This window comes from Synechococcus sp. MIT S9509, from assembly GCF_047303035.1.
Taxonomy (GTDB): domain Bacteria; phylum Cyanobacteriota; class Cyanobacteriia; order PCC-6307; family Cyanobiaceae; genus Synechococcus_C.
Genome location: NZ_CP138940.1, coordinates 2,376,772 through 2,607,457, shown reverse-complemented (window position 1 = coordinate 2,607,457; position 230,686 = coordinate 2,376,772). Strand labels below are relative to the sequence as shown.

General features: G+C 54.1%; 222 protein-coding genes, 3 tRNA genes, 1 other RNA gene and 3 pseudogenes (2 of these 229 running past the window's edge). 109 read left to right on the top strand and 120 right to left on the bottom strand.

The features are described from left to right. The 4 genes in view from SIB73_RS14470 to SIB73_RS14455 are tightly spaced (each overlapping or abutting the next) and all read left to right on the top strand, a layout consistent with a single transcriptional unit that may run on beyond the window. A protein-coding gene (locus tag SIB73_RS14470; protein WP_413404035.1) for an FIST N-terminal domain-containing protein crosses the window boundary here: on the top strand, positions 1-272 show its end. Its footprint begins 1,033 nt before the window's first position; 272 of the gene's 1,305 nt are visible here — the last part of the coding sequence; its start codon lies beyond the left edge, outside the window; the stop codon is at positions 270-272. Then, a complete protein-coding gene (trmB, locus tag SIB73_RS14465) occupies positions 272-979 on the top strand; it encodes a tRNA (guanosine(46)-N7)-methyltransferase TrmB (protein WP_413404037.1) in 708 nt (235 codons plus the stop codon). Before SIB73_RS14470 ends, trmB begins: the two co-directional genes overlap by 1 nt. Next, positions 979-2,271, top strand: coding sequence for an IctB family putative bicarbonate transporter (locus tag SIB73_RS14460; RefSeq protein WP_413404038.1), 1,293 nt, complete (start codon positions 979-981; stop codon positions 2,269-2,271). Before trmB ends, SIB73_RS14460 begins: the two co-directional genes overlap by 1 nt. Continuing rightward, positions 2,226-3,251, top strand: a complete 1,026-nt coding sequence (locus tag SIB73_RS14455; RefSeq protein WP_413404040.1) for a BadF/BadG/BcrA/BcrD ATPase family protein — start codon at positions 2,226-2,228, stop codon at positions 3,249-3,251. The genes SIB73_RS14460 and SIB73_RS14455 overlap by 46 nt, the downstream gene beginning before the upstream one ends. On the opposite strand, the gene glmM is transcribed toward SIB73_RS14455, so the two are convergent. Both glmM and SIB73_RS14445 read right to left on the bottom strand, forming a co-directional pair. Then, the gene (gene glmM, locus SIB73_RS14450) at positions 3,238-4,626 is read right to left on the bottom strand and encodes a phosphoglucosamine mutase (protein ID WP_413404042.1); all 1,389 of its coding nucleotides are present in this window, start codon (positions 4,624-4,626) and stop codon (positions 3,238-3,240) included. The two genes, SIB73_RS14455 and glmM, sit on opposite strands and share 14 nt — an antisense overlap. 86 nt (positions 4,627-4,712) lie before the next feature. Next, on the bottom strand, positions 4,713-4,916 hold the full coding sequence (locus SIB73_RS14445; protein ID WP_413404044.1) for a hypothetical protein: 204 nt from the start codon (positions 4,914-4,916) through the stop codon (positions 4,713-4,715). Between the two features lie 25 nt (positions 4,917-4,941). Between SIB73_RS14445 and SIB73_RS14440 the strand changes: the two genes are divergently transcribed. After that, a complete protein-coding gene (locus SIB73_RS14440; RefSeq protein WP_413404045.1) occupies positions 4,942-7,011 on the top strand; it encodes a transglycosylase SLT domain-containing protein in 2,070 nt (689 codons plus the stop codon). Here the strand turns inward: SIB73_RS14440 and SIB73_RS14435 are convergent. Beyond that, a complete protein-coding gene (locus tag SIB73_RS14435; RefSeq protein WP_413404046.1) occupies positions 6,985-7,482 on the bottom strand; it encodes a hypothetical protein in 498 nt (165 codons plus the stop codon). The genes SIB73_RS14440 and SIB73_RS14435 overlap by 27 nt on opposite strands. A 121-nt stretch (positions 7,483-7,603) precedes the next feature. On the opposite strand from SIB73_RS14435, the gene SIB73_RS14430 reads away from it, so the two are divergent. Both SIB73_RS14430 and thyX read left to right on the top strand, forming a co-directional pair. Then, positions 7,604-8,149, top strand: coding sequence for a thioredoxin domain-containing protein (locus tag SIB73_RS14430; protein WP_413404047.1), 546 nt, complete (start codon positions 7,604-7,606; stop codon positions 8,147-8,149). A 67-nt stretch (positions 8,150-8,216) separates the two neighbouring features. Beyond that, entirely contained in the window at positions 8,217-8,942 is a 726-nt protein-coding gene (gene thyX / locus SIB73_RS14425) for an FAD-dependent thymidylate synthase (protein ID WP_413404048.1), read from the top strand. A 29-nt stretch (positions 8,943-8,971) separates the two neighbouring features. Here thyX and dcd read toward each other — a convergent pair whose 3' ends face one another. Beyond that, complete coding sequence (gene dcd, locus SIB73_RS14420; RefSeq protein WP_413404050.1) at positions 8,972-9,565, bottom strand: dCTP deaminase; 594 nt, start codon at positions 9,563-9,565, stop codon at positions 8,972-8,974. Continuing rightward, positions 9,565-10,173, bottom strand: a complete 609-nt coding sequence (locus SIB73_RS14415) for a cob(I)yrinic acid a,c-diamide adenosyltransferase (RefSeq protein WP_413404052.1) — start codon at positions 10,171-10,173, stop codon at positions 9,565-9,567. Before SIB73_RS14415 ends, dcd begins: the two co-directional genes overlap by 1 nt. 144 nt (positions 10,174-10,317) lie before the next feature. Between SIB73_RS14415 and rph the strand changes: the two genes are divergently transcribed. From rph to SIB73_RS14395, 4 genes are all read left to right on the top strand, one after another. Continuing rightward, entirely contained in the window at positions 10,318-11,043 is a 726-nt protein-coding gene (gene rph / locus SIB73_RS14410) for a ribonuclease PH (protein ID WP_413404054.1), read from the top strand. A gap of 75 nt (positions 11,044-11,118) precedes the next feature. Next, positions 11,119-11,853: a global nitrogen regulator NtcA gene (ntcA, locus tag SIB73_RS14405; protein ID WP_413406118.1), complete on the top strand. Its 735-nt coding sequence runs from the start codon at positions 11,119-11,121 to the stop codon at positions 11,851-11,853. A gap of 58 nt (positions 11,854-11,911) precedes the next feature. Then, on the top strand, positions 11,912-13,123 hold the full coding sequence (locus SIB73_RS14400) for a DUF3084 domain-containing protein (RefSeq protein ID WP_413404056.1): 1,212 nt from the start codon (positions 11,912-11,914) through the stop codon (positions 13,121-13,123). After that, entirely contained in the window at positions 13,120-13,557 is a 438-nt protein-coding gene (locus SIB73_RS14395) for a resolvase (protein ID WP_413404057.1), read from the top strand. Before SIB73_RS14400 ends, SIB73_RS14395 begins: the two co-directional genes overlap by 4 nt. Here SIB73_RS14395 and SIB73_RS14390 read toward each other — a convergent pair. From SIB73_RS14390 to psbH, 4 genes are read right to left on the bottom strand one after another with little or no spacing between them, the layout of a single operon-like run. After that, a complete protein-coding gene (locus SIB73_RS14390) occupies positions 13,535-13,792 on the bottom strand; it encodes a DUF3146 family protein (RefSeq protein ID WP_413404059.1) in 258 nt (85 codons plus the stop codon). The two genes, SIB73_RS14395 and SIB73_RS14390, sit on opposite strands and share 23 nt — an antisense overlap. Further along, positions 13,792-14,421, bottom strand: coding sequence for an aminoacyl-tRNA hydrolase (pth, locus tag SIB73_RS14385; RefSeq protein WP_413406120.1), 630 nt, complete (start codon positions 14,419-14,421; stop codon positions 13,792-13,794). Before pth ends, SIB73_RS14390 begins: the two co-directional genes overlap by 1 nt. Before the next feature lie 6 nt (positions 14,422-14,427). Beyond that, positions 14,428-14,667: a TatA/E family twin arginine-targeting protein translocase gene (locus SIB73_RS14380; protein WP_413404060.1), complete on the bottom strand. Its 240-nt coding sequence runs from the start codon at positions 14,665-14,667 to the stop codon at positions 14,428-14,430. Between the two features lie 21 nt (positions 14,668-14,688). Further along, positions 14,689-14,889 (bottom strand): photosystem II reaction center phosphoprotein PsbH, encoded by a 201-nt coding sequence (gene psbH, locus SIB73_RS14375; RefSeq protein WP_066904734.1) that lies wholly within the window; start codon positions 14,887-14,889, stop codon positions 14,689-14,691. Between the two features lie 86 nt (positions 14,890-14,975). Here psbH and psbN point away from each other — a divergent pair, with 86 nt between their 5' ends. After that, on the top strand, positions 14,976-15,116 hold the full coding sequence (gene psbN / locus SIB73_RS14370) for a photosystem II reaction center protein PsbN (protein ID WP_413404062.1): 141 nt from the start codon (positions 14,976-14,978) through the stop codon (positions 15,114-15,116). Here the strand turns inward: psbN and SIB73_RS14365 are convergent. Beyond that, positions 15,104-18,082 carry an alpha-mannosidase gene (locus SIB73_RS14365; protein ID WP_413404064.1) on the bottom strand — a complete coding sequence of 993 codons (2,979 nt, stop codon included), beginning with the start codon at positions 18,080-18,082 and terminating at the stop codon, positions 15,104-15,106. The two genes, psbN and SIB73_RS14365, sit on opposite strands and share 13 nt — an antisense overlap. Positions 18,083-18,143: 61 nt before the next feature. Between SIB73_RS14365 and SIB73_RS14360 the strand changes: the two genes are divergently transcribed. Then, positions 18,144-18,263 carry a photosystem II reaction center protein I gene (locus SIB73_RS14360; protein ID WP_006172424.1) on the top strand — a complete coding sequence of 40 codons (120 nt, stop codon included), beginning with the start codon at positions 18,144-18,146 and terminating at the stop codon, positions 18,261-18,263. Positions 18,264-18,375: 112 nt separating this feature from the next. After that, the gene (locus SIB73_RS14355; protein ID WP_413404066.1) at positions 18,376-21,657 is read left to right on the top strand and encodes a DUF3769 domain-containing protein; all 3,282 of its coding nucleotides are present in this window, start codon (positions 18,376-18,378) and stop codon (positions 21,655-21,657) included. A 12-nt stretch (positions 21,658-21,669) separates the two neighbouring features. Here the strand turns inward: SIB73_RS14355 and SIB73_RS14350 are convergent, their stop codons facing one another. The 7 genes from SIB73_RS14350 to SIB73_RS14320 form a co-directional block, all read right to left on the bottom strand. Continuing rightward, positions 21,670-22,140 carry a pentapeptide repeat-containing protein gene (locus SIB73_RS14350; RefSeq protein WP_413404068.1) on the bottom strand — a complete coding sequence of 157 codons (471 nt, stop codon included), beginning with the start codon at positions 22,138-22,140 and terminating at the stop codon, positions 21,670-21,672. 80 nt (positions 22,141-22,220) lie between these two features. After that, the gene (locus tag SIB73_RS14345; protein WP_413404069.1) at positions 22,221-22,838 is read right to left on the bottom strand and encodes a 3-isopropylmalate dehydratase small subunit; all 618 of its coding nucleotides are present in this window, start codon (positions 22,836-22,838) and stop codon (positions 22,221-22,223) included. Positions 22,839-22,895: 57 nt separating this feature from the next. Further along, the gene (leuC, locus tag SIB73_RS14340; RefSeq protein WP_413404071.1) at positions 22,896-24,299 is read right to left on the bottom strand and encodes a 3-isopropylmalate dehydratase large subunit; all 1,404 of its coding nucleotides are present in this window, start codon (positions 24,297-24,299) and stop codon (positions 22,896-22,898) included. Between the two features lie 43 nt (positions 24,300-24,342). Further along, complete coding sequence (locus SIB73_RS14335) at positions 24,343-25,614, bottom strand: competence/damage-inducible protein A (RefSeq protein WP_413404073.1); 1,272 nt, start codon at positions 25,612-25,614, stop codon at positions 24,343-24,345. Beyond that, positions 25,607-26,767 (bottom strand): glycosyltransferase family 4 protein, encoded by a 1,161-nt coding sequence (locus tag SIB73_RS14330; protein ID WP_413404075.1) that lies wholly within the window; start codon positions 26,765-26,767, stop codon positions 25,607-25,609. The genes SIB73_RS14335 and SIB73_RS14330 overlap by 8 nt, the downstream gene beginning before the upstream one ends. Before the next feature lie 90 nt (positions 26,768-26,857). Further along, positions 26,858-28,147: a serine hydroxymethyltransferase gene (glyA, locus tag SIB73_RS14325; RefSeq protein WP_413404076.1), complete on the bottom strand. Its 1,290-nt coding sequence runs from the start codon at positions 28,145-28,147 to the stop codon at positions 26,858-26,860. A gap of 89 nt (positions 28,148-28,236) precedes the next feature. Then, positions 28,237-28,310: transfer RNA gene (locus tag SIB73_RS14320), tRNA-Arg, on the bottom strand. A gap of 92 nt (positions 28,311-28,402) precedes the next feature. Here SIB73_RS14320 and SIB73_RS14315 point away from each other — a divergent pair. The 3 genes from SIB73_RS14315 to SIB73_RS14305 are packed head-to-tail and all read left to right on the top strand — an operon-like array spanning position 28,403 to position 29,267. Further along, positions 28,403-28,657: a hypothetical protein gene (locus SIB73_RS14315; protein ID WP_413404078.1), complete on the top strand. Its 255-nt coding sequence runs from the start codon at positions 28,403-28,405 to the stop codon at positions 28,655-28,657. Positions 28,658-28,687: 30 nt separating this feature from the next. After that, entirely contained in the window at positions 28,688-28,978 is a 291-nt protein-coding gene (locus SIB73_RS14310) for a DUF3181 family protein (protein WP_413404079.1), read from the top strand. A gap of 25 nt (positions 28,979-29,003) precedes the next feature. Further along, positions 29,004-29,267 carry a cytochrome-c oxidase gene (locus SIB73_RS14305; RefSeq protein WP_413406122.1) on the top strand — a complete coding sequence of 88 codons (264 nt, stop codon included), beginning with the start codon at positions 29,004-29,006 and terminating at the stop codon, positions 29,265-29,267. Here the strand turns inward: SIB73_RS14305 and murJ are convergent. Continuing rightward, positions 29,254-30,861 (bottom strand): murein biosynthesis integral membrane protein MurJ, encoded by a 1,608-nt coding sequence (gene murJ / locus SIB73_RS14300; RefSeq protein WP_413406124.1) that lies wholly within the window; start codon positions 30,859-30,861, stop codon positions 29,254-29,256. The genes SIB73_RS14305 and murJ overlap by 14 nt on opposite strands. A gap of 81 nt (positions 30,862-30,942) precedes the next feature. Between murJ and sfsA the strand changes: the two genes are divergently transcribed. The 9 genes from sfsA (at position 30,943) to fldA (ending at position 37,802) form a co-directional block, all read left to right on the top strand. Continuing rightward, positions 30,943-31,707 (top strand): DNA/RNA nuclease SfsA, encoded by a 765-nt coding sequence (gene sfsA, locus SIB73_RS14295; RefSeq protein WP_413404081.1) that lies wholly within the window; start codon positions 30,943-30,945, stop codon positions 31,705-31,707. Positions 31,708-31,802: 95 nt separating this feature from the next. After that, a complete protein-coding gene (locus SIB73_RS14290) occupies positions 31,803-33,275 on the top strand; it encodes an ammonium transporter (protein ID WP_413404083.1) in 1,473 nt (490 codons plus the stop codon). Between the two features lie 129 nt (positions 33,276-33,404). After that, positions 33,405-34,604 (top strand): 4-hydroxy-3-methylbut-2-enyl diphosphate reductase, encoded by a 1,200-nt coding sequence (locus SIB73_RS14285; protein ID WP_413404084.1) that lies wholly within the window; start codon positions 33,405-33,407, stop codon positions 34,602-34,604. 18 nt (positions 34,605-34,622) lie between these two features. Continuing rightward, positions 34,623-35,294 (top strand): DUF1997 domain-containing protein, encoded by a 672-nt coding sequence (locus SIB73_RS14280; protein ID WP_413404086.1) that lies wholly within the window; start codon positions 34,623-34,625, stop codon positions 35,292-35,294. A gap of 73 nt (positions 35,295-35,367) precedes the next feature. Then, positions 35,368-35,691: a hypothetical protein gene (locus tag SIB73_RS14275; protein WP_413439646.1), complete on the top strand. Its 324-nt coding sequence runs from the start codon at positions 35,368-35,370 to the stop codon at positions 35,689-35,691. Next, the gene (locus tag SIB73_RS14270) at positions 35,625-36,041 is read left to right on the top strand and encodes a hypothetical protein (protein WP_413404088.1); all 417 of its coding nucleotides are present in this window, start codon (positions 35,625-35,627) and stop codon (positions 36,039-36,041) included. The genes SIB73_RS14275 and SIB73_RS14270 overlap by 67 nt, the downstream gene beginning before the upstream one ends. Before the next feature lie 261 nt (positions 36,042-36,302). Continuing rightward, a complete protein-coding gene (locus tag SIB73_RS14265) occupies positions 36,303-36,626 on the top strand; it encodes a hypothetical protein (RefSeq protein ID WP_413404090.1) in 324 nt (107 codons plus the stop codon). Between the two features lie 135 nt (positions 36,627-36,761). Next, complete coding sequence (locus SIB73_RS14260; RefSeq protein WP_413404092.1) at positions 36,762-37,178, top strand: hypothetical protein; 417 nt, start codon at positions 36,762-36,764, stop codon at positions 37,176-37,178. A 60-nt stretch (positions 37,179-37,238) separates the two neighbouring features. Next, positions 37,239-37,802, top strand: a complete 564-nt coding sequence (gene fldA, locus SIB73_RS14255; protein WP_413404094.1) for a flavodoxin FldA — start codon at positions 37,239-37,241, stop codon at positions 37,800-37,802. A 96-nt stretch (positions 37,803-37,898) separates the two neighbouring features. Here the strand turns inward: fldA and SIB73_RS14250 are convergent, their stop codons facing one another. Further along, positions 37,899-38,108: a hypothetical protein gene (locus SIB73_RS14250; protein ID WP_413439645.1), complete on the bottom strand. Its 210-nt coding sequence runs from the start codon at positions 38,106-38,108 to the stop codon at positions 37,899-37,901. A 236-nt stretch (positions 38,109-38,344) separates the two neighbouring features. Between SIB73_RS14250 and SIB73_RS14245 the strand changes: the two genes are divergently transcribed. Further along, on the top strand, positions 38,345-38,617 hold the full coding sequence (locus SIB73_RS14245) for a hypothetical protein (RefSeq protein WP_413439644.1): 273 nt from the start codon (positions 38,345-38,347) through the stop codon (positions 38,615-38,617). Positions 38,618-38,936: 319 nt separating this feature from the next. Here SIB73_RS14245 and SIB73_RS14240 read toward each other — a convergent pair whose 3' ends face one another. Together SIB73_RS14240 and purH are read right to left on the bottom strand one after the other, a co-directional pair. Beyond that, entirely contained in the window at positions 38,937-39,395 is a 459-nt protein-coding gene (locus SIB73_RS14240) for a DUF4079 domain-containing protein (RefSeq protein ID WP_413404096.1), read from the bottom strand. An 81-nt stretch (positions 39,396-39,476) separates the two neighbouring features. Further along, on the bottom strand, positions 39,477-41,063 hold the full coding sequence (purH, locus tag SIB73_RS14235) for a bifunctional phosphoribosylaminoimidazolecarboxamide formyltransferase/IMP cyclohydrolase (RefSeq protein WP_413404098.1): 1,587 nt from the start codon (positions 41,061-41,063) through the stop codon (positions 39,477-39,479). Positions 41,064-41,122: 59 nt separating this feature from the next. On the opposite strand from purH, the gene SIB73_RS14230 reads away from it, so the two are divergent. After that, positions 41,123-41,728 carry an alpha/beta hydrolase gene (locus SIB73_RS14230; protein ID WP_413404099.1) on the top strand — a complete coding sequence of 202 codons (606 nt, stop codon included), beginning with the start codon at positions 41,123-41,125 and terminating at the stop codon, positions 41,726-41,728. 27 nt (positions 41,729-41,755) lie between these two features. On the opposite strand, the gene SIB73_RS14225 is transcribed toward SIB73_RS14230, so the two are convergent. Continuing rightward, the gene (locus SIB73_RS14225) at positions 41,756-42,124 is read right to left on the bottom strand and encodes a DUF3155 domain-containing protein (protein WP_413404101.1); all 369 of its coding nucleotides are present in this window, start codon (positions 42,122-42,124) and stop codon (positions 41,756-41,758) included. 390 nt (positions 42,125-42,514) lie between these two features. Between SIB73_RS14225 and SIB73_RS14220 the strand changes: the two genes are divergently transcribed. Beyond that, a complete protein-coding gene (locus SIB73_RS14220; protein ID WP_413404103.1) occupies positions 42,515-43,660 on the top strand; it encodes a sensor histidine kinase in 1,146 nt (381 codons plus the stop codon). Here SIB73_RS14220 and SIB73_RS14215 read toward each other — a convergent pair. After that, positions 43,608-44,375: an adenosylcobinamide-GDP ribazoletransferase gene (locus SIB73_RS14215; protein WP_413439643.1), complete on the bottom strand. Its 768-nt coding sequence runs from the start codon at positions 44,373-44,375 to the stop codon at positions 43,608-43,610. The two genes, SIB73_RS14220 and SIB73_RS14215, sit on opposite strands and share 53 nt — an antisense overlap. A 13-nt stretch (positions 44,376-44,388) precedes the next feature. After that, on the bottom strand, positions 44,389-44,529 hold the full coding sequence (locus SIB73_RS14210) for a hypothetical protein (protein WP_413439802.1): 141 nt from the start codon (positions 44,527-44,529) through the stop codon (positions 44,389-44,391). Here SIB73_RS14210 and tgt point away from each other — a divergent pair. Both tgt and SIB73_RS14200 read left to right on the top strand, forming a co-directional pair. Continuing rightward, positions 44,473-45,576, top strand: coding sequence for a tRNA guanosine(34) transglycosylase Tgt (tgt, locus tag SIB73_RS14205; RefSeq protein WP_413439798.1), 1,104 nt, complete (start codon positions 44,473-44,475; stop codon positions 45,574-45,576). The genes SIB73_RS14210 and tgt overlap by 57 nt on opposite strands. A gap of 29 nt (positions 45,577-45,605) precedes the next feature. Continuing rightward, a complete protein-coding gene (locus tag SIB73_RS14200; protein ID WP_066904771.1) occupies positions 45,606-45,749 on the top strand; it encodes a photosystem II reaction center protein K in 144 nt (47 codons plus the stop codon). Positions 45,750-45,754: 5 nt separating this feature from the next. Here SIB73_RS14200 and SIB73_RS14195 read toward each other — a convergent pair whose 3' ends face one another. Next, the gene (locus tag SIB73_RS14195; protein ID WP_413406126.1) at positions 45,755-46,501 is read right to left on the bottom strand and encodes a WecB/TagA/CpsF family glycosyltransferase; all 747 of its coding nucleotides are present in this window, start codon (positions 46,499-46,501) and stop codon (positions 45,755-45,757) included. A 49-nt stretch (positions 46,502-46,550) separates the two neighbouring features. Here SIB73_RS14195 and SIB73_RS14190 point away from each other — a divergent pair, with 49 nt between their 5' ends. Next, the gene (locus SIB73_RS14190) at positions 46,551-49,739 is read left to right on the top strand and encodes a glycoside hydrolase family 15 protein (RefSeq protein ID WP_413404109.1); all 3,189 of its coding nucleotides are present in this window, start codon (positions 46,551-46,553) and stop codon (positions 49,737-49,739) included. Between the two features lie 6 nt (positions 49,740-49,745). Here the strand turns inward: SIB73_RS14190 and SIB73_RS14185 are convergent, their stop codons facing one another. From SIB73_RS14185 to SIB73_RS14170, 4 genes are all read right to left on the bottom strand, one after another. Continuing rightward, positions 49,746-50,750 carry a Gfo/Idh/MocA family oxidoreductase gene (locus SIB73_RS14185; protein WP_413404111.1) on the bottom strand — a complete coding sequence of 335 codons (1,005 nt, stop codon included), beginning with the start codon at positions 50,748-50,750 and terminating at the stop codon, positions 49,746-49,748. Between the two features lie 55 nt (positions 50,751-50,805). Then, positions 50,806-52,119, bottom strand: a complete 1,314-nt coding sequence (locus SIB73_RS14180) for a hemolysin family protein (RefSeq protein ID WP_413404113.1) — start codon at positions 52,117-52,119, stop codon at positions 50,806-50,808. A 13-nt stretch (positions 52,120-52,132) separates the two neighbouring features. Next, a tRNA-Ile gene (locus tag SIB73_RS14175) sits at positions 52,133-52,205 on the bottom strand. 13 nt (positions 52,206-52,218) lie between these two features. Next, positions 52,219-52,743 carry an occludin/ELL family protein gene (locus SIB73_RS14170; RefSeq protein WP_413439642.1) on the bottom strand — a complete coding sequence of 175 codons (525 nt, stop codon included), beginning with the start codon at positions 52,741-52,743 and terminating at the stop codon, positions 52,219-52,221. 57 nt (positions 52,744-52,800) lie between these two features. On the opposite strand from SIB73_RS14170, the gene pyrE reads away from it, so the two are divergent. After that, positions 52,801-53,382 (top strand): orotate phosphoribosyltransferase, encoded by a 582-nt coding sequence (gene pyrE / locus SIB73_RS14165; protein ID WP_413404117.1) that lies wholly within the window; start codon positions 52,801-52,803, stop codon positions 53,380-53,382. Beyond that, positions 53,382-54,236, top strand: a complete 855-nt coding sequence (locus SIB73_RS14160) for a YgfZ/GcvT domain-containing protein (RefSeq protein ID WP_413404119.1) — start codon at positions 53,382-53,384, stop codon at positions 54,234-54,236. Before pyrE ends, SIB73_RS14160 begins: the two co-directional genes overlap by 1 nt. Here SIB73_RS14160 and SIB73_RS14155 read toward each other — a convergent pair. Continuing rightward, on the bottom strand, positions 54,137-55,702 hold the full coding sequence (locus SIB73_RS14155; protein ID WP_413404120.1) for a TM0106 family RecB-like putative nuclease: 1,566 nt from the start codon (positions 55,700-55,702) through the stop codon (positions 54,137-54,139). The two genes, SIB73_RS14160 and SIB73_RS14155, sit on opposite strands and share 100 nt — an antisense overlap. A gap of 53 nt (positions 55,703-55,755) precedes the next feature. Between SIB73_RS14155 and SIB73_RS14150 the strand changes: the two genes are divergently transcribed. The 6 genes from SIB73_RS14150 (at position 55,756) to SIB73_RS14125 (ending at position 62,767) form a co-directional block, all read left to right on the top strand. Next, positions 55,756-57,219 carry a phosphoglucomutase/phosphomannomutase family protein gene (locus SIB73_RS14150; RefSeq protein ID WP_413404122.1) on the top strand — a complete coding sequence of 488 codons (1,464 nt, stop codon included), beginning with the start codon at positions 55,756-55,758 and terminating at the stop codon, positions 57,217-57,219. Positions 57,220-57,221: 2 nt separating this feature from the next. Beyond that, a complete protein-coding gene (gene rdgB / locus SIB73_RS14145) occupies positions 57,222-57,809 on the top strand; it encodes an RdgB/HAM1 family non-canonical purine NTP pyrophosphatase (protein WP_413404124.1) in 588 nt (195 codons plus the stop codon). A 77-nt stretch (positions 57,810-57,886) separates the two neighbouring features. Beyond that, entirely contained in the window at positions 57,887-58,924 is a 1,038-nt protein-coding gene (locus SIB73_RS14140) for an SAM-dependent methyltransferase (RefSeq protein ID WP_413404126.1), read from the top strand. Continuing rightward, the gene (locus SIB73_RS14135; RefSeq protein WP_413404128.1) at positions 58,924-59,979 is read left to right on the top strand and encodes a Glu/Leu/Phe/Val dehydrogenase dimerization domain-containing protein; all 1,056 of its coding nucleotides are present in this window, start codon (positions 58,924-58,926) and stop codon (positions 59,977-59,979) included. Before SIB73_RS14140 ends, SIB73_RS14135 begins: the two co-directional genes overlap by 1 nt. Beyond that, positions 59,976-61,163, top strand: a complete 1,188-nt coding sequence (locus SIB73_RS14130; protein WP_413404130.1) for an FAD-dependent oxidoreductase — start codon at positions 59,976-59,978, stop codon at positions 61,161-61,163. The genes SIB73_RS14135 and SIB73_RS14130 overlap by 4 nt, the downstream gene beginning before the upstream one ends. A gap of 95 nt (positions 61,164-61,258) precedes the next feature. Further along, positions 61,259-62,767, top strand: a complete 1,509-nt coding sequence (locus tag SIB73_RS14125; protein WP_413406128.1) for a BCCT family transporter — start codon at positions 61,259-61,261, stop codon at positions 62,765-62,767. On the opposite strand, the gene SIB73_RS14120 is transcribed toward SIB73_RS14125, so the two are convergent. The 5 genes from SIB73_RS14120 to fabI all read right to left on the bottom strand — a co-directional run bounded on the left by SIB73_RS14120 (position 62,676) and on the right by fabI (position 67,817). Continuing rightward, positions 62,676-63,929: an MFS transporter gene (locus SIB73_RS14120; protein WP_413404131.1), complete on the bottom strand. Its 1,254-nt coding sequence runs from the start codon at positions 63,927-63,929 to the stop codon at positions 62,676-62,678. The genes SIB73_RS14125 and SIB73_RS14120 overlap by 92 nt on opposite strands. A gap of 40 nt (positions 63,930-63,969) precedes the next feature. Beyond that, a complete protein-coding gene (locus tag SIB73_RS14115; RefSeq protein ID WP_413404133.1) occupies positions 63,970-64,653 on the bottom strand; it encodes an SIMPL domain-containing protein in 684 nt (227 codons plus the stop codon). Positions 64,654-64,791: 138 nt separating this feature from the next. After that, positions 64,792-66,279, bottom strand: coding sequence for a carotenoid oxygenase family protein (locus tag SIB73_RS14110; RefSeq protein ID WP_413404135.1), 1,488 nt, complete (start codon positions 66,277-66,279; stop codon positions 64,792-64,794). A 68-nt stretch (positions 66,280-66,347) separates the two neighbouring features. Then, complete coding sequence (gene hisB, locus SIB73_RS14105) at positions 66,348-66,953, bottom strand: imidazoleglycerol-phosphate dehydratase HisB (RefSeq protein ID WP_413404137.1); 606 nt, start codon at positions 66,951-66,953, stop codon at positions 66,348-66,350. Between the two features lie 81 nt (positions 66,954-67,034). Beyond that, on the bottom strand, positions 67,035-67,817 hold the full coding sequence (gene fabI / locus SIB73_RS14100; RefSeq protein WP_413404140.1) for an enoyl-ACP reductase FabI: 783 nt from the start codon (positions 67,815-67,817) through the stop codon (positions 67,035-67,037). Positions 67,818-67,935: 118 nt separating this feature from the next. Between fabI and SIB73_RS14095 the strand changes: the two genes are divergently transcribed. Further along, the gene (locus SIB73_RS14095; protein ID WP_413404142.1) at positions 67,936-68,877 is read left to right on the top strand and encodes an FAD-binding domain-containing protein; all 942 of its coding nucleotides are present in this window, start codon (positions 67,936-67,938) and stop codon (positions 68,875-68,877) included. Positions 68,878-68,880: 3 nt separating this feature from the next. Further along, positions 68,881-69,309: a hypothetical protein gene (locus SIB73_RS14090; protein WP_413404144.1), complete on the top strand. Its 429-nt coding sequence runs from the start codon at positions 68,881-68,883 to the stop codon at positions 69,307-69,309. Here the strand turns inward: SIB73_RS14090 and SIB73_RS14085 are convergent. Further along, positions 69,267-69,899, bottom strand: coding sequence for a hypothetical protein (locus tag SIB73_RS14085; RefSeq protein ID WP_413404146.1), 633 nt, complete (start codon positions 69,897-69,899; stop codon positions 69,267-69,269). The two genes, SIB73_RS14090 and SIB73_RS14085, sit on opposite strands and share 43 nt — an antisense overlap. Between SIB73_RS14085 and SIB73_RS14080 the strand changes: the two genes are divergently transcribed. Together SIB73_RS14080 and SIB73_RS14075 are read left to right on the top strand one after the other, a co-directional pair. Beyond that, positions 69,898-70,515: a thioredoxin family protein gene (locus SIB73_RS14080; RefSeq protein WP_413404148.1), complete on the top strand. Its 618-nt coding sequence runs from the start codon at positions 69,898-69,900 to the stop codon at positions 70,513-70,515. The genes SIB73_RS14085 and SIB73_RS14080 overlap by 2 nt on opposite strands. Positions 70,516-70,525: 10 nt before the next feature. Next, a complete protein-coding gene (locus SIB73_RS14075; RefSeq protein ID WP_413404150.1) occupies positions 70,526-71,737 on the top strand; it encodes a DegT/DnrJ/EryC1/StrS family aminotransferase in 1,212 nt (403 codons plus the stop codon). Between the two features lie 2 nt (positions 71,738-71,739). Here SIB73_RS14075 and SIB73_RS14070 read toward each other — a convergent pair whose 3' ends face one another. Both SIB73_RS14070 and SIB73_RS14065 read right to left on the bottom strand, forming a co-directional pair. Beyond that, positions 71,740-73,218 carry an FAD-binding domain-containing protein gene (locus SIB73_RS14070; protein ID WP_413404152.1) on the bottom strand — a complete coding sequence of 493 codons (1,479 nt, stop codon included), beginning with the start codon at positions 73,216-73,218 and terminating at the stop codon, positions 71,740-71,742. 14 nt (positions 73,219-73,232) lie between these two features. Continuing rightward, positions 73,233-73,793 (bottom strand): NUDIX hydrolase, encoded by a 561-nt coding sequence (locus tag SIB73_RS14065; protein ID WP_413404154.1) that lies wholly within the window; start codon positions 73,791-73,793, stop codon positions 73,233-73,235. A gap of 26 nt (positions 73,794-73,819) precedes the next feature. Here SIB73_RS14065 and SIB73_RS14060 point away from each other — a divergent pair, with 26 nt between their 5' ends. Together SIB73_RS14060 and SIB73_RS14055 are read left to right on the top strand one after the other, a co-directional pair. Beyond that, positions 73,820-74,110, top strand: a complete 291-nt coding sequence (locus SIB73_RS14060) for a hypothetical protein (RefSeq protein ID WP_413404156.1) — start codon at positions 73,820-73,822, stop codon at positions 74,108-74,110. Between the two features lie 26 nt (positions 74,111-74,136). Next, entirely contained in the window at positions 74,137-75,249 is a 1,113-nt protein-coding gene (locus SIB73_RS14055; RefSeq protein ID WP_413439641.1) for a DegT/DnrJ/EryC1/StrS family aminotransferase, read from the top strand. Between the two features lie 308 nt (positions 75,250-75,557). On the opposite strand, the gene folK is transcribed toward SIB73_RS14055, so the two are convergent. Further along, positions 75,558-76,067: a 2-amino-4-hydroxy-6-hydroxymethyldihydropteridine diphosphokinase gene (gene folK / locus SIB73_RS14050; protein WP_413404160.1), complete on the bottom strand. Its 510-nt coding sequence runs from the start codon at positions 76,065-76,067 to the stop codon at positions 75,558-75,560. A 21-nt stretch (positions 76,068-76,088) separates the two neighbouring features. On the opposite strand from folK, the gene SIB73_RS14045 reads away from it, so the two are divergent. Continuing rightward, complete coding sequence (locus SIB73_RS14045) at positions 76,089-78,254, top strand: magnesium chelatase subunit D family protein (protein WP_413406130.1); 2,166 nt, start codon at positions 76,089-76,091, stop codon at positions 78,252-78,254. A gap of 10 nt (positions 78,255-78,264) precedes the next feature. Here the strand turns inward: SIB73_RS14045 and SIB73_RS14040 are convergent, their stop codons facing one another. Both SIB73_RS14040 and SIB73_RS14035 read right to left on the bottom strand, forming a co-directional pair. Next, entirely contained in the window at positions 78,265-79,194 is a 930-nt protein-coding gene (locus tag SIB73_RS14040) for an MlaD family protein (RefSeq protein ID WP_413404162.1), read from the bottom strand. A gap of 3 nt (positions 79,195-79,197) precedes the next feature. Continuing rightward, on the bottom strand, positions 79,198-79,941 hold the full coding sequence (locus SIB73_RS14035; RefSeq protein ID WP_413406132.1) for an ABC transporter ATP-binding protein: 744 nt from the start codon (positions 79,939-79,941) through the stop codon (positions 79,198-79,200). 263 nt (positions 79,942-80,204) lie between these two features. On the opposite strand from SIB73_RS14035, the gene SIB73_RS14030 reads away from it, so the two are divergent. Further along, on the top strand, positions 80,205-81,539 hold the full coding sequence (locus tag SIB73_RS14030; RefSeq protein WP_413406134.1) for a gluconeogenesis factor YvcK family protein: 1,335 nt from the start codon (positions 80,205-80,207) through the stop codon (positions 81,537-81,539). A 1-nt stretch (position 81,540) separates the two neighbouring features. On the opposite strand, the gene SIB73_RS14025 is transcribed toward SIB73_RS14030, so the two are convergent. The 3 genes from SIB73_RS14025 to SIB73_RS14015 are packed head-to-tail and all read right to left on the bottom strand — an operon-like array spanning position 81,541 to position 83,226. Then, the gene (locus tag SIB73_RS14025; RefSeq protein WP_413404164.1) at positions 81,541-82,089 is read right to left on the bottom strand and encodes an NAD(P)H-quinone oxidoreductase subunit J; all 549 of its coding nucleotides are present in this window, start codon (positions 82,087-82,089) and stop codon (positions 81,541-81,543) included. Continuing rightward, positions 82,086-82,859 (bottom strand): NADH-quinone oxidoreductase subunit NuoB, encoded by a 774-nt coding sequence (gene nuoB / locus SIB73_RS14020; protein ID WP_413404166.1) that lies wholly within the window; start codon positions 82,857-82,859, stop codon positions 82,086-82,088. The genes SIB73_RS14025 and nuoB overlap by 4 nt, the downstream gene beginning before the upstream one ends. Positions 82,860-82,863: 4 nt before the next feature. Further along, a complete protein-coding gene (locus SIB73_RS14015; RefSeq protein WP_413404168.1) occupies positions 82,864-83,226 on the bottom strand; it encodes an NAD(P)H-quinone oxidoreductase subunit 3 in 363 nt (120 codons plus the stop codon). A 99-nt stretch (positions 83,227-83,325) separates the two neighbouring features. Here SIB73_RS14015 and SIB73_RS14010 point away from each other — a divergent pair, with 99 nt between their 5' ends. The 6 genes from SIB73_RS14010 to SIB73_RS13985 all read left to right on the top strand — a co-directional run bounded on the left by SIB73_RS14010 (position 83,326) and on the right by SIB73_RS13985 (position 85,724). Beyond that, on the top strand, positions 83,326-83,796 hold the full coding sequence (locus tag SIB73_RS14010; RefSeq protein ID WP_413404170.1) for a rubredoxin: 471 nt from the start codon (positions 83,326-83,328) through the stop codon (positions 83,794-83,796). Positions 83,797-83,853: 57 nt separating this feature from the next. Then, positions 83,854-84,864, top strand: a complete 1,011-nt coding sequence (locus tag SIB73_RS14005; RefSeq protein WP_413404172.1) for a photosynthesis system II assembly factor Ycf48 — start codon at positions 83,854-83,856, stop codon at positions 84,862-84,864. A gap of 109 nt (positions 84,865-84,973) precedes the next feature. Further along, positions 84,974-85,222: a cytochrome b559 subunit alpha gene (gene psbE, locus SIB73_RS14000; protein WP_413404174.1), complete on the top strand. Its 249-nt coding sequence runs from the start codon at positions 84,974-84,976 to the stop codon at positions 85,220-85,222. Positions 85,223-85,231: 9 nt separating this feature from the next. Then, entirely contained in the window at positions 85,232-85,369 is a 138-nt protein-coding gene (gene psbF, locus SIB73_RS13995; RefSeq protein WP_074160697.1) for a cytochrome b559 subunit beta, read from the top strand. Between the two features lie 23 nt (positions 85,370-85,392). Beyond that, a complete protein-coding gene (locus SIB73_RS13990; RefSeq protein ID WP_066904825.1) occupies positions 85,393-85,512 on the top strand; it encodes a photosystem II reaction center protein L in 120 nt (39 codons plus the stop codon). Between the two features lie 11 nt (positions 85,513-85,523). Continuing rightward, positions 85,524-85,724, top strand: coding sequence for a photosystem II reaction center protein J (locus tag SIB73_RS13985; RefSeq protein ID WP_413404175.1), 201 nt, complete (start codon positions 85,524-85,526; stop codon positions 85,722-85,724). Positions 85,725-85,953: 229 nt separating this feature from the next. On the opposite strand, the gene SIB73_RS13980 is transcribed toward SIB73_RS13985, so the two are convergent. Further along, positions 85,954-86,199 carry a hypothetical protein gene (locus SIB73_RS13980; RefSeq protein WP_413439640.1) on the bottom strand — a complete coding sequence of 82 codons (246 nt, stop codon included), beginning with the start codon at positions 86,197-86,199 and terminating at the stop codon, positions 85,954-85,956. Positions 86,200-86,217: 18 nt separating this feature from the next. On the opposite strand from SIB73_RS13980, the gene SIB73_RS13975 reads away from it, so the two are divergent. Next, positions 86,218-86,379 carry a hypothetical protein gene (locus tag SIB73_RS13975; protein ID WP_413404179.1) on the top strand — a complete coding sequence of 54 codons (162 nt, stop codon included), beginning with the start codon at positions 86,218-86,220 and terminating at the stop codon, positions 86,377-86,379. 34 nt (positions 86,380-86,413) lie between these two features. On the opposite strand, the gene SIB73_RS13970 is transcribed toward SIB73_RS13975, so the two are convergent. Next, the gene (locus SIB73_RS13970) at positions 86,414-86,869 is read right to left on the bottom strand and encodes a TA system VapC family ribonuclease toxin (protein ID WP_413404181.1); all 456 of its coding nucleotides are present in this window, start codon (positions 86,867-86,869) and stop codon (positions 86,414-86,416) included. A gap of 159 nt (positions 86,870-87,028) precedes the next feature. On the opposite strand from SIB73_RS13970, the gene SIB73_RS13965 reads away from it, so the two are divergent. Then, positions 87,029-87,265, top strand: coding sequence for a type II toxin-antitoxin system PemK/MazF family toxin (locus SIB73_RS13965; protein WP_413404182.1), 237 nt, complete (start codon positions 87,029-87,031; stop codon positions 87,263-87,265). 521 nt (positions 87,266-87,786) lie between these two features. On the opposite strand, the pseudogene SIB73_RS13960 reads toward SIB73_RS13965, so the two are convergent. The 7 genes and pseudogenes from SIB73_RS13960 to SIB73_RS13930 form a co-directional block, all read right to left on the bottom strand. Next, a pseudogene (locus SIB73_RS13960) lies at positions 87,787-88,080 on the bottom strand (YdcF family protein); the annotation flags it as partial. Then, positions 88,001-88,195, bottom strand: coding sequence for a hypothetical protein (locus SIB73_RS13955; protein ID WP_413439801.1), 195 nt, complete (start codon positions 88,193-88,195; stop codon positions 88,001-88,003). The gene SIB73_RS13955 and the pseudogene SIB73_RS13960, both read right to left, overlap by 80 nt. 15 nt (positions 88,196-88,210) lie before the next feature. Beyond that, positions 88,211-88,366, bottom strand: coding sequence for a hypothetical protein (locus tag SIB73_RS13950; protein ID WP_413404184.1), 156 nt, complete (start codon positions 88,364-88,366; stop codon positions 88,211-88,213). 30 nt (positions 88,367-88,396) lie between these two features. Further along, on the bottom strand, positions 88,397-89,419 hold the full coding sequence (locus tag SIB73_RS13945; protein ID WP_413404186.1) for an NAD-dependent epimerase: 1,023 nt from the start codon (positions 89,417-89,419) through the stop codon (positions 88,397-88,399). Continuing rightward, positions 89,416-90,858 carry a nucleotide sugar dehydrogenase gene (locus tag SIB73_RS13940; RefSeq protein WP_413404188.1) on the bottom strand — a complete coding sequence of 481 codons (1,443 nt, stop codon included), beginning with the start codon at positions 90,856-90,858 and terminating at the stop codon, positions 89,416-89,418. Before SIB73_RS13940 ends, SIB73_RS13945 begins: the two co-directional genes overlap by 4 nt. A gap of 110 nt (positions 90,859-90,968) precedes the next feature. Continuing rightward, a complete protein-coding gene (locus tag SIB73_RS13935) occupies positions 90,969-91,325 on the bottom strand; it encodes a His/Gly/Thr/Pro-type tRNA ligase C-terminal domain-containing protein (RefSeq protein WP_413404190.1) in 357 nt (118 codons plus the stop codon). 85 nt (positions 91,326-91,410) lie between these two features. Then, entirely contained in the window at positions 91,411-93,165 is a 1,755-nt protein-coding gene (locus SIB73_RS13930) for an SLC13 family permease (RefSeq protein WP_413439639.1), read from the bottom strand. Between the two features lie 67 nt (positions 93,166-93,232). On the opposite strand from SIB73_RS13930, the gene SIB73_RS13925 reads away from it, so the two are divergent. The 4 genes from SIB73_RS13925 (at position 93,233) to SIB73_RS13910 (ending at position 95,506) form a co-directional block, all read left to right on the top strand. Next, on the top strand, positions 93,233-93,397 hold the full coding sequence (locus SIB73_RS13925) for a hypothetical protein (RefSeq protein ID WP_413439638.1): 165 nt from the start codon (positions 93,233-93,235) through the stop codon (positions 93,395-93,397). Positions 93,398-93,400: 3 nt separating this feature from the next. Then, a complete protein-coding gene (locus tag SIB73_RS13920) occupies positions 93,401-93,820 on the top strand; it encodes a nucleotidyltransferase substrate binding protein (protein ID WP_413439797.1) in 420 nt (139 codons plus the stop codon). A gap of 809 nt (positions 93,821-94,629) precedes the next feature. Then, on the top strand, positions 94,630-94,851 hold the full coding sequence (locus SIB73_RS13915) for a hypothetical protein (RefSeq protein WP_413404195.1): 222 nt from the start codon (positions 94,630-94,632) through the stop codon (positions 94,849-94,851). Between the two features lie 124 nt (positions 94,852-94,975). Then, on the top strand, positions 94,976-95,506 hold the full coding sequence (locus SIB73_RS13910) for an NUDIX domain-containing protein (protein WP_413404196.1): 531 nt from the start codon (positions 94,976-94,978) through the stop codon (positions 95,504-95,506). Here SIB73_RS13910 and SIB73_RS13905 read toward each other — a convergent pair whose 3' ends face one another. The 29 genes and pseudogenes from SIB73_RS13905 to SIB73_RS13765 all read right to left on the bottom strand — a co-directional run bounded on the left by SIB73_RS13905 (position 95,507) and on the right by SIB73_RS13765 (position 131,612). Further along, a complete protein-coding gene (locus SIB73_RS13905) occupies positions 95,507-96,229 on the bottom strand; it encodes a YdcF family protein (protein WP_413404198.1) in 723 nt (240 codons plus the stop codon). Next, positions 96,219-97,550, bottom strand: coding sequence for an undecaprenyl-phosphate glucose phosphotransferase (locus SIB73_RS13900; RefSeq protein ID WP_413404199.1), 1,332 nt, complete (start codon positions 97,548-97,550; stop codon positions 96,219-96,221). The genes SIB73_RS13905 and SIB73_RS13900 overlap by 11 nt, the downstream gene beginning before the upstream one ends. A gap of 111 nt (positions 97,551-97,661) precedes the next feature. Continuing rightward, on the bottom strand, positions 97,662-98,897 hold the full coding sequence (locus SIB73_RS13895; RefSeq protein ID WP_413404201.1) for a WcaI family glycosyltransferase: 1,236 nt from the start codon (positions 98,895-98,897) through the stop codon (positions 97,662-97,664). Positions 98,898-99,601: 704 nt separating this feature from the next. Continuing rightward, the gene (locus SIB73_RS13890) at positions 99,602-99,817 is read right to left on the bottom strand and encodes a YdcF family protein (RefSeq protein WP_413404205.1); all 216 of its coding nucleotides are present in this window, start codon (positions 99,815-99,817) and stop codon (positions 99,602-99,604) included. A gap of 1,515 nt (positions 99,818-101,332) precedes the next feature. After that, entirely contained in the window at positions 101,333-102,169 is an 837-nt protein-coding gene (locus SIB73_RS13885; protein ID WP_413439637.1) for a glycosyltransferase family 2 protein, read from the bottom strand. A 773-nt stretch (positions 102,170-102,942) separates the two neighbouring features. After that, positions 102,943-103,883, bottom strand: a pseudogene (locus tag SIB73_RS13880) (GDP-mannose 4,6-dehydratase). Positions 103,884-104,383: 500 nt separating this feature from the next. After that, the gene (locus SIB73_RS13875; protein ID WP_413439636.1) at positions 104,384-104,680 is read right to left on the bottom strand and encodes a hypothetical protein; all 297 of its coding nucleotides are present in this window, start codon (positions 104,678-104,680) and stop codon (positions 104,384-104,386) included. 266 nt (positions 104,681-104,946) lie between these two features. Further along, positions 104,947-106,119, bottom strand: coding sequence for a glycosyltransferase (locus SIB73_RS13870; RefSeq protein WP_413404208.1), 1,173 nt, complete (start codon positions 106,117-106,119; stop codon positions 104,947-104,949). A gap of 593 nt (positions 106,120-106,712) precedes the next feature. Beyond that, entirely contained in the window at positions 106,713-107,579 is an 867-nt protein-coding gene (locus SIB73_RS13865) for an NAD-dependent epimerase/dehydratase family protein (protein WP_413404209.1), read from the bottom strand. Further along, entirely contained in the window at positions 107,579-108,112 is a 534-nt protein-coding gene (locus SIB73_RS13860; RefSeq protein WP_413404211.1) for a dTDP-4-dehydrorhamnose 3,5-epimerase family protein, read from the bottom strand. Before SIB73_RS13860 ends, SIB73_RS13865 begins: the two co-directional genes overlap by 1 nt. A gap of 1,538 nt (positions 108,113-109,650) precedes the next feature. Continuing rightward, positions 109,651-110,775, bottom strand: coding sequence for a CDP-glucose 4,6-dehydratase (rfbG, locus tag SIB73_RS13855; protein ID WP_413404212.1), 1,125 nt, complete (start codon positions 110,773-110,775; stop codon positions 109,651-109,653). Next, positions 110,757-111,530 carry a glucose-1-phosphate cytidylyltransferase gene (rfbF, locus tag SIB73_RS13850; protein ID WP_413404214.1) on the bottom strand — a complete coding sequence of 258 codons (774 nt, stop codon included), beginning with the start codon at positions 111,528-111,530 and terminating at the stop codon, positions 110,757-110,759. Before rfbF ends, rfbG begins: the two co-directional genes overlap by 19 nt. A gap of 645 nt (positions 111,531-112,175) precedes the next feature. Continuing rightward, positions 112,176-113,156 carry a glycosyltransferase family 2 protein gene (locus tag SIB73_RS13845; protein WP_413404216.1) on the bottom strand — a complete coding sequence of 327 codons (981 nt, stop codon included), beginning with the start codon at positions 113,154-113,156 and terminating at the stop codon, positions 112,176-112,178. Between the two features lie 77 nt (positions 113,157-113,233). Beyond that, positions 113,234-114,229, bottom strand: coding sequence for a glycosyltransferase family 4 protein (locus SIB73_RS13840; RefSeq protein WP_413404218.1), 996 nt, complete (start codon positions 114,227-114,229; stop codon positions 113,234-113,236). Positions 114,230-114,287: 58 nt separating this feature from the next. Further along, positions 114,288-114,806, bottom strand: coding sequence for an asparagine synthase-related protein (locus tag SIB73_RS13835; protein ID WP_413404220.1), 519 nt, complete (start codon positions 114,804-114,806; stop codon positions 114,288-114,290). A 568-nt stretch (positions 114,807-115,374) separates the two neighbouring features. Next, entirely contained in the window at positions 115,375-116,148 is a 774-nt protein-coding gene (locus SIB73_RS13830) for a hypothetical protein (RefSeq protein WP_413404222.1), read from the bottom strand. 234 nt (positions 116,149-116,382) lie between these two features. Next, entirely contained in the window at positions 116,383-118,200 is a 1,818-nt protein-coding gene (asnB, locus tag SIB73_RS13825) for an asparagine synthase (glutamine-hydrolyzing) (RefSeq protein ID WP_413404224.1), read from the bottom strand. Continuing rightward, entirely contained in the window at positions 118,197-119,372 is a 1,176-nt protein-coding gene (locus SIB73_RS13820) for a glycosyltransferase (RefSeq protein WP_413439635.1), read from the bottom strand. The genes asnB and SIB73_RS13820 overlap by 4 nt, the downstream gene beginning before the upstream one ends. Before the next feature lie 2 nt (positions 119,373-119,374). Next, positions 119,375-119,725, bottom strand: a complete 351-nt coding sequence (locus SIB73_RS13815) for a glycosyltransferase (protein WP_413406140.1) — start codon at positions 119,723-119,725, stop codon at positions 119,375-119,377. A 92-nt stretch (positions 119,726-119,817) separates the two neighbouring features. Next, positions 119,818-120,477: a hypothetical protein gene (locus SIB73_RS13810; RefSeq protein ID WP_413404228.1), complete on the bottom strand. Its 660-nt coding sequence runs from the start codon at positions 120,475-120,477 to the stop codon at positions 119,818-119,820. Positions 120,478-120,493: 16 nt separating this feature from the next. Continuing rightward, on the bottom strand, positions 120,494-121,408 hold the full coding sequence (locus tag SIB73_RS13805; RefSeq protein WP_413404230.1) for a glycosyltransferase: 915 nt from the start codon (positions 121,406-121,408) through the stop codon (positions 120,494-120,496). Positions 121,409-121,840: 432 nt separating this feature from the next. Then, positions 121,841-123,343, bottom strand: coding sequence for a hypothetical protein (locus tag SIB73_RS13800; RefSeq protein WP_413404232.1), 1,503 nt, complete (start codon positions 123,341-123,343; stop codon positions 121,841-121,843). A 366-nt stretch (positions 123,344-123,709) separates the two neighbouring features. Next, positions 123,710-125,533: an ABC transporter ATP-binding protein gene (locus SIB73_RS13795; protein WP_413404234.1), complete on the bottom strand. Its 1,824-nt coding sequence runs from the start codon at positions 125,531-125,533 to the stop codon at positions 123,710-123,712. Positions 125,534-125,615: 82 nt separating this feature from the next. After that, on the bottom strand, positions 125,616-126,560 hold the full coding sequence (locus tag SIB73_RS13790) for a UDP-glucuronic acid decarboxylase family protein (protein ID WP_413404236.1): 945 nt from the start codon (positions 126,558-126,560) through the stop codon (positions 125,616-125,618). Between the two features lie 246 nt (positions 126,561-126,806). After that, a complete protein-coding gene (locus SIB73_RS13785; RefSeq protein ID WP_413406586.1) occupies positions 126,807-127,079 on the bottom strand; it encodes a hypothetical protein in 273 nt (90 codons plus the stop codon). Positions 127,080-127,121: 42 nt separating this feature from the next. Beyond that, positions 127,122-127,366, bottom strand: a pseudogene (locus SIB73_RS13780) (sulfotransferase); the annotation flags it as partial. A 717-nt stretch (positions 127,367-128,083) separates the two neighbouring features. After that, entirely contained in the window at positions 128,084-129,109 is a 1,026-nt protein-coding gene (locus tag SIB73_RS13775; protein WP_413404238.1) for a GDP-L-fucose synthase family protein, read from the bottom strand. Next, positions 129,106-130,260, bottom strand: coding sequence for a GDP-mannose 4,6-dehydratase (gmd, locus tag SIB73_RS13770; RefSeq protein ID WP_413404241.1), 1,155 nt, complete (start codon positions 130,258-130,260; stop codon positions 129,106-129,108). Before gmd ends, SIB73_RS13775 begins: the two co-directional genes overlap by 4 nt. 296 nt (positions 130,261-130,556) lie before the next feature. Continuing rightward, positions 130,557-131,612 (bottom strand): SLBB domain-containing protein, encoded by a 1,056-nt coding sequence (locus SIB73_RS13765; RefSeq protein WP_413439796.1) that lies wholly within the window; start codon positions 131,610-131,612, stop codon positions 130,557-130,559. A gap of 162 nt (positions 131,613-131,774) precedes the next feature. Here SIB73_RS13765 and SIB73_RS13760 point away from each other — a divergent pair, with 162 nt between their 5' ends. The 4 genes from SIB73_RS13760 (at position 131,775) to SIB73_RS13745 (ending at position 137,516) form a co-directional block, all read left to right on the top strand. Beyond that, complete coding sequence (locus SIB73_RS13760) at positions 131,775-134,273, top strand: GumC family protein (RefSeq protein WP_413439634.1); 2,499 nt, start codon at positions 131,775-131,777, stop codon at positions 134,271-134,273. Between the two features lie 105 nt (positions 134,274-134,378). Then, positions 134,379-134,774 (top strand): dual specificity protein phosphatase family protein, encoded by a 396-nt coding sequence (locus SIB73_RS13755; RefSeq protein WP_413439633.1) that lies wholly within the window; start codon positions 134,379-134,381, stop codon positions 134,772-134,774. Between the two features lie 17 nt (positions 134,775-134,791). Further along, positions 134,792-136,138 (top strand): hypothetical protein, encoded by a 1,347-nt coding sequence (locus tag SIB73_RS13750; RefSeq protein ID WP_413404249.1) that lies wholly within the window; start codon positions 134,792-134,794, stop codon positions 136,136-136,138. Between the two features lie 28 nt (positions 136,139-136,166). Further along, entirely contained in the window at positions 136,167-137,516 is a 1,350-nt protein-coding gene (locus SIB73_RS13745; protein WP_413404251.1) for a glycosyltransferase, read from the top strand. 162 nt (positions 137,517-137,678) lie between these two features. Here the strand turns inward: SIB73_RS13745 and SIB73_RS13740 are convergent, their stop codons facing one another. Continuing rightward, positions 137,679-138,428: a hypothetical protein gene (locus SIB73_RS13740; protein WP_413404252.1), complete on the bottom strand. Its 750-nt coding sequence runs from the start codon at positions 138,426-138,428 to the stop codon at positions 137,679-137,681. 60 nt (positions 138,429-138,488) lie between these two features. On the opposite strand from SIB73_RS13740, the gene SIB73_RS13735 reads away from it, so the two are divergent. From SIB73_RS13735 to SIB73_RS13720, 4 genes are read left to right on the top strand one after another with little or no spacing between them, the layout of a single operon-like run. After that, positions 138,489-139,496 carry a glycosyltransferase family 2 protein gene (locus SIB73_RS13735; protein WP_413404253.1) on the top strand — a complete coding sequence of 336 codons (1,008 nt, stop codon included), beginning with the start codon at positions 138,489-138,491 and terminating at the stop codon, positions 139,494-139,496. Beyond that, on the top strand, positions 139,493-140,344 hold the full coding sequence (locus SIB73_RS13730) for an HlyD family secretion protein (RefSeq protein WP_413404255.1): 852 nt from the start codon (positions 139,493-139,495) through the stop codon (positions 140,342-140,344). The genes SIB73_RS13735 and SIB73_RS13730 overlap by 4 nt, the downstream gene beginning before the upstream one ends. Continuing rightward, positions 140,322-141,152, top strand: a complete 831-nt coding sequence (locus SIB73_RS13725) for a glycosyltransferase family 2 protein (RefSeq protein ID WP_413404256.1) — start codon at positions 140,322-140,324, stop codon at positions 141,150-141,152. The genes SIB73_RS13730 and SIB73_RS13725 overlap by 23 nt, the downstream gene beginning before the upstream one ends. After that, complete coding sequence (locus SIB73_RS13720; protein WP_413439632.1) at positions 141,131-142,012, top strand: glycosyltransferase family 2 protein; 882 nt, start codon at positions 141,131-141,133, stop codon at positions 142,010-142,012. Before SIB73_RS13725 ends, SIB73_RS13720 begins: the two co-directional genes overlap by 22 nt. 115 nt (positions 142,013-142,127) lie before the next feature. On the opposite strand, the gene hisS is transcribed toward SIB73_RS13720, so the two are convergent. Beyond that, positions 142,128-143,459: a histidine--tRNA ligase gene (gene hisS / locus SIB73_RS13715; protein ID WP_413406142.1), complete on the bottom strand. Its 1,332-nt coding sequence runs from the start codon at positions 143,457-143,459 to the stop codon at positions 142,128-142,130. Between the two features lie 75 nt (positions 143,460-143,534). Between hisS and galE the strand changes: the two genes are divergently transcribed. Then, on the top strand, positions 143,535-144,602 hold the full coding sequence (galE, locus tag SIB73_RS13710; RefSeq protein ID WP_413404260.1) for a UDP-glucose 4-epimerase GalE: 1,068 nt from the start codon (positions 143,535-143,537) through the stop codon (positions 144,600-144,602). After that, the gene (selD, locus tag SIB73_RS13705) at positions 144,602-146,767 is read left to right on the top strand and encodes a selenide, water dikinase SelD (protein ID WP_413404263.1); all 2,166 of its coding nucleotides are present in this window, start codon (positions 144,602-144,604) and stop codon (positions 146,765-146,767) included. Before galE ends, selD begins: the two co-directional genes overlap by 1 nt. A 77-nt stretch (positions 146,768-146,844) precedes the next feature. On the opposite strand, the gene SIB73_RS13700 is transcribed toward selD, so the two are convergent. The 3 genes from SIB73_RS13700 to SIB73_RS13690 form a co-directional block, all read right to left on the bottom strand. After that, positions 146,845-147,684, bottom strand: coding sequence for a sulfotransferase (locus SIB73_RS13700; RefSeq protein WP_413404265.1), 840 nt, complete (start codon positions 147,682-147,684; stop codon positions 146,845-146,847). A gap of 304 nt (positions 147,685-147,988) precedes the next feature. Further along, positions 147,989-150,376, bottom strand: coding sequence for a UvrD-helicase domain-containing protein (locus SIB73_RS13695; protein WP_413404267.1), 2,388 nt, complete (start codon positions 150,374-150,376; stop codon positions 147,989-147,991). Next, positions 150,373-151,587, bottom strand: a complete 1,215-nt coding sequence (locus SIB73_RS13690; RefSeq protein ID WP_413439631.1) for an O-antigen ligase family protein — start codon at positions 151,585-151,587, stop codon at positions 150,373-150,375. Before SIB73_RS13690 ends, SIB73_RS13695 begins: the two co-directional genes overlap by 4 nt. A 66-nt stretch (positions 151,588-151,653) precedes the next feature. Here SIB73_RS13690 and SIB73_RS13685 point away from each other — a divergent pair, with 66 nt between their 5' ends. Together SIB73_RS13685 and SIB73_RS13680 are read left to right on the top strand one after the other, a co-directional pair. Next, positions 151,654-152,676 carry a KpsF/GutQ family sugar-phosphate isomerase gene (locus SIB73_RS13685; protein ID WP_413404270.1) on the top strand — a complete coding sequence of 341 codons (1,023 nt, stop codon included), beginning with the start codon at positions 151,654-151,656 and terminating at the stop codon, positions 152,674-152,676. A gap of 32 nt (positions 152,677-152,708) precedes the next feature. Next, complete coding sequence (locus SIB73_RS13680; protein ID WP_413404273.1) at positions 152,709-153,272, top strand: KdsC family phosphatase; 564 nt, start codon at positions 152,709-152,711, stop codon at positions 153,270-153,272. A gap of 13 nt (positions 153,273-153,285) precedes the next feature. Here SIB73_RS13680 and SIB73_RS13675 read toward each other — a convergent pair whose 3' ends face one another. Next, positions 153,286-154,533: a CCA tRNA nucleotidyltransferase gene (locus SIB73_RS13675; protein WP_413404275.1), complete on the bottom strand. Its 1,248-nt coding sequence runs from the start codon at positions 154,531-154,533 to the stop codon at positions 153,286-153,288. A 191-nt stretch (positions 154,534-154,724) separates the two neighbouring features. Between SIB73_RS13675 and SIB73_RS13670 the strand changes: the two genes are divergently transcribed. Beyond that, entirely contained in the window at positions 154,725-155,606 is an 882-nt protein-coding gene (locus tag SIB73_RS13670) for a glycosyltransferase family 2 protein (RefSeq protein ID WP_413404277.1), read from the top strand. A 24-nt stretch (positions 155,607-155,630) separates the two neighbouring features. Here the strand turns inward: SIB73_RS13670 and SIB73_RS13665 are convergent, their stop codons facing one another. The 3 genes from SIB73_RS13665 to SIB73_RS13655 are packed head-to-tail and all read right to left on the bottom strand — an operon-like array spanning position 155,631 to position 158,649. Further along, complete coding sequence (locus SIB73_RS13665; protein WP_413404279.1) at positions 155,631-157,091, bottom strand: hypothetical protein; 1,461 nt, start codon at positions 157,089-157,091, stop codon at positions 155,631-155,633. A gap of 6 nt (positions 157,092-157,097) precedes the next feature. Beyond that, positions 157,098-157,925, bottom strand: a complete 828-nt coding sequence (kdsB, locus tag SIB73_RS13660) for a 3-deoxy-manno-octulosonate cytidylyltransferase (protein WP_413404281.1) — start codon at positions 157,923-157,925, stop codon at positions 157,098-157,100. Positions 157,926-157,932: 7 nt separating this feature from the next. Next, positions 157,933-158,649 (bottom strand): hypothetical protein, encoded by a 717-nt coding sequence (locus SIB73_RS13655; protein WP_413404283.1) that lies wholly within the window; start codon positions 158,647-158,649, stop codon positions 157,933-157,935. A 76-nt stretch (positions 158,650-158,725) separates the two neighbouring features. Here SIB73_RS13655 and kdsA point away from each other — a divergent pair, with 76 nt between their 5' ends. Both kdsA and SIB73_RS13645 read left to right on the top strand, forming a co-directional pair. Beyond that, positions 158,726-159,577: a 3-deoxy-8-phosphooctulonate synthase gene (gene kdsA / locus SIB73_RS13650; RefSeq protein ID WP_413404285.1), complete on the top strand. Its 852-nt coding sequence runs from the start codon at positions 158,726-158,728 to the stop codon at positions 159,575-159,577. Between the two features lie 4 nt (positions 159,578-159,581). Beyond that, positions 159,582-161,390, top strand: coding sequence for a hypothetical protein (locus tag SIB73_RS13645; protein ID WP_413404287.1), 1,809 nt, complete (start codon positions 159,582-159,584; stop codon positions 161,388-161,390). A 28-nt stretch (positions 161,391-161,418) separates the two neighbouring features. Here the strand turns inward: SIB73_RS13645 and SIB73_RS13640 are convergent, their stop codons facing one another. From SIB73_RS13640 to SIB73_RS13620, 5 genes are read right to left on the bottom strand one after another with little or no spacing between them, the layout of a single operon-like run. Next, positions 161,419-162,300 carry a sulfotransferase gene (locus SIB73_RS13640; RefSeq protein WP_413404289.1) on the bottom strand — a complete coding sequence of 294 codons (882 nt, stop codon included), beginning with the start codon at positions 162,298-162,300 and terminating at the stop codon, positions 161,419-161,421. Next, positions 162,297-163,469, bottom strand: a complete 1,173-nt coding sequence (locus SIB73_RS13635) for a glycosyltransferase (RefSeq protein ID WP_413404291.1) — start codon at positions 163,467-163,469, stop codon at positions 162,297-162,299. Before SIB73_RS13635 ends, SIB73_RS13640 begins: the two co-directional genes overlap by 4 nt. Continuing rightward, on the bottom strand, positions 163,466-164,749 hold the full coding sequence (locus tag SIB73_RS13630) for a glycosyltransferase (protein ID WP_413404293.1): 1,284 nt from the start codon (positions 164,747-164,749) through the stop codon (positions 163,466-163,468). The genes SIB73_RS13635 and SIB73_RS13630 overlap by 4 nt, the downstream gene beginning before the upstream one ends. Next, positions 164,742-165,890, bottom strand: a complete 1,149-nt coding sequence (locus tag SIB73_RS13625) for a glycosyltransferase (RefSeq protein WP_413404295.1) — start codon at positions 165,888-165,890, stop codon at positions 164,742-164,744. The genes SIB73_RS13630 and SIB73_RS13625 overlap by 8 nt, the downstream gene beginning before the upstream one ends. Continuing rightward, on the bottom strand, positions 165,890-167,674 hold the full coding sequence (locus tag SIB73_RS13620; RefSeq protein ID WP_413404296.1) for a glycosyltransferase: 1,785 nt from the start codon (positions 167,672-167,674) through the stop codon (positions 165,890-165,892). The genes SIB73_RS13625 and SIB73_RS13620 overlap by 1 nt, the downstream gene beginning before the upstream one ends. A gap of 206 nt (positions 167,675-167,880) precedes the next feature. Here SIB73_RS13620 and SIB73_RS13615 point away from each other — a divergent pair, with 206 nt between their 5' ends. Continuing rightward, positions 167,881-168,063, top strand: a complete 183-nt coding sequence (locus tag SIB73_RS13615; protein WP_413404298.1) for a hypothetical protein — start codon at positions 167,881-167,883, stop codon at positions 168,061-168,063. 44 nt (positions 168,064-168,107) lie between these two features. Here SIB73_RS13615 and SIB73_RS13610 read toward each other — a convergent pair whose 3' ends face one another. The 4 genes from SIB73_RS13610 to SIB73_RS13595 all read right to left on the bottom strand — a co-directional run bounded on the left by SIB73_RS13610 (position 168,108) and on the right by SIB73_RS13595 (position 172,354). Then, entirely contained in the window at positions 168,108-169,931 is a 1,824-nt protein-coding gene (locus tag SIB73_RS13610) for an ABC transporter ATP-binding protein (RefSeq protein WP_413404300.1), read from the bottom strand. Positions 169,932-170,005: 74 nt separating this feature from the next. After that, positions 170,006-171,112, bottom strand: coding sequence for a glycosyltransferase family 1 protein (locus SIB73_RS13605; RefSeq protein ID WP_413404302.1), 1,107 nt, complete (start codon positions 171,110-171,112; stop codon positions 170,006-170,008). Further along, positions 171,112-171,825 carry a heme oxygenase (biliverdin-producing) gene (locus tag SIB73_RS13600; protein ID WP_413404304.1) on the bottom strand — a complete coding sequence of 238 codons (714 nt, stop codon included), beginning with the start codon at positions 171,823-171,825 and terminating at the stop codon, positions 171,112-171,114. The genes SIB73_RS13605 and SIB73_RS13600 overlap by 1 nt, the downstream gene beginning before the upstream one ends. Positions 171,826-171,898: 73 nt before the next feature. Then, a complete protein-coding gene (locus SIB73_RS13595; RefSeq protein WP_413406144.1) occupies positions 171,899-172,354 on the bottom strand; it encodes a hypothetical protein in 456 nt (151 codons plus the stop codon). A 71-nt stretch (positions 172,355-172,425) separates the two neighbouring features. On the opposite strand from SIB73_RS13595, the gene SIB73_RS13590 reads away from it, so the two are divergent. Beyond that, positions 172,426-173,700, top strand: coding sequence for a ChbG/HpnK family deacetylase (locus tag SIB73_RS13590; RefSeq protein ID WP_413404305.1), 1,275 nt, complete (start codon positions 172,426-172,428; stop codon positions 173,698-173,700). Here SIB73_RS13590 and SIB73_RS13585 read toward each other — a convergent pair. Continuing rightward, positions 173,688-174,626 (bottom strand): glycosyltransferase family 2 protein, encoded by a 939-nt coding sequence (locus SIB73_RS13585; RefSeq protein ID WP_413404307.1) that lies wholly within the window; start codon positions 174,624-174,626, stop codon positions 173,688-173,690. The genes SIB73_RS13590 and SIB73_RS13585 overlap by 13 nt on opposite strands. 88 nt (positions 174,627-174,714) lie before the next feature. Between SIB73_RS13585 and SIB73_RS13580 the strand changes: the two genes are divergently transcribed. Next, positions 174,715-176,139, top strand: coding sequence for an NADP-dependent isocitrate dehydrogenase (locus SIB73_RS13580; RefSeq protein ID WP_413404308.1), 1,425 nt, complete (start codon positions 174,715-174,717; stop codon positions 176,137-176,139). Between the two features lie 342 nt (positions 176,140-176,481). After that, positions 176,482-178,188 carry a D-lactate dehydrogenase gene (dld, locus tag SIB73_RS13575; RefSeq protein ID WP_413404309.1) on the top strand — a complete coding sequence of 569 codons (1,707 nt, stop codon included), beginning with the start codon at positions 176,482-176,484 and terminating at the stop codon, positions 178,186-178,188. A 43-nt stretch (positions 178,189-178,231) separates the two neighbouring features. Here dld and SIB73_RS13570 read toward each other — a convergent pair whose 3' ends face one another. From SIB73_RS13570 to SIB73_RS13560, 3 genes are all read right to left on the bottom strand, one after another. Further along, positions 178,232-179,671, bottom strand: a complete 1,440-nt coding sequence (locus SIB73_RS13570) for a four-carbon acid sugar kinase family protein (protein WP_413406146.1) — start codon at positions 179,669-179,671, stop codon at positions 178,232-178,234. A gap of 104 nt (positions 179,672-179,775) precedes the next feature. Beyond that, a complete protein-coding gene (locus SIB73_RS13565) occupies positions 179,776-180,633 on the bottom strand; it encodes a galactose mutarotase (RefSeq protein ID WP_413404310.1) in 858 nt (285 codons plus the stop codon). 36 nt (positions 180,634-180,669) lie between these two features. Next, positions 180,670-181,593, bottom strand: coding sequence for an alpha/beta fold hydrolase (locus SIB73_RS13560; RefSeq protein ID WP_413404312.1), 924 nt, complete (start codon positions 181,591-181,593; stop codon positions 180,670-180,672). Between the two features lie 73 nt (positions 181,594-181,666). On the opposite strand from SIB73_RS13560, the gene SIB73_RS13555 reads away from it, so the two are divergent. After that, positions 181,667-181,984 carry a hypothetical protein gene (locus SIB73_RS13555; protein ID WP_413404313.1) on the top strand — a complete coding sequence of 106 codons (318 nt, stop codon included), beginning with the start codon at positions 181,667-181,669 and terminating at the stop codon, positions 181,982-181,984. A gap of 18 nt (positions 181,985-182,002) precedes the next feature. On the opposite strand, the gene SIB73_RS13550 is transcribed toward SIB73_RS13555, so the two are convergent. After that, entirely contained in the window at positions 182,003-183,397 is a 1,395-nt protein-coding gene (locus SIB73_RS13550; RefSeq protein ID WP_413406148.1) for a cation:proton antiporter, read from the bottom strand. Positions 183,398-183,583: 186 nt separating this feature from the next. Between SIB73_RS13550 and SIB73_RS13545 the strand changes: the two genes are divergently transcribed. Genes SIB73_RS13545 through SIB73_RS13535 form a run of 3 tightly spaced genes read left to right on the top strand, consistent with a single transcriptional unit; the run spans position 183,584 to position 189,712 of the window. Then, positions 183,584-186,031 (top strand): phosphoketolase, encoded by a 2,448-nt coding sequence (locus tag SIB73_RS13545; RefSeq protein ID WP_413404315.1) that lies wholly within the window; start codon positions 183,584-183,586, stop codon positions 186,029-186,031. A 56-nt stretch (positions 186,032-186,087) separates the two neighbouring features. Then, on the top strand, positions 186,088-188,610 hold the full coding sequence (locus SIB73_RS13540) for a glycogen/starch/alpha-glucan phosphorylase (protein ID WP_413404317.1): 2,523 nt from the start codon (positions 186,088-186,090) through the stop codon (positions 188,608-188,610). A gap of 10 nt (positions 188,611-188,620) precedes the next feature. Continuing rightward, positions 188,621-189,712 carry an acetate/propionate family kinase gene (locus tag SIB73_RS13535; RefSeq protein ID WP_413404319.1) on the top strand — a complete coding sequence of 364 codons (1,092 nt, stop codon included), beginning with the start codon at positions 188,621-188,623 and terminating at the stop codon, positions 189,710-189,712. On the opposite strand, the gene SIB73_RS13530 is transcribed toward SIB73_RS13535, so the two are convergent. Together SIB73_RS13530 and SIB73_RS13525 are read right to left on the bottom strand one after the other, a co-directional pair. Beyond that, a complete protein-coding gene (locus SIB73_RS13530; RefSeq protein ID WP_413404321.1) occupies positions 189,682-190,137 on the bottom strand; it encodes a hypothetical protein in 456 nt (151 codons plus the stop codon). The genes SIB73_RS13535 and SIB73_RS13530 overlap by 31 nt on opposite strands. Before the next feature lie 37 nt (positions 190,138-190,174). Further along, a complete protein-coding gene (locus SIB73_RS13525; protein ID WP_413404323.1) occupies positions 190,175-190,525 on the bottom strand; it encodes a hypothetical protein in 351 nt (116 codons plus the stop codon). Between the two features lie 160 nt (positions 190,526-190,685). Here SIB73_RS13525 and SIB73_RS13520 point away from each other — a divergent pair, with 160 nt between their 5' ends. Next, complete coding sequence (locus SIB73_RS13520; protein ID WP_413404325.1) at positions 190,686-190,922, top strand: hypothetical protein; 237 nt, start codon at positions 190,686-190,688, stop codon at positions 190,920-190,922. Between the two features lie 4 nt (positions 190,923-190,926). Here SIB73_RS13520 and SIB73_RS13515 read toward each other — a convergent pair. Then, positions 190,927-191,000 (bottom strand) — tRNA-Arg (locus SIB73_RS13515). A gap of 22 nt (positions 191,001-191,022) precedes the next feature. Between SIB73_RS13515 and rnpB the strand changes: the two genes are divergently transcribed. The 4 genes from rnpB to SIB73_RS13495 all read left to right on the top strand — a co-directional run bounded on the left by rnpB (position 191,023) and on the right by SIB73_RS13495 (position 193,379). Continuing rightward, an RNA gene (rnpB, locus tag SIB73_RS13510) (RNase P RNA component class A) lies at positions 191,023-191,407 on the top strand. Positions 191,408-191,451: 44 nt separating this feature from the next. After that, positions 191,452-191,883, top strand: coding sequence for a hypothetical protein (locus SIB73_RS13505; protein WP_413404326.1), 432 nt, complete (start codon positions 191,452-191,454; stop codon positions 191,881-191,883). A gap of 832 nt (positions 191,884-192,715) precedes the next feature. Continuing rightward, the gene (locus SIB73_RS13500; protein WP_413404327.1) at positions 192,716-192,979 is read left to right on the top strand and encodes a hypothetical protein; all 264 of its coding nucleotides are present in this window, start codon (positions 192,716-192,718) and stop codon (positions 192,977-192,979) included. 67 nt (positions 192,980-193,046) lie between these two features. Continuing rightward, positions 193,047-193,379 (top strand): hypothetical protein, encoded by a 333-nt coding sequence (locus SIB73_RS13495; RefSeq protein ID WP_413404329.1) that lies wholly within the window; start codon positions 193,047-193,049, stop codon positions 193,377-193,379. A 658-nt stretch (positions 193,380-194,037) separates the two neighbouring features. On the opposite strand, the gene SIB73_RS13490 is transcribed toward SIB73_RS13495, so the two are convergent. The 4 genes from SIB73_RS13490 to SIB73_RS13475 form a co-directional block, all read right to left on the bottom strand. Next, positions 194,038-195,117: a hypothetical protein gene (locus SIB73_RS13490; RefSeq protein ID WP_413439630.1), complete on the bottom strand. Its 1,080-nt coding sequence runs from the start codon at positions 195,115-195,117 to the stop codon at positions 194,038-194,040. A 1,388-nt stretch (positions 195,118-196,505) separates the two neighbouring features. Then, positions 196,506-196,652 carry a hypothetical protein gene (locus SIB73_RS13485; protein ID WP_413404334.1) on the bottom strand — a complete coding sequence of 49 codons (147 nt, stop codon included), beginning with the start codon at positions 196,650-196,652 and terminating at the stop codon, positions 196,506-196,508. A gap of 49 nt (positions 196,653-196,701) precedes the next feature. Then, on the bottom strand, positions 196,702-197,328 hold the full coding sequence (locus tag SIB73_RS13480) for a hypothetical protein (protein ID WP_413439629.1): 627 nt from the start codon (positions 197,326-197,328) through the stop codon (positions 196,702-196,704). Between the two features lie 158 nt (positions 197,329-197,486). Next, a complete protein-coding gene (locus tag SIB73_RS13475; RefSeq protein WP_413439628.1) occupies positions 197,487-197,804 on the bottom strand; it encodes an HU family DNA-binding protein in 318 nt (105 codons plus the stop codon). 815 nt (positions 197,805-198,619) lie between these two features. Here SIB73_RS13475 and SIB73_RS13470 point away from each other — a divergent pair. Further along, positions 198,620-198,883, top strand: a complete 264-nt coding sequence (locus tag SIB73_RS13470; RefSeq protein WP_413439627.1) for a hypothetical protein — start codon at positions 198,620-198,622, stop codon at positions 198,881-198,883. A gap of 230 nt (positions 198,884-199,113) precedes the next feature. Beyond that, positions 199,114-199,815 carry a ribonuclease III gene (gene rnc, locus SIB73_RS13465; RefSeq protein ID WP_413404340.1) on the top strand — a complete coding sequence of 234 codons (702 nt, stop codon included), beginning with the start codon at positions 199,114-199,116 and terminating at the stop codon, positions 199,813-199,815. On the opposite strand, the gene SIB73_RS13460 is transcribed toward rnc, so the two are convergent. Together SIB73_RS13460 and SIB73_RS13455 are read right to left on the bottom strand one after the other, a co-directional pair. Then, entirely contained in the window at positions 199,797-200,624 is an 828-nt protein-coding gene (locus SIB73_RS13460) for an ion transporter (protein WP_413404342.1), read from the bottom strand. The genes rnc and SIB73_RS13460 overlap by 19 nt on opposite strands. Positions 200,625-200,629: 5 nt before the next feature. Then, a complete protein-coding gene (locus tag SIB73_RS13455; RefSeq protein ID WP_413404344.1) occupies positions 200,630-200,812 on the bottom strand; it encodes an NAD(P)H dehydrogenase subunit NdhS in 183 nt (60 codons plus the stop codon). A gap of 137 nt (positions 200,813-200,949) precedes the next feature. Here SIB73_RS13455 and rfbA point away from each other — a divergent pair, with 137 nt between their 5' ends. From rfbA to SIB73_RS13400, 11 genes are all read left to right on the top strand, one after another. After that, entirely contained in the window at positions 200,950-201,888 is a 939-nt protein-coding gene (rfbA, locus tag SIB73_RS13450; protein WP_413404346.1) for a glucose-1-phosphate thymidylyltransferase RfbA, read from the top strand. Next, positions 201,878-202,468 (top strand): dTDP-4-dehydrorhamnose 3,5-epimerase, encoded by a 591-nt coding sequence (gene rfbC, locus SIB73_RS13445; RefSeq protein WP_413404348.1) that lies wholly within the window; start codon positions 201,878-201,880, stop codon positions 202,466-202,468. The genes rfbA and rfbC overlap by 11 nt, the downstream gene beginning before the upstream one ends. Continuing rightward, positions 202,465-203,370, top strand: coding sequence for a dTDP-4-dehydrorhamnose reductase (rfbD, locus tag SIB73_RS13440; protein WP_413404349.1), 906 nt, complete (start codon positions 202,465-202,467; stop codon positions 203,368-203,370). The genes rfbC and rfbD overlap by 4 nt, the downstream gene beginning before the upstream one ends. 47 nt (positions 203,371-203,417) lie before the next feature. Continuing rightward, on the top strand, positions 203,418-204,560 hold the full coding sequence (rfbB, locus tag SIB73_RS13435) for a dTDP-glucose 4,6-dehydratase (RefSeq protein WP_413404351.1): 1,143 nt from the start codon (positions 203,418-203,420) through the stop codon (positions 204,558-204,560). A 564-nt stretch (positions 204,561-205,124) separates the two neighbouring features. Further along, positions 205,125-205,343, top strand: a complete 219-nt coding sequence (locus SIB73_RS13430) for a hypothetical protein (RefSeq protein ID WP_413439795.1) — start codon at positions 205,125-205,127, stop codon at positions 205,341-205,343. Continuing rightward, positions 205,298-205,447 carry a hypothetical protein gene (locus tag SIB73_RS13425; RefSeq protein ID WP_413404353.1) on the top strand — a complete coding sequence of 50 codons (150 nt, stop codon included), beginning with the start codon at positions 205,298-205,300 and terminating at the stop codon, positions 205,445-205,447. Before SIB73_RS13430 ends, SIB73_RS13425 begins: the two co-directional genes overlap by 46 nt. Before the next feature lie 1,181 nt (positions 205,448-206,628). After that, positions 206,629-207,744 carry a polysaccharide pyruvyl transferase family protein gene (locus SIB73_RS13420; RefSeq protein ID WP_413404355.1) on the top strand — a complete coding sequence of 372 codons (1,116 nt, stop codon included), beginning with the start codon at positions 206,629-206,631 and terminating at the stop codon, positions 207,742-207,744. A gap of 29 nt (positions 207,745-207,773) precedes the next feature. Continuing rightward, a complete protein-coding gene (locus SIB73_RS13415) occupies positions 207,774-208,721 on the top strand; it encodes a hypothetical protein (RefSeq protein ID WP_413404357.1) in 948 nt (315 codons plus the stop codon). After that, complete coding sequence (locus tag SIB73_RS13410; protein WP_413404359.1) at positions 208,697-209,695, top strand: hypothetical protein; 999 nt, start codon at positions 208,697-208,699, stop codon at positions 209,693-209,695. The genes SIB73_RS13415 and SIB73_RS13410 overlap by 25 nt, the downstream gene beginning before the upstream one ends. A gap of 237 nt (positions 209,696-209,932) precedes the next feature. Next, positions 209,933-213,652, top strand: a complete 3,720-nt coding sequence (locus SIB73_RS13405; protein ID WP_413404361.1) for a glycosyltransferase — start codon at positions 209,933-209,935, stop codon at positions 213,650-213,652. Next, positions 213,649-214,440, top strand: coding sequence for a sulfotransferase domain-containing protein (locus SIB73_RS13400; protein ID WP_413404362.1), 792 nt, complete (start codon positions 213,649-213,651; stop codon positions 214,438-214,440). The genes SIB73_RS13405 and SIB73_RS13400 overlap by 4 nt, the downstream gene beginning before the upstream one ends. Positions 214,441-214,776: 336 nt before the next feature. Here the strand turns inward: SIB73_RS13400 and SIB73_RS13395 are convergent, their stop codons facing one another. Continuing rightward, complete coding sequence (locus SIB73_RS13395; RefSeq protein WP_413404363.1) at positions 214,777-216,750, bottom strand: glycosyltransferase; 1,974 nt, start codon at positions 216,748-216,750, stop codon at positions 214,777-214,779. Positions 216,751-216,941: 191 nt separating this feature from the next. Between SIB73_RS13395 and SIB73_RS13390 the strand changes: the two genes are divergently transcribed. After that, complete coding sequence (locus SIB73_RS13390; RefSeq protein ID WP_413404364.1) at positions 216,942-218,609, top strand: hypothetical protein; 1,668 nt, start codon at positions 216,942-216,944, stop codon at positions 218,607-218,609. Positions 218,610-218,613: 4 nt separating this feature from the next. On the opposite strand, the gene SIB73_RS13385 is transcribed toward SIB73_RS13390, so the two are convergent. Beyond that, on the bottom strand, positions 218,614-219,495 hold the full coding sequence (locus SIB73_RS13385; RefSeq protein WP_413404366.1) for a hypothetical protein: 882 nt from the start codon (positions 219,493-219,495) through the stop codon (positions 218,614-218,616). Between the two features lie 14 nt (positions 219,496-219,509). After that, positions 219,510-220,472, bottom strand: coding sequence for a hypothetical protein (locus SIB73_RS13380; protein ID WP_413404367.1), 963 nt, complete (start codon positions 220,470-220,472; stop codon positions 219,510-219,512). Positions 220,473-220,630: 158 nt separating this feature from the next. Here SIB73_RS13380 and SIB73_RS13375 point away from each other — a divergent pair, with 158 nt between their 5' ends. The 6 genes from SIB73_RS13375 (at position 220,631) to SIB73_RS13350 (ending at position 227,628) form a co-directional block, all read left to right on the top strand. Then, positions 220,631-221,632 (top strand): glycosyltransferase family 2 protein, encoded by a 1,002-nt coding sequence (locus SIB73_RS13375; RefSeq protein ID WP_413439626.1) that lies wholly within the window; start codon positions 220,631-220,633, stop codon positions 221,630-221,632. Next, positions 221,629-223,104: a glycosyltransferase family 61 protein gene (locus tag SIB73_RS13370; protein ID WP_413404371.1), complete on the top strand. Its 1,476-nt coding sequence runs from the start codon at positions 221,629-221,631 to the stop codon at positions 223,102-223,104. Before SIB73_RS13375 ends, SIB73_RS13370 begins: the two co-directional genes overlap by 4 nt. Further along, positions 223,101-224,228 (top strand): tetratricopeptide repeat protein, encoded by a 1,128-nt coding sequence (locus tag SIB73_RS13365; protein WP_413404372.1) that lies wholly within the window; start codon positions 223,101-223,103, stop codon positions 224,226-224,228. The genes SIB73_RS13370 and SIB73_RS13365 overlap by 4 nt, the downstream gene beginning before the upstream one ends. A 227-nt stretch (positions 224,229-224,455) precedes the next feature. Beyond that, positions 224,456-225,676, top strand: a complete 1,221-nt coding sequence (locus SIB73_RS13360) for a sulfotransferase domain-containing protein (protein WP_413439625.1) — start codon at positions 224,456-224,458, stop codon at positions 225,674-225,676. 30 nt (positions 225,677-225,706) lie between these two features. Continuing rightward, positions 225,707-226,657: a calcium-binding protein gene (locus SIB73_RS13355; protein ID WP_413404376.1), complete on the top strand. Its 951-nt coding sequence runs from the start codon at positions 225,707-225,709 to the stop codon at positions 226,655-226,657. 26 nt (positions 226,658-226,683) lie between these two features. After that, complete coding sequence (locus SIB73_RS13350; RefSeq protein WP_413404378.1) at positions 226,684-227,628, top strand: sulfotransferase; 945 nt, start codon at positions 226,684-226,686, stop codon at positions 227,626-227,628. Here the strand turns inward: SIB73_RS13350 and SIB73_RS13345 are convergent. Next, positions 227,609-228,667 carry a hypothetical protein gene (locus tag SIB73_RS13345; RefSeq protein ID WP_413404379.1) on the bottom strand — a complete coding sequence of 353 codons (1,059 nt, stop codon included), beginning with the start codon at positions 228,665-228,667 and terminating at the stop codon, positions 227,609-227,611. The two genes, SIB73_RS13350 and SIB73_RS13345, sit on opposite strands and share 20 nt — an antisense overlap. Next, on the bottom strand, positions 228,667-229,392 hold the full coding sequence (locus SIB73_RS13340) for a hypothetical protein (RefSeq protein ID WP_413404381.1): 726 nt from the start codon (positions 229,390-229,392) through the stop codon (positions 228,667-228,669). The genes SIB73_RS13345 and SIB73_RS13340 overlap by 1 nt, the downstream gene beginning before the upstream one ends. 38 nt (positions 229,393-229,430) lie before the next feature. Here SIB73_RS13340 and SIB73_RS13335 point away from each other — a divergent pair, with 38 nt between their 5' ends. Beyond that, a complete protein-coding gene (locus SIB73_RS13335) occupies positions 229,431-230,621 on the top strand; it encodes a glycosyltransferase family 4 protein (RefSeq protein ID WP_413439624.1) in 1,191 nt (396 codons plus the stop codon). On the opposite strand, the gene SIB73_RS13330 is transcribed toward SIB73_RS13335, so the two are convergent. After that, positions 230,527-230,686, bottom strand: partial view of a tetratricopeptide repeat protein gene (locus SIB73_RS13330; protein ID WP_413404385.1) — the 3' end only. It continues 572 nt past the right edge of the window; 160 of the gene's 732 nt are visible here — the last part of the coding sequence; the start codon falls outside the window, past its right edge — the gene reads right to left on this strand; its stop codon occupies positions 230,527-230,529. The genes SIB73_RS13335 and SIB73_RS13330 overlap by 95 nt on opposite strands.

The following is a 230,686-nucleotide window of genomic DNA, read 5'->3' as shown; positions in this document are numbered from 1 at the left end:
GTCAGCTGCTGCAGACCACCAGAGATCAGCGCGGAGACCAGGCACCCTTGATTGGATTGCTGTTCGCCTGTCTGGGTCGGGGCAAGGGCCTGTTCGGCAGCCCCGATGGCGATGTGAGCATCGCTCGCGATGTCTTTTCGCAACTTCCGGTTGCCGGCAGCTTCTGCAACGGCGAGATCGGACCACTCGGGGGCGCCACGCATCTCCATGGCTACACCGCCTGCTGGGGTCTTCTGCGCTGCGACCCTCCCGAAGGTGCAACGCGGTCCTGATGCGGCAGCACGTCAATCCCCTCAGCCGCTTTTTTCAGCTGCCTCTGCAACTGCCCGGACCTGAAGAGCTCTTTGACGATGCCGATCGTCCCATCCATTTGGATATCGGCTGCGCCAGGGGCGTCTGTCTGCTGGAGCTGTCAGCACTGAAACCAGACTGGAATCATCTGGGTGTGGAGATCAGGCGTCCGCTCGCACTGGCAGCCCAGCGTGACCGCGACAGACTTGAGCGTCATAATCTTCACTACCTCTTCTGCAATGCGAACATCAGCCTGGAGGGTTGGCTTGCAGAGCTGAAAACGGATCAGCTGCAGCTGGTGAGCATTCAGTTTCCGGATCCCTGGTTCAAGCGGCGGCACCGCAAACGCCGGGTGATGCAGCCCTCGCTTCTACTGGCCATCGCTGGGGCTCTCAGTTCCAGCCGCGAGTTGTTTCTGCAAAGCGATGTGCTGGAGGTCGTGGAACCGATGGTCACACTGGTCGAACTGAGCGGTTGCTTCGACCGACCCGCCGAAGACACCCGTCCCTGGAGAGCCGACAACCCCCTGCCGGTGCCAACGGAACGCGAGCGCTATGTGGAGGAGCAGGGTCTTCCCGCTTACCGGGTGCTGTACCGGCGCAACGAACAGCCACTGCCGGAGCTGGAAGAACTGGAGATCGCCTGGCGACGGGTCGATAATCCGGCTGATGTTCCTCTCGAACACTGATGGCTGAGGCTTCGGCCCCTTGGTTGCTGCGCTGGCAAGGCCTTCTTCCAGGATCAGCAGAACAGCAGAAGCGCCTGAGCGAGCTGGCAGGGATCGTTCTGATCCTGTTGATGGCTGGACTTCCGGTGCTCACGCGCGCCGGCCTGGGCCTGATCGTGCTGGCCTGTGGAGCCCTCTGGGTGCTCTGGTCACTCACCAGAACTCCCGCTCGCATCGGCGCAATCAGTGGCTGGCTGCTGCTGTTCCTGGCTGTGGCCGTACTGGCAACAGGTCTTTCACCGGTACCGAGCGCCGCCGCCAAAGGACTGCTCAAACTGATCAGTTACCTCGGGGTCTATGCCCTGATGCGCCAGCTACTGAGCGTCAGTCCCCATTGTTGGGACCGTCTTGTGGCGGCATTGCTGGGCGGATCTCTGCTGAGCAGCGTGCTGGCCTTGCGCCAGCTCTATGCCCCCACTGAAGAGCTGGCTCGCTGGGCCGATCCCAACTCGGTGGCGGAGGGCACCATCCGCATCTACGGACCATTGGGCAATCCCAATCTTCTGGCGGGTTACCTGGTGCCGATCCTGCCCATCGCCATGGTGGCGATGATTCGATGGCGTGGCCTGGGGTCCAGGCTTTATGCAGCCACAGCACTGGTTCTGGGCTGCGCTTCAACACTGTTCAGCTACAGCCGCGGAGGCTGGCTGGGAATGGTGGCCTCAGTCGGAGTGATGCTGCTGCTGCTGCTGCTTCGGTACATCCGCCACTGGCCGGCGTTCTGGCGTCGGATTCTGCCCCTGGCTCTGCTGGTTGTCACTGGCGTGGTGCTCGCCTTTGCCGCCACACAGGTTGAACCGATCCGCACCAGAGTCGCCAGCCTGCTGGCAGGTCGAGGCGACAGTTCCAACAATTTCCGGATCAACGTCTGGCTGGCAGCGATCGACATGATCCAGGACCGCCCTTGGCTCGGCATCGGCCCTGGGAATGCCGCCTTCAACAGCGTTTACCCGCTTTATCAGCAACCGAAATTCAATGCCCTCAGCGCCTATTCAGTACCGCTTGAACTGTTGGTGGAGACAGGCATCCCTGGCCTGCTCGCCTGCCTCGGCCTCGGGGTCGCCAGTCTTCGCAATGGCTGGCGAGCACTGACTGCAGAATCAGAACTTGCCCTCCCCTGCCTGGGCTGCCTGGCGGCCATCGCCGGACTGCTGACCCAGGGTGCAGCCGACACCATCTTCTTCCGCCCTGAAGTGCAGATCAGCGGATGGTTCTGCCTGGCCACTCTGAGCCAGATGCATCGGAACCCTTGAGCACACCAATCTCCATACTCGCCGGGTTTGATGCAGGACAGACCCTCTGCCGCTGCAGGTTAAGTGCCTGGGAGGACGGCCAGCTGCGTACGGTCGGCAACGGTTCAGGGCCTGGAGTCAGCCATTTGGATGCCGCTGACGGCGAAGAGCGATTTCGTTCCGCCATCCGCATCAGTTTCAACAGAGCACGACTCGACTGGTCACGGCGATTGGGTCGTGATCCAAGCGAGGCGGAACCGATCACTGCCGCTGCCATTGGCGCCAGCGGTATCGAGGCCGGCACGCCGCTTCAGGCCAGGGGCGGAGCGATGCTCGCTTCAGAACTGCAGCTGCCCCAATCGCGCTGTCTGGCAACCGGTGACGAACGCACCGCATTGCGTGGCGCATTCCCCGATCGGGCGGGCATCGTGCTGATCAGCGGCACCGGAATGATCGTGGTTGGCCGGGACGCGCATGGCAGCGAGCACCGTTGCGGGGGCTGGGGCTGGAGACTGGACGGCGCAGGGTCTGCCTTCGATATCGGCCACCAGGCGCTGCAACTGAGCGTGATGATGGCCGATGGCCGTGCTCCTGATGGCGCCCTGCGCCAGCGGCTCTGGGATGCTCTGAACTGCAGCAGCGCCGCCGATCTAAAAGCTCGCGTGGTCAGCCCGGGCCATGGGGTCGCCGATCAGGCGAAGCTGGCGCCCCTGGTTGACGACGCAGCGGCTCAGGGAGATGCAGCCGCTCTGGCAATTCTGCAGAGATCTGCCTCCGCGCTCGCTCAGGCCGCAGCAGCCACCGCCAACGCACTGGACCTGAATCAACCGTCACTTGGAGCGCGAGGGGGAGCACTGGAGCACCTGTCGGAGTTCCGGAAACTCGTCGACAAGACGGTGTTTGAACTGATGCCGGGAAGCAACTGGCAATCAGCATCGGGGGATGCCTGTGATGGTGCACTGGCCTGCGCCCTGGATCGTTCCTCGCTCAGGCCACATTGAGATGGCGATCGGCCGCCTCGGCCAAACGGCCGGTCCAGAGTTCCACCACATCTGATTCGGCCGCTTCCACCATCACCCGCAACAGAGGCTCGGTACCGCTTGCGCGAACCAGCACCCTGCCGTCATTGGCCATCGAACGTTCTGCCTCGTCGACGAGATCCCTCAGAGGAGCACACTCGGCCCAACCCTTGCGACGCGCAAGGTCTGGCACCCGCACGTTCACCAGCTTCTGGGGGTAGGCCTGGAAGCTGCGATCCAGCCAGTCGGCGAGTGTCATCTGCTGGCCATGACAAAGGGTGGCGAGCTGAAGCGCCGTGAGAACTCCATCACCGGCGAGTCCATGGGCGGAGGAAAGGATATGGCCCGACTGTTCACCGCCGAGGGCTGCACCACTGCTCACCATGGCCGCGTGAACATGCTGGTCACCCACAGGAGTCCGCTGCAGCTGTCCCCCTCTGGACTGCCAGGCCCGCTCGAATCCGAGATTTGACATCACCGTGGCCACCAGGCGCTGATCAGGCAGAGCGCCGCTGTCCTGAAGCACCGATCCCCAGAGATACAGAACATGATCACCATCAACAACCCGACCACGTCCATCAACGGCAAGCATCCGATCGGCATCGCCATCGAAGGCGAAGCCCATGGCCGCACCGCGTTCGATCACCGCCTCACGCAGCGGTCCCAGATGGGTGGAACCACAGCCCACATTGATGCGTTCACCGTCGGCGACGCCGTGGAGCACGGTGAGATCGGCCCCCAGTGAGCGGAAAACGTCTGCGCCACAGGCAGTTGCTGAGCCCCAGCAGAGATCGAGCACGATCGGCACGCCGTCCAGATGTTGATGCTGAACGCTGCTCAGCAGGCTCTCGCGATAGTGCTCTAGCAATTCAGAGCGGTGGCTTGCAGCACCACAGGAGCTCATCCCCCCGGCAGCATCAACCTCTCCACGTAAACCGGATTCGATGCGGCGTTGCAATTCGGAACCCAGCTTGCTGCCGTCCGGCCCGAACACCTTGATGCCATTGTCTTCGGGCGGGTTGTGGCTTGCCGAAACCATCAGCCCGCCCGACGCCTGCAAGCGACGGATCAGACCCGGCACCGCCGGAGTTGGGCAGAGGCCAAGAGTCCAGACCTCACGACCTGCAGCCGTGAGTCCTGCAGTCAGAGCTGCCACAACCATCGAACCGCTGCAGCGGGAATCCATCCCGATCAACAACGGACCATCCGGCGGCAGAACGCGTCCACACCAGAAACCAACCTGCAAGGCCAGAGCGGGTGTGATCGCCGTACCGACACGACCACGCAGACCGTCTGTCCCGAAACTGGCCTCCGGGGACTGAAGTGAACCGAGCGGGTGGGCAGCGATCGAGGCCATGAGGTCTCATATGTGGACTGAACCTTAAGAGTCTTGAGACAACCAATCACTGAGCCAGTGACAGGGCCACAGCCGCACGATGCCGGTCAGTTCCATCGCCGGGGGACAAGCAGCAGAGCTGCCAGTTCCAGCAGGGCCCACAAACCCACCAGCAGCACCACCCAGCCAGGCAGCCACTGCAATGGCCAGAGCCAGCGCAGACTCCAGACCACAACAGCGAGCCCTGAGGCCACAGCCAGGCGCAGGCGTTGGCGCTGGCCAGGCCGCGGTTGCCGACGCTGAGCAACCATCCAGTTCGATCCCGCTGGGCACAGAATGCCAGCAGTTTCCAGCCATGGCTTGAACGCTCGAGTGACCCGCGGACCGCTTCTTCTCGGTGGAACCACACTTCTGACTGTTCTGGTGATCCTGAGCGGCCGCGCCATGTTGCGCAGTCAGCACACTCCGATCACGCCACTGCTGAGCGACAGGCAACTTTGGTCTCACTACCGCTGGTCCTCAAACCCTGAGCAGCGACGCGAAGCGGCCCTGATGCTGGCAGTCCGCAGCAGCGAGTCCCCCCAGAGGCGCAGACGTCTGCTGGGCGGCCAGGGCTGGGGGCCAGCTCCACTGGCCGCCGTCGCCCTCAAGCAACAAGCCTTGACCGCAAGGTCACTGGGGCTTGAGCGGGAGGAACAACAGCACTGGCTCGATCTGCTCCGACGTTTTCCCACCGCAGCGGTCAGTGCCGATGCCCGTTATCACCTTGCGGATCGCCAGCCGCAACTGAGGGAGGAACTGCTCAGACTTCAACCTGCCCACCCCGCAGCTCTGGCGGCCGCCGCCGAACTGCCTGACGACGCCTATCAGGCAATGATCCAGTCCAGTGCCCTGCATTTGGCTCGCTGGGGAGCCAACTGGCCTGGAGCGGAGCGGCTGCTTCGCAAGGCCTGTGGGGCCATCAGCGGCGAAGCACTCGAGCAGCAGCAGCGCCTGCAACTGGCAGCGGCCCTGGCTGAGCTCGGTGACGGTCGATCCGCTGAACTCTGTCTTCAGGGCACACCTCTGGCAGCGCCGCAGGCTCTGACAATCGGGCGCGCACTCCTGCGGGGAGACAAGGGTCAGCAGCAGCGTGGTGAAACGATGTTGCTTGAGCTGGCCAAGGATCATCCAGACAGCCAGGAAGCACTGGAGTCCGCAGCGCTGCTGAGCGAACCCCTGCGTCCGAAACAGGCCCTCATCGACGCCTTACCTGACTCGCTTCAGAAACGATCAGCCGATGTGGCCGCCGCCAGGGTCCGCCTGGGAGGAGGAAAGGGAGGCCTCTCCGTGCTGAATCGCTGGCCGGACCATCCGGCCAGCTGGCAACTGCAATGGGATCTGGCTCGTACGGCGCTCCTCTCAGGCCAGTGGGAACTGGCCAGGTCATGGCTGACTGCGATCCCAGCCGAACAGCTGCCCTCACCCCTGCGTGCGCGCCAGCAGTTCTGGCTGGGGATGAGTGAAGACAAACTCGGAGACAACAACAAGGCGAGACAGATCTGGCAGAGACTGACCAAGGAGCAACCACCGGGTTACTACACCTGGAGAGCTCAGGCCAGGCTTGGGGCTGGCGACTTGCCGTTGCTCTCAGGAGACAATCTCAGCGATGCGACCAAGTCTGTTCGTGTGAACGCTGAGCGGAGCTGGAGCCCTCTCGCCAGCGGCAGTTCCCTGGTGGACGATCTCTGGCGACTCGAGATGAATCAGGAAGCCTGGGAGACCTGGCGCAGCACTGGGGACAATGCCGATCCATCACCTCAGGAGCTCCTGCTGGAAGGACGGCTGCGGCTGGGCGTGAATGACCACTGGACCGGTCTCGACCGGCTATGGAAAGCCAATCTGCGCATCGTGTCACCGGACTGCAAAACTCTTCATCTTCTCCAGGACAGCCTTCACCCTCGACCGCTGCAGTCTCAGTTCCTGGAAGCGTCGGAACAGGAAAAGGTGCGACTCGAACTGCTGCTGGCTGTTGCCCGCCAGGAATCTCGGTTCTCTCCAGGCGTGGCTTCTCCCGTTGGTGCCGTGGGGCTGTTGCAACTGATGCCGACCACGGCCGCAGAAGTGGCAGGAGAAGAACTCAGTACCGATGACCTGAAAGATCCAGGACGCAACGCCGTTTTGGGTGCGCGCTATCTGACCGGTCTTCTGGAGCGTTGGCAGGGCAACCCCTGGCTGACAGTGGCCAGCTACAACGCCGGGCCGGGGGCGGCGGGATCGTGGCTGAGTGCTGAACTGAACGACGATCCTGAACTGTGGGTCGAGCGCATTCCGTACCCGGAAACCCGCATCTACACCAAGAAAGTTCTCGGCAATGTCTGGGCCTACCTGAACAACAGCTCAGGCACCGATCGCTGCACCGAGTGAACTGGGGGGATTGGGCAGATCCTGCCCGATCCAGATCCCGGCGATCACAATCACAGCCAGCCAGAAGGCCATCAGCTGCGGAGGGGGAACCACCTTGATACGACTCAGATCGAGGCGTGCCAGCAGTGTGGCGGACCCCAGGATCAGCACATCCGACAGCAGGCTGAGGCTGAGGACGTAGAGACCCACGGTGATGAGCAACGTGAGCGTGACCACCAGACTGAGAACTCGACTGGATGCCATCAGCATTGAAAGCTGACGAAGCAGCAGGTCCGGCATCGTGCAGATCACAACCACCACCACGGCCTGGATGATCTCGAGTGCCCAGAAGGTGCTCACCGAAATCGAATGGGCCTCAGCCAGCCAGGCCTCCTGGATGGCCCAGTGATGGCCGAGGAACAGCGACACCACAAACAGCAGAATCAGCAGCGGAGCCCGAAGCGGCAGCAGGAGAAAACGCAAAACGGGCATCAGCTTGAAAGCAGATTCGCGGCGGACAAACGTCGATCAACGACGCGAGGTTCTGCGGTCAGACGCTAGCAACAGCAAGCGGTTTGTCCTGTCAGAGTGGTGTCACTGATGTCAGTCCGCGATGACCGACAGCGCTTCAAACTCCGGCCTCACCACATGGCAGAAAAGCATGCTGCTAGCTGCAGCCCTGGTCCTGGCCGTGGGCCTTTTTCTGGTCCGCAACGGTGGTTCAATCGAATCGCCGCTCGATCAGCTCGCCAGGCGTTCCCTGCCGCCGGAAGTGGCTCTCAGCAATGGTCGACCCACGATTCTCGAGTTCTATGCCGACTGGTGTGAGGTCTGCCGCGAAATGGCTCCAGCGATGCTTGAGGTTGAACAACGCCACAGTGCCGATCTGGATGTGGTTCTGGTCAACATCGACAACCCGCGCTGGCTGGACCTGACTGATCGTTACGACGTGACAGGCATTCCTCAGCTGAACCTTTTCTCTGCGGACGGCACCATGCGTGGTCGATCACTCGGCGGCCGCAGTGAAACCGAGCTGAATTCCATTGCAACTGCCTTGATGGACGGCAGCCCACTTCCAGCTCTGGCTGGCTTTGGCAGTACCAGTCCTCTCCCTGAGACGGCCACGAAAGATTCCACCGGCCCACGAAGTCACGCGTAATTCCAGTCATGGCCGACCGAAAAGGCGATGATCAACCGATATCCCGTACCCGAAACCTCAAAACCTCATGGATTCCCGCTTCCGGGTCGAACTGATCGCCGCTACACCCAATCCTCAGCAGAGCGTGTACGCCGGCATGCACCAGGACTACAGCGAAGGTTTCGTGGTGATGGAACGCGACCAGTGGCCGAACGAAACAAGGGCCGGGGAGATTTGCATCAAGCGGTTGCTTGGTGGAATGAAAGGCCATTACGGCCCGCTGGAACATGCCCAGATCGTGCTGAACGTGGGCTGGTTCCCTCATTCGGTGATGCAGCAGGCTCGGACGCACAGGGTCGGGGTGAGTTTTGATGTTCAATCGATGCGCTACACCGGTGAACGCATCTGCCGGGCTGCGGACGGAGAACTGGATCTCGAGGAAGTGTTCTATCTGCGTCCGGTGGGGGAGTACCGAGACCGACTGGGCAAGAAATACACCTACGCCGATGAACAACGATGCATCGATCTGAAACTCTGCCAACAGGCGGCGGAACGCTACCGCGATCTGTTAAGGGAAGGCTTCTCAGAAGAACATGCCAGAGGAATTCTGCCCTTTGACTACCGACAGCATTTTGTTGTCAGTTTCAGTCTGCGCGCTTTCCTTCACTTCCTTGACCTGCGCTCCAAACTCGATGCACAACAGGAAATCAGAGAGCTCTGTGATCTGATGTGGCCCCATCTGCAGAGCTGGGCGCCTGAGTTCGCTGACTGGTACGAAAAAAACAGACTGCACAAGGCTCGTCTGGCGCCCTGATCGGGGCGGAACTGACCATTCCTGGCGATTCAAATCTTGGCGAGCGTCACTTTCTCAGGTTGATGTTGATATTTGCCCTGCCGATCGCTGTAGGTGGTGTCACACGGATCACCCTCAAAAAACAGCAGCTGACAGATCCCTTCATTGGCATAAATGCGGCAGTCAGCTCCTGAACTGTTGCTGAATTCGAGTGTGAGATGCCCTTCCCAGCTGGCTTCAGCTGGAGTGGTGTTCACAATGATTCCCAGCCGTGCATAGGTGCTCTTGCCGAGACAGATCACGGTGATATTCGGCGGAACCTTCATCTTTTCCAGAGCCACACCGAGGCCATAGGAATGGGCGGGAAGGATGAAATAGTCACCATCTTCGTCATGGTGAAGCTCAGTGGGCTCAAGGTTGGCAGGATTGAACCGCTTGGGATTCATCACTGTTCCAGGAACATGCTTGAAAATCAGGAATTCCTTAGCTGACAAACGCAGGTCGTACCCGTACGAGGAGCAGCCGAAGCTGAGAACAGGTGAAAGTTTCTGCTCAGAATCCAGATGTCGGATCAAGCCTTTCTGAAAGGGTTCGAGCATGCCCGAGGCAGCCTGTTCAGTGATCCATCGGTCGTTCTTGAGCATCAGAACCCCCTTCGCAGTTCGGTCACTTGATCCGCAAGACCCATGAGAGATTCAGGGATTGACGGTCCTGTGATGATCACATCCATGGAACCAGGGCGTGCTTCCAGGCTGTCGCGCACCTCTTTCTCAACGAGATAACCGAGCGCAATGGCCAATCCGAGTTCATCGAGCACCAACTGATCGAGATCTCCGCAGGCCAGGTGGCGGCTGCAGAGCCGCCAGATCGCCTGAACGGCATCCACTGCCGCAGCGTCAGATGAGCCGACTGGATCCGACAGACATCCCATCACGGCGGGTCTTGTCCACACCATGCGATCACAGAGCGTGATCGCGGCATCAGGGCCCTGGGCGACGCCGCCTTTCAGGAACTGCATCACAGCGACACGACTGCCAAGCCCTGCGGAACGCATGGCCTGACTGAGCACTGTGCCGAAACTGCCTCGATAGGGGGCGGTGTGAACCTGCAACTGCCCTTCCGGGGCCACCAGATGCAGCGGATGCTGAGGCTGGAGTGAGGGCAGTGGGTGCAGGCCGGCACGATTCAGATCCCGATGATCAGCACCGCTCTGCCCACGGGATCGATGGCTGGGGCTCAGGCTTGCGGTCATCTGGGTCGCTTCCGTCGTGGCTGGAATCAAAACAACCCAGCGGAACTTGAATCTAGCGGCGAAAGCGCAAATCACAATCCCTTTGACACCATCCATGGTGTCTCCACTCCAACTGGCAGGCTCAGGATTCCGAGCCGTCTCCCCATGAGCGACACCCAGCGCAACGATGGTCGCCAGCCATCCGATCTCAGAGCTTTCTCGATTGACTGGGATCCCATGGGTTTCGCTCTGAGCTCAGTGATCGTGCGCACTGGACGCACCACCGTGCTCTGCAGCGTCTGCCAGGAAGTCGGCGTCCCACGCTGGAGAAGGGATCAGGGACTGGGGTGGCTGAGCGCCGAATATCGCCTGCTGCCCGGATCCACCCCAGATCGTCAACGCAGAGAACTGATGAAACTGTCAGGACGCACCCAGGAGATCCAGCGTCTGATCGGTCGCAGTCTTCGCGCCGCGATCGACATGAAGGCATTGGGAGAGAACACTCTGCTGATCGACTGCGATGTGATTCAGGCAGATGCAGGGACCAGAACAGCGGCCATCACCGGTGCATGGCTCGCCCTGAAGAAGGCCTGTGAAAGGCTGCTGGCGCAGGGCCACATCAGCACCAATCCGGTCGTCAACCAGGTGGCGGCAGTCTCTGTAGGCCTGGTCGAGGGGAATCCTTTGCTTGATCTGGACTACAGCGAAGACAGTCGGGCCGATGTGGATCTCAATGTGGTGATGAACAACGCCGGTGATCTGCTGGAGCTGCAGGGGACTGCCGAGGGCGCACCATTCAGTCGCAGGCAGCTCAACAGCCTGCTGGACCTAGCCGAACCAGGGCTCCAGCAACTCATGGCTGCACAACTGAATGCACTGCATGGCGACTGAGCCGGGAGAACCGTGTTCGTTGCTACAGGGTGACCGCGCATCGCTCCTTAACTTCCCCGCATTGATGCGTTGGTCATGGCCGAAGTGATGCGCGGCTTCAGTCGGACCGCTCCCCAGCCTGGGCGATCCGCAGAGACAAGCCTGATCAATGCCCCCAACCCCGCCAGCCGCACCCTGCTGGAAGTGATCCGTGATCTGGAGGGTGCCAGCACCGAAATGGTGGAACGGAACAAAACGATCTTTTTCCCCGGTGACCCTGCCGAGCGCGTGTATCTGATCCGACGAGGCGCTGTGCGTCTATCGAGGGTGTACGAGTCGGGTGAGGAGATCACCGTTGCCCTGTTGAGAGAAAACAGCCTGTTCGGTGTTCTCTCACTGCTCACCGGACATCGATCCGATCGCTTTTATCACTCCGTGGCCTTCACCAGGGTGGAAATGGTGACGGCACCAGCCAGCTCCGTGCGCCAAGCGATCGAAGCGGACACCAGCGTGGGATTGCTATTGCTCCAGGGTCTCTCCAGCAGAATTCTTCAGACAGAAACCATGATTGAGACCCTCACACACCGGGACATGTCCTCCCGTCTGGTGAGTTTTCTGCTTGTTCTCTGCAGGGACTTCGGCATGCCTGGATCCCAGGGCATCACCATTGACCTGCGCCTGTCTCATCAGGCCATCGCTGAAGCGATCGGATCCACACGCGTGACCATCACACGCCTGCTCGGGGATCTACGCAATTCAGGCCTAGTCGAAATTGACCGCAAGAAGATCACCGTTCTTGATCCGATTGCACTGGCCAAGCGTTTCAGTTAACCCCTCGACAGGTGAAAATGGGCAGCATTCCGGCGGCCCGCCGCATGTTTGACCGACCGTGACCGGCTGGCTTCTGCTGCTGTCCCTGCTGATCCTCGGCGGGGTGCTCTCCACCCTTGGCGATCGACTCGGCTCAAGGGTCGGCAAAGCGCGGCTGAGCCTGTTCGGTCTTCGCCCACGTCAAACCGCTGTGGTGATCACTGTGCTCACGGGGAGCCTGATCAGTGCCCTTTCGCTCGGGCTGATGCTTCTGGTGAGCCGCCAGCTGCGCGTTGGTCTGTTTGAACTCAATGATCTCGAAGCTCGTCTGCGCAGCAGCCGCTCTGATCTGAAGGGAAGCCGCAAAGCTCAGCGAAAGGCCCGTGAGCAACTCGAAGAAGCTCGTGCCGATGAAATCAAAGCCAGAAAAATTCTGGCTGATGCCCAGGCACGGGCCAGCAAGCTGCGCAGCACACTTCAACCCCTGCAGGAACAGACTCGGCGACTGGAGGCGGAACGGCGGAGACTCAGCCAGGACGTCCGCAACCGCGATGCGGAAATCCAGCGAACCGATGATGAACTGAACGCGGTACGCGAACGGATCAGCTCCGGTGAAGCGGAGCTTCAGTTGCTTGAGGAGAACCTGCTGGCGCTGCGTCGGGGAGATGTGGCCATCAGCAGTGGTCAGCCACTTGCCACTGTCACACTCAAGCTGGATCGTCCAGATCAAGCCCGGCAGGTGATTGACCAGGTGCTGAGGGAAGCCAATCTTCAGGCCTTTCAGAAGGTTCTGCCTGGACAATCGCCGGATCGCCAGATCATCCTCGTGCCGCGCCAGGACATTGAACGGTTGGAAAAAGCCATCCGCAAACCTGGCACCTGGGTGGTGCTGCTGCGCTCAGCGGCGAATGTGCTGCGAGGAGAGAGCGTGGTTTACGCCTTTCCGGATGTGCGGCCCAATGTGGCCATCACCGTCGCGGGGGAAACCCTTGCCAAGACAGCTCTTGCCAGCCAGGAGACCAAACCGGAAGAGGTGCGAAACCGGGTCAACCTGCTGCTGGCTTCCACGCTGGCGGAAGTACGCCGACGGGGATCTCTCAGCCAGGGGCTTCAGTTTGACGCCAACGCCGTCAACAGACTTGCTCAGCAGCTGACCGAGCGGCGCGGAGGCCGTATTGAACTCGAGGCTGTGGCCTTGCGTCGCAGTGAAACAGCCGATCCCATCGCCATCGAGCTGCGTCCGAGCAAACCGCTGCGCCCGGCATCAACGTTCCAGGACGACATCCAGTGAGCAGGATCGTGTCGGTTGACCCCGGGCGCAGCAAATGTGGCCTGGTCCTGGTCGACAGTGACAGCAACTGCGTGATCGAGGGGAAAGTTGTTGCCACTGAGGGAGTACACGACATCCTTGAGATCTGGAGCAAGCTGGCACCCATAGAACTCCTGGTGCTGGGGAACGGCACTGCCAGCGAAAGCCTCAGGAACCAGCTTCCTGCAGATCTAGCCATCAAGCTGGTGGATGAGCGTGGCACCACACTTCAAGCACGCAAGCGCTACTGGCAACTTTGGCCTCCGAAGGGATGGCGACGATTGTTACCGAGAGGGTTGCTGTTACCGCCCGTCCAACTGGATGCCGTTGCGGCCCTGGTGATTCTTGAATCCGATCTCGGCCGGATCATCGATTGGCCTGGACCAGCCCCGTTCAGAAACGGGCACGAACAGTGAAGCTGTAGTCGCCGCCGGCCTCCAGCCTGTAATCGGATTTCACAAGGAAGCGAAGCAGTGCGTCCTGAATCAATGCTCTGCCCAGAGAGGGCTCAACGCTCAGCTCACCCCGTTCAAACAACCAGTGAAATGTCCAGATGAATCCGCCAGCCTGCACCTCTCCCTGAAGACACTTGTCTCGGAAACTGTGATGATGCACCCGCAGATGCGCCGTGGTGACAGGCAGAGGTGCCATCAGGCCTGTTCGCCATCAACAGCAGGAGACAGATTCACCGCATTGATGGCATTTCCAGCCCGATCCAGTCCTTGTCGCTGAATGTGATCGAGACCCGACAACACTTCGCGCAGCACGTTCTGAAGCAGAGGTTCCTCAGAACGGTTGAACTGTCCAAGCACATGAGACACCGTACGGGCACGGCGTTCCTCAGGATTGCGACCTGGCGCACCAATGCCAATTCGAAGTCGGGCGAAATCCTGAGTGCCCAGATGCTGGATGGTGCTCTTCAGACCGTTATGTCCTCCTGCACCACCACTGGCTCGAAGGCGCAGCCGTCCTAGAGGCAGATCCATGTCGTCAACGAGCACGATCAGCTGGTCGATCTCCAGATCAAACCAGTCCAATGCTGCTCGGATTGAACGACCACTGTCATTCATATAGGTCTGTGGCATCAACAGTCTGAGTCGATCGCCGCCGAACCCGACATCAGCCAGATCTCCCTGAAGCTTGGACATCGGCTTGAAACGACCACCTTCTCGAGTTGTAAGCAGCTCCAAAGCCATGAACCCGACGTTGTGCCGGGTCGAAGCATATTTTTCACCAGGATTACCCAGACCGACCACCAGACGGAGGCCTCCTCGATTGATCACCGATCAGTCCTCAGAAGCCTTGGTCGTTGTCGCGGAATCCGGGGGAGAGGGAGGTGGAAGTTCTTCAGGATCCGCCATCGCTTTGCTGATCTCTCGCTCGAATTCCTTGGAAGCAGTCTGAAAACCCTTGAGAGTCTTTCCAAGTGTCCGCCCGAATTCAGGCAGACGTTTGGGACCGAACACCAGGAGCGCAACAGCTCCGATGACGGCCATCTCAGGGAGTCCGATGCCGAAGATGTTCATGGAGGTGACCAGCGGACGGGATCAGGCGCCACCATTCCAGTTCACGTTGATTCCCTCGAGGATCAGCGACTGGTTGTAGAGCTGCAGAATCACCAGCAGAAAAACCAGAAACAGCACCATGAAGATGCCCATGACAGGAGTGGTCCCCCAGCCGGGAACAACCTTGCCGTACTCGGAGTTGAGAGGACGGAGCAGATCGCCCAAACGAGTGCGTTGTGCCATAGCGGCCCTGAGGTCTCGGGTGAAGTTCAGCCCCGATACTGTAGTGGTCCCGACCCTTAAGAGGGTCGATCCTGTCGAGAGATGTGATGGAAAGCTCCTCCCCGGCGCTGTCGGTGTCGATCGCGATGTTGACCGCCCTGCTTGGACTCACCGGTTTTGGTGTGTACATATCGTTTGGACCACCGTCGAAGCGGTTGGATGATCCGTTTGACGATCACGACGACTGAGGAATCAATCGAATCTCCTGCAGCGCTCCTGGAGGAATCACGATGGATTGCCGACCATCCCGGATTCTCCAGCCCTCATCCGCTGGTGTCCATCTGACTCTTGCGCCTCCGGGGTTCAGCAGCTGGATCAGAACCGCACCTGTGACGTCAGGGTCGGCAGTGTCCTGTCGAATCGAAACAGGCACCAGTGATCCTGGAAGAGCAGGAAATCCGCGCCAGCGAGCCTGTAGATCAACGGGTCCAAGCCAACCAGGTTCCCGGAAATGAATTGCCTCCTGAGCAAGACCATCCAGGTACCAACCTTTCAAAACAGGCATCAGAGCGAGGCGGTGACGATGTCGACGCTGATCTGCCGATGGATCAGGCCAGGTAGGCCCGCGAAGCAAGGAGATTCCGAGATGCTTTGCCCCGGCATCAACGCCCTGAGGGCCATCAAGCATTACCCCCAGACCTCCACCTGGAGCTGCATTTTCACTGGCAAGCCAGGAGATCACTGGCACCTCCCAACGGGCCTTTTCACCGGGCGTCGAAGCCACAGCAGGTCGCTCGATCACACCGCCGCTGGTGTCCGCGGCCCAGCGCACCGCTGGCCTTGCGAGAGGGCAGACCATGCGAAGCAGTTCATGGGTCTGACACCAGTCGATGGTCAGTTGCAGTTCAACAGCTGGACTGTCGGCTCGCAGGATCACGTGCATGCGCATCGCGCTGCTCCCGATCAAGCAACGCAGCACGACCCTTGCCACGAGCGGGCCCTGCTCCACAAGCTCCGGTTGCCAGTCGGCATCAATCGGCAGTTGATGCTGCTGGTAATCCCCCGCAACGTCCCACGCATCCCAGAATTCACCTCGATCGCGGTAGCGACAAAGCTGCAGTGGCGACGAGAGCTGATCGACACCCTGCTGATCCTGCAGTCGAGTCAGTCCTCTGTGGTCCAGCTCGACAGCCAGAAGACCGTTGCAGAGACGCCATCGCCGATCGGCGATGACCTTCACCCGCACCGGATTCCGCACTGCCGACGCTGCCGTCGCAGACGCTGCCTCATCGGAACAGCCCTTCAGAGGCAATGCCATGACCCCCTGGGCCTCGGGCAGCTGCACCCAGAGATCGCCCCCCGGTGCCGCCTGCGACGGAAGGGTCTGGCCTTCACAAGACCACCGTCCGCGGGGCAGACGCACCAGGGGAGACCAGCGCTGCAGAGGCTGAAGACCACACCATGCCCAGTGCTGCCTCCCCTCTTCAGGCCGTGGGTCATTGCTTGACCCACGGCTGAGCAACTGCTGGAGACCAGTCGTGCGCACCGCTGCCGCCCGCCTGCGGGCTGCTCGCCACTGTGACTCCGCCTGATCAAACACTTCAGGAATCGATGTTCCAGGGAGAATGTCGTGAAACTGCTGAAACAGAAGCACCCGCCAGCCTCCATGCTGTGAGGGTTCAGCTCCCAGGGCCTCCAGCAGATCCGCTTCCCGCAGCAACCTCTCCAGAACGCGGTTGTGTCGTTTCTGATCCGGGCGTGAAGTCGCACAGCCTCGATGCAGTTCCAGATAAAGCTCATCCCTCCAGACGGGTAAGGAGGATCTGAGCGGCTCCAGCTGCTTCAGATACTCACGAACTGTCCCTGATCTGCGTGGAGCAGTCTGTGGATGGTTTTGCCAGAGCTGCATTTCTTCCAACATTTCCCTGGTCGGACCGCCGCCGTGATCACCAACCCCCGGCAACCACAAGGCTTGATCGACCCCTGTATCGACAAGGAAGCGCTGCTGTTCCAGCTGCATGGCCAGAGGATCGGAGTCCGTACCGATCGCAGGCAACATCAACGCCAGCACCTCCTCACGGCCGCGTCCTCGCCAGCGGAACAGACGGTGAGGGAAGACGTTGATGGCATTCCAGGCCAGTTTGTGCGTGCAGAACCAGCGAACTCCCGTGGCCTGTGCGACGGCTGGAAGCCCGCACGCAAATCCGAAACTATCCGGCAGCCAAGCCAGGTCATGTCGCCACTCTGGAAACTGCCTCTGACTGGTCTCCTGACCCAGTGCAAATTGGCGCCACAGCGAAGCCGTGCTGACAAGTACACAGTCTGTTTCCACCCAGGGGCCATTGATGGGCTCCCAGCGCCCGAGTCGACTGGCCTGCTGAATACGGGCGAACAGCGCGGGGCGGTGGCGCTCAATCCACTCATAGAGGGCAGGGGTGGAGTGGGCGAAATGCAGCTCCGGGAAGAGCTCCATCAGGCGCAAAGCTGAATCGAAGGTGCGTTCCGCCGCCTGCCATGTATCAGCCACAGGCCACAACCAGGCCAGATCCAGATGAGCATGACCCACCCAGTGCAGTCCTCCAGCGGCACAATCCCTCCCCTTGAGGTGCTGGTGAACCAGAGCGGTCGCCTGAGGGGAGAGCGGATCGCAGTCAAGCCATGGCTCCGGCAGAGACTCTGGCTTTAGGCCTGTGAGTTCGAGGGCCTGGGGAAGGAGACACCCCTGGGGATCCACAGCTGGCACCGCAGGCTCCCGGACCAGGTCGCTGGTGATCAGAGCCCCATCGTCGTGACAGGGACTGCGCAGCTCAAGAATCACCTTCAGCTCTTTCCCGTGTCTCCAGTGCACCGGCAACTTCCAGCGGCAACGGGTGTCGAACAGATCCCCCTCATGCACGAGGGTCCCGTCCACCCAGAGACGCACCTGGTCGGCCCACCAGCTGAGAACAAGCCGTTCAAGACTCTCCTCGCAACATTGCCAATGCCTTGGCCAGGTGATGGTCTGCTCGATTCGCAACCAGACGCCCCCTCTGGGCCAGATCAACAGCCCACGCTTCGCCCAGTCAGGTCGGTGGAGCGCTCCCCAGGGCTCTTCAAGGACTGAATGCCTGTGGAAATCACCACATCGATGCCAAAAAGGCAGCAGATCGAGGCGGCTGCGACTTCGAAACGTTTCAATCCAAGCCAATCGCCGGGGCTGGAGCGGGGGCAGCATCGTGAACTCACAACCTTGACCCATAAGATGATGGCGCTATTCCAGACGCCGGTCGGTCTCCATGCTCGCCCTCAAGATTTCCGTTTACTCGGTCGTCTTTTTCTTTATCGGGATCTTCGTCTTTGGCTTCCTGGCGAGTGACCCCAGCCGCACCCCCAGTCGCAAAGACCTGGAGGATTGAGCGCAGGCGTGATCTGAACGCATCTCGTTCAGGGGTCACGACGAGCACTGGTCATTCCCGGACTGATGCGGTGGATGCTCGTGTGAGGATCACCGGCCACTCCTGAGCGGATTTGCCGGCTTCCCGTTCTCCCATCACGATCACGGGACTTCTGGCTTTAGCTGCAGTCCTCGGCTCTCCAGCACGATCGGAAGGCAATGAAACTCTGATCGATTTCGGAGTCATTCCTCCAACACTCGTTGAATCATCCGCTGAAGAGAACCGCGGCCTCGAACCATCAGATTTCAAGGCATCAACTGCAGAAAGAACGACAGCCGAGGCACCCAGTCCGCCCGATGCAGAGCAGGATGAACCTTCAAAGCCTGTTCCAGTCGTTCAGCCTCCACCTGAACTGCGCCTGAGGGCTGACCGCCAGGCCTATGACGCAAAGCGTCGGTTGTACGTCGCAGAAGGCAATGTCCGAGCTGCGATCAACGGAGGAGTGCTGCAGGCGGATCGCCTGGAGCTCGACTCGAACTTCAACAGCCTGTTCGCTCGCGGCAGTGTTCGTTATCGCAAGGGCGCACAGTATTTCCAGGCGGGCAGCCTGAGGTTCAGCTTGATCCAGGGCAGCGGCTCGATGGAGGACGTCTACGGCGTTCTTGATCTCGACAGCGCGGCCATTGATTTCAACCCACTGACCAACAATCAAGCAGCCGGATCTGACAGCGCTCCGCCATCAGACCCGGCCGATTCAGAGGATCCAAGCCCAGAAAGGCTGCTGCCTGTGGTCGAAAGTTCCGGCCTCGGATTCCCCACTGCCATCGACGTTGAGCTGGGAGCATTCACGGCCAATCGCATCAGCTCCCAGGGGGATGACGCGGGCCTCTGGAACAGGGACCAGCCGCTGCCGACCGATGAATGGCTGGCTGCAGATACCAGTCAGGCAGACAGCAAAGCCGAAAAAGATATGGCTTGCCCGCCGGCGATCCCAGCCATTCCCGACTGGCATCCGCATCCCTGGGCTGTCACCGCCTGGGGCGGACAGATGATTGATTCCAACTTCGGCGACACCTTCCTGTTCAATGGACGAATGCGTCCCGAGTACCTGCTCGGCGTCAGCATGCAGAAGCGCATCTGGCGAGCCGGGCCTGTGCAGCTGGAGCTGGAGGCTGACCTGTTTGCTCACCAGGCCTATGAACAGCAGGGGGGCCCCTTCAATCAGAGCGTTCCCAATGCGAATACTCCAGCCCAGACCTTCGGAGAAGGCATCCTCGGCATCGGTGCCCGCCTTTGGGTGCAGCCATGGCTCAGCCTCGGCTTTGTTGAAGGGATCAGCTACAACTCGGCTGTCAGCAACTATGAGCGCACCTATCGCGAGAATTACGCGAATCTGCTCAACTACCTTGCTTTCGAGCTTGAAGCAGCAGTATCCCCGGATCTGTCGATGGTGGGTCGCATCCACCACCGTTCCGGAGCATTTGGCACCTACAGCGGAGTGAAAGAAGGCAGCAACGCCTACCTGGTTGGCCTGCGCTACCGATGGGGGCAGGATCAACCTGAACAAGTCAGTCCTGAAGCACCACCACCGCTGGGTTGCCCAGACGCCGAGCGGGCGGCACGAATCCAATCGCAAAGCCTCAGCGAACAACTCGAAGACATTGCGCTTGGCAACCCACTCAAGGAAACGGTGGCGAACTCCGCTGCTGTTGACGATCCCATGGAGTCGTCGACACGAGCCGATGGCACGAAGGTTTCGCTGTCAGAACAGGAAAGACTTCGCCGCAAGGCCATCGCAGCGATCGATCAACGGATCAGCAGTATCCAGCTCCAGCAGAGGCTGGTGATCGAACAGAGCAGAGGTGTGAGTGACAAGGTGCGCAACAGCGAGGTGCTTTCGGCCAATCGCTACGGCGGAGTAAAGCCTTCGCAGCTCAACACGCTCGGCAAGACACAGTTGATCACCGGTGAGATCAGTCGCTGGCGAATTCAGGCGGCCGAGGTCAGGTTCACCCCCGAAGGCTGGACTGCCAGCCGGATGAGCTTCACCAATGATCCCTACACACCGGCTCAGACTCGCATTGATGCGGATGATGTGGTGGCCACGGAACAGGACAACGGGGACATCCTGATCAAGAGCCAACGCAATCGCCTGATCGTTGAGGAGAGGCTGCCCATCCCCGTCTCCAGGACACAGAGAATTCAGAAACAGGAAGAGGTGGTGAACCGCTGGGTGCTGGGCATCGACAACGACGATCGCAGTGGTTTCTTCGTTGGTCGCGAGCTCAAGTCGATCGAACTGGCAGACAACATCAGCCTCGATCTGCAACCCCAGTTCCTGGTTCAGCGAGCCATTGACGGCAGCAACAAAAGCTATGTGGCGCCAGGGGACTCTGTCGACGACTCCAAGACCACACAGAGCAATGCCATCGGGGACCTGTTCGGATTCGAGGCTGAACTCAGTGGTGATGTGCTGGGCTGGAACGCAACGGTGGAAGCCGACATCAGCACCTTGAATCCCAGCAATTTCAGCAACGGCAGCCGGTTCTGGGGCAATATGAATCGCTTCATCAAGCTGCCTCTGGTCGGGGAGGTGGAGACCCGGTTATTTGCCGCCTATCGCTACCGGACCTGGAATGGCTCACTCGGTGAGACAGATGTTTACAGCGCCTACGGCGCCTTCGCCGAGCAGAAGGGCGACTGGCAATGGGGCAAGCTCTTCAACAATTACATCTGGCGTTTCGGCGTCGGAAATTACCAGGCGGAAAGTTTCACAAGCACCAAGTTGATCGACACCCTTCGCGCCAATTTCTACGGGTCACTGAACAGCAGTTATTCCCTCTGGCGCGGAAAGCCCGCAGCGCTCACTCCGGAAGCGGCTTACCGCTACTCGCCGGTAGCCATCGTGCCGGGCCTGACTCTGCGCACCAACATCAACACATCCCTGGCCGCTTTTGGAAACGGCAAAAGCCAGAGCACTGTCAGCCTCACCGGCGGGCCAACACTCACACTCGGCACGTTCAGCAGGCCTTTCCTTGACTACACCCAGCTGTCGATTTCAGGGGGAGGCACCCTCAAACAGGGTGCAAGCCCCTTTGAATTCGACCAGTCTGTGGACCTCGCGACTCTTGGGATCGGTCTCACCCAGCAGCTCGCAGGACCACTTCTTCTCAATGCTGGCATCGGCTTGAATGTGGATCCTGGCTCCGAGTTCTACGGCAATGTGATCAACTCCAACATCGAACTGCGCTGGCAACGCCGCAGCTACGACCTTGGCTTCTATTTCAACCCCTATGAGGGCATCGGCGGCTTCCGGTTCCGCCTTAATGACTTCAACTTCACCGGGACGGGACAACCATTCATCCCCTACACCCCACGAAATCTGCCCAACGAACTTGAAAGGCGACCGTTCTGATCAGAATCTTCCTCAGTTCGGCCCCCCCCCATAGATGAGATGGCTGCCGGTGAGATCTGCACCTGCAAAACGCATGCCATCCGTTCGGACATCCGGCGCGTAGGCATTGATCACCACCGCCCCTCGGAGATCAGCACGACGCAGATCAGTTCCGGAGAGATCGGCATTACTGAGTTCGGCTCCCTGCAGATCAGCGCCGTCGAGTCGGGCACCACTGAGGTCTGCCCCTTCAAGGTTGGCTTCACGCAAATCGGCGTTTCGCAGATCGGCATCACGCAGATCAGCGCCGATCAGATGAGCACCCTGCAAACGAGCGGATCGCAGATCACAGCCGAAGCAGGCACCGCTGATCAGCAATCGCTCCCTGGCAGAACCGTGAGGCTGCACCAGCAATGACTGAACAGGTTCAGCCTTCGCAGCAACAGAAACGAATGCGCTGACAAGGAGGACAGCGGCAAGCGGAACGGGGCGGAACTGTTTCATGGCAGCAGTGCCTCTGTCTCAGTCTTAGACAATCTGGTCGCTGTCTGCCGCGGGCCATTGATCACTTTGCCCTTAACAGCTCAGAAACCGTGCAGATAGGGGAGTGCCGCCATCGTGCGGGTCAGTTCAGCATCCCTCGCCACGAGCTGACCTGTGGCATCCCACTGGCCGGTGCGCAGCATGTCCAGAGACCCTGATGCCAGGGAAATGGTCTGCGACGTTGATCCATCACTGAAGGTGAGGGCCTGGAGATCGAGCGTCCATTCAGCGGTGGCATCCGCCTCCACAGCGTCCTGAAGCATACGGATCTGCTCTGGCGAGGCCGTGGCGCAGGGAATTCCCAAAGCGAGGCAGTTGCCTTGAAAGATTTCGGCATAACTCACACCCAGAACAGCACGGATTCCCCAGCGCATCAGTGCCTGCGGCGCATGTTCACGGCTTGAACCACAGCCGAAGTTGTCATTGACGACCATGATCGACGCTCCCTGATGCTCCGCCTTGTCAAAGGGATGTTCACCTGCCAGTTCCTTGCGGTCATCGGCAAAGGCCTGTTCCCCCAGGGCTTCAAAGCTCACACATTTGAGAAAACGGGCAGGAATGATCCGGTCGGTATCGATGTCATCACCCCGCAGCACAAGTCCACGCCCGGTCACATGGCTGATCGGCCCCTGAGGGAAAGCAATGGTTTCAGACGTCACGGAACAAAGAGCGCGATGAACATGGGCAGTGTCGGGACGGCATCGATTGAAGTGATCTCAGCTCAGCTGACGCACATCGCTGACTCGTCCGGCGATGGCAGCTGCCGCAACCATCGCCGGACTCATCAACAGGGTCCGACCACTGGCAGAACCCTGACGACCCTTGAAATTGCGGTTGCTTGAACTGGCACTGATCTGACTGCCTTCGAGACGGTCAGGGTTCATGGCCAGACACATCGAACAGCCAGGCTCCCGCCATTCAAAGCCTGCCTCACGAAAGACCTGATCGAGCCCTTCCTTGATCGCGGCACGAGCCACCTGTTCCGAGCCGGGCACCACAAAAGCCTTGATGCCTTCAGCAACGTGCCGACCGCGAGCCACAGCAGCCGCGGCCTGAAGATCACTGAGACGACCATTGGTGCAACTGCCGATGAAACAGACATCAATGGGCACACCTTCAATGGGCTGACCGGGAGCCAGATCCATGTAGCGATAGGCCTCTTCTGCGATCGGGCGGTCCGCGGGATCAAGCTGCTCGGAAATCGGTACGCGTTCATCGACCCCGATGCCCTGTCCAGGTGTGATCCCCCAGGTCACCGTGGGCGCAATGGACGCAGCATCGAAGCGAATCTCGTCATCGAAAATCGCGTCATCATTCGATGCGAGTGAACGCCACCAGGCGACTGCACGATCCCAGGTCTCCGAATCTGGCGCCTCGGCGCGACCCTTCAGATAATCAAAGGTGATCTGGTCAGGATTCACGTATCCGCAGCGTGCACCTCCCTCAATCGCCATGTTGCAGAGGGTCATCCGCTCTTCCATGGAAAGAACCTCAATCGCAGGCCCTGCGAATTCATAGGCATAGCCAACACCGGCCTTCACTCCGAGCGTGCGAATCACATGCAGGATCAGATCCTTGGCGAAGACGCCATCAGTGAGTCGGTTCTCCACCCAGATGCGGCGTACTTTCAGCTTGCTCATGGCCAGGCTCTGGCTGGCAAGCACATCCCGCACCTGGCTCGTGCCGATGCCGAAGGCGATGGCCCCGAATGCTCCATGGGTGGAGGTATGGGAATCCCCGCAGGCAACCGTCATCCCCGGCTGGGTCAATCCCAGTTCGGGTGCGATCACATGCACGATTCCCTGACGGCCACTGCCCAATCCATTGAGGGTGATGCCATGCCGGGCGCAATTGCGCTCGAGGGTGCTGAGCATCTCCTCAGCCAGCGGATCAGAAAACGGACGTGCCTGACTGATGGTGGGAACGATGTGATCAACCGTGGCGACGGTTCGTTCAGGACAGCGAACCGAAAGACCCTTGTCATGCAGAGCAGCAAAGGCCTGAGGACTGGTGACTTCGTGAATCAGATGCAGACCGATGAACAGCTGTGTGGCACCTCCGGGGAGATCCGCGACGCAATGCAGATCCCAGACCTTGTCGTAAAGGGTTCCGCTGCTCATGCGATGTCAGCCGTCAACAGTCAACCCTAATGGCCGATATCCATCAGCCAGCCTCCATCAGACGTAACCGCAATCGATTGAGAGCCTCTCCCGCACTCACCATCCGGATCCAGTCCCGTCCGCGCGTTGCACCCAGGCGAACAGGCTGACTTGAACAACCATCCGGGCCTGCGACGGCGATATGCACCAGCCCAACTGGCTTCTCCTCTGTGCCGCCCCCCGGGCCGGCAATACCGGTGATCGCCATCGACCAATCACTGCCTGTGAGGCGTCGTACACCCTCGGCCATGGCCTGAGCCACAGGATCACTGACGGCTCCGAACTGTTCCAGTGACGCTGGAGCAATGCCGAGGAGCGTTTCCTTGATGGCATTGGAATAGGCGATCACACCCCCCAGCAGAACATCAGAAGATCCCGGTATGGCCGTGAGTTCGGCACCAAGCCCACCGCCGGTGCAGGATTCCGCAACCGAAAGAGTTTGTTGCCGTTGGCGCAGCTGTTCAAGGACCACACAAGCCAAAGACTGATCATCACAACCAAAGCAGAGCTTGCCGGTGCGCTGGCGCAGTACAGCTTCGGTGTCATCCAGCAATCGCAGAGCATCCGCTTCCTCCGTGGCATGCGCCGTCACGCGCAGCTTGACCTCACCATGCCCCGCGTAGGGAGCCACCGTGGGATTGGCCTGATCCAGCAGATCGTGAAGCTGTTCCGCCAGGGTGGATTCACCGATTCCCCAGAAACGCAGCAATCGACTGCTGAACACACCTTTCGAGAGACCGGACTTATGGAACCAGGGGACCGCGGTCTCCTGCCACATGCTTCGCATCTCGCTGGGGACGCCTGGAAATGTAAGCACAGTGAATTGCTCTTTCGGAGACCAGATCATTCCCGGAGCAGTTCCGGTCCTGTTGGGAAGCACCTCTGCACCGAGCGGCAGTAATGCCTGACGTCGTGTCTCGGCGCCGGGCTCACGACCACGACTGCGTGCTTTGGCCGTGATGTCGTCCCAGACCTCAGGGCGCTCCACCAGTGGTGTTGAGAAAGCAGCTGCTATCGCCTCCGTGGTGAGATCATCCGGTGTCGGCCCGAGGCCACCGGTGGTGATCAGCACCCGAGAACGGCGTGAGATCGCATGCACCTCGGCAATCAAACGCTCCCGGTTATCTCCTACCACGGTCTGGCGGAAGTGGGGCAATCCAAGAGCCGCCAGTTGCTCTGACAGCCAGCGGGCATTGCCGTTGACGATATTGCCGAGCAACAGCTCAGTGCCGATACAGAGAACCTCCACCCCTGAGGGTGGGGACAGCTCAGCCACGGGACTCAGGACAGCAAGACTGAGCGCGCTCATCGCGAGTGTCTTGAACGTCCTTGTCTGAATCTGACGTTTCGAAGAAAATTTCACTCTGCCGGTGGCGCTGCATCGCCATAACGGTTCCAACAAGAATCGCCGTGGCCAACGCCAGCCAGAGAAATCTCATTTCAACATTGGCGACAACCATGGCGATGGATGCCAACCACTGGGTGAACACGTAGATCAGAAGAACGGTTCTTCTGTGACTGAACCCTGCACGCAGCAGACGGTGATGAAGATGGCGGCGATCGGGATAAAAAGGAGAGCGCCCTGAGCGCAGGCGGCCCATGATGACCGCCGACATGTCGGCAAGAGGCAGAGAGAGGATCAGCAGTGGCAAGAGCAGGCTCACCGTGGTGATGCCCTTTGCGGGCCCAACAATGCTGATCGCAGCGAGGCTGAAGCCAAGAAAATAGGAGCCGCCGTCGCCCATGAAAATGCGGGCGGGATTGAAGTTGTGTCTCAGAAATCCCAAACAGCAGCCCGCCAGGGAGGCGGCCAGGAAGGCTGCCGCCACCTGATGCAGGGAAAAGCTGACCGACACGAGACCGATCGCCGCGATACCGGCAACACCAGCTGCCAGCCCATCAAGTCCATCCAGCCAGTTGATGGCATTGGTGATGCCGACAAGCCAGACCACTGTGGCCAGCAGGCTGATGACATCAGGAAGGATCAATGCATCAGCGCTGCTGGACAGCCAGGGGAGGTCAATCGCACCGATCTGAACCCCCTGAGACCAGACCACCACCGCCACAGCCACCTGACCAGCCAGTCTCGGCCAGGGGGACAGTGAAAAAAGGTCATCAGCCAGACCGATCACAAAAAAGCAAAGCGATCCAGCAAGGGTTGTCCAGATCAGCTGATCCCGGGCCGGAGTCAACATCCCGAACCCGCCAAGAAGCCAGGTGAGACCAAGCGCAAGACAAAATCCCAGCACCATGGCAATGCCGCCGAGGCGGACCATTGGCACGTTGTGCTGCTTACGGGCGTCGGGAGTGTCGGTGAAACCGTGTCTGAGTCCGAGACGCCTCACCACCGGCGCAATCACTGTGGTGATCAACGTCGAAGTGACGAAGATCCCTACAGCAACAGCGAGGGGAGTGCTCGCGAGAGTCAAGCAAAACTCCGGAGGTGGCGACCCATTGAAAGTCGTAACCCCTTAATCCTAGGCAGACCTCTGTAGGGGATCCAGTGGACCGTGGACCAGTCAGGCAAGCGCCGGCTCAGGAGCGCTTGCGTACAGAGGAAAACGACGGCAAAGGCTGGCAACCCTCTCAAGGCAACGTGCCTGAATGGCGTCATCCTCAGGATTCAGCAAGCGGTCAGCGATCACATCCGCGACTTCGCGGAAGGCCATCGCATCGAAACCACGAGTGGTGAGCGCTGCCGTACCCAGACGCAGGCCACTGGTGACGAAAGGCGATTCCGGATCGAACGGAACGGTGTTCTTGTTGGCGGTGATGTGCACATCGCTCACCAGGAGATCCGCGACTTTTCCGGTCATGCCGATTCCCCTGAGATCAAGAAGAACCACATGATTCTCGGTGCCACCGCTCACCACATCGATGCCCCGCTCCATCAGCCGCTCCGCCAGAGCGGAAGCATTTGCCACCACCTGCTGGCTGTAGGACTTGAAGGAGGGTTGCAGCGCCTCTCCGAAAGCCACTGCCTTGGCAGCGATCACATGCTCAAGTGGACCACCCTGACTTCCGGGGAACACAGCCTTGTCAAATTTTTTGGCGAACTCAGCATCACGGCAGAGAATCAGGCCGCCCCGGGGGCCGCGCAAGGTTTTGTGGGTGGTTGTCGTGACAACATCACAATGTGGGACAGGGCTGGGATGCACACCCGCAGCCACAAGACCGGCAATGTGAGCCATATCCGCGAGCAGATAGGCACCAACCTCATCGGCGATCGCGCGGAACGCTGCGAAATCGATGATGCGGGGATAGGCGGAGTACCCACAGACAATCAGTTTCGGCTTGTGCTCTAGGGCCAGGGTGCGAATCGCCTCCATATCCAGACGTTGCGTGGCCTTGTCAACGCCGTACTGAACGACGTTGAACCACTTGCCGCTGACGTTGACCGGTGAACCATGGGTGAGGTGACCTCCATGGGACAGGTCAAGACCCATGATCGTGTCGCCGGGTTGCAGCAACGCCAGAAACACGGCGAAGTTGGCCTGAGCTCCGCTGTGGGGCTGCACGTTGGCCCAGGCTGCACCGAACAACTGCTTGGCGCGCTCGATCGCCAGCTCTTCGATCGCATCGACGTGCTCGCAACCGCCGTAATAGCGCTTGCTGGGTAGCCCTTCGGCGTACTTGTTGGTCAGCACGGAGCCCTGAGCGTCCATTACCGCCCGTGAAGCAAAGTTCTCTGAGGCAATCAGCTCAAGGTGGGTCTCCTGGCGCTTCTGCTCCTGGTCAATCAGAGCGGCAATGGCCGGATCTGATGATGCCAGAGCGGCATTGATCGGGGCCGAAGCGAAATCCGCCATGCGTCGCAAATGTTCTGTGCATGAATCGTAAGCAAGGAGGCTGGCTGTGAGGAAAGCAAAAAAAAACTGCCCTGAGGCAGTTTCCCAAACGCGCCTGGAGAGATTCGAACTCCCGACCCTCTGATCCGTAGTCAGATGCTCTAATCCGCTGAGCTACAAGCGCTTGCGTCACACCATCTGACCCCACGAAGGTGCCGTTCGTCAACTGGGGCACATCCGCGCGCCAGAATCGTTGCACTGCAACGACACTTCCCAATGCCCATCCGCTGGTACGGCAACGGTGACAACACGGATCCCAGGTACCGGCATTACAGCCGGATTGTGAATTTCACACTGCATGCGGGGGCTTTCGTCGCAGTCAGCAGCGGCCTGTGGTTTGTCCAGTCGATGCGGCATCCCTGGAATCACCTGGGTCTCTTCACCGAAATCTGGATTGCCGCACTCTTGGTTCACTTCACCGTGGTTCTGAAACAACGGCCCATTGAGGACGCAGACAGCCGTGAATCCTGAAGCCACGATGGTTCCAGACTTCCTCTCACCATGACTCTGGATGCGGCAGATCTGAAAGACCTCACGGCAGCACTGAGTGACCGGCTCTATCTCCAGGTGTCCGGATGGCATCTTTACCTCGGCGATGCAGGGCTGGCCGAGACGCTGGCCATTGAATGCAGTGCTCTGCTCGACCAGGGACCAGCCGTCTGCGCACGACGGGCACTGGAAGCAGTTCAGGTCCCGATCGGTGCAGGCAGCAGCCGGCTACCGCTTTCCCGCTTGTTGCCATCCTCTCAACTTTCCGAACTGGAGCAGATTCTCGAGGACCACTGCCGATAAGGTTGCTGACCTTCAGGGAGTGCGCGTGCTGATCATTGAGGTCACCAATGCCCGAGAGGTGGTTCGTCAGCGCCTCGGTCGCCTGGGCGAGCGGCTGATCGGCAAGGTGGTCGATCCCGAAGCACAGGTGGAAAAGGCTCTGATCCAGGAGATCGACTCGGCTTTCCGGGAATTTGGGATCGAGGCGAGGATCCTGTCCGTGCAAGGTCCTCAGCTGGTCGGACGCCAGAATCTCGAGCTGCCGATTCAGGTGCGTGAAGAGCGTGAGGTTCGGCTCAACGACGTCTGAATCGTCGAGTGATGCCGGCGGTGAGCTCGCTGACTTCAGGAACGGACATCGCCTGAGCGCAGAGCGCGAATACCAGAATTCCCAATGCACCGGGGAGGGCCACCTGGAAAGCTCGTCCGGTGAAATCTGCAGGCCAGGCGACACCAACACTGAGTGACCAGGCCACAAGCCCTGCAGCAGCTGCAGCAAGGGTGAGCTTGAGCGAATCGATGCCCCAGTCACGCAGAGGCAATTCACCCAGTCGCTGCTGCAGAGCCAACAGCAGAGCAAAGCAGGTCAGAAGGTTGATCAGAACTGTCGCCAGCACCAGCCCGGGCGCCCCGAGATTGATCGGGAGCTGAGGTCCCCAGGGAGAAGGACCGCCCACCAGTGCCCAGTCAAAGATCACATTGAGGCCGATCCCTGCCATGGAGAGCCTGAAGGGAGTGGTTCCATCGCCAAGGGCATAAAAAACACGCACAAGAACATCCCGGCCGAGGTAGGCGGGCATGCCGACCCCATAGGCCATCAACAGGCCAGTCACAAGCTGCACGGCCTGTTCATCAAAAGCGCCGCGTTCATAGACAAGGGCAACGATGGGGGTCGACAGCGCAAGGAACAAGGCGCCCAACGGCAGCATTGACGCGGTGGACAGCATCAGGCCCTGTCTGATCCTGGCGATCAGCGGCAGCCGATCCTCGGGAGCCGTCAGACGAGAGAACGTCGGCAGCAAAGGCACCAGCAGAGCATTGGAGATCAGACCCAGGGGCGTCTGAACCAACAGATTTGAGTAGCTCAGACCAGCCGCGGCACCGAGGATGCCTGATGCAAAAAACATGTCGGTGAACACATTGATCTGCAGCATTCCCGACGACAGAGTTGCGGGTCCCATCACGCGCCAGACCTCGCGGACGCCGGGATGTCTCCAGTCCCAGGAAAGACGCAGGCGAGCCATTCCCTGACGAGCCAGGGCAGGCAGCTGCAGCAACCACTGCAGTAGAGCTCCCACAAGTGTCGAGAGCGCCAGGACAACTCCCCCCCAGAGAGCGTTGACGGGCAGGGCAATTGCAGCTCCGAGCTGCCACCAGAGCAAACCGACCCCAAGCACGAGAGCCACGCTCGACATCAGAGGCGAAATTGCAGGAATCCAGAACTCATCAGCGGCATTCAGCGATCCGAAGCCAAGCCCGATCAACCCGGCCAGCAGTGCCATGGGAGCCATCACCTGCAGCTGCGCAACCGCAATGCGGTGGAGCTCCGGCGTCAGTCCAGGGCCCACGAGTGTGATCAAGGGGTCGGCGGCCCACACCAAAACCGCTGTGACCACAAGCAGCAAGGCGCTCACGGTGGTGTTGAGGGTGGCCAGGATGTGGGCGCCTTCATCACGAGGCCGGCGGCTGAGCACACTGACCATGGCGCTGTGAAAGGGCCCGTTGATCCCTCCCAGCAGAATCAGCAGAAAACCGGGAAGGATGTAGGCGTAGTTGTAGGCGTCATAGGCCGCACCAACTCCAAACGCCGCAGCGATCACAAGCTGACGGATCAGACCGCCGGCTTTGCTGAGCAAGGTGCCATAGGTGACCACCAGAGCGATGCGCTTGAGAGATCTCCCCATCGATGCCTGCTGAATCATGCCGTCAATGGCCGAGATCCTCGGTCCATCGCCAGGCACCATGGCGCCAGCCAGCCCGCCTCCATGACCGGCACCCCTCTGCTTGAGTTCACTCCCCTGACGGAAGGAGTGCTGATCAAGCGCTACAAGCGCTTTCTTGCCGATGTGGAACTCAAGGACGGCTCAGTGGTGACAGCGCACTGTGCCAACACAGGGCCGATGACAGGAGTGCTCCACCCTGGAGGTCGGGTGAGGATGCGCTACTCGCCCTCCCCGAAACGCAAGCTGGCATGGACCTGGGAACAGGCTGAAGTTCCGAGCTCCCGTGGCGGCTTCTGCTGGGTTGGAATCAACACATCCCTTCCGAACAGGCTGATCCGAGCCGCCATCGAAGCCGGGTGCCTTGTCGACAGCCTTGGACCGGTCGCTGGGATCCGAGGCGAGGTGCCCTACGGCGAAAAACGACGCAGCCGGATCGATCTGCTGCTGACGCCCGAGGAGAAGGCCCCTGACCAGCGCCCGATTTATCTCGAGGTGAAAAACACCACGTGGTGCGACGGACCGCTCGCATTGTTCCCCGACACAGTGACCGAGCGGGGACAGAAACATCTGCAGGAACTGATGCATGTGCTGCCTGATGCCCGTGGAGTCCTGGTGCCATGCCTGAGCCGCCCCGACCTGTCGACCTTCGCCCCAGGAGACAGCGCTGATCCGCGCTACGGGGAGCTGTTTCGCCAGGCCTTGCAGGCTGGCGTCGAAGTCGTCCCCTGTGCCTTCAGCTTCGAGATCGACCGGATCCTGTGGGAAGGCCAGAGGCCTGTCCAGTCCAGCCAATCAGCGATTCGGTAGCAACGGCGACTCAGAAAGTGTTCACCATTGAGCAATTTGTCCAGGTCTGACGGTCCTTATCAAGGCTGTCCGAACTGCAGTTTCGCTTTCTTTCCATGACAACTGCTCTGCATCCGCCATCGCGGCGGCGCAAAGCGCGCCTCCAAGAGGCAAGCCTGATCGAAGGTCCAATGCTTCTCCTTCAGAGCATTCGGGGCTTCAAATCCAACCGCGCGATGCTGTGGTTGGCCTGTGCGCCCTTAGCCCTCTTTGGCTTAGGTGTTTTCAACCTTTCTGCCCATGCCCAGGAACTGCCTGAACTGAATGCAGCGTTCCTGGCCAACAACCTCTGGCTTCTGGTCGCGACCATCCTCGTGATTTTCATGAATGCCGGCTTCGCCATGGTCGAAGCAGGGATGTGTCGGCAAAAGAATGCGGTCAATATCCTGGCCAAAAATCTGTTTGTGTTCGCACTTGCGGTGACGGCCTACTGGTTCATCGGTTATTCGCTCATGTATGGCGATTCGGTGATTGATGGCTGGCTTTACTTCAAAGGTCTGTTTTTTGATCCTGCAGTCACTGCTGAAACCATCAGCGAAGGAGGCCTCGTCCCCACCGTCGACTTCCTCTTCCAGGCAGCCTTTGCAGGAACCGCGGCAACGATCGTTTCCGGACTGGTCGCCGAGCGCGTCAAATTCGGGGAGTTCGTCGTTTTCTCCCTGATTCTGACTGCATTCATCTATCCGATTTCTGGAAGCTGGGAATGGAACGGTGGCTGGCTGAACAACGTTGGAAACAAAGAATTCATTGATTTCGCCGGATCCTCCATTGTTCACTCGGTCGGTGCCTGGGCCGGCCTGGTTGGAGCCATGCTGCTCGGACCCAGAATCGGCAAATACGTGAACGGTCGCACTCAGGCTGTTCCTGGCCACAACATGGCGATCGCCACCCTCGGAGCTCTGATCCTCTGGATCGGCTGGTACGGCTTCAACCCTGGCTCCCAGCTGGCCATGGACCAATGGGTTCCCTATGTGGCCGTAACGACAACGCTCGCAGCAGCTGGTGGAGCCATTGGCGCGACGGTCATCTCCACGATGACGTCTGGCAAACCAGATCTGACGATGATCATCAACGGCATTCTTGCCGGACTGGTCAGCATCACCGCTGGCTGCGGCAATCTCACCCTTGTGGGTTCCTGGGTTGCTGGCCTGATCGGAGGAGTGATTGTCGTCTTCTCCGTTGCAGCACTGGACGCAGCGGGAATCGACGATCCTGTCGGCGCCTTCTCAGTCCACGGAGTTTGCGGGGTCTGGGGAACACTGGTTGTCGGTCTCTGGGGTTTTGACATCCAGGGCGATGGTTCTCCGCTTGGCCTGTTCGTCGGCGGTGGCATTGAGCAGCTGGGCATCCAGGCCCTGGGCTGTGCCGCCTATGCCATCTGGGCTCTGGTGACCTGCTGGATCGCCTGGAGCGTGATCGGTGCCCTGTTCGGCGGCATCCGCGTCACCGAAGAAGAGGAAATCAATGGCCTCGACATCGGTGAACACGGCATGGAGGCTTATCCCGATTTCGCCTCTGCCGGCAACTGAAGTTCCAGCAGGAACGCTGAACCCCGGTCTCTGCCGACCGGGGTTTTTTGTTGGTTTGGCCTGTACGGACATCGGCAAGAGACAGCTTCCTCCCACAGCCCATAGAGTCGTCCCACTGCCGCAGCGGCCATGGATACCCACGCCTTCAAGCGCTCCCTTCACAATTCCGACCGCTACAACCGCCGTGGCTTCGGGCGCGCTGAAGAAGTTGCTGGGAGCCTGGAACAGGCTTACCAGAGCGGTCTGATCGGATCAATCCGTGAAAATGGTTACCAGCTCAGCCACGGACGCCTGAACGTTCGACTGGCTGAGGCCTTCGGTTTCTGCTGGGGAGTGGAACGCGCCGTTGCCATGGCTTACGAGACGCGCAAGCACTATCCAAGCGAGCGGCTGTGGATCACCAATGAGATCATCCACAACCCTTCTGTAAATGATCATCTTCGCAAGATGAATGTCCATTTCATCCCTGTGGATCAGGGGGTGAAGGACTTTTCAGGTGTGGAGTACGGCGATGTGGTGATTCTTCCTGCCTTCGGAGCCACCGTGCAGGAAATGCAATTGCTCAACGAGCGTGGCTGCCACATCGTTGACACCACATGTCCCTGGGTTTCCAAGGTTTGGAACACCGTGGAAAAGCATAAGAAGCATGTTTTCACCTCGATTATTCACGGGAAGGTGAAGCACGAGGAAACTCTCGCCACCAGTTCCTTTGCCGGAACGTATCTTGTGCTGCTTGATCTTGAAGAGGCACAGTTCGTCGCTGATTACATCCTTGGGAAAGGAGATCGGGACAGCTTCATGGCTCGTTTTGCCAATGCCTGTTCACCCGGCTTTGACCCGGATCGTGACCTGGAGAGGGTTGGTGTCGCCAATCAGACCACCATGCTCAAAAGCGAAACGGAGGAAATCGGCCGACTGTTCGAACGCACGATGCTCAGCAAGTTCGGACCATTGCAGCTGAACGAACACTTTCTGGCCTTCAACACCATCTGCGATGCCACCCAGGAGAGACAGGACGCGATGTTCTCCCTGGTCGACGAACCCCTTGATCTCATGGTCGTGATCGGTGGATACAACTCCTCCAACACCACCCACCTTCAGGAAATTGCCATCAGTCGAGGCATCCGCTCATTCCACATCGATACGCCGGAGCGGATCAGTGAGGACAACAGCATCGAGCACAAACCCCTCGGAGAAGGATTAACGCGTGACACAGACTTTTTACCGAGTGGACCGATCACGGTTGGCATCACGTCCGGAGCTTCTACTCCAGATCGGGTGGTGGAACACGTGATCCAGCGCATGATCGCCATCAGCGACGCAGATTGATCGCCACGAAGTTTTAAATTGATAGATAACAGCACCTCCCCTGATCGGGGCTCGTCAGTTCTGCTCTTGTCGAGACCATCCGACGAAGCCCTGCGCCATCAAGAGGACGTTGATCCACATGTGCGTTGCTACCGCAGTCACTTCAGTGACCGCATGGAAATGAGGGCGGATCCTTCCACGATTTCAACCTATTTGGACCAACACCAGGGGTGGTTTTGCAGATGTGCGGCACCCATGGATGTCGAAGCTCTCGATCCCCAGGCCTATGCACTGACACTCGGACGATTTGGAAATTTCGGATTCGAAGTGGAACCAACCATCGGCCTCCGACTGCTGCCACGCCAGGAGAGGAGCTACGCCATCGAGACGGTCGCTCTTCCAGACCATGATCCTGCTCTAGCCAAGTTGTATGACGTTGATTTCCAGGCCAATCTGAATCTTGTTGACCTCCCTGAAAACACCAAGGAGCATGAGCTGACCTGGGTCAGCTGGACTCTTGATCTAACGATCTGGATCGCACTTCCACGGGTGATCACCATGCTTCCCGATGGCTTGGTTCAGTCCAGTGGCGACCACCTTCTCCGCCAGATCGTGCGACAGATTTCACGCAGACTGACGTGGAAAGTTCAGGAAGATTTCCATGCAACCCATGAACTGAGCTGCCCTCCTCGGCGAAGAGCAGCGTTCTGACAGTTGCCCGAAGATCAGAAGCAATGTCAATAATCACAGCTTGCGCTGGAGATTTAACCCCTCCAGATCGGACTTGCCACTTGCCTCAAAACTGAACAAGAAACATTCCGAATCAACACATCAAGTCAATTCCATCGTTCATAAAAAACAACCTACCCGTCCATATCATCAGGCGAGAGATTCATCACAGCAGCAAGTACTTGAGCAAGAAAAGAGCCACACAACAACGCTCAAGATCAATCATGAAATCAACCAACTCATCCCATCAGATTTGTTGCAAATCATGAAAATGGTGGTGTGTTATGTTTGCTTTTTATCGCCTATTCCGCCATGGCATTGTCAGGGTTCGAGATCGCAGTGGGCGGCATCACTTCCATTCCAGTGCTGGGCGGCCTGATCTTTCTCGGATACAAAGCCTTCGGCGAGAAGAATCTTGACACCTCCAAGCTGAAACCCAAAAAACCGGCAGCTGCAGAGAAGAAACCCGCTGCTGCCGCAGGCAAAAAGCCCGCTCCGGCCGCTGACAAAAAGCCGGCTCCCGCTGCTGACAAGAAACCCGCTCCGGCCGCAGGCAAAAAGCCGGCTCCCGCTGCTGATAAGAAAGCCGCTCCGGCCGCTGACAAAAAGCCGGCTCCCGCTGCTGATAAGAAAGCCGCTCCGGCCGCTGACAAAAAGCCAGCTCCCGCTGCTGATAAGAAAGCCGCTCCGGCCGCTGACAAAAAGCCGGCTCCCGCTGCTGACGAATAAATTGATTCCAAGTCATTCTTGGCGAGCCCACCAAGGGACCAATTGTCCAAAAAAATTATTTTTAGAGCCTATTGCTAGAATAAAAAAATTACAAAACAAATCCCGATCGAGCAAAAGTCGAACTTAGACAAAATTGCTTTGCCCTTAAAAACAACACAAACGCTCAAGAATTAGGTGTGATTATTGGACCACGCGACAGACAAATAAGATGCATGAATCAACGCATTGGCGACTAAGATTGGTGAGCAATGGTTAATAATCATGGCTGAATGGGATCAGCAGCTTCTGGAGCTGAATTTTGAAAAAGAAAAAAAAGAAGACGGGTCTATTGCTTATACATTAACGCCTGGAGATCGCCGCGACTCTTACTGGACAAAAATCACTGTCAAGCAGATTGGAGCGCCTACACCTGACGCATGGCAGGTGACCTGTGCAAGGTCAGAAATTCGAATCGGCCTCTGGAGGATTCATAATACAACCCAAGATATCAGCGTTGTTGTCCACACAAGTGCACAAAAAATGCTCGAAGATATTAATTGCCAAGCAAAGCTGAAGCCAAGCTTTTGGCTGAAAATCAGCAGCTAATGCCAATTAAAGTTTCATCAAGCAAAACATCACTTCAACGATCAACTTTGCAGAGACATCAAAAAAAATCTGAGTCGGTTCTTTACGGCCCATAAAGCTCTTGGTCAGACGCAATGCACTCATGCAGATCGATCCATGAACACCGCAAAATCCAACACAAGGCCAACTCTCAAACCCGAGGAGATCGATCAAGCCATCAACCAAGCTGACCTCACCGACATTGAAAGCGAAATCATTGAATACATACGATATATCGGTGTGTTCAATGAACTCAGCCTGAAAAAGGCATTGTCAATGCCATCCAAGCCACCTGCCTTGTATCGGTTATGTAAGGCTTGCGAAAAGATTGGCTCTCACTTACCTGAGCAGTTCAAAGCAATGATGGCCTGGTCAGAAAATGAAAGTGATGACAACATCGCTTGGCAAGGAAATTTAGTTTGTTCCATCGCTTACACATGTGATGGAATAAAGTTGCAACCTGAAAACGCGACATCGCTTTACCATACTTTCGCTGTACACCAGGAATTATTCAACGGGCTTGAGGCTGATTAAATGGCACACCGAACAAGATTTCCACCGTATACTAAGCGACAATAGATTGTTAAATACTATTTGATCGGAGCCTCAGGGCGAGAAAAAATAGAACTGATAGGTTTCTCTATGAAATTTACAATTGTCTTTGCATCAGCGACCGGTCACACTGAAGATATCGCTGAGAGGCTCGACCAGCTTTTGCCAGATTCTGAGCTTAAAGAACTCAGTGATTTTCAGGACATCAAGGATATTGAAACTTGTGAAGCATTGATCTGCTGTACACCCACCTGGAATACCGGATCTGACGTTAAGAGGTCAGGAACGGTCTGGGATGAGCACATTGAACAGATTCCAACACTTAATTGCTCAGGAAAACCAGTAGCCATTGTTGGCCTTGGAGATTCAGCCGCGTTCAGTAAATTTTTCTGTGATGCGATGGAAGAGCTCTATACAGCCTTTCAAAAAGCGGGTGGCAAATCAATTGGACACGTCTCAGGCGAAGATTATATTTTCGATGATTCAAAAAGCATGATCAATGGCATGTTTTGCGGACTTCCGATTGATGAAGATAACGAATCTGAAAAAACACAGGATCGACTGGAAGCATGGTGCAAGACGATATTAGAAGAAACAGCACAGTAACATTTACAGATTCATTAAAAAGTGGCTCACTATCCTAAATTTGGTTGAAACAAATTAAAGACGTTTATAACCAAACTCTCTCAAAACCTGCGAACGTCAATCAATTTGTTTGCTCTGAAAAGACATACAATTCACCGGAAGTCCAGCAATAATGCTGACTAAAACAGGAGTCATCACCATGGCGACGATCAGGAGTCCGATCGGTTGCGGAGTTGACTCGCGCGATGCCTGAAACAAAGCCAAAGCACAACTGATTAAATACAACAGAGATATCAAAAAGGGCTTCAACATCTGGACATCATTCAATGGATCAGAATTCTATGACAGCCTGGATAAAAAACTGGGTGCATCCGATCGCAACCTGCCAAAGAACACCTGCCGGATCCACCCGTAAGGGCACCACTCAATTCGGCCTTATGAGCTGGAGTAAAAGTTACATTTAATAAAGTAATTAGAACTACACGCAGCCAGCAATCAAAAGGGCTTTTGCTACGTCAATTTGCAGAAGTCCAAGCAACAGATTACTCTTCTGCCTATAAATAATGAATGAGCTTACTGAGAAGCACTCGCCAAAATTAATCAGTTTCAAGCAATCAATGGTTGAACCGAATTGGGATTATTTCATTAACGCTCCCTTGGATCAGGGAACCATTCGGTTTGAGACCAAAACCGAAAGAGCTCTACATGCGCGAGTCGTTGCAGCGGAGGCTAACTGGATGCAATACAAAACCTGCGAACAACTCAGTGCTTACTGGTCTGCCAAACATGATCTCGCGATGTACCGAGAAGGTCGAAATCAGGCAAAACAACGCTGAGTCCTCCAAGAAGCCCCAAGTATTGACCAAGAACAAAGTTTCTGTTGACGGCCCAAAAGCCGGAATCAGCCAGCTCGCGCATCATAAGTAACTTGCCTGATTTGCAAACTATGCATTCTTTGGTTAATGTATAATCAATGCAATACTTTATGGCTCTATGTATCAGGACTATACGGCAATTGCAATTTTGCTGCTAACAGCAGTTCCTCTTCTGGCTGTAGCGACGACAGTATTCTTTTACGTTAAAAATAACGACAGAAAAACTCCTCTGACGAAGGAAGATTTTTATCGCTAATGACAACAACGGTTTTCGCTGACCTCAATGATTGAGCCAGATTCGGTTCATGATTTGCATACCGCTGACGGCCTGCCAGAGAAACAGTGTGAGCATTCCCATGTTCAGTCCTACGTGAGCCTTACGCGCCACAAGGTTGCCACGTTGCATCAAGGGTGAAAGAGCTGAAGCTGCTGCAATCATTCCAGTCATGACAAGGCCGACCAATAGATGTGGACCTAAAAACAGCTTGCCGTTGTTCAGATAGGTCACTGCCATTCCACCAAGCGTCCCAAAAACCATCACAGCCATCAAAGCGCTGCCCCAGAGATAGTGCCTCTGAGCGTATTTTCCTTTGATCAGAGCCTTGCGCTGCTGCGATGTCCCCGTGCGCACCTTTTTGGCCTTGATCCCGAGGTACATGGCGTAACCGCCCGCAGCCAGCAACGCCCACATCATCAGCGGATGAACGAAGTTGAGACCAAAAGAGAGTGACTCCGGCATCAAAAATCACATGACTGGCTGAAGATTAAAACTGCAGCCATCAGGGCGTGGACGCTTTTGACCTCCTGTCCGCTGAGATCCTCAGTGCAGAAAGTGACGACGACCGGTCAGAAGCATGGACAAGCCAAGTTCGTTGCAGGCCTGGATTGAATCCCCATCACGCTTGCTGCCGCCGGGGTGAATGACAGCAGTTATTCCGTGTTCTGCAGCCAGGCGGACGGTGTCGTCGAAAGGAAAAAACCCGTCACTGGCGAGCACAGCTCCTCTGCTGTGATCACCAGCCGCCTCGAGAGCAATCTGAGCTGAACCCACCCTGTTCATCTGGCCGGCTCCAACCCCGAGGCTCTGGCCATCCCTGGCAACGACGATCGCATTGGAGCGAACATGACGAACCAACTGCCAGGCAAAACAGAGATCTTCGCGCTCACTGTCTGTGGGAATTCGCTCGGTTGCCACAGTCCAGTCATCCGGACTCACTGGCTGATCATCAAGATCCTGCACGAGAACTCCGCCAAGAATGCTGCGCACGTGGTCGCGGCCAGCGCCGTCAATCGCAGCAGGAGCGAGTTCAAGCAAGCGCAAATTGGCTTTGGCAGCGAGGATCTCCCGTGCTTCTGGTGCAAACGCCGGCGCAACGACACATTCCAGGAAAAGGCTCGTGAGTTCACGGGCAGCCGTTGCATCAACACAGCCGTTCAAAGCCACGATGCCTCCGAAGGCGCTGACACGATCCGCATCCAGAGCCCGGTTCAGTGCGGCTGCAGTGCCATCCCCGATCGCCACCCCGCAGGGGTTGGTGTGTTTCACCACAACAGCCGCAGCACGACTGGCGGGGTGGCTGCCACTGGCGCCGTATCCGAATTCCCGGACCGTTGCCAGAGCGGCCTCCAGATCCAGCAGGTTGTTGGTGCTGAGCTCTTTGCCTTGCAGCTGGATTGCTCCGCCCCAGCCTGCTTTGGCAGCGCTGTACCAGCTGGCGTGTTGATGGGGGTTTTCTCCATATCGCAAGCGCTGACGCAAAGGCAAGGCTTCAAGCCAGGGGAGATCGGCTGCAGTTGGATCATCTGCGCCACTCAGCTCCGGCCTGGCCTGCATCCATCGGGTGATCGCAGCGTCGTAAGCAGCCGTATGAGCGAAAGCTTCCACGGCAAGCTGACGCCGCACGGCATCCGTGAGTGCTCCCCCCGAAGCATCCAGCTCAGCCAAAAAGCGGTTGTACTGATCCGGGGCGGTCAGAACAGCAACGTGCGCGTGGTTCTTGGCAGCGGATCGCACCATGGTCGGACCACCGATATCGATGTTCTCGATTGCGGTCTCCCAGCTCACCTCGGGGTCAGCCACCGTTTCCCGAAATGGATAGAGATTGACGACCACAACATCGATCGGTGCGATGTCATGGGCGACCAGATCGGCTTCATGGCTGGCATCGCCACGCCGCGCCAGGATGCCGCCGTGAATACGAGGATGCAGCGTCTTGACACGCCCGCCAAGAATCTCCGGCGCTCCGGTGTGATCTGCCACTGGGGTGACAGGCAGACCGGCTTCCCTGAGGACCTGGGCTGTCCCACCGCTCGAGAGCAATTGATAGCCGTAGCGGTGATGCAAGGCCTCAGCGAGAGGCACCAGTCCGCGCTTGTCGGACACGCTCAGCAGCGCAATGGGAGCCATGGCAGCAGGACAGGAAGAAGACCTTCGGCCAACCTACGCAGCAGCAGGTCTACAAGCTGATGCCTGATTCAGTGATTCATGCCGGTCTGGAACCGGGACGGATTCGTCTGGTGCTTCTGCATGGCTGGGGGGCCGATGCCGAGGATCTCCTACCCCTCGGCGATGGACTGGCAGCACTCTCCAGCCTCCCCGCGGAATGCATTGGACTGCAGGCCCCCGAACCTCACCCTGGAGGCCAGGGGCGCCAGTGGTATGGCCTGTTCCCAGCGGACTGGCAGGCCGTGCCATCGGCCACGCAACAGCTGCGCGGGCGCATCGAGGCACTTGATCTGGAGACCATTCCTCTCTCAAGAACTGTTCTGATCGGTTTCTCCCAGGGAGGTGCCATGGCCCTGCACGTGGGTTGCGACATGCCACTGGCAGGGGTGATCAGTTGCAGCGGCTACCCCCATCCGGGCTGGCAACCTCCATCAACACGACCCCCGGTGCTGCTGCTGCACGGCCTCGATGACTACGTTGTTCCCGCTGCCGCAGCGGAGAAGCTGCGTGAACTGTTGTCTGGAGATTCAAACCACTGCGATCTCAAAACCTTCGCCGGTGGACACACCATTCCGGCTGAAGCTCAGACAGCAATGGCGGAAGCCATCAGGTCCTGGCTGGGGTAAACCAGCCAGGACTTCACTGCACTGCTATCAGACGAAGGCGTATTCGTACTCTTCCATCTCCTCCCAGTCGTCGGAGGAAAGCTCCAGGCCTTCAAAGATCACCTCTTCGCCGACGCTGTCGACGATGGTGCGCAGCGATGGGAAGAGAAAGTGATTCTCCTCGGCGTACTGAGCACTGAACAGGCCCTTTTCGCCCCAGAAAAAGCGGTCGGTGGTGTGCTCGTTACGCCGCACATTCAGCAGTGCTGGGGGATTGAGACAGCCTTCAGCAATAAAGCGGCGAGCCGCGGTGACCGGTTTGTGTTCTCCGGTTTCCAGATGAAATGTCGGGACATGGGCCAGCACACGCTGACCGGCAAGACGGCGGCGGCTAATCCGCTTGCGCTTCTTAGACATAGGGTTGCCTCCCGCAGACGGGAGCTGAGAGGTGGACTGGAGGGAACTGGTGGACTGAGCCGTTGATTGCGCGATACCCAGATGGATCCGCAAGCGGATCGTTCAGGACATCAACGTTCGGACTGCGGAAATCCGGAAAGGCCGGCTCGCAATAAGACACACTCCATTGCTCACAACGACGAGATGTCGACGTCAACAGGGATGGATCAACCTCTGCTGTAACCTTGGTGGCACGGATTGTGCAACCTCAATCGGAGCAACGAAGGAGCCCGGCCTCCCAAAGGCCGTGCTAGCTGTCGCATCTCCGATCTTAAGACTTTTTCCCAATTTGGCAAGCAGTCCAGATGCTCTATCGCGAGACCGTCTGTATTCCGTGATGCAGTCCGGCTGATGCAACCGTCCGACCGTTTCCTGGAGCTGGCGCAGCAGCAGCTGCAATCTCTGGCGGACGATACGGCCATGGCACGTCTTGCCCTGTACGTCACCGATCGCGACCAGGGATCCACCCCCACCCTGACGCTTGTGGCCCAGTGGCCACTCGACTCAGCGCTGCCACCGGCCATCACTGAAGACCCCAGCTTGCGCAGCGTTGCTCAGGAGCGTCGCTGGTACCCCCTGAGACACGAAAGCCTGCTGCTGGGAGTGCTTCGTGCCGAGCAACGACCCCTTCCAGGCAGACCCGCAGACCATGACCCTCGCCTGCAGATCTGCGCGGAAACGCTGGCCTGCATTCTCGGTCTTGAACAGAATCAGCGAAAGCTTCATCACCAGCTGGATGAGCAACGCCAGCAGCTCAACCTGGTGGTGCATCAGCTGCGCAATCCGCTGACCGCTCTGCGCACCTATGCCCAGCTGCTGCTGCGTCGGATCGGCCCGGACGATCAGCAGCGCTCGTTGGTGGAAAGCCTGATTCAGGAACAGGATCAACTCGATCGCTATCTCCAGTCACTGGACCGGATCGGCAGGGGCGAGCTCAGGTTGGAGGCTGATGCATCCACACCTCTGCTGCTGCCACCCGTTCCCGTGGATGCTCCTGACCTGACCATCGCGGATCTGCTCAATCCTCTGATCCAGAGGGCTTCTGCCACGGCAACCCTGCAAAACAGGCCATGGCATGGCCCAGACCAGTGGGCGGCCTGGACCCAGGCCGCCCGCCCGGCAGCCGATGCCGTGATGGCTGAAATCGTTGCCAACCTGCTGGAAAATGCATTCCGCTACAGCCCGCCTGGATGCGCACTGGGCCTCCAGCTTCTGAACCATGCCATCTGCGTCTGGGATGCAGGCCCGAGCATCCCCGCCGAGGAGCACGGGCGCATTTTCCAGCAGGGAGAACGTGGCAGCAGCAGCATTGACCGACCGGGCTCTGGACTGGGGCTTTCCCTGGCCCGTCGCCTGGCGGAAAGCCGCGGCGGCTCTCTCAACCTCCACACCGAACCCAAAACACTGAACGCGGATCTGCCTGCGCAGGGGAATGCGTTTCTGCTCAGGTTGCCGGCAACAGAGAGGGAACAAGCAACGCCAAACCAAGCAGGGTGAGTGTTTCGCAGATCATCAAGGTTGCGCCGTAGCTGTCGCCCGTATGCCCTCCAAGACGCCGGCCCAGCCACTCGGCCGGCAGCAGTGCCGCCGCACTCCCAACCAAAGCAACAGCGGCCCAGGCCATCAGCAGCTGAGGCTGCAGCCCCCACACCAGCAGCCCTGTCAAAAGCAGTAACAAGAAGCTCGGATGGCCTTCACTCCAACCACACCAGTTGCTGCGGTGGAACGCCGCAGTTCCGGTGTCCTGTTTCCGTAAGTAGCAGAAGCGGCCCATGGCCCAAAGCGGCGAGACTCTCGCGAAGATCGAGGCCATCACCAGGGCTGCTGGAGCGAACCCGTCCAGCTGGACCAGCGCTGAAAACTGGAGCAGCAGCACAATGAACGCCGCTTGAACACCACTGGCCCCGACTCGGCTGTCATCCATCGCCTCCAGACAGCGACTGCTCCCGGCAGCTAGGCCATCAGCCGTATCCATCAGTCCATCCAGATGGAGTCCACCTGTGAGCCAGAGTCCAAGGGCCAGGGCCGCAGCTGCGATCGCCTCGGATGGCCAGTTCAGAGCACTGAGCAGCAGCCACAGGACTGCCATCAGACCTCCGATCACGGCTCCGATCCAGGGAGCGAAACGGGCAATGCGCTCGAAGCGGGGTGCTGGCCATGGCCAGCCAGGCAGAACCGAATAAAACACCCAGGCACCGGCGAGATCACGCAACCAGGGAGGAGAGTCAGACCGCAGAGCAGCGCAGATCAGGGAATGCACTCACCGTAGGGTCATAGGTCGGGGGGAGGTGCGCGTGTTCGACTTCAGGATCAGCGCTCGCTGCTCGCACACGACTGCGCGCTGCGGCAGATTCTCCACCCCGCATGGGGTCGTGGACACCCCGCGATTCATGCCGGTGGGCACTCTGGCCACCGTGAAGGGGATCAGCACAGACCAGTTGGCAACCACCGGCGCCCAGATGGTGCTGTCCAACACCTATCACCTGCATCTGCAACCCGGCGAAACCATCGTTGAGGCTGCAGGCGGACTGCATCGGTTCATGGGCTGGAACGGACCGATGCTCACCGATTCCGGCGGATTTCAGGTCTTCAGCCTGGGAGATCTCAATCGCATCGATGACCAGGGTGTGGATTTCCGCAATCCACGCAATGGAAGCCGCATCCTGCTCACCCCGGAGCGATCCATGCAGATCCAGATGGCACTGGGGGCGGACGTGGCCATGGCCTTCGATCAATGCCCCCCTTATCCCGCAACCGAGAACGATGTGGAGGAAGCCAGTCGTCGGACCCACGCCTGGCTCGAGCGCTGTGTGAGTGCTCATCAGAAGCCCGATCAGGCCCTGTTCGGCATTGTGCAGGGAGGCTGCTTCCCGCATCTGCGTGATGCCAGTGCCAGGGCGGTCGCAGGCTTTGATCTGCCGGGAGTCGCCATCGGAGGAGTGAGCGTTGGCGAGCCCGTTGAAGACATGCACCGGATCGTGCGCCAGGTCACCCCACTGCTGCCGGACGATCGGCCCCGTTATCTGATGGGGATCGGCACTTTGAGGGAAATGAGTATTGCTGTCGCCAACGGCATCGATCTGTTCGACTGCGTGCTGCCGACACGGCTGGGCAGACACGGCACGGCCCTTGTGGGTGGTGAGCGCTGGAATCTGCGCAATGCCCGTTTCCGCCACGACCACTCGCCGCTGGATCCGACCTGTCCATGCCAGGCCTGCCGACGGCACAGCCGCTCCTATCTGCACCATCTGATTCGCAGTGATGAGCTGCTGGGCCTGACCCTGCTCAGCCTGCACAACCTCACCCACCTGATCCGCTTCACCACCGCCATGGGCAAGGCGATCAGAGACAGCTGTTTTTCAGAGGATTTCGCTCCCTGGGAAGAGCACTCCCCAGCTCACCACACGTGGTAGCGTCCGCCCATTGACCGTGTTCTGCCGGGATGGCTGCTTTCTCCCTCGATCTGCTGGCCCAACTTCCAGAGGCTTACCAGGCTTTCGGTCCACTGATCGACATCCTCCCCATCATTCCTCTGTTTTTCCTGTTGCTGGCCTTCGTCTGGCAGGCCTCCGTGGGTTTCCGCTGAAGCGTCTAGCGCTGTCGTTCGCCGTGGCGCAGTACGGACCAGGCGAACTGAGGCAGAGCGAGATAACGCTTCCAGCGTTTTGGATCCTGCAGCAGCCGGTAAAGCCACTCAATCTGCAATCGACTTGCCCAGCCGGGTGCACGTTGTTTCAGACCTGACCAGACATCAAAGCTGCCACCGACTCCCATCCAGAGACCAGGGAGCCGATCACGCATTCTCTGGATCCAGATCTCCTGGAGGGGCACTCCAAGAGCAACAAGCACCAGATCCGGGCTGAGTCGCCGCAACCTCGCTTCAAGCTCCGGCCAGACACCGGCATCCTGATATCCGTGTTCCACGAACACCAGCTGCAGAGCTGGACTCTGCTGAGCAAGGCGATCAGACAATTTTTCCATCACTTCCGGAGACGCCCCGACCAGTGCCACGCGCCAGCCATGGGCTTCCGCGTATTTGAGCAAAGACCAGGCCAGCTCGATTCCTGGACTGCGTTGCACCTTGATGCCCTGGCGAGCGAGGGCCCAGACCACTCCCGCTCCATCCGGGACCACCAGATCGGCGGCTCGGATCACAGCACCCAGATCAGCGTTGCGGCGGGCCAGCATCGTCATTTCTGCATTCAGGGTGACGATCTGACCTCCAGCCTCGGCATGCAGGCCGATCGCCGCGGCCGTCACATCCCTGCAGGCATCAACGGGTACACCGAGAACGTGGCAACGACGTTGATCGCGCGGACCCGTTGTCAGTGCTTCCATCCGCGTGTCCGCTGCACGAGAGAATCTAGATCCGGTCGCGTAAGACACCATGGTTCTGTCGCATCCGACCCGTGAAGAGGATCAACTCCGGGCGCAGCGACTGATTCAGCTTGACCACTCCATCGAGCGGGTGGTGCTGCAACGACAGAACCCAGTCAGTGGTCTGCTGCCTGCCAGCACGGCCCACACCGTGCATGGCAATTACGGTGATGCCTGGGTCCGCGACTGCATCTATTCAATTCAGTGCGTCTGGGGTCTGGCCATCGCACACCGACGCCAGCAAGGAGCCTGTCAACGCTGCTGGGAGCTCGAACAACGCGTCGTCGACCTGATGCGCGGATTGCTGAACGCCATGATGCGTCAGGCGGAAAAAGTGGAGCGGTTCAAAAGCAGCCTCGATCCACTGGATGCCCTGCATGCGAAGTACGACAGTGCCAGCGGAGCACCGGTGGTTCCGGATGATGGATGGGGGCATCTGCAGCTGGATGCCACATCACTGTTTCTGTTGCAGCTCGCCCAACTGAGCTGCAGCGGCCTGGCCGTTGTCCATAACCGCCACGAAGCATCCTTCATCCAGAACCTGGTGTATTACGTGGCCAGGGCCTACCGGGTTGCCGATTACGGCATCTGGGAACGGGGTGACAAGGGCAATCACGGACTGCCGGAACGCAACGCCAGTTCGATCGGAATGGCCAAGGCCGCGCTGGAAGCACTGGACGGGATCGACCTGTTCGCTTCCCACGGAAACGGAAGCATGCAGGTGCTGATCCCACACGGTGCGGTGGTGCGTCTGAGGCGAGCCCTGACAGGGCTGCTGCCGCGTGAGTCAGCGAGCAAGGAGGTTGACAGCGCCTGCCTCTCGGTGATCGGCTATCCAGCCTGGGCGGTGGAGGATCGGGCGCTGGTGGAGCGCACCACGAGGCGGATCCGACGCGAACTGGGAGGTCCATATGGCTACAAGCGCTTTCGCAGGGATGGGCATCAGACGGTGGTGGAAGACATCACCCGGCTGCACTACGAGCGAGAAGAGCTGGCCACCTTTGAAGGCATCGAATCGGAGTGGCCGCTGTTCCTCGCCTACGAACTGGTCACCGCCTGTTTCGAGCAGCGCTGGGACGAGGCCAAACTGTGGCGCGAACGTCTGCAGGCACTGCAGGTGGAATGCGATGGAGAACGACTGTTCCCGGAGCTTTACCTCGTGCCCGCTGAACAGCTGGAACTGGAACGGCGTGCGCCCGGGAGTCAGCGGCGCGTCGCCAACGACAACGTGCCGTTGCTCTGGACCCAGAGCCTGGCCTGGATTGGAGAGATGCTCCTGGATGGACTGATCACAGCCGAGGATCTTGACCCCTGCGGACGGCGACTGCCCGCCAGGCTGGGAAGCGACACGGTGCTGGTGTCGCTGGTCCCGGAGAATGACGCTGTGGCGCAACAGCTGAGGAACCTGGGGTTGCCTGTAAGCGATCCCGCATCCGAGGACCTGCCGGTGCTGGCGTCAGAAGAGCTGCGAGAACGGCTGACGAACGTTGGTGCCGACATCGCCCTCGGTCTCAGCGGCCATCCACCACTACGCCCGGAGACAGCAGTCACCGCTCGCCTCTATAGCCAGGGCGGACAGAACCTGGCATTTCTGCCTGCAGTGCTGGAGGAGGGCACGTTCTTTCTCAGCCATGACCCAAGGCAGCTGGTCGAAAGCATCGTCAACGAGCTGCACCTGCTGCAACGCCATTGGCAGGGCCAGGGAGCACCCCTGCTGCTGATTCCCGTGCAGGCCGCTCTGCTGGAAAGAAATGAAACGCTTCTGCTGGACGTCACCCAACGCCTGCAGAGCGGCAGCATTGAGGGCGTTGGGGTGGATTTTGCTGATCTGGGAGCCCTGGCCAGCAAAGCCCAGTGGTTAATGCTCCCGGACGAAAGCAAAAACACCAAACAGCCAGACGACGGACAACAGGCAGCTGAACTGCTGCAGGCCTCCACCGATCTGAGCGACCTCACCGCAGCCCAAGAGCAGGAACTGGATGACATTCCATTGGAAGAGCTGCGCCAGAGGCTGTGGAGCAGTCATTCACTGCGGGAACAGGCGGAAGTGCTGGAACTGTTGACGCAACGACTGGGTCAGCAGGCCATCCTCAGCGGACCCAAAGGCACTCCTGTTGAGCTGTCCACACTGCTGGAGGAGATCTACCGCCGCGGCCTCAGCCAGGAGGACTGGAACGTGGCCAGGCGCTGTGCCGGTGCGATGGGTCTGATCCATCCTCAGCTTGAGGATGCTCTGACAGACCTGCTGAGCCGCCAGAAGCAGGTGGTGATCGGACGTAATTACAGCAGCGACTCACGACTGACCAGTCCTGTCTCAAGCCAGTCGATCGCCACCCTGATCGACCGCACGTGCGGCAATGACGGACGCGAACGGATGCTCCAGCAGGAGTTGTTGCTGGCTTTGGACGGAATCGCCAGGCGTGAACCGAGCATGATCAGAGGCTCTCTGACCTTCCAGCTCGGCCAGCTGCTGCTGTTGCTGACCTCAGAACTGGCCGCTGAACAACAGTGCAGCCAGGACGAAGCCTTCGAAGCCCTCTGCGACGAGCCTCCTCACCGCATCACCCTGCGCCTGCGCAGGGTGATGGCCGACGTCGACCATGCCAGAGCCGCCCTGCAGCGTCGTGAACTGTTGCACCTGAGCGGCAAGGTGCAGTGGAACATCCCCGAACCCCTGGATCAAAGCCCCAGCGGCAGCGACTGGCTGCAGCACCGGATCCGGCTTGGCTCCCTGCAGCAGGTGCCCAGGGAGTTCTATGCCGGTGTCTGGTCGCTGCTCCACCACTGCCGTGGGCTGGTGATCGGCGACAAGCTGGAGCGCAGAAACCGACTGACCAGCGCTCTGCTTCTGGAGAAAACTCCTGGGGAACGCAATTTTGCCATTCAGGTGGAGCATCTGCTCAGTCGCATTGGGGCTCCGGAATACCGGCAGCTCTGCACTGAAAGCCTGCTGTCACTGATGGCCTTTGCAACGGCCAATCCCCACATACGGTTCGACGATGACATCGCCCTCGATGTGGTGATCGGCCACGCCGTGAGAGTCGGATGGAAAAATCGCCATCCGGAACAGAACACAGCTGACTACTCCCAGCACAAAGCTGCGGCATGGGCTCAGTACTACCGGGCGTCCCCAGCTGAATGCCGAAAATGGCAGATTGAGGCCCTGCGGGAGCTCGCGGAGCAAGAAGGGCTGCACTGATCCGGCTCAGATGGGCGACTCGATCGGGACTCCAACTCCAGGCTGGTCAACGGCCTGCTCGATCAGATCAGCGAGCCGCAGGGCTCTCGACGCCTGCTGACCATCCACGGCAGGTGTCTCGCGACCTCTCACGCACTGCAGGAAATGTTCGAGCTCGGCATAGAGGGGCTCGATCGAGGTGGTGCTCACCTCCTCAATGAAGCCATCGTTGCGGTACAGCAGCTCTCCATGATCCGCGGAGTACCACTCGTGGGCCCGGCGATGAATGTGCAGGTTGTGATTGAGAAAGTCGGTTTCAACAAGGCTGGCCCGGCAATGCGCACTGAGCGTCCGGATTTTGCGGTGACTCATCTTGCTGGCCGTGAGACTGGCCACCACACCGTTTTCAAAACCGAGTGTGGCGTTGACGTAATCGATCGGACCCGCCGCGCTGCGACCGCCCGCCGCCGCAAGTTGCACCACTGAGGAACTGGCCAGCTCGAGCACCAGATCCAGATCATGAATCATCAGATCAAGCACCACTGACACATCGTTGGCCCGATCGGCGTGTGGACTGTGACGACGGGCTTCAAGGACCACCACCTCTTCATTGGCCACCACCTTGGTGAGCTCGCGGAACGCAGGGTTGAAACGCTCGATATGACCAACCTGAAGCAACCGGCCCGCTCGGTTGGCGACATCAATCAGGGCCGCGGCCTCCTCCTGGCTTGCGGCGATCGGCTTCTCGATCAGAACGTGTGAACCAGCCTCAAGACAAGCCAGCCCGACGGAGTGATGAAGCAAAGTCGGCACTGCGATGCAGACCGCCTCGACCTCGTTGAGCATGGCGCGGTAATCGGAAAACCAGCGACAGCCGAACTGCTCCGTGGCCAGTGCCCCGCGCTGAGCATCCGGGTCCGCAACGCCGACCAGATCAGCATCCTTGAGAAGACTGAGCACGCGCGCGTGATGCCAGCCCATGTTGCCGATCCCGATCACGCCGACCTTCACCGGAACCATGGCGTCGGTCATCAGTGGGACTGCGCGAACCGGCTGATTATCGGTGATCAGTGCGATGGTGAGCGAATTACACCGATCCCTGTTCCGGATTTTCGGGATCGATCGGCGAATCAGGCTTTTCGATCTGAACCAGAAGCACCCGCACAATGCGTGGACCGGCCATGGCGACGATCTCGAACTGGATGTTGAGGTGGCGCAATGCCTCCCCGGGCGAAGGGATGTGCTGGAGCCGTTCCAGCAGAAATCCGGCCAGGGTGTGATGGTCGCTGGCTTCCGGCAGATCCAGCTGCAGCTGACGATTCAGCTCGACAATCTCCAGATCACCGGCTACGAGCCATGTTCCCGGCTGATCCTCCATGGGCACCAGATCCGGCTCATCCGTTTCATCGCCAGGCTCGTCGCCAACGATCTCTCCAGTGAGGTCTGCTGCGGTGACGAGACCCTCCGTTCCGCCATGTTCATCGACCACCAACAACAGGGGGTTCCCTGAGCGAATGATGGCCAGCAGGTCGGCGAGATTACTGGTCTCCAGCACTGTCTGCGCCGGCATCAGGTAGGGCTCAAGCCAGGAGTCCTCGCGCAGCTCTCCCCGCGCGATGGGCTCGGCGAGACGGCGCAGATCAAGCACTCCCCGCACATCATCCAGCGACTGACCAATGACGGGAAAACGGGCATGGCGGGTACGATGAACAGCTTCCATCAACTCAGCGAACCGGACTTCCACAGGAAGGGTGACCATTCCGGATCGCGGCACCATCACCTCACGCACCTGGGTGTCGCGCAGAGCGAACACACCCTCGAGAATGTTGCGTTCGTCGGGTCTCAGACCGGTCACAGCGCCACTCTCGATCAAGGTCTCCAGCTCGCCGGCCGTGAGAGCGGGAACCGGCGCATCCCAGCGCTGGGTCACCCCTGCCAACCGCAGCAACAACGAAGCCAGGCTGTCGAGGCCCGAGAGAAGGGGACTCAGCACCCGGATCGCCCCCTCAAGCACAGGACCAAGCTGCAGGGCAGCGAACTCGGGACGGCTGAGCACCCAGGCACGTGGCAGCAGCCCGGCAATCAGGGTGGCCATCACAACCAGCAGCAGGAACCAGGCGAGATCCCACCAGCGACCTGCGGGCATCTCCAGAGGCCACCAACGCTGACCAAAGCCACGACCAATCCAGCCCAGTGCCACGAGCGACAGAGAGGCTCCGAACTGTGTCATCAGCAACGCCATGCGCAGATGCCGCTGCAGTCGCTGCACCGACTGCGCACCCGGACGGCCCTCCTCACTGAGTGCCTGAACCTGACTGGGTCTCAGCCGCAGAAGCGCCACCTCAGCAGCTGAAAACAGAGCCGGAAGAACCAGCAGTGCGATCAGCAGCAGGGTGCGCATTGGAACAGAACAATGGGGGTCGCGGGGATCGAACCCGCCTTAGGCGAATTATGAGTTCGCTGCATTCACCAGATTGCTAGACCCCCTGGCACCGTGGATTTACCACAGAGCACGCACCGGCGAAAAGACTTCTACGTGCTGAGGTTCGACAGGACCAGCAGACGTAACATCCTCGGCAAGGCTGCCACTGAAGCCGTTTGGGATGTCAACCGTGCGCCATGGAATCGGATCACTTTGATCCTCAAGCAGCATTGAGTAGGTGTTCTCAACAGCTGTTCCGTCCCAGATGATCGTCTGATCAGGAAAACCGAATCCCATGAAGCGATTTCCCTGCGGACCAGCAACGGCTATCCCCAGCAGATCCGTGACCTGATGCAGGAGATCCACACCGCTGGCATAGGGAGCAGTCCAGCTGTAAAAACGCTCTTCCATCAAGGCTTCGGTGGTCTGCACCGGACTGCAACGGGTCACCTCAACCGGTTCTGCTGACTTGACAGTGTCGGAGAGCAGTACTGCCGGAGCCTCCAACGTTGTGGAGCAGACCACGGGTCGAGCCACTGCAGCGGCCTGAAACGAACTCAATGAAAGAGCCAGCAGCAGGGTTCTGAATCGAAGCCCGTCCAAGGGAAAAGGCACCACTGCGCGCAAACTAGGCAGAAGATCCGTGAAGCACCAGCCCCCATGCCTGTTCATTCAGACTCCTCCAGGGATCGTCAGGTCCTGCTGGACCGACTGGCCAGGGAGGCCTACAGGACCGGGCAGTTCACCCTGGCGTCGGGTCTCACCAGCGAGCACTACGTGAACTGCAAACCGGTGGCCCTCAGTGGCAGTGGTCTGGCGCTGCTGGGCCCAGCCATGCTGGCCATGGTGGAAAAGGAGGCTTCGGCCGTCGGCGGGCTCACGCTTGGAGCAGATCCGCTGGTCAGTGGGGTGGCCATGGCGGCAGCACAGCAGGGGCGTGATCTGAATGCGCTGATTGTGCGCAAACAGGCCAAAGGCCATGGCACCGGTGCCTGGCTGGAGGGCCCGCTGCCTGAGGCCGGTGCACTGGTGACGGTGCTGGAGGACGTCGTTTCGACCGGTGGATCCTCCATCCAGGCAGTCAACCAGCTCAAAAAAGCCGGTTACACCGTTCAACGCGTGATCACGATTGTGGATCGAGAGCAAGGTGGCCGCGAAGCCATGGATGAAGCAGGCCTGGAATTGGTCAGCCTGTTTCGACTGAACGAGGTGGCGGCCCGGGCCAGGGAGCTGGATCAGTGATGACAGACAGTCACAAATCGACAGAGCTGCTCTGGGATTGGCAGTTTCCTCTCATCCGTCTTGAGGGCAGTGGAGCCAGCAGCTTCCTACATGGACAGACAAGCGCCAGGGTGAATGGGTGCGCCAACGGCGAGCTGATCCAGAGCTGTTGGCTCAATGCCACAGGCCGCGTGCAGGCTCTGCTTGAAATTCGCCTGGATTCAGCCGGCGCAGATGTGCTCGTGCTCAACGGAACGATCGAACAGGTTGCAAGCGGGTTTGATCGGGTGATTTTTCCTGCTGATCAGGTTCGGCTCGCAGAACAACGCCGGCAGCGCCGGATGCAACGTCTTCAGGCTGGCAAGGCACCCGACCCGAACCAGGTGATCTGGCTGAATGAAGACAGCGAGCCCTCCGGATCCTGGGCAGGCCTCTCGCCCTGCAATGCCTCAGAGCTGGACCTTTGGCGCAACAGCCACGGCTGGCCCCTTAGAGAGCAGGAACTCACGGGTGACACCAATCCCTTCGAACTGGGTCTGGCGAATTGGGTCGAACTGAACAAGGGCTGTTACCTCGGCCAGGAAACCGTGGCCAAGCTGGCCTCCCGTGGTGGCTTGAAACAGCAGCTGCGCTGCTGGGAAAACACTTCCAACGAGGGCAACGGCCTGAAAAGTGGTGATCAACTGAGTCTCGACGACTCACGCGCAGGGATCATCACCAGCGTGTCCACAGACAACGCAACGGGGAAGAGTTTCGGACTCGCACTGGTCAGACGTCAGGCACTCGACGCTGAAACATTGCAGGCGGGGAACAGCGGAGTGGAGGTCTCCATCTGGCGCCCCAGTGCCTTCTGCGACCCACCCACGCGCGCCTGAGAGCGGTTGTCTTCCGCCAGCATCCATGCAGCCACGGTCCAGGTAGCCAGGCCGTCATCACGGTTGTAGGCAAAGATCCAGCGCAAAGCCTGATCATGCCCACGGTCCCGCGGGCCGGTGCCACGCCACTGCCTCCACCAGAGCAGAGCCCGCGCACCATCCACACCAGCCTGACTCCAGCCGAATCCAAGCCAATCGGCCACGGTCTTCAACCCGTAACTGTTGAGAGGAAGTCGCCAGTGACTGCGCACCCGGGCATGCACATCCACCAGACGACAGCGCAGAGCATGCCGCTCCACATCACTGACGCCCTGACGTTTTGCCATCTTGCAGAGGGCCAGTGACTCTGTTTCGCCGTAATGCAGAACGGGCCAGCCCTCGTAACGCTTCAGAAATCGCTTGATTCGCTTCCAGCAACGGGCTTCTCCCTGTTCCTGCAACATCAGCAGAGGGTGATAGGTGGCCCGCTGGGGATCCCAGCGGCCGTCGGAGTCCCGAGGCAAACAGACAAACCCGTGCAGAAAGTCATCACGGGCATCTGGATCTGATTCAATGTCGTAAAGCAGAACTCCCGGGGCATTGATCAGTTCCGGCAGTGCAGCGGAGTCGGTCAGAGCCTCCGCCTGCCCATTGCGCTGAGCCCGGGCCTGGGCCACAAGTGGAGCCGCCACGGCACCATGCTGATCTCCAAATTGCTGCAGCTGCTCTGCAAGACGTTCCGGATCAGCATCCGCAAGTGCATTCAGGCCATCGATTCCCAGCTCGAGCAGCATCTCCCGGCGCTTGGCGCCGATACCACTGACCTCACTGAGATGCCCAACGCGACGGGCCTCGGCGTTGCAGACACCACGCCAGCTGCAAAGCGAACATTTACGCCGGTCAGACGCGAGCGGAGGCGGATCAGTTCTTTCAAGATCAATCGCCAGCCTGCGCAATGCCTCATCCAGCTGGCGCTGCAGGTTCTCCCCCAGAGACACCTTGTCCTTCTCGAGGTAGCGGCCAGCTCCGGACAGAGCCAGACCATCGGTCACCGGTGCCTGCTGCACTCCTGCGAGCAGACGAGCTGACAACGCCAGCTGCAGGCGGTGCTCCCTGGTGAGTCGTCGTCCCTGTCTGGCCAGCACAGGGCGGTAGAGGTAATCGCCCCAGCGACTGCGACCGGGCTGACGCTGCAGCAGGGCGGGATGCGCCTCAATGCTTTGACCTTCTTCAGTTCGTCCACGCAGCCTCAGTCCCACTACTCCGGCTTCCCCACGCTCACAGGCGGCGAGCCCGTGTCCAGGTTTGTGCGGCAGCAGCGCAACGAAACTGCGCTGCTGATCGTCCAGCTGCAGAGTGCGATGGGCGGTGTAGATCCTCTTGCCCTGATCACCATGGCGATCAAGCCATGCCCTGCGGCGACAGCGCGTCCAGCTGCGCAGCAGTCGGTCTGTGAGCGGCTTGTCAGCGGAAGGGGTGTCACCCATATCCCGAGGTTAAGGCGGCTGACTGCTAAATCCAGAAGGACTACAGGCATGCCATGGCGTCGGCCCCCCTCCCTCTGAGCACAGCTCCGATCCGTTTTGGCACCGATGGATGGCGGGGGATCCTTGGGGTGGACATCACTGTGGAGCGACTGCTGCCGGTGGCCGCGGCAGCAGCACAGGAACTTGCCCATCAGGCACCTGAACAGCTCAACAGCACAACAGTGGTGATCGGCTACGACCGCCGGTTTCTGGCACCGGAGCTGGCTGAGGCGATCGCCTCCTCAGTCCGCGGAGTCGGTTTGGAACCACTGCTCACAAGCACACCCGTTCCCACGCCGGCATGCAGCTGGACAGTGGTGCAGCGCCAGGCGCTTGGAGCCCTCGTGATCACCGCCAGTCACAACCCTCCGGAGTGGCTGGGTCTGAAGATCAAGGGGCCGTTCGGCGGGTCGGTGGACGGGACTTTCACAGCTGCGGTGGAGCAGCGACTGGCCGCGGGCGGCGTGAGCGTGCCGATGACGGGTGAGCTGCAACGCTTCGATGCACGCAGCGAACATCTTGAAGGTCTGCGAACCAAGCTGAATCTGAGTGCCATCACCTCCGGGCTGAGGGCGATGGGTCTGCGGGTGATCGTGGACCCGATGCATGGCTCAGCGGCAGGCTGTGTCTCTGATCTGCTTGGCTCCGATGCTGCGGACCTCGTGTCCGAGATCCGCAGCCAGCGTGATCCTCTGTTCGGAGGGTGTTCCCCGGAACCGCTCGCCTCACACCTGCACGATCTGATTGCCGCGGTTCAGGCCTCGAGTCGCAATGGGCAGCCGGCCGTTGGCCTTGTCTTCGACGGTGACGGCGACCGGATTGCAGCGGTGGATGAACACGGTTGTTTCTGCAGCACTCAGCAACTGATGCCTCTGCTGATCGATCACCTGGCCGGAGCCAGGCAGCTGCCTGGAAGCGTGGTCAAGACCGTCAGTGGTTCCGACCTGATGCGCCTCGTGGCCGAAGACCTGGGACGTGAGGTGCTGGAACTTCCCGTTGGCTTCAAATACATCGCAGCCGAGATGCTGACGGGTGAAGTGCTGATCGGCGGTGAGGAGTCTGGAGGCGTCGGCTTCGGGATGCACCTGCCTGAACGCGACGCATTGTTCGCAGCCATGCTCGTGCTAGAGGCACTCGTTCAGGGCGGCATGCCGCTGGGTGCACGCATGGATGCTCTGCGTGGGCGATGCGGAGGCACGAGTCATTACGACCGGCTTGATCTGCGCCTTGCCGATATGGAGTCACGCCGGCGCCTGGAGCATCTTCTGGCAACCCAACCTCCGGAGGAAGTGGCAGGACAGACCGTTTATGAGGTGATCACGACAGACGGTGTGAAGCTGAGGCTTGGCCCCAGTCACTGGTTGATGTTGCGCTTTTCCGGAACCGAACCCTTGCTGCGGTTGTACTGCGAAGCACCCGACAAAGATCGTGTAGCGGCCGTGCTCGCCTGGGCCCGCGGCTTTGCCGAGAGCGCCTGAGCATGACCAACCAGACACTGGTGATTGCCAGCGGCAACCCTGGCAAGGTGCGGGAGTTCGAAGGGCTTCTGAATGAACTTGCGCTCACGGTGAAAGCCCAGCCCGATGGACTGGAGGTTGAGGAAACCGGCAGCACGTTCAGCGCCAACGCCCGAATCAAAGCGCTTGCCGTTGCGGCAGATACCGGAGAGTGGGCACTCGCCGACGACTCCGGCCTGAGCGTGGATGCTCTGGACGGAGCTCCAGGTGTTCACTCCGCCCGCTACGCCCCGAGCGATCCGGAACGCATTGCCCGACTGTTGAAGGCACTCGAGTTCGAGGACGATCGCAGGGCCCGTTTCTGCGCTGCGCTTTGTGTGGCGGCACCGGACGGCACCGTGCTGCTCGAGGTGGAGGGCCAGTGCAAGGGATGGATCACCCGATCACCACGGGGAGATCAGGGCTTCGGGTATGACCCGATTTTTGAAGTGGAAGGCACGCAGAAAACCTTTGCCGAAATGTCTCTTCAGGAGAAAAAATCCCACGGTCATCGCGGTCGCGCTTTCACATTGCTGGAGCCACGCCTGCAACAACTGCTGTCTCAGCAGTGAGACCCGCGAATGCACTGATTGTGACGAGGTGCTGACAAACAGGTCCTGTACGGTGTGATCTGTCGCTGACGAGGTCGATGGCCATCGCCATGACCACCGGTTACAGCGCACAGACTGAAGGCGCTCTGCTTTGCATCGAAGCCGCCTCGGACTGGGCCTTGACTTGTGTTGACCAACTGGCTGCCGCTGACAGCCATGTCCTGATCGATTACGGAGCAGCCGATGGCGGCACCGCTGTCGGTCTGTGGCACAAGGTGCTGGATCGCCTGCATGCCAACCAGCCACAGGCCCACCTGACCCTGATCGGCAACGATCTCCCGAGCAACGACAACGTTGCCCTGGCAGAGAATCTGGCACTGCAGATTCCCCGTGCTCCCAGGCCCACAGTGCTTGTGAGCGCGCGCAGCTTCTATGAGCCGTCCGTTGGCCCCGACACGGTGAGCTTCGGCTTTTCAGCCACAGCCATGCACTGGCTCAGCGAGTCGCCCGGTCCCCTGAACACCCACACGCATGTGCTGGCATCCGGCGATGCCGAGGCTCTGCAACGCTTCACGGCTCAGGCTCTCAAGGACTGGACCTACATCCTTGAACTTCGCAGCAAGGAACTGAAAGTGGGTGGCAGGCTGCTGACCGTGAATCTGTCCCGTGACAACGAAGGGCGTTATCTCGGTCACAACGGCGGCGAAACACGCAATGTGCACGATCAGCTGCACCAGATCTGGAAGGGCCTGGCCGACGAAGGTGTGATTTCCGATGAGCAGTACCGCAAGGGAACGGTGCTGAACTTCTACAAATCTCCCGATGAGTTCATGGCGCCGCTGAAGGATCAGAGTTCTGCGCCATACCGCAATGGACTGCGCCTTGTGAATGAGCGCACGGTGTACGTCAAGTGCCCCTACCGACGCCGCTGGGAGGAGAACGGTGACACAGCGGCCTTCGCATCCGGACTCATGGCCACGATCCGCAGCTGGAGCCGTCACAGCTTCGCCAGCGCTGCTGGGGATGCGGCTGCGGATGAGGTGTACAACCGCCTGGAAAAGCGCATCGCCGAAGCCCCCTCCGAGTGGAGCCTGGATTACGTGGAGCACCACCAAATGATGGAGAAAGTGGCCTGATGACTACGACAACACGACCCAGCCCGGATGTCTCGGTGCTCGCTGAACATATCTCCGATCACCTGTCGGTTTTTGTGGTGGCCGAGAACACGGATTCACGCCGACCAGCCAATGGCGGCCTGCGTCTGCTCAACTACCCGAATGATGAGGCCTGCATTGCTGACGGACAGCGACTCGCAGGGCTGATGACGCACAAGCATGACCTTTACGGAACCGGTTTCGCCGGCGGCAAGATCGTGGCGCGCGCCGCTGAACCGGAAGCGGTGAAGGATGAACTGATCAGCATCACTGCCGAGCTTCTTGAGTCGCTTGACGGAGCCATGATCACAGGCTGCGATCTCAATACGAGCCTTGAGGACATGGAGCGCCTCACAAAGCTCACTCCACACGTGCTGGCAGCCGTCGGCAGTCCTGTGGATGCCAGTGCTGCAACAGCTCATGGAACCCTCGGCGCTGTCGAAGCCGTGCTGGAGTCAACCCTTGCTGAGGCGAAACCCGGCCGTGCGCTGGTGCATGGATGTGGCGCCGTCGGCGGCACCGTGGCCCGAGCCCTGGTTCAGCACGGGTGGACGGTGTTCACTGTGGATCTCAGTCCCGAACGTGCAGGTTTCCCTGGTGCCACTCCCTTGCCCCAGGACTGTCCCTGGTGGGAGCTGAAGCTCGATCTGCTGCTGCCCTGCTCGATCTCCGGTCTGATCACCGCTGAAATCGCTTCAGCACTGAGGGTCAAATCAGTGGTCCCAGCAGCCAATGCTCCGTTCCAGAATTCACAGCTGGCCGACGACCTTCGTCGTAGCGGAACCCGTGTGCTGCCGGATCCATTGGTCAATGCCGGGGCCGTCATCGCTGACTCGATCGAGCGTTTTTCACCCGATGCCTGGAAGGGTGCAGGAGCTGAGGATGTCTATGCCTTTGTGCGCAGCGAGGTGCGCCAGCGCGCGACTGACTTCCTCAATCAGCGCGATCAGGGCCTCTCAGTGGGAGCGGCTCTTGTGGAGGTGACCGCCGAACGGGAGACCGATCCGATCGGCCTCAGCTTTGGAGATGTGGCATGAACTCGACCTCTCTTCCCTCCAGAGCCGCGGTGGTGATTGTGGGGGGCGGCATGGCCGGTCTCAGCTGTGCAGCATCCCTGGCCAGACGTGGCATCACCGATGTGATCCTGCTCGAGGCCAAAACCCTGGCGCATGCCAGGGCCAGCAGTTTCGGAGAAACCCGGATGTTCCGGGAGATGTATTCCGATCCCGTGCTCTGTCGGCTGGCTCAGGAGGCCAACAGGCTCTGGCGTGAGGAGGAGATTCACGCAGGAGAGCAGCTGCGCGAAACCCATGGGTTGCTGTTTTACGGCGAAAGCTGGGATGAGGAAACGATCGAGGGGTCGATCCCAGGGGCACGCAAGGTCATGGACGACCAGGGCATCCCCTATGAGGCACTGGATGCCGATCAGATCTCAAGCCGTTTTCCTCTGAAACCGCAGAGTGATTTCACCGGGCTGTTCGAGCCCACCGCCGGTGCGGTGCGCAGTGACAAGGTCGTTGCCCACTGGATCCGTACGGCCCGAAACGCCGGCCATCAACTGGTCGAGCACTGCCAGGTGGCGAACCTGGATGCCGACGGTGGCGGCGTCACGCTTGACAGCGGACATCACATCGACGCTGATCAGCTTGTCGTGGCCTGCGGCATCTGGAGCCAGCTGCTGCTGGCTCCATTGGGCCTTGCCCCGAAACTCGAGGTATGGCCGATGCTCTGGGCTCACTACACCGTGGACCCCGAGTTGGCGGATCGTTATCCGCAATGGTTCTGCTTCCAGCGGGAACGTGGCGATGACGGCGGCCTCTATTACGGCTTCCCGGTGCTGAGCCACACCGACGACGGCCGGCCGCGTATCAAGGCTGGAATCGACTGGGCTCCCAAGGAACTGCGCGTCGCTGAACCCAATGCCATGGTGACGGAACCACCGACACGATTGGTCGAACTGCTCGACACGTTCCTGTTCAACAAAGTCGAAGGGGTTCAGGAACGAGTGGAAACGGTGATCAGCCCCTACTCGATGGCCAGCGACGTCAATTTCGTGCTGGACCGTCTGAGCCCCAAATTGAGCCTGTTTGCCGGCGGCTCAGGCCAGGCCTTCAAATTCGCTCCCCTGATCGGCGACTCACTGGCTCGACTCGCCAGCGGTGAATACCCTGCCGTGGATCTTTCCTGCTGGAGTCACCAACGCGAAGCCGTCAGCGCCTGAAGACCCTCTCCCCGAACATTTCCTTGCCAGAACCATCAACACCCCAGGACGGCGCGCCTGAAACCGGCCAGTGGTGGCAACGAAGACCGTTGTTAATCGGCGCTGGACCGCTGCTGGTTTTTCTTGTGGTCGCTGCCATCGATCTCAATCTGGCGAAACAATTCACCAGCTCCGGCAAAGCAATCGTCAGCAATGCTCTGGGCGGACTCTGGCAGTGGATGGTGCTGCTGCTGTTCGTGATTGCCGTGGTGCTGGCGGTGAGTCCGATCGGGAAACTGCGACTGGGAGGAGCTGATGCCAAGCCGAGCCTGAAATTTTTCGACTGGTGCGCCGTGCTGATCTGCACGCTGCTGGCCGGCGGTGGGGTGTTCTGGTCTGCCGCTGAACCCCTGTTCCACTTCCGCAGTCCAGCGCCCTACTTCGCCGGGGTGGAGGGATCAACCGCCACAGCGGTCGATCCCTCCCTGGCCGTGAGCTTCCTGCACTGGGGATTCCTGGCCTGGGCACTGGTAGCAACAACGGTGACGATCACCCTCTCGATCCAGGAGCAACGAGGTGAACCACTCAGGCCACGCACCTTGCTGGTGGGAATTCTTCCCAGCCGCTGGGTTGAGGGTCCACTGGGAGACCTTGCGGATGGTTTGTCGGTTGTGGCGGCGATCGCAGGAACGGTTGGTCCTCTTGGCTTCCTTTCACTTCAACTGAGCAATGCGGCTGGAATGCTGCCTGGTTTCTCAGACAGCGCCGGGCTTCAGTCCCTGGTGGTGGTGCTGCTCACTGTGGTGTTCGCCACCTCCACCGTGAGTGGAATCCAGCGGGGCATCAAGTGGCTCTCTGAGCTCAACGTCTGGTTGACCCTCGGGCTTGCCGCCGCGTTGCTGCTGCTGGGTCCAGGCCTCTGGCTGATTCAACACTTCATCAGTGCATTCGGGCTCTACATCACCAACCTGCCGCGGATGGCCCTTGCACCCAACAGCAGCCCAGGCAACTGGGTGAACGGCTGGACCGTGTTCTATTGGGGCTGGTTCCTCGGCTATGCACCCCTGATGGGTCTGTTCACGGCAGGGGTGAGCCGCGGCCGCACGCTGCGCGAACTGGTGCTGGCGGTGGCCATCCTCTGCCCGATCGTGACCAACATCTGGTTCACGTTGCTTGGCGGTTCCGGCATGCAGCTGGAACTGGCCAACCCTGGCTCGATTAGCGGTCCGCTGACAGCCAGCGGGGAATCGGCAGCGCTGCTGGCGATTCTTGGCCAACTCCCCCTTTCGTGGCTGTTGATTCCGGTTGGCCTGGTGTTGGTGGTGCTGTTCATGGCCACCAGTGCCGACTCAATGAGTTACGCCGCAGCCATGGTGGTGAGTGCCCAGCGCACACCCCCCACGCTGCTTCGCCTGTTCTGGGCGCTGATGATCGGCAGTCTCACCCTGGTGTTACTGCGCATCGGCACCAGCCTGGGCGACAACACCTCCATCAACGCTCTGCAGGCCTTCATTGTGATCACCGCCGTACCGGTCACTCCTCTGGTGCTGCTGAGTCTCTGGACTGCACCGCGGCTGGCCTGGAAGGAGTGGCGCCTGCGGCAACCGGCTCAGGATTGCAACTGATCCAGCCAGCCATCGCGACGCCAAACAACGCCAGCGCGCCATAGATCAGCAACACCAGTGACAGATCTCCCCGGGGAGAGGCCTGCAGGATCAACCCGGAGACGATTGTCATTAATCCGCCCATCACCGTGCCGGAGGTGTTGACGATCGACACCGTCATCGCCGTCTGCCCAGAAGGGGCCGCCGCCTCGGCGATCGGGAAGGCCAGCACGGACGTGCCGATGCCGGCACCAAAGCTGAATGCCGGAAGCATGAGAACCCCGCGCGGCAGAGATGGCGTGATCAACAACAACAACGACAACAGCGTGATGACGGCTCCCGCCAGCAGCAGACCACCACGCTGCTGAGGGCGGCCGCCGAGTACTCCGCTGCCAATCATCCCCACCACCAGTCCGATCGACATGGTCAGGGTGAGACCTTCCATCAATGGACTGGACCAGCCCCTCAGGCTGGAGAGCAGGCCGTACTGGGCCATCCCGAATACAAATCCAAGCCCCCACGCGTAAAGCAGGCAGCACTGAATCAGGCGGTTCACACCAGCCCTGGTCCAGCGCTGGACACGAACGTCGTGCTCTACAGCTGCGAGCACGGCCTGCTCACGTCGGCCAGCCCCGAGCAGAAGCATGGGCAACGCCACCATCAGAGCCAGTGACAGACCCTGAAGCAACACCAGATCACGCCAGCCGGAGCGCCCCAGAAGCAGCGGCACCGCAGCCGCCAGCGCGGCACCGATTCCCAGCAGACCATCAGTGAATCCCATGGCCAGGGCGAAGCGATCGGCTGGGAGGCTGCGGCGTGCCAGCAACGCGGATGCGGGAAATGCCACTGCACAGGCCATTCCGGTGCCGATGCGAGACAACAGCAGGCCCTGCAGGCTGTCACTGCTGGCGAACACCAAACTGCAGCATGCCGCTGCCAGGGCAGCCAGCAGCAGCCAGATCTCAACCCTGCCCCTGTCAATCATGCGCCCGACAGGGATCTGGACCAGGCCGTATGGCAACAGAAAACTGCCAGCCACCAACGCCACCCCAGCCGAATGCAGACGCAGATCCGATCCCAGATCACGTTCAAAGTACTGAAAACTGGTCTCCACCCACACCAGCCAGATCACGAACAGAAGGCTCGTGACCCAGAGCAGTCGATCGCTGCGTCTCCCCTGCATGACTCTCAGCCAGCCGCTGAAGTCAGTGTGGGGGACTGCCTCAGTTGAGGCAGTAATCCAGCGAAAGACTAAGGCTGGCCGTTGGCAGCGGCGCTTCCTCCGGCCTGAACCGCGCTGCCGTGCTGGCCGCCATCGGAGCCTGCCGTCGATGGGAATGGCTGCGCTGGTCGATGCGCAGCAAGGCTGTGCGGGTCAATCCCAGGGCGGCCGCAGTCCGCTCGGCCTGCCTGCGACCTCGCTCAAGGGCTCGTTCAAGCATTCGGTCCTGCAGACGGTCCTGCCCCTCTGGTGACGGCAGGGAGGTCATCCCCTGCAGACGCACACCAGGAACACGGCCTGCACGCTCGATCAGGGTGTCGTAGTTGCTGCGGCCAACGATGCCGGCAATGGTTGTTGAAGCTCGATAGCCCTTGGGTTGCGAAGACTTGGCCATGGCATGGGTCGTTGGAGCAGGACTCACAAGTCGTCCGATGACCAGGGGTTCCAACGCTTCGCGCAGCCTGCCCTGACGGCTGCTGAGTTGTTCCAAGGCAGCTGAGGTTGTCGCCGCTTCCGCCTCGAGCCTCAGGTTGAAACGGAAACGATCCGTGCGACTTTCAGCGCTCTCGCGCAGATTCAGCTGCAGAAGAGTGCCTCGACACACAGGGCCCTGAATCTCAGCTTTAACTGCGCGAGGGAACAAAGCAGCCGACTGCAACAGCACCAATGCTGCGAGCAACGACATGCCTGGTGGTTTCAGTGCAGCAATGATCACAAACCTGAGAGCAGACAGACCTTGAGTCGCTGTCTAAGTCAGGCGCCGCCTCAGAGCCTTTCAGAACCATGACCAGCACCACTTCAGACACCACCAAATCCGACTGGTTCAGCGGGCATCAACCCAGCAGCCGTGCAGGCCATGGGGAATGGCCAAGGGCAGCTCGAACACCGCCAGCTCGCGAAGATCAGCCGCGTCAAGGATCACAAGATCGGACCCTTCCCGATCACCGTTCCACACCAGTTCCAGCACCCAGCCATCATCTTCCGCGCTTGCGCCGGGCCTGGGAACCATCAGGGGCTCACTCACAAAACCATGAGGCACGGCGCTCCAGATCCGACGTTCACCACTGACCAGGTCGAGCTTCTTGACCACCTGAAGCGGATCATTGCCCTGCTCACGCGCTGCAGCCGCCATCCAGGCGAAACGACAGGGCAGACCTTCCTTGTCGGGGTTCACCATCGCGAATTCACAGCAGCGCTCACTAAGCCGCGTGGTCTGCACGCTGGCGCTCTCCAGGTTGATGCGGCACTGCTCGAGCAATCCCTCTGGAATCAGATCGAAATCGACGGCAGCGAAATCAACATCAGGGCCGATCGAGGGGAAATCGCTGTAGTAGATGCTCTCCACTACCACATCACCCTCCTGCTCCCAGGCGTTGAGGTGGAGAAACACAAAGCCCTCGGGGGCGTCAACAATCCGCGGGGGCTCACCTGCATGGGCACCACTGTCGCGTGGGATCAGCCAGAATTTGGCCTGACCATCCTGCTTGGACTGCAGGCACTGGGCCGCCCCTTTCCTGCCGAGCACAAAAGGCAGAGGGTTGAAGTCGATCGCGTTCTGAAGGAACACCGCCCAGTTGGGTGTGATGGCGAAATCGTGCAGGAAGGCAAAGCCGTTGAAGCTGTCACGCCGATCGCTCAGAAGATCTCCCGCCTTGATCCCAGCGGCAGGATCATCAACAGTGGCGAATTCCATCAAGCGGATCGTGCTGCGCGGGCCGGTGTTGACTCCGAAGGTGACCATGCGCGGCCGATCGTGATGACCGGGATCGAAGCGGGGGTGAGCACTGAAGGCCTCACCTTTCTTCAAAACACCACCCAAAAGACTGATGCCATGGGTCTCAAGGGTTCGAGGATCGAGCGCATGGGGTTCAGCCGCTTCCCAGAGCGCCAGCAGCTGGTCACCAAGCTGCACAACACCGGTGTTGGCAATGTTTTTCAACCTCAGATCAAAGGCATTGGCCAACGGACCTCCTGGTTTCTGGCTTCCGAACACACCGCGATACAGCACCTTGCCCGCTGCCTCCTCCGCTTGCCAGCCAGCGGTACGCACAAAACGGTTGGTGAGCGAAACCCCCTCGGCATTGAACTCGATCGCCGTGATCATGCCGTCACCATCAAAGGGATGATGAACGCGCTGGCCGTCACGCTCCAGCAGCCCGGGTCCGTTGCGATAAAGGGTTCCCAACAGTTCGCGCGGCACAGTTCCCCTCGCCGGCTCAAGCGCAACATCAGTGAGCTCCTGCTCCACATTGCGGAATGCGCTGGCCCATTCCGACCGGTTGAAGCGTTCAGTGGCGGGAGCGACGGTCACGGAGAACAACTGCAGCGATCTCCATCTTCTCGTAACGGACTGTGAAGCGTGTGACGTGCGGCAGGAGCTCAGTTCGCCCCTGCCTGCTCCAGCACACCCTTGCTGCTGGGAACCGCACCGGCCCGCCGCGGGTCAATCTCCGTCGCCATACGCAACGCTCTGGCGAAGGCCTTGAAACAGGCTTCAACGATGTGATGGGAATTGGTGCCGTCCAGCTGACGGATGTGGAGGGTGAGTCCGCTGTTGTTGACCACCGCCACGAAGAACTCCTTGACCAGCTCGGTGTCGTAGCGACCGATCTTCTCGTTCGGAATGCTGAGGCTGTACGAGAGATGAGGCCGGCCGGAACAATCCAGCACAACCTGAACCAGCGCTTCATCCAGCGGTGCGACAAAGTGACCGAAACGCACAATCCCCCTGCGATCACCTAAGGCCTGTGCCAGGGCCTGCCCGACGGCGATACCAACATCCTCATTGGAGTGGTGATCATCGATGTGGGTGTCACCCACCGCATCGATCTCCAGGTCGATCAGGCCATGGCTGCTGATCTGATGAAGCATGTGATCCAGAAAGGGCACGCCGGTGCTGGCCTGACACTTGCCACTTCCGTCCAGATCCAGGAACACCTTCACATCGGTTTCACCGGTGACTCGATGGATCTCACCCGTACGCATGCTTTTTGCTCCGGAGGCGGCGGCTCGCTGTTCCGATCATGCCGAAACAGGCGGCGCTGACCAAGGGCCTTCAGCGCAGAGTCACATGCCGTTGATGCAGTAACCGGCATCCACGTAGACGGTCTGGCCGGAAATTCCACTGGACAGGTCACTGAGCAGGAATGCAGCGGTGTTACCCACTTCCGTCTGGGTGACGGTGCGACGCAGCGGCGCTTTCTCCTCCACGTTGTGGATCATGTCGAGGATGCCACCGATCGCGGAGCTGGCCAGTGTGCGGATCGGCCCTGCACTGATGGCATTCACACGAACCTGCTTGTCTGGGCCAAGCTCTGCGGAGAGGTAACGAACGGACGCCTCCAGAGCGGCCTTGGCCACACCCATCACGTTGTAGTTGGGGATGGCTCGTTCAGCGCCCAGGTAAGTCAACGTGACCACCCCGGCCTTCTCACTGAACAAGGGCTTGGCATGTCTGCAGAGAGGTGCCAGCGAATAGGCGCTGATCTCCAGAGCACGGGCAAAACCCTCCGAGCTGGTGGCGCTGTAATCACCGATCAGCTCTTCCTTGCCAGCGAAAGCAAGACAATGCACCAACCCATCGAGTAACCCCCACTTCTGCTTGATCTGGGCGAAGACCGTTTCCATCTGAACGGGATCCTGAACATTCAGGGGCAGAAACAAAGAGGGCTCCAGCGGAGCGGTGAGCTCACGGACCTTGGTTTCGAAGCGCCCTTTTTCATCGGGGAGATAGGTGATGCCGAGCTCTGCTCCAGCGGCTCTGAGCTGCTGGGCGATGCCCCAGGCAATCGATCGATTGTTGGCGATGCCGGTGACGAGAATCTTCTTACCCGTGAGATCGAGAAGCATCGGACCGGTGTTTACTGAACTGTTGGGGGATTCTCCACCATCCCCGCCCCGAAGACCTTTGGGAGGTCGCGTTTGAACCGATGGATCGACAGGATGGCTTTCCAGAGCCGATCATCCGGTGCCTCCGCGTCCCAGCTCCACCTCAATATCCTGGCCTGAGAAGCCTGGCGATCTGCCGAGAGATCTCTCAGACCGATCAGAACTCGACCGTCTGCTGGCAGAACAGTTTCCTGAAGCCGGCGGGAGGCTCAGCCCACTGCGCGGAGGCCGGGACGCTGCGGAGAAAACACTGAGCCTTATCGATCCTCGTCGTTACACCAAAAGCCGCAATCACCTCAAAGGCGCAGTCACCGGATTGTCGCCATACATCCGTCACGGGGTCTTGAGCCTCGCCGAAGTGCGTGATGCAGTGTTCCAGCGCATTCGCAGCAGGGACGAGGGAAGCAAGCTGATCAATGAGCTGGGCTGGCGCGACTTCTGGCAGAGGATGTGGCGAGACCTCGGAGACGGCATTTACGACAGCAGGGAAGAGCTCAAGACAGGGCACGATCCCTCCTCCTATGCACGTGAACTCCCGGAGGACATCCGCTCAGGGAGAACAGGCCTGGCCTGCATGGACGGATTTCAAAGTGAGCTCACGACCCGTGGCTGGCTGCACAACCACGCCCGCATGTGGATGGCGGCTTACGTGGTGCATTGGCGGAAGGTGCACTGGAAAGCAGGAGCAGACTGGTTTCTGGAGCATCTTCTCGATGGAGACCCCTCCAGCAACCATCTGAGTTGGCAGTGGGTGGCCAGCAGTTTCAGCCACAAGCCCTATTTCTTTAACAAAGGCAATCTGGAGCGGTTCAGCGACGGACAGTTCTGCAGGACCTGCAGCAGCAACGACTGCTGTCCATTCGAGGGCAGTTATGAGCAGCTCGAAGATCAGTTGTTTGCCAACCAGGGCGCCATTCGCGATGTTCCGGCGAGACGCCACCGCAACCCCCAGCAACGCTCAGGAGGACGACAGAATCCGAAGCGAAGCGGTCAAGCGGCCATGGCCCGACCGAAGCGCTGAACCATGACTCTGCAACGACCAATCATCTGGGTGCATGAGGAAGCTCTCGGTTCCCGCAATCCGGCGCTGCTTGAACAGCCGGATCGTCCGGCCATCTTTGTCTTTGACACCCGGTGGATCCGCGAAGCCTGCATCAGTCGTAAACGTCTCGGATTCCTCTACGAAAGCGCCCTGGATCTGCCCGTCACCCTGCGCAAGGGTGATGTCGCCAGGGAAGTGATCGCCTTCGTTGAGCGTCATCAAGCCGATGGAGTGGTGAGCAGCCTGCCCGTCGATCCACGCCTGGAACGCATCGCTCAGTCCATCGAACAGCACTGCCAGCTGGACTTGCTTGCACCCGAACCGTTTGTTGACATGCCGCGCCCCCCTCGGCTCGGGCGCTTCAGTCGCTACTGGCGAGACGCTGAACCCGTGGTCTGGGAAGGCTTCTGATCGTCTCCGAGGAGGTTCTTCTCACGTTGCTTTTCCTCTTTGGGGTCGATCAGCAGATCCCGCTCCTCATAGGCCGGTAGCCGGACAGGCGTCAGCTCTGATGCTTCTGTGGGAGGGGGAGTCCACTGCCAGCGGGCCTCAGGAGCACGCTGCTGGCAGAGAGCCTTCAACTCCTTTTGCAGCGCCCGTCGCACATCGCCCCTGCGCACGGCAGCGAAGAATTCCTCACGTGGTGCAAGCCCTGCACTGAAAGGTGCTGTGCCGTTGCCGTTGAAAAGACGGGCAGCGTCGGGAAACCAGCGTGGTGTGCAGACCGCTGGGTCGTCGGAATTGGTTTCGAGAAAGAGGTGAAGACCGAAGCCATCGGGCTGGCTCACAACCGCAAGGCCGTCATGGGGCGTCCGCCGCTGAAGTGGGAACACCTTCCAACTGGCGCGCTGCTGGGCACCCAAGCAGGACGCAAGAGCCAGAACAACAGTGATGCAGGAGATCCGAGCTGCCTTGGCAAGCCTGAGCACACATTCTCTGCGCCAGGAACCGAGTCTGAACCAGGATGAAGAGCGATGCACCATCTGTTGCTCGTTCGCCATGGCTGTCACTCCCTCGACCATGCTGCCCCTTGGCGAAGCGCTGCCCGCGTTCCGGTTGCCCGTGGTGAGCGGAGGCTTGAGGAATGGCGTTGCCGCAGCAACACTCAGCGACAGCGAGCTGCCTCCACAACCGCTGCTGCTGATGCTGATCTGTGCACACTGCCCATTTGTGAAGCATGTGGAGCCCGAGCTGAGCAGGCTTGCTGAGCACTACAGCCCAGCAGTGACCCTGCTGGCCATCTCCAGCAACAGCCTCATCACCCATCCGCAGGATGGCCCGGAAGGGCTGCGCCATCAGGCAGAGCAGCGGCAATGGCGTTTTCCCTATCTCCTCGATGAACAGCAAAGCCTGGCCAAAGCTCTGAAAGGTGCCTGCACACCTGAGTTCTACCTGTTCAGCCCCAATGAAGCGGGCCTCCAGAGCCTGCGTTATCGCGGTCAGCTCGACGGCAGCCGCCCAGGGAACGATCAGCCACTGGATGGTCGCGATCTGCGCATGGCACTGGATGCGGTCCTGAACGGGCAGCCTGTCAGCGGAGAACAGAGACCATCTGTCGGCTGCAACATCAAGTGGCATCCCGGACAAGAGCCACCGTGGTTCGGGGCACCGGCTTAAGGTGCCACCCATGCAGGTGCCTCCCTTCAGTCTCAGTCAGCAGCTCGCCGACCTGGGGCCTGAACTTGATGAAGCCGCGCTGCGTGTGCTGCGCAGCGGGCAGTACATCGGTGGCACCGAAATCAAAACGTTTGAAACAGCCTTCGCTGCAAAGGTCGGCACGGCGCATGCGGTTGGCTGCAACAGCGGCACGGATGCCCTGATCCTGGCGTTGAGAGCCCTGGGCATAGGGGTTGGTGATGAAGTGATCACAGCCTCCTTCAGCTTCTTTGCCACGGCCGAAGCGATCAGTGCCGTGGGAGCGACTCCTGTGTTTGTGGATGTGGATCCACTCACTTACCTGATCGATCTCAATCAGATCGCGTCAGCGATTACGCCTGCAACAAAAGCCCTGATCCCAGTGCATCTGTTTGGGCGGCCCGTTGACATGACGCGGTTAATGGCGATCGCCGCAGAACACAACCTTCGCGTGATCGAAGACTGCGCTCAGGCCACAGGCGCCAGCTGGAACGGCAAACCCGTCGGCAGCTGGGGCGATACGGGCTGCTTCAGCTTTTTTCCCACCAAAAATCTCGGAGCGGCTGGTGATGCAGGCGCCGTGACCTGCCACGACGATTCTCTTGCTCAACGCATGCGCGAGCTGGCCGTGCATGGCATGCCCCGCCGCTACCTGCACACGGATCTGGGATACAACAGCAGGCTCGATGCGATCCAGGCCGCAGTACTGAATGTGAAACTGCCGCGGCTCAACCAATGGGTCGAGCGCCGCCGGGAGATCGCCCGGCGTTATCGCGAAGCTTTAAGGGATGTGCCAGGCCTGCTGCTTCCCGACGCATCGTCGGGTCATGACCATGGCTGGAATCAGTTTGTTGTGCGTGTCACGGTCTGCCCGGCTCCAATCTCCTCCAGTGCCGGTGATCATCCCAGCGAGTTCGGGCTGCCCAGCAGTCATTGCCGTGACTGGCTGAAACAGAGCCTGCAGGAACGCGGGGTCAGCACGATCATCTATTACCCCATTCCCATTCATTGCCAGCCGGCTTACGCGGATCAGCATCGAGACACCCGTCTGCCGATCACCGAGCAGTTATGCAGCGAAGTGCTGAGTCTGCCGATCTTCCCGGAGCTCTCCAACGAGCAGCAGGAACAGGTGATCTCCGTTCTGCGCTCACTGCTCTGCCAGACAGCACCGCTGGATTCGCAGACCTGCAGCGTGGCGGCCTGAGCTCAGGATCGGATCCGGGCGTACAGCGCCTTGAAATGGGCCTGCTGCTTCTTGTGATCGATCAGAGGTTCTGGATAACCTCGTCGCTCAAGAGCACCGATGTCACCGCTGAGCAGGTCCTTGGTGTTCACATGGCGCAGCTCCGGCAACCAGTGACGGATGTAGTCGGCGTCGGCGTCGAACTTTGATGCCTGCGTTGAGGGATTGAAGATTCTCAGTGGCTTGGGATCCATGCCGCTGCTGGCACTCCATTGCCAGCCACCGTTGTTGGCTGCGAGATCACCATCCACCTCCAGCTCCATGAAGGCCCGCTCACCCCAACGCCAGTCGCAGATGAGGTCTTTGACCAGGAAAGACGCCACAATCATGCGGCAGCGGTTGTGCATCCAAGCGCTCTGATTGAGCTGACGCATCGCCGCATCGATGATCGGCATTCCCGTCTTGCCCTCTCTCCAGGACTCAAACCACGCTTCGTTGTTCTCCCAGGGGAAGCGTCGCCATTGCTCGCGGTAAGGGCCATCCGCCAGTTCCGGGAAATGGAACAAGGCCTGCTGGTAAAACTCACGCCAGCCCAGCTCCTGCTCCCACACCGTGATCGCATGCTGCTGTTCATCACTGCGCACGATCTGCTTGGCGCTCTGGGCAGAGCACCAGGCCTGCCTCGGACTGACCGTGCCGACACTGAGAGCCGCACTCAGCGATGAGGTCCCCTGCTGCCCAGGGAAATTGCGATCAGGCTCATAGCCCAGCAGGGGACTGTCAGCGAACCTCGCCAATTGATCCGCAGCAGCGGTTTCTCCGGGGCGGCAGGGGCACAACTCCGTGCCGGCGAATCCATGGCTGCTACGCAAACGCTCGAGCTCGAACTGTCCCTGTGAACAGAGCCGACCAAGATCGCCTTCAGCAGAACTGATCTGCTGGAGCTGAGACCCGGTCAGATCCTGCAGACCCTCCGGAGCTTCCGTGATGCGGGGGGCAAGCCGTTCCACCTGACCACGCCAGTTGCGCAGGAAAGGTCCATACACCCGATATGGGTCCCCTCCTCCGGTTCTGAGTGACTCCGGCGCCACCAGCAGCTGGTCCCAGTCGACCAGCAGCTTGCGACCATCGTTCTGCAGAGCCTTGGCCACCTGACGATCACGCTCACGGGCATAGGGCTCCACATCACGACTCCACACCACGGTGGGTGCGTCAAGAAGAGCCGCAAGCCGGGGTAACAGCAGCACCGGATCACCGGCCAGCAGCAGCAGGCGACTCCCGGCCTGACGCCAGCGCTGCTGCAGTTCGACCAGGCTCTCCACCAGGAACCACAACCGAGCGGGCGCCATCGGCGGCAGCTGGGGCGGAGGTGTGATCAGAGCCGGATCAAACACATAAACACCGGTCACAGCAGGACCCAGTGCCGCGGCAGCCTGAAGACCGGAGTTGTCCGACAGGCGCAGATCGCGGCGGTGCCAGAACAGCGTACGTGGGGTACTCATGTGTCGTTATGAATTCAGAAACCGAGCAACTGCTTGGCCCGATACCAGGCGGTGACACTCTTGCCATCGAGCCACTCCTCACCGGAACCGAGACGAGCATCAAGTTCGGCAACACTCATGCGCAGAACCTCCAGATCTTCATCGTCGTCACCGGCAGGGGGGTTCTCAAGCGCTGTGAGATCCCTGGCCAGGAAACAATGGATCACCTCATCGGAGTAACCCGGGCAGGGAAACATCGGACCGAGAGCATCCCAGCGTGCAGCGCTGTAGCCAGCCTCCTCACCAAGTTCCCGCTTCATCGACTCCAGAGGATCTTCCCCCTCCTCAAGCGTGCCGGCCGGAAACTCCAGCAACCTGGCCTGAACGGCGAAGCGATACTGCCGCAGCACCACCACCTGGCCTCCGTCGGTGATCGGGACCGCCAGTGATGCCCCGGGATGACGAATGATCCCGAAGCTGCCCTCCACTCCCATGGGCAACCGGATGCGGTTGCGCTCGAAACGGACCTTGCGCGCATCCAGGGCTTCGATGGTCTCCAGCAGCTCGTAGGGCTCCGGAGCCGGCAGCGGGGCCATGGCTTGTCAGGACAGCGGGCACCAGCATGGCGGTTGAGCTGCAGGATCGACGAGACCCTCTCCTCAACTGGCATCACACTGAACGATCGAGCATTGACGTTCTTTCACATTTCAACATTCCCCCGCAGCTCCAGCGGCTGCATTTGCTTAAAGCCTTGTCTAAAAAGGCAGGCTGTGAATACCTATCCCTGCGGGCGCTGAATTCCACCGAGACAGCTAAAAGTTTTGTTATATTGGCAATGCGAATTTCAACATTAATTTGGAAAAGATTTCATACGCAAAAACAGTTTACGGAAATGAAGAAATTCAAGCAGTAAATAACTGCTTGAACGAATCGACCCAAATGGGAAAATACTCACGTAAATTTGAAAAAAAAGTAGCCGATTTATTCAGTAAAAAATATTGCTTATATGTCAACTCCGGCTCTTCAGCACTTTACATAGGTGTCGAAGCCTTGAATCTCCCCAAAGGAGCAGAAGTTATCACTCCTGCGCTGACATTCTCAACTACAGTTGGATGCTTAGCTAAAAACAGCTTAATACCGGTTTTCGTTGACGTTGAACCCTTAACATTCAATATTGACCCTTTAAAGATAGAAGAGGCTATTACAAATAAAACCGTAGCCATATTGGCGCCTAATTTGATGGGCAATATCTGCGACTGGGACATAATTAGAGAAATTGCTCAAAAACACAATCTGCTTTTACTCGAAGACTCTGCTGACACAATTGGAGGAACACTTCACGGGAAGAGCAGCGGTTCATATACAGATTTATCAATTACTAGCTTTTACGGCTCCCACATCATCAATTGCGCCGGAAATGGTGGGGCTTTGGCTCTCAACGATGATTCAGCACTAGAAAGAGCAAAACTGCTTAGGTCTTGGGGGCGAAGCTCTTCACTTTTTGACGAAAATAGTGAAACAATAGAAAATCGCTTCAATGTCAATCTGGATGGAATTGAATACGACGCAAAATTTGTATTTGAAACCGTAGGGTACAATTTAGAAGGCTCGGAAATAGGGGCAGCTTTTGGTCTGGAGCAGATTAAAAAACTACCCGCCAACATTAAAACAAGGCAACACAATTTCAAAATTCAAAAAGATTTTTTTGACAGCTTCGGAGATTTTTTTGATACTCCACTAGAAAATCCCAACTGCGAAACTGCATGGCTTGCCTTTCCAGTAATAATTAAGAATTCAGCCCCATTCAAACGTAGAGAATTTCAAATTTACTTGGAACAAAGGAGCATTCAGACCAGGGTTGTTTTTACGGGCAATGTCACAAGGCAGCCAATGTGCAAAAACATTCAAAAAAGAGTTTCAAAATCAGGCCTATCTAACTCTGACAACGTTATGGAGAATGGCGTCCTCCTTCCAGTACATCACGGCATGACACAAGAAATGTTTGCAAGATTTCAACAAACCGTTAGCGATTTCGTAACCTCTAAAAAATAATATTAACACAATTGCAAGAGTCCTGGAAAGTATTTAAATACAAAGTAGATATTTTTCAGGTCTCTAACGCAAATTTTCAACTTCTTAGATCTTTCACAATTTAACACTGCACATACACCTGATCCAAGCAGTCCAGGAATTTTCTATACTCTAAAAATATCGTAATACAATAGGTTAATTTTGCTTAGAGTTCCATGCAGCATGAATAAAAATCCTTAAAAAACTGACTTTCAAATAGAGCATTAATTCCCCTTGCATGGTCAAAAGCGAAATTGGAAAAACAAATTTTTCAATTTTAAAGTTTTGATTCAGTTACTCCACTCCACTGAACGCTGCATGGCTGCCAGCAGGGGTTCAATAACAAACGCGCGCAGGTGCAGGCGAGGGTGAGGCAACACCAGGAGCGGATGGTCCAGACGCCATTCACCCCAGAAGAGGAGATCCAGATCAAGGCTGCGCGGCCCCCATGGCAGCTCCTGATCCCGATCACGCCCGAAACATCGCTCAAGCTGATGCAGCTCGGCGAGCAACTCCAAGGCCGCTGCCTCGGAAGCAGGACCCTGCACAGCGTTGAACAGCACCACGGCATTGCAGTACAGGGGCTGCCTTGGAGGCCCGCCCACCGGAATCGTCTCCAGCAGTGGCGACCAGGAGCAGCGGATCTCTCCCGCCCCAGTCCCGGCCCAGGTCGTTACAAGTTGCTCCAGCAGAGGACGCACCGCGATCAAGGTCTGGCGGGGCACACCTGTACTGCTGGGCAGATTCGCCCCAAGAGCGATGGCGAGGGGATGAGCCTGATCAGCGAGACTGGCGCTCACGCGCAGGGCCGGCAAACATTCATGGTTTCAGGTGGAGGGGTCGCCAGCGGACTGGCCAGCACAGCTGCTCAGGAACAGGCGAGCCGCGCCTTCCCACTGGCAGCCATCACAGGCCATGGAACGCTGAAACTTTCGCTGATGCTGGCAGCGGTGGACCCCAGCCTCGGCGGGGTGATCATCGCCGGAGGCAGAGGCACCGGCAAATCGGTTCTGGCCCGGGGCCTGCACGCCCTGCTGCCACCAATCGAGGTGCTGGATCAGGAGAGCACCGATGTGCCTGCAGGTCCCGGACTCAACCTCGATCCGACCAGACCGGAGGAATGGGATGGGAGCTGGCGCGAGCAGCTGAGCGGCGAACCACCCTCCAAGGTGATTCCCGCTCCTTTCGTGCAGGTGCCCCTCGGCATCACTGAGGACCGACTGGTGGGTGCCGTGGACGTGGCCGCATCACTGGCCAGCGGCAGCCCCGTGTTCCAGCCGGGGTTGCTCGCCGAAGCACATCGCGGGGTGCTCTATGTCGATGAGCTCAACCTGCTCGATGACGGCATCATCAATCTGCTGCTGGCAGCGGTGGGCTCTGGCCAAAACCAGGTGGAACGGGAAGGCCTCAGCCTCAGCCACCCCTGCAGACCGCTGCTGATCGCCACCTACAACCCCGAAGAGGGCAATGTGCGCGACCACCTGCTCGACCGCTTTGCGATCGCCCTCTCAGCCAATCAGCTGGTGAGCACGGAAGAACGCGTGGACATCACCAATGCGGTGCTGAGCCACGGCCAGTGCAGCCGCAGCTTTTCCGAGCGCTGGAAGGAGGAAACCGATGCTCTGGCGACCCAGCTGCTGCTGGCCCGGCAGTGGTTGCCGGACGTGCGCATCAGCCATGAGCAGATCGAATACCTGGTGACCGAAGCGATCCGCGGAGGCGTGGAGGGGCACCGATCCGAGCTCTATGCCGTGCGTGTTGCCAGGGCCCATGCAGCCCTCAGCGGCCGTGAACAGGTCGAAGCGGACGACCTGCAGGTGGCTGTGGCCCTGGTGATCGCACCGCGCGCGTCGCAACTGCCGCCGCCGGATCAGCAGATGGAGCCACCGCCACCGCCGGAACCCCCTCAGGACCAGAACCCGCCGCCACCGGACGCGGGCGAACAGAACCCGGAGAATCAGCCACCGCCGCCTGAAGGGTCTGATCAGGATCAGAACGACCCTCCCGAGGAGGACTCCAGCGACAGCGGTGAAGACGAGAACAACGACAATGAGGATGAAGAGCTTGACCAGGACGAGGCACCGCCCTCGGTCCCCGAAGAGTTCATGCTGGATCCCGAGGCGGTGTCCATTGATCCCGACCTGCTGCTGTTCAACGCTGCAAAGAGCAAGAGCGGCAGCAGCGGCAGTCGTTCGGTGGTGCTCAGCGACAGCCGCGGCCGTTATGTCAAACCGATGCTGCCCAGGGGGCCTGTGCGCCGCATCGCCGTGGACGCCACGCTGCGTGCGGCGGCGCCCTATCAGAAAGCAAGGCGAGAACGCCAGCCTGGACGCAGCGTGATCGTTGAAGAAGCCGATCTGCGCGCCAAGCTGTTGCAGCGCCAGGCCGGAGCCCTGGTGATCTTCCTGGTGGATGCCAGCGGCTCCATGGCCCTGAACCGCATGCAAAGCGCCAAAGGTGCCGTGATCAGGCTGCTCACCGAGGCCTACGAAAACCGCGACGAGGTGGCGCTGATCCCCTTCCGCGGCGATCAGGCCGAGGTGCTGCTGCCTCCCACACGCTCAATCACCGCAGCGCGCCGGCGCCTGGAATCGATGCCCTGCGGCGGCGGATCACCGCTGGCCCACGGATTGACCCAGGCAGCCCGCGTTGGCGCCAATGCACTGGCCACAGGCGACCTGGGCCAGGTGGTGGTGGTAGCGATCACCGATGGTCGTGGCAACGTGCCACTGAGTACATCCCTCGGCCAGCCTGAGCTGGAAGGCGAAGAAAAGCCCGACCTCAAACAGGAAGTGCTGGATGTCGCGGCGCGCTACCGGATGCTTGGCATCAAGCTGCTGGTGATCGACACCGAACGCAAATTCATCGGCAGTGGCATGGGCAAAGATCTGGCCGAAGCTGCTGGGGGCAAATACGTGCAGCTGCCCAAGGCCAGTGATCAGGCGATCGCATCGATCGCCATGGAGGCGATCAATGCAGTGACCTGACACCTCAACTTCACTGTGAAGAGTTGGTCTGAGCGGGATAAACCTCCTCGAACAAGGTGCCTAGCCCGATCATCACGCTGCGCAACCCTTGCATGAAACGGGGATCATCGGTGAGCTGTTCGATGTCGCCCCCCACTTGATCGATGCGAGCTGTGAGTTCACGGGCATTGGTCACCGTCTGCTTGAGATCACTGACCGTTTCAGGGTTGTCGATGGCCCCAGCCAGGTTGTTGATGTGTGCCGCAGCCTGAGCCGCTTCGGCAGTGGCCCTGTTCAGATTTTGGATCGTGGGTTTGGCTCTGGCCACCTCGGCACGCAGCTGGCTGACCAGCGTGTCGACGTTCTCCGCAGCCACATCGGCTGTGTCGAGAAACTTGGAGGCGTCCTGACTGGTGATCCCGAACTGCTTGGTGGACTCCACCAACGTGGGGATCAGATTCGACTTCTTGGCTTCATCAAGCAGCTGCTCGAGGGAAGCCGTCACAGTGGTGAGACTGGCAGCCGACTCGCCGGGCAACGTGGCTCCATTGCAAAGGATGCCGCTCTTTGCGCAACGGCCTGAATTCGGCCTTGGTGCATCCTTGGGCAGCGGCGCACCGGTTGTGACCAGTTCGACCTGGGAATCACCCCCCAGCAGGGAGGAGGACGAAACAGAGGCCTTCACAGGCAAGGGAAGTTTCAGATCATCAGCACTGATCTCAAGGGTTGCCTTCACCGCCATTGGTGTGACTTCAATGGATTGCACCGTGCCAACCATGATTCCCCGGAACGTGACCGGTGAACGGGCCGCCAGTCCTCCGGCATTGGCGAAATCCGCAGTCACCGTCCAGGTCTCCGAACCAAGACGCACACCTCTGAGCCAAAGCATGGTGCCTGCAAATCCTGCGATCGCTCCAACGATCGAAAACCCAACAAGGGCTTCACGGACACTACGGCGCATGGCTCATTGGTCAGAGGGCTGCATTGGTCCGCGCAGGTTACCTGTCCTGAACTGAACGACGTAGGGGTTATCGGTCGCTCGGTACTCATCCACCGTTCCGTCCCATTGGAAACGCCCCCCGTAGAGCATGACGATCCGTTCCGCCGAACGCTCGATGGTGCTGTGCACATGGCTCACTACAACCGAACAGCCACGGGCCACGGTGGTGGTCTTCACGATCAGATCCTCAATCCGGGTTGAGGCCACCGGATCCAGCCCCGCCGTCGGCTCGTCGTAGAGCAACAGGGGCATCGCCCCTTCTTCACGATCGGGGTCATCAATCAGTGCCCTGGCGAAACTCACCCGTTTCTGCATGCCGCCGCTGAGCTGGCCTGGGTATTTATCGGCCACATCATTGAGCCCGACTGCCTCAAGACACTGCTGAACGCGCTCTTTGATCTGGGCAGGCTTCAAGCGCCCAAGACGCATCAACAGAAAGCCAACGTTTTCCTCAACCGTGAGGGAAGCCAGCAAGGCAGGATTCTGAAACACCAGACGCACGTCGGGCGGACGACGCTGATCGAGGCGAAGATAGTCCTGCAGTTCCCCAAACAGGCGCAGTTCACCGGCTGTGGGCAGCTGCAGCCCCGCCAGTAAGCGCAGGACAGTGGATTTGCCCGCGCCTGAAGGCCCAACCACGGCAATGCGCTCTCCCGGTTGCATGGAGAGTGTCACGTTGTCGAGCACAGGCTTGGCCCCCCACTGCATCGTGAGGTCACGCATCTCCACCACAGGAACCTGGGTTGCTGGAGATGTCGGGTCCAGCCGGGTCTGCACAGAGCTGTTGTGCGTTGCGCGCCCATCTTGCCTCGTTTGCACTGAAGGGATGGCCATCAGGAACAACTTCCGTACAGTTCCCTCATCGCAAGGGAAACGACAACCCTGGCCCCGGATACCACTTGAGCAGCCCCACTCACCGCGGACGCCGTCAACGCATCCGAGCCATACAAGCTGCACGGCAGCGTGATCTGATGTTGCGCTCACGCCGAGCGGTGAGTTGGCTTCAGCCAGGTCTGGTGGTGAAGCGCTGGTTGCTCACCTCCGGGATCGGACTGATGCTGGCCCTGCTCGGCGCTGCCGTCTGGGCCGACCTGCAGCCGATCTACTGGATGCTCTGGGCCATCCAGGAATCCCTGAGCTGGATCACCCGGGTGTTGCCGAGGGGAATCACCGGACCATTGGTGCTGCTTGTGGGAGTGGGCCTGCTGCTCTGGGGGCAAAGCCGCAGCTTCGGATCCATCCAGCAGGCGCTGGCACCTGAAAAAGACACCGTGCTGGTGGATGCGCTTCGCGCCAAAAGCCGGCTGAATCGTGGGCCAAACATCGTGGCCATCGGAGGTGGAACCGGACTGTCCACGTTGTTAAGCGGCCTCAAGCGCTACAGCAGCCACATCACGGCCATCGTCACCGTGGCGGATGACGGCGGCAGCAGCGGAGTGCTGCGCAGGGAACTGGGGGTGCAGCCTCCGGGCGACATCCGCAACTGTCTGGCCGCACTCTCCACCGAGGAACCCCTGCTGACACGTCTTTTCCAATACCGGTTCTCAGCCGGAGGCGGACTGGAAGGTCACAGCTTCGGCAATCTGTTCCTGTCGGCGCTCACCGCCATCACCGGCAGCCTGGAAACCGCGATCACGGCCTCCAGCCGCGTGCTGGCGGTTCAGGGACAGGTGGTGCCGGCAACCAATGTGGATGTGCGGCTGTGGGCGGAACTGGAAGACGGCCGGCGCATTGAAGGGGAATCGGCGATCGGAAAGGCCCCGAGCCCGATTGTTCGCCTGGGCTGTCTGCCGGAACGCCCCCCCGCGCTGCCGAGGGCTCTTGAAGCCATTGCCCAAGCCGATCTGATCCTTCTTGGACCTGGCAGCCTCTACACCTCGCTGCTTCCGAACCTGCTGGTGCCTGAACTGGTGAGTGCGATCCAGCGCAGCCGCGCACCAAGGCTCTACATCTGCAATCTGATGACGCAGCCTGGTGAAACCGATGGGTTGGATGTGAGCGGACATCTGAGGGCCATCGAAGCGCAGCTGGCCTCTCTGGGAATCAACAATCGGTTGTTTGATGCCGTGCTGGCACAGGAGCCAATCCACGAATCACCACTGATCAACCACTACCGCTCACGCGGTGCCGAGCCGGTGATCTGCAATCGTCGCGAGCTGGAAAGCGAGGGATACGACGTGATGGAAGCTCCCCTTCAGGGGACGCGGCCCACAGCAACTATGAGGCACGATCCCCGAAGCCTGGCTCTGGGAGTGATGCGCTTTTACAGGAAGCACAAGACCGACAAACCCTTAATGGCGAGCTGACTCAGTAAGCGTCCTGCATTTCGTAGAAATCTGGCTGCACATAGTCCTTGCGCAACGGCCAGCCGGTCCAGTCTTCGGGCATCAACAAACGCTTGGGATGGGGATGGCCTTCGAAACTGATCCCGAACATGTCGAATGTTTCTCGCTCCTGCCAGTCAGCTCCTCGAAACAGGCCATAGAGACTGGGAATAGTTGGTTCTCCCTCTCTGGACAGAAACACTTTCAGACGCACTTCGCGCAGCTGATCCACGAGCCCTTCGGCAACTTCCCCCAATGCAATGAAGTGATAGAAGCTGACCAGCTGCTGCCCGGGGCCCTCGTCGTAGCCGCCCTGGCACTGCAAATGATCAAAGCCATGGCTTTTCAGAGCTGCCGCAATCACAGGCAGAAACAGTGCCTCAACGCCGATCTGTTCAACTCCAACATGGTCGGGATCCAGCACTGCATGCTCAAAGCCCTGCTCACTCAGCCATTGACTGACCGGCCCGGGCTCGGGGCCTGTAGTTACTGGAACGTCAGCTTTGGTTTGCTTCTCAGGGGTGGCGCTCATGATTCCTCAGGGATCGTGACGGGCTCAGCTGTCTCCAGTGCCGGCATCGGCAGTCCGGCGCCTGGCTGGAGAGCGGCAACCTGCGTTTCAGCGCGCAGATAGGCGCCGGTGACGATGGGTTCAACGGGGGTCATCGCATGCTCGACCGTGCAGTAACGATGGGTTTGCATCAGCAAACGACGATCGGCCACAGACTCGTTGGCCACTTTTTTGCGGAGCTTGATCACCGCATCAAAAATCGCTTCAGGCCTCGGCGGGCAGCCCGGGAGATACAGGTCAACGGGAATCAGCTTGTCGACCCCGCGAACAGCCGTGGTTGAGTCCGAACTGAACATGCCGCCGGTGATGGTGCAGGCGCCCATCGCAATCACATATTTGGGTTCGGGCATCTGCTCATACAGACGCACCAATGCGGGGGCCATCTTCATCGTGACCGTGCCGGCAACGAGCAGAAGATCTGCCTGGCGAGGTGAGCTGCGTGGCACAAGACCGAAACGATCGAAATCAAAACGAGAACCCAGCAAGGCAGCGAATTCAATGAAGCAACAGGCCGTTCCATAGAGAAGTGGCCAGAGACTGCTCAAGCGAGCCCAATTGTGCAGATCATCAAGACTGGTGAGGATGATGTTTTCACTGAGGTCCTGGGTGACCGTTGGCACGCCATCGGCAGCGCCTGCCACTGGACCACAGCTGGATTCCCTCAGATCTCGGACGGCCTGAATCGAGGGGGCTTCGTCTGTTGTTGCAGCTCGTTCGATCGATGAGGTCATGGGATCAGCTCCACTCCAGGGCGCCCTTGCGCCAGGCATAGGCCAAAGCCACCACGAGGATGGCAATGAAGACCAGCGCTTCTATGAAAGCCAAAATACCTAGCCGGTGGAATGCAACGGCCCAGGGATAGAGGAAAACCGTCTCCACATCAAAGATCACGAAGACGAGCGCGAACATGTAATAGCGGATGTTGAACTGAATCCAGGCTCCGCCGATCGGCTCCATGCCGGATTCATAGGTGAGCTCTCGCTCACCAACCTGGCTGCGCGGTGCCACCAGCTTGTTGGTCACCAAGGCCAGCACAGGCACAGCTCCCGCTATCAGCAAGAAGCCGAGGAAGGCGTCATAACCCTGGAGCACAAACATCTGTGCGGATCCAATCTGCGGCTCAGTCTGGCATTTGCAACCTCTGCCTGACGCTTCTTCAGTTGACGTCGATAGAGTGGTCTCCCATGTCTGTCAGCGGTGAGCGACGAACAACAAGCGCCGCAGGATCCTGCGGGTCAAATCACCGCTGATTCAGATCTGCAACAGGGGTCTGAATCGGGGGCTTCCCCAGATGAAGCGGTTGAGGCGAAGGTCCGCGCCCCGGAAAAAACTCTGGCTGAGCAGGCGAGCGATCCACTCACACACCGTTTCGAGTGCAGGAGCTGCGGATTCGTCTATGACCCCGAAGAAGGTGTCAAGAAGTTGCGGATCGAATCGGGAACTGCTTTTCAACAGCTAGACGCATTCACATTTCGCTGTCCGGTCTGCCGCAGCAGAGTTGGCGCGTTCCGAGATATCGGACCACGATCGAAAGCCAGCGGTTTCGAAGAGAATCTCGATTTCGGTCTGGGCGTCAATCGACTGACTCCTGGCCAGAAAAATGTGCTGATCTTTGGCAGCCTGGCTTTGGGATTCGCATTTTTCCTTTCGCTGTATTCACTGCGCTAAGTCTTGACGCACTGAATCTTGCGCATTTCTCCAAGCCTGCCTTTATCTCGATCCGGCATGAATTCTCTGATTAAATCCCTTGCACAGCTGGCACTCGTGGTCTGCATCGGCTTCGGGCTCGCTGGTTGCGTGACCACCAAAGTTCCGACCGCGACCACCAGCCCCTGGCAGGTGATCAATCTCAACACCCAGGCCAATCCGCTGGATATCGCATTTACCAGTGCTGACCATGGCTTCCTGGTGGGCAGTAACCGCCTGATTCTGGAGACCAACGATGGTGGCGCAAGCTGGAACGAGCGCAGCCTGGATCTGCCGGAGGAAGAGAACTTCCGCCTGATCAGCATTGCTTTTGATGCTGATGACGGCTGGATCGCCGGACAGCCTGGCTTGCTGATGCACACCACTGACGGGGGCCAGAACTGGACGCGGTTGTTCTTGGACACCAAGTTGCCAGGCGAGCCCTACCTGATCACTGCCCTCGGGCCGAACAATGCGGAGCTGGCCACCAATGTGGGAGCTGTTTACCGAACTAGTGATGGTGGTGGCAGCTGGGACGCCGAAGTGAGTGATGCAGCAGGTGCAACCCGTGACCTGCGCCGCAGTCCTGATGGTGCCTACGTCAGCGTGAGCAGCCTGGGCAACTTCTACGCCACCTGGGATCCAGGACAGCCGGTCTGGCAGGTTCACCAGCGTGTGAGCAGTCAAAGGCTGCAGAGCATTGGCTACCAGCCCAATGGAAAACTGTGGATGGTGGCTCGAGGAGCTCAGATTCGCTTCAACGAGGATGCTGCCGACAACGAAAGCTGGAGCAAACCGATCATCCCCATCACCAACGGCTATGGCTATCTGGACATGGCTTGGTCTGACGACGGAGCGATCTGGGCCAGCGGCGGCAACGGAACCCTGCTGGTTAGCCGCGATGAGGGCAACAGCTGGGAACGTGATCCTGAAAGCATTCAGGCTCCAACAAATTTCACTCGTTTTGTTTTCGACGACACTGATCGCCAACAGCACGCGTTTCTGTTGGGTGAGCGGGGTCTGATGCTGCGCTGGTCAGCGCTGACTTGACAGCTATTGAGAACTCGTAGCGAACAACGCTCTGTAACCAACTAGCTGGGGTGAGGCGCAGTAACCGGACTCATGCCATTAGGATAATTAAGCTCTTACACCCGAAGTCATGGCCGGCGGCTCAACGGGCGAACGCCCGTTTTTCGAGATCATCACCAGCATCCGCTATTGGGTGATCCACGCAATCACCCTGCCTTCGATCTTCTTGGCCGGGTTTTTGTTTGTGTCTACAGGCCTTGCCTATGACGCCTTCGGAACTCCTCGCCCTGACTCGTATTACCAAGCCAGCGAGAGTAAAGCTCCCGTTGTTGATCAGCGCTTCGAGGGTAAGTCGAGCCTCGACTCACGGCTGAAATAAGAATTTTTCATGACTCAAACACCCACCTCTTCCAAGCCACGCGTTTATCCGATCTTCACCGTGCGCTGGCTCGCGTTGCACACCCTGGGAGTCCCCGCGGTGTTTTTTATCGGCGCTTTGGCCGCCATGCAATTCATTCGCCGCTGATTCCCCACCAGTTCTGAGACATCATGGAGCGCAACAAAAACCCCAATACCCTGCCGGTTGAACTCAACCGAACCAGTCTTTATCTGGGTCTTCTGTTTGTGTTCGTCACAGGCATTCTGTTTTCCAGCTATTTCTTTAACTGAGGATTCAAACCATGAGCGGTAAGAAATCCGGTCTCCCTGACGGCCGTATACCTGATCGACTTCCTGACGGCACTCCTGCAGTCAAGTGGCGCTCACGCTGGACAGAAGGAACCTTGCCTCTTTGGCTTGTCGCCACTGCAGGCGGTATGGCTGCAATCTTTGTTGTCGGATTGTTCTTTTATGGTTCCTACACCGGTGTTGGCTCGGCTTGAATAGTTTCGTCGTTTCATTTAAAAATTCCGGGTACATACCCGGTTTTTTTGTGGGGTTTTTCCAGCCTATACAAGCGTTTCATAATTGATCGACCGTATCAACTTTGATCGCAGAAGAAATGCAATTCATGATGCAATTTCTGCATCGTCGCCGGCATACGATTGGTGAGCTAGTGAGTCTCTGATGGTTCTTTTTGTCCAGAAGCAAGCCGACTCAAAGGTGTCAAGTTCAACCAAACGCAATCGCCGCCCCAGGAAGCGGCAACTCTTTTGTCCCGCGCACCCTGAGCAACTCATCGAAGGCAATGGCAGGAAGTATTACCTGCATCTCTTGCAGCCAGGTCAATTGCAAGAGCGAGGCATTCCAGCTAAACGCGCCCAGCTGATAATCAACGCCTATCCGGTTCTGGTGCTCAGCAATGAGTGGTTGGAGGAGTTGTATTGCCCCAAATGCGGGAGCTTGCACTGGTGCCATGTGATCAAGCACGACCAAGTGAATCACACCGTGCGCTGGGCTCCAAGAGACTTATGGGGACAGGTTGCGCATGTTGACCCTGTCGTGGCCAACCCCACAGCAAGCGAGTATTCGCGCAGAGAAGCCGGGCGACACCGCCAGAAACGGGAGGATGGCAAGCGCTATTACGACCGCTGCTGAATCCACAACTTCCTGGACAAGAGCACCGATTACTTCAAGAGGACTCTGGTTGGATGAGCTGTAAAACCGCCGTCCCTCCGCGAACCGATCGAGGTCTCAGTCGTTGATCAAAGCTGATCAGCACTCCTTCGTGATGAACCGCCAGAGCAAGCAGATAGGTGTCCGTGATTTGACCATGATGCAGGAGCTCATCTGACAAAAACAGATCAGCCTCATTCCAGGAGAGCGAATCAGGCCAAAACACATGGGCCGGATGGGCCAGCAGTTCTTGGAGTAGCGGCATCAAAACCGCTGGACTGCCTGGACTGTTGGGGTAGCGAGGGTTGCCAAGAATTCTCAGCAATGCACTCTGCGTCAACGGACAAGACGCCCAACCGTCGGCACCATGAGCCTGAAACCAAGCATGGGCTGGTTGATGGTGAACATGCTGAGGATCGATCAATGCGATCAGCACGTTGACATCAAGCAGAGCAATCCGTTCTGCAATCAAGCGTCTTGATCACGAAGCTGATTGACTAACTCAAGATCAACGACTCCACCAGTTGCCTTCAGAGGCAGATGCCATTGCCCATTATTTATCCCGCTTTGACGGAGACGAGGAGGCCAAGCGCCAATCCAACTTGATATCGGCCTACAGCAGCACTCAGCAATGGTCCGAACCAATCCCCGACTGGGACGACTGGACAGCATGAGTGCTCTGCAAATCCAAAGAGGTCATGTCATCACCGTGGCCAGCCCAGGTGCCTATTCCGGCAAACCCAGACCAGCGGTTGTTGTACAGGCAAATCGTTGGCTCTGGGGCCATCCCAGCGTCACGCTGTGTCCACTCACCAGCACCCTGATCGAGACCCTTTGGTGCGCATCATGGTTGAGCCCAGCGCCATAAATGGCCTACGCAAACGATCCCAGCTCATGGTCGACAAGCTCTTCACGGTTCCAATCGACGACATCGGCAGCTCGATTGGCTATATGGAGACAACCGTGATGGACGAGCTGAAGCTGGCTTTCAGAGACTGGCTTGGTCTCCATTAAGGACGCTCGTCGCGAAGAGCTCATCAGCCAGCTCCCTAGCCATCCACTCCAGGCGCTGAGAAGAACCCAAGCCAAAGCGTTGGCGAATCTCAGCCGGGAGCATGGTCTAGCTACGCGAGCTGACCATGCACCTGAACATCCAGCAAACCTGATTCCTGCCAGCGGAAATATCCAAGCGTGTAGCGAAGAGCTACCAGGCCTTGTAAACCAGTCTCCCAAGCAACCCATGCAAAGCTCGGAAACTGCCATCAAGAGCCTCAGTGGTTTGAAGCCACTGGGTGGGTCCCGCAAAATCGGTCCTGCCCATTGGCCACGGGCGTGAAAATCCACCGGGAATGGCACCAAGTTCAGCCCCTGACGCTCTAACAAGCGTTGGGCTCTGCGCATGTGGAACGCGCTGGTGACCAGAAGAATGCGTGGGGTCGTGGTTGAACGATCAGAGCCATTCAACAGCTGACGAATCGCAACGGCTTCCTGGGCTGTATTGACAACGGGCGGCGTGCTTTGCATCGCCGCAGCGGGGATACCCAGCTGCTCAGCCTCCTCCAAATAAAGCTGCCCCTCTGGTGGCTGGCCGGGGCGAAACGGACTAGCACCGCCGGTGAACAGCAAGCGGTGCTTTGCCCTGCCGATACAGATCAAGCCCAGCGAGGAATCGATCCGGGTCATGCCACTCGCTGACTTTCGCAGCGCCCGGAGCCGGGTGACGCCCGCCACTGAGCACGACAATCGCGTCAGCAGATGATGCATCGGCTGCCGATTGGCGTTGCCAAGGGTTCTCCAACCAGCGCCAGAGTGCCTAGCTCACCAACCCCAGCGAACAAATCCAGAGCAATACAACAGCCTTGATCACTTGCCAGCGCCAGCGACCGATCAAGCCCACAGACAGCATGACCAGACTCAGGTCAAGAGGCAACACAAAAAGAGGCAGAATTTTGCTCAGCCAATAGGCCATAGAAAACCTTCAGCCCAGTGATCATGCCACTCAGACGCCGTAAAACTCCCGGTACCAAGCTGTAAAGCGATCAACACCCTCTTCGATCGAGGTGCTGGGACGGAACCCAACCCATTTCTCCAAAGCCTGCGTGTCTGCAGCAGTCGCCACCACATCACCAGGCTGCATCGGCTGAAAATCATTGATCGCTTCTTTGCCCAGCGCCTGCTCTAACACCTCAATGAAGCGCAGTAGTTCTATGGGTTGGCTATTACCGATGTTGAACAGGCGATGCGGCACAGCAGCCGTTGCCGGATCGGGCTGAAGCGGATCGAATTCGGGATTGGCGGTTGCTGGTTTGTCGCAGCAGCGCAGTACGCCTTCGACGATGTCGTTGATGTAGGTGAAATCACGCTGCATCTTGCCGTGGTTGAACACCTTGATCGGCTCACCAGCCAGAATCGCCTTAGCAAAAAGCATCGGTGCCATATCCGGCCGGCCCCAGGGGCCATAAACCGTAAAAAAGCGCAGACCGGTTGCCGGGAGGCCATAGAGATGGCTGTAGGTGTGGGCCATCAGCTCGTTGGCTTTCTTGCTGGCGGCGTACAGACTCACCGGATGATTCACCGGCTGACGCTCATGGAACGGCAGGTTGCGATTACCGCCATAAACAGAACTGCTTGAGGCGTAAACCAGGTTGTCCACATCGTGATGACGACAGCCTTCAAGGATGTGGCCAAAACCCACCAGATTGCTCTGGATGTAGGCCGCTGGGTTCTCCAACGAGTAGCGAACGCCCGCTTGCGCTGCCAGGTTGACCACCACCCGGGGTTGCTCTGCAGCAAACAGAGCCATCAACGCTTCACAATCCTCCAGCGCTAGCTCTTCAAACCGCCAGGCATCCGCAATAGCTGCCTGCTCAATTCGTGCAAGGCGGGCGCGTTTGAGCTTGGGGTCGTAGTAGTTGTTCAGGTTATCGATACCAACGACCCGTTCGCCGCGTTCCAGCAAGCGCAAGCTGAGGGCTGCGCCAATGAAGCCAGCAGCACCGGTGACCAGAATGGGGCGCTTCATGGCTGGCCTTCACCCACACGCCAGAGATTCAAACCAGCGGCCTGCACCTCAGCCGGTGTGACCACCGATCGGGCATCAAACACCCAGGCGGGCTGACGCATCAATGGCGCCAGTGACGACCAATCGAGCTCTTGGTATTGACTCCACCCCGTGAGGATGAGCACGGCATCAGCTCCCTTCAACGCCGAGGCGATGTCGCCAGTGGGCCACCAGGTGCCCTCACCGCTGAGTGCAGCTCGCGTAGGGCCGGACTCGGAATCCGGTGCGGTGCTGGCGGGCAAGTTCAGATCGCGAGCGATTTGATCGGGATCCACCTTGGGATCATGGATGGCGAGCTGAGCACCCTCTTCAAGAAGGTCTTTGGCAATGCGGATGGCCGGGGCTTCACGGGTGTCGTTGGTGTCTGCTTTGAAAGCAAAACCAAAAATGGCCAGGCGTTTGCCTGTGACGGTACCAAACAGCTTCTGCACCACCGTGCGAGCAATGCGGTGCTGCTGCCAACTGTTCAGTTGCACCACCGATTCCCAGTAGTTGGCCACCTCAGGAAGCCCAAAATGCCTACAGAGATACACAAGATTGAGGATGTCTTTCTGAAAGCAACTGCCACCAAAGCCAGGACCGGCCTGCAGAAATTTCGAACCAATGCGGCTATCAGTGCCGATCGCCCGGGCCACCTCACGCACATCAGCGCCCGTGGCTTCACAAAGGGCCGCAACAGAATTGATCGAACTGATCCTTTGGGCCAGAAAAGCATTGGCCGTGAGCTTGGAGAGCTCGCTGCTCCATAGGTTGGTGCGCAGAATGCGCTCTTGCGGAACCCATTGGCCATACACCGATGCCAAGGCATCGATGGCCTCAGGATGTTCGCCCCCGATCAGCACCCGATCCGGCGACTCAAGATCAGGGATCGCGGTACCTTCCGCCAGAAACTCAGGATTGGAAAGAACCGCGAAACTGCATCGGGAACCCTCAGAGGATTGCTCCGCAGCAGAGAGGATGGCCTTCACGGCTTCTGCGGTGCGAACCGGCAGGGTGCTCTTCTCCACCACAATCGTATGGCCCGTTGCCGATTGAGCCACCTGACGGGCACATGCTTCCACCCAGCGCAGATCGCTGGCCTGCCCGGCACCAAGCCCTTTGGTTTTGGTGGGTGTGTTCACCGAGATGAACACCATGTCTGCAGCGGCGATCGCATCATCCACAGCCGTTGAGAAATGCAGGTTGCGACCTCGCGCACGCCCCACCACGGCATCCAGGCCTGGTTCGTACACCGGCAACTTGCCCAGATCGCTGTGATTCCAGGCATCAATACGGGTCTGATTGAGATCAACGACGGTGACCTGAACGTCTGGGCAGCGATCGGCGATGACCGCCATGGTGGGTCCGCCTACGTAGCCAGCACCTATGCAGCAGATCGAATGAATAGAAGCATCAGACATTAAGTTTTTGGACCTTAGCCATCAAATGCAGGAAGGTTATCGCTGATCACAACGAGCGAACCGCATCTAAATATTGGTCTGGAGGATGGACACTGCTGCATCCGGATCATTCAGCACCAAACAACTCTCCTCGCCCTCGGCCAACAACGGCTTAAGACGCAACTGACCGGCTTCAGCTTCCTCATCCCCATCACCGCAGCCCAGGCAGAGCCACTGCGATCGGCTCGCTTGAACTGCTTGCCAAAGGCAGTACCGGAACCATCCAATTCAACGAACAGACCAGCAGGCCGCAACTGCCTGGCTGAGGCCAAAGCCAGATTTTCCGCTTGCTCGACGCGGTTGAACAGATACAGATGCGGAACAGGCATTGCCGTCAGCCGGGCCGCTGCTCCATAAGGGTTAGCCGCTCCCTCCAGCACCAGCCTCTCCATCCCCAGTGCACAAATCTCTGCAGCAGTTGGTGGCATGCCGAGCTGTTGCACCAATCAGTGGTAGCGACCGCCTCCGCATCACTGCGAGCGCTGCTCACCCCACCGCCGGAGTTGACGAAGTTTATGATAAATTAAGCAATAGTATTGGGACCATCAGGGTGTAGGCCAGCGAGAGGGGCCAACCAAAGCGGAAAAAATCCAAGAAGCGATAGCGGCCAGGGGCAAATACCATCAAGTTGGTTTGATAGCCAATCGGCGAGAGAAAACTCTGGCTGGCAGCAAACACCACAGCGGTGGCAAACAACATCGGCTGCTGCTCCAAGCCGGTGGCCACAGCAGCAGCGATCGGTAAAACCAGGGCTACGGCAGCCGCATTGCTGAGCAGTTCAGTGGCCACCAGGGTGATCGCATAGATCACCAGCAAGGCTCCAAAAGCGGAGCTGTGTTGGAGCAACGTGAGCAGGCTGGAGGCCGCCTGATCAGCAAGCCCCGTTTTCTGCAGGGCCACACTGAAGCTGTACAAACCACCCAGCAGCAGATACAAATCCCAGCGAATCGAACGCAGAGCCGTTCCGGCATCCAGGCAGTTGCCGATCACCAACACCGCAACTCCCAAGAGCACAGCGGCGACAAGAGGCATGACCTTGAAGCCGGCCAGCAGCAGTACAGCCAGCATCACGCTGATCGCCAGGCCCTTGCGGTGGGTGGAGGGCAGATCATCGTCGAGCTGGTCGAGCACCACCAGATCGCTTGCTTGCTGCAGGCCGCGCAAAGCATCAAGTGGAGCCTGCAGCAGCAGCATGTCTCCCTCTCGAAGCACCACCGATCCCAAGCGATCGAGCAGGGTGCTGTTAGCACGATTCACTGCCAGAACAGTCGCATTAAAACGCTGGCGAAAGCGCAGCTCACGCAGCGTGGTGCCGGCGAGCAAAGAGCCGGCCGGCACCACGACTTCGGCATGGCGGATATGGGGCAACTCATCGGCGAGAAGGGTGCCGGCTAGATCGACCATCCGGTCTTGCTGCAAACGCAACAGCTCCTGGCGGCTGCAGCGCAACAGCAAGCGATCAGACGCTTGCAAACGCAACTGCGCCAGAGGAGGCTGAAGTCGTTGCCCATCGCGATGCACATCGAGCACATCCACATCAAATCGACGTTGCAGCCTGCTTGCATACAGGGTGACGCCGCACAGCGGCGAAAGGGTTGGGATCACCACCTCGGTGAGGTACCCATCTCGGCTCAAGGCCTGAAGATTGTCATCCCTTTGATCACCGCGATCGGGCAAGAAGCGACCAGCAATCACCAGATAGCAGGCACCGATCAGCCATACCGGAATACCGATCGCAGTGAATGAAAACAGCCCATAGGAGCCATAGCCCAGGCGCGTCACCAGATCACTGGCGAGCAAGCTTGTGGACGTGCCAATCAGGGTGATCGTGCCGCCAATCAGAGTGGCAAAGGACAAGGGCATCAACACTCGCGAGGGGCTGATCCCACGGCGTTGACACCAACCCTGCACCACCGGCAGCAAGATCGCCACAATCGGAGTGTTGGGAATGAACCCGGAGATCGGAGCCACCACAAATCCCAACACCAGCATCAACTGGCTGGGATTACGGATCCGGGGGGAGGCCAGCAATTCCCGCAACCGATCCAAGGCTCCGCTGTGGAGCAAGCCATTGGAGAGCACAAACAAACCCACCAAGGTGATCAAGGCAGGACTGCCGAAACCAGCGAGGGCTTCCGTTGGCGTGAGCACGCCTGTGGCCATCAGCAAGCCTGCAGCCAACAAGGCAACCAGTTCCGGTGCAAGCCAACCGCCAACGAAACATGCGATTGCCAGCACCAGTAACAACAAGGTGATCAGAGCGCTCAAGACGTCCTCACCGACATCAGCGTCGAACATCTCGACGGGGCAAGGAGAACGAAATTCTGCATACGAGATGAGAGCGTATCCAATGGATCAAAGCAAGCAGCTCATGCACAGACAAGGCTCGTTGTCAGGCCTGTCCGACCCCATCGTTGCCTCTCTATGTGCAGTGAATGCATTGGCTTCCATGGCAGACGCTGATGTGCGCTGGTTGCAGCGTCTTGAGAATGACGAATGAGCACTGGCTACCCTCAAATTAGCGCCTACACTTACAAACAGCCGCCCACTCAGCGAGCTGAAGCAGCAGGGCTTGATTCAAGCCTTTGAATTCACCAACAAACTCAGCTGGCTTCTGTTGAAAGACTTCCTGGTTGATCAAGGTGTCAGAGGCATCAGCGACTCCCGAGATGCCGTTCGGGAAGTAGTAGCGAAAGACCTATTGCCTGCCGGCAAAGAACGCAACTGGATGGCAATGATCCCCAGCCGCAACCTCAAAAGCCACACCAACAGCCCCGGTTTTGCAGACGAAATCTCAAACTTGATCTCCACTAAAACCAATATGAACTCGAGAGTCTGCAGCAGGAACTGCGCCGCCGGGCCGATCAAAGCTGATTATCCCCTGCATTCCGCAATGCCGATAGCCAAAAGCTCCTCAAGCTGATCAGCACTCACCAAAGTGTGGAAAAAAATCATGCTCTATATGAACTTGGAGCTGCTCACGATGACCATCTGTTGCCATGGAAAATCGATCTCCAATGTGGCACTTGATTGCCCATGAAGGACTTTCTGGGGATCGAGCTAAGCAATCCGTTCGGACAGCAAACCGCTGCATCGCGAAATAGCATTTATGGAACAGGCGTATGGCTTCGCTAAAAATAATGAGAGAGGTTCTCAGCCAACGTACTGCTACTTCCAAAGACTTTGAACAGGCCATCCTCAACCATACCCAGCCTGGCGGCCCTTCGCATTCAACGTCATGCTCAGTAGCTACGTAATCTGAGTCTTTTCTTGCGCCAATTGGTTCTGTCAAGCGCAGAGCTACTCGATCAGATTTACCTGTTTGGCTCGCGTCGATTGGGATAGCCTGTCCGATACAGATTTTATTGTGGCCGCCAGTAAACGTCTGATCTACAGTTAGTTAGATTAATTGAGAATAATTGAGATTAATTGTTTGAGCATGGTGTTGCAGACGACATGATTGGTCTCGACAGTGAGGACTGGGCTCAGTTGCCTGAGAGCGATTCGGCGATCTGGCGCAATGCTGCCAAGGTCGCCATCCCGCGGCTGGCGGAGATTCCATGAAAGCCGGGCCGATGCATAGCTGCGCCAAGCCCAGAACGACCTTGAGCATGCTCAGTTGGCGAAAAACAACGGTTTTTTTGCCCAAGCTTGTTTTAAGCTTCACAGGTAGCTGGGAAAAGCTTGAAAAGTGCATTGCTGGAATAGGGGCTGGAGCCGCCCTAGACGCACGTGCTTAACGACCTGGTGGAACGGCTACAACAGACAGGTCTGGAAACTCAGAAATTAGAAGAACTGCCGCTGAGGAGACTCAGCCGCAAGGTGATCCAATCCAGCTACCCGATGGATGTCACCCTGCCCTTTGAATTGTTCGACCCAGATGAAACTGATCAAGCCCTGACCACGGCACAAGAAGTAAAGACCATTCTCAAAGCGTTGGATCAAAAGGGCTGAATGCTGAAGCAGGGTGAACAGCTTGAAGACAATAAGATGAAACTGAAGCAATCTTGCTGACAGAGTCACTTTTGATCATGAGCCTTCCGTTGAACATCACCATATCTGGCACTGCAAGAAGCCAATGTTCACCAAGCATCGACTGAAATATATAGCCCGCCGATTGCACCTACTGCAGATAGCCTCATGGACCTATGAGCTCTACCGGCTGATCCGCAAACCCAATACCCATGGAAGTCTCGTTGCGATCTGGCTGAGCAACCAATTGCTAATGGTGCAAACCAGCTACCGAAGAGGCTACGGCTTACCGGGCGGAGGTATTCAAGCTGGAGAAAGTGCAAAGGATGCCGCTGTACGTGAACTTCATGAAGAACTGGGACTTGCGATCGAAAGCAACTGGTTGCAGGATCCATGGACCATCTCAGAAAGACAACCGGGTGGGCTCAACACAGTGACGATCTTTACCTTGCTGTGGGATCAACACCTAATCAATTCAATTCATGCAGGAAGTCGACCACCGATAGAAATTGATCAGCTGGAAATCATTGCCACAACTTGGATGAGCAGAGAACAAGCGCTGGATCAACATCTTCCAAACCACTTGCGCCAATATCTGGAGGACTATGAAGTTAAGCCCAAAACTCTTCAGTTGTGATCACATACGTCCCTGCAATCGATAAAGGAGCGTGCCAGCGGTTTCACGCAACGCCAGGCGATTGCGGGTGCGGCTATTGAGCTGTGGAGAAATAGCCATGGGCATAACTTTAAGCCCCTGACCGGCAAAGGCATGGGCAGCACGGGGAAGTTGCCAGGGGTCGGTAATCAATAGCACCGGTGCCTCTGGATGGTTTCTTTGGAGCCAAGCATTAGTGCGCGTGGCGTTTTGCCAGGTGGTTCGGGCGCAGGAATCACCAGCTACACGCTCCGCTGGTGCACCAAGTTTCACAACCCGCTGAGCCGTCGAAAGGCGATCACCAGACACATAAACGGCCTCCACCTTGTGATCGTTCAAAAGTTGGGCAGCCTTCCTGGAAGTTGCCCTACCAATTTTCGCTCCACGACCCAATAACACTGCAACAGGCCGAGGTGCATCCTCAGCACGCTCAAACGTCTGTGGCAGCTGGGATGAAAGCCAGACGCTGAGCCATTGGGTGGCCAGTGGAGAATAAATAATATTCACCGACAGAACCGCACTGATCACAATCAACGAGCGATTCAACCAAGACAATCGAATCGACAGCACAACAGTTAACGCTGTAATTAACAGGCCAGCGAATAATGAAAGCAGCCAAGGAGTGAAGAGCACATAGAGCAAAGACTCGCGCCAACTGAACCAAACCAAGGAAACTGGTTTGCAATCGATCCATTCAATAGGCATTTCCTGAGCGAAGACGCAGGAAGGTTTTGATCAAGATCTTGATATCGAGCTTGAGGCTCCAGTCACGTTGATAGGCCAAATCAGCATAAATGCGATTTTCCATGTCAGAAAGGTTACGCGTTTCGCCCCGCCAGCCACTCACTTGAGCCAAACCGGTAATCCCAGGCTTGTAGGCATGACGCTGCATGTAGCCAGGAATCACTTTGCGGTATAGCTCGTTGTGTTGCACAGCATGGGGCCTTGGCCCGACAAGGCTCATATCTCCTTTTAAGACATTAAAAATTTGAGGGAGTTCATCTAAACTCCATTTTCTAAGAAACGATCCAACAGGCGTGATGCGCGGATCATCAGCCGTGGCCTGCTTCACCACTTGCTGATCGGCAGTGTCGAGCACACGCATGCTGCGAAATTTGAAACATTTGAACCGCTTTCCATCAAGGCCATAACGATCCTGCATGTAAAAGACAGGGCCTGGACTTGAAAGCTTCACAGCAATCGCAATCACCAGGAGCAACGGAGCAATCAAGACCACGCCGATGCCAGTGAGAAAAAGATCAAAACTGCGCTTCAGTTGGCGGTCAAGCAGACTTCGCTCACTTCCCCAGAGATCAATGCAGGGCTGTGTGCCGATGCTGTCGACCGTGAAGCGCATCGTGGGATGCGCCCAGTGCGGTGCATAAACAATCGGGATGGAACAATCTCCAAATAATTGAATCATCTGATCCATCCCCAGGCCATCACGGGTGACGTGACTAAACACCAGGCGGTCAACATCGCGGATTTTCAACCAATCACGTAGCTCTCGCAAGCCACCAGAACAGCTGGGCAGATTCTGCGAGTGTTGATCCGGGCGCATTGGTACTGGCGAAAACCAAGCAATAATCTGATATCCCATCCATGTGTTGCTGGCGATCTGCTCAGCAAAAGTCTCAGCCGCATCAGGGAGACCCCAATAGACAATTGTGCGGCTGTTGCCTCCCTGACTTCGATGCCATCGCAACCACTTGCGCAGCAGCACGTGATTGGAAATTAACCATAAATAACCACTTAAGGCCCAGAGGCTGCTACTGAGACGCGAAAACGATGCCGAACTCTTGCTGAGGAAAGCTGCTGTTAGCAGAAGACTCAGCACAAACAACCAGGAGGTGGTAATCCGACGGATCAGCGCTCGCAGACTGCGGTGGCGATAGCTGGTATAAAGCCCGGCACGAGAAAGAATCAAGAGCACCGTCAGAGGCACCAGAACCCAGAAAGGCAACCAGGCATAACTTCCACCCCCCTTACCCCCTGAGTCAAACCATAGAAACAGCAGCGTGAGCACGAGGGGATCGAGCAGACGCTGCAGGCGGGCAATGTCCTGGCCATGAAGGCGTAACAAACCTCCCCAGGGTGAGAGCTTCAAGGAATTGGAGCTTTGATGGAGCAAAACTATTCAACCGTGCAAAGCGAAAAGCTGCTGTTCAAAACGCTGCAGAACGGCATCTTTGCTAAAATGGCTAGTGGCGAGCTGACGGGCTAACTCGCCGCATTGAGCCCGCAGCTCGGCGCTTTCGATCAACTCATGCAAGGCATCCGCAAAGGCTGCGGCATCGCCGGGTGGCACACAGCGCCCGGCGTTGCCGGCTAGCAAGGACAATTCACTGCCCTCAGGTGAACTGGCCACAAGGGGGCGACCGCTGGCGAGGATGCCAAGCAATTTGGAGGGGAGAACAAGATCAGCGGCGCCGGCTTTCTGAGGAAGCAGATGGATATCAGCAGCATTAAGCCAGTCGTCCATCCTTTCTGCTGGCTGCAGGGGCAGGTGGCGGACCTGGGGCAGACCGGCGGTGGCATGGATGAGCTCTTCCTTGGTAGGACCTTCGCCAGCTAGGAGCCACACCAGGTTGGGCTGAGCGCTGAGTCGTTGGATCACCTCAGCGAGCATCTCCAGGCCCTGCTTCTTGTTCATCGAGCCCGAATAGAGGAGCACGATTTGATCAGGGGTGATGCCGAACTCACGTCGGTAGGAGTTCTCCTGGCGAGCAGATCCCAGCTGCGGGCAGATCGCGTCGAGATCGACCCAGTTGGGCAACAGCAAACTGCGGGAAGGAACCACACCTTTGGTGCCCAGCTTTTGCACCATGGCGGTGCTGATGCTGCTCACACGATCAAAGCTGCGCAGTGTGCGGCGCTCCCAGGTTTCTGCCAAGGAACGGAGCAGCCGGCCCTTAAGAAGGCCAAGCTCAAAGGCAGCATCGAGCTCGAAATCCTGGATGTGAAGCCAAGTGAGCGTACGACTGCCGCAGAGGCGCCCAAGCCAAAGAGCAGCGGAGGCACAGAAGAAAGCTGGCGCCACGGTGATCACCACATCAGGCCGGCTACGACGTTGCAACAGCAAGGGCCCAAGGCTGGAAAACGCAAAGCTGGCGAGATGCAGCAAGCGCTTGAGCCCGCTGGGCTGGCGTGGCACCCAGAGAGGGCAGCGTCGCACCCGAACCCCTTCACGCAGCTCCAGGCTAAAACGGTTGTGATGGCCTGCTGCTATGTGCCAGGCCGGGAAATAGGGCGGCGCTGTGATCACACGCACGCTGTGGCCACGGGCCGCTAACCAGCGGGCGAGTTCACCGCTGTATTTACCGATGCCAACCGGTTCCGGCGCGTAATTAAGGCCATAAAGAAGGATGTTCAAAGCAACAGACAAAAGACAATGAAAATGACAACCAGGCGGGGAAATCCCATGAGGATTGAAAACAAGATCACCAAGTACGGTTGCTGTATGAATTTCAGCAGAAGGACGTTAGCCGGAGGATCATTGCAGCTTGCGGCTATGAGGACGAGGAATCTCCTGTGGAGGACAGGGAATTTGAGCCAGACACCTGCTCGCTGCGAACGAGCCTGGACTCGGCTGCAAGCATGCGATCAAAAGGGTCGCGATGGAGCTGGCAATCAAGCGCCCCGTACGCAAGGCATGCTGGATGGCAATAGAAGAGGATCTAAAATCTATCAGCGACGAATTCGGATTTTTTATCACAGCCTCGCTAATCACCAGCTCTCAGTTTTGGCTGCAAACTCAACCAACAAATTTGGGCTGGCTGTGCACGCTGCCTGAGCACTCAACCCTCACAGAAGAAGAGGCCATGTTGAGCTCCAATTAACCACCTCATAACAGAGGTGAGGCTGCTGGCTGTTACGAACTGAGCGAACTCAGGTCATCAGCCGGGATTAGCCGAGATGAAGCACTCAAGCATCACATGCCCGGCCACCTTCGCCACTACCTCGAAACCAATGGATCCAAATAAATGGCTCTTGAACCTCCTTACATTCGCCTCGGCAGGCGATAGAGGAACATGCCAGCCGTTTCATGCAAGGCCAAGCGGTTGCATTCATTACGGCTCAAGCACGGAGACACCGCCAGGGGCAGCACGCGAAGCCCTGATGGGCAAAGGCATGGGCGGCCCGGGGCAGTTGCCAGGGATCAGTGATTAACAGCACCGGTGCACCAGGATGATTTGTCTGCAGCCAAGTCTTGGTAAGAGTGGCGTTTTCCCAGGTGGTGAGAGCGCAGGAATCGCGGGCAACTAAACCTGCTGGGCCCTCCGCATCCACCATCGCTGGGCTGTTGAGAGGGCATCACCAGACACATAAACGGCCTAGACCATTTGTTGCTTCAAGAGGCGCACCGCCTCTAGTGAGGTGGCCTTGGCGATCTTTGGTCCTCGCCCTACCAACACGGACATAAGTTGAGGTGCGTTCCCAATGCGCTCAACCGGCGCAGGTAACTGTTAAGTAAGAAAGCTGCAGAAGAATTCAATTGGGGAATTCAGTCGCCGAAGGCGAATAGATGACATTCACTAGCAGCACCCACTTATTACAAACATATTGACTTCACCAACGCAACGGCAGAGGCAGCACCACAAGCAAAACGGCAACCAAGGCCCCAGCAACAAAGACAACAGCCAGGGCGTGAACAACATATGAAACAACGTCCCCCGCAAGCCGAACCAGGCCAACGAATCAGACCGGCAAATGGTCCATTTAATAGTTATTGCCCGAGCGCAGACGAAGAAACGTTTTAATTAAGGACTTTGATGTCAATTTTGAGCTTCCAGTCACACTGATAGCGGAGATCGGCATTTTAACCTTGGGCCACAATTGAAAGATTGCGGGTGTGACCGCTCCAGCCACTCGCCTGGGCCTAATAGGTAATCCCTGACTTAGAGGCATGCTGCTGCATATACTCGGAATCAGCTTGCGACAAAGCTCATTATGTTGCCTGATTCCAATCCAGAGTCATCTCTCCACGCAAAACATTAAACAGTTAAGGAAATTCATCCAGGCTCCAAAATCTTAGCAACCTTCCCAACTGAGTAATGCGCAGATCATTGAGACGTGGCCTGCTTTACTTCATCTTGATCTGCCGAATCGTACACACGCATGCCGCAGAACTTCAAGCACTTGAAGCATTTGCTATCTAAGCAACAAGGGAGCAACTCAGATCTGTTGAGGGGAACATACTTGGATTGAAGAAGCTGCAGCGTGGAGGCGCTTATGCTGCTGATCCCTTCGAAACAACGAAGGATGCTGCTCTCAGGTCTCCGGTAGAGGACGCAGCCATTTACCTTTAAGCATGTCCAGATCAAAGGTAGTATCGAGCTCAAAATCCTGAACGTAGAGTCAGGTGATGAAGCACAAACCATAAAGACGACCATATAGCAGCGCTCCTGGAGCACAAAAACGCTGCTGACAAAGTACCACCACATCCATATTCCAGCGAGGAGAAGCTAACAAGAGATCAAAATTAGACAAAGCAAAACTGGCTAGATGCAAACAGGTTAGTAATACCACTGAGACTGCTTAGTAACCAAAGGGGGCAACAGCTCATGCGTACGCATTGAAGCTCTACAACTGTGTAAAGTTGCTGTGCTGGCTATTCACTCGCCACTGAGGTAAAAGGAGAATGCCGTAACCAAACACACGCAATGACTGTTCTCGGCAAACCAGCGAGACAATTACCCCAAGAATTAACCAATGCCAGCTTGTCAAGGAGAATAATTGAAATAGTAGAGAAGAGTTTTCATCGTTTCACTGAAAACCTCGAAACACACAAAGCTTTCAAAATAAAACTCAACGGAGTCTATTGGTCTCCAATTCCTTTAGACGACAAGCTATCTGAGTAAAATATCCAGCTTTTAGCATGGCGAACGCAAAACCAACCGAACCATCTCTCCATCCACCCATCAAAAAATAGCTTCCTAAAAAATAAATAAAACCACCAAACTTTGAGGATAGTAGACTGTATTTAAAGCGCTGCTTCTGGCTCCAAGGATGATTACTTAAAGAAGAAGAAGAAGAGCGCGCCACATGCATGCGATTAGCTTCCCATGCTGCATATTCATTATGCTTGCGCATATAACTATCAATACCACGCAGATCTCGATGATCAATTCGGCTTCTGATTAAACCCACAGAGCCGTTCAGAATGGGATGTTCATGCACTTCCATATCACATTGAGACCAACGATCTTCATCAATTCGCTCATATTCAATCTCTCCAACACGGAATAACGCCATCTTACGAAGGGGGTATCCGCCGCGAAGACGGCGACCCAGGAAGTAATTGGAGTAACTGAGGAGAAAACCCTGGTGACGGGTATCTGACAAAGCAGCAGCGATCTCCTTCTTGACCGCAGGGGACAGTATCTCATCAGCATCTAGAAACAACACCCATTTCGTTCTTGGAGTGTGGTAGCGCAGGAACCAATTGCGTTTCTTAGGAAAATAGCCATCCCACTCAAAGTCAATCAATTGAGCACCATGAGAACGAGCCACCTCTGCTGTGGCATCAGTGCTGCCTGAATCAATCACAAAGATGCTTTGAGCAAAATCAACACCTATAGCCTGAAGGCACATAGGAAGATTTTTCTCTTCGTTTCGAACTGGGACCGCAACTGTCAAATCCAATTTCATAGAGTCAAAACAATCGGCAAATAGTATAGATTGCAATCAAATTAAGATGCAAAACTAAATATTTTAAAAACTTAAAAAGCGCAAAGACAAATCAGAGGTTATTAAAAACAAGGCATTACCAAGACTCAATAATAGCACTATTAAATAGCAATGATAACCCTCTTCACACATTCCCGTAAAAACCACCAAAGCGTCTTTGCTATATGACAGGGCAGTAGATTTATACCATTCAAAAAGATTTAACGCTTCAGCAAGACCTTAGCACTGAATAAAAAGCAAACATACTGGCGCAAAAACTAAAGCACTAACCATCAAGAAAACAATAATGCAAAAAGAAAATCAGTGACAATTGAAAGTCAAGCAAAGCAACACAACAACGCTGAAAATTGCAATATAAATTGCAATTTTCAGCTGCATCATCACCCTTCGAAAAACTCGTCCAAAGGCGATCAATCGAACAAAAACTTGATGGCGATCTATCCAAAAATTGCATAACAAAGCCTGCGAAATCAAACGGAACAAACTCAACTTTACCTTTAACAGATATTTCAGATAAATAAAAGTTTTCCGAAACAAAAAATCATCAACGCAGAATGCCACACGCCAGCATTAAAATACTATAACCGGCAAATTTAGTCAAACAAAATTCAATACATTGCAAAAGCTTAAAGCAAGGCAAAATATTAAATTGATAGAGAAAAGAAGTATTTAAATAGGATGCCTAAGCCAAAACAAACGCAATCAAAAGTTAAATTTATTCCAAATCTTCAGGTATTCAACAGTTTTTTGAAATAAGCAATTGTGGGCTCGAGACCTTGCTCAAGCTCCACCGCAGGTGTCCAACCCAACTCCTTCTTTGCAAGATCGATGACAGGTTGTCATTATAGGGGATCATCCTGCGGCGGCGGTTTGCAGATCAACTCCAATTTTGGATTGATCATCTCCCGCACCATTTCATCCAGCTGACTAACCTTGAATTCCGTTGGGTTACCAATATCAACAGGTCCAGTGTGTGATCCATTCATCAAACGAATCATCCCCTCGATAAGATTCACAAAACAGAAGCTGCACGTCTGGCTGCCATCGCCATAAAGAGTGAGCGACTATCCCTTGAGCGCCTGCACGATGAAGTTGCTCACGACACGGCCATCTTCAGGAAGCGTGCGCGGGCAGTAAGTGATGAAAATACGCATGACCCTGATTTCGAGGTTGTGCACACTTTAGTAATAGAAACAGAGTGTCTCGGCGATGCGCTTGCCTTCGTCGTAGCAGCTGCGAATACCGATGGGGTTCACGAAACCCCGATAACTCTCGGGCTGGGGATGCACCTCGGGATCTCCATACACCTCACTGGTGCTGGCCAACAACAGCCTTGCCCCAACCTGTCATGCTAGGCCCAGCATGTCGTAAATACCATTGAAGCTCGTTTTCGCCGTTTTTACCGGGTTGAATTGGTAGTGCACAGGGGAAGCTGGACAAGCCAGATGCCAGATCTGGTCCACCTCGAACTTAATTGGCTCTATTACGTCATGGCGGGACGATTCAAAACGTGGATGGTCCGTCCACTGCACAATATCTATCTTACAGACCGTGAAGTAAATAGCCATGCATATCACCTCTTCTCCGAAATCCATCAAGCGATCGCAGAGATGAGAGCCCAAAAGCCTACACCACCAGTCACCAAATTGCGAACAAGAGAAGCAAGCATTAAGGGTTCAAAGATGAGGGGGAAAGAACAACGGGAACGGGAACGGGAACGGGTACAGTCACCTAATCGCCATCATTCGAAAAGACTGCACGACAAACATTCATATTAAATTAACGCTGAGAATAACAACTGTTATTTCAATGGCTGGATGTGCAAATCGATAACAAAACAAGCATTCATACCCAAACACTGGCAACAAAGAAAAACCTATACCGCGAAATATACATCATTGAACTAAAGACCAAGGAGGATGGATTTGCAAACACCAAAAGCGGGCGAAAAACGGAAGTCAAACTATATTGGTCAACAAAAAACACAAAAAGCACTAAAAGCATGGAACACAATTTTAACATCGATAATTAGAGCCACCATGCGCGCAATAAGAACATAAACATTAAAATATAAAATATCATAATAGGTTGACCGCCAGAGTTTAGAGCTTAGATAATCGTTATGACTGAGTAAGTGACATGACCAAAGAAATATCAGCTCTAAATTAACTAACAGGATTTGGATCTTGGATGATCACGCGGTTTCAAACATTTAGCAGGATTTCCTGCACAAACAAACCATGGAGGCTGGGACCTAGTAACAACAGACCTTGCACCTATCACAGCTCCTTCGCCGATACGAACACCGGGAGCTACAAATGATTCTGCACAGATCCATACATCCGAATCTATCAAAATAGGCTCAGCAAAGAGTTGAAAAGACTCTTGAGTGTAATCATGGGAACCTGAACAAAGATGAACACCCTGAGAAACAACGGCTCTTTCTCCTAACTGAATCAAAGCCATTGAATAACACTTAACGTCTGGTCCAAGACATGAATTCGCAGCCATAACTAAGTTCCATGGAGCCCAGATTTTGGCACTACTGTATACATGACAACTGAAATGAACTTTAGCGCCAAAGCGCCGAAGCAGCCAACATCTCCAAACATGAGCTGGAGGCGGGGTTGGACGAAAAAAGAGTAACCAAACAAACTGCCAAATTAATCTGGCCAAACGGTTACGGAAATTAAAACTGGGACCTTCGAAGGTATTGACCTTAGCGAGGATCATCAAATTGTACGAGCTTGTACTGCTGCTTCCAACACAGAGAGAAGATTTTTTGCCGAAGATGCGAAATCAAAGCGTTCAGAAAAAAGCTGTAGAGCCCGTTGGGACATCTTCAATTTAGCAATGGATGACATTGCTAACCACTTCTGAAGAGCCTCTTTTGTACCAGAAGTCTGATCAACAAAAACGATGCCTGCACCAGCATTAGCGACATCGTTGGAAATATTAACCGGCTCTGCTATCGCAACTGGTAGACCGCATGCTAATGCTTCAGCCACAACAATTCCAAAATTTTCCTGATGAGAGGGGAGGCAAAACAGCTCGGCACAGCGAAAGGCACCCCACTTAAGCTCGCCGCTGAGCATGCCGGGCCAGGTAATGCGATCAGAAATTCCAAGCTCAACCGACCGATTCTGCAGTTGAGCTTTCATATTCAACTGATCTGGGCCTGCGATTAGGAGATGAAGTGATGCATCCATTGAAGACACCTGTGCAAATGCCTCTATCAACAAATCAACACCTTTTTTGGGATGAATCCTACTTAGGAAAAGAAAGATGCGTTTATCTGTCAGTTCTGGAAATCGCTGTATGAAGACCAATTTTTGACGATCAACTTCGGGCGGCGGAGCAGATGTTCCGTAATTGACAACCGCCTCATTTGCACGATACAACCAAAATGATTGACGCGCTAAATCCCTCTCCTGCTCGGTAGTGAACAGGACACCCTTAGCATCACGAAGTACTCGGTAGTCGGCCCAAGGCCAATAAACCCACTTTTTTAGATGTTTAATTGGATAAGTTCGTTTAAACCAAGGGTCGAGCATTCCATGCGTATAAACAAAGTAAGGAATGTTACTTTGCCTAAGAGCACGCCAAGTGGCAAAAGAATGATACTGCCAAAGGCCATGGATAATAACAACATCGTGATCCTCAGCAAGAGCACGTATCTTCCCTGGCAGTCCACGACAGTACCCATAACCTCCAATTACAGGACCTAAACCAATTGCCTGAAAACTATGAGCTTTAAGAAAAACTGAATCGGGCTTATCGAGACTCAACACAGTTGTTTGAACGCCAAGACGTAATAAGTGTGGTGTAATCTGACGAATACCCTCTGATGGACCTCCACATTCAGGGTTAATAGAACTAATAACACGAAGAATCCTGAGCGACATACCTAATTCAAAAAATAAAAATCATTGATACTTACAAGCTGAAAAACAAAAGCAATTTCCAAGTTTAGGACAACCTTTAGTTTCCATACTTGAATGGTAGGCGGCGCAAAATTTCAGAAGGCAAACATGCGGCACATCGTAATTAAAGATAAAAAAAATTGATTTATAATGCTGAGTAAAAAACTTAGATACTTTAAAAGTTAACGCGGCAGTGTAAGATTTAACATACTCGCCAAAAACTAAACAAAATTGCTTTATGCTGTTAAGGCGTGAGATTGATTAAGAATTTGCGAAAGGGACAACGATTCAACTTATACCACTCCAGCAAAAATTATAAAAATCTATGCAATCACAACCAAAAACTTATCTGGATCCGAAACAATAGGCGAAATAACACATCCTTTCACAAACTTAAAACGAGAAACAAAGGGGAAAGGAAGATAAAAATCGTGTATCAAGAAATTACGCCACAAGCTTCGTTCGCAATAAAAGCAATAAGTGCATCTTGATTTAGACATACAATAATCAAACCACTTTAACAATACAAACCAACGAAAACTGACATGCTACTTATTAATCATGGCATTCAATTCTTAGTTATAACTTGGACTTGAAAGCTTAAGGATTTTGTCACCAGGTACATAGCGCATCACCTCGCCGGGACGATAGGGAACCTGACCAAAAATTAATTCACCACAAGCATTCCATTGTTCCCAACAACGCTGTGCGAAGGAGCGAATACTAGTCGGGTCACCAGTACTCAGATTGAATACTTGAACATCAGAAGCAGAAGTATCATTAATACTCGCACGATTTAGAAAGGTTAGTGCGACATTTTCAACTGGCATAAAATCACGAATCTGTTCCCCTTCTGTCATAGGAAAATCTGAGCCAGACAAAGCAGCTCTCTTCAATGAAGGCCAAAACCTCGTATCTAATTCTCCTTCACCGTACGCGTGAAATACTCGCAAAATTTCGAGATTCACTTTGTGCTCCTTAGCCCATTGCAGCAAAGCGATCGAAGCCGCGGCTTTTGATGCAGAATAACTGTTAGTTGGTTCCAAGGGAGCATTAGTTGGAATGGCATCAAACCGTTCACCGCTACTACCGTATTCAAAACAACTTCCAGCAACCACAAAACGCCTAATACCAGCCAAACGTGCTTGCTCAAAAAGAGTCAAAACAGCATTAAGATTCCAACGTAAACAATTAGCTAGATTATCGTAAGGAACATTGCCAGTATGTGCTGACAAGTGAACCAGTACATCGCTTCCTTGCAGTTCCTGTGAAGTTACCTCATCCATTTGGCATTCAAACCAGTCAGGGGATGCAAGCAAAGGAATACGAGGTTTGCTATTAGGGCTACGCCTCAGAGCATAAATACTATGTCCAGCGATAAGAGCCTGATTAATAAAGTGCGACCCAATAAATCCGGTACCTCCGGTTAAACAAATCCTCATTAAAGCTCCTGAATTTTTGGATGGCAGCGATCCCGATCAGATGTAAGTGGTTGATCTATAGGCCAATCAAAGGCAATTGAATCCCAACACACACCTCGATCAAGAGACGAACAATGCACTGTAGACGTGGAATAAAGCATCCAACTGTCGTCTCCAGTTGTTAAAAAGCCATGGGCATAGCCTTTGCCAATCAATAAAGCCATATTATTGAATTCAGAAAGCTCAACAGATACCGGCTGATTAAAGTGGGCACTTTGGGGGCGAACATCAACCACAACATCCAGCACTTTTCCTTTGATACAGCTCACTAATTTATCATGAGCTGCTTCACCAACTTGAAAATGCATGCCACGCAACACATTAACCGTTGAGCGCGTTAAAAATGATTCCGCAGGCTTGAAGTTGATGCCTTGATCCATTAACGCATCATAATGAAACAACTTTATGAAATCACCGCGATGATCTTTAAAGCAGGGGAGTTGCAATAAAAAGACATCAGGCAACAACTTTTCGAGAACAGTAATTTTTGACATTAAAGTAAGTTCGATAGCAATGAATTTCTGTTAACCATAAGCGAAGAGCAATAGCTAAACGGTTACAAGTCCCACCTTGATATATAAATTTTTTATTAATGATAATTTAATAGTCATGCCAATGGTCAGCCTTTAATTATTTTAAACGATTGACTGGAATGACTAAATAAATCAAACACAAGAAAGCTTAAAGCATTAAACCCTTTTTATACGGCATAAAAATTGAAAACGGAAAAAGACTTTGGCAAAGGCGTACCATGCACGAAATATCGTCTACTTCTGCAATATAAACGCTATCAACAACAGCATCTACATACAATGCCTAATTTCCAAGCCACAAAAAACAAATGTCAACAACCAATAGGTAACAAACATTTATTAATAGGCATTATCGACTTTGAGGCAAGCAGAAAAAACAGATTAGCAACTAATCGACATAAAAAACTACGAACAATCTTATCTTGCATAGGACCACAAATCGTGCAGCAATTTGTCAATTGTCAATTCAGTTATCAGGAAATTCATTGAATAACCGTATTAACAATACTAGATTAGTTTCAAAAAAAGGGGGGGGAGGGAAGGGTGAGAATAACCAAAACAGATTTGATCAAAAGATCAAAAAAGCCGTAATAAATCAATAACTGCAAACTTGCCAATAGTCATGAGGAGCAACACGACAGTCATGTGTAAAACAATGACCAAGCGAAAACATTATTAAGCAATCTATGCCTACTGCATTTCTTGACACTTCAGCAAAACATGTGTAGGAGTAAATAAAACATATTGGCCGTAAACAGTTAAGAGTCCATCACAATGAATCTCTGGCAACATTTATTAACTCGAGTTAATCCATCTTGGGATGAAAATACATCGTCTAAGAAAAGCATTCAATTACCATAAATTTAGAAATCATTATGAATTCAGGTTTTTCCCAGATACTACACGTCAACTAAACCCTTGACCTCACTGGAATACTAAAGCCTCAGAAGCTACGATAATCGTGGCACATTGTCGCATTTAAACGAAAAAAATTAGGGATTTCAGGCTATATGATTTAAAAATTTGAGCTCGAGCAATCTTTCGATTTCAAAGATCCATTTATAAAAATTTTTTGACTTGACCTACGGATATCGACGAACAATGAGAGAAGTTTCAATAGGGATCACAAAGTCACAATTGAAGAAATTATATGCAAAAAAATATTGAGCACAAAGTGAATAAAACTGCAATTGGCAAGTTAATCTACGGTTATTTAACCTTTTGAGCTTGACCATCGTGCTAATTATTATCAAAGCTGGCAGATCAATGAAAGTCAGAAGAGTAATACCCATGGCTTTCAAGAATCTGCAATGTTTCTGATCATACACGTTATTAAAATTTGCATAAGCTCCGCCAACGAAAAGATATGAAAAACCTTCGTACTGATTCGAATAACTTCCTATTGAATGCCACATAAATAGATTCTTAGGCCAAACCAGGATCGTTTTCTATGAAGCGAAGGTTCCAATAATTAGAATGAAATAAAGAGTACAGTGTTGTTATCGATGGGCAGTTTGCAATGTGATGGATAAATCAGTCTGATATGCTTCCAAATCCGCAAGGCAACTCTCCAAAGGACTTGCACCGTTATGAACAGCACGATACCAACCCACAGTGCGCTTAATCGTAGTCTCGTAATCCCATCGGGGGTTCCAACCAAGCTGATGATGAGCCTTATCAATTTGCAAATGTAAGAGACCAGCCTCATGCGGTGCACTCGGGTCACTCTGATCAGTCCATTGACCTGGCCAATAGCTGAGCATAGTTTCAACAAGCTGACGCACAGGACGATTGCTCTCAAGATGCGGGCCAAAGTTAAAGGCTTCACACGGAGGTAACGTATCCGTAGCCAGAGCTTCGGCAAGCTGTAAATAGCCACTGAGAGGCTCAAGAACATGCTGCCAAGGTCGGGTTGCGAATTGATTACGCACAGAAATCGAATCGCCGTGAGCTAAAGCACGCATCGCATCTGGGACAATCCGATCAACGGCCCAATCACCGCCTCCAATGACATTGCCCGCCCTAGCAGTGGCGATATGAAGATGGGGAGTCTGATGACTGGCACTGCCACAGAAGCTATCTCGCCAGCTTGCTATAGCAATCTCAGCAGCAGCCTTGCTTGCGCTGTAGGGATCATGCCCACCAAGTCGGTCTAATTCTCTGTATCCATAATTCCACTCCTTATTTTCATAAACTTTATCCGTTGTAATCATTACAACAGAGCAAGAATGATCTAAAACTTTGAGCGACTCAAGCAAATTTAATGACCCCTGCACATTTGTGGCCCATGTTCCTAAAGGATCCTTATAACTTAATCTAACTAAAGGTTGAGCTGCAAGATGAAATACAACTTCTGGTTGCACGAATTGAACCCAGCTTTTAAGTGCTTCAAAATCGGTGATATTAGCAATACAGTGCCTAGATTTTAAAAAATCAGGATAAGCCACGCTTAGAGGCTCAAATAAATTATGTGGTAGAACTGGATTTAGAGAATAACCAAAAACCTCAGCCCCAAGCTGCTGCAACCAAAGAAATAGCCAACTGCCTTTAAAACCAGTGTGCCCAGTCAACAGAACCCTACGGCCATTCCAAGCAAAATTATCAGTCATGACCAATTTTTCCAAGGAGCGCAGTTGTCTGACCAAAGCTTTTCAAGCAATTGCTTCTCTCGCAACGTATCCATGGGTTGCCAGAAACCTTGATGATGGAATGCCGTGAGCTGACCTTCGCTTGCCAAGGTTTTAAGGGGTTCTTGCTCCCAAACAGTTGAATCATCATTTATGTAGTCAATAACACTAGGACTAAGAACGAAAAATCCTCCATTAATCCAGCCTCCATCTCCTTGTGGTTTTTCCTGAAAACCGTCAACTCTATAATCATCATTTAATTGCAATGCACCGTAACGACCCGGTGGTTGCACTGCGGTAACCGTTGCTTTACGTCCATAAGCATTGTGATGTTGAATAAGAGCATTAATGTCTACATCGGCAACGCCATCGCCATAGGTAAAACAGAAATCAGAGTCGTCTAGATAATCTCGCACACGCTTTAACCTACCTCCCGTCATTGTCAGTTCACCAGTATCAACCAAAGTTACTTGCCAGGGCTCTGCCTTTTTATGATGAACTTCCATTGAATTCAATTTCATGTGGAAAGTAACATCGCTCATATGGAGAAAATAATTAGCAAAGTACTCTTTGATAACATAACCTTTGTATCCACAGCAAATAATAAATTCATTAATACCATAGGAGCTATATATTTTCATGATGTGCCAAAGAATTGGCTTTCCTCCTATTTCAATCATTGGTTTTGGCTTGATTGACGTTTCCTCACTGATACGAGTGCCCAGGCCACCAGCTAGTAATACTGCTTTCATTTAAATTTCTGAATAAACAATTGCAAGGAAATCAACATACAAGAGAACCATGATAATAAAAATATGACGTTGAAATGCTCAGGAAAACACAAAAAGCATGCGAGCTCAGTGATAGGGAATCAAATAAGTCCTAATAAGACATTAGGTTTTCAAAACAATGCGAATCTATAAATTTAACGAATTAATCAAAACTAAATACTGGGCAGTGACATGGTAATTGTTATTGCAAGAATGCAATTCAAACAAAAAGAAAATAATCGACCAAAGGAACCTATCAAAATCAGCATCAAGCCAGATCACATAACGTTGAATTCAAACTCATCAGATTTATTATAACGCACAATGAAACACCGCGTCAAGGGATTAATAATTAATCAAAAGGCGAAAATAAACCATCAAATTCCAACAAACATAAGAAGAAAAAGCCGTATTTCCGTAGAACTTAACGTGCAATTTATAAGTAGCTTCTCAACGAATATATAAAAGAAGGCAACATGCAGGCTGGCTCAAGATTTATGACTGTGGTTTATTAAAGAAATAGGAAGATGGTCGAAACATAAATAATAAGTTGAGGAGTTAATCTAGAAAAGGGAGGATTGATGAGAATAAAACCATTACCAAACATTTTTCATAGATTGGTTCATATTATTGAGGGTTTTGAACGAAAGGCACTTTTGCTGATTTCAAAGCGGAAAACAAAATAAACTTCTTTCCAAATCTTCCACCAAGGGTTAATAACATAATCAAAAAAACAACAAACTTAGGCAAGACATATGAACTTAGTGCAGAAGCTCTATTAAGAGAAACAAATAACTTTTGATTACCATGAACTAAGAATGCCCTTAACGCTCCAAATCTCCATTCAACATTATAAACAAGATTGCCCGCAATTTTAAACAAAATACGAGAGTTGCCACCTTTGGAGATTGGCAAGCGGTTGAATAAATATGAGGTAGCGCGAGCACGTTCTATATACATTTTTCCGTTCTTATTTAAATAGTTACTTGCTTGACCTGGGTGACGCCGAACACTTGTTGCTTGTAATTTAGAAATCTTTATATCAGTATATTGAGCCATGCGGGACCAAAACTCAAAGTCACCAACATAAGGGTAAGATTCATCAAATTGACCTGCTGATCTCAGAGTAGATGTACGACATGATGCGCAAGATAAATTGCCCATTATATTCCCAAAAAGAAAGAAATAAAATTGAGAAAAATCCGATCGAACGATTGGTGGAATACCAATATTAATTAATTTCTGGCCTCCCCATCGGATAGCCCCAACATGATTTTCCGCGGAGTTCCAATAATCCAAAATAGAAGCTAATGACTGTGGGCTGGATAATGTATCGTCTGCACAAAGTATCTGGATTAGATCCGTTTCAACTTTCTCAACGAGAAAGTTGAGATTACCAAATATACCAAGGTTTTCAGTCTGAAAAAAAACCTTTACACGAGGATCACTCTGTAGGCTTAATTTATTGAGATATTCACGAGTGCCATCATCTGAACCATTGTCGGAAATCAGTAATCTCCATTGTTTAACTGTTTGACACAAGATAGAATCAATAGCCTGAGGTAGAAATTCAATGGAATTCCAAACAGGCACAATAAAAGTGATCATTTCATACAGAGATCAATGTTTAAAAACACAGGGGATGATACCAAAAACTAGGACTTCACAATTCCAACAAAAAGAAGTTAAAATTGTAAAGATTTAAAAATACGCACATACTCACGCGATACAACCTCAGGAGAGTAAAATTTCATAAATCTTTCGCGGGCTTTTTTTCGGTAAAAATATATTTGATCTCTATCATTTAACATAATGTGTAGAACAGAGGCCAACTCTTCGGCGGAATTATCAATCAATCTCTTTCCAGCATCTCCTATTATTTCATGTCTTGGATAATCATTATCAGAAATCACTAAACAGCCAGCTGCCATAGCTTCTATAAAAATGATACCATAAGATTCATGTCTTACAGGCATTGCAAGTATTTGAGATTTACACAAGATTTTTCTAACTTTTTCAGGCGATGCCTGCTTAATCCATTCTATTTCTACACCTTCGATAGAATAAGGCTTAGTTTCTGAGACAACAATAAGCTTAGTCTTAGATTGAGAGAGATCACTTGTCGGCAAAATCTTCAATGCCTCAAGTAGAACATACAACCCTTTCCTTGTTCCATCTTTCCCAACAAAGGCAATATTCATCTCAGTTTTTGATTGAGATGGACAATACGACTGGAGTGCAGGAAGAAAAAAAGGAACTGAATATGCAGGTCTACCAGAAATAGAGACTGCTTTAAACTGATTTAATCCATAATTTGTATGAAAGTGAAAAGGAACATGTTCAGGTATATTTTTATCAAGGTCAATAATTTTTGCATGTTGTGGCTTGGAATCACCAGCAGATTGCATGTAATGAGGTGTCATGACTCCTGTGGTCAAAACAGCTTTCGCCTCCCCAGCTGATAAGCGACCATACAGTTCCAAGGGTATCCTTCCATAGCAATAAAAGTGTCTATGAGAATCTAAACGATTTCCTCTGATACTAATGCCGGGAAAATCATAACCTATCTTTTTTAAAAATTTTTGAAAAACCAATCCTGAAGAATATCGCAATCCACCGCAATACGAAAACACTAAGTCATCGCTTATTCCAGGCTTCAAAAAAAAGGACTGAATTTTCAAGTCAGTGTTCCAACCTATATGAAAACGCGGCGAAGTGATTCCAATTTTCATAGTCGTACTAATAGTTAAGCTTTATTGGATTGGCTTGTATCCGACTGATTTGACATTTTGACGGCAAATCCACCAGGAATAACCAAACTTTAAACTCGTGCCCAGTGATGCTGACAAGTCTCAAGAATTTACCCTTGATAGTTGCCCAGGCAGAATCTAACTTAGCGGCTTGTTCGAGAGCTTCCGAGGGATTAAGACAAATTTTTCGCAATAGGTCTCTTATCCAGCGTGACATAGGCAAATCAAGACCTACCTTCAAACGTTTCAGATTCAAATAGCCAGAAGGAAACAAATCATTACCAATCTCGCGTATTAATTTATTACTAGGCTTATGAAAATATTGGGGCATACGCAATGCGATTTCTACCAGCTGACAATACAGAAACAGATCACGCCTCTCCAAGCCACAGAACATTGAAATCACATCACTATTACGCAGAACTAGGCGATCAGTGTAGCTAAGAAGTTCAGCCCAACTAATATGACCCCAAGCCTGTGTAATGCTCTCAGGAGGGGTGATGGCCAATGAAGCGGTGCGGCACCTGCCGCAACCTGATCACCTTTACTGGCCATGCGACAGATACCCAATCCAAGATGACAATGATCCCAGAAGTGCAAACCATGAAGCTGACATACCAGCATCGGTGGTAATACAACTTAAAAGGGAACGTGCTAATAGAGTTCGAGAGTTATGAAAACATTAAGCCCCTAATTAAAATATAAACTACTAATTTATCCACAGCAACAAGGCCAAGGCCAAAAGTAGAACTACAATAAGACTTAGATCTGATTTAAATAATTTTAGGTTTATAGGTACTCATTCTTTAAGCTAAAATAGGACATATATAGGAAATTCATTGCAGTTAAACTCCAAACAATTGTGACTAATCACATAAAACGAGCCACAGTTAGGAGGCTATAGGTGTACTATCTACAGTCAAAGCACTGAATATCAGGAAAATAAGAGTCTTGAATTGAAAGAACTCAGCAATCACTCCTTATATTGAGCAGAATAGCAAGAGTTATCACTCTTAAGGTCATATTTGGAGCCCATTAGAGAAAAAGCGAGCTTTTAAAAACACAGAATGTTAATATTAAAGGCCGCAATATCGCCGCAAGTAAGGCTTTAAGGCCTCATGTAACTTTATATCCATACTATTTATAGAGCGAAGTTCTTGAATTGCTTCAGGAGACAAATCAGATGTTTTAGGTCTGTCTTTGGTAACGGTTAATTCAGCCTTTCCAAGAGTTAATTTAACATCAAGAGCTCGTCCTAAATTTGAAACTGACTCGTTGAGAAAAGAGTGATGTACCCAAAAGGGATAATTTAAGATTAGCCTATTCAAGGCTTTGTTTATAAGCCATTCGTCACCAAAAATGCGTCGTGAATGTTCCCATACATTGCCAAAAGAGATAGGTAGTCCACAGTAAATTCGAACTTGCTGGTTAGAAGCAAGTGTTGATTGACGATAAAATTGAACTAGATCTTTTATATTAGAGCATACCGAGAGTCCCTTATCAATACGTAGCTGACGATGATAATAATAATAGCTGACCATCTGGTCAATTGGGTCACGAAGTGTAGCAATAAATATTTTAGGACGACGAGCTACTTTTGACCAAGGGCGAAGTGTGTAATGCACGCCCCAAGGATAATGACCAATCAAATAATCAAAGTTCGAGGGGTGATTAAAAAAGATCGCTAACATACCTCTAGAGCCAATTTTTTTTTCACCATCAAAACCAGGTCGGTAAATTTTTTTATTGGGTATTTCAAGCCCCCGCACAAGGGCATAACGCAAAGATGTTCCTACACACTTTGGAACATGGGTTACTAGGATGACCGGCTTGGCTGATGAATAAGTCACAGAAAAATAAAATCGAATAAAAATTGAGATTTCTAATTAATCCTAAGTTATTGGTCTAAAAAAATAATTCGGTTGTCTCCTGATTCCTCCTGGCTACGAAGATATTCTCGACTGCCATCTGATTACCCATTTTCAGAAATGACCAGTCACCAATCATGAAGGGACTGAAAAGGACTGAGCCGACAGCTTCCTTAATGAATGGCATGCCATTAATGTCAAGCATTACAGCAGTGATCAACGGGTTGATATTGAGTTAGGAGCAAGGTGATGACGATTTGAGAATTCACCAAGCACCACCAAGCTCCAGATCCGGGTCCAGTGAAGCTGGCTTTTCTCAAACGCACTCCATTGCAGATGTATCCAGGTTGAATCCAACCAATCGGCTTGTTGTAGGGACTCAAGTCGCGACAAACAAAGCCCCCGTAATGGACCACGCATCCAGTGGGTCATAGGTAGAGCGAAACCTTTCTTCGGGCGGTTCAGATAACCGGGTGGGAATAAATCAATGCAGGCCTTGCGCAGCAAATTCTTACCGGAGTGTTGAAATCTCTGCGGCATACGCAGGGCAATTTCCACGAGCTGATGATCGAGAAAAGGAACACGTAGCTCTAACCCACAAGCCATGCTCATCACATCGGAATCGCGTAAGAGCATCGGCTCGGTGTAGCCAAACAGCTCTGCCCAGCTGGCCTGCCCCCAGGACTGGGTAATGCGCTGAGGGGGTGATTCCGGCCACTGCAAAGGTTCAGCACCGGCTGCATACAGATCGTCATCGCTAACCCAGCGCCTCAAGGCCAATCCAAGATGCCATCTATCCCAGCGAGGTAAGTAAGAGAGCTTGTTGGCGTGGCGCGGGCTGACGAAAGACAAACCCCGCTGCCGTAAGCGATCCGGCAACCAACGCAGGGCCATCAACCAAGGCATCAGCCGATGGGAGGGGTAACCGCCAAACAGTTCATCGGCTCCCAGACCGCTCAAAGCCACTTTTATCCCTTGATCAGCCACCGCACGACTGATAAGGAATGTGTTGATCCCATCAGCCGTAGGAGTGTCAAGGGAACTGAGCGCCTGTTCCACCCAGGCCAATGCGTCGGATTCCTCAATTACCAGTTCGTGATGGTCAGCACCGCAATGGATAGCCATCTGCCGCGCCAAGCTGCTTTCATCCTGCGCTGTACCAGGAAGAGCAACGGTGAAGGTGGAAATTCCACCTGGCTGTTGTCGGCAGGCTAATGCCGTCAGAATCCCAGAATCCAGTCCACTGGAAAGGAAACAAGCCACGGGCACATCAGCGAGAAGATGTTGAGCCACAGCCTCTTCGAGCTGCTGTCGCAGGAAGCTAAGAGCCCAGCGTCGGCTACGGATAGGAAGTGGAGTCCAGTCGGGCCTGGGCTGGGGGGGCCAGTAACGGACAGGATCATGGGGCCTGCTGTGGTTGATCTTCACCACCATCCCTGCAGGCAGGCTCACGATTCCCTGCGTTTCAGGCCCAGGGAAATGAGCTGGAGTGCTCTGATGCCCAAAGGCCAAAAAAGGACTGAGGCTCCGTGGCTCCAGCCGATCCCCCCCGGGCAAACTCCGGCGCTCTGAGGAGAACAGCAATCCCTGTGGCTGCCAGCTCAAATAAAGGGGCTTAATGCCCAAACGATCACGTGCCAGCAACACCTGCTGTTTTTGGTTGTCGTAAGCGGCAAATGCAAACATGCCTCGCAACTCCAGCAGGAGTGCAGACCCCCTCTGGGCCAAACCCTCCACAAGAGTTTCGCTATCGCTTGAACCACGCCAGGCATCAAAGCGCAATCCCCGGCGCACCTGCTTGTGGTTATAAATCTCACCGTTGAAAACCAGAGTAAAACGCCCGCAATGACTGGTAATTGGTTGGCTTCCTGCGGTTGACAGATCTTGAATGGCAAGACGGGTATGTCCCAGCCAGCAACGGCCGTCCTCACTTAGCCAACGACCCTCGGCATCAGGACCACGGTGACGAAGAGAAGCCAGGGACAATGGCTGAAAATCTGCTTGAACGTGGAAACTGCCAATCAAACCGCTCATGAGCGGCGCTTCTGCAATGTCAGCGCCTGTTTGTAACAGCTCTCGAGTTGATCGAGCCAGGAACCATAGGCAAAGCGGCGGGATTGTACAAATCCCAACTTGCGTATCTTTTCCTTCTGAGAAGTGCTGCGCTGCAACATCTGCTGAAGTGACACTGCACCGCCATGCGCCCAGGCCGCCAAGGACTCTGGCGGGGCTGGCGCAGGGGGAATAACAGTGACAGCTTCACCGCCCACCTCCGTCATCGGAGGACGATCAGTAGTCAATACGGGGCAACCGCAAGCCATTGCCTCAAGAATCGGCCAACCAAAGCCCTCTGCATGGGAAGGGAAAACAAGGGCCGCCGCGAGGTTATAGAGAGCCAAAACGAACTCATCGCTTGCACTAGGCAAAACATGCAACCAGGCACTCAACTGCGAGCGCTGCTCGATCCAGGAGTGCATAGCCTTATCGAGAGACCCAACGAGTACAAGATGATGAGGACATCCCATCCGATGGAGCTGCTCCCAAATAGACAACACACCGAGCCGATTTTTATACCAATTGCGACCAATATGAAACAGAAAGGGACTCTGATCAATCTGCGGAACGGCCTCTCGGAGAGAAGCCCTTGCTTGCTCCTTGGGGATCACTGAAAAGCGAGGAGAGAGAGGGTTGTAAAGAACAGAAGAGAGCAGAGGACCCTTCGGCAATTGCCTTTCCAAAGCAAATTTGGTTGCTGCAGAAACAGAAAGGAAACAGCGCCCTTTTTTAAAACCCGAAAGAATCCAACGCTGATACCATCGACCAAAGCGGCTTAATTTATGAAAGGGCTGATGCCCAAAAGATGCTTCTAATGCCAACAGATCATGGCAATGAATTAAATGTGAGCGACCTCCCAACCAAGGCAGCCAAGGCCCCAAGGCCTGATCGGACAACACACACAGAGTGCCTTTAGGCAACAAAACTGCCCGCAGCAAAAGCAGCGGAGGGAAGATCAGAAACTGATCGACATAGCCGAGCCACTTCGCAGCGGGATGGTTGCGAGAAAGTAGGCGCGATATCAGCACGGGGGCTGTAATCTCCTCAACCTTATGACCTAAACTCTGCAGACCAAAAGTAATCTGATCTGCAAAGGCTCGCATACTAGGACCCTCAACAGGAGGATAATGGCGTAATAATAGAATACGCATATTTAGAACAAATCAGTAATTAACGGAACAAGAGGCTGAGAGGCTGCATCGATACTATATTTTTCAAGACTCACTGAAGCCCAGTCGAAACTACGCGAATATAAAAAGAGATCTGACAATTCCTCCCCTAGCTTGAGTGCAGAGCCAATTGAAATCATAAGAAACGATTCTAAATCAACAAAATCTGAACCACAGCCGACACCCTCAATAACAACTACTGAACAACCTACCTGAAGAGCTTCATTAACGACTAATCCCCATGTCTCACCAGAACGCCTAGATGGCAGAACAACTACATCGGAAGCAAGATAATAATTAACCAAGTCTTTCTGATTCACAAATCCAGGAAAAATGTCCTGATATTGGCTTCACCCTCAAGATCATGGGCTTGACTTTTAAGAGTCTGATCAAATTCCCCACTTCCTACATAAAGAAAGCTCAAACGTTACCTAACGTCAGGGCGAACATGGACTGCAGACTGTAAAAGTAATGATGGATCTTTCTTAGGAATCAACTTGCCGAAAAATGAAAACAAAAAATTATTTGAGGAAAGCCCCAATTCGTGTCGCAATTTAGTGCGACGGTTTTCACGTTCTTGCAAGGAAAGCGTAGAAGCCCGGTCTGGTGTGCAATAACATGATTCTCGGAGTTGATCTGATCGGAGACCGTGACGTAACCAGTGCTTTCTATTAAGTTGACCAATTGTGAAAGCTTTGGAAATACCTGAATAAAGCAATCGGTAGTAAGAAGAGCGCAGGAAACCTTTCACAACAGAACGTGTAACAGCTTCATCCTGTATCTCACAACGCATCCATAGCGGAATACCAAGTCGCCTAGCTAAAAAATACGCAGTAATATCGTATCGATAAGTAAGTGAATTCAATAGAATTGCATTAGGCCGTAATCTCTTAATTAGCGGTGCTAAACCACGGCCATCAAGATCCTTCCAAGCTTGTGGTGCATGTGTCAAATTCGATTGAAGTACCGTATAAGGATAGCCGGATAATAGATCAGTATCCCAAGTGATAGCTTGAGAAAAACCAGGATCGTGACCTCCACGAACCGAAAAATCACTTGCGAAAACAACATGAAATGAACCTGGCAAAAGCTCTTGAAGCCTTTTATATATCGGCGTGCGATACTGGATTGGGTGTGTTTAAACAATTAGAAGCATCGTAATTATGTAAGTTTTGATCTAAAAGAACAGACAAAATGTGAAGGCATATATCCTCGTTACCTGCCCCCATTGATCTAACATGTTCATTACCAATATTGCATATCCGATCTCGTTCCAATTTATCATTCAAAAGTTTTTTGCACTGAAGAATGCACTCGTCCTCAGAATCCCAAAATACGGCCTCCCGCCCATCTTCGTATAGCAACTGATGCTCAGATGTACGCTCAGCACACAGCAAACCCCCACAAGCAGGTGTCTCAAAAGACCGTCTAGTAACAAGGTCTCTATTTCCATGAGAAAGAAACCCAAGTGATATCGCGGCATTACGTAAAGCAATGCTGTAGTCATTACCTGTTAGAGCGGAGCCTTCATAGATTCTCTTTAATTTCGGCCACAAAGAACTGCGCGACCACTTATTACCAACAAGGGTTAAAGGGAGTCCAGCCTGAATCAGATTAACTAAAAATTTATCACGTTTTTCATTAGGAATTAAAGTCCCCACAAAAGAGACAACTAATTTAGCCTCGTGGGATTGAGATAGATTATTAACATCAAAATTATGACATATCTCATCATAAGAAGGGAAAACACGTAGGACTTGTTTTGCACCTAAAGAAAGGGCTTCAAGTGTTGTCTCAGCACGTACAAAAACACATAAGTCATAAAAAGGCAAAGCATTTAACAAGCTAATGAAGCGGTTGCCATCTCTGAAACCAGTCGGATCATCATTTTGATAAAGAACGATCTTACATCTGTATTCAAGACGTAGCCATTTCAGAATTCGAGAGCCAAAATATTCACCACTGTTAACCCATATCACATCAGGGGAAGTTTTAAAATCAGCTAAACGAGATCTCAACGCATGAAATAGTCTACTCTGGATAAAGAAATAACCTGTTCTGTAGTCCAAAAAAGATTTCCATCTGCTCCTCTTGCCAATTAATATTACTGGATCTAGTATAGACACTTTACAGCCTAATCGCCTAAGTGAATCAGCACGTCGTAGCGAATTTGACCCAAAGGAACTCGATCCAAAATACAGAATACATGGAGGGGAGTTTGACATTTAATACTCAATGATACAACGCAAAAAATACTTAAAAAAGATTAATTAAACATCAGAAACGAATAGAAGACTTAAGACAGTGGCGATTAATAGAAGAGCAGTCTTGATATAAAGTAAAATTTATTATGGATAAAGCACAGAAAGCTTAGTTTAAAAGTATTTAAAACTAAGGTTTTAGACATAAGAAGGATGATCTAGATAATGTTTAAAAATGAATGCCAGCATCTATACAACAAAACGGGATCTACGGGAAAGAACAAGAGGTAATCCCAATATCATCACCACAGTAACTATGCGGTACAACCCTGTTGTCGCTATTTCAGCAAATGAACGGATGGAAATATATAAAGCTTGAGATGCAACAAATAGGAGGTAAATAGAAACAACGTAATGAGGCCATGGGCATTTATTAACAAGGCCAACATAATTAAAGCAAAAAGTATACATTAGAGCCATTGCGCTTGGATAGATTATCAACCCTAGAACTCCAAATGAAGCAAAAGAAAAAAGAAAAGGAGAGTCAGCAGTATCTGTATTTCCGACAGGAAAGTACCTATAAAGAAGATTCTCTTGAAGAATCAACGAAGATTTGAATGGGAAAATAAATGATGGTAGAGAATTTAAAAAAGAATTTATTAAATCCTGAAATCCAATCAGACCTTGATACGTACCTTCTAAATACATATGAATCACCTGAGCTAGAGGTTTTAACACAAGTGGTCGGCTAACAAGGTTTTGAGTGGTTTTTTCTAAAGCAGCGCTTAAAACTGATTCTGTTGAAATAAATGATAAGTAATTTGTCAAAAGTGAAGCAGGATTAACAGCAAAGTTTGCACTTCGCAAAACATTAACATAAGCAAACGTTTTAAACACAAAAGGTAGAAGTATTAAAAAGGAACTAATTGCAAACAATATTTTGAAAATAAAGGAGCGAGAAAGAGTAATATTAGGCCTTTCAATTAAAAGCCAGGCAAATAAGGAAGATATAAAAAAAGTATATAAGGACTTACGACCTTGAAGAACACTAAAATACACTCCAATCGCAAAGGTATAAAAGGTAATTAATTTATCGAAAAAATTTATCTTTAAATTGTGCCTTGACCTTGAAATCACTAATCCAATTAAAATTGGTACTAATCCAATAGCAAGATTTCCAAATACGAACCACCAAGGTAATCCGGATGATGACTCTTTACCTGCAAAGCCTCGTACAACAAAAAGACCAGAAAGAGAAATATAAGTTAAGATTAAAGAAAAAGCAAATAGACCTAATCTTAGGTAAGAACTAGGTAAACTTTTTAGGATAATTTTAAGATAACCATCAAATCTATACTCAGCCCGTCTTACGATGTTAAAATTAGAAATAAAATTAAGTACGAACACATACGTGCACATATATGCAACTGCTAAAGAAAACAAGCCAGGAGTAATTTTTATAGAAGAGTTGTAAAAAATGGCCGCAAATTCGTCATTTGACAAAAACGAGAAATTTCCAGACGAAAAGCTTTGAATAAAACCTAAACTTATCCAGAACCCAGAAAACAAGCCAGATATCAATAGATACCGATAGTACTGTTTATTGATAACAATAGCGATTAAACATAAAAGATATACGCATACCGATATCGATGATGAGAAAAGCAAGAAAGTATATGTATTCCATACGGATGAAATTAAAAATAAAGGAACCAAACTACCTAGTAAAAATAATCGTTTGTTTTCAGTCATTTAGAAACACACATGAGATAATTTTAAAATACACTTTAATACAAAACTTGGCCCTTAAGCTTCGTAAGCTATACAAATCAAAGGGGGCAGTTTTGAATTGCTGGTTGAATCAAAAGGTTCCTATGGGAAATCAGCAGAAACAAATTACGAAAGCAACTGACAAAAAATTGTTTAACTGAACTTATAATTATCGTCACTAGACAATATTGACTATGGAATAAAGAGACTGCTAAAGGCAACCGCCTCCCAACTATCAAAAATTCAAAAGAATAAAAGGACAATGTGACCATTTTTTATTTGATCCGAAAAACAAAGGCTGGCAAAAAATAATACTATCAAAATTACAATAGCAATATTAATAATTAATCACGATTGAATTTGAGCCAAATTTTTAAAAGCTGCGTCGGTAGAAAGAAGCTCTTCGTATGCGCCAAAGCCAGCAATTTGCCCCTGCTCAAGATGAAGAATTCGATCACAACGTTGAATAGTAGTAAGTCGATGAGCGATTAAGATAACTGTAACTTTGCGATCAAGACCATCGATCGCTGACATCACTTCAGCTTCCGTACGGTTGTCGAGTGCACTTGTTGCTTCATCCAGAACTAACAACTCTGCTTTTTTATAAAGAGCCCTAGCAAGACCTATTCTCTGTCGCTGGCCACCACTGAGCTTTACACCATGCTCACCAACGATTGTGGAATAACCATCAGGACTACTTTCGATTACCTCAGCTATGCGAGCCTTCTCGGCCGACAATCTCACACGCTCAAAATCAATACGATCAAGAGGAATCCCAAAGGCGATATTTGAAGCAAAGCTTGTGTCAGTGAGATAGATATTCTGTGGAACATGCGCTAAACACTGTTGCCAGCAGGATACTAAGTGTGAGTTAGAATGTAAGTCTTTGCCGTGAACAAGAAGACGGCCTTCTGATGGTGTCAACAAACCCAGAATTAGATCACTGGTAGTGCTTTTTCCGCTGCCAGTACTTCCAACAAAAGCAATTCGCTCACCAGGGTGAATTGAAAAGTTTAGGTCTTTCAGTACATAGGGACTTTGAAGATTATATCTAAAACTTAACTGCTTTAACTCTATCAAAGGTGACTTTGAATCAACTGAATCAAATGGCTTCTCTCGACTAAAACCAAGAGGAACATCCGTGTTGATGATCTGTTGTAAATACGGGCGAAGGCTTTGCAATGAAGGTTGATTGGATTGAATAACACCCAAAGATGAAAAACAACGCTGAAGTGGTTGGAGCAGTCGATATGCACCAAGCACGAGTGTTCCTAGTAGTGGCAATAACTGCTCAATGCTCCGGCCACCGAGAGCCAATGTCAACGAAAGGCCAATAATCAAAACTATAACAAAACCTTCAATTATGTAGCGAGGCGCCTCGATTTTAAAACCGGCAGAAGCTTGCGAAAGCCTGTAACGGCGAGCAGCTAATAAGTAGTTATTCGTAAAAAATAATTGACTTCGATCTAAGAGTACATCTCTGATACCACCAAGCCCTTCTTGTGCCATCTGCACGCTTTTCTGATAATTGTTAGTGAGTTTTAAACCGTCTGAACGTAAATCTTTCTTAGTGATTCGAAAAATAATAAGATAAAAAGAAGCTAAGATAGAAGCGACAACAACCATGACACCAGGAGCTAAAGCAATCAGTGAAGCTCCTAACAAAATCACTACTGACAGGTTAACGATAATATCTAAAAAACACTTAATAATCCTGGTAACCCTGTCAACGTCCTTAGTGATATTTCCAAGGACCTTGCTGCTGTTATTCTCAATATGCCAAGGAAATGGTCGATACAATACTGCTGAGAAAACTTTCTCGCTGAGATCTATGGCAATGAGAGCGGTTAACTGAAATGAGCAGCGTATTGTTAACAATCTCAAGCTGGTGGTTAATACCACCACAATCAAAAATGAAAGACCTAGTGTAACTAATAAATACTCATCAGGTAAAGCGCGAAGCGGTTCGGCCCACGGCCCGATTGCAAGCAATCCCTCCTTAGGATTTGCTAAGAGTCGAAGAAAAGGAAGTAAAGCTCCGAGATTTGCAACTTCTCCAGCAGCCGCAGCTAAGCTAAGGAGTTGTAATCCCAGCAATTGTCGACGTCGAAGAGTACTTAAACTGTCCCAAATTACCTTTTGTTTTTGAAGTTTTAAAAGTAAAGAAGTCACAGGAGATTGTAGATTAATGTTCATCAACAACTAAGATTTAAAAAATTTTATTCCATCTGTTTTTGCAGATGAACCAAGTATTTCATTGCTGAAGTAGTTCTCTGAAATAAGCAATCGTGGGCTCAAGACCTTTTTTAAGTTCCACAGAGGGTGCCCAGCCCAACTCTTTCTGCGCAAGATCGATGATGGGCTGTCTTTGTAAAGGATCGTCTTGCGGCAATGGATTGGAGATTAATTCCAAAGTTGGATTGATCATCTCCCGCACCAGTTCGGCCAGCTGCCGGATCGTAAATTCTGTCGGATTGCCGATATTAATTGGCCCAGTGTGTGATCCATTCATCAAGCGCATCATCCCCTCGATCAGATCATCCACAAAGCAGAAACTGCGAGTCTGACTACCATCGCCATAAAGAGTGAGCGGCTCTCCTTTAAGCGCCTGCACGATAAAGTTGCTCACGACACGGCCATCATCAGGCAGCATGCGCGGGCCATAGGTATTGAAAATCCGCATCACTCGGATTTCCAAGTCATGCATGCGCTGGTAATCGAAACAAAGCGTTTCAGCGATACGCTTACCTTCGTCGTAGCAGCTTCTGATACCAATCGTATTCACACAACCGCGATAACTCTCGGGCTGGGGATGCACCTCAGGATCCCCATAGACCTCACTGGTGCTTGCCAGCAGCAACCTGGCACCAACCCGCCGAGCCAATCCAAGCATATTGTATGTACCAATAAAACTAGTTTTCGCAGTCTTCACCGGGTTGAACTGGTAGTGCACCGGTGAGGCTGGGCAGGCCAGATGCCAGATCCGGTCCACCTCAAGCTTGATGGGCTCGATCACATCATGGCGGATCAATTCAAAGCGGGGGTTTCCAATCCAATGAGCAATATTCTGCTTTCGCCCGGTGAAGTAATTGTCCAGACAGATTACTTCTTCTCCGGCTTCCATCAAGCGATCACAGAGATGAGATCCTAGAAAACCAGCACCACCGGTGATCAGATTTCGCGTGAGGGATGCAGACATGAAATAGACAGAATTGGGTTACTAAGTAAATAATTTTCTTAGTTTTAACCAGGATATTCATAGGAAACTAAAAATTTTGACTGTAATCTGTTCGACAACATCGAGAGGATTGTATTGACAAGCTCTTTTCGTTACACATAAACAAAACGTGAAATACGTAACAATATAGAGGCCGTCAGATCAAAATTAAGGAAAATTGAGCAGAAGAACAAATCCTTTGCCATTTGTATTTTTTTAGATGCCACATTAATGAATTTTTTTACTCTTATTACTTACTGGCAATGAATTTGCATCTTGGGATGAGATTCCCAAGAAGCCCTGCAAAGTTTTTGTTAAATACCAATTATCAATTTCTATATTCAAAGTTAAGAGGCGCCCAGGCTTATCTATAAATTTATCCACAACTTTATGAAAGTGATTTATGTAATAATCTCTGAATAATACTTCATTTCCTTTGTAAACTCCACACCCATGAATTGCTTCATGAGAAGGAATAAATTTATCTGAAAAAATAGACATAGAATTGAGCCAACGATCAAGCGATCTGTGGGTTAAAATAAATTTTGAGTCGGGATATTGATTATATATCGTTCAAATGTGGCGGGCCAAGGTAAATCCTGAAACATATCATATTGATCCACTTTTTCATCACAGAATTCAATAATAGTTTTAATATTTCTTTCTTGATTTACATTTTCATGACAAACAGAGTAGCCTAAATCACAGAAATACTTACCCAAGGAAGTGGTACCTGTCTTAGACAAGCCTAAGCAAAATACTTTTGGCAAGTTACGGCTTGAGTTCATGATGAGAAAATAATAGTTTTTTGGTGCTTACAGAAATGTCCTAATAACTAGTGAGTCAAGTTTTTTGAAGGATAAAGACAAACCAAAACAAAGAATTGAGCCAAGGCTAAAGAAAAAAACATTATTTGTTGGGAGACAATTTAACCTCACAGGTTTAATTTTTAATTAAAAATTTATTATCTGTAAATTACAAAAATAGCTGAGCGAATAGAAGTAAAAGCTGTTTAAGATTAATTGTATACAGCTATAACTATCAAAATCAACTGCTTTGGTATGATTTTTTTGAGTTATATCCAGGAATTCCAATGAAACTTCCTTTGGGCAAGAACACTTAAAGGATTTTACAAACCTTTGAAAATTTTATCTTCCCTCGAAATTATTTACTGACTGGAAGGCATAAGAAGGTCTATTAATGACACAACCTTCAAAGTGAGTCTACCCTCAATACGCTACACCACCACCAATTCAATGAGTCGCATGAAGGCGTATCACAATAAGCAGTAACTTATGAGGGCTATCTTCCTTTAACCTCTCCAAAGCAATGAAACGTGTAGAGCGAAATCAATAGAGACAAGTTGCCTATCACAAACAATCGACAAGGGCACTTCAATACAATTTGATCAAACAAATTTGTTGAAATCTGTATAGTGTGATTGAAAGTTAGATTTTCTAGAATTGCAGCTAACTATTCTACTCTAAAGTTGCAGTAAATTAAATTTAAGATCCAAATTGATTAGGAAGTGATGGTTTCAAATAGTCTTTGAACAACGGTACAGTTCTTTTTAAGCCTTCATTTAGAGAAATGCTAGCCTCCCAACCCATAGACAAAAGACGATTAACAGCTAACTGTTTCTTGGGTGTGCCATCTGGCTTGCTGGTATCCCATTCAATTGTTCCTTCAAAACCAACAACCGTTGCGATCTGTTCCGCTAAGTCCTTAATTGTTAGATCCACTCCCGTTCCCACATTCAAAAGCGCCAGCGGTTTCCCTTGATCATCTTTTGGCGCATCTTGATCGAGAGCACTCCAGTTCTCCAGAGCAAACACGCAGGCATTCCCCAAATCATCCACATGTAGAAACTCACGCAGCGGTGATCCTGTTCCCCAGCACGTCACACTTTCTGCTTTCGCTTCCTTGGCTTCATGGAAGCGGCGGATCATTGCCGGCAGCACATGGCTGTTCTCAGGGTGATAGTTATCTCCAGGGCCATAAAGATTGGTTGGCATCAGGCTTATCGCATCAAATCCATATTGCTGTCTTAATGATTCACATAGCTTGATCCCTGTGATCTTGGCAATCGCATACCACTCGTTTGTTGGCTCTAACGCTCCAGTGAGCAACGACTCCTCTCTAATCGGTTGCTCAGCGAACTTCGGGTAAATACAGCTACTACCTAAAAATAGCATCCTCCTCACTCCCGACTTCCAGGCGCCTTCAATCACATTCGTTTGGATTTTTAGATTCTCCAGCAGAAAATCAGCTGGATAGGTGTCATTTGCATAAATACCGCCCACCTTGGCTGCTGCTAGAACCACCACATCAGGCTTGTTTTCTCTATACCAACACTCCATCTCTTCATGCTTGAGTAAGTCCAACTCCTGTCGGGTTGGCTTCATCAAGACACCACCTTTGGCTTCATCGCCGTAGCCCTTGTCTTGTAACGCCCGGCAGATCGCGCTGCCCGCCATGCCCCGCGCTCCGGCCACAAAAAAGCGATCATCAGCCTTGATCAACCCACTCACGCTGTAGCTCCTGCGACCTTGACGGCATCAGGATTTGTAGGTGGATTCTCCATCGAGCCCACCACATTGAATCCTTTCAATTTCAAATAAGCCTCTTTCTTGGCCTCCTCCTTGTCGGTCGCAACCATCTCCGCCACTAACTCCTCCAGCGTTGTCGTTGGAGTCCAGCCCAACTTTTCCTTGGCCTTGGTAGGGTCACCCAACAAAGTTTCTACTTCCGCCGGGCGGAAATAGCGGGGATCTATCCGTACCACCACTTCTCCTGTACTGCGTTTGCCAGTTTCCTCCAATCCCTCGCCTTCCCATTCGATCTCGCCCCAACCCAGCTCCAATGCAGTTAACTCAATAAAACGCCGCACGCTTTCCTGCCGCCCCGTGGCGATCACAAAATCCTCCGGTGAACCCTCCTGCTGCAACATCCGCCACTGCATCTCCACATAATCCCTGGCGTGACCCCAATCCCGCAGCGAATCGAGATTGCCCATGTACATGCAATCCTCTAAACCTGCATCAATCCGCGCCAAACCCCGCGTAATCTTGCGGGTCACAAACGTTTCACCCCGCCTAGGGCTCTCGTGGTTAAAAAGCACCCCGTTGCAGGCATACATGCCATAGGCCTCGCGGTAATTCACCGTGATCCAATACGCATACAACTTGGCCACCCCATAGGGGCTACGTGGATAAAACGGCGTGCTCTCCTTTTGCGGCATCTCCTGCACCAACCCATACAGCTCACTGGTGCTCGCTTGATAAATGCGTGTCTTCTCCGTAAGCCCAAGCATCCGCACCGCTTCCAAAATGCGCAGCGTGCCTAAGGCATCACTGTTCGCTGTGTATTCAGGTGCTTCAAAACTCACCGCCACATGGCTTTGGGCTCCGAGGTTGTAAATCTCATCCGGCTGCACCTGCTGAATGATCCGAATCAAATTGCTGCTATCCGTTAAATCCCCGTAGTGCAGCACCAGCCGAGGGTCCGCTTCATGGGGATCTTGATAGAGATGGTCGATACGATCTGTATTGAAGCTGCTGGCGCGGCGCTTGATACCGTGAACCTCATAACCTTTCTCCAGAAGAAGCTCTGCGAGATAGCTGCCGTCTTGACCGGTAATTCCGGTGATTAGGGCGGTTTTGGGAGCAGATTGATATGACATGAGGATAAATACTTAGCAAATACAAGCAGGCACTGCTCACCTACAAAAGGGCGAAATGGGCGGGAGCGTTGCTCAACCGCCTCGACGTCGACCACACGGATATCATTTCATGCAGCATGCCCAGCAAGGTGCATATTTTTATACACTGCTTCACCAATCACTGAGACCCAAGCAAAGACTTAAGCAATCCACATATAGACTTCGAGCTTGTAAGTAAGGGTTTAACAAATAAGATAGTTTTCGACAACAAAAGCCAAGAGGCATTGGCAATTATTTGGCACCAGAAATAATTACAATTATCGGTTGGCGGTATCATTAACAAGACGTAAAAGCGTCCAAATTGTCACCAAACCGCTAACAGGCTGACTCACGGCATTGATTGCATCACTGGCTTTGGCCAAGCCACTGCGGTTCACGCGCACAGTATCACCATCACGAAGCGGGGGATTTTTATCATTCGACGCTCCTTGGCTCAGATCGATGGTGAATCGCTCCAAAGTTGCCGATCCATTGCGGTTGATGCGAACCAATTCAACATTTCCTTTGTTTGCCCTCCATGCAACTGGGCCACCTGCGGCAAGCACTGCTTGAACTAAGGGAGTATTGGCCTCAAGAAGTAAGGTACCAGGTTTCTCAACTTCCCCAATTACGTTCACCTTGATTTCCTGAGGCGACAAATTCACCGAGGCAAGCTCAACAGCTTCTTCAGGGGTTTCATCTGCTTTGCCAAGACGAATCGTATCTCCATCGAAGAGATAGGGATTCTGCGTTTGATTGCCTTTAAGGATTAAATCCAGCAGATTAAGCTTGGCCTGCTTGTATTGCCCCTCCTCCCCTGGCAAGCGTCGCTGAAGCACCACATCACGCAAATTCGCAACCTGTGTAATCCCGCCGGCTTTCTGGATCGCATCCACCACCGTCGGCAGACCACTGATGCTTGTGGAAGGTCCGCCCTCAGTGCTTACGGTCTCACTCAACGTGAGTGAATAAATACCAGGCCTTTCCACCTCTCCAACCAAAGCCACACGTATCGGCCTTGGCTTGACAACCCTGAGCTGCAGATCTGGTCTCAGCAGTTGTTGACCCATCAACTGCTGGACCCAAAAAGTGGCCTGCTGCAAAGTCAAGCCGGTGACACGAACACTGCCAATCAGTGGCAAGGGCACCGATCCATCATTCAGCACCTCCAGCTGACCCGACAAATCTGGAACGTCAAAGAGTTTGAGTTCCAAGACGTCACCAGGCCCAATGATGTACGCGTCAGTGTCTAACTCCAAGTTATCTTGAGGGAGCGGAGCAGTTGCTTGGGCTATATACCTGCTCTCGAGCGGCACCTCCTGGGCCCCGGCCATCGACAAGGACAGTGACTGACAGGCCAACAAAGTAGTGAGGGCCAGGTAACGCAGCCTTTGCATGCTAATTTTGACTGCAGCTGTTAAGGGCAACAAGTGTCCCACGTCGGCTTTGATTTGTCTCTCGCGACGCTTAAATGATCTCCTCTGATGGCTGGGATCATGTCCAATTTGATCGTTAACCCCGGCCAAACACCGGATTACAACAGAAATCAAGTTCAAAGCGTAAAAGTCCAAGGCCTCGGCAGCACGGTTCTACAGGCTGCGAATAACGATGATGAAGTCGATATGCGCGAACTTTGGCGCGCTTTGAAGCGACGCAAAAAGCTTGTTGGTGTTACTGCAGCAGGAATACTTGTGCTATCTGGTTTGACCACCGCCTATCAAAGGATTTTTCGGCCTGTATACCAAGGCTCTTTTGCTCTGCTGATTACAGATCCGCTCAACAATGAATCAGGCAATAGAGCAGCTGCAACAGCCTTGGACGGTGGGATGTTCGAAGAACTGGCTCGCAACACCACCAGTAATGACATCCCCACGCTGATTGAATTGTTGCGAAGTCCATTGTTGCTGAGCCCGATTGCACAACGTTATAACTTGAATGCGAATGCTTTAGCGAACCGAATCACAATCACAACCGGTGGTGAAAAGCTTAAAGAAGCTGAAGGAATACTTAAAGTCAGCGTGACTGGCAGAGATCCGGTTGAAGACAAGCAACTTCTTGCTGATCTCAGCTCCACCTATTTACAGGCTGCCTTACAACAGCGTCAACAACGTCTCTCAGATGGTCTTAATTTCCTGAACAGGCAGGGTCCGGCTCTTGAGGCCAAAACAGAGGAAATCCAATCAGAGGTTTCCGACTTCCGCCAGCGACATTCTCTTCTAGAACCTACAACCGAAGGAGTAGCTCTAAAGCAACGCGAGGCGGCAATCGCAGCGCAGGTGTTGAACCTTGAAGCAGGCCGTAATCGGCTTTTAAGAGTGCGCCAAGAAATTGCCAATGGAACCCTTACAGCCCGCGGATTTCAGGAAGCCATAGGCCTTGGCAACGGCACAACAGCCGGAGATGGCGTTCAGGGCCTGACCATCAGCGATGTCGACCAAAGCCTACTTCAACAACTGCTCAAAGTCGAAACAGAACTCTCCGAAGCGAGAGCAAAATACAACCCCGATTCCTCAATGGTTCGAGGTCTTGAAGCACGTCTCAACCAGTTGCAACCTCTTTTGCGTAAAAACCAACTGGAAGCTGTTGATGCGGCTCTCAACCTGAATGCCGGTCGACTGGAAACAGCCAAAGCTCAGGAGACTTCACTCAACAACCAATTTCTCAAGCAACCAGCGCTGATCAAGCAATACGAAGCACTACAAACGCGTTTGAAGATTGCCAAAGAAAACCTCACCGGCCTTGTGACGGCGAGGGAAAACTTTCAACTCGAAATTGCCCAACGCAGCGTGCCATGGCGTGTGATAGCTCCACCGGAGGTTAATCCAAATCCGATCAAACCCTCCATTCCCCGAAATCTTGCCCTTGGAGCTGTTCTTGGATTGGTGGCAGGAGCTGCTGCTGGATTACTGCGAGATCGAATGGACCATGTCTTCCACCATGCGGGGGAAGTGAAAATGGATCTGGGTTTACCACTCTTAGGCCACATCCCTCACGTTGATCTTTTCAAAGGAGTTAGGGAAGACAAACGTTTCCTGCTTCAAGAGCTCGACAGCAACAATCCATCAGAGGTAAATCAAAACACCAAAGAAAAGGCCAGATATCAACGTTTCTTTTATCAGGAAGCTTTTCGTAATTTGTTTACTTCGATTCGGTTTCTGAACAGCGATCAACCATTGCGCTCCATTGCCCTCACGAGCTCTCTCCCTGCTGAAGGGAAATCGCTCGTCAATGTGTTGCTGGCTAAAACACTTTCTGAAATGGGGCAAAAAGTTTTGCTCATTGATGCTGACCTACGCAAACCACAGCTGCACACACGCCTTGGCCTCAATAATTTACGCGGCCTCACCAATGTTTTGACTGATGATTCCAACAGCTGGCGCAGTGCGCTTCAGCCTGTAAAGGGATACGAAAACTGGTCAGTCATTACCGCAGGTCGCAGGGAACCAGATCCAGCCCGACTGCTGAGCTCCAATCGCTTGCACCAACTCGTTGAAGATCTCGAAAGCAGTGGAGAATTCGACCTGATTCTGTTCGATACACCACAAGTGTTGGGTCTGGCCGACTCAGCACTGGTCGCTGAACACTGCGATGGACTGGTGCTTCTGGTGAGTCTGAATCGCGTCGATCGCAGCCTGCCAAAAGAGGCGGTTGCCCGCATCCTCAGCAGCGGAGCGCCCTTGCTGGGTGTGGTCACCAACGCCATCAAGCCTGAACAAAAGGGGGCTCAGGCCTACGGATATGGCCAATACGACCAATTCGGCTATGGCTATGGCTATGGCGGTTATGGCTATGGGGGTTATGGCTATGGGGGTTATGGCTATGGGGGTTATGGCTATGCGGCTTACGACACCACAGCTGCTTACGCGCACTATGCCAATGACGATGAAACTCAGACAGCTGGCGCCGCTCGTCAAGACAAGGGAACATCCAACACCAACCTGAAATCGAAGCTACGTCAGCGTCGAAGTCAACTGATGCACTGGCTTGACAACTAATGCCAAGGCCCAATTACTCCCGCTTTCGCCTCAACTGGGTGTTGGTGAATGAACTAGCTATCGGACCCGCTCCCAGAGCGGAACATCATCTTGATCATTTACAGGATGCAGAAGTCCGGGCAGTGCTCAGTCTTTGCGACACAAATGAAGCTGAACCACCGCTATCTCTTCAACAACGTTTTATTTGCCGCCGACTTGTATTGCCCGACCATCGCATCAACAGAAGCCTCGAACTCAATGAACTCCACTCACTCGGCGCTAACACTTTTGAAAAGCCTTCAGCCTGAAGGCCCAGTGTTTGTGCACTGCGTTGCTGCCATGGAGCGTTCCCCCTTGGTCTGCATGGCATGGCTTGTGGAACACAAACACCTGCCTCCCACAGACGCCTTGGAGTATTTAATGCAGCTCCATCCTGGCACCAATCCACTTCCACAACAGTCGTCTATTCTACGCGAACTACAATTCGCTAAAAATCGCAGCGAAGACCAACTAGCTGCATGAAAATAAAGCATTCAATAATGCCAGGGGTAGTATTGCTGTTTGCTGGCTCAGCAAACAGCCAGGATTTGCAGTGGGAATTGGTACCGCCTCCACCTCCAGTACCAACCGATTCCTCTTCAATAGCAACCCAACAATCCGCCAGGCTGATCTGGGAACGAGTTCTTCCTGAGTCGAATTCCGATTCACCGCTATTCACATCTGAATCCAGTGTTCTCTCAGTTGGAGAGACTGATCCAACATTGGTGTGGGAGCCAGTAGGAAACGATGATGTCATCGTGCTTGAGGAAGAGCAACCCATCACCATTGAAGACTCCACTCAAGCAATTCAAACGGCCTTACGAACGCTTGATGAAGAGTCTCCAACCTATGCAAGCTCTAGGGCGTTGCTTCGCAATGATCGCTGGCACCCACAAATCAGTTACCTCATCCCCAACGGCTATGGCCCTAAAGGCTTCATTTTTGATGGTGTCATCACAGGAACTGATTGCACCTTAGGCAAAGGTCCTTGCGAGCAGTTCACGACCTTTTCGAACTGGCAAAAGTCAATTAATACTCAAGCCAATGGCAGCACCTACTTCAATGTGGGATTTGGAGATACACAATCATGGGGCGGAATTCTCATTACAACCAGCGCAGAAACCATTTCCGGTGCCTTTGGAAATCGCTTTCGAGGGGGGAGTACTACTGTTTTCAAAAAAACGAACATTCTCCAAGGTATACAAACCGGGTTGCATTACTCCAAAGCCATCGGCCCCGACACATCGTTCAGAACCGGCGTCGAAAACTGGATCACGTGGGACAGCGAAGACTTCACCTTCTCTGATATGACCAGAAACTTTTATTTCGTAGGCAGCCAACGATTCCGGTTGAAAAAATCAACCAACGAGAGCAAGTGGTTCCGCAATGCTTACTTAACCCTAGGAGTCGGCAATGGTGAATTCAAGCCCATCGAGCAGACGTTCAAGGATCAGACCTTAGCCCTTAAAAATGCAGGCTGTGCAACATATGGGTTTTCACCTGAGACTCCATGCAGCAACGAAAGTTTCAAACGCGCTTTACGAACTGGGAGCGACTATGGACAAATCAATCCGATTGGAGCTGTTTCGATCGAAATTGTTGATGGCTTGCACCTTCTCAGCGAATGGTCGGGGCGTAACTTAAATGCAGGCTTGAGCTGGAGACCGTTCAAAGAGGTTGGTTTTGTGATCACTCCAATGATTGAAAGCATCGTTAGAAATTGCGAATACCCGGGTTGTAAAATCAAACCAATCAGCAATTTTCCCGAACGAGTGCCCTTACCAGATGTTGTTCTGACAAGCAGAGCGCGGCTGAGCCTACAAGCATCATTTCAGGTTCAATTTTAAAGCCATTAAACATAGGCCCCTCTAGTCAATGAGAATCGGAATTGTTTGCTTTGCATGGGGGAAAGAGCATCGTGGTGGACTTGAAACGCATGTTTCAGGTCTGGCAAAACTATTAAGCGATTACGGACATCAGGTTTTCATTCATTGCATCAACGATAAAACCATTGAGAATCAATACCACCAAAAAGGCAGATGGGAAGGCAAGCTTCACATTGAACAAACAAATTACAATTACTCTGATACACGTTGTCTTTTTGACTCTCAGCGCGTTCCCCAGGCTGAGATCATTCTAAAAAAATGGATCAATCACAACAAGCTCAACATTGTTGATTTTCACCATAATCTCTTTTTCGGCATGCGATCCATCCGCGCCTGCAGTGAATTGGTGCCGACTGTTGTGACGCTGCACGACTACTGGTGCATCGATCCACAATGTTCATTATTCGACTCTGAGCATTCCATCATCAAACCCAACGACCATAAAAAATGGGAGCAAAATTCACTTAGGGCTTCAGATCGCACACTTAAAAGTCTAGAATCTGCAGAGTATTACATCCCTCCGCAAGCCAACAAAATCAATCCTAGCCATAGAATCAGTCTTAAATCAGCCTGGGCTCGATACAGTAACCAGATGCTGGAATACGCTAATTCGATCATTACACCCTCCAAAGAAGCTGCACATGTTCTGCGCCAACATGGCATCACCCATTCAATCAGAGTCATTGAGAATGGGTTGAACCTTTCATTCCCTCGCGGGCAAGTTGCCAATGAAAACAAGCTTCAATCAACCTCAAGTGCTACTACCAATCAAATTCGGGTCGGAATTCTGGGCAGCGTTGCACCGCACAAAGGTCAACTAAAGTTTTGCGAAGAGGCCTTAAAGGCAGAACTGCAAAATCATTTCAAGATTGAAGTCCATGGGCCCATACCAGAAAACTATCAAGGAGACCGATCAAGTCAGATTAAAATTTGCGAACTTGCCAAGTACTATCCCAATTTTTTAACCCTTAACGGTCCCTACGACAAAGAAGATTTAGCTTCAATATTCTCACAATTAGACATCGTAGCCATGCCTTCTGTCTGGCACGAAGTTTACGGATTTGTCGCTCGAGAGGCTCTCGCCTATGGCCTCCCAGTCATTATCACTGACGCAGGGGGTCTTGCCGGGTTGAGCAATCGTGAAGGAGTTTTCACGTTGCCCATGGCCAAAACAAACCTTTGGGGCAAGCTCCTGAGACAAGGTCTAGAGGAAGGACCTCTCTATAAATGGACGTACCAACGTAGGAAAGGAATCCCGATGCCCTCTGATTCCATCCCGAGCAATCAGGATTGCGCCAGAAAAGTAGAGTCACTTTATAGATGTCTGATTTCAGCTTGACCAATCAGTTGTCGAGTTAATTTCAAGCCAACCCAATAATCAAAAGATCGCCAAAGCATCCACCAAAACGAGTTTCAACTGGCACAAGTAAAACTCTACGGAAGCATTCCTCACTCACTTTTGAACATAATTAAATCATCACCGTTAATCTCTCAGTCTTATTCAAGGCCTGAGCAAATCGCGGTAGAGCAGAGCCGCCCGGCGGTACTCACCCTCAGACTCCAGGGCATCAGCCAGTGCTTCTTTGACCGAACGTTCTTCAGGCTTGAGCCGGTGCAGATCCTGAAGCAGAGCCAAGCCCTCCAATCGGCAGGGATGACCACGCTCCTGCTCAAGCCCAACACGTGCCCACTGCAACCAACGTTTCTGGGTCACGGCATCTGGATTCAACTGAAGCCACTGGCGACGCAGCTGCAGTGCCGCAAGCGATTGTCCAACCTGCATCTCTGCCGTGGCCAGATTGCACAGCAAGGGTTCCCGCAGTTCGCGAGGTAAAGCGGCCAAGCCAAGCTGATGGAGAGGTCTCAACAGATCGAGAGCTTCCTGGTACTTTTTTTGGGTCAGCAGAGATGCCGCCAGATTGAGAGCGTGCTGCGGTGACTTCGGATCCGCTGCTCGGGCCGCCGCAAAGGCTCGCCAAGCATCCTCCTGTTCTCCTAGCAAAAGATGGGCTTTGCCCCGCAGGCTGTGACCTGAAGCGGGGAGCTCTCTGGAACCATTGAGTGAGAGCAGTTCGGCCACACCTGCCAGCACCTGTTGAGCTGAGCTGACATTGAGTTCCTCGGCTAGTTCATCAACGCGAGCCTCAAGATCGAGATCACTGCCCCTCAAGGAAGAATCGTCTGCTTTACGGCCGTCGCGCTTGCGTTTTCCCGGTTTCCTCGAGCTGGAGCTTTTACGGGCGCGAGCCATGGCCGTGAACTGTGATCAGACGTGACAGCATCATCACTCCAATCACCGCTCTTCATATCCTTGGCCGCACAGCCTGGCCAGCAACTTTCGCTTCGACCAGCCATCAGCGTGGTGATGCCGATGCGCAATGCAGCCCACTGGTTGCCGGTTCTGCTGGCAGCTCTGGTGCGCGAATGGTCAACCGGCTTTGAGCTGATCGCGATCGACGATGGCAGCACTGATGCATCGGCAGCGGTTTTCAAAAGGCTCTGCGCCCAATGGCCGTCTGAGCGCTGGACACTGCTGAACGGGGGCGGGGAAGGGGTCTCCGCAGCACGCAACCGAGGCGTTAGGTATAGCCGGGCCAAAGTGATTGCCTTCATCGATGCCGACGACCGCCCCATGCCCGGTCGCCTTGCTGGACCGTTGCAGATGCTTCAAAACGACCAGCAGCTCAGCCATGTGCACGGCGGCTGGTGGCGATGCGATGCCAATGGCTGTTTGCAGCATCCAGTCCGCCCCTGGCAGGAGGGCGCTGGCTTCACCTGGGGCAACTTCATGGAACACAAAGCCGTGCTGCCCAGCGCCTGGACCGTGCGGCGCGATGCTTTCCTCGCCGTTGGAGGCTTCGATCCATCGATCCGCCATTCAGAGGATGTGGACCTGCTGCTGCGACTGGCTGCTGGCAAACATCGTGGTGCCTGGATCGAACAGGAGCTGGTGCGTTACCGGATTCACAGCAGCAATGCCAGCGCAAGGTTGCAGCCGCAGTTGCATGGCCTGCTGGCAGTGATGGAGAAACATCTCAACACATTGGGCACTCTCCATGAAGCCTGGGTCCGAGAGCAGCGGTACAGCACCACCACCTGGGCCGTCTGGCAAGCCTGGCAAGCAGGTGATGTCGACTTTGCACTGAAGCTGCTGAGCCAGGCCCTGCAGGATTGTCCGTACCCCCTGGTTCGCAGGCCCGTGCACCTGATCGAAGTAATGGCCCGCAGCAGTGCGCGCATCGGTGAGCACTTCGACAGAGGCCAACTGCTGAGCAGCAGGTTTTGGCAAAAGGCCGAACCGTTACTGCTGGCCCGATGAGCAGTGAGGCCACCACCTGCGCAGACCATGCCCAGGCCCTGGTGGTGCTTGACCCGCGCGTGCAACGCAGTGAAGTGGCGGAACTGCAGAGACAACTGGAGGCGGAGGTCAGCCGCCAGCGATCAGCGATGGCCCGGATACGCGAACGCATCCGCGGGCTGGAGCGCCAACTCGATCTTGACGAACAGTTGTTGGCTCCACTGCGGCGCTTGGCGGCAGAAGAAGGCAGCTCCCAGCTCCAGGTGATCGGGAAAGAGCGACAGCTGGAGGCAACCCGTCGTGAGCTGGCGGTTGCCAGAGAAGAAGAACAGGTTCTCAATTTCGAATCGCAGCGAACCCAGTCGCAGCTGCGAGCCGATCTGGTGGATGCCCGCTCCAAGCTTGACTTGGTCACCCTGCGTGCACCGGTATCCGGCACCGTGATCGACCTGAAGGCCCAGACAGACCAGGTCGCCAACGGCAACGAACCGCTGCTCAAGCTGCTGGTGCCCAATGATGAACTGCAGGCTCAGACCTTGGCCAGAGATTCAGACATCGGCTTCATCCGATCGGGACAAACCGCTGAAATTGCTTTCACCAGCTACGACAAAAGCGTTTACGGCACCATGCCGGCCAAGGTCAGCCTTGTGAGTCAGGACTCACTGCCTCCTGAGCCTCCCTACGACTATCCGCACTTTCAAGTCAATTTGGACCTCAGCGGACAGTCATTGAAGAAAAACGGCCAAAGTTTCGAATTGCAGCCAGGCATGGCCTTGGACGCTCAGATCAAACTGCAAAAACTGACGCCTCTGCAACTGTTTTTCAGTCGCCTCTCAAGAACAACCGATGCCGTCCGCAGCATGCGCTGACGTGTCCTGGGGCTTGAACAATCTGCGGGCGCTACTGGTGGTGATTGCCCACCACCCGCCAAAACAACATGTCGAGCGGCTGAAGACCTGCCTTGACCAACTGCCCAGCGATTTTGCCTACGCGGTTGTGATTAACAGCCATTGCCCTGGCGAGGCCGCTGAAGATCTGCTGCCCGCAGCGGCCCTTAGCATCGTGCAGCGATCCAATCCTGGGTACGGGCGCAGCTTCAATCAGCTCTGGCAGCAATGGTGTGATCAACGCAATGAGCCTCCTCTGGTTGCGGTGCTCAACACCGACCTGTCCTGGGATCCCGAAATCTTTGAGAGGTTCGCCACTTGGCTGGAAGAGCATCATGACATCACAGCAGCCACACCAGAGCTGCGCTTCCCCAATGGTCAGCGTCAGTTTCTCTGCAAACGCAATCCCACCCTGTTGGCCCTCGTCAGCCGTCGCTGCATCCCCCGCCGGCTCAAGCCCAGACGTCTGCGCCGTTACGACAACTGGTACACGATGCGCGACAAGCCTTACTCCCATGTGTTCGCCTCGAGCTATCTGAGCGGTTGTTGCCTGTGGATGCGCGGTTGGGCCGTGCAAGCCGTCGGAGGTTTTGATCCACGCTTTTTTCTCTACTTCGAAGACGCCGACATCACTCGCCGACTGGCCGCACATGGTCCAACAGTGAATCTGCCGATCTGCACAGTGACCCATCACTGGGGGCGCGGGAGCTACCGCAACATCTGGCTCACCCTGGTGAACCTCCACAGCGCCTGGCTGTATTTCCGCAAGTGGGGACTGCGATGGTGGTGAATCTGGAGGTGGTTCTCGCAACCTTCAACGGAGAGCTTTTCCTGGAACAGCAGCTGCAAAGCTTGTGGCGACAGGATCTTCGCCCAGATCAGCTCATCGTTTTTGATGACGGCTCCACAGACTCCACCAGCAACATTCTTGAGCAGTGGCAGCAGCGTCACCCCGCCTGGATCAAGCGCTTGCCGCCTGCCAGTGAACGACTTGGACCCACCGCAGCATTCAACAGGCTGCTGCAGCAGAGCTCTGCCCCATACATCGCCCTTTGTGATCAGGATGATGTCTGGCACCCGGAACGGCTGGCCACGGGCCTGAACATTCTCAAGCAGGTGGAGGCAAGCCATCCCTTTGGATCACAGCAACCCTTGCTGCTCCATTCCGATGCTGAACTGATCAACTCCGAGGGCAGGCCACTCAATCGCACGCTGTGGCAATGGCATCACTACGGTGGCGAACTACCAGGGTTGATTGAGCTTGCTCAACACAACTCGGTCACCGGCTGCACGATCATCCTGAATCGAGCTTTGCTGCAACAGGCTCTGCCGATAACAGGTGATGCAGTGTTCCATGACCATTGGCTTGCGCTGGTCGCCAGGCACAAAGGGAAGATCCTCAGCTGCTCTCGGCCTTTGTTGGCGCATCGGCGCCATCGCCACAACAGCAGCGGCAAACACCCACATTGGAGAGGCAATGCAGGCCTTGCCCTTCGGCGCTGGCAGGCAAAACATCAGCAATGGAAATGCTTCTGTGCTCGCTATCGACTACCTGCGCAGAAAAGCCTGTGCTGGTGGCCCAGGGCCGCAATCAATCCCATCATGAGAATCAATTCCCTGAGCAGGGCAAAATATATGCGCAGTCAATGAGCCCATACTTTGCTCATTGCAGACAAGGAATCAATCACCAATTAATCACACAGACACTCAGCAAAAAAGCAAAAGTGATTTGCGCATTACAAGCATGCAATGCGCAAATCAAAGATCATTGTTGATCAAATTGTGTGGCAATGGTGATGTCACTTTCGTCGCACGCAAGGATGTCGATCACCATTTGCCAATCCGCCATCGCCAAAGAACGCTCCTCACCCTTGTTCTGAAGGGGTTTCAACAGAAACCTGGCCTCAGCAGCCTCCTCATCGCCAATCACCGCAGCCCATCTGGCACCACAGCGATCCGCACGCTTGAACTGCTTGCCAAAAGCAGAACCTGAGCCGTCAAGCTCAACGCACACACCAGCAGCCCGTAACTGCCGCGCCAACACCAGAGCAACAGCCTCAGCCTGTTCGCCGCGGTTCACCAGATAAAGATCAGGAGCACGGGTAGCCGCAAGACGTGAAGCTGCACCCACTGGATCAGCTGCTGCCGCAGCTTCAAGCACCAGCAACAGCCGTTCCATCCCCAGTGCCCAACCCACTGCTGGTGTGGCTGGGCCACCCAGCTGATGCACCAAACCGTCGTAGCGACCGCCACCGCACACCGTGGCCTGAGCTCCGAGCTGATCGCTGGTGATCTCAAAAGCGGTGTGGCCGTAGTAATCGAGCCCTCTCACCAAACGGGTATTCAGCCGAAACGGAATCTCCATTTGAGCCAGATAGGCCTGCACTGCCTGGAATCGTTGAGAGCTCTCTTCACTGAGAGCGTCCAGCAATGTGGGAGCCTCTGCGAGCAGCTGCTGCGTGGCAGGGTTCTTGCTGTCGAGAATGCGCAGAGGATTGGTGGTCAATCGCTGCTGAGAATCAGGATCCAACCGCTCAGCGCGGGCCTGGAGCCAGGCCACAAGCTCGGCGCGATAACGCTGACGATCGTCAGTGGTGCCAAGGCTGTTGATCTGAAGTTCAAGACCAGAGACTCCCAGGTCAAGGAGCAAATCCCAGGCAAGGGCGATCACTTCAGCATCACTCCGAGCTGAGCCAACTCCCAGCCACTCAACGCCAATCTGATGGAACTGCCTCTGACGACCAGCCTGCGGCCGCTCATACCGGAACATCGGTCCGCAGTACCAGAGCTTCTGGGAGCCGTGGCTCAGCAGTCCATGCTGCAACACTGAGCGCACGACTGAAGCTGTCCCCTCTGGACGCAACGTGCAAGAGCGATCTCCGCGATCCCGGAAGCTGTACATCTCCTTACCCACCACATCAGTGCCTTCACCGATGCCGCGGGCAAACAGATCCGTGACCTCCAGCAGAGGTGTACGGATCTCCTCGATCCCAGCGCAACGGAAATGAGTCCTGGCCACGGCCTCCACCGCTTGCCAGCGACGTGTCTGAACAGGCAGCAGATCCACCATGCCGCGCAGGCTCTGCAGCTGACTCACACCATCCTCACCAGGGCCATTCATTCTGCCCTTGCAAAGACAGTCAGACTCGAGGTTCTGCCATAGGTTCTGGAAATGACTCAGATCCTGATCACCGGAGGCGCGGGCTTCATAGGCAGTCACACCTGTTTGGTGTTGCTGCAGGAGGGGCACAACCTGATTGTGCTGGACAACCTGAGCAACAGTTCACCGGTTGCTCTTGAGAGGGTGGCCACACTGGCTGGGTTGTCATCCTATCCAGATGACCGCGAAGGGCGACTGCAACTGATCAGGGGCGACATCCGTGACAGGGCCTGCCTCGACCAGATCTTCAGTCAAGCCAAAACGATCGGCCAACCACTCCAGGCCGTGATTCACTTCGCCGGGCTGAAGGCCGTTGGCGAATCAGTGCGCGAACCTCTCCGCTACTGGGACGTGAATCTGACTGGCAGCCGATGTCTGCTGGCGGCCATGAACGACCACGACTGCCGCACCCTGGTGTTCAGCAGCAGTGCCACGCTGTATGGCTACCCGAACAGCGTGCCCATCCCCGAATCAGCAGCTGTTCAGCCGATCAACCCCTACGGCCACTCCAAAGCGGCGGTTGAAAGGATGCTGCAAGACCTTGCCGCCAGCTCTCCCAATCAATGGAGCATTGCTTGTCTGCGTTACTTCAATCCTGTGGGCGCTCACCCCAGCGGCGCAATCGGGGAAGACCCGATGGGCATCCCCAACAACCTGTTCCCTTTTGTGTGTCAGGTGGCCATCGGGCGGCGTGAATTAATGCAGGTTTTCGGCGGCGACTGGCCCACCAGCGACGGCACCGGTGTCCGCGATTACATCCATGTGATGGATCTGGCGGACGGCCATCGTGCTGCTCTCGACTGCCTGCTTGCTGAACCGGCTCAGCTGCTCACCCTCAATCTGGGCAGCGGCCAGGGAGCCTCGGTGCTGGAGGTGCTCAGGGCCTTTGAACGAGCCAGCGGCCGCGAGGTGCCCTACGAGATCGTGGCTCGCCGCGAGGGAGATGCCGCTGCCACCGTTGCCGATCCCGCCCTGGCACTTGAACGGCTCGGCTGGCGAACCCAACGGTCCCTCGACGACATCTGCCGAGACGGCTGGGCCTGGCAGTCGGCCAATCCATCCGGCTACGGCGCCCCCTGATGAGCGGTCTTGTGCTGGCCGGTGGTGGACACAGTCATGCGCTGATCCTGCGCCGCTGGGCCATGCAGCCAGGACAACGCCCCAGCGAGCTGATCACCCTGGTGAACCGCACGAGCACAGCCCTCTACTCAGGTATGGTGCCGGGCCTGATCGCGGGGATCTATCAACGGCACCAGGTGGCCGTCGACCTGCGCAAACTGGCCGACCAAGCCGGCGTGGCCCTGGTGGTGGCCGACATCACCGGCCTGGACCTTCAGAAACGTGAGCTGCAACTGGATGAGCGGCCAGCACTGACCTACGAGCACCTCAGCCTCAACCTGGGTGCCGAGACGTCAAGGAACTCCTCGACCAATTCCGAACTGGTTCCCATCAAACCGCTGGAGCCGGCGCTCGCCTTCCTGGGCCGCCAGGACCAGCTGATGGTCGACAGATATTTTGCCGCCTCCGCGTTTCAGGTCGTCGGCAGCGGTCTGGCCGCGGTGGAAACGGCCCTGGCCCTCAGGCAACGCTGGCCCAGACGACCTCTCGTGCTGCGGATCCGACCCGAACACCTGAAACAGGTTTTGCGACATGCCCTGCACAAGGCGGACATCCAGATCGTTGAAGCGGGTGCACCGAGTTGCACCGAGGAGCTCCAAGCGACTCCTGGACTTCTCTGCACCGGTAGTCGAGCTCCGCACTGGCTTACAGAGAGTGACCTGCCCTGCTGCTCAAGCAGTGGCCGCATCCGCACGGAAACAAGCCTGCAGGTCGTTCAACAGCCTGGAATCTTTGCAGCCGGCGACTGCGCGGTGATCGATGCACATCCGCGTGCACCCTCCGGTGTCTGGGCTGTGCGAGCAGCGAAACCACTGGCCCGCAACCTGGAGGCCGCCTGCGCAGGTCAACCCCTGCAGAGCTGGCGCCCGCAACGCCAGGCCCTGCAGCTGCTGGGAGGATTCAACAACCGGCACCCCACAGCCTGGGCACTGAGGGGCTCACGCCTGGTCGGCCCCCATCCGCTGATCTGGCGCTGGAAGCAAGCCATCGATTGGCGCTTTATGGCCAGGTTCGAGCCCCGGCAGGCCATGGAGCCAAACGAAACCATGGCCTGCCGGGGCTGTGCCGCCAAACTTCCGGCTGGTCCACTTGAAAGCGCCCTCGCTCAGGCAGGCATCGCAGCGCTGGGAACAGACCCGGAGGATGCCGCTGTCCTGCCTTTGAAAACCACCAGGCCCTTGGCTCCAGTGCTGCAAAGCGTGGATGGTTTCCCAGCCCTGGTCAGTGACCCCTGGCTGAACGGTCGACTGACTGCCCTGCATGCCTGCACCGACCTCTGGGCCTGCGGGACCCGTGTTCTGGCTGCCCAGGCCATTGTCACCTTGCCCGAGGCCAATGACTCAACCCAGCAGACCCTGCTGGCGCAGACACTGGCTGGGATCCGTTCCGCTCTGAATGAGCAAGGCGCCGAGCTGATCGGTGGACACACCCTGGAAGCCCGAGATGGTCTCGCCCAGCCGCCGCTCAGCCGGGCTGTGCAGGTGACCCTCAGCGTCAGCGGACAGTCTGATTCAGCCTTCTGGCCCAAAACGGGGCTTCAGGCAGGAGACCGACTGCTGCTCAGTCGACCACTGGGCACAGGAGTGCTGTTTGCTGCGGCCATGACCGGTGCTGCCCCGGCCTCTGCGTTGGACACTGCTCTCAAACAGATAGGCAGCAGCCAGCATTGTGTGCTGGAGGAACTTCTGGATCTGCAACTCGAACATCCAGATGCCATCCATGCAGCAACGGACATCACAGGCTTTGGGCTGCTGGGCCATCTGGGCGAAATGCTGCGCGATCCTGGCCTGAAGGTGGTGCTCAATGGCCCACAGATCCCTGCGCTGCCTGGTGCTCTCTCCCTGCTGCAAAAGGGCTATGCGAGCAGCCTGGCCCCATCCAACCGACGGGCCTGGAGCTTGTTGGATGCGAGCTCATTGCAACTTCACCTGAATGACATCGACCCGGGCAGCAAAGAGCATCACGCCCTGCTCGAGCTGCTGGTCGATCCGCAGACCTGTGGACCACTGCTGATCAGCGTGACATCTTGCATTGCCCACAAACTGACCTGCCAATCCCACAGCGGCTGGACGGAAATCGGAAGCGTGCAAAAGCTGAATCAGCCGACGTCGGACAACCAGAGTTGAATATTCACTTTGATGCCCCATCGAACTTAACCCGATATCAGATCAGGAATCACTTAATTAATAGTATTCAATTGAAATCAGGAAGCAGCCTTTGTAGGCTTCAACCATGGCCGAAATACTTTAAAAAGCCTGTAACTTCTCAAGCGCACGGGCAGTGTTTGAATGAAAATTCTGATTTTGAGTCGCAGACTCAACTCGCGGCGCCAGGACCGGTCCAAATGAATCACATCTGATGATTCGCGCCGCATTCTGTTACCGCCCACATCTCTGATCACTGAACTTCGCCAACTCAACTGCGACTCTTCGAAACAGAGTCCAACATCCTGCATTACCCGAGACATTTCTTGGCGAGGATTCCGCGCCAGACGCTCATAATAAACAAGCGAATGTCGAGTACCAATTAGGGATCGGCGTAAGTTAAAAAAATATTTGTTGTAGTTGAAGATTGGATCACAAAGATCCTTACTTTTACGGCGAGCACTGTTCAACGTTCCGAAAGGACCGCGATGCAGCCAAACAGGAACCAAATCAAAATTAGCACCACAAGATACTGCCCTTAGCAATCCCTTTAGGCGCAGCAAATTCTTAGAAGAATCCACAATAAACGAGCATCCACTCACCGATACCAGCGCCGAATACAGCGCCTGATTGTCACGAATGAATTTCCGCTCATCATTACAATCTCTCAAGGCCAATTCATGCAAGTCAAGTCCAATTGATTCGTGAACAGAGGCGGCCACCTTGCTCCAGAACGGGCAATCGCCTGGCTTCAATCCATGACACGTGCACGTTTGATGCTGAAGCAACTTTTTCAGCTCACCAACACTGACCACCTGACTATGAGCATTCATCAATAATGCCAAAAGCGTCGAACCACTGTGCGGACGACTGGCGATATAAATAACTGTCGGCTTCAAACGAATCACATTCGATAGTTACACCATACCGCAAGCATCAACAATCACAGTGAAGCGAGGGGTCACATCACCAACAACCAGAACTGATAACCGCCTCAGAGTCCACCCATTGCATTCAAAAGCTACTCAACAACAACGAAATAATGACTCTTTGAGTTCAGAGTCAACGAACAAACAACAACTCCAATTCCATCGACAACGTTGTCGCGATGGCACTGATCAAGCGGAACCTGATCATGCGCAGCAACATTAAAAAAGAGCTGATCAAAAAACCCTCCACGGCTGATGATGGTCTGACCAGCACTCAGACGGGTTCGATCGGTGCCAGGCGCGGATCAAGGATCTTGGGCCCCATGCCGGCAAATTTGACAGCGATCGACACTTTCTCGCCGCTCCCGAAGGTGTGGGTCACTTCACCTTCCCCGAAGCTGCTGTGCACAACCCTGTCGCCCACACTCCAGCTCTTGCCTGGAGCAGGGCCCGCCTGACGGCGGCGTACGGCGTTCGCCGGGGCACTCTTTTCGCTGGGCGTGCCGCGATCCACACGGGTAAGCCGATCGAGCCGCTGCTCTCTTCGGATCGCTGCACCACCGGAACGGGGGATCTCACCCTGCACAAGAGCCTCGGGCAGCTCAGAGAGGAACACACTGGGCACAGCTGGTTCACGCATCCCACCCCAGAGGCGGCGCTCACTGGCATGGGAAAGAAACAGCCGCTCTTTGGCCCTTGTGATGCCGACATAACAAAGGCGTCGCTCCTCCTCCAGAGAGGCCGGATCGTCCAGTGATCGATAGCTGGGGAAGAGCCCCTGCTCCATGCCCACCAGGCAAACCACTGGGAATTCCAGACCCTTGCTGCTGTGCAGTGTCATCAAGGTCACTCGATCAGCGGCCGTGTCCTTGCTGTCGGCGTCGCTGGCCAGGGCCGCCGAAGCAAGGAAGCCCTCGAGATCGCCCTCATCATTTTCTTCCTGGTACTGCAGACCCGCATTGACCAGCTCCTGCAGATTGCGCCGGCGTTCCTCCGCTTCATCGGTGCCCTCGGTGATCAGCTCGCTCACATAGCCGCTCTGCTCCATCACCTGCTGGATCAGCTCCGAAGGAGGGGTGTTGTGTAGGCGTTCACGCAAACCATTGATCAGTTCACAGAACTGCAACAGCCCCCTGGCGGATCGCCCCCCCAGGGAACGCACGGCTTCAGGGTCACTCACCACATCCCAGAGCGGAATTCCCAGCTGATTGGCCGCATCCGTGAGCCGCTGGATGGTGGTCTTACCGATGCCTCGCTTGGGCACGTTGATCACCCGCAACAGGCTGACGGTGTCAGCCGGGTTGATCATCAGACGCAGATAGCCGAGCACATCCTTGATCTCGCGACGGTCGTAGAAGCGCAGACCACCGACCACCACGTAAGGGATACGCCAACGCACGAGCGATTCCTCCAGTGCCCGTGACTGGGCGTTGGTGCGGTACAGACAGGCCATATCCCCCCAGCTCAGTTCGGGGTTGGCGGCCTCCATCGTGCGCAGCCGATGCACCACAGCTTCGGCCTCGGCGATTTCGTCATCGCAGCGGGTGAGCGAAATCAGCTCCCCTTCACCGCGGGTGGGGCGCAGCACCTTGTCGATACGCTCACTGTTGTTGGAGATGAGGGCGTTAGCTGCCTCCAGAATCGTTGCGGTGGAGCGATAGTTTTCCTCAAGCTTCACCATCGTGCGCGTGGCTTCATCTGGCGCCTGATCACCGAAGTCGTCCTGAAAGCCCATCAGAATCGTGAAGTCAGCAGCGCGGAAGCTGTAGATGCTCTGGTCGGCATCTCCCACCACGAAAACGGAACGCCCCGACCAGTTGTCGTAAACCTGGGGATCCTTGCCATCGGTCACCAGCAGCTTGATCAGGTCGTACTGCGTGCGGTTGGTGTCCTGATATTCATCCACCAGCACGTGAGCGAAGCGGCGATGCCAGTAACTGCGCACCTGCTCGTTCTGCTGCAGCAACTGCACCGGCAGTAGCAGCAGATCATCGAAGTCGAGAGCGTTGTTGGCCGCCAAAGCCTTGCGGTAGCGGCGGTACACATCCGCTGCGAGCTTGCCCCGCTGCCCCTCGGAATTGGCCTCCATCTGATCCGGTAGCCAGCCCTGGTTTTTGGCATTGCTGATCGCCCAGCGCACCTTCTTGGGCTCAAAACGCTTGGGATCGAGCTGCAGCTCCTGGGTGACGATCTCCTTGACGAGACTCTGGGCATCGGCCTCGTCATAGATCGAGAACTGCTTCGTCCAGGTGAGTCCCTCCTTGTCTTTGAACTTGTCGATGTCGTAGCGCAGCATGCGCGCGAACAGGGCGTGGAACGTGCCGATCCATAGTTCCTTGGTCACCTCGCGATAGATGCGTGAGCGCAGCTGCCGCTGTTCCACAGGAGGCAACGTGCTCCAGGGCTGTCCGAACTGACTCTGCGCCAGACGCTGAGCCAGCAACAGCTCAAGACGCTCCTTCATCTCGCGAGCCGCCTTGTTGGTGAAGGTCACGGCAAGGATCTGGGATGGATCAGCGCCGTGTTCACCGATCAGGTGAGCAATGCGATGGGTGAGAGCCCGTGTCTTACCGCTGCCTGCTCCTGCGACCACCAGCAGCGGACCTTCATGGTGATCCACCGCCCGGCGCTGGGCGTCGTTGAGGCCGGCGAGAAAACTCATGGGCTGATGGTACGGGAGTTCTCCTGTGATGGCGCCGAGGAAACCTGTGGAACCGCCCAGGCGATGGCCAGCAGGTAACCACTGACCACCTGCTGCAGGGACGTTTTCAGCAGCGTGGACTCCACCAGAGAGGCAGACAGGATGAACAGCGCGCAGGCCAGGCCTGTCAGGCAGAGCGGTGCGGCATCACCGGAAAGCCCGATGAACAGCCGTTGAAAGATCAGAGCCAGAGCGATCGCCATCAGCACCAAGGTGACCAGGCCCTGGTCCGCCAACGCCTGCACAAAGACGTTGTGGGCATGGGGAATTCCAGTGGTTTTTTCGGGAAGAAACACCTTGCTGGCGCAGTGATCAGAGACCCGGTCATACCCCTGGCCCGATACCAGGTCGGGGAATGAGCGCAGGGCCTGACGCACAAAACAGCGAGCCACCTCTGCGCGTCCAACATCGCTTGGATCAGCTGCAGCAACAGGGCTGGAGGGCCAGTACAGCGTCAGGTTGAACAGCAAAGAAAGCAGCAGCAGGGAAGCCGCCAGGAACCGAGCTCTGCGTGCCACCCACTGACGATGACGCCAGCACAGCTCCACGACAACGACTGCTGCAAGCGGGAAAAACAGTGCAGCCCGGGATCCCGAACCGCAGACCAGCAGGTAGCTCAGGCAGCCGAGGACTGCGGCAAGAATGGATCTCCAGGGACGTTGCTCAGTACGCCAGAGCCCGTAGCCCACCAGTGAGAACAGGCCATAGAGGTAGGCCGAACGATTGATGGTGATCTTCTGAATCCGAACCGCTCCCTGGGGCAAGGCATCTCGGAGGGCCGTCCAGGGAATCGCATCCAGGTTGCCGTTGAAGCGGGAGAACTCCACAAATGGCAACGAGACGATCACCGTCGCCAGCACCACCCAAAGCGCAATCCGCCATTGATCCCTGGTTTGCTGAAGACCGGCCGCGAACGCCAGCAACACCAGCAGCAGATCCGTGGGAGCGGATCCGCTGACGGGATGAAGCACCGCACTGAGGATGACGGCGAGCACGCCGATCAACACCCCATAGACCGGTTGGGAGGGCAGCCATCGCAGAAACTTGAGGCCAAGCCAGACCGCCAGAATCCAAACCATCCCAGCTGGATTACCGCTTCGCTCCCAAAGCAGGCCCGAGAGCGAGAGCGGAAGCAGCAGATCCAGCCAGGGAGACTTCAGGTAGGTGAGCAACCCTGCCAAAAAACAACGATGAAAGGCTCCCCAGCCTGCCAGAACCAAACGGGACGAACATTTGGCATGAACGAGAATGCCGACAGTTGCGATCCCTCCAGCGTGTCTGCACTCACTCGCTGCCTGCAGGAGGAAGCGGCCGCCATTGCAACGGCAGCGGAGAGACTGCGCAGCGATCAGGTGGAGGGAGCCCTCAGCCTGCTTGCACGCTGTGCAGACAGAAAAGCAAAGCTCGTGATCACGGGAGTGGGCAAAAGCGGCATCGTGGCGCGCAAGATTGCCGCCACCTTCTCGTCCATCGGTCTGATGGCCCTGTTCCTGAATCCGCTGGATGCTCTGCATGGAGACCTTGGGGTTGTGGCACCCGATGACGTCTGCCTGCTCCTCTCCAACAGCGGCGAAACCAGCGAACTGCTGGCCATCCTTCCCCACCTGACACGCCGGGGTACAGCGCGTATCGCGCTGGTGGGCCGCGCCGATTCTTCACTCGCTCTCGGCAGCGACGTGGTGCTCGAAGCCTCCGTTGACAGGGAAGTGTGTCCCCTCAACCTGGCACCCACAGCCAGCACCGCCGTGGCCATGGCCATCGGTGATGCGCTGGCAGCCGTCTGGATGGAACGGCAGGGCATCTCGCCTGCCGATTTCGCCCTGAACCACCCCGCCGGCTCTCTTGGCAAGCAGCTGACGATGACCGTGGCTGATCTGATGATCCCGTCAGCCAACCTGAAACCAATCAACCCGCAGACACCTCTGCCGGAAGTGATCAGCACACTCACCCAGGGCGCCATTGGCAGCAGCTGGGTGGAAAACCCTGCCATTCCAGGTCACCTCATCGGTCTGATCACCGATGGCGACCTGCGGCGGGCACTGCGCGATCACGGTTCCGAACGCTGGCCGACACTGACCGCTGAAGAGTTGATGACGCCTGACCCGATCACCATCGATGCGGATCTGCTGGCGGTTGAAGCGATCCAACGCATGGAGCACAACCGGCGCAAGCCGATCTCCGTGCTGCCGGTGGTGGATGCCAGTGGGCAACTGAGTGGTCTGTTGCGCCTGCATGACCTGGTCCAGGCCGGACTGGCCTGAACGAAGAACCTTTCAGGAAAGGACCCATCAGGATGCAACGACTACTGCGTGAATGGCACTGGCAACGGCTGAAGAGACCACTGGCGGAACTGCGGCTGCTGGTACTGGATGTGGATGGTGTGCTGACAGATGGGGGGCTCTGGTTTGATCCGGAAGGCCGACTGCAGAAGCGCTTCGATGTTCGCGATGGTCTCGCCCTGAGGCTGTTGCAGCAGGCGGGGATCCAGCTTGCTTTTCTCAGCGGTGGACGTGGCGGTGCCACTGAAGTGCGGGCACACCAGCTGGGTATCGAGCACTGCCTGGTGGGCATCAAAGACAAACCACCTGCCCTGACAGACCTGCAGGAGCAACTGGGAGTCACGGCACAGCACACCTGTTACCTGGGCGATGACCTCAATGATCTGGCTGTGCGCAGCAGCGTTGGACTGCTGCTCGCACCGCTTGACGCCTGTCGACCACTGCGCCGGCAAGCGGATGCCGTACTGAATCATCAAGGTGGCCATGGCGCCGTGCGCGAACTGGCCGAGCGGATCCTGAAGGCCCGCGGGGACTGGAGAGAACTCGAGCAGAAGGGCTGGCGGGACCGCAACGACTGAGCCCCTCCCAGCTTCAGCGCATCTGCTGGAGTTGCTGTTCCCGCAGTCTTCGAAGCGTGTCGCCAAGCTCGGGGCCTGGGCGCATGCCCTGAGCCATGAGCTCTTTGGCACAAACCGGTGACGACACATACCGCCAGCGCCCCCACCAGCGCAACAGCGGTCGCCGGAAGGGGGCGTTGTCAAGCACTGCGAGAGCCACGACCTCAGGAGACCAGCGCTTCTCCTCCAGTTGCTGCGTCCATTCCAAAGCTCCCCAACAACTCCAGTCCTGCTGTTTGAGCTCGAGCAGCAGCCACCGACGCAGGTCGATCAACCCCTCAAGCCAGATCTGCTGCTGTCTGGGAATCTGCAATCGCGCAGCCAATGGCAACGGATCCATCGCTGCAGCCACCAAAACCAGCAGGGCTGGTAATCCCAGACGTGCGCCCTGACCCAGCCGCCGAGCGAGGCGAGGTTCCCTTTGCAGCCCTTCATCCAGCAAAGGCAAGGCTGACCATTGCTGCAGAAGCTGCAGCGCGTCATGCCATGGCTCTCGATCCAGCAGGAGCTCCAGCTCCATGCGCAGCCGGGTTCCCAGGGCTGGAGGGACCGCATCCAGCGGATCTCCCGGCCGCCACAACCAGGGCCAGACAATCAGTGTTGCCTGAATCTGCGCGAGAGCATCAGGCGCCAGAACAAAACCCAGTCGTGCGCAGTAGCGGGCACCGCGAACAATGCGTGTGGGGTCATCCGCCACGCTGTTCTCATGCAGGAAGACCAGTTGACGCTTTGCCAGATGGTCCTGACCACCGTGGGGATCACACAGCTGATGGGATCCGTCTGCCCCAAGCAGCAAAGCCATGGCATTCACCGTGAAGTCACGGCGAGCGAGATCCTGCTCCAAGCAGCCGGGCTGAACCAACGGGTTCTCACCAGGTGCGGGGTAGATCTCCGTGCGGGCACGGGCCACATCGAGCAGCACTCCATCAAGCACCAGGTCCGCAGTGCCGAACTGCTCATGAAGATGCACCTCTAAGACACGCTCACTGCCGTAATGCTCCTGAACACACTCAACAAAAGCGGCACAGGAGCCTTCCAGTAGAAAATCGAGATCCGGGAGATCACGCCAGGGATCACGATGCAGCTGATGAAGCATGGCGTCGCGAACAGCACCACCCACCAGTGCCAGCCGACTGCTGCCCGCACTTTTTGCCTGCTTCACCAATGCAGCGATGAACGACGCGGGAACTCCAGGGAGGGAGATGCGGAGATCGTCCTTCATGCCGCCCCGGCCTCAATCGCCGCAATGCACCTCAGAATGATCACGCAAAATCAGCATGCGGCACAACCGGGGCCGCAGCGATCGAGTTTGCCAACGCAAGCAACACTGGCCACTGACAACGAGGGCAGGCAGAAAGATCTTGAAAAGATGAAAGGATCATCAATTAGGGTGTGATCGAGAAAAGAGAAGCAATGAAGACATCAATAATTATTCCCTGCTACAACGAAAAAAACGCCATTCGCGACACAATTGAATGGATTTTGTCGGTGATTCGTGATTCAAAACTGAAGAATGTGGAGATCATTGCCGTGAACGATGGATCCACAGATGGATGCGAACAAGTTCTCAACGCTCTCACCAAAGAACACCACTCGGACGATTTACTGGTGGTCCATCACAAGCGCAACCAGGGATACGGAGCTGCTCTGAAAACTGGAATACGACGAAGCCAGAGCGATTACATCTGCATCACTGACGCTGACGGGACCTACCCGAATGACCGCATTCCTGATCTGATTGAGCAGATCAGCAGCAAGGACCTCGACATGGTGGTTGGAGCTCGAATAGGACCCAACGTTGAATACTCCAAGATCCGCTCAATCCCCAAGATGATCCTGGTGCCCTGGGTGTCGTTTCTCTGCGGCACAGAAGTCCCTGATATGAATTCGGGTCTGCGGATCTTCAGACGCGATCGATCACTCGATTTTCTCAAACTGCTTCCCGATGGTTTCAGCTTTACGACCACCATCACCATCTGCCTGCTGCGCAATCGCTACGCCGTTGAATTCACACCGATCAGCTACGCCAGACGAATCGGCAAAAGCCACATCAAACCAATCCAAGACACGCTGCGCTTCACTCAGCTGATTCTGCGCACCGGCATGTATTTCGCGCCGCTGCGCCTCCTGTCTCCGCTGATCGTTGCCCTGGCAACACTCTTCAGCATCAGCAGCCTCTACGACTTGACGATCCTCAACAACCTCACCGACAAGACCGTGCTTCTGGGATTCGCAAGCCTGAATGTGTTCATGTTTGCGCTGCTGGCCGACATGATCGATAAACGATCCCGTTAACGCTGCTCTCAAACAACAGAGCTCTCAGATCAACCTGACAGGAGGCATTGCGGCGGAGGGAAGTCGGCTGAAAAGTCTTGCGCCGAGATCGACCGCAACCATGGTTAAACAAACGATTGCAGCTGGGATCAAAGGCATTGAATATCGCGGCAGGAAATGACTGAATAGGCTGTAAAAAGCAAAGAACGAGAACGGCACAATCGAGACAAAGAGCCAGGAGAGTCTTCGCTCAAGCAATGCCAGAGCAGGGGCCAGAAGCAGAGACCCGTAAGCCGCAATGTTCAACACAATGCTCGGCCATCTTTTCGCTCGAAATCCCCAGATCCCCCTCCAACCAAGAGGAACACTTGTGACCAGAGCATTCAACGGCCGCTCTTGAAAACGTCTTAGAGCCATGGATTTTTTCTGATCACCATCAAGAGACAACGACCACGGTATGGCCCTCTTTCCGCGTTGATAAAAAGAAAGAACATCAGCGAACCTGCCCTCCTCGAGGGCCAGTCGATCACAGTCGAGTTTTCGATTGAACACTGCAAGCCTGCCTTCACAAGAAAAATCGTCACTGGAAAGCTTCATCCAAGGGCCCAGAAGATCACGGCGTACAGCGATCGGGGCATAGGCATAAAAAGCATCGACAAACTGGCTGCCAGTCATTTCATTGAACACCGATCGAATCATCAACACATCGCCTCCACCCTCAGCAATCACAGGCTTGGAAAAATGGATCTGATTCCGAACCAACCAAGGCATGACAGCCAGTGCGAATCCAAATGACACAGCAAGCAGCGATATCCAGAACTTTCGACTGATTCCAGAGAGTGCCAGAGCAATGAGCGGAAGCAGGGCCAGTGCCACATAGGCTCCCGTCGCCTTCGTGAGAGCCAGCAGTCCAAACACCACTCCCGACACCAGCAACCAGAGCCACGACCGCGTACGGGCAGCCAGCAGCAGCATGGCGCTGAGCCAGACCAGAATCATGCCGGCAATCAACTCGGTGTTCATTACATCGATCGTCTTCAATACGAAAAAGTGATTGACGATCAAGATCTGAAGTCCAGCCAACCCATGCGCAGCCAGCAAGGGTGAAAAAACCAGCGCTGCTATCAGCCACAAGCCAAAAAACAGTGCAGCAGCCCAGACAAGGTTGATCTGCTTGACAACGAGAAGGAAGGCATCGCTGAATGGCTCATTGGCCTGATCCAGGAGACCAGGGGAGAGCACATTCGCAACCCTCAGGTAAAAGGCCAGCAGAACGTTCGGGACAGGCTCACGCCGAAAACCCGGCACCACGTCCGGCGAAATCGGCAAGCTGCTGTAAGTCCCGTATCGAGCAAAGTTGATGCTTGAACGAACATTCTGAGTTGCATCATCACCAAGACCATCAGGACTGATCACATCAAAATCCTGGACCAACAACCAGACAATCAAAAGCCCTACAGCCGCTGCTGTGATGGTGGTCAGACGTCGGATGAAGGTTGCTGACATGCCGCTCTAGACGGAACAGCCAGCAAGTCGCCGTGCCTGTTCCAGCTGCTCGGGCGTATCCACCGACAGAGACGTTCCTTCCACAATGAAGGTGGCAACCGTATGGCCCGCCTCAATCAACCGCAACTGCTCCAGCCGTTCCAGATCCTCCAGCGGTGAAGCAGGCAACTGATCCCAGCCCGCGAGCACATCTCCACGAAAGCCATACATGCCCACATGGCCCCAGAAAGACGCGTGCTGATGCCAGTCCGCCGGATCGACATCGCGCACATGGGGCACAGCTGAGCGCGAAAAATAAAGGGCCCGACCGTCATGGGCCAGCAGCGTCTTCACCACCGCAGGATTGTGGATTGTGGACGCGGCGAGTCGATACACAGGTGTCACGACAGCCGGCACCGGATCACGCTTGCCGAACTCCTGCACCATCTGCGTCACCACAGCGGAATCGAGGAACGGCTGATCTCCCTGCACATTGATCACTGCAGTGCTCGACAGCCGTTGCTGACGCTGAGCCGAATCCCATTCAGAAGCCTGTTCCCCCCAGGCCAAAGCCACCAGTTGATCCGACACGGAGGCGATGCGCTCACTGCCGGAACTGCAGGTCTCTGCCGTCATCAACACGGGAAAGCCCCAGGCCGACGCCAGATCATGCAATCGCTGACTGTCGGTACACAGCACCACAGAGGAGGGACCTTGCGCCTGCGCACAACGGTCCAGCACACGCTGGATCATCGGCTGTCCGCCGATGTCAGCCAGAACCTTGTCGGGCAGGCGCGATGAAGCCAATCGAGCTGGCACTGCCACAACTGAACGCTGAATGGTTGAAGGCCGCATCACTGGATCAGTCCCAGAACTTCATGGCGTCATCACGCGCACCGAACCACTCAGCAGCAAGAACGCCACCCATGGTGCGCTGCTCGCGAAACCAGGGTCCTCCCAGAGTCCAGTGCAGCAGACGCGGTCCGCCATCACCGACGGCATCAGGGGGCGCCTCCTGCACATCAACGAGATGGTTCCATCCGGAATCAAGAGCTCCGATCTCATGATCTCCCTCAAGCCAGTGGAAGCGATGTAGCTCCAGCCCGGTGGCCGTGTTGACGTAATCAACCGTGAGTTGCAGGCAACGACTGCAGTTCAGCAACATCAGTGAGCTCCAGTTCTTCTTCGGATAGGCGCTTTGCACTTCGCCGAGGAACTTGACCGTCTCACCGGGCACGTGCTCATGCTGTACGCACATGGCACCAAAGCGGTCATCACGCAACTCCCAGAGTGACTTGATGTCGCCTCTGCAGAGCATGTCGCAGTCCATGAAAAGTGCCCAGCCCTCGTAGCCCATCAAATAAGGCACCAGGAAGCGTGTGAACGAGAAGGCGGTGCTCTGCTTCGGATCGCGTTCGCGCCAGAACAGCCCTTGAGCTTCCAGCTGTGGTGTGACCAGCGGTGTGATCGCCAAAGGCACCGAGCTGTGCTGATAAAGACTGTCGATCAACACGTTGGTGGCAGCCCGCTCACGCGGGTCGTAACCGATGAAAATCGGGATCGGACTCACCGTCACCACTGATTGCACTCTCTGCGGCGCAGGTTACGGCCAACAAAGGCACGAGACGTAAGCTTTCGCCCGCAGCTCAGACAACATGACCGCGCGGCAGGTCACCCTTGGATCGATCAGCTTCGCCAACAACGCCCCCTTTGTGCTGATCGGCGGCGTCAATGTGCTGGAGTCCAGAGACTTTGCTCTTGAAGTCGCGGGGCATTACAAGCAGATCTGCCGGAAGCTCAACATCCCGTTGGTCTTCAAGGCCTCCTATGACAAAGCCAATCGATCATCGATTCATTCCTACCGCGGCCCGGGGCTGCTGAAAGGGCTGGAGATTCTGAGCGAGGTCAAGGAAAGACACGGAATTCCTGTGATCAGCGACGTTCACAGTCCTGAGCAGGCCAAACCTGCAGCCGCGGTCTGCGACATCATCCAGCTGCCTGCCTTTCTGGCCCGGCAGACCGATCTGGTGGAAGCGATGGCACGCACTGGATCAGTGATCAACATCAAAAAACCACAATTTCTGAGCCCATCACAGATGGGAAATCTCGTTGAAAAATTCAGAGAGTGTGGCAACGACCAGCTGCTGATCTGTGAGCGAGGAAGCAACTTCGGTTACGACAACCTCATCGTGGACATGCTCGGCTTCGGGGTGATGAAGCAGTGCTGTGATGATCTGCCTCTGATCTTCGATGTCACCCACGCACTTCAGTGCCGTGATCCGGGTGGTGCTGCCTCAGGTGGGCGCCGCAGCCAGATTGCTGATCTGGCAAGAGCAGGAATGGCAGTGGGGTTGGCTGGCCTCTTCCTTGAAGCCCATCCAGATCCAGATCATGCCCGTTGTGACGGCCCAAGCGCACTGCCACTGGACCTGTTGGAACCTTTCCTGCAGCAAGTGAAAGCGATCGATGATCTGGTGAAAACACTGCCCAACCTGACCATTCACTGAATCGATGCAAGGCAAGGGGTCACAGTTCGCACAACGCTGGAGCATCTGGCTCTCTGGTGCCTCTGGGATCACATTGATCATTGGTGCAGTGTTGGCACTGTGGATCCAATCCGGCCAGAGCGGCATCGGCATCCTCGAGAAAGAAGCCAGAGATTCTTTCCTAAGGCAGTACAACGACATCGCCCATGCAGGACTGATCATCATTTTGATCCTGCTCACTGGGATCCTGATTCGCGCCATCAACAACGCGCCAGAAGAGCAAGCCAGCGGTTCAAATCAATCTGGCTGGCTGGCAGGAATCCTTGATTTCATCAAGAGGCATCCAGTCGTCACCATTGTTTTCACGGCCTATACGGTCGTGATGGTGAATGAAAGCAGCTGGTTTTACAAAGAGATTCTCACCTGGTATGACGATATCTACACTGATCAGCTGCTGAACAACTTCAGCCTCAGACAAAGTTTCATCCGAGAAACCATGGGTAGAAACGACTTCCGTTTCTACCCTCTCTCCCATCAGGATCTACATATTCTCAGCTGGTTTACGCCTTACACCAAAATCTGGTCTCTAATCAGCGCAGTTGAATTAATTACAACAATTATTCTGGGCTGCAGAATCGTCCAAATCATCAATCAAAAAAAGACCGGCTCCACGCTGTTCCTCATGGGAAGCTTGCTGTTTTTATTTACAAGCGCGACAGCATTCAACTATTTTCAATTTATTTACAGCGAAAGAATACTGACATTTTTTTTGGCCTTATACATCTACCACTATGCAATTTATCAATTTTCCGGACGAGAGAAGAATGGCCTTTATGCTCTGCTGTTTGCACTGCTCATTCCATTTTTCAAGGACACCGCAATCCTGCTTGCTGTCATCCCCGCAGCCAGCACGATACTTCTGGGCAGCCTTGGCAAGATGCAGAACTACCCAAGCTGGGACTCAATAAAACCCGCCGAATGGATTAAAGCCTATGCCTTAGAAATCGCGCTCTGCAGCCTGGCTCCATTCTTTTTGGCGTCTTTCATGATCCTGAGCGCCCTCCCAAGCCTCGCTGCTGAAGTTCAGCGTTATGACGCTCACTTGGGCTTCTCGGTGTTTGCACTGGATATTCGCCTGATCTTCTTCATTGGCTTCATCGCGACACGCCTTTGGCTCATCCAGCGCAACCGCACAGACGCAACAACGCTGGATGTTCTCAACGTTGCCGCTCTTGCCTACGGATTCGCCCTCTACGCACTGGTTGGGCTAGATGGCAGCAACTACATGACACTGCCAATTCAGTTCGTCGCAGTTCTGGACATTCTGCTGATCTGGGAGACGCTTGCCGCTCCAAGACTGAACCAGCGCCTCAACAAACGCCAGGCCCAGACCATTGCAATTGGAGCCACGCTTTTACTCCTTACCATTGAAGATCGGCAAGCCAACACATTTCAAGAGCGAGCAAGCTTCATCAGCTGGAAGCAAAGATCTTGGCAAAAAACTTACAACCAGGCAAAGAAGATTGCCAGCGAAGCAAGAGAGCGCGGTGAAACGGTTAATCTCATTTATTCAAAAGGCTGGTTCAAACACTCCGATCAGATGAGACAGCTACCTTATGACCGACTCGTGTTTTACGACCTCGACACCAAGCAATACACAATCAAAGACGGCATCAACAAAGGCATGAATTACACACCCGCAAAAGGGGACTATTTTATTGATATTGACACTGGCTACAAATTAACTCAATTTGGAATTAACCTCTCAAACTATGAAGTGCTTTACCAGGAAAACAAAGATTTTGAATACGCAAGAATTTTTCGCCATCTCTGAGAACCACTTCAGCAAATAACGCCTGTCTTTAATCGCTGTTTGATGCGTTGTAGCTGTTCTCCGAATAAACCAATTTGCGATTCATTCGTGCCACCCAGGGCAGCGATAACGCCAATTGTGCGAGCCCGGATGGCTGCTGCAACCAGGCTCCGTCGTAGTGAATGGACTTACCACGACTCGCATCAAAGCGCATCCGGTTTCCAGAGAGAATGTGACTGTTGGAATGCTGTGCTGGCGCCAGCATCCGCGCATCAAAGTCAATGTCCAGCCACTGACACAGCCTCCTCAGGCTTGCTTCTGGATCGAGAGCAAGCTGCTCATAACCCAGCCGGAACACAGGCCACCCCGAGGAGTCAAGTCTCGAGGCCTGACGCGCATTGACGCGGCACCAACGCAGCAACGGCTTCAAACCAGGCAACCATTGCCGGCGGCGCCGACCATCACGGGAGCGGGAATGCACCCAGCTGCGAAGGTCCCGAGTGAGATGAACAATGCGAATCTCCAGGTCGGGTTCCTTCAAACAAGGAAGAACCATGTCGTCCTGGAAGGAGTCGACCACCCAGTGGGCCTCGGGATGGTGCTTCTTCACGCCATCCAGCAGTCGCATTGTTTTTTCTGAAAGTGAGCATCCGTCATGGGCAGGCAGCCACTCCAACATCGGCCCCCAGACCGGGCATGCCGCGGCCACCGCACCACAGGTGCAACTGCGCTTGAAGCGCAGTTCACGGCGGAGCTGGGCAGGCCCACGTCGCTCATCCCCTGGCGCTGGTCGTTCCAGGATTCGTGCAGCTTCCCCGAGGCCCACCAGCTGAGGATGCGCTCCAAGTGAAAGATCCAGGATCGTTGTACCGCTGTGCCCAAGACCGCGAATCAACAGCAACCTGCGCCTTGGCAGCGAATTGGCTGTCATGGCAGCGGCTCCGACCGGTGTTGCATGACCTGATGCAACAGCTGCGAAACCTGCTGAAGGTGGTGCTCGATGGTGAAGTGCTCCCGAACACGCCGTCGCCCGAAATCTCCCAGACGAGCTGCAAGAGCTGGATCTTGCACCAGCTGGGCCATCGCCTGGGCCATCGCGGTCTCATCACCTTCTTCCACAAGCAGACCGCTCTGCCCATCGATCACCACTTCAGGAATCCCGGCGTGGCGGGTCGCCACCACAGGCAGTCCACTGAGCTGGGCCTCCATCACCGCAACAGGGTTGCCTTCACTGTCTCCATCAGGCGCCACCATCGAATGCTGAACAAAAGCCCGCACCTGGCGCATCAGATCAGCCACCTGCTCCTGTGAGCGCATCCCAAGAAAATGAACGCGGTTTTGCAGTCCCAGATTGCGCACCAGCGAGCGCGCCTGCTTGAGCAGAGGTCCTTCCCCCACCATCCAGAGGGATGGCTCTGGATCTGCAGACTCGAGCTTCAGGCACAGCTGTGAGAAAGCCCGGATCGTCTGAAGCGGACCTTTCTTGGCAACAAAGCGCCCCACAGCGAGCAACTTCGGAGGAGCCTGCGCCGGAGAACTGCCATAAAACAGTGCAGGGTTCGCACCGGATGGGCTGATCAACAAGTGATCAGCACTGGCGCCGAGGGCCATCAAGGTGTCCGCCATCGGCCTGGATTTAACGATCACACCAGCGGCTATCGCCAACAGGCGTCGGTAGCGCCCGCGCAACAAACCCAATCGACCCTGCGCTGAAGCATCGGAGCCGCGGAAATGCACGACCAACGGCACACCGCTCCAGGCACAGGCCTCCATCACCCTCACCGCCTCAAAGCCGAACTCCCCCATCACCACATCGGGCTGATGGCGCCGGATCAATGCGCTGGCGACCAGTGCCGCAGGCCAGCCAGCCAGTCGCAACCAATGCAATCGGGTCAACAGCTTGCTCAGCAGAATCGCACTGCCATAGGCCAGCCGCCAGGGCGCATTAAGGGGCAGCTCATCACCGAAATAGGCGATCAACGCAAACGGCAAACCGCGCAGATTGGCGCGAATGAAGGTCTCGCTGGCAGCCCGAGCGGATGGTGCCAACACCAGTACACGCTTCTGCTTCCCCTGGCGGCGATGGGTTGAGCCGGTCATGGCTGTGCCTGCAGGGCCAGCACCGAACGCCAGTGCGGCTCGACCACCTCCCAGTCCAGTGACCGCAGTGTCTGCTGAGCTGAGTCGCCGCAGCGCCGACGCAGCTCCGCATCCTGGATCAAACGCTGCAACGCGGCAGCAAAGGCGACGACATCATCGGTGCGAACCACAAGACCCTGATGGCCATCACGCACCATCTCCAGGGGACCGGGCGAGGCGTCACTGACCACTGAAGGAAGACCTGTGGCCATCGCCTCCAGCAAAGCGTTGGGCATGCCCTCGAACCGGGATGGCAGGGCAAAGATCGATGCCCGCTGCATGAACAACCCTGGATCGGAACGAAACCCCTCGAAGCTGACCACGGAGCGCAGCCCAGAGCGGTCCACCAATCCCTCCAGAGCAGCACGTTCAGGCCCATCACCCACAAGGGTCAGCCTCCAGCCCGAACGGATCGGTTCAGGAAGCAATGCGAAGGCACCGATCAAGACATCGAGCCCCTTCTGAGGCACCAGGCGTGCCACAGCCAGCACCTCATGCTGCCGCTGGGAAGACAGCCCAACCCCACGGTGCTGACTCAGACCAGCGGGAAGTGGATTAGGCAACAGATCCAGGCGCTGCCAATGCCCCATCTCCCGCATGGCCTGCAACACTCCTTCTGTATTGGCCGTGACGACATCGGCTCGTCGGTAATAAACGCAGCGCAACCGGCTCCACAGACGATCAAGACGCTGCAACCGGGGGTCGTTGCGTTCCGACACCACCACATGCAGAGGCAAATCCCACGCAGCTGCACAACAGAGAACGTTGGTTTTGGTCAGCAGAGCCAGGATGCGTCTAGGACGCTGCTCCACAATCAGCTTGCGAAGACGTGCATAGCGGAAGCCGGCCAGACGGGGCATCCCACGCTGCAACAATCGCGTCGCCCAGGTGCTGCGCTCAGGATGCATCTGCCGCTCGATCAACGGCCAACAAAGCGCGATGGCGATTCGCAGCAACAGACGTTGCAACTTGATCAATTGAGCCAAGCTGAAGCGACGTGAACGGGCCAGCAACGAACGGTTGGCGACATCACTGAGCCAAGGGTGCAACGCGGCCTCATCCGGACCTAAGTCGAACACGTCTACCTCGGCGGGAAGCGCATGCTTGATCGGGTGGCCATGCCGGAGGGACAGCACTCTTACGCGCAAACCCTGAGACGCAAAATGCTCAGCGGCAAGCAGACCGACTTTTTGTGCGCCACCAGCCCCGAGATGGGGCAGCACGACCCAGAGATCATCCATCGCTCAGTGGTCGCAGTGCCTCAAGAAAATCATGGCGGAGGCGCTCAGGTGCAAATCGCTGACGCACCTCCATCGCCTCATGGGCCAAGCGACGTCGGCGCTCAGGCTCAAGCAGAAGCTGTTCAATCGCCAGCACCCAGTCTTCACTGGAGGCATCCTCCGGCATCAGGACAGCATTGACGTCGTGCTCAATCAACTCGGCAGGACCGGTCAGGCAGTCGCTGGCAATGCAGGCACAGCCTGCGGCCATCGCCTCAAGCAACACATTGGGAAAACCTTCGTAGCGGGAAGGCAGCACAAACACCGCTGCCCGTGCATACCAGGAGGCCATGGAACCCACCATCCCTGGCAACAAAAATCGCTGCTGCAGATCAGCGTCGTTTCCCAGGGTGGCTCGCAACCAAGCCTGCTGATCCAGTCCCTGATAGGGGGTCTGAGGCAGACCCACAAGGGCCAGATGTAAATCGGCATATCTGGCACCGAGAGCGGAAAACACCGGCATCAGACGGTCAAACCCTTTCTGTTGTGCCTTGGTTCCAGCCCCAAGGAGCAAGGGCACATTCTCAGGTAGCCAGTCGTTCGGGTCCACCAAAGGCTCACGATCGATCAAAGGCCAGGTCACCGGATTGGGTAACAGCAGCTGACGACGCGCGCCGCAATGGCGACGCAGCCAATTGCCGGTGATCTGTGTTTGCACCAGATGCAAATCAGCCCAGGGATAAGTGATGCGCCGCAGACAACGCCAGGGAAGGAGCGGAGGTTTGGCAGGCGGGTAATTGCGCTCCGAGACAACGCAGCGGATCGGCAAACGGAAACAAGCCAGCAACAACTTGATCGCAGGAAGCGTGGTGACACCCACCACCAAACAGCAACGTTGCTGATGCAGGAGCTGGCGCAATTTCCAGACCCTCAGGGGAAAGGCAAACCAGCCCAATCGTTCCCAAGGCCATGGCAATGAGGACTCCTGGCAGCGCCTGACCCCTGGAGGCAAGGGATAAACATCACGCTGAGCAGACTGGCGCGTAATCACGACCACCTCCCAACCGGCCTGCTGACACCAGCTGGCCCAACGCAACAGCACGCGCTCGGCCCCACCCAACTTGAGGGAATCGATGCTGAAGGCGATCCGCACCGAACGCATCAGCTCTCTGCTGTTGGATCCAACGACTGCAGAAAGCTTCGAGCCTTTTCAGCACGCTGACGGCGCAAATCGGGGAAATACACCAGCAGCACAGGATCGACAAGCTGCTCAAGCTCCGGGCGTTGTTCCGGGGCATCCTTTGGCCAGCGCGCGTCACTGAGAAACGTCAGCAGTGCATCAGCGAAAGCCCGGTGATCTTCCTGCGTGCTGTGAATGATCGGTTCAAATCGCTTGTGAAAACAAGCATCCCGCAAACGAGACACCTCACTGATCACCCGGTCATAGCGCTCTGCATCCTTGGCATGCCAAGCCATCACTGCCGCCACCGTGAGACTGCGCAGAATGTTGCGCGTCATCCGCAAAGCCGTCTTGCGATCGATCGCAAAGGGGTCATAGCGCTGCGTGCTGTCGATCAAATCCAACGAAGCTTTGTCAAGGCCTCGGGTGTCATTCAGAGCCATGAGGGCCCGCAGTCGTGTGAGTTGCGCAGAAATGAGCAACTTGGCCCTGTTTTCGCGATTGGGCTTGAGACAGCGATAGGTGTCAGGGTCCTGCTGGAGTTGGCACAAAAGGTCAGATAGACCCTCAACACCTTGCCGTAAGGCGACCTCATCCTTCGCATCAATGGCCCGATAGGTCCGCACCACTCGGCAGTAACCGGTGTAGCGAAACGGCAGAACCGCACTGGCAGCCAACGCATCGAACAATGTCAGCTGATCGATCCTGCTGCCAGGCCGCGAACCGCGTCGAAACAACAGCTGATGCAACAGTTCCGCCTCTCCATCCTCGAGCCAGATCCGTTCGATCAGGCGACACCCCTCGACGTAGTCACCCGCCTGTAGACGCCGCTGCGTCAAACCACCGAGTAGGACGATATTGCTGGGATGCGCCCTCAAGACCCGTCGCAGCCAACCCTCGGCCGAACCTGTCGCTCCAACCCGTTCGAAGCTGCGCACGATGAAAAGCGTCCACTGCCCCCACAACCACGACCATCGACACTGCGCCCTCAACTGGTGGTAAGGGGGCGCCTGAGGGGGGAGTGGCTCATCAGGCAGTAGTCCGTGCCGCCCAAGCAACTCAAGCATCGCCTGAGTGCGCCTGCGATAGGTGTGGCAAGAAGCTCGCTCCAGACGTCTGGACTGCAGAGGGGAATCACCAGACAGCACGCGCTCAATCGCCGATTCGAAAGCGTCGATCTCAGGAGGGCATAACAAGGCCACATCGGCTTGATCACGAAGGGATGGAATATCTGTGGCCACCACGGAACAACCAGCCGCGAGGTACTCGAAGAATTTCATCGGGTACATGTTGCGCGTGTAGTCATTGAGCTGAAGCGGCAACAAAGCCACATCCGCTTGAGAGAGGTAGGCAGGCAAGTCTTGATAAGGCCTCGGACCCAGCAAATGCACATTGCTCAACCGTGCCAATGCAGAAACATCAGTTGTGGGATCTGCCTCTCCAACCGGACCAATCAAACAAAAGGTCCAACGAGGATGGCGCTTTGCCAACACTTCCAAGAGGTGTAAGTGAAGCTTGTAAGCATCGATTGCACCGATGAACATCAACAACGGTCGATCACACAATCTCTTTGGACAATCCGAAGGCGTTGCAAGACTCGGATTGAGTGCTTGTGCAAAATGCTCGGCATCGGCAACGTTGCCGAAATAGTGAGTGCCGGCATTGCGAGGAGACAATGAACGATGCAACTCCGGCGAGGTGGTGAAGATTGCATTGACGGCACCACACAAATCAACCTCGGCCGTTTCGATTGCAGTCACTGGCATTCCTGGCTGTGCCTGGATGCGATCAACACAGTGATAAATCGTGGAATGAAATTTCTTCAGCTTCAAGTAACACCGGGTCTGAGGATTAAACGTCCACAGCAATGGTCGTCGAAAATCCAATAACCAATCAGAAATCAGAAGTGAAAGAGCCAAACTACGGCGATTGACCAATCCCCAGAACCCTCGGGTCTGGCCAGGAATGACCAATGGCGACACCACCCAAAGGTTGGCAGAAACCTGTCGAGGCCCTCTCAGTCCTCGACGAAGACGGCGCCAAATCCGACGCGAATCAGAACGATCCGGCCTGGGAGCACGCACACCCAATGAATCGACATAGAGAACGCGATGGCCCAGACCTGCTAGTGACAACGCCTGGTGCTGCTTATTAGTCCAGAGGGGATGATCCCAGTCCGCTGTGGACAGCAGCACGACATCAGCCATTCGTGATGTCAAGCAATGTCATCGCGCGAAAACTTTCAGACCTCTCACAAAGCTCGGAAAAGCTGCCACTTGCCACAATCCGGCCATCAAGAATTTCGTAGATTCGATCACACTTTTTGACCGTCGAGAGACGGTGGGCGATCACAATTGTGGTGCAGCGACGACCGACGATGTCGAGTGCCTGCATCACATCGTGCTCAGTCTTGTTGTCGAGAGCACTCGTGGCCTCGTCAAGCACCAGCACTTTGGCTTCGCGGTAGAAGGCTCGCGCCAGGGCAAGTCTCTGACGCTGCCCCCCGGAAAGCTTGGCACCATCATGTCCAACCATGGTGTAAAGCCCGTAAGGCATTCCAGCCACGGCATCGTCAAACTGAGCAGCCTCCAGAGACGTCCAGACCCGGGCATCATCAATGGAATCAGAATGCTGACCGAACGCAACATTGTCGCGAACACTGCCACTGGTCAACCTCACGTTCTGAGGAACAAATGAACAATTTGCCTGCCACGCCGGCAGCTCCTGTGCGGTAACAGGAATCCCATCAATACAAAGAGTGCCTTCAGTGGGTTGATACAGGCCGAGGATCAGATGGGCCAGCGTTGTTTTTCCGCTTCCGGTTTTACCGACAAAAGCAATTCTTGAACCACTGGGAATCGTCAGATCAACATTGTGAATGATGTCGACTTCTGATTGCTGAAAAGAGAAACTGACGTTTTTAAGCTGGATGAATCTCTGCGGCATCAGCCCACTGGGAGAAGGAACCCCCTCAGAACTGATAAGCAGACGATCTGGACTCAACTCCAACAGATCCAGGGCTTCCTGCATCTGTGGCAGTCCACCGCGGAGTTTGTTGACACTGCGAAACAGAGATTGCAGTGGTCCTGAGATCCTGAGCAAGGCAATCAGAATTGCTGAAATTTCAGGCAACGTCTGCCGAAAGGAATCGAGGTCGCCCGTAACCAAGGAGGGGCCGACAAAGACAGCAAACAAAATCGTGATCCCCGCTGGTTCAATCACCAATCGAGGAATATCCGGCAAAAGGCGACTGATCCGGTCGTAACGCTTGGCAATTCCTCCATCTCTTGCAAATCGCGACGAAAAAAATGCCTCTGCTCCATAGAGCTGAACTTCCCTCATCGATCCAATGGATTCGTTCAGGATCATTGAAATTCGCTTGCGGTAGCGTATTTTTTGTTTTGTCGCCAAACGAAGATAAGGAGTAATCAATTTCGAAGCGACCACATAGGAAAACACCATCAGCGAAAAGACGATGAATGCCTTGACGCCTAAAACAAGAACGATTCCTACAATCAACGACAAAATTGACACCAAATTCCCAGAGCTGGTGATCAAAGGAGCAATCACCCCAGTGGAGACATTGTTGAAAATCCGATTGAATTGCAAGGCAATTCCTTTGGAGCGATTGCCAACAAAATATTCATACTCCTGACGCATCAGCGTGAGGTAAACACTGTTGACGAGGTCATTCCAGATCTCGGCACTGAGAAGGCTCTGCATCAGCGAGACGCCGAATCGAACAGCTGATGCCAGCCAGAAGGTGAGGATCAACAGCCCTACGATCCAGCCCGCCTGATCGAGCAGAGCACCACCAAAAACCCTGATGCCAGGAATTTTGTCCTGCAGATTGTTACCTGCAAGCAATCCAACCAACCGGGCAAGCAGGGCAACCAGAAAAACATCCATCACCCCCTGAAAGAAGGCGGCCACCATGACAATCAGCAGCTGCTGATTCCGCCTTCGAGGCAGATAAGCCAGCAGCTTGCGCAGATTGGTCAAGGTCTGGCTTTGAAACGGCATCGAAGCCCTCAGCTTTCAACCTTGAGCGCTCAAGGCACAGTCCACAGATTTGAACCTTAATTCGCAGCCGAGAATCAGCCTGGGCTCCAAGGCCAGACGGACAACCGATTGACCATCTTGCCGCGCAAGCGATCCCAGCGTTGTGCCCAACGCAGCTGGCGAGTGGATGGGGATCGCAACACCAGTGGCGACGCAAGACCCAGAGCACCGTGAGCGCCCAGGTCATCCAGCTGTGACAACACCTTCCCCCAGCGCTCACACCAGCGGGCTTCACTGCTTTCTTCCAGCAAAGACTCAATCATCAGAGGATCTGGACGCCATTGATGCAGACTCGCGACCGCCGCAGAGACACGCGCCAGGTCGTTCTCCAGGGTTCCCTGGCCGATCTGATGAGCCGTGACACCAGGCGACAGGCTGTCGGCAAGGGCGTGGTTGAAGCTGCTGAACAGCACACAGCCACAGGCCAGGGATTCCAGCGGTGGCAACCCAAAGCCCTCACTCACTCCCCGGCCTCGCCAATACTCCGCCGAGTCGTAGAGGTAGACCTTGGAGCGGTTGAACAGGTCAACCAGATCCTCCACCCAGCCGTTCTGCACCTCCACAGTCAGTCCCTGGGCTTTCAGCGCTGGCACCAGCTGCTTGAGAACGTAGGGACTGCTCTTACGCCTTTGCACCAACACATCGATCGGACGCTCTGCGGAGCCTCCCTGGCTTGATGCCAAGTGGCGAGCACCCCGTTCAAGCCACTGAGACTCCAGTGCATTGGGCACCAGGAAGAGAGGATTGCGAGGAGCGCGGTCGCCCCAGTAGCCGAGGGTGTTGCGGCTGACCGCCACCACCGGCACGCCCGGTGGCAGATCAAAGCCATAACCACTGCTGTGGGCCTGATACACGGAGGGGCGTCCACGCAGGCGCTCCAGAGAGCGAGGCACATCAAAGCCCCAGCTCACAATCCAGAGAGCATGTCCCGGAGCCTGCTCATCCCTCAGCAGATCCTCCAGATAGGGATGGTGATCACTGCGTTCGCGGTAGGTGACCACCTCTGTGGGAAGAAGGGTTGAGAGCAGCCGCGCTGTCTGCAGAGCAACGCTCAAACCGCCACAACGAAAACGGGTTCCGGTGCCAGGCACCAGAACCCGAATGGAGTTGAACCCCCCAGGCGAAGGCTCAGCCGATGTCATCAAGCAGCTGCTGTTTCAGTGCTGCCGCTGCGCTGACGACGGGTCAGGAAACCGAACAGGACCTTGCCGATGGCTGCCACCAGATTGCCCTCCAGCTCCTTGAACATGTGCATGTTCATGTGAAAAGCATTGTTCGCCTCTTCAACAATGCGATCAGCGGTGTCCTGATCGATCGGCAACTCATCCATGGTGGCGCGATAAGTGGTCTTGAAGGCCTTCTCATCGGCGATTTCGTCAAACACGTAGAAGCGCAGGCCGTCATCTCCGTCCATGTTCATCGCTTTCTGCGCGATGTTCTTGAGAATCTGACCACCCGAAAGGTCACCCATGTAGCGGGTGTAGTGATGACCGACAAGCAGTTCAGGGGAGTCCTTCGCCACTTCATGAATCCGCTCGACGTAAGCGACTGCGGAAGGAGAGGGCTGGATTTCATCCTTCCAGTTCTCGCCGAAGTAATAGACGAGATCCTTCTCAAGCGATTCACGTCGGTTGAGCTGTTCCATACCAACCGGTCCCACCACAGGATGATCCTTGAGTTGATCCACCTCTTCCTCCATGGCGGAGTAAACGAAGTAGAGGTCAGCAACAAGCTTTCGATAGCTGGATTTATCGACGACTCCCTTGAGGAAACAGCTCACAAAACCGGTGTTCTCGGCCATCGTGTGAGCTTTCTTGGTGCCTTCACGGAGCTGAGCAGCCAGAGCTACGGACATGGGATGGACACTTGATCGGTGTAGGGAACCATAAAATCGATTTTTGCCCGAGAGCCCAAAGGGTTGCGAAGGGTTACGCCGCTGTGCCCGTCGCTGCGGGATTGGCGAACAAATCAAACAAGTCCCGACAGATTGCGTGCAGTCGCTGAACCTGCTCGGGTTGCGGCAGATGAGAACCCTCAGGGTGCCAATCGCCCATCGTCACCAGACGCCAGCGCTCACCGTCGTAGGTCATTCCACGCATCAAAACCCCCAGCAAATGCGGTGTGGGAAGAGATTCGCCATCAGCGGACCTGCGCTGAAGATGCAGTTGCAGCAGCAGGCTTCGGCACTCCAGTCGGGGACTCCAACCGGGGAAGTGAAAGGCCAGATCAAGGGTCTGATCCTCGTGCCAGCGGCGCGTCTGAGGGTCATCACGCCAGGGATTGAGATTGACGGTGACGGCCGGGAAACGATCTTTCACCAGGGTCACGGCCGAAGCCAGAGCCTGGGCGAGCTGCACGCTGTCAACCGCTTCTCCTGCGTTCACCGGTTCATCGTCGATGTCCACAGGTTGAAGGCTGCTGCTCCGAAGCGCCAGTGGCCGTTACGGTTGTGTCCATGATTCCGAGCACTCTCAGCTCCCGAATCAGTCTCTACGGACTGGTGGGAGTGATTGCCGCAGCCGTTCATGCCCTGGTGCTGGTGGCTCTTGGCCTGCTGATGCCCCTCTGGCTGGCGAATCCCCTGGCCTTTCTTGCCGCGTCACTGGCCGGTTATCTAGGGCACGCAAGGTTCACCTTCCGCCCGGAAACAGGTGGCCAGAGCTTCGCTCGACGCTGGCTGGTCATCCAGTACGTGGTCAACCTCACGGTGAGTGGCGTCTTACCCCTTGCCCTGCCAAAAGCCCTGGGTGAGCCGGTGCGTGTCGCCGTTCTCGTGTTCACTCCCACCGCACTGAATGCCCTGATCTGGTCGCGGGCCGCACGCTTCAGCAAGCATCGCAGGGATGTCGTCGTCACTCCACTGCGCCATGCCGATGATCTCGGACTGAGCCCTGCCACCAACCAGGCCATTCTCGAACTCGCCAGCCAGAAGAGGCTGGACAGCTGCAGCCTGCTGGTGAATGGCCCGGTCGCTGCCGATGGCTTCCACGCCTGGCGACAACTTGAGCGAAAACACCCCCAGCTCCAGATCTGCCTGCACCTCTGCCTGACTGAAGGACCTGCATGCGCCAACCCATCAGTGGTGCCCGATCTCGTGGATTCCCATGGTCATCTGAAGCGATCGTTCGGTCAGTGGTTGTTGCTTTCACTGCTGCCACGGCGCCATGCAACACGCCGCCGGATCGAACAACAGCTCGGTCTGGAGCTGGAGGCTCAGATCAAGCGTTTCCGCAGCTTCTGCGGTGACGCCCCCATTCATCTGGATGGCCATCAGCACATTCACTTGGTGCCGATCGTGATGAAGGCTGTCCTGGCCAGAGCTGGCGACAACGGCATCACCTGGGTACGACGAACGGAAGAGCCGCTGCCCACCGGTCTGCCTTTGCGCTACTGGAGTGAAGCCATCCGTCAGTCAGGCCTGTTGAAGTGGATGGTGCTCCAAGTGCTCAGTCGCAAAGCCAGGCCTGCCATCAGGCGCTGCGGGCTGGCCAGCAATCAGAGCTTCGCGGGGGTGCTGTTCACCGGCCAGATGGCAGGTGCTCCGATACTCGCTGCCTGGAAAGAGCTGAGCAGCAGGGAACCACAAGCAGGTTCCACGCCGCCATTGTTGCTGGCTCACCCCGGTGGTCCGCTCGACATTGATCTCGTTACCGCCGGTTTTGCCGTTTCCCAACCCTTTGCCGCCTCAAGCTGGCGACAACGTGAATGGCGCGCTCTTCAGGACTTGTGAACCCGACGGATGAAGTAGTGGGGACGCGATTTTGCCTCCACGTAAATCCGTCCGACATATTCCCCGAGAACACCGATGCCGATCAACTGAATTCCACCGATGAACAAAACCGCCACCATGAGAGAGGCATAACCTTCAACATCAACACCGAACAGAGCTGTGCGCAGAACGATCACCAACACATAAAACAGACTGATCGAGGACACCAGAACGCCGATCCCTGTCCACATTTTCAGGGGCAGAACAGAAAAAGAAAAAATTCCATCAAAGGCGTACCCAAACAGCTTGAGGGGGCTCCAGGAGGTCTGCCCTCCAACCCGGCTGACCCGCTGATAGGGAAGTTCAACACTTGAGTAGCCGGTCCAGGGAAGCAGACCTTTGGAAAAACGACTGGACTCGCGCAACTGGGTCACCGCATCAAGAACAGCGGCATCAAGCAGGCGGTAATCACCAGCCCCCTCCTGGAGCTCAATTGAATCGACCACTTTGTTGAACACCCGATAAAACCAGTGAGCACTGGCCACTTTCAGGCGCGATTCCTGATCCTGGTCATCTCGCACCGCCGTGACGACTTCAGCCCCTGCCCGCCATTGGCGCACCATCTCCTCGATGAGCTCCGGGGGGTGCTGAAGATCCGAGTCAATCAACACAGCTGCTGCACAGCGACCGTTGACATGGTCGAGGCCGGCAAGCATTGCAGCCTCCTTGCCGAAGTTGCGAGTGAGTTCCAGCAGAGTCACGGGCGAGCCGGCATGACTCTTCATCCAGGTGCGGATTCGTTCAACGGTGGCGTCGGACGATCCATCGTCAATGAGCACGAGCTTGTCGACACCAGGGACCGCCAACACACGCTCCAGAAAACGTGTGATCACATCCTGTTCGTTGAAACAGGCCGCCACAACCCATACTCCCTCGGACTTCGGCATGGGACGCAGGTCGGATCGAATGACTTTAGAAAACGCCCTTTGAGTCATAGGCTCGCGGCAACGTGATGCTGCTCTGCGGCAACCAGCCATGGCTCAGTTCGAGAAGCTCCAAGCCCCCACCAAGGGAACGCCGATTCGCTTCGAGAATGGTCAACCTGTGGTGGCAGACAATCCGATCATTCCGTTCATCCGCGGAGATGGAACAGGCGTGGACATCTGGCCAGCCACACAGAAGGTATTGGATGCGGCCGTGGCCAAGGCCTATGCAGGTGCCAGAGCAATCGAATGGTTCAAGATCTACGCCGGTGATGAAGCCTGCGACCTCTACGGCACCTACCAGTACTTACCCAATGACACGCTCGAAGCGATCCGCAGCTACGGGGTGGCCATCAAGGGACCGCTCACCACACCTGTCGGTGGAGGCATCCGCTCACTGAATGTGGCACTGCGACAGATTTTTGATCTGTATTCCTGCGTTCGCCCCTGCCGTTATTACAAGGGCACACCGAGTCCGCACAAGCGACCGCAGGATCTCGATGTGATTGTGTACCGCGAGAACACCGAAGACATTTATATGGGTGTGGAATGGGAAGCCAACGATGCGATTGGTCAGGAACTACGCAGACATCTCAACGAAGTTGTCATCCCTGCCAACGGCAAGCTGGGCAACCGTCAGATCCCTGAGGGTTCAGGCATCGGTATCAAGCCGGTGAGCAAGCACGGCAGTCAGCGTCACATCCGCAAGGCAATCCAACACGCCCTGCGCCTCGAGGGCGATAAGCGTCACGTGACGCTGGTGCACAAGGGAAACATCATGAAATTCACAGAAGGCGCCTTCCGCGACTGGGGTTACGAGCTGGCCACCACTGAATTCCGCGATGTGTGCGTCACGGAGAGAGAGAGCTGGATTCTGGGCAATCTCGACAAGGATCCCGGTTTAAGCGTGCAGGCCAACGCCCGCATGATTGAGCCTGGCTACGACACGCTCACTCCTGAAAAGAAACAGTCCATTGATGCTGAAGTTCAGGCTGTGGTCGACAGCATCGGCGCCAGCCACGGCGGCGGCCAGTGGAAACAGATGGTGATGGTGGACGATCGCATTGCCGACAGCATCTTTCAACAGATTCAGACCCGACCGCAGGAGTATTCGATCCTGGCCACGCTGAATCTCAACGGTGATTACATCTCCGATGCCGCCGCCGCGATGGTGGGTGGTCTTGGAATGGCACCGGGCGCCAACATCGGCGAGAGCGCTGCAATCTTTGAAGCGACCCATGGCACGGCACCAAAACATGCTGGCCTCAACCGCATCAATCCGGGATCAGTGATCCTGAGTGGGGTGATGATGCTCGAATTTCTAGGCTGGCAGGAAGCGGCCGATCTGATCACCAAAGGCCTGAGTGCGGCCATTGCTGATCAACAGGTGACCTACGACCTGGCACGGCTCATGGAGCCCTCTGTGGAACCGGTGAGCTGCAGCGGCTTTGCCGATGCAGTGATTGAAAGATTCTGATCAATCCAGCACACCAACGCCATTCAGGGCGGGCAGCGGCCCATGCTTGATGCCGTCATCATGGCCGCATTCGCATACACAGTTGCACTGTCAGCTGTCATTCATTCAACGCAACAAGTTACCTGAAACTGCCAGTACAACTGGTCGCGACGATCAACATCGGCTGAGAATGGATTCTGAGCTTTGAGACCAATCAAAGAATAACGATTGGACAAAGAATAAATTACCAAGTCTTGCGACACCGTTTAATCCACCGTTGGAGACACAAGCCAATCGGTCGAATGGATTGATCCAATAGATTATGAGGGGCTGCATACAGCAGGTCGCCGAAGACAGACCACGATGAGACAGGACCGCTTGCAGGAACTGAAGAACGGCTTGATTGCCATCCTGGGGCAACAGCAGGTTCTCACTGAGAGTGAACAAACAAAGCCTTACACAACAGGAATCCGCGTCGGACAGGGAGCTGCATGCGCAGTGGTCATGCCAAAAACAATGCTGCAGCTGTGGAACACCCTGGAATTGTGCGTCAAACTCGACAAAATCATCATTATTCAAGCTGCAAATACAGGACTGACAGGTGGATCAACTCCTGACGGAGATGATTACGAAAGAGATGTTGTTGTGATCAATACATTAAATCTGAACAAAATCATTCTGTTGCAAGGCGGCAATCAGGTCTTGGCTTTTGCAGGCTCAAGCCTCTATCAACTTGAAGAGCAATTATCACCACTGGGGAGAGGTCCCCACTCCGTGATTGGCTCATCGTGTATCGGCGCATCGGTTGTCGGAGGCATCTGCAACAACTCCGGCGGGAATCTTGTGAATCGAGGCCCCGCTTATACCGAATATTCACTTTTCGCTCAACTCAATCGTGACGGAAAACTTGAATTGGTGAATCATCTTGGAATCGAACTTGGGACCAGTCCTGAAGAAATATTGACAACACTGCAGAATACCAATTTCAACACCGAAGATCTCGCCAACGGCGAGCGACTGGCATCAGACCATGAGTATCAGAAACGAGTGCGAAATGTCAGCTCTCCAATACCAGCACGCTTCAACGCTGATAAAAGACGCTTACGAGAAGCCAGTGGATGCGCAGGCAAACTGGCAGTATTTGCAGTCAGACTGGACACATTTCCAAAACCGAAAACAGAAAAAGTCTTTTATCTGGGAACGAACAAACCTGAGCAACTCACGGAGCTGCGCAAGCAGATTCTCACAGGTTTTGAGTATCTTCCAGACATGGGAGAATACCTGCATCGCAGCTACTTTGATGGCGCAGACCTCTATTGCAAGGACGCTTACTTAGCCATCAAGTATTTCGGAACAGGCTTTATTCCTAAGTTGTTTGGCATCAAGCGGAACGTTGATCGAATTGTCTCGCAATGGCCGACGTCCTTGTTTCAGGATCACTTCTCGGACCGAACCTTGCATTGCATCTCCCAGATGGTGCCAGACCATTTACCGGCAAGAATGAGGTCTTTTCGCGATCAATATGAACACCACATGATCATTCTGACGAGTGATCAATCAATCAAAGAAACTCAGGAGTTGCTTGAGAAAAGCTGGCAAAGCGATGATGATCACTCCTACTTTGAATGCACTGAATCTGAAGGGAAAGCCGCTTTACTCCATCGCTATGTTGCCGGGAATGCACCGGCCCGTTACCAAATTCTCAACCAAGACAATTCCGGCGAACTGCTTCCACTTGATATTGCCTTACCCCGTAATTGCGAAACATGGCACAAACTACTTCCTGAAGAGATCCTTTCCCAAATGGCTGAATCCTTTCAGATGGCGCACTTTCTCTGCATGGTCTTTCACTGGGATTTTGTTGTCAAAAAGGGGGTGAATGCTGTTGAACTAAAAAACAAAATCCTTGCTCTTCTTGATCAAGCTGGAGCCAAGTATCCTGCCGAACACAATGTCGGCCATCTCTACAAAGCCGAAACCGACCTATCCAATTTCTACAAAAAAATTGATCCCACAAACAGCTTCAACCCCGGCATCGGGAAGACATCAAAACTGAAAAATTATCAGTAACGAACGCCTCCATTTAATTTATAGTTAAGCCCTAAAAAGCTTTTCATCCCGTCTCAGCCAGCTCCATCAATCTCCAGGCCTGGGCCAGCGTGTCGCCATCGCCAAGGTTGCCTGGAAAGGTGATCACAGGCAGGGCATTCACACCATCAAGGCCTTCTCCGGGTGTCGGCCGCACCATGGAAAGACCAGGCAACAGCTGACCCTCCAGCCAAACGGTCCCAAGACCAAGACCATCAGCAAGCACAGAGCCTGTTGTAATTCCCCCTTTGCTGATCAGGTAACCGATGCGGGGCGCCACCGCTGCCACCAACCGGGCGGTGAGCTGTGCCAGGGCAACACCGAAACCCAGCCGGCGACGATCAGCGGCGTTCCCGTCCCCAAAACGCAGTTCGCCTCGACTGGTGTACAGCACAGGTGTTTGGCTCCGGTCGAGCACAGCCTGCATCCACGCCACCCATTCCCTCTCCAGATCAGCCAACAGCAAATCAGGAGTGCCACCTTCCAGCACTCTCGCGATACGGCGGACCGGCAACTCAAGTCCGCAGCAATGGGACTCGCTGAGCAACACCTTCAGCTGCTGATCGGCCAGCGGCACGTGAGAGCCCACCAGGACAAGCCCAGGAAGGCGATGTCCATCGGAATCGCGGCGTCGAAGCTTCACCAGCTCATCGGCCTTGATGGGCTGAGGACCAAGTGGTTTGCTGCCCCCATCCACCAGAGCGTTGATCAGACTCGCAGCGGAGCGAAACAGAAAGCGGCGCCTCCCATGCAGCGCTTGCACTGCAGCCCCGAGTGCATCCAGTTGCTCCTGCCTCTCGGCATCCACGATCACTGAACAATTGCCCTCCAGCGCCTCAAGCCAGCTCACCAGGGCCATGAAGCCGTTCAAGCCATCAGAACGCCGATCACCCTTTCTTTGAGAGGCGGCGCAGTCGAGCTGCTGCCCCTGCAGCCGCAGCACAGAAGCAGCGGCAATGGCACCATCACTTTTCTCCTCCAGCCAGGCATCCAGACAGCTGGTGCTGAAACCGAAGCTGCGGTCGCTTGCGAAAGGGGTCGTGTGGACGGGTTGACCGTGGAGCAGGTGCACCCCATTCACCGTGGTGCGTCCGCCGGGAAGAAACGCAGGCACATGCAGCGTGGCATGCACCGGACCAAAGCGATCAGCAAGCTCCTCAGCCAGCACAGCGGGTTCCAGCACCCCATGGCCACGCAGGGTGGAATCACCCCTGCTGACCAGCAACAGCTGTTGTTCACTAATCCCCTCCGCTGCAAGGGCTTGTTCAAGGGCAGCAATGATCTGCCGGTTGCGTGCCGCCGCGGCCTCAGGCTCAAGTGCACGGGTGTTGGCCAGCACAAACAGAAGCGGGGAAGGATGCCGCAGTCCCCGACGAAGCGTCTGAACATCCCAGCGCAGCAGCAAAGGGCAGCTGTGCACTGTCTGCGACCCGGTGGGATCGTCGTCAATCACGACAATCTTCAGGGCGGCTTCTGTCGTTGCAGGTTGGCCCACGCTCACAGCTTCGATTGGCAAGGGCCGATCGAGCCTGGGCCTGACCAGAGCCGGTGGCTGTTCATAAGCAGGCTTCAGCTGACGCTGTAACGGCAGGACAACAGACTGCTCTCTCCAACACCGAGCACCAGTTTTCGATCACCACTGATCAACGCCTGCCGGGGGCCTGTCCAGGGTTCAAGACAGACCATCGCTCGAGGGGGATCGGTCCAGGCCACTGTGAGATCCATCGGCTCATGGTGCTGGAGCTGCACCCGTGTACCGTCCTGCTCATCGACAAGCGTCACCGGCCCGGAAGCATGGGTGAGGAAATCGATGCCCTGCGTCAGTCGAGCCAACTGCATGGCGGTGTCGGCTTCAGCCATCTCGAGATGGTTGAAGCATCGCTCAGGCAGACCTTCCACAGCGGTGCTGGAGAGATCACTCACCTTGAAATACGGGTGCAACCCGAAGCTGAAGGGCATGGGCTCACTCACCGACTCGGAGGTGTTGGTGATACGAATGCTGATCTCCAGCGCAGCACTGAGCGGCCTGACCTCCATCTGGATCCTGAAGGCGAAAGGGAAGGCCTTGCGGGTCTCGGCGCAATCGCTCAGCGTGAGCATCACGCCGCTCTGATCACTCAGCAAAGCGATCTGCCAGGGCAGATCACGGGCAAAGCCATGCTGCTTGAGAGTGAAATCTCCGCGAGTAAGCGGCAGACGATCATTGGGCAGGTTGCCGCAGATCGGAAACAGAACAGGAATGCCACCCCGAATGCTTTTGGCTGGGTCGGCAAAGCGCTCCTGATCGAAATACAGCATCTCACGGCCGTTGCACAGCCATTCGGTCAGAAGGCCGCCCCGTTCAGGGACCACTCTCAGACGGTCACCACTGGAGGCATGCACAAACTCCCAGTGGGGGTAGGGAGCGGACTGCTGGCGGAAGCTCATGGCCACAGGACCGGGACACCCAAGATTGGCCAGAAGCTACCGAGAAGGCTGCAGATTCTGCCCGTTGTCGCCGGCAAGGGTCGACAACCACTCCAGCAAGGCCGCATTCACCTGGTCAGGCACTTCATCATGAGGACAATGTCCGGCTTCAAGCACCACCTCCGTGGTGGCCTCGGGAGCATGGCGCTGGAAGCTGGCCCGACGACCTGCCGCATTGATCCAGGGGTCGCGGATGCCCCAGAGCAGCAGCAAGGGAGACTTCAGACAGGCGAACAACTCATCCAGAGGCTGACCGCGAGGGATATCAAACACCGTGCGGAACACACCGAAGGCACCATCATCGAGTGACGGGCGCCTGATCGCCTCCACCAGCCAATCGTCGACATTCGTTTTATCGATGTACACCTGATTGAGAGTGCGTCGAATCGTGGCTGGCCGCCGCAGATTCTCAAACAGCAGTCGCTGCAGCACGACATTCTTCAGCAGCGCCGAACTGATCGAGCGGCGCGCGCTTGGCCACCAGCCTTTGGGCTTGGCCGACTGCTCATCACTGAAAGGACCTGCCGCATTCAGCAACACCACACCGGCGGCTTTCTCGCCCAGCTCTGCCCCGGCGGCCAGTGCAGCGAAGCCGCCCAGTGAATTTCCAGCGATCACCGTGGGCCGGCCGATACGTTCGCGCACATAAGCCACCAGCTGATCACGCCAGAGAGCTCCGCCGTAGGCCAGATCAGCCGGTTTGGCACTGCGGCCGAAACCCAGCAGATCGATGGCATGAACCTCATGGGTGCTGGCCAGCACGGGAATGTTGTGGCGCCAGTGATCGGTGGAAGCGCCGAAACCATGCACAAGCAGCAGCGCAGGCCGCGTGAGACAACCCGAATCCTGCTCAGGCACGACACAGAGCCCATGCACGGCGTGACCTTGGAACTGCCACCAGGATTTCTGCGCCTCGATCACCACGACTACCTCTTGCGGGGGCGATGCTAAGCATCCTTTTTCGCCATCGCCCTGACGGGTCGATGACACCGCGATGCTCGATCAGACCACAGGCCTGCTTCTGCAGAGCAGCACACTGAGCGGTGGACTGTTCTGGGCCATTGCCCTGTATCTGCCGCTGAGCGCTCCTCTCAGCCGCCTTGAAGCCAGCCTTGAAAGCGGCCCCCTGAGTGCACCATGGCGCCAGGCAGCTCTGGTGATCAGCAGTCTTCTGCTGGCCATGGCCATTGGAGTTGCCGTCCAGCTGCTACTGGGCTGGGCCCTGGGACCCGGCTGGGCTTCAAGCCTGGCGCTGATCACCATCGGCTGGAGCCTGTTTCTGTCGCTAGCGCGGAAAGACTCCAGCTCCTGAACTGGACAATCCTTCAGCTCAGAGCAGACCGACAGGATCGGCAGCGACCTTGTCGTCCACTTTGTCGTCATCGTCCGGCTTGTCATCACCGATCACCAGTCGAAGAAGCACAGGAGCCAGGAAGGTGGTGCCGATCACCATCAGCAGAATGGCCGCTTCCAGAGAAGGTGACAGCAACTTGGCGCTGGTGCCGAGGCCGAGGAAGATCAGGCCGACTTCGCCACGGGGCATCATCCCCAGGCCCACCACCAGGCGTCGGGTGGGTTGCTTGCTCACGAAGCACCAGCCCGCAGCGATCTTGCCGATGATCGACACCACCAGCAGGAAGCCGGCCACGATCAGCGCCGTTTTGCTGGAGGGATCAGAGGGATTGATCACAGACAGATCCATACCGGCACCGACCAGCACGAAAAAGACCGTGGCGAAGAGAGTCACGATCGGCAGTACCGCTTCCTGAATGGCACGGTTGTGCTTGGAGCTGCTGAGGATCAGACCGGCAGCGAAAGCACCCAGGGCAGCCTCCAGGCCGATGGCGGTGGCGGCAAAGCAACTGATCGCCAGGATCACAAACGAAGCCACCAGCACCTCACCGGGAGCCTTCAGCTTGTCGATCAACCAGTCAAAGGCGGGAGCGGCACTGCGGCTGAGACCGATGGCCGCCACCACGAACACGGCGGCGGCAGCCACCAACTTCACGATCGGGCCAATCTCCAGGGAACCGCCGGAGGCCAGGGCCACCACAACGGCGAGAATCACGATGCCGAGAATGTCATCCAGCACTGCAGCGCCGATCACGATCTGACCTTCCCGTGTCTTGAGATAGCCCAGCTCACCAAATACGCTGGCGGTAATGCCGATGCTGGTGGCAGTCATGGAAGCGCCGGCAAAGATCGCCGGAATCGCATCCACATGGAAAATTGCCATCAGGCCCCAGGTGCCCAGTGCAAACGGCAGCACCACGCCGGCAACAGCCACGGTGAAAGCCTGGCCGCCCACAGCGATCAGTTCCTCCAGCTCACTCTCCAGGCCAGTGAGGAAGAGCAGGGCATACAGACCAAGCTCAGCCACCGACTCCAGCGAGGGAAAGCTTTCGCTATAGATCGCGGGCACCGCTTCGGGAGGCACATTCACCAGACCACTTACCAGGCTGACCAGACCCTGACTCAGCTCCACCTGGGTTTCCGGAGGCACCAGAAGATGCAGCCCCGAGGCACCGATCAACACGCCGGCCAGCAGCTCACCGAGGATCGTGGGCAACTGCAGCCGCACCAGCACCTCCGCAAGAATGCGGGCTGCCACAAAGATCAGCACGAAACGGGCCACCCCGATCAGGGTCTCCGCCATCTCCAGATCGTGAGGCGAGATCTCTGCCAGCAGAGTCGTGAGCAGTGGCGGCATCGCAGCAGCGAGCATCAGCAAGGTTGATTCCTCTCGGTGGGGACCTTATCCCTAAACGTGGATCCGCACTGCTCAAGCTGACCTGCGTCGGACAGCATCAGGCAGCGTGCTGCTCCTGAGAGTGCAGCTTCGAATGCCTTATGGCATTCAGACAGTCAGACGATGGCTACCTTCCGCGTATCCGTCCGCCACTAGTCGCTGATGACTGCGACACCGACCGAAACTTTGTCCGTCATCCAAGCCGTCGAGGCGCCAACCGATGACGAGCTGAACCAACTCGATGCCTACTGGCGCACCGCCAACTACCTGGCTGTGGGGATGATCTACCTGCAGGACAACCCGCTGCTGCGCGAACCGCTGCGTCCTGAGCACATCAAGAACCGCCTCCTCGGGCACTGGGGGTCCAGCCCTGGGCAGGCATTCATCTGGACCCACGCCAACCGCCTGATCAACAAATACGACCTGGACATGATCTACATGTCAGGGCCGGGACACGGCGCTCCCGGCGCCAGAGGACCGGTGTACATCGATGGGAGCTACGGCGAGCGCTATCCCGACAAGTCGTTCGATGAGGAAGGCCTTCGCCGCTTCTTCAAGATGTTTTCCTTCCCAGGGCACATCGGCAGCCATTGCACAGCGGAGATGCCTGGCTCCATTCACGAGGGAGGAGAGCTCGGCTATGTGCTGTCGCATGCTGCAGGCTCGGTTTTCGACAATCCGGAGCTGATCACCCTTGCCTGTGTCGGTGATGGCGAAGCTGAAACCGGCCCACTGGCCACCAGCTGGCACATCAACAAATTCCTCAACCCGATCAAGGACGGCGCTGTTCTGCCGGTTCTGCACCTGAACGGTTACAAGATCGCCAATCCAACCATCCTCAGTCGCATCGATCACGAGGAACTGGAGAACCTGCTCCGGGGCTACGGCTGGACGCCCATCTTCGTGGAAGGCTCCGAACCGATGGCCATGCACCGGCAGATGGCTGTGGCCATGGAGCAGGCCGTGGTGATGATTCAGGCCATCCGCGATCAGGCCCGAGCCAGCGGTGAGGCCTTCCGTCCCCGTTGGCCGATGATCGTGCTGCGCTCACCAAAGGGATGGACAGGGCCTGAGTCGATCGAGGGCAAGAAGATCGAGAACTTCTGGCGCTCGCATCAGGTGCCTGTGAGTGATGTGAAGACCAATGCGGAGCATCTTCAGCTTCTTGAGACATGGATGAAGAGTTACCGGCCATGGGAGCTGTTCGATGACAGCGGCGCGGTGCGCGAGGAGATCCGCTGCCTTTCTCCCCGAGGGGAAAAGCGAATGGGGTCAAACCCACACACCAATGGCGGCGAACTGCGCAGGGAACTGCTGTTCCCGGATCTGAGCAACTACGAGGTGCCGGTTGAGATCCCGGGAACCGGCGAAATGGAGAACACCTTTCCGCTTGGCGAGCTGATCCGCGATCTGATCGGCAAAAACCCTGGTCGGTACAGGTTGTTTGGCCCCGATGAAACCGCATCGAACAGGCTTCAGGCGGTTTATGAGACCACCAAGAAAGCCTGGATGGCCGGTTTCCTGCCCGAAGACCTGAACGGCAGTGAGCTCTCCCAGGACGGTGCCGTGGTGGAAATGCTCTCCGAGCACACGCTGGTGGGAATGATGGATGGCTACCTGCTGACAGGCAGAAACGGCTTCTTCCACACCTATGAGGCTTTTGCCCATGTGGTGGCCTCGATGTACAACCAGCACTGCAAATGGTTGGAGCACTGTGAGGAAATTGCCTGGAGAGCACCCATCGGGGCCTGGAACTGCCTGATCTCCTCAACGGTGTGGCGCCAGGACCACAACGGGTTCACGCACCAGGACCCAGGCTTCATCGACCTTGCCGGAAATAAGAAGGGAACGATCACCCGTGTCTATCTACCTGCCGATGCCAACAGTCTGCTTGCAGTGTCTGAACAGGCACTGACTGAAACAAGCGTGGCCAATCTGATCGTTTCAGACAAACAGAAGCACCTGCAGTATCTGACGCTGGATCAGGCCCGCCGTCATGTGGCCAAAGGAGCCGGAATCTGGGAATGGGCCTGCAACGACAACTGCGGCACCGAACCCGATGAACCGGATGTTGTTCTGGCCTCGGCCGGTGACATCCCCACCAAGGAATGTCTGGCGGCTATCGAGATTCTGCGCAGGAAGATTCCCTTCCTGAAAATCCGCTACGTGAACGTTGTGAAGCTGTTCGCGATGGCGGATCCGAAGAATCATCCGCACGGTCTGAGCGACAAGGATTTCGAAAGCCTGTTCACACCGGACAGGCCGGTGATCTTCAACTTTCACGGCTATCCCTGGCTGATCCACCGTCTCACCTACAACCGTCCCAACCACGTGAACTTCCACGTGCGCGGATACAAGGAGCAAGGGAACATCAATACGCCGCTGGAACTGGCGATCTGCAATCAGATCGATCGCTTCAACCTGGTGATCGACGTGATCGACAGGGTGAAGTGTCTGGGTTCACGCGCTGCCCATGTGAAGGAGCAGATGCGCGATGAAATCTTCAGGCACGTTGCCTATTCGCATGAGCACGGCATTGACGCGCCGGAAATCAACGAGTGGCGCTGGAGCCTCGGCCACAGCGCCTGCTCGATTGACCGGAAATCCTGAAGTTCCTGCATGACCGGTGCAATCCCGGCCAACCTCAATTCATCTCCCGAGAAGCGATGAGCACCTCCGAGCCCCTCGACCTGCGATTACCGACCCCGGGATGCTCCGTTGATCCTGAACGGGCCGGTCTCGATGCCGATTCCGTGTTCGACGGCATGACCGAGCACCTGTTCTTCACACTCGGCAAACTCGCGCCATCCGCAAGTCCCCATGACCTCTACATGGCGTTGAGCTACGCGGTGCGCGACCGCTTGATGACACGGTTTCTCGCCAGCAAGGAAGCGATCCGTGCCCGGCCTCAGAAAACCGTGGCCTATCTGTCGGCTGAGTTTCTGATCGGCCCGCAGCTCGCCAACAATCTGCTCAACCTGGGGATTCAGAAGGAAGCGGAAGAAGCGCTCAAGCGCTTCGGTATCGAGTCATTGCAGCCGATTCTTGAGGTCGAGGAGGAACCTGGCCTCGGCAACGGCGGACTGGGGCGTCTGGCGGCCTGCTACATGGAATCGCTGGCCAGCCTGGAAATTCCCGCCACGGGCTACGGCATTCGCTACGAGTTCGGAATCTTCGATCAACTGATCCGCGACGGCTGGCAGGTGGAGGTCACCGACAAGTGGTTGAAGGGAGGCTGGCCCTGGGAACTGCCCCAGCCCGATGAAGCCTGCTTTGTGGGCTTCGGTGGGCGCACGGAAAGTTATATCGACGACAAGGGCAACTACCGATCCCGCTGGATCCCCTCCGAACATGCGATCGGCGTGCCTCACGATGTGCCGGTGCTTGGTTACCGGGTCAACACCTGCGATCGCCTGCGCCTGTGGCGAGCCGATGCCACCGAAAGTTTCGATTTCTATGCCTTCAACATCGGCGATTACTACGGCGCCGTGGAAGAAAAGGTGGGCAGCGAAACCCTTTCCAAGGTGCTTTACCCCAACGACGGCACTGATGAAGGGCGTCGCCTGCGTCTGAAACAGCAGCACTTCTTCGTGTCCTGCTCACTGCAGGACATGCTGCGCAGCCTCGACAACCGGGGACTGCCAGTGGAGGACTTCCCCCTGCACTGGACCGTTCAGCTGAACGACACACATCCCGCCATCGCCGTCGCTGAACTGATGCGGCTGCTGATCGACGATCGCCACCTCGAATGGGACAGGGCCTGGGACATCACCACTCGCTCGGTGGCCTACACCAACCACACCCTGCTGCCCGAAGCACTGGAGAAGTGGGATCTGGACCTGTTCAGCAGCCTGCTGCCGCGCCACCTCGAGCTGATCTATGAGATCAACCGACGCTTCCTGCAGCAGGTGCGCCTGCGTTACCCGGGCAACGACGCCATCCAGCGCAGACTCTCGATCATTGATGAAGACGGTGGCAAAGCCGTGCGCATGGCCCATCTGGCCACCATCGGCGCGCACCATGTGAACGGCGTGGCTGCGCTGCACTCAGACCTGGTCAAAAACCAGCTGATGCCTGAATTTGCCGCGCTCTGGCCCGACAAGTTCACGAACGTGACCAACGGCGTCACGCCCCGTCGCTGGGTGGCCCTCTCCAACCCCGAGCTCTCTGCGCTGCTGGATGAGCACGTGGGGCCGGACTGGATCACCGACATGGATCGACTGCGCTGCCTGGAGGAACGGCAGCACGACCGCGGATTCCTCGAGCAATGGGGCGACACCAAGCTGTCGGTGAAGCGCAAGCTCTCCGGCTACATCCACCGCAACACAGGCGTGCTGGTGGATCCCTCCAGCCTCTTCGATGTACAGGTGAAGCGCATCCACGAATACAAGCGTCAGCACCTGAATGCACTGCAGATCATCACCCAGTACCTGCGCATCAAGAACGGCCAGGCCGATGGCCTGGCACCGCGCACGGTGATCTTCGGTGGCAAGGCAGCACCCGGCTACTACATGGCCAAGCTGATCATCCGTTTCATCAATGGCATCGCCGACACCATCAACGCTGATCCCGACATGGACGGTCGTCTGCGGGTGGTGTTCCTGCCGGACTACAACGTGAAGCTGGGTGAGCAGGTGTATCCAGCTTCAGATCTTTCAGAGCAGATCTCCACCGCTGGCAAGGAGGCCTCCGGCACCGGCAACATGAAATTCGCCATGAACGGGGCGCTCACCATTGGAACCCTCGACGGCGCCAATGTAGAGATCCGCGATCGTGTGGGTGCAGAAAACTTCTTCCTGTTCGGCAAGACGGTGGAGGAGATCGCGGCGCTCAAGAAGAGTGGCTACCGCCCCCGTGAGGTGATCGGGGCGATTCCTGAGCTCGCGGAAGCCATCCGCCTGATTGAGATGGGCCACTTCAGCAACGGCGACGGCGAACTATTCAGACCACTGCTGGACAATCTCACCGGCAACGATCCCTTCTTTGTGATGGCCGACTTCGCGGCCTATCTGCGGGCCCAGGATGCGGTCAGTCTTGCCTGGACAGATCGCATGCACTGGAACCGGATGAGCGTTCTCAACGTGGCTCGCACCGGTTTCTTCTCCTCGGACCGCTCAATCCGCGACTACTGCAAAGACATCTGGAACGTGGAAGCGATGCCTGTGGAGATCACCTGCGACATTCGCTGAGGTCTGCTGGGTGAAGGATCTGGCCCTGGTGATCAATCTGGGCAGCTCCAGTCTCAAGGCCGCCCTGGTGGATTCCACCGGGGCCTTCAACTGGCATGGCGGTCACAGGATCACCGCTGATGAAAATCTGTCAGAGGTTCTGCAGAGCTGGTTGGAACCGATGCTGGAACCGCTGCGGGAGCGCATCGAGCTGATTGCTCATCGCATGGTTCACGGTGGTGAACACTTCACCGCTCCCACGTTGATCACGACGGATCTTGAGGACACGCTGCAGAGCTTGGTGCCGCTGGCACCACTGCACAATCCACCCGCGTTGAAAGGGCTGGAATGGGCAAAGTGCTGGGCACCGGACAAACCTCAGTGGGCCTGTTTTGACACTGCTTTTCACAGCACGCTGACTGCTGCGGCAAGCACCTATGCCCTGCCAGAGGAGCTGAGGCAGCGCGGCTTCCGCCGTTTCGGGTTCCACGGCATCAACCACCAACACGTGGCTGAAGTGGTCGCCGCTCAGTGGCAGAGCAAAGGACATCACCCCGAGCAGCTGCGCCTGATCAGCGCTCACCTGGGAGCCGGCGCCTCTCTGGCAGCCATTCAAAACGGCCGCTGCATTGACACCACGATGGGCTACACCCCACTTGAAGGGCTGGTGATGGCAACCCGCAGCGGCAGCATCGATCCTGGCCTGATGCTTGAACTGATGCGTCAGGGATGGGATCAAGCGCAGCTCAGCGACCTGCTTCAGAAACAAGCCGGACTCAAGGGGCTATCAGGCTTCAGCGATGACATGCAGGAGATTCGCCAGAAAGCCAGCCAGGGACATTCCACAGCGCAGCTTGCCCTTGCAGTGTTCCGGCATCGGCTGCTGCAGCTGATCGGGGCGATGGCTGCCAGCCTGAGAGGAGTGGATGTGCTGGCTCTCACCGGTGGAATCGGTGAGCACGACAAAGCTCTGCTCTCAGAACTGCAGGATGATTTGGAGTGGTTGCCGCAACTGAAGATTGTTGTGGTGCCAGCAGACGAGGAAGGAATGATGGCCAGGCTCTGCAGACGCCAATCGGCAGAGGAGAACAATCAACTCCGATCAGGCAAATCCGGGGTCTGATGCAACAGACGGTTTAAGCGCAAGCGGTCTGCATTCAAGGGATCAGGTGCAAGTTCACCAGCCAGCTCACGGAATTTCTGCTCGATCGCGTCGGGTACACGCACATCGAAAATGCGCTCCATCAGCGCCTCAATCGAAAACAGATGCGCGTTGATGTTTTCCATGTCAGCCATTGCCTGCTGCAGGGCATCCGTGGGCTCATCCGAACTGCCAACTGGGGTGGCATGAACCTGTCCATCACTCGAACGTGGACCCAGCTGCTTCTGCAGATCCTCGAGGACCCGGCCCGAAAGTGTGCGAAAAGCCTGAAGAGCTGCCCAGCTCAATTCCTGCTGCTGGCGGAGCGTGGGATTCTCACGAATCAACCTGTCGTGCTCCCTGTAAAAGCGTTGGCAGTCAGGGCATTGACAGGGCTCTTCCGTCACGTTGAAACCCCAGATCGAGAGCCATCATGGCATCCGATCAGGCAGCAAGCGGCGGTTCAGATGAAAAACCGCCTTCGCCGTCGGCCCCACCATCTGGCTGATCATCTCCGTCGGCCAGGCCTGGAAGGGGAATCTCGATCGATGTCACCGTCTGAATCACATCACGCAAACGCATGGAATCGGCAAACCAACCCATCGCCTGCTCGGTGTCTCCGCGTCGTTCGGCATCACTCGCCTGATCATCGTGGGCTTCAGCCAGCAGGGCCAGCCAGCAGAGACAACGCGCCTGAACCACAGATAAATCCAGTTCAGTGGGCTGAGAGTCAGCGATGCGCTCGCTTTCCTGCTGAACCAGTAGCTGCAGTCGTAGATCGTGAAGCTGGGTCATGGAGCCGGTTTCACTGCAATAACGCTAGCGAGGGTGTGGCGTCTGACCACCCCACTAAATGTAGTGGCTAATACCGGTTCAGAGCTTCAAGACCACAGGGATAGAGCCTCGGCTCCCGTAACGCTCGACGACGAGCGAAAAGACCGTCAGGGTGTACTCCATGACCAAACCAATCCACACCAACAGCACACCGGGATCAGCGGACAAGCAGCAGCAATCACTGGGCCGTGTCAGCAAGGTAAGCCTGGCAGTCGCCATCGGGACCGCAATGATGCTTGGCATCTGGTTCACGAACGCCTCCTGGCGGTACAGGAAACTGATCTGGCAAGTGCAAGCAGCCCTGGTTGGTGGAGCTGTGGGATTTGTGGCCGGCCGCATCACAGCCGGGAAAGACTGAATCACGGGGCTGGCGGGACTCGAACCCACGACCTACGGTTTAGGAAACCGTCGCTCTATCCAGCTGAGCTACAGCCCCTTCAGAGGTCATTATGGGGTCTGAAAGCAGGCGAGGTGATCGCAATCGGCACAGCCTTTGGCTGTGATCCGGTTGAGGAAAGTCCGGGCTCCCCGATGGCCAGGCTTGCTGGGTAACGCCCAGTGCGGGTGACCGTGAGGAGAGTGCCACAGAAACACACCGCCGATGGCCGGTTCGCCGGCACAGGCAAGGGTGCAAAGGTGCGGTAAGAGCGCACCAGCAGCATCGAGAGGTGCTGGCTCGGTAAACCCCGGCTGGGAGCAAGGCCCAGGAACGACGGTTGGCCACCTGCCCCGTTCCGCCTTTGTGAGCCGCTCGAGGCCGCCGGTAACGGCGGTCCCAGATAGATGATCACCCCCCTTCTGTTGAAGGGAGAACAGAACCCGGCTTATGCCCTGCTTTCACCCCACTACTAGTCAAAGAGTCAGGGGGTGACCCCCCTCCACCAGATGTGGTGGTCCCTGTCCCTGACAGCGATTCGAAAGGTTCAAACTGTCAACCAGCTGGTCAAACCTCAGAACGTCATATTCCGCGACTTCGCGTCGGGGATTTAACGCCTGCCGAGTTATCCCAGCTCAAGCGGACGTGTTCATATTTCACCGACTTTGAACATCTACCAAGGGACACCCGTTCGTTTCATCGTCAGCAGACGCAGCGCCGTCATGAACAGGCCGGGATTAAGGGTCCTGATGAAGCATTAGCGGCAGGGATTGCGAAAATCGCCCTGGAACGGCAGAAGGCCAGCGGCCGCTGTCAGCAGTCCACGCTCGATTTTGGAGCGGTCGAAAGTCTTCCCAGAACGTCACACAACACAGCTTCTGTAACCACCAAGGCGGCTCGCCAGGACGACCTGGACCCGAAGCACCTGAAGGAATGGGTCTAAGGGTCTGACATCGACGAAGAGCTAGCTCGCATGAACCTGCGGTCACTGTCGGGCAACACCGTCTTTCGCTTATTTCGCCCTCTGGGCGTTGGCGATGAATAAAAGGACTGTCAGCGGCTGAAGGACGTTCTGTTCGGCGGCTGGTTCTGTCACACCCTTTCCATGGAGGACGGCAAGCGGGATCGGCGGGAATGCTTCAAGCCAGACCGACCACGACCAGGGTTCAAGAAAGACCGCAAAACCGGGCGCTACTTCCCAAAGGATGAAGACCTTTTATACGGAGGCGCTGAATACGAGGTACTAAGTGGTGGAACTGGTGCTGACATATTTGCAATGTCAAAAGGGATAGATCGAGCAATGGACTTCAGCCTTTCGCAGTAAGGCAAGATCTTCGCAAGTGCAATTGATGGTGATAATAAATATACAGGTCAGAGTAAAATCATCGCTAAGGATGGTTGCGGCACCACCCTTATGAGTAACTCCGGAGACAAAATGCTTATTGCAGGTGCCACAGGATCAGATGTTTATAAATCAATTGTGCATGCTGATCCAGGTCAGTTAGTGGCAGTAAACTTCGAGGTTATAACTTGAATCCAATACTCGCTTTTCCATACACCGATCGCGTCTCGCCAAGTGCTGGTTTTTTATTGCTTTAATCACCCCATGTGCCCACCATCACGCAGCCCCCAACACCTGGCAGGATTGAGTACTGTAATGATTAATTAAAGGCTCAATGCTCTCGCTGAAAGGGTGTTTAAGGCGCTTCATCCAAGCGAGTGAACTACTGTCCAGCAGGACCCTGACAGCACGACCATCACTTGCTGGTCAAGCTATGAAGCCCGGCAACCAATGCATAAGTGGGGCCTCTGTAGGTGTCTACCTCAGAGCCCTCGGGCGTCAGTCCATCGACGGCGAAGAACGCCGCCACATCAAGAAGGCCACCTACAGCAGAGCCGATTACGACAGAAGCAATAGCGGCAGAGCCTACAACAACACGTCCGAAGCCTTCCATAGCCGCCAGGCTGAATCCTCCCACAGGCAGGAAGTTCAGCGGTTAACGGAATCAAGGAGAAGTTCGACCTGGCAGAGGCGATAGCAGACCTGACTTAGGTGGAACTCGACCTGGTCGTATTGACGGCAGACGCGGTCGCAATGACAGACTCTTGCGCAACAGTGATGATGATGTCTTAAGCGGTGAAAGCATCAATAACCGTCTCTACGTTGGTTCAGGGATTGACCCTTTGATTGTTCAAAAAGGTGTTGCCTCGCTCTCAGAAAAGCCTCAGCGCAGCGGCATTGGATTGCAACGGACGAACGGCTACACCATTACTGAGGACTTCACTGATGGGCAGAACCTTATTCAGCTCGGGGTAGAGACATCCGGCTTACAGCGCAACACCACTAATGATGAAACCCTGCTCTCACAACAAAGTGATCTGGTAACCAGCTTGGAAGATCCTTCAGGGATTCATCGAAGCGGAAACTTTTTGGTCTGATGCTCTTTTGAAAAGCTTGAGTCTTGAGTAGTGGCTTTTGATCCTCCGAAAACAATTCACAAATAATCAATGCCCAACCAAGCGCGGGGCTTTTTTTTGCAGCGGGGTATGCCTCAAGCAGTTGCAGCCAAGCGATATTTACACCTTGACCACAGTGCGTTGCTCACAGAATACAGCTGGCGCTTAGAGAAAACGACGCCGACGACTTCAAGCTGTATCTGAGTTTGAGCGTGCAGAAGCTGGGCCTGGAGGTCGTGGACGAGCTAACGCGGGACAGAATCAGGCTGCATTGCAACGGGACATCAGTGACTTTCACTAACAAAATTGTCTTCCAATTTAAAATCTAGTATCCCCTAATAAAGCAATTCAAGCTTACCCTATGTCAGCCTGCTCCCGCCACAAGTTGATTGCAAGCTTATCTACTTTACTGTTGATGAATGATACTTAGCTATCGTTGCCTGATGAATAAAGTCAATTAAATCATAACGCGCACTTTCCAAATATTTTAAAAAATTCTTTAAATTATATTGCTTGCAACGCCAATTATTAAATCATTATAGATGCTTATTTTTAAAATAAAAGCTTCGCCATGAACTCTAAGCTCTAGACTTATTGAGCAAAGAACGCTGAAATTTTATTTACCGAAAAAACATCTGCACTAATCACCGAAAGCATGATGCACATATTGCCCTCCAACCTTAATATCATCAAAAAACACATACTGCTTTAAATTGTCACGCAAACGATATGTCCCAATATTCATACCCATTTTCCCCGATATATCCACGCCAGAGACGGGCGTATACCCCCAATTCCCGCGGTATACAAACTTTCTGGAACCATCAAGCCATGTTGAAAAATGTCCCGCTGTACCGTCGCCATTTGTGCTAGGAGAAAACTGGAAAGCAAAGTGGTACCACCGATTTCTTTCGACCACAAAGCGGCCAGCTATTGCTTTCGCATAACGAAAATGTGGTCGATCATCTACAGCAAAGCTGTGGTTAATATAATTATTCAGAGAATTAGAATTTCTCACAACAAAAACTAATTCAATATCATCATTTTTTTTTGGTTTGGGCTTTACGTACATTGCCAATGGAGGAGGGTTGCGCTTGTCCGGGCGGTATTTTCCGCAGCACTGCCAGATTTGCATATGAATAGAAAATGAATTCGGGAAAGAATCTCTTGGCACATCATAGTCATGGTCGAACTTCATGTAGTAGCTAACAAAGCTCTCATTTTCTCCAGCTTCAACGTCAATCGCTTGCAACCAATTGTGCTTAAAGATGTGAAGAACATTCTTGTCTCGATCATTGCCGCTTGTCGGCAAAGCAGGAAGCAACCCAATCCCAAGTGCCTTCAAACCTGAAACTTGATGGCTTCCGGTTAACCATGAATTGTAATTTTTAAGGCCGTCGGCGTGACCATAATCTGCCATTCCATTGCCAAGTGTGAAATCATGGTAGCTGCGAAAACTATCGCTTGCGGGCACCATGAGACGTGGCCAATATTCCGTTTGCGAAGCATATGGACTACGAAAAGTATTTATGGTGTAACCACTTCCTTCGAAGTCCATCAGAACCGAGTACGGAGATGGAGGGTTTGCAAACGCTAATGAATTACCGGAAATTGATGCACAAAATAAAGCCAGAAGGGTTTGTGAATTTTTCACAGAAAAAATTTGGTTGGCTCGCTCTTTATCTTGCCAATTTGACGGGAAACTTAAGTGGATGAGCATTATCAGCTAAATTTTTACATTTTGTATGTTCGACAGTATTGCTGCGGACCGAACAAGCTGCATTCAAGTCCGCCAGTGACTTTGTTCGTTCGTCGCTCTGTGAGTTGCTGACCGATTCCACCGAAGAGGTAGCGATGCGGACCCAGATGACATTGTTGATGGATCAGCTCGAAGAAAGCGCGCCATATCGCCGCGGGCAGGTGGCTGTATCACTCGAAGTGCTGCGAAAGCCCTGGAGCAGGCATCACATACAGCCGATGAAGACGATCAAATGTCCATGCCGGTCGGGACATTCGCGATCCTTGCTCACATTCTGCTCCGGCATCAGCCATAAACTGAGGACGCGTTCTGTCGCTAGCACGGAAATACACAACACTTTGATCGTGTTCCTGAGTATGGGGACATCAAAGAAATTTGTGTTCTATTTATGTCCCTTTGCGCGGGGACATTTTATTAGCAAGGTTTGAAAATTAATCCAGCGATGTTATTATTAGCCGTTAAGATCTAGGGAATCATTGCTTCATGCATGGCCTCATCTGTAGACAAAAATGAAATCGAGACCGCAAACGCAAACAGCATTTCGCGTATCGCCTCTGAACTGTCTTCATAGCGATCGGAGAATTGCGAGGATCGCGGTAAAGCCGTGATGCTCTTCTGTCGCCAACCGTGGAAGTGCTTCTGAATCTTGCGAAGCCGGAGGACCAACCGATGTTCGCGTTCCTCAGAGAATGTGCCGTCAGTTGTGCCCTGCGGAAGCTCGAAGACACCCAGAAGTGACGCATTTAGGTATCTGAAACCCTGTCTGCGGGTCATCCCCGGCCCCAGACAGAAGAAATAACCGACGGCTAGCCCACCCGTCGGTCCTGCACGAAACAAATTCGCTCCCCGCATCATGCCGTATTTCCGCGAGTTAGAAAGGGATGTACCCACCCAAGGGGACACCGGCCAACTGTCAACCAGTCAGCCGCTGAAAACACAGTCCACCACTGGAAATCGGGAGGTGTTCACGCAACCCGGCTTATGTCCTGCTTTCACCAAATCACCACGCAAAGCGTCGGGTCTGACAGGACTCAGAAAAATTCAAACTGTCAACCGCCTAAGCAAAACCTGGGCAAACTGATTCCCACGAAAAAGCTGATCTGGCCCGCCGAGGGTTCACCCACCAACAGCTCCAACAGATGGGTGCGAAAACTCATCGCCAGGGACTGAAGCTCCCCGAAGCGCTCATGGATCTACCGGATTTCTGCTCGGAACAGTTCGCCGACACCACTGGTTACCTGGCGGTGACCCGTGACTAAGAAGAGCGAATCACTGGTGGGCAGCTCCGACCCAGTAGTGAGAAGTACCGCTGGCTGAAGGGATCAAACCTACCCTGCGGTGAACTTACGCTACAGGTACTTCATGGCGATCCGGCGAAGCCGATAGTCGTGATCGAGGGGACTGCGGTGAAGCCATAGAAGGTGCACCTCCAGACAAGCGGCACCGTAATCGGCATTGCTGTCGGTTGTTGGAAAAGCCCGATCCAGATTCAGCACCTCAAGGCCAAGACGCCAGGGCAGGAATGGATAAATTCAAGTCAGAAGTTTATTCATCCATGTTTTCGGAATTTGCTTTTTTAGAAACAATATTTACTATCGTCAGCTTCCGTTCTGGACGGCGGGGATTGTCACCATCAGCAGCTTCAGCAGATTTAGTAAAAGTCATAAAAGATAAATTAGAAAGGCGAAGTTTTTTGTCTTTTTCAATACCTTCAGCAAGATGTTGAAGAAATACTCGAGCAATTTTTAATGTTTGCTCATAAGGAAGATTTTCTGCTTCAGAAATAGACGATGCAATATCTTTGAGGGTGCAAAGCTTGTCCTGCACGCTGATGCTGTCAGTATCAACATGAGGCTTCTCATGATAATTTACAGTTTCGCAAAAACTTGGAAGTGGATCTGCAAGTGATATTGCCTCCTTGAAGGATATACGCTGATCTAGGGGCATCATCACTGGATAATTGCAGAACACTTGATCCCAAGGACGATTAAACAACCAACCATCTGGGAATGTTGAGGGATATCCAAATACTGCAATCTGCATTTGTCCTTCTTCCAAGAAACATCTCACATCCTCAATGAATGGGAGAGCAGCTTGAGATGAGTTGTCGGTTTTAATTGTTGACACGGTGTTTTTAGGAGGATGAGTGCCCTGATTTTCAGAAAGTGGCAAAGAATCAGAAGCTGAACGAGAATTAGGATCTTTGTTAAAAATCCTATTAAAAAAGTTTAACATTAATACAATGCTGATTGATTGAATTTAATTAAGTTCATCTAATTATTTCATGCTAATCTGCCTGAATCGCAAATTTTGACAATACAAATCGAGAATCAAGTAGTTTCAACTTTTTTATTTGAATCTTTACGGCGCATAACTGCTACCTTGCGTTCGGGTCGTCCTGCCTTCCCATCCTCAGGCTCTTTGGCTGGAAGGATACGAGGAGTGAAGGTTAAGCCAGGCAGTTTGAGCTTTTCACCATTATCAATGGCTTGCTCAAAACGCTCAAGCAATGCTTTGGTAACTTTGCGAACCTTTCCCGCATGAATATTTTCAGCTTCGGATATGGCTTGATTGATTTCTTTTAAATTCATAGTGACCTCATCGAGGAATAGAGAAAATGGATTTGTCGCTATACACGACTCCAACATTAATTTACCACAAAAGCGACGATAGCCTCAAAATATCTGCGGACCAAGACAGCAAATCTGCCTATTGCTCAAATCCCAACATACCTGTGGGAGCTAGCGCGGACTATATCAAGGGTGAGAGCCCTTCAAAGTTAATTCAATCAACCAAAACTGGCGGTTGCAGAAAGCAATTCCTCTTGATGCACCTCGACTGCGAATATTCAGCTCAAGAGGGAATCGCACTCATCAGTAAAATTTAATTCCACAAAAATCTGTTTTTTTAACACAGTCCGACAATCGCCACGCCATCCATGACAACGACTAACTCGTACTGTAAAATTTAAATAATTTTGGCTATGGCAACTATAAAACTTACAATTTGAACATAACGATTTCACTATAGAATCGGCAAAACATAAAAAGCCTTATACTCAAAAATTCCTAGCGAAGGCGGATTCACAATGAAATTACTTCTTAGAACAAAAATACTTAAGTCTCTAAGCCTTCTTTGCTATGTAGCTTTTCTTGCGACGGTGCTACTCACAACAAAGTCTTATGGGGAAAAGTCATCAATCACAAACCTATCAACCATACAACTAACTCTATGCTCCGTGTTGAGTCTGTCTATTCCTATTGCACTGTTTATCAAAAAAAAACGATTTAAAAACGCAAAATTGGCTCACGTGGATCATCCTATCTTGCGGCTGCGCCTTTCTAGCAATGGATGACAAATTCATATACCACGAAAACCTGGACAAAGCAATCCACTCATTATTTAAATGGCAAGAAACAAAACTAAGTGATAGGATTGATGACATCATAGTGGCTTTTACGGATTGCTTGGAATAATCTTTATTGCTCTCAATAAAAAATATTTTGATTTTTCTCCGAGATTTATGACCTACGCCAAATGCGCTCTTGGCCTGGCTTTTGTAATGGTTATAAGTGACATGAGGTCAATCTTTGGACTGGAGGAAAATCTCAATGAAATATTAAAACATGTTGAGGAGTGGGCAAAAATTTTTGGAGGAGGCTTTCTTTTTATTGGCTTGCTTTGCGCACTTGAAGATGCAATATTTCTTCGGCAACGTGCTGTTTGAGCGAAATTTCAAAATTCAAACAACCCTTCACGCAGGTGAGATAAACTTAGCACTTTTGTTCATGACGTACTTATAGTTCAAACATTCAGATAATCAGGAATAAAGCAAAACCAATATCCATTATATTTTCTCCTAAAACCCTCAAAAATACACTTAATGCCCAACACTCTTTAGGAGTTAGCAAAAACCAATCCATTGAAAGGATAATTTATAGAAACTGTTTTTACTCAATGGGCAAGCAACCGCGACCACTTGAACACCTCTCGAAGGCTCTCAACCAGCCCACCGGGAGACTGAAACGAGAAAACCATGCGCTGTTACAAGAAGCTCTCACCCATACCTCCAGCGGTATCAACCCGCATCATGAGCAACTGGAATTTCTGGGTGATGCAGTGCTGCGGCTCGCTGCCAGTGAATTCATCGCCTCTTTTTATCCCAGCATGCCGGTAGGTGAACGTTCCAGCCTCAGGGGCCAACTGGTCAGTGATCGTTGGTTGGCAGAACTGGGCTCCAGAATTGAGATAGAACGCTGGTGGCGGATCGGGCCCAAAGCCAGCGGCGATGCCACAGCGGCAGCAACGATCCGCGCCGAACTCAGCGAAGCGCTGATAGGCGCGGTTTACAAGATCGACGGCCTTAGCGGAGTACATCAATGGCTGACTCCCCATTGGCAACGCAGTGCAGAGGCAGTTCTTTCCGATCCACACCGCGGCAATTGCAAGTCGGCCCTTCAGGAATGGAGTCAAAGCCAAGGGCTTGGCCTGCCCAGCTACAGCAGCGAAGAACTGAACCAGCGCCATGGTGACCCGCGTCGCTTTCGCTGCGAAGTGACCCTGCCGCCACACTTGGCGGCGGAGGGATGGGGCCGTTCACGGCGTGACGCCGAGCAGCAGGCCGCTCGCGCCGCACTCGATCAGCTCGATGGCCATTGAGTGGGCATACCAAGCTCAGCCCCACACTGGTCACAATGGCTGGCCTCGCGGCGATGGTCGCGAGAGCCACAGGTACTGCAGGCACGCCTGTCCTGACGGGCCTGCTGAATCGATTCCACCGTGACGATGCCTGTGGGGATGGCGATGATCCCGAAGCCGAGCAACATCACTACCGCTGCAAGCAGACGACCCAAGACAGTCTGAGGCACAAAATCGCCATAGCCCACCGTGGTCATGGTGACGATGGCCCAGTACACGCCCTGACCCACCGTCTGAAACTGGGTCTCAGGATGACTGCTTTCAATCAGCACCATCAGGTAGCCCAGCACCACCTGCGCCATCACCACAAAAAACAGAAACACACCGATGCGGCGGGCACTGGCGCGCAGCGCGCGGCCGAGCATCTTTGCTTCATCGAGAAATCGCAGCAGCTTGAACACCCGAAGCACGCGGGCGAACTTAAAGATCCACAGCACCAGGCCACTGCGGATCTGGGGCACAAAGAAGAACAGAACCGCTGAAAGGTCAATCAGCCCGTAGAAACTGCGTGCATAGGCGAGCGGCTTTGGGGATACCCACAGATGCAGGAGATAGTCCGCCATGAACACCAGCAGGCAGAAATCTTCAAGCCTGCCCACCCAGGCAGGAATTTCCCCAGGCGTTGCCACACGCATCGGATGCGGTTCCACCAGAAGACCTGCCACGCTCAGCAGAATCGTTCCGAAAATCACCAGGTTGTAGATCCGGCCTCGTCGGGTATCCGAATCAAGAACGACTCGTTGGAGCCGCTGGCGCAAGGCGAGCTCCATGAGCGTCAGTCAGCGCTGAGATCTTTCAGGCGCAGAGTGACGAGTTTGTCCCAGTTACCGCCTTCAAACAACACTGCGGCCCGGTCTCCACTAATACGCTGAACGAAACCGCTGTAGCCGTTGTAGATAGAACGTTGATCCGCCACGGTGACCGTGGAACCGGGAAGGATCGGAGCAGCGGAGGCCATGACGCTACTAACAGGAGAGGAGTCCATCATCGGTGATCAACAAGCCCAATTGACTTAAACAGCTTCGGAAGTTTGGGCCCAAGATCCTGGGTTGGCTTCGAGCCGTGATGAAATACTCCCAATCCGATCACTGAATCGTGAGTGGTAGAAGCCAACGTCGCGGAATCATCCTTGCCGGAGGTAGCGGAACCAGGCTTCATCCGATTACGCAAGCCGTAAGCAAGCAGCTCCTGCCTGTTTATGACAAGCCAATGATCTACTACCCGCTCAGCACACTGATGCTGGCAGGGATTCGCGAGGTGCTGATCATCACCACCCCCCACGACCAAGCTTCATTCAAGCGGCTTCTCGGGGATGGATCGAGATGGGGGATGACCATTCAATTCGCCGTTCAACCCAGCCCGGATGGGCTAGCCCAAGCCTTCCTGATAGGGGCTGAATTCCTTGATGGCGGTCCTGCAGCCCTTGTGCTGGGAGACAACCTCTTCCATGGGCACGATCTCGTTCCACAGTTGGTGGACAGCGATCAGCGAGCAGCAGGAGCAACAGTGTTTGCTTATCCCGTAAGTGATCCTGAGCGCTACGGTGTCGTCGATTTCGATAGCAGCGGGAAGGTACTCAGCCTGCAAGAAAAGCCCAAACAGCCCAGGAGCCGCTATGCCATCACGGGGTTGTACTTTTACGACGACAGTGTTGTGGAACGGGCCTGCCTTGTGAAGCCTTCCGTTCGTGGCGAACTGGAGATCACCGATCTCAACCAGATGTTTCTCGAAGAAGGTCTCTTACAGGTGGAACTGATGGGGCGGGGGATGGCCTGGCTCGATACTGGCACCTGCGATTCATTCCATGAAGCCTGCGGCTACATCCGCACCCTGGAACATCGCCAGGGCCTAAAAGTGGGCTGCCCAGAAGAGGTGGCCTGGCGGCAGGGATGGATTAATGATGTTGAGCTTGAAAAACTGGCTCGACCTTTGGTGAAAAGTGGCTACGGCACTTATTTGATTCAGTTGCTCCAGGAAAGTGCCGCTGATCGCGTTTCATTGCAACGATCCCTAAAAGTCAACCATGCAAGTTGAACAACTGCAGAGCCCACAGGGCCTCAGCATTGATGGACCTTTGTTGGTCACACCGCGCGCCTTTGGTGATGACCGTGGTTGGTTCTTTGAAAGCTGGAACCAGACACTCTTCAACGAAGCGGCCGGCGAAACGGTGCTGTTCTCCCAAGACAATCACTCCCGCTCCATACGCGGAGTCCTCAGGGGATTGCACTACCAGCTAGCACCAGAACCCCAGGCCAAGCTGGTGCGAGCCAGCATCGGCGAAATTTTTGATGTTGCCGTGGATATCCGGCGCAGCTCCCCAAGTTTTGGGCAATGGGTGGGCGCCATTCTCAGCGCCGAAAACAAACAACAACTCTGGGTGCCAGAAGGGTTCGCCCATGGTTTCCTCACCCTCAGCGAAGTCGCCGAAGTGCAATATAAAGCGAGAGGTTTTTGGAATAAGGAGTGCGAACGGGCCATTCGCTGGGATGATTCGGATTTAGCGATTGCCTGGCCGATCGATCAACTGAGGGGAGCAACGGTCAATCTGTCGGACAAGGATGCAGAGTCACCCACCTTCGCCGTGGCCAAGACCAGCGGAGAGGTCTTTTCATGAAAGTGCTACTTACAGGCGCCTCCGGCCAGCTTGGACAGGCCTTGATCAACGCCAAACCAGCAGGTATTGAATTGATCGCCACCAGTCGCAACGGCGGCCCTGAGATCCAAGCACTGGATCTGGCTGATGGCAGTGCCTGCAAAGCTGCAGTTAATCATTACGAACCCGACTGGGTGCTAAATGCCGGGGCTTACACGGCCGTCGATCAAGCCGAATCGGAGCCAGAGCTTGCCTTGGCTGTAAATGCCAAAGCGCCAGAAGCCTTCGCTGAAGCCATGAACGCTCAAGGCGGACGACTACTGCAAATCAGTACCGACTTTGTATTCAACGGACAACAGGGAGTTCCCTACAGCGTGGATCAAGCCCGTGATCCCATCGGAGTGTATGGAACCACAAAAGCCAAAGGGGAGGAAGCCGTAGAAGCCCTCATGGGCAGCAGCGGCAAGGGGTACATCCTGCGAACCAGCTGGGTGATCGGGCCTGTAGGCAAGAATTTTGCACTCACCATGTTGCGCTTACATCAGGAGCGTAAACAATTTGGGGTGGTGGCTGATCAAGTGGGTTGCCCCAGCAGCACCCTCAACCTGGCTGCCGCCTGCTGGCATGCCATTGAGATCAGCTCTTGCGACAGTCAGCCGATCCCGCCGGTACTGCACTGGAGTGATGCCGGAGCCGCAAGTTGGTTTGATGTATCTGTCGCCGTTAGCGAGCTAGCGCTCGAACTCGGGTTGCTTGAACAGGCTGCCAAAGTAGAGCCCATTCAAACAAGCGATTACCCCACTCCAGCCACACGGCCCAGCTACTCGCTACTTGAGTGCAACAACACCCGCTCGGCCCTCGGTTTAACAGGTCAGCACTGGCGCCAGGCCCTGCGTGAAGTGCTGCAAGAGATCCCGCGCTAACACGGCACACCATTTCCATATCTACGAATTCCGATCACACCTCTGCCATGACCTCTTCGATGCCCTCTGCCGCTGAACTCCTCGGTTCCCGCAAGCGCGTTCTGGTCACCGGTGGTGGCGGATTCATCGGTGGTGCGGTCGTGCGGCGCTTACTGCGCGAAAGCAGGGCCACCGTATTCAATCTCGACAAAATGGGATATGCCAGTGATCTCACATCCATCAAGGAGATCATGACTAAGGTTGACGATAATGTTCATCAGCGCCATGTGCTGCAGCGAGTCGATCTTGCCAAAGCTGATTCCGTGAACGCAGCCGTAAAACAGGCTGATCCGGATTTGGTGATGCACCTAGCGGCCGAAAGCCACGTCGACCGATCGATCTCAGGCCCCGGTGTATTTATTGAAAGCAACGTCACCGGCACTTACAACCTGCTGCAGGCCGTACGGAGACACTACGAGAGCTTGAGCGGTGAACGACGGGAAACCTTCCGGATGCTCCACATAAGCACCGACGAAGTCTTTGGCTCACTAAGCGCGGAGGGGAGTTTTTCGGAAACGACGCCCTACGACCCTAGTAGCCCCTATTCCGCAAGCAAGGCAGCAAGCGATCACCTGGTTAAGGCCTGGCACCGAACCTTTGGGTTGCCAATAGTGCTGACAAACTGCTCGAATAATTATGGCCCCTGGCAGTTTCCGGAAAAACTAATACCAATAGTGATCTTAAAAGCCGCAGGAGGCGAGTTGATCCCGCTCTATGGAGATGGACTGAATGTGCGCGATTGGTTATATGTGGAAGACCACGTCGATGCTCTGATTCTGGCCGCCTGCGAGGGTGAACCAGGCCGAAGTTACTGCGTGGGTGGGAACGGTGAGCGCACTAATAAGGAGGTCGTTCATGCAATCTGCCAACAATTGGATCAGTGCAGCCCCGAATCAGCGCCCCACTCAGACTTAATTACACCGGTCGCGGACCGCCCGGGCCATGATCGCCGTTACGCAATTGATCCGACCCGAATCAGTGCAGAGCTGGGCTGGCGAGCGCAACACAATCTGGAACAAGGCCTAACGGAAACCGTGCACTGGTACCTGACCCATCAAGAGTGGTGCAGAAAAATGCGCGAACGTGCTAGTTATTTCAACAACAAACTAGGGACTAATCAATCACCCGAATTGGCCAAGTCAAAGCAGTAAGGCAATGTCAACACATTAAAAATGCAACAAGCCTGCTTATATAAACCATGGAATTTAGCTGAACCCCTATGTCGGCTTTATCCACTCATGCACTGACATAGGATCAACAAAATACATATCGAACAGGCCAAAAAATGCCTGGAATGATTAAACTCGGGGAGCAGTAAACGTATAAACCGATGCTTGATCACGTGGTGAGATGATTAATGAAGAGTACCAGATTAACCCCACCTACGTTTCAGCATAGAACTGTGGTGCCGACATGATACCCATTACTATAGACAAACTCCCTAAGACAAAGGGTCTAAGTGCTAGACAGTCCAGCAATCTGCTCGAGTCAGCAAAGCGTGGACATTAAGGGGGTTTGGCAATTAACTTTAAGACAATCAGGTGGAGAAAAGCCACCTTCAAGTGCAAACGACTACTAAGACCATAACCCATTTGTAAGCAGCCAGTAATGGTGATGATCAACGAGCATTATCGAGGCTCTCAAATCAAGGGGGTTTCTAGCAGAAAGGGTAATCATTCCAGTCTCAATTCCAATATCTTTCTGGCGCAGCGACTCTGTACGACAATTCAATCACTGCTTTCTGCGAGGCCAGCAGACCGCATGCAGAAAAGGCAAAACGAGCGAATGGTACAGACAGCAATATCGGCCCTAAATACTTAAATGCTCGCTATGTTTTTTGTGGCAGCTGTTCCCAACAAGACAACCTCAATATGCTTTATCTCTGCCGGTGCTTGGATCAGCCGGAGGTGGTGGGGACTACTGGGAGAATGTGATGGCCGTCAATACCGAACAACGTCACCGCATTGAACGCTTGGTGGTAAAGAAGCTGTTCAGCAGGGTGAACGGAAAGCGATTGACGATTCTCGGTTTACCTTAAAGTCCTACAGCAACTACACCCATGAAGCTCCCGTGATCCATATCTGCCACGATTATCTAAGGAAGAGCGCGCAATTGGTCATTCTTAATTCCAAAGTGGGAGCAATCAGTTAGCTCGGGACCAACCATGAGGCTGCGCATCAGGCGAACGGCCTTAGTGGAAGCAAGAGATAGACTGAGGCCACCAGCATCAAGGATGCTGTGGTGGGCACAGATGACATTTTATGTTCGAACAGTTTCACGAGAGTGTTCTCAATTGGCTGGATCTGGCGGAACGAATGCGACTCCACTTGAAGGTAGATACGGGAGTCGCTCAAACTGAATAGGCGAAAGCGGCGGTCATCAGACTTTGGCAAGTGAGAGACAGAGAGGGCTGAAGTCACATGCGATTCCTGCGAAGATTGACATGATCTTTCAAAGATTTCCCGGCAAGTGCGCAATCTATTAACACTTGATTCTACATATTTGCCTATAGTCATTTCGAAGATTGAAATATTTCAAACAAGGAATCTCACAAGGGAAGAATAAGCCAACCCGACTTCAAGCGTCCACGGAAAGAGCTTACAATTAAAGCATTATTATATACATATGCAACTGCCAATAGGTCATTCAATGTACAATTCACCCTAAGTCGGCACTTTTCGAGTTAACAGACTTAAGCGCCTCAATATATTGACAAACCATACCTTTTGATTAAAATCCGCACAAGAGTGCAAAATGCCCGACCTAGACCAATGCGATGCTCAGAGCATGATTCACGCTTAAAAAAGCAAAATACTCTTCAGGCGATTGCATACATTTTCAACAATAGCTTTGAATAAAATACAAATCACTTGCAAAACAAGAAACTTATGCGGATTGCCGCAGCCTAGACAGCCTGGGCGAACACAGAACGCAGCCTAGATACATTCAACTGCGCTTGAATTTGCGTGCAATGAAAATACTTTTGCTGCAGAAGCTCGCAATTGTTTGCATTTTTTTAGCACAAAACAACTCAAGCAAGATCTTTGCGCACGAAGTTATAATTTCTAGGCCTGAGGATTAATTGGCCTGCTGAATAATCTTACTCAAGCTACTAATAAAATATCACTGATCCACCTATACCACTTGCATGGTAAAATGTAAGTAGTATTTTGCCAATCAATTAAAAACCACGCGCCCACCTCGCTCATTTTTCGGCAAATGCAAAAACCTTATCTGCTAACTCTCAATCAAAATCAAGGCTATTACTGGTCTAAAAATGAGAAAGAATTTCTCTCGGCATTAGGCAATAACGCGGGCAACATGGTATTCGGATCTGCAATGCAGCGAGTCTTGAAAGGTGGTTTCCCTGCAAATAGCATGCAAATTCCAAGCCGCAAGAAGTTTGACTCTACTGGTTGTGATGGCATAGTTATCGCAGCAGCTAATTGGCTTCAACCGAGAGTTGATCTTGGCTTACAATTACAACAATTGAAGAAATTAAATACCTCGGTTGTAATTTGTGGACTGGGTGCACAATCGATTGACAACAATATTCCAGAGCTTAATGAAAACACAGTTAAATATTTAAAACTAATTTCGGATAGCTCCAATTATATTTCAGTCCGAGGAAATTTTACTGCCGAAGTTCTTGCAAACTACGGCATACATAATGTAATTGTTACCGGCTGTCCTTCACTACTATGGCATGTAGACCATCCTGCTGCAATACAAAATAAACCTATAATTCTTCATGACAACAAAATAAGCATGAATGCAACTATACCGGCTAAGGATTTTTCAAGAAAAATTCTTGATAAAAGGATGATTCTTGCAAAACATATGGTCAAAAATTGTATTGAACAAGAAACGGACTTAGTGGTTCAAACAGAATTGCCAATGATGCGCTTTAAGAATGGCAATCAAGTCAAAAAAGATTTAGAGTATTTGTCTCCACTCTTTCATCCATACACGATTGAAGATAGTCAGAAATGGGCTACAAAGCATGTCAAATATTTCGGATCAGTTTCAGATTGGATTGCATATTGCGCCAATAAAAGTTTTGTACTCGGCACACGTCTCCATGGTGTAATCACATCGTTACTTGCTGGAACACCTTCAATGCTTGTTACACACGATCAACGGACGATGGAAATGTCACGAAAAGCTTCTATTCCTAATATAAGCTCTGAAGAAATATTATCAATGACAACTTATGATTTTGCTGAATTACGACAAAGGATAGATATCGAAGCTTTCAATCATAGACAAAAATTATATTTTTCGGACTTCAAAGATTTTTTTCGCTTAAATGATGTTCCAACTTCGTTGGCCTGAAATTTACTTATTCATCAAAAAATTAAAACATGAACGACGTATTTGAAACCAAAGACAAGATCCTGTTTTTAGAAGGGGGAAACCATTCAGTATTCGAATTATTCTCTGAGGAAAGTTTCAACAAGAAGGAAAAAAAAATTAAGAAGAATGCAAGCATTTATGCAAGAAACCTAAAGTCAAGAAAACGCCACTGCGAGAAACTAAAAATACCTTTTATAAATCTTATCTTCCCCGATAAATGTGTTGCCTTTTCTCAACACCAAGAACTTTTGCCGTATAATTTAAAATCTCTTTTTTTAGACTGCTATCTTCAACAATACCCTGACATCAGCACAACTACTGAATATTTGCTGAAGGAATTAGCAGATCCTAATTGCTGGTTAAAAACCGATACCCATTTATCCCCAGAAGGTCGTATAGCTGCGACCAAATCAATTACAAGCTCCAGATTGTTATTTGATCAAGATCAAATACTTCTTAATAAGCGACGACTCGAAGGCATAGAAAACCAAGTCATGAATAAAAAATACATTGGTGATTTGGGTAGAAAGCTAGTACCTCCTTGTGAAGAATTGATTAAATGTCATGCTATTTATAGCGATTCATCACTTTTTAAAAAAGCCAATAATGGCATTAGCTCCGGCAACGAAGGAATTATTGAAATCATTGCTAGCCAAATAGGCTTGATTGACTCTAAACTACTTATTTTTGGTGATTCATTTATGCGCCAACAATTAGAATCTTTATCTTTAATTTTTAACAAAATTATTTTTATGAGGACAAGATATTTTCATGATGAAATCGTATCAGATATTCGCCCTGATTTTGTAATTACCAGCTGTGCTGAGCGTTACCTAAGTTCTATATCTCCTGATAGTGAAGCTCCTAATTTTTATTATTACCCTTATTTAAAGCGAAAAGCACTTAACCCCAGCCCATCCTTTTTTGATCTATGGGAAGAGATCTTAGAACGATGAAGAAATTAATATTATTTCTGGGTGGCCCTAAGTGCGGTTCATCTGCAATTCAAGGATTATTATTTTTCAATAGAGCTAGGCTTTTTAAGTTAAATCAACTTATATACGTAGACAAAAATTTTGGTAGGGATATTAACCTTGCGACATCACACTCACGCATGCTGTCAAAACTACAAAGCACGGATTATAGTGACATGTGTGTAATTTTTCGCAATCTTTCCCTGTCAATGAGTGAAGGTGAATCGTGCATATTTGCAACCGAAGGGCTATGCAAATTAAACTATATAGACCATTATGCAAATCTTTTTTCAGGAGCCAGTAAATATTTTTCAAGTATTGAAATTATCATCTATGTGCGAAATCAAGTTGAATTTATCCACTCTGCATGGAAACAATGGGGTATTAAGCATAAAGTTTATGATATGAACGACTATGTAGGACATTGCTTGAAAAAAGATTTTGGAAACTGGCTGCGAATAATAGACGCATACAAGAAAATCCCTAAAAGCAATATTATTGTCAGACCTTTTCAAGGCATACTTTTTAAAGATAAAAATATTGTGAATGATTTCATGAGCCAAATTAACATTTCAAATTCATTTATAGAACAAAACCCACAGCACAACGTTAATATCTCTTTGGACGATTTTACCATGAATGCTTGCATTAATGCTTGCAGAATACATGGAATTGAACCATTAAAGTTGATAAAATACATTAAAAAAGAGTTTAATATACCTCCAATGAAGCTTGACTACTTGATGGACAGTAAAATCAGCAGCATGATAAGCGCACACTTTGCATCTTCCAATACTGAGCTTGTTTCAAAATATGGAGAAGATTTAGAGGCAATCTTCTCTGGCCAATATCTTAAAAATTATGATGGCGCTAAGTTTAATCCAAAAGATTGTCTTGAAAGATATGAAATAGTTCAAAAAGCAATTCAAAAAATAAACACAAGCGATTATTGTTGATTAGTTTTTAGAGTATGTAAGCTGTCAATTGATTGAAATCTACATGACTCGTGTTAATAAAATTGCCAGATGCATATTAAAGAAGATTAGATATATATTTTAGATTTTTCAGATTTTTTGTATTGCATATATTGCCCATCCCACCCCGTTAAGTCGCTTTGAATACTCAAAATTTCAACGCAGGTCTTCGGTCTTCAAAGCACACAGCATGATATAGTGAGGAGAGACTTTAAAAATATGTTAAAGAAACTCTCTGTATGTGAAAAACAAAATGAATGGATATTCGACAAAAGAGCACATAAATTAAAAATTCAATCGGCCTTAGAAGATATAAAAACATCCACTGCAGAGCGGATAAAATCTTATCGAATAAAACTTGAATCATCATCCAAGCCAAATAACATCATACTAACGAACAGTAAATTTACAGTCGCAATAGTTGCTCACTTGTGTGGCGAAAATATATTTGGAGGAGAAAGAAGCTACTTAGACCTGGTAAATGCTTATTTCAGACTCGGCTATAGGACCATATCTATAGTGCCCTGGAATAGTTCCAGGGTAATGATAAGAGAAATTGCAAAAATCTCAGCAAAAGTCATAGAATTAGATTATAAAGTCTCAAGATCACTAAGCTTAAACACAGATTATGTGAAAATATTTGAAAAAATAATAAAAGACGAACATATAGACATAATGTATATCAATACAATTACCTTACCTGAGCCTGCAAAAGCTGCAAAAAATTCTAATATTCCTTCCTTAATTCATGTAAGAGAGCTGCCTTTACAGGATCCTAAATTGTGTGAAGCATTCAATATTAATGCAAAAGATTGGTGCAAAAGAACATCTGAACTGGCTGATGTACTAATTATGAATTCTGAATACACATATAAAGCATTCGAAGGACATACAGGGCAATCTAGGAAGAAAGTATTAAACAACACTTTTGGCAGCAATTCTTATTTGAATAGGGAAATTTCATATCAGCCGGGCAGATTACGTTGTTGCATTATAAGCTCCAACCTTAAAAAGAAAGGCATATATGATTTCTTTGAAATAGCTAAAAAATGCGATGAACTCAATCTTAATATTGAGTTCAACATATACGGCCCTAGTACTGATGTCACTGAAGAAATAATCATCCAATGCAATCAAGAGAATATTACAAATTTACATTTTTGCGGCTATCTTACTGATCCTAATCTTGCCTTTAGTAATAACGATATTTTATTTTCAATATCCTTATTTGCTGAATCCTTTGGCCGCACCGTGGTTGAAGCTTTGCGTAGTGGTGTCCCAGTATTTGTTCGTAATTTGGGTTGTCCACCTACGCTTATTGAACACAATAAAAATGGATTTATTCTTGACCATGACGTAGTAAAAAGCTCAATCAAATATCTTACTGAATTATTAAGTTACGACAGTAACCAATTTCTAGAATTAAGCAGAATATGTATTGAATCGGCAGAAGTTTATTCTATGAAAAATTATCAGAAAGAACTCCATGAGATTACTAAAGATGTTATTAAAAGTTTTAAAATTTTGCCTAAAGAGTTGTTTTCTAAAGATGTAGTATTCAGGAGAGAAGCTGCTCAGCCCAGGCTTAATGCAGGTGATTCAAATGAATTTAGATTGGGTTATTTTTGTTGGCATTTTCCTGTTCCTTCTGAGACTTGGGTATTGAATGAGCTTCAAGAACTAAAAAAAAGAGGCATACATGTAGAAATATTTTGCAAAGGCTCTCCTTATCCAGACTTTGATCCAGACCTGGGATTTCCTGTGACAAATGTCAGGTCTCCCGAGCAACTTGCCAAACTTATTATTGAGCGAAAAATAAATCTAATTCATGCCCACTTTATACATCCAACTGTTTCGAATTTTGTTTGGCCAGCATGCAAGCAATCAAATACTAGATTCACATGTACTGCACATGCTCAGGATATCTTTAAATACGATTCCGTTAAGGAGAATAAGTTGTCTGAGTGGAGCAAGAGTAACCTTCTTGTCAAGATCTTTACACTTTCCTCCTACCATATTGATTGCTTGATTGATCAGGGTTGTCCGGATGACAAAGTTACAATCCTGCCTAATTCCATCGACACGTCATATTTTTCAAGTATTAAAATTTTTCCTGATCAAGTGAGATCTGAATTTACTGTTGTATCTATAAGTAGATTTGTTGAAAAAAAAGGAATAGAGTTGCTAATAAAAGCGGCAAAGTTTTGCCCTAATGTATCCTTTTTAATATATGGCTACGGAGAGCTAGAGGAGTCTTGTATTCAGCTTATACGTAATCTAGATCTCAACAATGTACAGTTAATGGGTAGAATTGAAAGTCGTGAAGAACTAGTTAGGGTCTTGAGTAAAACATCACTTTTCTGTTGTCCTTGCATTAGAGCAAACAACGGAGATATGGATGGAATACCTACTGCGATAATAGAGGCAATGGCTTCTGGAATTCCTTGTTTAACAACCAGTGTATCTGGAATTCCAAGCTTGATCAAAAACGGATTTAATGGTTTTTTATGTAATCCAAATGAAAAAGACATTGCTGAATCAATCTCAAAAATTCAGAATTTAACGACTGATTCTTTATATAATTTAAGAAAAAATGCTCGATTTGCTTCGCAAAAAAATCACGATGTTGTCACTACAATAGACAAGGCATTGTCTGTGTGGACAAATGACGAAGTTGATATAGGTATAGTATCCTGGAACAATCTAAGAGAGTTGGCTGAGGTAATAGATAGATTATATAAATATACTACTGCACCTTTTCATTTGGTTATTTGTGATAACGCGAGTGAATCTTCAACTGTTGAATATCTCTACGCCTTATATAAAATCTATCCAAATTTTACGATTAAATTTTGTTCCACAAATAATTTTGTTGGCCCAGGCACAAATATCTGTCTGGATCTAAGCAATAATCCGGTCTTTATATATGTTTGCGGCAAAGAGGGCATGGCTCTAGATCATGGTTGGGAATATTTATTCTCAAAAAGAATAAATGAACCACAATCTCCTAAGATCGGCTTGGTTGGGACAATGACTTACAATCCTAATTATCTCTCAGGACGCCAAATACAAGAAGCTGACTTTTTTACAAAGATAAGGGCTCAAGAATTTGTAATAGCCAATCCTGATGTTCAATTCAACCAAATTCAGGGTGGTTTGTTCGCAATTAATCGACGTATGTATGACTCTATTGGTGGTTTTTCATATACCCTGCCTCATAATCATACGGACGTTGAATATGGACTGTATGCATCTTCCAAGGGCTGGAAACACAAATATATACTTGACAACATTTCGGTGTGGAACAAGAGCAATCCAAGTGTTTACGCGCGCATCAATTGCAATACCAGTGCTTTTCATCCATCGTCTTATGACGATTTGAAGTTAGTCAACACATTGATTGAGGGCAAGAGGTGGATTTGTAATATTTGCGAGTCACACCATAATGCTACTGATTCGTCAACAGTATGCCGTTCATGCAGTTCTACTTCACAAGAGCGCTTGATTTGGAAACAACTTGTGAATTCTAATTTATTGAATAGAAGACTTCTAGCTCTTATTATAGGTGACATTAACTCACTCAAAAAATTATTTGACATTCATTTTCAAGGTCCACGCTTACCAACACTTGATTCTTCGCTTTATAAATCCAAAGACTTTAGGTTAGAAAATCCCTCAAATCGTTTTGATCTTTGCATTTTGATGCAGCCAATTGAGTTACTACAAAATATGCCTTGGGTAATCGATGAGATAACACGCACATGCAAGGAGGATGCAAATTTTGTTGGCTTCTCGAGTAAATCTACCGTTGATGCCCCCACTAATAAATTGATTACCAATATTGTTAACGGTTCAGCTGCCAAGGCGATTACAGAGATTACCTGCTGCTATGTTAACCGTATTAATTCTTCCATTGCGATTAACAATACGAATAAATGAATCAACCCAACTTTTTTTTAATTGGTGCACAAAAAACCGGTACCACCTATCTTTCAACTATTTTGCTAAAGCACAGAGAAGTTTTTTTCTCTAATCCAAAGGAACTTTTCTTCTTTAACAAAGATTGTATCAATCAAAACGATTATCGTGATTATTGTGATAAATATTTTTTATCTGCAGCGAAGCGCATAGGTGAAGGCTCTACGACTTATCTTCAATCTTCGATAGCCCCTCGTAATATCAAAAAGTTCGTACCTAATACCCCCTTGTTTATAGTCTGCCTTAGGCATCCTCTCGAAAAAGCAGTTTCATTTTTTATCCACAATTGGAGAAGGGATCGTTATCCTACTGATTGTAGTATTTTGTCCGCGGGTGCTTCCAATAGACAACTTTCTCCTCTTTATTCAAGCTTTTATGCTGACGGTATCCAAAATTGGCTAGAAACTTATGATTACCAAAGGCATCAATTCTTATTCTTGCAACAAGAGGAGTTGTCGGCAAACTCAGACTCTTTTATTTTAAAAGCTACCGAATTTCTTAATATTTCTCAAAGTAAGTATAAGACCTCGAATAAAGTAAATCGTGGACTTGTGCCTATACAAAACGATAAGTTAGATAGTCTTGATTTTCAAATTAGTGACTCAACAAGCGGCGCCGTGAAGTCTGTTTCTATACCCTTGCGTGATCTCAAAGAACTTCACTACAAACTGCTTGATCAAAAAGACAAGGTTGAAGCTTTGACAGGATTATCGCTTTCTCACTGGGAGAGCTTTCCATATGGGACTTAAGACTTTTCGTTAATTCTTAAAAAACATTGCGTATGCATTCAATTAAATGATTTAATTTTTTAACTTTGCACCTGATTGCGGCTGATGCATGAGCATGCATGTTTCTGTTTAATTAATACGCGTCACTTGATTTGAGCAAATAAATTTATAAACAACACCTCGCCTTATGCATTTTATGACTGCTATTTTTAATTTTTTGAATCATTTGCTTTTAAAGCCGCTTCAGGTCATGATTAACCCTTTTAATCTCGAAATCGTTATAGCATATATATTAAATAAATACTTGCTAATGTGCATTTCATAAGAATACAACAAAAAAATTCTATTTAAGATTAATCAAGTAATCCATTTGAGCCCAAGGGGTCGTCCATCAGAACAACATCGCTCACTTTGAGGTGGCCACCATGGCTGTAGAAAATTACAGCATCTATTCCACCGGCCACGATACCGATCAAGAGCTAATTGAGCAGTAGCAGACTCATGTGATCCCCTACTTTGACTTTCATGATGCGTGAGTACAACATTATCTGGGATGATGCAGCTGTAACCTAATTGTGAAAGTCTAACGCAGAGATCCACATCATTAAATTCGACCGGTAGTCCCTCATCCAAACCGCCTAGCCTTTCCAACAACTCCTTGCGAATCATTAAACAAGCACCAGTCACAGCACCCCATCCAGTGAGCAAGCGACTACGGCCGCGATGCACATTATGTTTTGGATTCAGATTTCTATAAGCATGATCAGCAGAGTTATTCATCCCTACCACAACCCCTCCATGCTGAATCGTTCCATCTGGATAGAGCAACAACGCACCAACAGCACCTACACTCGGTCGAAAGGCCTGTGCCGCCATCGCTTCAATCCAACCAGAATTGATAGCCTCAACATCGTTATTAAGAAAAAGTAACAATGCACCCTTAGCCTGAGCCGCAGCCAAATTATTTAAACGGCTCCAATTGAAAGGCTCGTTACAACGCAACACCTGAATTCTCTCCCTCCATTGCTTAAACAATGCAAATATGGCAGCTTCATCTGATCCGTTGTCAACAACAATTATCTCCAACTCAAGACCACTTTGTCTTGACTGTGCTGTGCTGCTCCACAGGCTTGTCAGACACTTATCCAATAAACCGGCCCCATTACGCGTGGGGATGATCACTGAGCAGCTATAGCTTTTAGGTAATTGCCATTGTAATTGAAAACATCCTGATAATTGCGTATGGAGTTGCACAGATTTAATCCGTTCTCCTCGTCGCTCCAAATAACGCTTCAAGGGTGCTGGTGAGAGTTCTTTGGAGGGGCCGGCGTGAACAAGAATCAGTGGGATGTGTCTAATTTTCGGTTGTTGTTCAAGTGCCACAAGCATCCAATTCCATATTCCTTGTGAATCGGAAGGAGGTAATGGCAATTCCTTATCACGCAGCCAGCTCATCCGCCAAAGGCTGAAACCGCTCAGCCAAGGACTACTCCAAAAGCTTTCCTCTACCCAGCCAGGCTTGAACCAAGGATCAATCCGTCTCCCCTTGAAATCAAGTCGATCTTCATCGGCATAAATCAAGTCCGGCTGTTGCACCGGTGTTTGGCTGAGGTCGCTGTGGTGGCTAATCGGTTGAACGTCCCCTTGCAGAGGCAACTGACCAGCTAGCCAGTTCTCCACGGCCTGCAGGGCACCGGGCCGCAGCGAAGCACCTTCTGCCAGCAACACCAGCCAACCATTCGCAGGCCATGGCGACTTACCTAGAGGTGCTGGCGTTGGCTGAAATGACGCATCACTGTGCAAGGCTCGCAAAGATATTTGGCCTTCGCCATATGGAGCTAACGACCAGAACTGCTCGTTCATGCATACGCTGGCAGGGGGAAGGCGAGGCTCGTGATGCTTAATCCAATAGCGATAGGTGTAGGGTCCAATGCCATCCGCGAGGTGTTCACCTCGGGATTGCTGCAACCAACGGGCTGAAGCCAATTGATTGCGAATCCAGCCTTCCGAAGGCATCGCGGCCAGCGCATGCTCAAACGCCTGAACAGATTGTCCCCAGCAATTGAGCTCCAGCAGCAATTCTCCAGCGGCAAACCAGTTCCAACCAAGACTGGGATCGAGCTCACAACTGCGTTGTTGCGCAGCCAATGCGTCTTCAAGCTGATCATTGGCGCGTAAAACCTTGCCAAGTAGATGGTGCGCAGCAGCATGACTAGGAACCTGTTCCAACACCTGCTTCAAAAGCGGCTCAGCCGCTAACCAGTGCTCGTGTTCAACGGCAAATACCGCAGCCTCATACAACTTTTGCCAGGGCTGGATTAGCAAATCCAAACGAACCAGAAATTACAACCTCCATTTTTGCCACCAACCCAAGTCCTGATCAAATATTTGACAACATGCCGAGTCCAGCCTTCTTGAGCAAAACGGCAACCAAGGAGATGCGTATGAATGCTGCAGGATCTGAGATCACCTCATCATTCAACTTGATAAGAATAGATAATGTGGAAAGTAGTTGAGTCCTAATGGTAGAATTTGACAAAGCGCAACAACTCCTCCATGCAGCCTTGACAGAGCCAAAAAACTGGGCACAAAACTTCGAGAGGGCCACCTCCGTATTGAGCACAACTCAATGGGAAATCGCTGCCTCAGTGGTTGTGCTAGCTATCCTCATAGCCATTTGGAAAAGAAAAGATTCAGAGCTGACAAGTAATAATCAGGATCTAAAGACTGTCAACAGTCAAAAACTAGAAGACTCGAAGAACGAAATTGAGCGTTTGAGCAATCAACTTAAGATTCGTGAAAGCGAACTCATAGAATCCAAAGAAGAAGCAGAGCTAAATCTCCTCCAGCTTCATCAAGTTCAAGAAGAGTTTGAAAAACTCTTCCTGGAAAGCAAGGACGTACCGAAACAAGAAATTGAGCAACTGCAACAGCAACTCGACACGCACAACAACGAATTCAATCGGCTGCAGCAGCAACTCGACACGCGCAACAACGAATTCAATCGGCTGCAGCAGCAACTCGACACGCGCAACAACAAATTCAATCGGCTGCAGCAGCAACTCGACACGCGCAACAACGAATTCAATCGGCTGCAGCAGCAACTCGACACGCGCAACAACAAATTCAATCGGCTGCAGCAGCAACTCGACACGCGCAACAACGAATTCAATCGGCTGCAGCAGCAACTCGACACGCGCAACAACAAATTCAATCAGCTGCAACGGCAACTCGACACGCGCAACAACGAATTCAATCAGCTGCAACTGCAACTCGAAACGGGCAACAACGAAATCAATCAGCTGCAACGGCAACTCGACACGCGCATCAACGAATTCAATCAGCTGCAACTGCAACTCGAAACGGGCAACAACGAAATCAATCAGCTGCAACGGCAACTCGAAATGCGCAATAGCGAGTGCAAAGAAGCTCGTGAAGAAACAGAATTAACACTTCTACAGCTTAATCAGGTACAAGAAGAGCTAGAATATTATTTTTTGGAAAATCGAGACTTGCAGAAGAAACTCGAAACGGGCAACAACGAAATCAATCAGCTGCAAAGGCAACTCGACACGCGCATCAACGAATTCAATCAGCTGCAACGGCAACTCGAAATGCGCAATAGCGAGTGCAAAGAAGATCGTGAAGAAACAGAATTAACACTTCTACAGCTTAATCAGGTACAAGAAGAGCTAGAATATTATTTTTTGGAAAATCGAGACTTGCAGAAGAAACTCGAAACGGGCAACAACGAAATCAATCAGCTGCAACGGCAACTCGACACGCGCATCAATGAATTCAATCAGCTGCAACGGCAACTCGAAATGCGCAATAGCGAGTGCAAAGAAGCTCGTGAAGAAACAGAATTAACACTTCTACAGCTTAATAAGGTACAAGAAGAGCTAGAATATTATTTTTTGGAAAATCGAGACTTGCAGAAGAAAATGGAATCTGCGAACACCATTAACCCGTTACAACAAGAACGTGCGAACACCATTAGCCCGTTACAACAAGAACAACTGCAGCGCATCAAATCCAAATTACTGAAATTATTTTTGGCATCGCCTCAGACGAAGCAAGGGAATAAAGAGCAAATCACAGAGATTCCACACCTCATTCAACTCTTGCTAAGACAGCAAAAAAGTCTTCGCCGCTTTAAAGCCCTCAGCTCTAAATCTAAGAGCGTTTAATATTTTAGAAATACGACATTTCTCCATTAACAACGCTCTTTAAAGATTGAGTTGGTTCTACAAAACCTTTCGATTCAGCTTCAAGCTGATCCAACAGAGCTTCAATCGAATTCAACTCTTGTTCCAAAGCGGAAGTATTCACTTCTTCAGGATCTGTCTGAGATGAGTCATTGCCGATAAACGTCAACAGATCGGGCAGCTTGGAGTTCAGCACCTCATCATCCGGTGAATGGATCAACGCCTGACGTAGCACCGAAAATGCCTCAGATAATTCGCCACGCGCTTGAAGCTGTTCCACTCGATTCAGCATCACCAAAGGCTGCAGTTTTTGCCATTGTTCTTCGATTACAGCATGGGGCTCACCATGGCGGCGGCGAGCTTCCTGCAGCTCAAGCACCGCCAATTGTTGCTGCTGCAATTCCATCAGCACTTGAGCGGCTTCAAACGGAGCCCAAGCAAAATCCGGCAACTGCTCAGCCGCCTTGCGTTGTTGCTCCAGCGCTTCTTCCAGCCGACCGGTATGCCTGAAAGCCTTACCAAGAAAATGGTGCGGCCAGCCTCCATCGCTTTCATTGTTGACGGCCAACTCCAAATAAGGAATGGCCTGATCCCATTGGTTCAACTCCACCATCCCCTGGCCCATCATCAGGTCACTGCCATGGGGCCAAAGCTGATAGCGATTACGTGCTTCCAACAACAATTGAGTCAAAGCAGCCCAATCACCCAGCTGACGCAGCACCAGGATCGCGCGCTCCATTACACCAGGAGTGGTTGGCGCCTGCTGCACTAATGCCTCAGCAGTAGGACGCGCTGCGGCGAACTGTTGCTGCTGAATCAGTCCGTCCAGCTCCTTTAGAGCCAATGTTGTACTGGTTGTCGAAGTCATAGGAATCTCTCTTTTCAAGTTTGCTGAGGTCTTAACAGCTGCTGGTAGAGCAGCGATGCCTCGCGGTAATCACCCTGATCCTCAAGCGCATCAGCCAAATGCTGCAACAGATTGAGGTCTTCCGGTTGAGCCTTCTGCAATGCTTCCAGTAAAGCTAACGCCGCCATGCGTAAAGAGCTGTCCTTCTCGCTGCCCTCAAGGCCTTGTTTGGCCCAACAAAGCCAGCGCTCAAGCGGATTGGCCTGAGGATTCAACTGGAACCATTTCAATCGGAGCTGGAGAGCACCGGCCAGGAAGCCTGATTTGGCCTCAGCAGCTGAAAGATTGCGCAATAATGGTTGCTGGCTTCTGCTCTGAAGGTTGTCAAATCCTTCAGACCACACACCCCTTAGCTGATCAAGAGCGCCTTCAACATCACCCTGGACAAGGCGAGCGGCTCCGACATTAATCTGTATCTCACGATCATCCGGAGCTACAGAAGAAGCCGCTTCAAAACTTTTCAGACCATCTGTGGCATTGCCTAAGAGCATCTGGGCTTTTCCTAACAGGCTCAAACCGGTTGCCGGCAGCTTCCCTCCATTGGATTCCGACAATGCGCGCAGGCCTGCCATCACTTGCAAGGCATTCTCTTTACTGAGCTCGGCTGACAATTCAGCGATTTGTATCTCTATTGAAGGCCTTGCAAATGCAGCCTCAGTGGAAGACTCAGCCGACTTATTCTCCTTTGCTTGCCCGATCGTTTCCGCTGCTTTGAGCAAGCCATTCAATGCATCCATGGGCAAGCCAGCACCCACTGAGTTGGTCGCCGATGCTCCCAACTGCTGCTGAAACGCCTGACGTTCTGCTAGCAAGAGGGCCACTGTTTGGCGATAGAAGGGAACTGCCAGCTCCATCGCCCCGCGGGTGTTCATCTCCTCAGCCATCGCGTAGTAACGATCTGCAGCCGAGCCATCGATTTCCGATGTGGGCAGCTTCATGGATTGATTGATATCAGTCCCGCTTGTTTTAGAACTTTCAGGCAGAGAAGCACGCCGGGTTGGCTTTTTTTCAGCTGCCGATCGGCGATTGGCTCGGCGTCTGTTGGATCGAGGCATGCACCCTTACACGATTTGAAGATCATCTCAGACCTGAGAACATGGGCTGGTATCTTTACGCAATTTGTGTGGCCTCAACCATCAGCGTGGTGCTGCCGATGCGCAATGCCTCAAACTGGCTACCGGCTCTGTTGGCAGCACTAGTACGCGAATGGCACACAGGCTTTGAGCTGATCGCCATAGACGATGGAAGCCATGACGGAAGTGCCGAATTGCTTCAGCGCCTTTGTGCCCACTGGCCTCAGGACCGTTGGCAGTTGCTGCAGAGTAGCAGTCGTGGAGTGTCGACAGCACGTAACGATGGTATTGCTGCCAGCAGATCGGAGCTGATTGCATTTCTGGATGCAGACGATCGACCCTTACCTGGCCGATTGAGCCTGCCACTGCAGGTGCTCACCAAACGGCCAGAACTAAGTCATGTCCAGGGAGGATGGTGGCGGTGCAATGCCAGAGGCGAGCTACTTCACAATGTGAATCCCTGGGAAGAAACAGCAGGATTCAGCTGGAGGCAATGCATGGAACAGAAATCGGTATTGCCCAGTGCCTGGACCATTCGCCGCCACGCACTGCTTGCCGTTGGAGGATTCGACCAGCAATTGAGGCATTCTGAAGATGTGGATCTACTCCTAAGGCTGGCGGCTGCCGGACATAAAGGTGACTGGATTAAGAAAGAGTTGGTGCGTTATCGCATCCACAGCGGCAATGCCAGTGGTCACCTGCGGCCTCAATTAGAAGGCCTCCTCGAAGTGATGAACCGCCATCTCAAGATCCTTCCCTCCAGCGATGGCTGGGCACAGGAGCAGCGTTACAGCACCACCACCTGGGCGGTTTGGCAAGCCTGGCAGGCCGGCGATCAAGAGTTTGCCCTGGAGCTGCTGCAACTGGCCCTGAAAGAATGTCCTTATCCCTTGGTGCGTCGGCCCGTGCATCTGATTGAAGTGATGGCCCGCAGCAGTGCCCGCATCGGTGAGCTCTTCGATCGCGACCAGCTGCTTAGCAACAAGTTCTGGCAACAGGCCGAACCGCTTTTATTGTCGAGATGACCTGTCAGGCCACAGCCTGCGCAGACCATGCTCAGGCCCTCGTTGATCTGGAAGCCGGACGGCCGCTAGCAACCCTGAAAATCTGGCGGCAGCTTTTGCTGATCGATGAGGCAGCTGTCCGGAGTCACCTCAAAACAGCAGAGGCAACCCTCAGTGCAGATGCCATCGCTCCAATCCGCCGTCAAGCCATCAGCCTTGCCCACAGTCTGCTTAGCCATGCCCCCGGCGAAGCGGAGGTGAATCAACTGGGGATGTTGCTGCGTGGCTGGGGAAGCCTTGCGTTGCAGGAAGTCCCAAGTCGGGCGGTGCAGTTACTGGAAAGAGCCTGGAGCTGCGGCCATGACCCACAACTGGATCACCAACTCGCCAGCCTCCATGCACGCCTGGGGTATGTCACAGGCGCCCACTGGCTGGCTCCACCACCTGAAGAACTGGAGTTCTGGCCTCAGGTGCCCTGCTCCTGTGAGATCTGCCAAACCAAGCCAAGGCCGGCCGATCCGGAGCTCCACATCCATGCCATCTCAGGGGGGCGAATCCTCGCGCAACGCCGGCGCAACCCTTGGCACCACAGCCATGGAGTCGGTGTCTGGGATCAGAAAGGCACTCTGCAGACATCGCTCAGCCGCCATTACCCCTGGCCCTGGCCGAACTGTCCGTATCAACAAGTCTTTGAGCAGACAAGCCGCCATCTTCTGGATGCAGCCGCCAAACAGTCGCCACCGCCGCTGCAGGTGGAGGGCCCAGTGCTTGCTGTGGCTGAATTATCAGGAGAAATGTATTTCCATTGGCAGCTGGAATTACTTCCCCGCCTGGGACGAATCTGGAAGGCCGCTATTGAGCGCTGGCCCAAACTGCGTCTCTGGCATAACGGTGGCGAAAGCCCCTACGTGAAGGAAAGCCTCACGCGCTTAGGAATACCTTCCGAGCGACTGTTGCCAAGCGACGATCACCTGCAAGCAAACACTTTGCTGGTGCCGAGCTTTGCGGCCTACTTCGGCAGGCCCTCAACCGCCAACATGAAATGGCTGGAACAATTCTGGGCGGTAGCAGAGCAGCCAGAACAAAGTTCCCTCTGGCTAGGCCGTGCAGGTGCCGTTCGCCGTGCCGTCTTAGAGGAAACACAGCATCGGCAAAAAAATGGTGTCGACCTGATGAAGCAAGGCAGTGTTTTGAACCAACTACACCAAGTGGCGAGAAGCAACAGAGTGATCGCACCGCATGGTGCTGCCATGGCAAACCTGATCGCCGCAAGCCCTGGCACAGAAATTCTGGAACTGGTCAATCCCGCCTATCAACCCACTTACTTCAACGACCTGATCAAACACCGACGACTACTCCACCATCGACTGGAAGCAGCTCCAACACCCTTACCACTGCAGGAGTTGCTGTATGAAGGACCCTTGTCCTTTCCCATCGATCTACGCCGGGGAGCGAGCCCCGCTGCAGAAGCCCTGGCATCTTGGACAGCATGAGCAAATCAGCGTTGCCCTCCGATCTGGTCCAGGCCCTTCATGACCTGGCAGAACAATCCGAACCAGCGCCTGAGCCATTCGAAAGAGTTGCTCGCTGGCGCCGAGCCTGCGGCGATGCCGAAGCAGCTGTAACTTGGCAGACCTGGAGCCTGCTCCCCCCCCCTGCAGAAGAATTACGTAGCGCCCTGGCCACGATCTGGAGTGGGGTCGGCGAAATCGATCAAGCAGCAACCCTGGTAAGCACAACCTGTGGCAAAGAATCCCTCAGCTGGCTTCAACTCACTCTGCTGATTCAGAAGGGCGACTTGGAGCAGGCCGCAACGATGCAAAAGCAGTTGTTGAAAAGCCCGCCCAGTGTTGAGATTGCTGATTTGTTGGATCTCTTGCGACTCTGGCAGCAAAACAAGCGCAGTTCGCAGGCTCTGGAACTGTTGGACCCACTGCTGGGATGGATCAAGCAGCGAGGCGAAACCCCCACGATTCAGGTTTGTCTGGCCATTGCTGATTTGCTGGAACAACAACAACGATTTGATGAAGCAGAGCCGTGGTGGCAACGCAGCCATGCGATGCAGCCAACCTATGCCTGGCCCCTGATGCGCCTAGGCCAACAGGCTCTGAGAAAAGAACAACCTGCCGTCGCTTTCCACTACGCCAGCCAAGTGCTCGATCGCAACCCAGACCACAACTTCGCCCCACGCCTGCAACGCAAGGCACTCAAAACCCTTGGAGCAAAACGCTCTCTTGCGCTACTGGATGGCACCCCCCTATCTGAATTGGCCAGTGCTCAAATCCAAGATGGACCCGAGCCGCAATGGTGGAAGGGTTGCACGAGTCTTGCTCTGATCGGTTTTGAAAACACCGCCCTGCTGAGCAGTTGGTACGAATACCTCAGCGAACAGAATTCCACCGAACTAAGTCATCAAACCTTGAGGCTCTGGTTGATTGCCAGCCCTGATCCCTTATGGCTTCAACTCAAAGCTCAAAACTTATTCGAGACGTTGGCGCAGCCTTTACTGATCAAAAGTTGGCCGGTCTGGGATGAGCAACGGCATGGAGACGTCAACAGAAGGCTCGAGGCCATTGATGAGGTCCCCTTTTGGCGCGAGCAGGAGCAAAGTGAATGAGCACGCACTGGAGTGACTATCGAAAGTCTGCGCGTGAAGGAAAACTCAGCCACGCAAATCTCTTAAAGCTGCTTAAGGCTCAGGCTGCAGCAAATCACTGGGCGAGGATTGATCGTTGGCTCCCCCTGCTTCTCGAAAAATCTGTATGTGTTGGGGAACGCAAAGGCAGCGCGATTGCTATCTCGTCCTGGCTTTTACAACAACGTCGAGCAGAACTAGCCAACGCATTGCTCAGCCAGCTGAAGTGGAACGACGCCGGGGCCGCCGAATGGCTGCTGCGCGGCAAAGTTGAACATCGAATAGGTGATTTAGAAGCTGCCGAAAGACACCTAATCAAGGCCTCGGCACTGCCTGGAGGCCAACCGGAGGCGGCCTATCGGTTAGCTCAGCTCTATCGATCCTCCGGCAACTTCGACAAAGCAGCGACCTGGTATCTAGCGACGCTCACATCAGATCCAGAACCGTTTGTTATCCACAACGAACTTCAGTTCACACGTTGCTCGGACAAGCTTCTCCCCGAACTGGTGAGTTTCTACCAAGGGCTTAGCGAGCTTCAGCCTCACAGAGCAATCGTGGCGCAATTTCATGCTCATTACCTCTCAAAACAAGGCGAAATCACGCGTTCCATCGCCGAGTCCCGTCGAGGAGCGCGCTTAGAAATTAAAAATTTTCAAGACAAGCTTTCACCGCCTGAAGACGAACCCACACCACCTGATTTTCTAATCCTAGGAACGCCCAAAGGAGGGACAACTGCCACTTTGCGCTGGCTGGATCACGTACCAAATATCTGGTGTCACCCTCGCAAGGAGTTACATTTTTTTGATGGACGATTCGAATTTGGGAGTGAGTGGTACTTCGCCCAGTTCCCAAGATTTCAAAACGACGCCAACATCATGCGAGGCGAAGCCACACCAAATTATTTCAGCAATCCTGACACCCCCGAACGTGTTGCTCAACTGATGCCAAAAGCCAAGCTGGTGGTGCTGCTGAGAAACCCTGTCGCACGCGCTGTGAGCTGGGTGCAACATCTTCAGCGGCTGGAGGGCCTTGATGGCAGCGTGGCCCACTGGCTGGAACAGGAACTCGATCAACTAGAGCTACTTAACGCAAAACAGCTGGCCAATCACCCACGCATTGGCACTGGCGCCCTGCAGGACAGCTGCTACGACCTTCACTGGCAACGCTGGCGGCATGCCCTACCTGCCAATGCACCATTGCTACTCTCCAGCGACCGGCTTTTCAAGAATCCAGGAGAAGAGCTCAATCGTCTTCTCGAATTTCTCGGCAAAAAGGGGGATGCACGCCCTTGGCTCGAGCACTGGCGGCCGTTAAATGTGAATCCATCGGCTTCAGAAGCGCTGCCAGTAGACCTGCATCAGCGCCTCGAGCACTTCCTGCAGGCTCAATGTCAGCAAACCCTGGTTCTTGCCAATCATCCGAAAACGTAGTCACAGCAACAGTTTCTACCCGAAGCGCTGATGGGTAGAAGCCGTTTCTGCATAAAACCAGCAGATCCGAACCAGCTTCAAAATTGGCCGAGTGACAAAGCGGATTACCTACCTTTATTATCTATTGACAGATTATTGATAGCCGTGTCTGCCTTCATCACCTCTATCGCTCCTATCTCAGTAGACACGTCGGTACAGCCTCCAGCAGGAACGACTACAGAAGCCAGCAGCGGTGAATCCATTGTCGTTACTGATCCCAACGCGAACGTCAATGATCCAGTTGAAGTTGTTGCCCCAAGCACAGGCGTCGTTAATATCGCCGCTGGTACTGAGGGTGCTGACATCATTGTTGTAGGCGATGGTGATGCAGTTGTTGAAATTAGTAACGCTGTAGATGCAAACGGTAATCCGCTCGCTGGATCGGGTTCAACTTTCCAAATCGATGAAAATTACCAGGGCTCAGTGGTTGCCAACCTAGAGGGTGCCATCACAGACGGCTCCAAGGTTGATACCAGTACCGAAACCTTCTCCGGTAACACGATTGCCGACGCAGCTCCCAGCAACGCAACCGACGAATTTGATTTCTACGTCAACACTGGTGCAGCCGATGACGAGATCGGAGGTAGCCAAGGCAGCGACTTCATCCGCGCTGGTGCAGGCGATGATGTTGTCAATGCTGGAGCAGGAAATGACATTGTCCGTCTCGGATCCGGTGACGACTTAGCTACCTTGGGAGAAGGTGATGATGTTGCATACTTCACTATCGACCAGCTTCAGGGTGATCAGCTCAAGGTGATCACTGACTTCGATGTTTCCGGAGATGACAAAATTCAACTTGATGGTGATCTCGAGGGACTTGTCGATATTGATGGTTTAGGCACGAACTCAATCACCATTAATCTCTCAGGTGATCAGTCAGGTAGCACCACGATTGTTTCCGAAGGTGAAGTCATTGACGACGACGACGTTGAATTCGTCTGAATTATTTACCAAGTGATTCATTAATTATGTTTCATGTTCCGCTGTGGGTGCTTGGAATGCACCGCAGCGGAACTTCTTTTTGTGTTCGAGCTCTTCAAGGCCATGGGGTCGGCCTACCTTCAAATTTGCTCGCAGCAGCAAGTGACAACCCGGATGGATTTCAGGAACCCGCTGAACTGGTCGATTTGAATGAACACCTGCTCAGAATCGCAGGTGGGTTATGGGATGCCAGCTGGCCATTGCAGCTCAATGAAGCTCCCGAAGTTAAAGAACAAATCGGCCAAGAACTTCAAAACCAGCTGAATCAATGGTGCACAAGCACTAGAAGCAGTGTTCAGCATTCAACTTCAACAGGTCTATTGGCTCTCAAAGATCCCCGTCTTTGCCGGACGTTGCCCTTGCTCGCTCCATATCTTGAACAAAATGCATTGAGGTATGGCATCGCCATTATTCGCAATCCCAATGCTGTGGTGTCTTCCTTGCTGGAGCGCAATAGAGATGACATGTCACCCTTGAAGGGTTTTGCATTATGGATGCGCTACAATCTTGAGTTGGTTAAATGCCGCAACATCAACCCTCTAATTAGTAATTGGCCCGTCATTTCATTTGAATATTTAGTCAAAAACCCCCTGGACACCTTGCAGCCCATCCTTCAGCAATGGGAAAACGAAGGCTTGCTGGTTAGGCAGCAGCCCCAACGAAATTTGATCTGTAAACCAGCAAAACTCGCAACAAATCACTTATCGCAATTACCCAGAGATTGGCTCGAATTAGGCCATTTGTTTTATGCAAGTCTTCAAGGCAGCAAAACTTTGAAGGATGTGCAGGAAGATTTAATCCAGTCTGTGCAACAATGGCTTGAAAATACTCCAAAACTGAGCAACGAACTTCTAGTACTAGAAGCAAAAAGACGTGCTCATCTTGGCGAATCTTTGGCAGCTGAGCGTTTACTCAGTTGGCGAAACCTATAACCGGAGGACGCAAGTAATCCTGCAACTCTTGAGGATCAACCAATCCAGCCTTGCCACCTGCCAGCAAAAGGGGGTCGAGCATCTGCTTTTCGTTGCTTTCCAAAAGCCATCTCTTGATGAAAGGGCAGCCATCCATTAAAAGAGGAATAGCCCAATAATGAGCTGTTGAGTAAAAATTAAGAGAACTCAATCCTGTGCTTAACAACTGTTGCTGAATCCATACAGCCGCCGGCTCCGAACAATAGTGCTGCAGCTTTTCTAACAACTCACGGCTTGCAATCTGCCCCCTCAGCTGACTCACCGGATGCAAGGCCCGTAACGCAATACCTTGATTCAAGAGCAGCTGAGACAAACCGATTTCCCCTTCTCTAATCGCCACTGACATACCACCCCAACCACGATAGGCTCGCCAAAAAGAATCCCACCAAGGCTGCTGAATCACAGCTTTAGGTAAATGCAAACCATAACTCTGCAAGTGATAAGCATTCTGAAAACAATCACTGAAACCCAAAACTTCCTCGCCCTGATAGTCCACAAAGCTTGGCCAACTGGTGGCCTCTAAATCCACCACCGGATAGACGCTGTCGTTGAGAAGTATCAGTTGCTCAAGAGCAGATCCAAAATGCCGATGCTGCAGCCAGAGCCATCCATCCTGAAAAGCTCCAAAATCTCGACCCTCATTGTGGCGTCGCAACCAACCAATTCCATTTTTGTCGCACCACGACAGAGCATCTGAATCAAGGCTTCCAGTCAGCAAGAGCACTGGCCAACCGCGAGCCCGCAAATCAGCCAATTCACGCCGAATACAGCGCTGAAGCCAACCTCGAGGGTGGTAATGAGAAAACAACACAAGTTTCTCAACCCCATGTTGGAAACCCTCTGGCAGCTGTGATTCATGCACTCGCTCCAGAGCATTTATTGCGGCCAGCTTTTCACGTTCGCGAGGTAAACGAAAAGGGACCAAACAACGTTGCCAACAGCCATAAACTTGCTGAATTCCACGACGTAGTTCTTGCTTAAGGCGGAGCTGAATACCCATCAGTACAGCTCATCAGTAAGCGGCTCTTTACTGAAATAATGACCAGGGAGGAATGGTGTACCGGTATTAATGCTGGTGGCTTTCGAACAGAACGCATCCTGCGCAAAACGAGCCAGTACGAAACGGAAATCAATACTTGCCACGGACACACCTTCACGATTAATAGGACAGCCATGTAACCGATCGATGTGATCAAAAAGAATCACTTCACCGACTTGAAGCTCCATTGGCTCAAACTCGCGGGAAGCATCACTTCTCTCCACATGTAAAGCTGAACTTCCCCACATCGGCGTTAATGCGCAGATCGCATTGAGTTCGTAGCGGCTATGCCCGAAATCAGAGTCTCGATGAAAATTTCCAACCCAGCGGTTGTCGGGTAAACCAAAGCGGTATGTGGGGATCTGCTGCACATAGCAGGGCTCACCGATCAAGCGGACCACACGCCTGCAAAGGGCTTCATACAAACCACTCTGTTGGGAATGTTGGCCGTAAAAACGCTGGTGGGTGTCTGTACTGTTGTCATGTCCAGGCCTGAAGAGGGGGTAGGGCCCCACGTACTCATGCAGAGATTCAAGTGGAAGGCCAATGGCTTCAGCCACCGCAGAGGCAAAAGCCTGGCCTTCACTGCTGCCAGTAATACGCTGCAAATGCAGTTGTTTCCTTAACTGTTCAGCCACCGGAAGGGTGTGAACGGCAAAGCTGGTCACAGGATTTTTACCAACCAAGCGACCATGAGCTTTATCCGCCCATTATCACCTTCAAATTGAGTGGATTCGGTATGCATATCCGCTTTTATGGCCATCTGCGTGCCGGCTTCGGGCTTGCTGGTGGTGCCAAGGCCACAGCGCGTTGCCTGGAGGCAGCGGGCTGCCAGCTGAGCTATGTGGATCTGGCCCTGGCAAGCCATGCCGCTGTTCAGGAACTGCCTTGCGACAGTCATGAATTGGGGAGTGATGACATCCACCATCAAGTGGATTTCGTTCATACCAACCCCAACATTCTCTCCAGCAATCCGGAGTTGCTGGAACGTCACCCACTGACCGCTCCACTACGGATCGGCTACTGGGCCTGGGAGCTGGAACAATTCCCTGCCGGCTGGGAACGCTTTTTCGGCGGCTATCACGAGATCTGGTGCCCCAGCAGCTTCACAGCCCAGGCTCTGGCCCAGCGCAGCCCTGTGCCTGTGATCGCCTTGCCCCACCTTCCGGACTGGAGCCACCTGCGAGAACGCAACCAGGCACGAAAAGTTTTTCGTCAGACCAGTGACGCACGACCCTTCACCTTCCTCACTCTGTTCGATTTCTGGAGCACTCCTGAGCGCAAAAATCCCGAAGCCGTGATCCGAGCCTTTCAACAAGCTTTTCCTCGCCAAGACAATTCAGGCCCTGACGTACAACTACTGGTCAAGGCCAGCAGCGCCGAACAGTTCCCTGAACAGGCCCGAGCCCTGAAAAACCTCGCTAAGGGTGATCGACGCGTTCGCTGGATCGAAGCATTGTTGCCTCAAGCAGAGCTCGATGCTCTTTACGACCGAGCGGATGCCCTCGTGAGCCTGCACCGCAGTGAAGGGTTCGGGCTCACCCTCGCGGATGCCATGGGGATGGGGATACCAGTCATCGCCACTGGCTATTCCGGCAACCTCGATTTCATGCCTCCTGGCAGCGCTGAACTGATTCCATGGTCGCTAAGGACGATCGAGCGCACCCGCGGTGACTACATGGCAGGTACGACTTGGGCTGAACCTGATATCAAAAGTGCTGCAAAAGCCATGCGACGGCTCGCTATGAATTCAGAGTACGCCGTCCAACTGGGCTTGCGCGGTCAGAAGGTGGCACAGGAACGACTCAGCAGTAAGCGACTCAGCGCAGTAGTGCGTCAAAGGCTTGGTCGCTGGTGGCTGCCGCCAAACCCAGCGCCTGTAGACGCTGCTGCAATGCCAGCTCCCAGCTACTGAAACCCTCTGGGCTGCTCTGCGCTGCCGCGAGTAACGACTGCACACGTTGCTGATCAAAGGCGTAG

Excerpts from the sequence above, each read along its gene's own strand:
- SIB73_RS14220 (WP_413404103.1), top strand. The coding sequence starts at position 42,515 with ATGCAACCGTCCGACCGTTTCCTGGAGCTGGCGCAGCAGCAGCTGCAA.
- SIB73_RS13500 (WP_413404327.1), top strand. The coding sequence starts at position 192,716 with ATGAAGCCCGGCAACCAATGCATAAGTGGGGCCTCTGTAGGTGTCTAC.
- SIB73_RS13585 (WP_413404307.1), bottom strand. The coding sequence starts at position 174,626 with ATGCCGAAGTCCGAGGGAGTATGGGTTGTGGCGGCCTGTTTCAACGAA.
- SIB73_RS13875 (WP_413439636.1), bottom strand. The coding sequence starts at position 104,680 with ATGGCTTTGATTCAGTTAGGAGAAAGAGCCGTTGTTTCTCAGGGTGTT.
- SIB73_RS13345 (WP_413404379.1), bottom strand. The coding sequence starts at position 228,667 with ATGGGTATTCAGCTCCGCCTTAAGCAAGAACTACGTCGTGGAATTCAG.
- SIB73_RS13990 (WP_066904825.1), top strand. The coding sequence starts at position 85,393 with ATGGAGCGCAACAAAAACCCCAATACCCTGCCGGTTGAACTCAACCGA.
- SIB73_RS13350 (WP_413404378.1), top strand. The coding sequence starts at position 226,684 with ATGTTTCATGTTCCGCTGTGGGTGCTTGGAATGCACCGCAGCGGAACT.
- kdsA (WP_413404285.1), top strand. The coding sequence starts at position 158,726 with ATGACCGCGCGGCAGGTCACCCTTGGATCGATCAGCTTCGCCAACAAC.
- SIB73_RS14065 (WP_413404154.1), bottom strand. The coding sequence starts at position 73,793 with ATGGCCCCGCTGCCGGCTCCGGAGCCCTACGAGCTGCTGGAGACCATC.
- rdgB (WP_413404124.1), top strand. The coding sequence starts at position 57,222 with ATGACCAACCAGACACTGGTGATTGCCAGCGGCAACCCTGGCAAGGTG.
- psbN (WP_413404062.1), top strand. The coding sequence starts at position 14,976 with ATGGAAAGCTCCTCCCCGGCGCTGTCGGTGTCGATCGCGATGTTGACC.
- SIB73_RS13455 (WP_413404344.1), bottom strand. The coding sequence starts at position 200,812 with ATGGCCTCCGCTGCTCCGATCCTTCCCGGTTCCACGGTCACCGTGGCG.
- SIB73_RS13680 (WP_413404273.1), top strand. The coding sequence starts at position 152,709 with ATGCAACGACTACTGCGTGAATGGCACTGGCAACGGCTGAAGAGACCA.
- SIB73_RS13405 (WP_413404361.1), top strand. The coding sequence starts at position 209,933 with ATGTTAAAGAAACTCTCTGTATGTGAAAAACAAAATGAATGGATATTC.
- SIB73_RS13355 (WP_413404376.1), top strand. The coding sequence starts at position 225,707 with ATGGGTAGAAGCCGTTTCTGCATAAAACCAGCAGATCCGAACCAGCTT.
- SIB73_RS13605 (WP_413404302.1), bottom strand. The coding sequence starts at position 171,112 with ATGACATCGGCTGAGCCTTCGCCTGGGGGGTTCAACTCCATTCGGGTT.
- SIB73_RS14240 (WP_413404096.1), bottom strand. The coding sequence starts at position 39,395 with ATGCCGGAGTCACTCTCTTTTGGTCTCAACTTCGTTCATCCGCTGATG.
- SIB73_RS13625 (WP_413404295.1), bottom strand. The coding sequence starts at position 165,890 with ATGCGTTCGGTGCGGATCGCCTTCAGCATCGATTCCCTCAAGTTGGGT.
- psbF (WP_074160697.1), top strand. The coding sequence starts at position 85,232 with ATGACTCAAACACCCACCTCTTCCAAGCCACGCGTTTATCCGATCTTC.
- psbE (WP_413404174.1), top strand. The coding sequence starts at position 84,974 with ATGGCCGGCGGCTCAACGGGCGAACGCCCGTTTTTCGAGATCATCACC.
- SIB73_RS13635 (WP_413404291.1), bottom strand. The coding sequence starts at position 163,469 with ATGACCGGCTCAACCCATCGCCGCCAGGGGAAGCAGAAGCGTGTACTG.
- SIB73_RS13390 (WP_413404364.1), top strand. The coding sequence starts at position 216,942 with ATGGTAGAATTTGACAAAGCGCAACAACTCCTCCATGCAGCCTTGACA.
- SIB73_RS13950 (WP_413404184.1), bottom strand. The coding sequence starts at position 88,366 with ATGGCCTATTGGCTGAGCAAAATTCTGCCTCTTTTTGTGTTGCCTCTT.
- SIB73_RS14075 (WP_413404150.1), top strand. The coding sequence starts at position 70,526 with ATGCAGGTGCCTCCCTTCAGTCTCAGTCAGCAGCTCGCCGACCTGGGG.
- SIB73_RS13630 (WP_413404293.1), bottom strand. The coding sequence starts at position 164,749 with ATGGATGATCTCTGGGTCGTGCTGCCCCATCTCGGGGCTGGTGGCGCA.
- SIB73_RS13945 (WP_413404186.1), bottom strand. The coding sequence starts at position 89,419 with ATGAAGCGCCCCATTCTGGTCACCGGTGCTGCTGGCTTCATTGGCGCA.
- rfbF (WP_413404214.1), bottom strand. The coding sequence starts at position 111,530 with ATGAAAGCAGTATTACTAGCTGGTGGCCTGGGCACTCGTATCAGTGAG.
- SIB73_RS13380 (WP_413404367.1), bottom strand. The coding sequence starts at position 220,472 with ATGAAGCTGCCCACATCGGAAATCGATGGCTCGGCTGCAGATCGTTAC.
- SIB73_RS13730 (WP_413404255.1), top strand. The coding sequence starts at position 139,493 with ATGAGCAGTGAGGCCACCACCTGCGCAGACCATGCCCAGGCCCTGGTG.
- SIB73_RS13890 (WP_413404205.1), bottom strand. The coding sequence starts at position 99,817 with ATGGTGGATGCGGAGGGCCCAGCAGGTTTAGTTGCCCGCGATTCCTGC.
- rph (WP_413404054.1), top strand. The coding sequence starts at position 10,318 with ATGAGCGACACCCAGCGCAACGATGGTCGCCAGCCATCCGATCTCAGA.
- SIB73_RS14045 (WP_413406130.1), top strand. The coding sequence starts at position 76,089 with ATGGTTTCAGGTGGAGGGGTCGCCAGCGGACTGGCCAGCACAGCTGCT.
- SIB73_RS13750 (WP_413404249.1), top strand. The coding sequence starts at position 134,792 with ATGCCAGGGGTAGTATTGCTGTTTGCTGGCTCAGCAAACAGCCAGGAT.
- SIB73_RS13365 (WP_413404372.1), top strand. The coding sequence starts at position 223,101 with ATGAGCAAATCAGCGTTGCCCTCCGATCTGGTCCAGGCCCTTCATGAC.
- rfbC (WP_413404348.1), top strand. The coding sequence starts at position 201,878 with ATGCAAGTTGAACAACTGCAGAGCCCACAGGGCCTCAGCATTGATGGA.
- SIB73_RS14315 (WP_413404078.1), top strand. The coding sequence starts at position 28,403 with ATGCCCATCCGCTGGTACGGCAACGGTGACAACACGGATCCCAGGTAC.
- galE (WP_413404260.1), top strand. The coding sequence starts at position 143,535 with ATGACTCAGATCCTGATCACCGGAGGCGCGGGCTTCATAGGCAGTCAC.
- dcd (WP_413404050.1), bottom strand. The coding sequence starts at position 9,565 with ATGCTCAAGAACGACCGATGGATCACTGAACAGGCTGCCTCGGGCATG.
- hisB (WP_413404137.1), bottom strand. The coding sequence starts at position 66,953 with ATGCGTACGGGTGAGATCCATCGAGTCACCGGTGAAACCGATGTGAAG.
- SIB73_RS14030 (WP_413406134.1), top strand. The coding sequence starts at position 80,205 with ATGTTGCGCTCACGCCGAGCGGTGAGTTGGCTTCAGCCAGGTCTGGTG.
- SIB73_RS13935 (WP_413404190.1), bottom strand. The coding sequence starts at position 91,325 with ATGCCACCAACTGCTGCAGAGATTTGTGCACTGGGGATGGAGAGGCTG.
- glmM (WP_413404042.1), bottom strand. The coding sequence starts at position 4,626 with ATGGCCTCGATCGCTGCCCACCCGCTCGGTTCACTTCAGTCCCCGGAG.
- SIB73_RS14365 (WP_413404064.1), bottom strand. The coding sequence starts at position 18,082 with ATGCTGCCCCCGCTCCAGCCCCGGCGATTGGCTTGGATTGAAACGTTT.
- SIB73_RS14015 (WP_413404168.1), bottom strand. The coding sequence starts at position 83,226 with ATGTTTGTGCTCCAGGGTTATGACGCCTTCCTCGGCTTCTTGCTGATA.
- asnB (WP_413404224.1), bottom strand. The coding sequence starts at position 118,200 with ATGAGCGGTTTGATTGGCAGTTTCCACGTTCAAGCAGATTTTCAGCCA.
- SIB73_RS13785 (WP_413406586.1), bottom strand. The coding sequence starts at position 127,079 with ATGTCTATTTTTTCAGATAAATTTATTCCTTCTCATGAAGCAATTCAT.
- SIB73_RS13725 (WP_413404256.1), top strand. The coding sequence starts at position 140,322 with ATGCCGTCCGCAGCATGCGCTGACGTGTCCTGGGGCTTGAACAATCTG.
- SIB73_RS14090 (WP_413404144.1), top strand. The coding sequence starts at position 68,881 with ATGACTCTGCAACGACCAATCATCTGGGTGCATGAGGAAGCTCTCGGT.
- SIB73_RS13420 (WP_413404355.1), top strand. The coding sequence starts at position 206,629 with ATGCAAAAACCTTATCTGCTAACTCTCAATCAAAATCAAGGCTATTAC.
- SIB73_RS13910 (WP_413404196.1), top strand. The coding sequence starts at position 94,976 with ATGTTCACCAAGCATCGACTGAAATATATAGCCCGCCGATTGCACCTA.
- SIB73_RS14130 (WP_413404130.1), top strand. The coding sequence starts at position 59,976 with ATGAACTCGACCTCTCTTCCCTCCAGAGCCGCGGTGGTGATTGTGGGG.
- SIB73_RS14440 (WP_413404045.1), top strand. The coding sequence starts at position 4,942 with ATGCCAGCAGTTTCCAGCCATGGCTTGAACGCTCGAGTGACCCGCGGA.
- SIB73_RS13600 (WP_413404304.1), bottom strand. The coding sequence starts at position 171,825 with ATGTCCGTAGCTCTGGCTGCTCAGCTCCGTGAAGGCACCAAGAAAGCT.
- SIB73_RS13740 (WP_413404252.1), bottom strand. The coding sequence starts at position 138,428 with ATGGCTCGCGCCCGTAAAAGCTCCAGCTCGAGGAAACCGGGAAAACGC.
- kdsB (WP_413404281.1), bottom strand. The coding sequence starts at position 157,925 with ATGCGGCCTTCAACCATTCAGCGTTCAGTTGTGGCAGTGCCAGCTCGA.
- SIB73_RS13965 (WP_413404182.1), top strand. The coding sequence starts at position 87,029 with ATGGTCCGAACCAATCCCCGACTGGGACGACTGGACAGCATGAGTGCT.
- SIB73_RS13790 (WP_413404236.1), bottom strand. The coding sequence starts at position 126,560 with ATGTCTGCATCCCTCACGCGAAATCTGATCACCGGTGGTGCTGGTTTT.
- trmB (WP_413404037.1), top strand. The coding sequence starts at position 272 with ATGCGGCAGCACGTCAATCCCCTCAGCCGCTTTTTTCAGCTGCCTCTG.
- SIB73_RS13460 (WP_413404342.1), bottom strand. The coding sequence starts at position 200,624 with ATGGAGCTCGCCTTGCGCCAGCGGCTCCAACGAGTCGTTCTTGATTCG.
- SIB73_RS13800 (WP_413404232.1), bottom strand. The coding sequence starts at position 123,343 with ATGACTGAAAACAAACGATTATTTTTACTAGGTAGTTTGGTTCCTTTA.
- SIB73_RS14060 (WP_413404156.1), top strand. The coding sequence starts at position 73,820 with ATGGCGGTTGAGCTGCAGGATCGACGAGACCCTCTCCTCAACTGGCAT.
- SIB73_RS14435 (WP_413404046.1), bottom strand. The coding sequence starts at position 7,482 with ATGCCCGTTTTGCGTTTTCTCCTGCTGCCGCTTCGGGCTCCGCTGCTG.
- fabI (WP_413404140.1), bottom strand. The coding sequence starts at position 67,817 with ATGCTTCTCGATCTCACGGGTAAGAAGATTCTCGTCACCGGCATCGCC.
- SIB73_RS14380 (WP_413404060.1), bottom strand. The coding sequence starts at position 14,667 with ATGAACATCTTCGGCATCGGACTCCCTGAGATGGCCGTCATCGGAGCT.
- SIB73_RS14055 (WP_413439641.1), top strand. The coding sequence starts at position 74,137 with ATGGGAAAATACTCACGTAAATTTGAAAAAAAAGTAGCCGATTTATTC.
- SIB73_RS14200 (WP_066904771.1), top strand. The coding sequence starts at position 45,606 with ATGGCTGCTTTCTCCCTCGATCTGCTGGCCCAACTTCCAGAGGCTTAC.
- SIB73_RS13865 (WP_413404209.1), bottom strand. The coding sequence starts at position 107,579 with ATGAGGATTTGTTTAACCGGAGGTACCGGATTTATTGGGTCGCACTTT.
- SIB73_RS13370 (WP_413404371.1), top strand. The coding sequence starts at position 221,629 with ATGACCTGTCAGGCCACAGCCTGCGCAGACCATGCTCAGGCCCTCGTT.
- SIB73_RS14350 (WP_413404068.1), bottom strand. The coding sequence starts at position 22,140 with ATGAAACAGTTCCGCCCCGTTCCGCTTGCCGCTGTCCTCCTTGTCAGC.
- SIB73_RS13940 (WP_413404188.1), bottom strand. The coding sequence starts at position 90,858 with ATGTCTGATGCTTCTATTCATTCGATCTGCTGCATAGGTGCTGGCTAC.
- SIB73_RS13695 (WP_413404267.1), bottom strand. The coding sequence starts at position 150,376 with ATGAGTTTTCTCGCCGGCCTCAACGACGCCCAGCGCCGGGCGGTGGAT.
- SIB73_RS14080 (WP_413404148.1), top strand. The coding sequence starts at position 69,898 with ATGGCTGTCACTCCCTCGACCATGCTGCCCCTTGGCGAAGCGCTGCCC.
- SIB73_RS14265 (WP_413404090.1), top strand. The coding sequence starts at position 36,303 with ATGGCTGAATGGGATCAGCAGCTTCTGGAGCTGAATTTTGAAAAAGAA.
- SIB73_RS13545 (WP_413404315.1), top strand. The coding sequence starts at position 183,584 with ATGACTGCGACACCGACCGAAACTTTGTCCGTCATCCAAGCCGTCGAG.
- SIB73_RS13540 (WP_413404317.1), top strand. The coding sequence starts at position 186,088 with ATGAGCACCTCCGAGCCCCTCGACCTGCGATTACCGACCCCGGGATGC.
- SIB73_RS14415 (WP_413404052.1), bottom strand. The coding sequence starts at position 10,173 with ATGACCGCAAGCCTGAGCCCCAGCCATCGATCCCGTGGGCAGAGCGGT.
- selD (WP_413404263.1), top strand. The coding sequence starts at position 144,602 with ATGAGCGGTCTTGTGCTGGCCGGTGGTGGACACAGTCATGCGCTGATC.
- SIB73_RS13675 (WP_413404275.1), bottom strand. The coding sequence starts at position 154,533 with ATGAAGGACGATCTCCGCATCTCCCTCCCTGGAGTTCCCGCGTCGTTC.
- SIB73_RS14025 (WP_413404164.1), bottom strand. The coding sequence starts at position 82,089 with ATGAGCGCCACCCCTGAGAAGCAAACCAAAGCTGACGTTCCAGTAACT.
- SIB73_RS13400 (WP_413404362.1), top strand. The coding sequence starts at position 213,649 with ATGAATCAACCCAACTTTTTTTTAATTGGTGCACAAAAAACCGGTACC.
- gmd (WP_413404241.1), bottom strand. The coding sequence starts at position 130,260 with ATGTCATATCAATCTGCTCCCAAAACCGCCCTAATCACCGGAATTACC.
- SIB73_RS14390 (WP_413404059.1), bottom strand. The coding sequence starts at position 13,792 with ATGGCACCTCTGCCTGTCACCACGGCGCATCTGCGGGTGCATCATCAC.
- SIB73_RS13640 (WP_413404289.1), bottom strand. The coding sequence starts at position 162,300 with ATGACAGCCAATTCGCTGCCAAGGCGCAGGTTGCTGTTGATTCGCGGT.
- murJ (WP_413406124.1), bottom strand. The coding sequence starts at position 30,861 with ATGGGGAGATCTCTCAAGCGCATCGCTCTGGTGGTCACCTATGGCACC.
- SIB73_RS14460 (WP_413404038.1), top strand. The coding sequence starts at position 979 with ATGGCTGAGGCTTCGGCCCCTTGGTTGCTGCGCTGGCAAGGCCTTCTT.
- SIB73_RS13685 (WP_413404270.1), top strand. The coding sequence starts at position 151,654 with ATGAACGAGAATGCCGACAGTTGCGATCCCTCCAGCGTGTCTGCACTC.
- SIB73_RS14430 (WP_413404047.1), top strand. The coding sequence starts at position 7,604 with ATGACCGACAGCGCTTCAAACTCCGGCCTCACCACATGGCAGAAAAGC.
- SIB73_RS13475 (WP_413439628.1), bottom strand. The coding sequence starts at position 197,804 with ATGTTGGAGTCGTGTATAGCGACAAATCCATTTTCTCTATTCCTCGAT.
- SIB73_RS14210 (WP_413439802.1), bottom strand. The coding sequence starts at position 44,529 with ATGCGGGGTGGAGAATCTGCCGCAGCGCGCAGTCGTGTGCGAGCAGCG.
- SIB73_RS14155 (WP_413404120.1), bottom strand. The coding sequence starts at position 55,702 with ATGGGTGACACCCCTTCCGCTGACAAGCCGCTCACAGACCGACTGCTG.
- SIB73_RS14360 (WP_006172424.1), top strand. The coding sequence starts at position 18,144 with ATGCTCGCCCTCAAGATTTCCGTTTACTCGGTCGTCTTTTTCTTTATC.
- leuC (WP_413404071.1), bottom strand. The coding sequence starts at position 24,299 with ATGAGCAGCGGAACCCTTTACGACAAGGTCTGGGATCTGCATTGCGTC.
- SIB73_RS13610 (WP_413404300.1), bottom strand. The coding sequence starts at position 169,931 with ATGCCGTTTCAAAGCCAGACCTTGACCAATCTGCGCAAGCTGCTGGCT.
- SIB73_RS14285 (WP_413404084.1), top strand. The coding sequence starts at position 33,405 with ATGGATACCCACGCCTTCAAGCGCTCCCTTCACAATTCCGACCGCTAC.
- SIB73_RS14260 (WP_413404092.1), top strand. The coding sequence starts at position 36,762 with ATGAACACCGCAAAATCCAACACAAGGCCAACTCTCAAACCCGAGGAG.
- SIB73_RS14135 (WP_413404128.1), top strand. The coding sequence starts at position 58,924 with ATGACTACGACAACACGACCCAGCCCGGATGTCTCGGTGCTCGCTGAA.
- SIB73_RS14190 (WP_413404109.1), top strand. The coding sequence starts at position 46,551 with ATGGTTCTGTCGCATCCGACCCGTGAAGAGGATCAACTCCGGGCGCAG.
- SIB73_RS14445 (WP_413404044.1), bottom strand. The coding sequence starts at position 4,916 with ATGGTTGCTCAGCGTCGGCAACCGCGGCCTGGCCAGCGCCAACGCCTG.
- rfbB (WP_413404351.1), top strand. The coding sequence starts at position 203,418 with ATGACCTCTTCGATGCCCTCTGCCGCTGAACTCCTCGGTTCCCGCAAG.
- SIB73_RS13590 (WP_413404305.1), top strand. The coding sequence starts at position 172,426 with ATGATTCCGAGCACTCTCAGCTCCCGAATCAGTCTCTACGGACTGGTG.
- SIB73_RS13845 (WP_413404216.1), bottom strand. The coding sequence starts at position 113,156 with ATGATCACTTTTATTGTGCCTGTTTGGAATTCCATTGAATTTCTACCT.
- SIB73_RS13525 (WP_413404323.1), bottom strand. The coding sequence starts at position 190,525 with ATGACCCAGCTTCACGATCTACGACTGCAGCTACTGGTTCAGCAGGAA.
- psbH (WP_066904734.1), bottom strand. The coding sequence starts at position 14,889 with ATGGCACAACGCACTCGTTTGGGCGATCTGCTCCGTCCTCTCAACTCC.
- SIB73_RS13905 (WP_413404198.1), bottom strand. The coding sequence starts at position 96,229 with ATGCCTATTGAATGGATCGATTGCAAACCAGTTTCCTTGGTTTGGTTC.
- SIB73_RS13820 (WP_413439635.1), bottom strand. The coding sequence starts at position 119,372 with ATGCGTATTCTATTATTACGCCATTATCCTCCTGTTGAGGGTCCTAGT.
- SIB73_RS13925 (WP_413439638.1), top strand. The coding sequence starts at position 93,233 with ATGAGAGCGTATCCAATGGATCAAAGCAAGCAGCTCATGCACAGACAA.
- SIB73_RS13645 (WP_413404287.1), top strand. The coding sequence starts at position 159,582 with ATGCAAGGCAAGGGGTCACAGTTCGCACAACGCTGGAGCATCTGGCTC.
- nuoB (WP_413404166.1), bottom strand. The coding sequence starts at position 82,859 with ATGACCTCATCGATCGAACGAGCTGCAACAACAGACGAAGCCCCCTCG.
- SIB73_RS14035 (WP_413406132.1), bottom strand. The coding sequence starts at position 79,941 with ATGCAGTGGGGGGCCAAGCCTGTGCTCGACAACGTGACACTCTCCATG.
- SIB73_RS13415 (WP_413404357.1), top strand. The coding sequence starts at position 207,774 with ATGAACGACGTATTTGAAACCAAAGACAAGATCCTGTTTTTAGAAGGG.
- SIB73_RS14120 (WP_413404131.1), bottom strand. The coding sequence starts at position 63,929 with ATGCAGGGGAGACGCAGCGATCGACTGCTCTGGGTCACGAGCCTTCTG.
- SIB73_RS14150 (WP_413404122.1), top strand. The coding sequence starts at position 55,756 with ATGGCGTCGGCCCCCCTCCCTCTGAGCACAGCTCCGATCCGTTTTGGC.
- SIB73_RS13765 (WP_413439796.1), bottom strand. The coding sequence starts at position 131,612 with ATGGCCGGGGCCCAGGAGGTGCCGCTCGAGAGCAGGTATATAGCCCAA.
- SIB73_RS13410 (WP_413404359.1), top strand. The coding sequence starts at position 208,697 with ATGGGAAGAGATCTTAGAACGATGAAGAAATTAATATTATTTCTGGGT.
- SIB73_RS13565 (WP_413404310.1), bottom strand. The coding sequence starts at position 180,633 with ATGAGCTTCCGCCAGCAGTCCGCTCCCTACCCCCACTGGGAGTTTGTG.
- SIB73_RS13985 (WP_413404175.1), top strand. The coding sequence starts at position 85,524 with ATGAGCGGTAAGAAATCCGGTCTCCCTGACGGCCGTATACCTGATCGA.
- pyrE (WP_413404117.1), top strand. The coding sequence starts at position 52,801 with ATGCCTGTTCATTCAGACTCCTCCAGGGATCGTCAGGTCCTGCTGGAC.
- SIB73_RS13615 (WP_413404298.1), top strand. The coding sequence starts at position 167,881 with ATGGCGACACCACCCAAAGGTTGGCAGAAACCTGTCGAGGCCCTCTCA.
- dld (WP_413404309.1), top strand. The coding sequence starts at position 176,482 with ATGAGACAGGACCGCTTGCAGGAACTGAAGAACGGCTTGATTGCCATC.
- SIB73_RS14070 (WP_413404152.1), bottom strand. The coding sequence starts at position 73,218 with ATGAGTACCCCACGTACGCTGTTCTGGCACCGCCGCGATCTGCGCCTG.
- SIB73_RS14180 (WP_413404113.1), bottom strand. The coding sequence starts at position 52,119 with ATGCGCACCCTGCTGCTGATCGCACTGCTGGTTCTTCCGGCTCTGTTT.
- SIB73_RS13860 (WP_413404211.1), bottom strand. The coding sequence starts at position 108,112 with ATGTCAAAAATTACTGTTCTCGAAAAGTTGTTGCCTGATGTCTTTTTA.
- SIB73_RS13745 (WP_413404251.1), top strand. The coding sequence starts at position 136,167 with ATGAGAATCGGAATTGTTTGCTTTGCATGGGGGAAAGAGCATCGTGGT.
- rnc (WP_413404340.1), top strand. The coding sequence starts at position 199,114 with ATGGGCAAGCAACCGCGACCACTTGAACACCTCTCGAAGGCTCTCAAC.
- SIB73_RS13520 (WP_413404325.1), top strand. The coding sequence starts at position 190,686 with ATGACCAAACCAATCCACACCAACAGCACACCGGGATCAGCGGACAAG.
- SIB73_RS13555 (WP_413404313.1), top strand. The coding sequence starts at position 181,667 with ATGCTCGATCAGACCACAGGCCTGCTTCTGCAGAGCAGCACACTGAGC.
- SIB73_RS14245 (WP_413439644.1), top strand. The coding sequence starts at position 38,345 with ATGAATGAGCTTACTGAGAAGCACTCGCCAAAATTAATCAGTTTCAAG.
- ntcA (WP_413406118.1), top strand. The coding sequence starts at position 11,119 with ATGGCCGAAGTGATGCGCGGCTTCAGTCGGACCGCTCCCCAGCCTGGG.
- SIB73_RS14140 (WP_413404126.1), top strand. The coding sequence starts at position 57,887 with ATGGCCATCGCCATGACCACCGGTTACAGCGCACAGACTGAAGGCGCT.
- SIB73_RS14160 (WP_413404119.1), top strand. The coding sequence starts at position 53,382 with ATGACAGACAGTCACAAATCGACAGAGCTGCTCTGGGATTGGCAGTTT.
- SIB73_RS13665 (WP_413404279.1), bottom strand. The coding sequence starts at position 157,091 with ATGTCAGCAACCTTCATCCGACGTCTGACCACCATCACAGCAGCGGCT.
- SIB73_RS13385 (WP_413404366.1), bottom strand. The coding sequence starts at position 219,495 with ATGACTTCGACAACCAGTACAACATTGGCTCTAAAGGAGCTGGACGGA.
- SIB73_RS14230 (WP_413404099.1), top strand. The coding sequence starts at position 41,123 with ATGCCTGATTCAGTGATTCATGCCGGTCTGGAACCGGGACGGATTCGT.
- SIB73_RS14310 (WP_413404079.1), top strand. The coding sequence starts at position 28,688 with ATGACTCTGGATGCGGCAGATCTGAAAGACCTCACGGCAGCACTGAGT.
- purH (WP_413404098.1), bottom strand. The coding sequence starts at position 41,063 with ATGGCTCCCATTGCGCTGCTGAGCGTGTCCGACAAGCGCGGACTGGTG.
- SIB73_RS14225 (WP_413404101.1), bottom strand. The coding sequence starts at position 42,124 with ATGTCTAAGAAGCGCAAGCGGATTAGCCGCCGCCGTCTTGCCGGTCAG.
- SIB73_RS14270 (WP_413404088.1), top strand. The coding sequence starts at position 35,625 with ATGGCATTGTCAGGGTTCGAGATCGCAGTGGGCGGCATCACTTCCATT.
- SIB73_RS13550 (WP_413406148.1), bottom strand. The coding sequence starts at position 183,397 with ATGCTCGCTGCTGCGATGCCGCCACTGCTCACGACTCTGCTGGCAGAG.
- SIB73_RS13870 (WP_413404208.1), bottom strand. The coding sequence starts at position 106,119 with ATGTCGCTCAGGATTCTTCGTGTTATTAGTTCTATTAACCCTGAATGT.
- SIB73_RS14290 (WP_413404083.1), top strand. The coding sequence starts at position 31,803 with ATGACAACTGCTCTGCATCCGCCATCGCGGCGGCGCAAAGCGCGCCTC.
- thyX (WP_413404048.1), top strand. The coding sequence starts at position 8,217 with ATGGATTCCCGCTTCCGGGTCGAACTGATCGCCGCTACACCCAATCCT.
- SIB73_RS13620 (WP_413404296.1), bottom strand. The coding sequence starts at position 167,674 with ATGCCAGTGACTGCAATCGAAACGGCCGAGGTTGATTTGTGTGGTGCC.
- SIB73_RS13670 (WP_413404277.1), top strand. The coding sequence starts at position 154,725 with ATGAAGACATCAATAATTATTCCCTGCTACAACGAAAAAAACGCCATT.
- SIB73_RS14005 (WP_413404172.1), top strand. The coding sequence starts at position 83,854 with ATGAATTCTCTGATTAAATCCCTTGCACAGCTGGCACTCGTGGTCTGC.
- SIB73_RS13760 (WP_413439634.1), top strand. The coding sequence starts at position 131,775 with ATGTCCAATTTGATCGTTAACCCCGGCCAAACACCGGATTACAACAGA.
- SIB73_RS13490 (WP_413439630.1), bottom strand. The coding sequence starts at position 195,117 with ATGCTCATCCACTTAAGTTTCCCGTCAAATTGGCAAGATAAAGAGCGA.
- SIB73_RS14085 (WP_413404146.1), bottom strand. The coding sequence starts at position 69,899 with ATGGCGAACGAGCAACAGATGGTGCATCGCTCTTCATCCTGGTTCAGA.
- SIB73_RS14185 (WP_413404111.1), bottom strand. The coding sequence starts at position 50,750 with ATGACCGACGCCATGGTTCCGGTGAAGGTCGGCGTGATCGGGATCGGC.
- SIB73_RS14115 (WP_413404133.1), bottom strand. The coding sequence starts at position 64,653 with ATGTCGTTGCTCGCAGCATTGGTGCTGTTGCAGTCGGCTGCTTTGTTC.
- SIB73_RS13980 (WP_413439640.1), bottom strand. The coding sequence starts at position 86,199 with ATGGCACCAGTGCAAGCTCCCGCATTTGGGGCAATACAACTCCTCCAA.
- SIB73_RS14195 (WP_413406126.1), bottom strand. The coding sequence starts at position 46,501 with ATGGAAGCACTGACAACGGGTCCGCGCGATCAACGTCGTTGCCACGTT.
- SIB73_RS13580 (WP_413404308.1), top strand. The coding sequence starts at position 174,715 with ATGGCTCAGTTCGAGAAGCTCCAAGCCCCCACCAAGGGAACGCCGATT.
- SIB73_RS14455 (WP_413404040.1), top strand. The coding sequence starts at position 2,226 with ATGGTTCTGCCTGGCCACTCTGAGCCAGATGCATCGGAACCCTTGAGC.
- glyA (WP_413404076.1), bottom strand. The coding sequence starts at position 28,147 with ATGGCGGATTTCGCTTCGGCCCCGATCAATGCCGCTCTGGCATCATCA.
- sfsA (WP_413404081.1), top strand. The coding sequence starts at position 30,943 with ATGACCGGCACCCCTCTGCTTGAGTTCACTCCCCTGACGGAAGGAGTG.
- rfbD (WP_413404349.1), top strand. The coding sequence starts at position 202,465 with ATGAAAGTGCTACTTACAGGCGCCTCCGGCCAGCTTGGACAGGCCTTG.
- SIB73_RS13375 (WP_413439626.1), top strand. The coding sequence starts at position 220,631 with ATGGGCTGGTATCTTTACGCAATTTGTGTGGCCTCAACCATCAGCGTG.
- SIB73_RS13755 (WP_413439633.1), top strand. The coding sequence starts at position 134,379 with ATGCAGAAGTCCGGGCAGTGCTCAGTCTTTGCGACACAAATGAAGCTG.
- SIB73_RS14040 (WP_413404162.1), bottom strand. The coding sequence starts at position 79,194 with ATGCGCCGTAGTGTCCGTGAAGCCCTTGTTGGGTTTTCGATCGTTGGA.